The organism is Kitasatospora saccharophila, from assembly GCF_039529925.1.
GTDB classification, from domain to species: domain Bacteria; phylum Actinomycetota; class Actinomycetes; order Streptomycetales; family Streptomycetaceae; genus Kitasatospora; species Kitasatospora saccharophila.
This window is the reverse complement of record NZ_BAAANS010000003.1, coordinates 1-229,421: the sequence shown is the minus strand read 5'-3', so window position 1 is coordinate 229,421 and position 229,421 is coordinate 1. Positions and strand designations below refer to the sequence as shown.

At 74.5% G+C, this 229,421-nt stretch carries 191 protein-coding genes, 3 pseudogenes and 1 riboswitch (1 of these 195 running past the window's edge); of the genes and pseudogenes, 101 read left to right on the top strand and 93 right to left on the bottom strand.

Annotation, left to right across the window (positions count from 1 at the left end; translation table 11 throughout):
• From ABD345_RS04075 to ABD345_RS04060, 4 genes are all read left to right on the top strand, one after another.
• Positions 1-1,004 carry the 3' portion of an ROK family transcriptional regulator gene (locus ABD345_RS04075; RefSeq protein ID WP_344550309.1) on the top strand. 370 nt of this gene lie to the left of the window's left edge, so 1,004 of the gene's 1,374 nt are visible here — the last part of the coding sequence; its start codon lies off the left edge, out of view; its stop codon occupies positions 1,002-1,004.
• A 194-nt stretch (positions 1,005-1,198) separates the two neighbouring features.
• A complete protein-coding gene (locus tag ABD345_RS04070) occupies positions 1,199-1,612 on the top strand; it encodes a TOBE domain-containing protein (protein ID WP_344550307.1) in 414 nt (137 codons plus the stop codon).
• A 230-nt stretch (positions 1,613-1,842) separates the two neighbouring features.
• Positions 1,843-2,544 carry a glycerophosphodiester phosphodiesterase gene (locus tag ABD345_RS04065; RefSeq protein WP_344550305.1) on the top strand — a complete coding sequence of 234 codons (702 nt, stop codon included), beginning with the start codon at positions 1,843-1,845 and terminating at the stop codon, positions 2,542-2,544.
• 521 nt (positions 2,545-3,065) lie between these two features.
• Entirely contained in the window at positions 3,066-4,157 is a 1,092-nt protein-coding gene (locus ABD345_RS04060) for an AI-2E family transporter (RefSeq protein WP_344550303.1), read from the top strand.
• A gap of 90 nt (positions 4,158-4,247) precedes the next feature.
• Here ABD345_RS04060 and ABD345_RS04055 read toward each other — a convergent pair whose 3' ends face one another.
• The gene (locus ABD345_RS04055; protein WP_344550302.1) at positions 4,248-5,201 is read right to left on the bottom strand and encodes an alpha/beta hydrolase; all 954 of its coding nucleotides are present in this window, start codon (positions 5,199-5,201) and stop codon (positions 4,248-4,250) included.
• Between the two features lie 187 nt (positions 5,202-5,388).
• Here ABD345_RS04055 and ABD345_RS04050 point away from each other — a divergent pair, with 187 nt between their 5' ends.
• On the top strand, positions 5,389-6,234 hold the full coding sequence (locus ABD345_RS04050; RefSeq protein WP_344550300.1) for a spermidine synthase: 846 nt from the start codon (positions 5,389-5,391) through the stop codon (positions 6,232-6,234).
• 83 nt (positions 6,235-6,317) lie between these two features.
• On the opposite strand, the gene ABD345_RS04045 is transcribed toward ABD345_RS04050, so the two are convergent.
• Complete coding sequence (locus ABD345_RS04045; protein ID WP_344550298.1) at positions 6,318-7,325, bottom strand: GNAT family N-acetyltransferase; 1,008 nt, start codon at positions 7,323-7,325, stop codon at positions 6,318-6,320.
• Positions 7,326-7,985: 660 nt separating this feature from the next.
• Complete coding sequence (locus ABD345_RS04040; RefSeq protein WP_344550297.1) at positions 7,986-8,201, bottom strand: heavy-metal-associated domain-containing protein; 216 nt, start codon at positions 8,199-8,201, stop codon at positions 7,986-7,988.
• 372 nt (positions 8,202-8,573) lie between these two features.
• On the opposite strand from ABD345_RS04040, the gene ABD345_RS04035 reads away from it, so the two are divergent.
• Complete coding sequence (locus ABD345_RS04035) at positions 8,574-9,911, top strand: MATE family efflux transporter (protein WP_344550296.1); 1,338 nt, start codon at positions 8,574-8,576, stop codon at positions 9,909-9,911.
• Here the strand turns inward: ABD345_RS04035 and ABD345_RS04030 are convergent.
• The gene (locus ABD345_RS04030) at positions 9,880-10,503 is read right to left on the bottom strand and encodes a GNAT family N-acetyltransferase (protein ID WP_344550295.1); all 624 of its coding nucleotides are present in this window, start codon (positions 10,501-10,503) and stop codon (positions 9,880-9,882) included. The two genes, ABD345_RS04035 and ABD345_RS04030, sit on opposite strands and share 32 nt — an antisense overlap.
• Positions 10,504-10,878: 375 nt before the next feature.
• On the opposite strand from ABD345_RS04030, the gene ABD345_RS04025 reads away from it, so the two are divergent.
• Entirely contained in the window at positions 10,879-13,101 is a 2,223-nt protein-coding gene (locus ABD345_RS04025; protein WP_344550294.1) for an NB-ARC domain-containing protein, read from the top strand.
• Between the two features lie 109 nt (positions 13,102-13,210).
• On the opposite strand, the gene ABD345_RS04020 is transcribed toward ABD345_RS04025, so the two are convergent.
• Together ABD345_RS04020 and ABD345_RS04015 are read right to left on the bottom strand one after the other, a co-directional pair.
• Positions 13,211-14,935 (bottom strand): hypothetical protein, encoded by a 1,725-nt coding sequence (locus ABD345_RS04020; RefSeq protein ID WP_344550293.1) that lies wholly within the window; start codon positions 14,933-14,935, stop codon positions 13,211-13,213.
• A 255-nt stretch (positions 14,936-15,190) separates the two neighbouring features.
• A complete protein-coding gene (locus ABD345_RS04015; protein ID WP_344550292.1) occupies positions 15,191-15,595 on the bottom strand; it encodes an SAV_915 family protein in 405 nt (134 codons plus the stop codon).
• A 269-nt stretch (positions 15,596-15,864) separates the two neighbouring features.
• Here ABD345_RS04015 and ABD345_RS04010 point away from each other — a divergent pair, with 269 nt between their 5' ends.
• Positions 15,865-16,581: a carbon-nitrogen hydrolase family protein gene (locus ABD345_RS04010; protein ID WP_344550291.1), complete on the top strand. Its 717-nt coding sequence runs from the start codon at positions 15,865-15,867 to the stop codon at positions 16,579-16,581.
• A 29-nt stretch (positions 16,582-16,610) separates the two neighbouring features.
• Here the strand turns inward: ABD345_RS04010 and ABD345_RS04005 are convergent, their stop codons facing one another.
• Entirely contained in the window at positions 16,611-17,105 is a 495-nt protein-coding gene (locus ABD345_RS04005) for a DUF5709 domain-containing protein (RefSeq protein WP_344550290.1), read from the bottom strand.
• Between the two features lie 495 nt (positions 17,106-17,600).
• Between ABD345_RS04005 and ABD345_RS04000 the strand changes: the two genes are divergently transcribed.
• On the top strand, positions 17,601-20,513 hold the full coding sequence (locus tag ABD345_RS04000) for a helix-turn-helix transcriptional regulator (protein ID WP_344550289.1): 2,913 nt from the start codon (positions 17,601-17,603) through the stop codon (positions 20,511-20,513).
• A gap of 148 nt (positions 20,514-20,661) precedes the next feature.
• On the opposite strand, the gene ABD345_RS03995 is transcribed toward ABD345_RS04000, so the two are convergent.
• Positions 20,662-20,820 (bottom strand): hypothetical protein, encoded by a 159-nt coding sequence (locus ABD345_RS03995; RefSeq protein ID WP_344550288.1) that lies wholly within the window; start codon positions 20,818-20,820, stop codon positions 20,662-20,664.
• 250 nt (positions 20,821-21,070) lie between these two features.
• Between ABD345_RS03995 and ABD345_RS03990 the strand changes: the two genes are divergently transcribed.
• Positions 21,071-21,358 (top strand): hypothetical protein, encoded by a 288-nt coding sequence (locus tag ABD345_RS03990; protein WP_344550287.1) that lies wholly within the window; start codon positions 21,071-21,073, stop codon positions 21,356-21,358.
• Positions 21,359-21,447: 89 nt separating this feature from the next.
• Here the strand turns inward: ABD345_RS03990 and ABD345_RS03985 are convergent, their stop codons facing one another.
• On the bottom strand, positions 21,448-22,677 hold the full coding sequence (locus ABD345_RS03985; protein ID WP_344550286.1) for a glutathionylspermidine synthase family protein: 1,230 nt from the start codon (positions 22,675-22,677) through the stop codon (positions 21,448-21,450).
• Positions 22,678-22,682: 5 nt separating this feature from the next.
• Positions 22,683-23,021: a hypothetical protein gene (locus ABD345_RS03980; RefSeq protein WP_344550285.1), complete on the bottom strand. Its 339-nt coding sequence runs from the start codon at positions 23,019-23,021 to the stop codon at positions 22,683-22,685.
• Between the two features lie 146 nt (positions 23,022-23,167).
• Between ABD345_RS03980 and ABD345_RS03975 the strand changes: the two genes are divergently transcribed.
• Positions 23,168-23,590, top strand: coding sequence for a DUF350 domain-containing protein (locus ABD345_RS03975; RefSeq protein ID WP_033256358.1), 423 nt, complete (start codon positions 23,168-23,170; stop codon positions 23,588-23,590).
• Positions 23,591-23,613: 23 nt separating this feature from the next.
• On the opposite strand, the gene metX is transcribed toward ABD345_RS03975, so the two are convergent.
• The 3 genes from metX to ABD345_RS03960 form a co-directional block, all read right to left on the bottom strand.
• On the bottom strand, positions 23,614-24,750 hold the full coding sequence (gene metX / locus ABD345_RS03970; RefSeq protein ID WP_344550283.1) for a homoserine O-acetyltransferase MetX: 1,137 nt from the start codon (positions 24,748-24,750) through the stop codon (positions 23,614-23,616).
• A gap of 38 nt (positions 24,751-24,788) precedes the next feature.
• Positions 24,789-26,108 (bottom strand): bifunctional o-acetylhomoserine/o-acetylserine sulfhydrylase, encoded by a 1,320-nt coding sequence (locus ABD345_RS03965; protein WP_344550282.1) that lies wholly within the window; start codon positions 26,106-26,108, stop codon positions 24,789-24,791.
• A 293-nt stretch (positions 26,109-26,401) separates the two neighbouring features.
• A complete protein-coding gene (locus ABD345_RS03960; RefSeq protein WP_344550281.1) occupies positions 26,402-27,283 on the bottom strand; it encodes a LysR family transcriptional regulator in 882 nt (293 codons plus the stop codon).
• An 81-nt stretch (positions 27,284-27,364) separates the two neighbouring features.
• On the opposite strand from ABD345_RS03960, the gene ABD345_RS03955 reads away from it, so the two are divergent.
• The gene (locus ABD345_RS03955) at positions 27,365-28,333 is read left to right on the top strand and encodes an EamA family transporter (RefSeq protein ID WP_344550280.1); all 969 of its coding nucleotides are present in this window, start codon (positions 27,365-27,367) and stop codon (positions 28,331-28,333) included.
• A gap of 19 nt (positions 28,334-28,352) precedes the next feature.
• Here ABD345_RS03955 and ABD345_RS03950 read toward each other — a convergent pair whose 3' ends face one another.
• Positions 28,353-29,399 (bottom strand): C40 family peptidase, encoded by a 1,047-nt coding sequence (locus tag ABD345_RS03950; protein WP_344550279.1) that lies wholly within the window; start codon positions 29,397-29,399, stop codon positions 28,353-28,355.
• A 328-nt stretch (positions 29,400-29,727) separates the two neighbouring features.
• Here ABD345_RS03950 and ABD345_RS03945 point away from each other — a divergent pair, with 328 nt between their 5' ends.
• The 3 genes from ABD345_RS03945 (at position 29,728) to ABD345_RS03935 (ending at position 33,254) form a co-directional block, all read left to right on the top strand.
• Entirely contained in the window at positions 29,728-30,549 is an 822-nt protein-coding gene (locus ABD345_RS03945) for a GNAT family N-acetyltransferase (protein ID WP_344550278.1), read from the top strand.
• Between the two features lie 159 nt (positions 30,550-30,708).
• Positions 30,709-31,560: a DUF4253 domain-containing protein gene (locus ABD345_RS03940; RefSeq protein ID WP_344550277.1), complete on the top strand. Its 852-nt coding sequence runs from the start codon at positions 30,709-30,711 to the stop codon at positions 31,558-31,560.
• A gap of 239 nt (positions 31,561-31,799) precedes the next feature.
• A complete protein-coding gene (locus tag ABD345_RS03935; protein WP_344550276.1) occupies positions 31,800-33,254 on the top strand; it encodes an oxygenase MpaB family protein in 1,455 nt (484 codons plus the stop codon).
• A gap of 322 nt (positions 33,255-33,576) precedes the next feature.
• Here the strand turns inward: ABD345_RS03935 and ABD345_RS03930 are convergent, their stop codons facing one another.
• The 3 genes from ABD345_RS03930 to ABD345_RS03920 form a co-directional block, all read right to left on the bottom strand.
• Positions 33,577-36,147: an FtsX-like permease family protein gene (locus ABD345_RS03930; protein WP_344550275.1), complete on the bottom strand. Its 2,571-nt coding sequence runs from the start codon at positions 36,145-36,147 to the stop codon at positions 33,577-33,579.
• 91 nt (positions 36,148-36,238) lie between these two features.
• Positions 36,239-37,063, bottom strand: a complete 825-nt coding sequence (locus ABD345_RS03925; RefSeq protein ID WP_344550274.1) for an ABC transporter ATP-binding protein — start codon at positions 37,061-37,063, stop codon at positions 36,239-36,241.
• A gap of 159 nt (positions 37,064-37,222) precedes the next feature.
• On the bottom strand, positions 37,223-38,278 hold the full coding sequence (locus tag ABD345_RS03920; protein ID WP_344550273.1) for an SCO2583/SCO2584 N-terminal domain-containing protein: 1,056 nt from the start codon (positions 38,276-38,278) through the stop codon (positions 37,223-37,225).
• Positions 38,279-38,388: 110 nt separating this feature from the next.
• On the opposite strand from ABD345_RS03920, the gene ABD345_RS03915 reads away from it, so the two are divergent.
• A complete protein-coding gene (locus tag ABD345_RS03915) occupies positions 38,389-38,739 on the top strand; it encodes a 5-carboxymethyl-2-hydroxymuconate Delta-isomerase (protein WP_344550272.1) in 351 nt (116 codons plus the stop codon).
• 308 nt (positions 38,740-39,047) lie between these two features.
• On the opposite strand, the gene ABD345_RS03910 is transcribed toward ABD345_RS03915, so the two are convergent.
• Positions 39,048-39,593: a hypothetical protein gene (locus tag ABD345_RS03910; protein WP_344550271.1), complete on the bottom strand. Its 546-nt coding sequence runs from the start codon at positions 39,591-39,593 to the stop codon at positions 39,048-39,050.
• Positions 39,594-39,854: 261 nt separating this feature from the next.
• Here ABD345_RS03910 and ABD345_RS03905 point away from each other — a divergent pair, with 261 nt between their 5' ends.
• The 5 genes from ABD345_RS03905 (at position 39,855) to ABD345_RS03885 (ending at position 47,130) form a co-directional block, all read left to right on the top strand.
• The gene (locus ABD345_RS03905; RefSeq protein ID WP_344550270.1) at positions 39,855-40,307 is read left to right on the top strand and encodes a hypothetical protein; all 453 of its coding nucleotides are present in this window, start codon (positions 39,855-39,857) and stop codon (positions 40,305-40,307) included.
• A gap of 190 nt (positions 40,308-40,497) precedes the next feature.
• Positions 40,498-42,846, top strand: a complete 2,349-nt coding sequence (gene tap, locus ABD345_RS03900) for a telomere-associated protein Tap (protein WP_344550269.1) — start codon at positions 40,498-40,500, stop codon at positions 42,844-42,846.
• A gap of 98 nt (positions 42,847-42,944) precedes the next feature.
• Positions 42,945-43,487, top strand: coding sequence for a telomere-protecting terminal protein Tpg (gene tpg, locus ABD345_RS03895; RefSeq protein WP_344550268.1), 543 nt, complete (start codon positions 42,945-42,947; stop codon positions 43,485-43,487).
• 87 nt (positions 43,488-43,574) lie between these two features.
• Positions 43,575-46,577 (top strand): ABC transporter substrate-binding protein, encoded by a 3,003-nt coding sequence (locus ABD345_RS03890; RefSeq protein WP_344550267.1) that lies wholly within the window; start codon positions 43,575-43,577, stop codon positions 46,575-46,577.
• 58 nt (positions 46,578-46,635) lie between these two features.
• Complete coding sequence (locus ABD345_RS03885) at positions 46,636-47,130, top strand: hypothetical protein (protein WP_344550266.1); 495 nt, start codon at positions 46,636-46,638, stop codon at positions 47,128-47,130.
• A 279-nt stretch (positions 47,131-47,409) separates the two neighbouring features.
• Here ABD345_RS03885 and ABD345_RS03880 read toward each other — a convergent pair whose 3' ends face one another.
• On the bottom strand, positions 47,410-48,189 hold the full coding sequence (locus ABD345_RS03880) for an SDR family NAD(P)-dependent oxidoreductase (protein WP_344550265.1): 780 nt from the start codon (positions 48,187-48,189) through the stop codon (positions 47,410-47,412).
• A 232-nt stretch (positions 48,190-48,421) separates the two neighbouring features.
• Between ABD345_RS03880 and ABD345_RS03875 the strand changes: the two genes are divergently transcribed.
• On the top strand, positions 48,422-49,252 hold the full coding sequence (locus ABD345_RS03875; RefSeq protein ID WP_344550264.1) for a helix-turn-helix transcriptional regulator: 831 nt from the start codon (positions 48,422-48,424) through the stop codon (positions 49,250-49,252).
• Between the two features lie 431 nt (positions 49,253-49,683).
• Complete coding sequence (locus ABD345_RS03870; protein ID WP_344550263.1) at positions 49,684-50,781, top strand: glycoside hydrolase family 19 protein; 1,098 nt, start codon at positions 49,684-49,686, stop codon at positions 50,779-50,781.
• A gap of 269 nt (positions 50,782-51,050) precedes the next feature.
• On the opposite strand, the gene ABD345_RS03865 is transcribed toward ABD345_RS03870, so the two are convergent.
• Together ABD345_RS03865 and ABD345_RS03860 are read right to left on the bottom strand one after the other, a co-directional pair.
• Complete coding sequence (locus ABD345_RS03865; protein WP_344550262.1) at positions 51,051-52,271, bottom strand: MFS transporter; 1,221 nt, start codon at positions 52,269-52,271, stop codon at positions 51,051-51,053.
• A gap of 186 nt (positions 52,272-52,457) precedes the next feature.
• Entirely contained in the window at positions 52,458-53,390 is a 933-nt protein-coding gene (locus ABD345_RS03860) for a LysR family transcriptional regulator (protein WP_344550261.1), read from the bottom strand.
• 109 nt (positions 53,391-53,499) lie between these two features.
• Between ABD345_RS03860 and ABD345_RS03855 the strand changes: the two genes are divergently transcribed.
• From ABD345_RS03855 to ABD345_RS03815, 9 genes are all read left to right on the top strand, one after another.
• A complete protein-coding gene (locus ABD345_RS03855; protein WP_344550260.1) occupies positions 53,500-54,483 on the top strand; it encodes a fumarylacetoacetate hydrolase family protein in 984 nt (327 codons plus the stop codon).
• Positions 54,480-55,451 (top strand): cyclase family protein, encoded by a 972-nt coding sequence (locus ABD345_RS03850; protein WP_344550259.1) that lies wholly within the window; start codon positions 54,480-54,482, stop codon positions 55,449-55,451. The genes ABD345_RS03855 and ABD345_RS03850 overlap by 4 nt, the downstream gene beginning before the upstream one ends.
• Before the next feature lie 131 nt (positions 55,452-55,582).
• Entirely contained in the window at positions 55,583-56,716 is a 1,134-nt protein-coding gene (locus ABD345_RS03845; protein WP_344550258.1) for an FAD-dependent oxidoreductase, read from the top strand.
• Positions 56,713-57,705 carry an amidohydrolase family protein gene (locus ABD345_RS03840; RefSeq protein WP_344550256.1) on the top strand — a complete coding sequence of 331 codons (993 nt, stop codon included), beginning with the start codon at positions 56,713-56,715 and terminating at the stop codon, positions 57,703-57,705. Before ABD345_RS03845 ends, ABD345_RS03840 begins: the two co-directional genes overlap by 4 nt.
• 37 nt (positions 57,706-57,742) lie before the next feature.
• Entirely contained in the window at positions 57,743-58,678 is a 936-nt protein-coding gene (locus tag ABD345_RS03835) for a VOC family protein (protein WP_344550255.1), read from the top strand.
• A 100-nt stretch (positions 58,679-58,778) separates the two neighbouring features.
• Positions 58,779-59,741 (top strand): fumarylacetoacetate hydrolase family protein, encoded by a 963-nt coding sequence (locus ABD345_RS03830; protein ID WP_344550254.1) that lies wholly within the window; start codon positions 58,779-58,781, stop codon positions 59,739-59,741.
• The gene (locus ABD345_RS03825) at positions 59,738-60,496 is read left to right on the top strand and encodes an SDR family NAD(P)-dependent oxidoreductase (RefSeq protein WP_344550253.1); all 759 of its coding nucleotides are present in this window, start codon (positions 59,738-59,740) and stop codon (positions 60,494-60,496) included. Before ABD345_RS03830 ends, ABD345_RS03825 begins: the two co-directional genes overlap by 4 nt.
• A gap of 28 nt (positions 60,497-60,524) precedes the next feature.
• The gene (locus ABD345_RS03820) at positions 60,525-61,280 is read left to right on the top strand and encodes a CoA transferase subunit A (protein WP_344550252.1); all 756 of its coding nucleotides are present in this window, start codon (positions 60,525-60,527) and stop codon (positions 61,278-61,280) included.
• Positions 61,280-61,915: a CoA transferase subunit B gene (locus ABD345_RS03815; RefSeq protein ID WP_344550251.1), complete on the top strand. Its 636-nt coding sequence runs from the start codon at positions 61,280-61,282 to the stop codon at positions 61,913-61,915. The genes ABD345_RS03820 and ABD345_RS03815 overlap by 1 nt, the downstream gene beginning before the upstream one ends.
• 104 nt (positions 61,916-62,019) lie before the next feature.
• Here ABD345_RS03815 and ABD345_RS03810 read toward each other — a convergent pair whose 3' ends face one another.
• The 4 genes from ABD345_RS03810 to ABD345_RS03795 all read right to left on the bottom strand — a co-directional run bounded on the left by ABD345_RS03810 (position 62,020) and on the right by ABD345_RS03795 (position 67,881).
• Positions 62,020-64,632: a family 78 glycoside hydrolase catalytic domain gene (locus tag ABD345_RS03810; RefSeq protein ID WP_344550250.1), complete on the bottom strand. Its 2,613-nt coding sequence runs from the start codon at positions 64,630-64,632 to the stop codon at positions 62,020-62,022.
• Positions 64,633-64,678: 46 nt separating this feature from the next.
• Positions 64,679-65,569: a carbohydrate ABC transporter permease gene (locus ABD345_RS03805; RefSeq protein WP_344550249.1), complete on the bottom strand. Its 891-nt coding sequence runs from the start codon at positions 65,567-65,569 to the stop codon at positions 64,679-64,681.
• A 6-nt stretch (positions 65,570-65,575) separates the two neighbouring features.
• The gene (locus tag ABD345_RS03800) at positions 65,576-66,460 is read right to left on the bottom strand and encodes a carbohydrate ABC transporter permease (RefSeq protein ID WP_344550248.1); all 885 of its coding nucleotides are present in this window, start codon (positions 66,458-66,460) and stop codon (positions 65,576-65,578) included.
• 107 nt (positions 66,461-66,567) lie between these two features.
• Complete coding sequence (locus ABD345_RS03795) at positions 66,568-67,881, bottom strand: ABC transporter substrate-binding protein (RefSeq protein WP_344550247.1); 1,314 nt, start codon at positions 67,879-67,881, stop codon at positions 66,568-66,570.
• Between the two features lie 284 nt (positions 67,882-68,165).
• Between ABD345_RS03795 and ABD345_RS03790 the strand changes: the two genes are divergently transcribed.
• A complete protein-coding gene (locus ABD345_RS03790; protein ID WP_344550246.1) occupies positions 68,166-69,200 on the top strand; it encodes a LacI family DNA-binding transcriptional regulator in 1,035 nt (344 codons plus the stop codon).
• 47 nt (positions 69,201-69,247) lie between these two features.
• Here the strand turns inward: ABD345_RS03790 and ABD345_RS03785 are convergent, their stop codons facing one another.
• A complete protein-coding gene (locus ABD345_RS03785) occupies positions 69,248-70,261 on the bottom strand; it encodes a LacI family DNA-binding transcriptional regulator (RefSeq protein ID WP_344550245.1) in 1,014 nt (337 codons plus the stop codon).
• Positions 70,262-70,412: 151 nt separating this feature from the next.
• Here ABD345_RS03785 and rhaI point away from each other — a divergent pair, with 151 nt between their 5' ends.
• The 3 genes from rhaI (at position 70,413) to ABD345_RS03770 (ending at position 75,310) form a co-directional block, all read left to right on the top strand.
• Positions 70,413-71,579, top strand: coding sequence for an L-rhamnose isomerase (gene rhaI, locus ABD345_RS03780; RefSeq protein ID WP_344550244.1), 1,167 nt, complete (start codon positions 70,413-70,415; stop codon positions 71,577-71,579).
• A 107-nt stretch (positions 71,580-71,686) separates the two neighbouring features.
• Positions 71,687-73,726 carry a bifunctional aldolase/short-chain dehydrogenase gene (locus ABD345_RS03775; RefSeq protein ID WP_344550243.1) on the top strand — a complete coding sequence of 680 codons (2,040 nt, stop codon included), beginning with the start codon at positions 71,687-71,689 and terminating at the stop codon, positions 73,724-73,726.
• 108 nt (positions 73,727-73,834) lie between these two features.
• Positions 73,835-75,310: a rhamnulokinase gene (locus ABD345_RS03770; RefSeq protein ID WP_344550242.1), complete on the top strand. Its 1,476-nt coding sequence runs from the start codon at positions 73,835-73,837 to the stop codon at positions 75,308-75,310.
• On the opposite strand, the gene ABD345_RS03765 is transcribed toward ABD345_RS03770, so the two are convergent.
• From ABD345_RS03765 to ABD345_RS03745, 5 genes are all read right to left on the bottom strand, one after another.
• Entirely contained in the window at positions 75,247-76,536 is a 1,290-nt protein-coding gene (locus tag ABD345_RS03765) for an MFS transporter (RefSeq protein WP_344550241.1), read from the bottom strand. The two genes, ABD345_RS03770 and ABD345_RS03765, sit on opposite strands and share 64 nt — an antisense overlap.
• 162 nt (positions 76,537-76,698) lie before the next feature.
• Positions 76,699-77,133, bottom strand: coding sequence for a MarR family winged helix-turn-helix transcriptional regulator (locus ABD345_RS03760; RefSeq protein WP_344550240.1), 435 nt, complete (start codon positions 77,131-77,133; stop codon positions 76,699-76,701).
• 107 nt (positions 77,134-77,240) lie between these two features.
• Positions 77,241-78,116: a fumarylacetoacetate hydrolase family protein gene (locus ABD345_RS03755; protein ID WP_344550239.1), complete on the bottom strand. Its 876-nt coding sequence runs from the start codon at positions 78,114-78,116 to the stop codon at positions 77,241-77,243.
• A 24-nt stretch (positions 78,117-78,140) separates the two neighbouring features.
• On the bottom strand, positions 78,141-79,175 hold the full coding sequence (locus tag ABD345_RS03750) for a cupin domain-containing protein (RefSeq protein WP_344550238.1): 1,035 nt from the start codon (positions 79,173-79,175) through the stop codon (positions 78,141-78,143).
• Positions 79,172-80,413 carry an FAD-dependent monooxygenase gene (locus ABD345_RS03745; protein ID WP_344550237.1) on the bottom strand — a complete coding sequence of 414 codons (1,242 nt, stop codon included), beginning with the start codon at positions 80,411-80,413 and terminating at the stop codon, positions 79,172-79,174. The genes ABD345_RS03750 and ABD345_RS03745 overlap by 4 nt, the downstream gene beginning before the upstream one ends.
• Positions 80,414-80,714: 301 nt before the next feature.
• On the opposite strand from ABD345_RS03745, the gene ABD345_RS03740 reads away from it, so the two are divergent.
• Positions 80,715-83,177 carry a beta-glucosidase H gene (locus ABD345_RS03740; RefSeq protein WP_344550236.1) on the top strand — a complete coding sequence of 821 codons (2,463 nt, stop codon included), beginning with the start codon at positions 80,715-80,717 and terminating at the stop codon, positions 83,175-83,177.
• A 377-nt stretch (positions 83,178-83,554) separates the two neighbouring features.
• The gene (locus tag ABD345_RS03735) at positions 83,555-85,108 is read left to right on the top strand and encodes an alpha-L-arabinofuranosidase B (RefSeq protein ID WP_344550235.1); all 1,554 of its coding nucleotides are present in this window, start codon (positions 83,555-83,557) and stop codon (positions 85,106-85,108) included.
• A 214-nt stretch (positions 85,109-85,322) separates the two neighbouring features.
• Here the strand turns inward: ABD345_RS03735 and ABD345_RS03730 are convergent.
• The 3 genes and pseudogenes from ABD345_RS03730 to ABD345_RS40230 all read right to left on the bottom strand — a co-directional run.
• Positions 85,323-87,749 (bottom strand): annotated as a pseudogene (locus ABD345_RS03730) (glycoside hydrolase family 3 C-terminal domain-containing protein); the annotation flags it as partial.
• A 105-nt stretch (positions 87,750-87,854) separates the two neighbouring features.
• Positions 87,855-88,724, bottom strand: a pseudogene (locus tag ABD345_RS40235) (discoidin domain-containing protein); the annotation flags it as partial.
• Between the two features lie 155 nt (positions 88,725-88,879).
• The gene (locus ABD345_RS40230) at positions 88,880-90,715 is read right to left on the bottom strand and encodes a discoidin domain-containing protein (protein WP_425556755.1); all 1,836 of its coding nucleotides are present in this window, start codon (positions 90,713-90,715) and stop codon (positions 88,880-88,882) included.
• A 347-nt stretch (positions 90,716-91,062) separates the two neighbouring features.
• On the opposite strand from ABD345_RS40230, the gene ABD345_RS03715 reads away from it, so the two are divergent.
• The 6 genes from ABD345_RS03715 to ABD345_RS03690 all read left to right on the top strand — a co-directional run bounded on the left by ABD345_RS03715 (position 91,063) and on the right by ABD345_RS03690 (position 97,925).
• Positions 91,063-93,459, top strand: coding sequence for a heavy metal translocating P-type ATPase (locus ABD345_RS03715; protein ID WP_344550234.1), 2,397 nt, complete (start codon positions 91,063-91,065; stop codon positions 93,457-93,459).
• Positions 93,460-93,561: 102 nt separating this feature from the next.
• A complete protein-coding gene (locus ABD345_RS03710) occupies positions 93,562-93,927 on the top strand; it encodes a hypothetical protein (RefSeq protein WP_344550233.1) in 366 nt (121 codons plus the stop codon).
• Between the two features lie 192 nt (positions 93,928-94,119).
• A complete protein-coding gene (locus tag ABD345_RS03705) occupies positions 94,120-94,707 on the top strand; it encodes a MarR family winged helix-turn-helix transcriptional regulator (RefSeq protein WP_344550232.1) in 588 nt (195 codons plus the stop codon).
• Positions 94,708-94,768: 61 nt separating this feature from the next.
• Positions 94,769-95,218, top strand: a complete 450-nt coding sequence (locus ABD345_RS03700) for a nuclear transport factor 2 family protein (RefSeq protein WP_344550231.1) — start codon at positions 94,769-94,771, stop codon at positions 95,216-95,218.
• The gene (locus ABD345_RS03695; protein ID WP_344550230.1) at positions 95,211-96,107 is read left to right on the top strand and encodes a class I SAM-dependent methyltransferase; all 897 of its coding nucleotides are present in this window, start codon (positions 95,211-95,213) and stop codon (positions 96,105-96,107) included. The genes ABD345_RS03700 and ABD345_RS03695 overlap by 8 nt, the downstream gene beginning before the upstream one ends.
• Positions 96,108-96,143: 36 nt before the next feature.
• Positions 96,144-97,925, top strand: a complete 1,782-nt coding sequence (locus tag ABD345_RS03690) for a serine/threonine-protein kinase (RefSeq protein ID WP_344550229.1) — start codon at positions 96,144-96,146, stop codon at positions 97,923-97,925.
• 201 nt (positions 97,926-98,126) lie between these two features.
• Here ABD345_RS03690 and ABD345_RS03685 read toward each other — a convergent pair whose 3' ends face one another.
• The gene (locus ABD345_RS03685) at positions 98,127-98,711 is read right to left on the bottom strand and encodes a hypothetical protein (RefSeq protein ID WP_344550228.1); all 585 of its coding nucleotides are present in this window, start codon (positions 98,709-98,711) and stop codon (positions 98,127-98,129) included.
• A 244-nt stretch (positions 98,712-98,955) separates the two neighbouring features.
• Between ABD345_RS03685 and ABD345_RS03680 the strand changes: the two genes are divergently transcribed.
• The 5 genes from ABD345_RS03680 to ABD345_RS03660 all read left to right on the top strand — a co-directional run bounded on the left by ABD345_RS03680 (position 98,956) and on the right by ABD345_RS03660 (position 102,389).
• Positions 98,956-99,909 carry a helix-turn-helix domain-containing protein gene (locus tag ABD345_RS03680; RefSeq protein WP_344550227.1) on the top strand — a complete coding sequence of 318 codons (954 nt, stop codon included), beginning with the start codon at positions 98,956-98,958 and terminating at the stop codon, positions 99,907-99,909.
• Positions 99,902-100,105: a DUF397 domain-containing protein gene (locus tag ABD345_RS03675; RefSeq protein ID WP_344550226.1), complete on the top strand. Its 204-nt coding sequence runs from the start codon at positions 99,902-99,904 to the stop codon at positions 100,103-100,105. Before ABD345_RS03680 ends, ABD345_RS03675 begins: the two co-directional genes overlap by 8 nt.
• Before the next feature lie 174 nt (positions 100,106-100,279).
• Complete coding sequence (locus ABD345_RS03670) at positions 100,280-100,627, top strand: hypothetical protein (RefSeq protein ID WP_344550225.1); 348 nt, start codon at positions 100,280-100,282, stop codon at positions 100,625-100,627.
• Between the two features lie 242 nt (positions 100,628-100,869).
• Entirely contained in the window at positions 100,870-101,883 is a 1,014-nt protein-coding gene (locus ABD345_RS03665; RefSeq protein WP_344550224.1) for an NAD-dependent epimerase/dehydratase family protein, read from the top strand.
• Between the two features lie 50 nt (positions 101,884-101,933).
• The gene (locus ABD345_RS03660; protein WP_344550223.1) at positions 101,934-102,389 is read left to right on the top strand and encodes a hypothetical protein; all 456 of its coding nucleotides are present in this window, start codon (positions 101,934-101,936) and stop codon (positions 102,387-102,389) included.
• Positions 102,390-102,426: 37 nt separating this feature from the next.
• Here the strand turns inward: ABD345_RS03660 and ABD345_RS03655 are convergent, their stop codons facing one another.
• The 3 genes from ABD345_RS03655 to ABD345_RS03645 form a co-directional block, all read right to left on the bottom strand.
• Positions 102,427-103,644 carry a cation:proton antiporter gene (locus tag ABD345_RS03655; RefSeq protein ID WP_344550222.1) on the bottom strand — a complete coding sequence of 406 codons (1,218 nt, stop codon included), beginning with the start codon at positions 103,642-103,644 and terminating at the stop codon, positions 102,427-102,429.
• 389 nt (positions 103,645-104,033) lie between these two features.
• Entirely contained in the window at positions 104,034-104,504 is a 471-nt protein-coding gene (locus tag ABD345_RS03650) for a cation:proton antiporter regulatory subunit (RefSeq protein ID WP_344550221.1), read from the bottom strand.
• 264 nt (positions 104,505-104,768) lie between these two features.
• On the bottom strand, positions 104,769-105,083 hold the full coding sequence (locus ABD345_RS03645; RefSeq protein WP_344550220.1) for a hypothetical protein: 315 nt from the start codon (positions 105,081-105,083) through the stop codon (positions 104,769-104,771).
• Positions 105,084-105,715: 632 nt separating this feature from the next.
• Here ABD345_RS03645 and ABD345_RS03640 point away from each other — a divergent pair.
• On the top strand, positions 105,716-108,304 hold the full coding sequence (locus ABD345_RS03640; protein ID WP_344550219.1) for a discoidin domain-containing protein: 2,589 nt from the start codon (positions 105,716-105,718) through the stop codon (positions 108,302-108,304).
• Between the two features lie 172 nt (positions 108,305-108,476).
• Here the strand turns inward: ABD345_RS03640 and ABD345_RS03635 are convergent, their stop codons facing one another.
• The 3 genes from ABD345_RS03635 to ABD345_RS03625 form a co-directional block, all read right to left on the bottom strand.
• Entirely contained in the window at positions 108,477-110,129 is a 1,653-nt protein-coding gene (locus ABD345_RS03635) for an ABC-F family ATP-binding cassette domain-containing protein (RefSeq protein WP_344550218.1), read from the bottom strand.
• A complete protein-coding gene (locus ABD345_RS03630; protein ID WP_344550217.1) occupies positions 110,126-111,751 on the bottom strand; it encodes an ABC-F family ATP-binding cassette domain-containing protein in 1,626 nt (541 codons plus the stop codon). The genes ABD345_RS03635 and ABD345_RS03630 overlap by 4 nt, the downstream gene beginning before the upstream one ends.
• Before the next feature lie 436 nt (positions 111,752-112,187).
• Entirely contained in the window at positions 112,188-112,493 is a 306-nt protein-coding gene (locus ABD345_RS03625; protein WP_344550216.1) for a hypothetical protein, read from the bottom strand.
• Positions 112,494-112,704: 211 nt separating this feature from the next.
• Between ABD345_RS03625 and ABD345_RS03620 the strand changes: the two genes are divergently transcribed.
• The gene (locus ABD345_RS03620) at positions 112,705-114,705 is read left to right on the top strand and encodes a sigma-70 family RNA polymerase sigma factor (protein ID WP_344550215.1); all 2,001 of its coding nucleotides are present in this window, start codon (positions 112,705-112,707) and stop codon (positions 114,703-114,705) included.
• Positions 114,706-114,793: 88 nt separating this feature from the next.
• On the opposite strand, the gene ABD345_RS03615 is transcribed toward ABD345_RS03620, so the two are convergent.
• The gene (locus ABD345_RS03615) at positions 114,794-116,260 is read right to left on the bottom strand and encodes an amidase (RefSeq protein ID WP_344550214.1); all 1,467 of its coding nucleotides are present in this window, start codon (positions 116,258-116,260) and stop codon (positions 114,794-114,796) included.
• Positions 116,261-116,470: 210 nt separating this feature from the next.
• Between ABD345_RS03615 and ABD345_RS03610 the strand changes: the two genes are divergently transcribed.
• Positions 116,471-116,944 carry a nuclear transport factor 2 family protein gene (locus ABD345_RS03610; RefSeq protein ID WP_344550213.1) on the top strand — a complete coding sequence of 158 codons (474 nt, stop codon included), beginning with the start codon at positions 116,471-116,473 and terminating at the stop codon, positions 116,942-116,944.
• A gap of 200 nt (positions 116,945-117,144) precedes the next feature.
• Here the strand turns inward: ABD345_RS03610 and ABD345_RS03605 are convergent, their stop codons facing one another.
• The 4 genes from ABD345_RS03605 to ABD345_RS03590 form a co-directional block, all read right to left on the bottom strand.
• On the bottom strand, positions 117,145-119,376 hold the full coding sequence (locus tag ABD345_RS03605) for an MMPL family transporter (RefSeq protein WP_344550212.1): 2,232 nt from the start codon (positions 119,374-119,376) through the stop codon (positions 117,145-117,147).
• A 191-nt stretch (positions 119,377-119,567) separates the two neighbouring features.
• Positions 119,568-120,302: an SDR family oxidoreductase gene (locus ABD345_RS03600; protein WP_344550211.1), complete on the bottom strand. Its 735-nt coding sequence runs from the start codon at positions 120,300-120,302 to the stop codon at positions 119,568-119,570.
• A 130-nt stretch (positions 120,303-120,432) separates the two neighbouring features.
• Positions 120,433-120,834, bottom strand: a complete 402-nt coding sequence (locus tag ABD345_RS03595; protein WP_344550210.1) for a nuclear transport factor 2 family protein — start codon at positions 120,832-120,834, stop codon at positions 120,433-120,435.
• A 64-nt stretch (positions 120,835-120,898) separates the two neighbouring features.
• Positions 120,899-121,909 carry an NADP-dependent oxidoreductase gene (locus tag ABD345_RS03590; protein WP_344550209.1) on the bottom strand — a complete coding sequence of 337 codons (1,011 nt, stop codon included), beginning with the start codon at positions 121,907-121,909 and terminating at the stop codon, positions 120,899-120,901.
• Between the two features lie 113 nt (positions 121,910-122,022).
• Between ABD345_RS03590 and ABD345_RS03585 the strand changes: the two genes are divergently transcribed.
• Both ABD345_RS03585 and ABD345_RS03580 read left to right on the top strand, forming a co-directional pair.
• Positions 122,023-122,601 carry a TetR/AcrR family transcriptional regulator gene (locus tag ABD345_RS03585; RefSeq protein WP_344550208.1) on the top strand — a complete coding sequence of 193 codons (579 nt, stop codon included), beginning with the start codon at positions 122,023-122,025 and terminating at the stop codon, positions 122,599-122,601.
• A gap of 119 nt (positions 122,602-122,720) precedes the next feature.
• A riboswitch (ZMP/ZTP riboswitch) is annotated at positions 122,721-122,810 on the top strand.
• 37 nt (positions 122,811-122,847) lie between these two features.
• Positions 122,848-124,014: a phosphoribosylaminoimidazolecarboxamide formyltransferase gene (locus tag ABD345_RS03580; protein ID WP_344550207.1), complete on the top strand. Its 1,167-nt coding sequence runs from the start codon at positions 122,848-122,850 to the stop codon at positions 124,012-124,014.
• Between the two features lie 35 nt (positions 124,015-124,049).
• Here ABD345_RS03580 and ABD345_RS03575 read toward each other — a convergent pair whose 3' ends face one another.
• From ABD345_RS03575 to ABD345_RS03560, 4 genes are all read right to left on the bottom strand, one after another.
• Positions 124,050-124,580: a protein-tyrosine phosphatase family protein gene (locus tag ABD345_RS03575; protein WP_344550206.1), complete on the bottom strand. Its 531-nt coding sequence runs from the start codon at positions 124,578-124,580 to the stop codon at positions 124,050-124,052.
• Positions 124,581-124,872: 292 nt separating this feature from the next.
• Positions 124,873-125,523, bottom strand: a complete 651-nt coding sequence (locus ABD345_RS03570; protein WP_344550205.1) for a response regulator transcription factor — start codon at positions 125,521-125,523, stop codon at positions 124,873-124,875.
• Positions 125,511-126,782 (bottom strand): sensor histidine kinase, encoded by a 1,272-nt coding sequence (locus ABD345_RS03565; RefSeq protein WP_344550368.1) that lies wholly within the window; start codon positions 126,780-126,782, stop codon positions 125,511-125,513. Before ABD345_RS03565 ends, ABD345_RS03570 begins: the two co-directional genes overlap by 13 nt.
• A gap of 116 nt (positions 126,783-126,898) precedes the next feature.
• Complete coding sequence (locus tag ABD345_RS03560) at positions 126,899-127,516, bottom strand: TetR/AcrR family transcriptional regulator (RefSeq protein WP_344550204.1); 618 nt, start codon at positions 127,514-127,516, stop codon at positions 126,899-126,901.
• 139 nt (positions 127,517-127,655) lie between these two features.
• On the opposite strand from ABD345_RS03560, the gene ABD345_RS03555 reads away from it, so the two are divergent.
• Positions 127,656-128,789 carry an FAD-dependent monooxygenase gene (locus ABD345_RS03555; RefSeq protein WP_344550203.1) on the top strand — a complete coding sequence of 378 codons (1,134 nt, stop codon included), beginning with the start codon at positions 127,656-127,658 and terminating at the stop codon, positions 128,787-128,789.
• Positions 128,790-128,880: 91 nt separating this feature from the next.
• On the opposite strand, the gene ABD345_RS03550 is transcribed toward ABD345_RS03555, so the two are convergent.
• Together ABD345_RS03550 and xylA are read right to left on the bottom strand one after the other, a co-directional pair.
• Positions 128,881-129,114, bottom strand: coding sequence for a hypothetical protein (locus ABD345_RS03550; protein WP_344550202.1), 234 nt, complete (start codon positions 129,112-129,114; stop codon positions 128,881-128,883).
• 147 nt (positions 129,115-129,261) lie between these two features.
• Positions 129,262-130,428, bottom strand: coding sequence for a xylose isomerase (xylA, locus tag ABD345_RS03545; RefSeq protein WP_344550201.1), 1,167 nt, complete (start codon positions 130,426-130,428; stop codon positions 129,262-129,264).
• A gap of 237 nt (positions 130,429-130,665) precedes the next feature.
• Here xylA and xylB point away from each other — a divergent pair, with 237 nt between their 5' ends.
• Both xylB and ABD345_RS03535 read left to right on the top strand, forming a co-directional pair.
• A complete protein-coding gene (xylB, locus tag ABD345_RS03540; protein ID WP_344550200.1) occupies positions 130,666-132,093 on the top strand; it encodes a xylulokinase in 1,428 nt (475 codons plus the stop codon).
• Between the two features lie 120 nt (positions 132,094-132,213).
• Positions 132,214-133,482: an ROK family protein gene (locus ABD345_RS03535; protein WP_344550199.1), complete on the top strand. Its 1,269-nt coding sequence runs from the start codon at positions 132,214-132,216 to the stop codon at positions 133,480-133,482.
• Between the two features lie 208 nt (positions 133,483-133,690).
• Here the strand turns inward: ABD345_RS03535 and ABD345_RS03530 are convergent, their stop codons facing one another.
• Positions 133,691-133,780 (bottom strand): LPXTG cell wall anchor domain-containing protein, encoded by a 90-nt coding sequence (locus tag ABD345_RS03530; protein WP_344550198.1) that lies wholly within the window; start codon positions 133,778-133,780, stop codon positions 133,691-133,693.
• A 190-nt stretch (positions 133,781-133,970) separates the two neighbouring features.
• Between ABD345_RS03530 and ABD345_RS03525 the strand changes: the two genes are divergently transcribed.
• Positions 133,971-134,132: a hypothetical protein gene (locus tag ABD345_RS03525; protein ID WP_344550197.1), complete on the top strand. Its 162-nt coding sequence runs from the start codon at positions 133,971-133,973 to the stop codon at positions 134,130-134,132.
• Between the two features lie 316 nt (positions 134,133-134,448).
• Here ABD345_RS03525 and ABD345_RS03520 read toward each other — a convergent pair whose 3' ends face one another.
• From ABD345_RS03520 to ABD345_RS03510, 3 genes are all read right to left on the bottom strand, one after another.
• Positions 134,449-135,042, bottom strand: coding sequence for a polysaccharide deacetylase family protein (locus tag ABD345_RS03520; RefSeq protein WP_344550196.1), 594 nt, complete (start codon positions 135,040-135,042; stop codon positions 134,449-134,451).
• A 207-nt stretch (positions 135,043-135,249) separates the two neighbouring features.
• Positions 135,250-136,281 carry a LacI family DNA-binding transcriptional regulator gene (locus ABD345_RS03515; RefSeq protein WP_344550195.1) on the bottom strand — a complete coding sequence of 344 codons (1,032 nt, stop codon included), beginning with the start codon at positions 136,279-136,281 and terminating at the stop codon, positions 135,250-135,252.
• A gap of 164 nt (positions 136,282-136,445) precedes the next feature.
• Positions 136,446-137,042, bottom strand: coding sequence for a UbiD family decarboxylase domain-containing protein (locus ABD345_RS03510; protein ID WP_344550194.1), 597 nt, complete (start codon positions 137,040-137,042; stop codon positions 136,446-136,448).
• A 20-nt stretch (positions 137,043-137,062) separates the two neighbouring features.
• Between ABD345_RS03510 and ABD345_RS03505 the strand changes: the two genes are divergently transcribed.
• Positions 137,063-137,383, top strand: coding sequence for a helix-turn-helix transcriptional regulator (locus tag ABD345_RS03505; protein WP_380276214.1), 321 nt, complete (start codon positions 137,063-137,065; stop codon positions 137,381-137,383).
• A 79-nt stretch (positions 137,384-137,462) separates the two neighbouring features.
• Here the strand turns inward: ABD345_RS03505 and ABD345_RS03500 are convergent, their stop codons facing one another.
• A complete protein-coding gene (locus ABD345_RS03500; RefSeq protein WP_344550193.1) occupies positions 137,463-140,831 on the bottom strand; it encodes a tetratricopeptide repeat protein in 3,369 nt (1,122 codons plus the stop codon).
• Between the two features lie 205 nt (positions 140,832-141,036).
• On the opposite strand from ABD345_RS03500, the gene ABD345_RS03495 reads away from it, so the two are divergent.
• Complete coding sequence (locus ABD345_RS03495) at positions 141,037-141,621, top strand: hypothetical protein (RefSeq protein ID WP_344550192.1); 585 nt, start codon at positions 141,037-141,039, stop codon at positions 141,619-141,621.
• Between the two features lie 328 nt (positions 141,622-141,949).
• Here the strand turns inward: ABD345_RS03495 and ABD345_RS03490 are convergent, their stop codons facing one another.
• On the bottom strand, positions 141,950-142,528 hold the full coding sequence (locus ABD345_RS03490) for a TetR/AcrR family transcriptional regulator (protein ID WP_344550191.1): 579 nt from the start codon (positions 142,526-142,528) through the stop codon (positions 141,950-141,952).
• A gap of 87 nt (positions 142,529-142,615) precedes the next feature.
• Between ABD345_RS03490 and ABD345_RS03485 the strand changes: the two genes are divergently transcribed.
• Positions 142,616-143,497, top strand: a complete 882-nt coding sequence (locus tag ABD345_RS03485) for an SDR family oxidoreductase (RefSeq protein ID WP_344550189.1) — start codon at positions 142,616-142,618, stop codon at positions 143,495-143,497.
• A gap of 47 nt (positions 143,498-143,544) precedes the next feature.
• Here ABD345_RS03485 and ABD345_RS03480 read toward each other — a convergent pair whose 3' ends face one another.
• Positions 143,545-144,345, bottom strand: a complete 801-nt coding sequence (locus ABD345_RS03480; protein WP_344550188.1) for an SDR family NAD(P)-dependent oxidoreductase — start codon at positions 144,343-144,345, stop codon at positions 143,545-143,547.
• A 436-nt stretch (positions 144,346-144,781) separates the two neighbouring features.
• Here ABD345_RS03480 and ABD345_RS03475 point away from each other — a divergent pair, with 436 nt between their 5' ends.
• From ABD345_RS03475 to ABD345_RS03425, 11 genes are all read left to right on the top strand, one after another.
• Positions 144,782-145,240: a hypothetical protein gene (locus tag ABD345_RS03475; protein WP_344550187.1), complete on the top strand. Its 459-nt coding sequence runs from the start codon at positions 144,782-144,784 to the stop codon at positions 145,238-145,240.
• Positions 145,237-145,650: a hypothetical protein gene (locus ABD345_RS03470; RefSeq protein ID WP_344550186.1), complete on the top strand. Its 414-nt coding sequence runs from the start codon at positions 145,237-145,239 to the stop codon at positions 145,648-145,650. Before ABD345_RS03475 ends, ABD345_RS03470 begins: the two co-directional genes overlap by 4 nt.
• Before the next feature lie 522 nt (positions 145,651-146,172).
• Positions 146,173-147,183, top strand: coding sequence for a substrate-binding domain-containing protein (locus ABD345_RS03465; RefSeq protein ID WP_344550185.1), 1,011 nt, complete (start codon positions 146,173-146,175; stop codon positions 147,181-147,183).
• Between the two features lie 250 nt (positions 147,184-147,433).
• Entirely contained in the window at positions 147,434-148,018 is a 585-nt protein-coding gene (locus ABD345_RS03460; RefSeq protein WP_344550184.1) for a hypothetical protein, read from the top strand.
• Positions 148,019-148,291: 273 nt separating this feature from the next.
• Entirely contained in the window at positions 148,292-150,781 is a 2,490-nt protein-coding gene (locus ABD345_RS03455; RefSeq protein ID WP_344550183.1) for a hypothetical protein, read from the top strand.
• Between the two features lie 112 nt (positions 150,782-150,893).
• Entirely contained in the window at positions 150,894-151,910 is a 1,017-nt protein-coding gene (gene pstC / locus ABD345_RS03450) for a phosphate ABC transporter permease subunit PstC (protein WP_344550182.1), read from the top strand.
• Positions 151,911-151,924: 14 nt separating this feature from the next.
• Complete coding sequence (gene pstA, locus ABD345_RS03445; protein WP_344550181.1) at positions 151,925-153,181, top strand: phosphate ABC transporter permease PstA; 1,257 nt, start codon at positions 151,925-151,927, stop codon at positions 153,179-153,181.
• Between the two features lie 53 nt (positions 153,182-153,234).
• Positions 153,235-154,971: a substrate-binding domain-containing protein gene (locus ABD345_RS03440; RefSeq protein ID WP_344550180.1), complete on the top strand. Its 1,737-nt coding sequence runs from the start codon at positions 153,235-153,237 to the stop codon at positions 154,969-154,971.
• A gap of 91 nt (positions 154,972-155,062) precedes the next feature.
• Positions 155,063-155,944: a sortase gene (locus tag ABD345_RS03435; RefSeq protein WP_344550179.1), complete on the top strand. Its 882-nt coding sequence runs from the start codon at positions 155,063-155,065 to the stop codon at positions 155,942-155,944.
• Positions 155,945-155,970: 26 nt separating this feature from the next.
• Positions 155,971-156,852, top strand: a complete 882-nt coding sequence (locus ABD345_RS03430; protein ID WP_344550178.1) for a phosphate ABC transporter ATP-binding protein — start codon at positions 155,971-155,973, stop codon at positions 156,850-156,852.
• Between the two features lie 136 nt (positions 156,853-156,988).
• Positions 156,989-157,540: a YceI family protein gene (locus ABD345_RS03425; protein WP_344550177.1), complete on the top strand. Its 552-nt coding sequence runs from the start codon at positions 156,989-156,991 to the stop codon at positions 157,538-157,540.
• Positions 157,541-157,610: 70 nt separating this feature from the next.
• On the opposite strand, the gene ABD345_RS03420 is transcribed toward ABD345_RS03425, so the two are convergent.
• The gene (locus tag ABD345_RS03420; RefSeq protein ID WP_344550176.1) at positions 157,611-158,837 is read right to left on the bottom strand and encodes a hypothetical protein; all 1,227 of its coding nucleotides are present in this window, start codon (positions 158,835-158,837) and stop codon (positions 157,611-157,613) included.
• On the bottom strand, positions 158,827-159,429 hold the full coding sequence (locus ABD345_RS03415) for a SigE family RNA polymerase sigma factor (RefSeq protein WP_344550175.1): 603 nt from the start codon (positions 159,427-159,429) through the stop codon (positions 158,827-158,829). The genes ABD345_RS03420 and ABD345_RS03415 overlap by 11 nt, the downstream gene beginning before the upstream one ends.
• Before the next feature lie 138 nt (positions 159,430-159,567).
• Between ABD345_RS03415 and ABD345_RS03410 the strand changes: the two genes are divergently transcribed.
• Positions 159,568-161,001 carry a dihydrolipoyl dehydrogenase family protein gene (locus ABD345_RS03410; RefSeq protein ID WP_344550366.1) on the top strand — a complete coding sequence of 478 codons (1,434 nt, stop codon included), beginning with the start codon at positions 159,568-159,570 and terminating at the stop codon, positions 160,999-161,001.
• A gap of 156 nt (positions 161,002-161,157) precedes the next feature.
• The gene (locus ABD345_RS03405) at positions 161,158-162,177 is read left to right on the top strand and encodes an LLM class flavin-dependent oxidoreductase (RefSeq protein ID WP_344550174.1); all 1,020 of its coding nucleotides are present in this window, start codon (positions 161,158-161,160) and stop codon (positions 162,175-162,177) included.
• Positions 162,178-162,282: 105 nt separating this feature from the next.
• On the opposite strand, the gene ABD345_RS03400 is transcribed toward ABD345_RS03405, so the two are convergent.
• Positions 162,283-163,185, bottom strand: a complete 903-nt coding sequence (locus ABD345_RS03400) for a LysR family transcriptional regulator (protein WP_344550173.1) — start codon at positions 163,183-163,185, stop codon at positions 162,283-162,285.
• A 183-nt stretch (positions 163,186-163,368) separates the two neighbouring features.
• Between ABD345_RS03400 and ABD345_RS03395 the strand changes: the two genes are divergently transcribed.
• Positions 163,369-164,784, top strand: coding sequence for an MFS transporter (locus tag ABD345_RS03395; RefSeq protein WP_344550172.1), 1,416 nt, complete (start codon positions 163,369-163,371; stop codon positions 164,782-164,784).
• A gap of 85 nt (positions 164,785-164,869) precedes the next feature.
• Here the strand turns inward: ABD345_RS03395 and ABD345_RS03390 are convergent, their stop codons facing one another.
• Positions 164,870-165,235, bottom strand: coding sequence for a hypothetical protein (locus tag ABD345_RS03390; RefSeq protein WP_344550171.1), 366 nt, complete (start codon positions 165,233-165,235; stop codon positions 164,870-164,872).
• Between the two features lie 135 nt (positions 165,236-165,370).
• Here ABD345_RS03390 and ABD345_RS03385 point away from each other — a divergent pair, with 135 nt between their 5' ends.
• The 3 genes from ABD345_RS03385 (at position 165,371) to ABD345_RS03375 (ending at position 168,770) form a co-directional block, all read left to right on the top strand.
• The gene (locus tag ABD345_RS03385; protein ID WP_344550170.1) at positions 165,371-166,810 is read left to right on the top strand and encodes a sialate:H+ symport family MFS transporter; all 1,440 of its coding nucleotides are present in this window, start codon (positions 165,371-165,373) and stop codon (positions 166,808-166,810) included.
• A 174-nt stretch (positions 166,811-166,984) separates the two neighbouring features.
• Entirely contained in the window at positions 166,985-167,746 is a 762-nt protein-coding gene (locus ABD345_RS03380) for a FadR/GntR family transcriptional regulator (protein WP_344550169.1), read from the top strand.
• 7 nt (positions 167,747-167,753) lie between these two features.
• Positions 167,754-168,770: a hypothetical protein gene (locus ABD345_RS03375; RefSeq protein ID WP_344550168.1), complete on the top strand. Its 1,017-nt coding sequence runs from the start codon at positions 167,754-167,756 to the stop codon at positions 168,768-168,770.
• A gap of 27 nt (positions 168,771-168,797) precedes the next feature.
• Here the strand turns inward: ABD345_RS03375 and ABD345_RS03370 are convergent, their stop codons facing one another.
• The 8 genes from ABD345_RS03370 to ABD345_RS03335 form a co-directional block, all read right to left on the bottom strand.
• Positions 168,798-170,609 (bottom strand): exo-alpha-sialidase, encoded by a 1,812-nt coding sequence (locus ABD345_RS03370; RefSeq protein WP_344550167.1) that lies wholly within the window; start codon positions 170,607-170,609, stop codon positions 168,798-168,800.
• A gap of 314 nt (positions 170,610-170,923) precedes the next feature.
• On the bottom strand, positions 170,924-171,625 hold the full coding sequence (locus ABD345_RS03365; RefSeq protein WP_344550166.1) for an N-acetylmannosamine-6-phosphate 2-epimerase: 702 nt from the start codon (positions 171,623-171,625) through the stop codon (positions 170,924-170,926).
• Between the two features lie 209 nt (positions 171,626-171,834).
• Positions 171,835-172,716 carry an ROK family protein gene (locus ABD345_RS03360; protein WP_344550165.1) on the bottom strand — a complete coding sequence of 294 codons (882 nt, stop codon included), beginning with the start codon at positions 172,714-172,716 and terminating at the stop codon, positions 171,835-171,837.
• A gap of 545 nt (positions 172,717-173,261) precedes the next feature.
• Complete coding sequence (locus ABD345_RS03355; protein WP_344550164.1) at positions 173,262-174,185, bottom strand: dihydrodipicolinate synthase family protein; 924 nt, start codon at positions 174,183-174,185, stop codon at positions 173,262-173,264.
• The gene (locus ABD345_RS03350) at positions 174,182-175,165 is read right to left on the bottom strand and encodes an oligopeptide/dipeptide ABC transporter ATP-binding protein (RefSeq protein WP_344550163.1); all 984 of its coding nucleotides are present in this window, start codon (positions 175,163-175,165) and stop codon (positions 174,182-174,184) included. Before ABD345_RS03350 ends, ABD345_RS03355 begins: the two co-directional genes overlap by 4 nt.
• Positions 175,162-177,108: a dipeptide/oligopeptide/nickel ABC transporter permease/ATP-binding protein gene (locus ABD345_RS03345; protein ID WP_344550162.1), complete on the bottom strand. Its 1,947-nt coding sequence runs from the start codon at positions 177,106-177,108 to the stop codon at positions 175,162-175,164. The genes ABD345_RS03350 and ABD345_RS03345 overlap by 4 nt, the downstream gene beginning before the upstream one ends.
• 2 nt (positions 177,109-177,110) lie before the next feature.
• Positions 177,111-178,061 carry an ABC transporter permease gene (locus ABD345_RS03340; RefSeq protein ID WP_344550161.1) on the bottom strand — a complete coding sequence of 317 codons (951 nt, stop codon included), beginning with the start codon at positions 178,059-178,061 and terminating at the stop codon, positions 177,111-177,113.
• A 186-nt stretch (positions 178,062-178,247) separates the two neighbouring features.
• Positions 178,248-179,858 carry an ABC transporter substrate-binding protein gene (locus ABD345_RS03335; RefSeq protein ID WP_344550160.1) on the bottom strand — a complete coding sequence of 537 codons (1,611 nt, stop codon included), beginning with the start codon at positions 179,856-179,858 and terminating at the stop codon, positions 178,248-178,250.
• A 202-nt stretch (positions 179,859-180,060) separates the two neighbouring features.
• On the opposite strand from ABD345_RS03335, the gene ABD345_RS03330 reads away from it, so the two are divergent.
• The gene (locus ABD345_RS03330) at positions 180,061-180,852 is read left to right on the top strand and encodes a FadR/GntR family transcriptional regulator (RefSeq protein WP_344550159.1); all 792 of its coding nucleotides are present in this window, start codon (positions 180,061-180,063) and stop codon (positions 180,850-180,852) included.
• A gap of 117 nt (positions 180,853-180,969) precedes the next feature.
• Positions 180,970-181,941, top strand: a complete 972-nt coding sequence (locus ABD345_RS03325) for an acetylxylan esterase (protein ID WP_344550158.1) — start codon at positions 180,970-180,972, stop codon at positions 181,939-181,941.
• Positions 181,942-182,044: 103 nt separating this feature from the next.
• On the opposite strand, the gene ABD345_RS03320 is transcribed toward ABD345_RS03325, so the two are convergent.
• The 4 genes and pseudogenes from ABD345_RS03320 to ABD345_RS03310 form a co-directional block, all read right to left on the bottom strand.
• Entirely contained in the window at positions 182,045-182,464 is a 420-nt protein-coding gene (locus ABD345_RS03320; protein WP_344550157.1) for a (R)-mandelonitrile lyase, read from the bottom strand.
• A gap of 33 nt (positions 182,465-182,497) precedes the next feature.
• Positions 182,498-182,605: pseudogene (locus tag ABD345_RS40225) on the bottom strand (aldo/keto reductase); the annotation flags it as partial.
• A 331-nt stretch (positions 182,606-182,936) separates the two neighbouring features.
• The gene (locus tag ABD345_RS03315; protein WP_344550156.1) at positions 182,937-185,783 is read right to left on the bottom strand and encodes a cellulose binding domain-containing protein; all 2,847 of its coding nucleotides are present in this window, start codon (positions 185,781-185,783) and stop codon (positions 182,937-182,939) included.
• Positions 185,784-186,137: 354 nt separating this feature from the next.
• Positions 186,138-187,979 (bottom strand): hypothetical protein, encoded by a 1,842-nt coding sequence (locus ABD345_RS03310; protein ID WP_344550155.1) that lies wholly within the window; start codon positions 187,977-187,979, stop codon positions 186,138-186,140.
• A 129-nt stretch (positions 187,980-188,108) separates the two neighbouring features.
• Here ABD345_RS03310 and ABD345_RS03305 point away from each other — a divergent pair, with 129 nt between their 5' ends.
• A complete protein-coding gene (locus ABD345_RS03305; protein WP_344550154.1) occupies positions 188,109-188,399 on the top strand; it encodes a YciI family protein in 291 nt (96 codons plus the stop codon).
• A gap of 55 nt (positions 188,400-188,454) precedes the next feature.
• Here the strand turns inward: ABD345_RS03305 and ABD345_RS03300 are convergent, their stop codons facing one another.
• Complete coding sequence (locus tag ABD345_RS03300) at positions 188,455-188,784, bottom strand: hypothetical protein (RefSeq protein WP_344550153.1); 330 nt, start codon at positions 188,782-188,784, stop codon at positions 188,455-188,457.
• A gap of 172 nt (positions 188,785-188,956) precedes the next feature.
• Complete coding sequence (locus ABD345_RS03295; protein WP_344550152.1) at positions 188,957-190,066, bottom strand: LacI family DNA-binding transcriptional regulator; 1,110 nt, start codon at positions 190,064-190,066, stop codon at positions 188,957-188,959.
• Positions 190,067-190,584: 518 nt separating this feature from the next.
• Between ABD345_RS03295 and ABD345_RS03290 the strand changes: the two genes are divergently transcribed.
• Positions 190,585-190,980, top strand: coding sequence for a DUF4333 domain-containing protein (locus tag ABD345_RS03290; protein WP_344550151.1), 396 nt, complete (start codon positions 190,585-190,587; stop codon positions 190,978-190,980).
• An 86-nt stretch (positions 190,981-191,066) separates the two neighbouring features.
• Here ABD345_RS03290 and ABD345_RS03285 read toward each other — a convergent pair whose 3' ends face one another.
• Together ABD345_RS03285 and ABD345_RS03280 are read right to left on the bottom strand one after the other, a co-directional pair.
• Positions 191,067-191,840, bottom strand: coding sequence for a glycosyltransferase family 2 protein (locus ABD345_RS03285; RefSeq protein WP_344550150.1), 774 nt, complete (start codon positions 191,838-191,840; stop codon positions 191,067-191,069).
• A 174-nt stretch (positions 191,841-192,014) separates the two neighbouring features.
• On the bottom strand, positions 192,015-192,659 hold the full coding sequence (locus ABD345_RS03280; protein WP_344550149.1) for an NADPH-dependent F420 reductase: 645 nt from the start codon (positions 192,657-192,659) through the stop codon (positions 192,015-192,017).
• Positions 192,660-192,771: 112 nt separating this feature from the next.
• Between ABD345_RS03280 and ABD345_RS03275 the strand changes: the two genes are divergently transcribed.
• The gene (locus ABD345_RS03275) at positions 192,772-193,143 is read left to right on the top strand and encodes a winged helix-turn-helix transcriptional regulator (RefSeq protein ID WP_344550148.1); all 372 of its coding nucleotides are present in this window, start codon (positions 192,772-192,774) and stop codon (positions 193,141-193,143) included.
• 264 nt (positions 193,144-193,407) lie between these two features.
• Here ABD345_RS03275 and ABD345_RS03270 read toward each other — a convergent pair whose 3' ends face one another.
• Positions 193,408-193,785, bottom strand: a complete 378-nt coding sequence (locus ABD345_RS03270; protein ID WP_344550364.1) for a MerR family transcriptional regulator — start codon at positions 193,783-193,785, stop codon at positions 193,408-193,410.
• Between the two features lie 219 nt (positions 193,786-194,004).
• Here ABD345_RS03270 and ABD345_RS03265 point away from each other — a divergent pair, with 219 nt between their 5' ends.
• Together ABD345_RS03265 and ABD345_RS03260 are read left to right on the top strand one after the other, a co-directional pair.
• Complete coding sequence (locus ABD345_RS03265) at positions 194,005-194,463, top strand: hypothetical protein (protein WP_344550147.1); 459 nt, start codon at positions 194,005-194,007, stop codon at positions 194,461-194,463.
• Positions 194,464-194,497: 34 nt separating this feature from the next.
• Positions 194,498-195,529 (top strand): oxidoreductase, encoded by a 1,032-nt coding sequence (locus ABD345_RS03260; RefSeq protein ID WP_344550146.1) that lies wholly within the window; start codon positions 194,498-194,500, stop codon positions 195,527-195,529.
• A 42-nt stretch (positions 195,530-195,571) separates the two neighbouring features.
• Here the strand turns inward: ABD345_RS03260 and ABD345_RS03255 are convergent, their stop codons facing one another.
• Positions 195,572-196,453, bottom strand: coding sequence for an alpha/beta fold hydrolase (locus ABD345_RS03255; protein WP_344550145.1), 882 nt, complete (start codon positions 196,451-196,453; stop codon positions 195,572-195,574).
• Positions 196,454-196,580: 127 nt separating this feature from the next.
• Here ABD345_RS03255 and ABD345_RS03250 point away from each other — a divergent pair, with 127 nt between their 5' ends.
• Positions 196,581-198,551: an AfsR/SARP family transcriptional regulator gene (locus ABD345_RS03250; RefSeq protein WP_344550144.1), complete on the top strand. Its 1,971-nt coding sequence runs from the start codon at positions 196,581-196,583 to the stop codon at positions 198,549-198,551.
• Between the two features lie 28 nt (positions 198,552-198,579).
• On the opposite strand, the gene ABD345_RS03245 is transcribed toward ABD345_RS03250, so the two are convergent.
• Positions 198,580-199,659: a TerD family protein gene (locus ABD345_RS03245; protein WP_344550143.1), complete on the bottom strand. Its 1,080-nt coding sequence runs from the start codon at positions 199,657-199,659 to the stop codon at positions 198,580-198,582.
• A gap of 371 nt (positions 199,660-200,030) precedes the next feature.
• On the opposite strand from ABD345_RS03245, the gene ABD345_RS03240 reads away from it, so the two are divergent.
• Positions 200,031-201,719, top strand: coding sequence for a PP2C family protein-serine/threonine phosphatase (locus ABD345_RS03240; RefSeq protein ID WP_344550142.1), 1,689 nt, complete (start codon positions 200,031-200,033; stop codon positions 201,717-201,719).
• A 101-nt stretch (positions 201,720-201,820) separates the two neighbouring features.
• On the opposite strand, the gene ABD345_RS03235 is transcribed toward ABD345_RS03240, so the two are convergent.
• Positions 201,821-202,684 (bottom strand): universal stress protein, encoded by an 864-nt coding sequence (locus ABD345_RS03235; RefSeq protein ID WP_344550141.1) that lies wholly within the window; start codon positions 202,682-202,684, stop codon positions 201,821-201,823.
• 287 nt (positions 202,685-202,971) lie between these two features.
• On the opposite strand from ABD345_RS03235, the gene ABD345_RS03230 reads away from it, so the two are divergent.
• The 3 genes from ABD345_RS03230 (at position 202,972) to ABD345_RS03220 (ending at position 207,890) form a co-directional block, all read left to right on the top strand.
• Positions 202,972-203,631, top strand: coding sequence for a pyridoxamine 5'-phosphate oxidase family protein (locus tag ABD345_RS03230; RefSeq protein WP_344550140.1), 660 nt, complete (start codon positions 202,972-202,974; stop codon positions 203,629-203,631).
• Between the two features lie 480 nt (positions 203,632-204,111).
• Entirely contained in the window at positions 204,112-205,581 is a 1,470-nt protein-coding gene (locus tag ABD345_RS03225) for an SDR family oxidoreductase (protein WP_344550139.1), read from the top strand.
• Positions 205,582-205,670: 89 nt separating this feature from the next.
• On the top strand, positions 205,671-207,890 hold the full coding sequence (locus ABD345_RS03220) for an NADP-dependent isocitrate dehydrogenase (protein ID WP_344550138.1): 2,220 nt from the start codon (positions 205,671-205,673) through the stop codon (positions 207,888-207,890).
• Between the two features lie 163 nt (positions 207,891-208,053).
• Here the strand turns inward: ABD345_RS03220 and xynC are convergent, their stop codons facing one another.
• Positions 208,054-209,988 (bottom strand): glucuronoarabinoxylan endo-1,4-beta-xylanase XynC, encoded by a 1,935-nt coding sequence (gene xynC / locus ABD345_RS03215; protein WP_344550137.1) that lies wholly within the window; start codon positions 209,986-209,988, stop codon positions 208,054-208,056.
• A 298-nt stretch (positions 209,989-210,286) separates the two neighbouring features.
• Here xynC and ABD345_RS03210 point away from each other — a divergent pair, with 298 nt between their 5' ends.
• The gene (locus ABD345_RS03210) at positions 210,287-210,757 is read left to right on the top strand and encodes an NUDIX hydrolase (protein ID WP_344550136.1); all 471 of its coding nucleotides are present in this window, start codon (positions 210,287-210,289) and stop codon (positions 210,755-210,757) included.
• Between the two features lie 56 nt (positions 210,758-210,813).
• On the top strand, positions 210,814-211,785 hold the full coding sequence (locus tag ABD345_RS03205; RefSeq protein WP_344550134.1) for a CehA/McbA family metallohydrolase: 972 nt from the start codon (positions 210,814-210,816) through the stop codon (positions 211,783-211,785).
• Here ABD345_RS03205 and ABD345_RS03200 read toward each other — a convergent pair.
• The 3 genes from ABD345_RS03200 to ABD345_RS03190 form a co-directional block, all read right to left on the bottom strand.
• The gene (locus ABD345_RS03200) at positions 211,760-211,903 is read right to left on the bottom strand and encodes a hypothetical protein (protein WP_344550133.1); all 144 of its coding nucleotides are present in this window, start codon (positions 211,901-211,903) and stop codon (positions 211,760-211,762) included. The two genes, ABD345_RS03205 and ABD345_RS03200, sit on opposite strands and share 26 nt — an antisense overlap.
• Positions 211,904-211,937: 34 nt before the next feature.
• Positions 211,938-212,378 carry a GNAT family N-acetyltransferase gene (locus ABD345_RS03195; RefSeq protein WP_344550132.1) on the bottom strand — a complete coding sequence of 147 codons (441 nt, stop codon included), beginning with the start codon at positions 212,376-212,378 and terminating at the stop codon, positions 211,938-211,940.
• A gap of 234 nt (positions 212,379-212,612) precedes the next feature.
• Entirely contained in the window at positions 212,613-213,608 is a 996-nt protein-coding gene (locus ABD345_RS03190; RefSeq protein WP_344550131.1) for a GlxA family transcriptional regulator, read from the bottom strand.
• A 52-nt stretch (positions 213,609-213,660) separates the two neighbouring features.
• Here ABD345_RS03190 and ABD345_RS03185 point away from each other — a divergent pair, with 52 nt between their 5' ends.
• Complete coding sequence (locus ABD345_RS03185; RefSeq protein ID WP_344550130.1) at positions 213,661-214,056, top strand: cupin domain-containing protein; 396 nt, start codon at positions 213,661-213,663, stop codon at positions 214,054-214,056.
• A gap of 14 nt (positions 214,057-214,070) precedes the next feature.
• On the opposite strand, the gene ABD345_RS03180 is transcribed toward ABD345_RS03185, so the two are convergent.
• Positions 214,071-215,822: a cation:proton antiporter domain-containing protein gene (locus ABD345_RS03180; RefSeq protein ID WP_344550129.1), complete on the bottom strand. Its 1,752-nt coding sequence runs from the start codon at positions 215,820-215,822 to the stop codon at positions 214,071-214,073.
• Positions 215,823-216,101: 279 nt separating this feature from the next.
• Here ABD345_RS03180 and ABD345_RS03175 point away from each other — a divergent pair, with 279 nt between their 5' ends.
• On the top strand, positions 216,102-217,442 hold the full coding sequence (locus tag ABD345_RS03175; protein ID WP_344550128.1) for an NAD(P)/FAD-dependent oxidoreductase: 1,341 nt from the start codon (positions 216,102-216,104) through the stop codon (positions 217,440-217,442).
• 33 nt (positions 217,443-217,475) lie between these two features.
• Complete coding sequence (locus ABD345_RS03170) at positions 217,476-217,841, top strand: zinc-ribbon domain-containing protein (protein ID WP_344550362.1); 366 nt, start codon at positions 217,476-217,478, stop codon at positions 217,839-217,841.
• Between the two features lie 128 nt (positions 217,842-217,969).
• Here ABD345_RS03170 and ABD345_RS03165 read toward each other — a convergent pair whose 3' ends face one another.
• A complete protein-coding gene (locus ABD345_RS03165) occupies positions 217,970-218,206 on the bottom strand; it encodes a hypothetical protein (RefSeq protein WP_344550127.1) in 237 nt (78 codons plus the stop codon).
• A gap of 337 nt (positions 218,207-218,543) precedes the next feature.
• On the opposite strand from ABD345_RS03165, the gene ABD345_RS03160 reads away from it, so the two are divergent.
• The 3 genes from ABD345_RS03160 to ABD345_RS03150 all read left to right on the top strand — a co-directional run bounded on the left by ABD345_RS03160 (position 218,544) and on the right by ABD345_RS03150 (position 220,584).
• The gene (locus ABD345_RS03160; protein ID WP_344550126.1) at positions 218,544-219,194 is read left to right on the top strand and encodes a helix-turn-helix transcriptional regulator; all 651 of its coding nucleotides are present in this window, start codon (positions 218,544-218,546) and stop codon (positions 219,192-219,194) included.
• Between the two features lie 48 nt (positions 219,195-219,242).
• The gene (locus ABD345_RS03155; protein ID WP_344550124.1) at positions 219,243-219,710 is read left to right on the top strand and encodes a DUF3291 domain-containing protein; all 468 of its coding nucleotides are present in this window, start codon (positions 219,243-219,245) and stop codon (positions 219,708-219,710) included.
• Between the two features lie 91 nt (positions 219,711-219,801).
• The gene (locus tag ABD345_RS03150) at positions 219,802-220,584 is read left to right on the top strand and encodes a class I SAM-dependent methyltransferase (RefSeq protein ID WP_344550123.1); all 783 of its coding nucleotides are present in this window, start codon (positions 219,802-219,804) and stop codon (positions 220,582-220,584) included.
• 29 nt (positions 220,585-220,613) lie between these two features.
• On the opposite strand, the gene ABD345_RS03145 is transcribed toward ABD345_RS03150, so the two are convergent.
• Positions 220,614-222,416, bottom strand: coding sequence for a hypothetical protein (locus ABD345_RS03145; RefSeq protein WP_344550122.1), 1,803 nt, complete (start codon positions 222,414-222,416; stop codon positions 220,614-220,616).
• A gap of 287 nt (positions 222,417-222,703) precedes the next feature.
• Between ABD345_RS03145 and ABD345_RS03140 the strand changes: the two genes are divergently transcribed.
• The gene (locus tag ABD345_RS03140) at positions 222,704-223,171 is read left to right on the top strand and encodes a ricin-type beta-trefoil lectin domain protein (RefSeq protein WP_344550121.1); all 468 of its coding nucleotides are present in this window, start codon (positions 222,704-222,706) and stop codon (positions 223,169-223,171) included.
• 117 nt (positions 223,172-223,288) lie between these two features.
• Here ABD345_RS03140 and ABD345_RS03135 read toward each other — a convergent pair whose 3' ends face one another.
• Positions 223,289-225,577, bottom strand: a complete 2,289-nt coding sequence (locus ABD345_RS03135) for a CRISPR-associated endonuclease Cas3'' (protein WP_344550120.1) — start codon at positions 225,575-225,577, stop codon at positions 223,289-223,291.
• A 314-nt stretch (positions 225,578-225,891) separates the two neighbouring features.
• Here ABD345_RS03135 and ABD345_RS03130 point away from each other — a divergent pair, with 314 nt between their 5' ends.
• Positions 225,892-227,238, top strand: coding sequence for a cryptochrome/photolyase family protein (locus tag ABD345_RS03130; protein WP_344550119.1), 1,347 nt, complete (start codon positions 225,892-225,894; stop codon positions 227,236-227,238).
• A 30-nt stretch (positions 227,239-227,268) separates the two neighbouring features.
• On the opposite strand, the gene ABD345_RS03125 is transcribed toward ABD345_RS03130, so the two are convergent.
• On the bottom strand, positions 227,269-228,057 hold the full coding sequence (locus ABD345_RS03125; RefSeq protein ID WP_344550118.1) for a VOC family protein: 789 nt from the start codon (positions 228,055-228,057) through the stop codon (positions 227,269-227,271).
• Positions 228,058-228,383: 326 nt separating this feature from the next.
• Here ABD345_RS03125 and ABD345_RS03120 point away from each other — a divergent pair, with 326 nt between their 5' ends.
• Positions 228,384-228,803, top strand: a complete 420-nt coding sequence (locus ABD345_RS03120; protein WP_344550117.1) for an STAS domain-containing protein — start codon at positions 228,384-228,386, stop codon at positions 228,801-228,803.
• 95 nt (positions 228,804-228,898) lie between these two features.
• On the opposite strand, the gene ABD345_RS03115 is transcribed toward ABD345_RS03120, so the two are convergent.
• Positions 228,899-229,421, bottom strand: a 523-nt coding sequence (locus tag ABD345_RS03115) for a CAP domain-containing protein (protein ID WP_344550116.1), incomplete at its 5' end; no start/stop codon positions are given.

Below are 229,421 nucleotides of genomic sequence, written 5' to 3'. Positions count from 1 at the left end.
ACGCGAGTGGTGCGCCGACCGCGGACGGTGTGCCGGTCGTGGACGGCGCGTCGGTCGTGGAGGGCACGGGAGGTGCGGACGGTGCGTGCGGCGGGTCGGAGACCGGAACGCTGAACGGCGACCTGTTGGTGGAGCGCACCGTCGAGGCGCTGCTCGCCACCGCGGCCGAAGCCGGGGCGGGGGAACTGCACACCGTGGCCGTCGGCGCTCCGGGGCTGGTCGACCCGGCGACGGGCACGCTCAACAACTCCGGCAAGCTGCCCGAGTGGCACAGCAAGCTGCTCGCCGCCCTGCGCGCCCGCCCCGGGACGGAGGTGATCCTGGAGAACGAGGTCAACCTGGCCGGGATCGCCGAGCACCGCATCGGCGCGGCCCGGGGCAGGCGGGACTTCGCACTGATCTGGCTGGGACACGGCGTCGGCGCCTCCGTGGTGCTGGACGGCCGCCTGCGTCGCGGCGCCTCCGGCGGCACCGGCGAGATCGGCTTCCTGCCCGTGCCCGGGACCATCGGGCTGCCCGAATCCACGAAGTGCGACGGCGGTTTCCACTCCATGGTGTCGAGCGCCGCGATCTGCGAGCTCGCCGCCCGCCACGGGCTCACGACGGAACCCGGCGCCGACGCTGGTGCTGTGGGCGGTGCCGGTGCCGGTGCCGGTGCGGTGGCCGCGGCCGGGGTTGGGGAGCAGGAACCCGCTGCCGCGGCCGTGGTGCGGCAGGCCGTCGAGGACGGTGCCGACGGCTTCCTGGACGAACTGGCGCTGCGGATCGCGGTCGGGGCCTCCGCGATCTGCGTCGTGCTCGACCCGGGCTGCCTGGTGCTGGGTGGTGAGATCGGACAGGCCGGCGGCCCGGAACTGGCCGGCAGGGTGGAGCGCCACCTCACCCGACTCTCGCCGCTCGCCACCGAGGTCAGGGCCGGTACCGCAGGGGGCGGTGCCGTACTGGCCGGGGCAGTGCTGACCGCCGGGGACGCGGCGCGGCGGGAGTTGTTCGGCGGGGACTGATCCCATGGCGTGCCGCGATGTGACGCGGCGTGGTGCGGCGCGCGGCTCACGGCGCGCCGTACCGGCGGCTTCGTGGCTGTCGTGTGGGCGGGTCGGCAGGTCGGGGATGGTGGGGCGCGCATGGGGAGGGGCGCCGGTACGGCAGGATGGCGGGGTCCGCCAATCCTTCCTCGAATCGCCCGGGAGCCGCATCGATGGTCACGTCCGACCGGCCCGTCCACCCGTACCGCATCGGCGAGGCTGCCTCGATGCTCGGGGTGAGCGCCGACACCATGCGGCGATGGGTGGACGCGGGCCGACTGCCGGCGATGCGCGACGAACACGGCCACCGGATCATCGCGGGGGCGGAACTCGCGGCGTTCGCCCGGGAACTGGCCCGTCCGGAGAACGGTGAGGTGGAAGGGCGTTCCTCGGCCCGGAACCGCTTCCCCGGGATCGTGACCGCCGTCGTCCTGGGGGACGTCGCCGCGCAGGTGGAGATCCAGGCCGGCCCGTTCCGGGTGGTCTCCCTGATCAGCCGTGACTCCGCCGAGGAACTCGGTCTCGTCCCCGGGGCGCCCGCCACCGCGGTGATCAAATCGACCAACGTCGTGGTCGAGCGGCGCTGAGGCGCGACCGGGCCGGACGGACCCCCTCGCCGTCCTGAGCCAGGCTCCGTCGCACCGCCCGGGCCCGGTTCCAGATCCGGCCCCGGTCCCGGCGCCCGGCCGCACGGGGGACACCGGCAGCCGGACTCCGGGCGTGAACTGACGCCGCCTAGGATGCGGAGGTCGGCGGCCGACCGGTGGCGGAGCGGCCAGTGCTGTGAGTATTCCGACCGTGCGAGAGGAAGACCCCGTTGAAGAGCCGCGTGCGTGCCGTCGCCCACCGTGGTGACCCGTACCTGCACCGCGAGAACACCCTGCCGGCGGTCAGCGCGGCGCTCGCCGCAGGAGCCGACGCCGTCGAGGTCGACGTGCAGCTCACCCGGGACGGGGTACCCGTGCTGTTGCACGACCACACCCTCGAACGGTTGTGGAACGACCCGCGCCGGATCGACCGCGTGACGCTCGCCGAGTTGGAGGAAGTGGCCGCTCCCGGACTCCGCATCCCCACCCTCGACGAGGCCCTCCGATCCATCGCCGCCGTGGGCGGTGCACGACTGATGATCGACCTCGACGAGGACGGCCCGGTCGCCGCCACCTGGCAGGCCGTCAGCGAGCTCGGACTGCAGGACCGGGTCGCCTTCTGCGGACCGGTCACGGCCATGCTCGCCGTGCGCGAACTGGCACCCGGGGCGGAGATCTCCCTGACCTGGAAGCGCCTTCAGTTGCCCAAGCAGCGGCTGCTCGCGGAACTGCGCCCCAGCTTCCTCAACCCGCCCTTCGGCCTGGTCGACGAACGGCTGGTGGCCTCCGTCCACGACGCCGGAATGGGCCTGGCGACCTGGACCGTGGACCTGCGCCGCACCATGCGGCGGATGCTCGCCCTCGGAGTCGACTCGCTCACCTCCAACCGGATCGCCCTGCTGCGCCGGACGATCGACCAGTACCAGCCCTGACCCGACGCAGGAAGTGCCGTTGGCGCCGGACCGGGCGAGCGGACGGATGGTTCCGGCAGGTTCGGCCGCCGCTCCGTCCGAAGAGGGCCGATCGGCCGGGGAGGCACGCCACGCCGTCGGCCCTTGCCCACTGACATGACCGTTATCTGTTGAAATAAGACGATCATGACGGTGTGTTGGCTGCGGAGGTGGCGGTGACGGCAGAGGGCTCCCCGAACCCGCAGGACCCCGGTGACGGCCCGGACCCATTGGCATCCCCAACTGCCGGAGACAGTGGCGAAGACGGCGGCGAAGACGGCGGAGCACGGCGGGGAGAGGCGGGGCCGGACGCGCCGACCCGAAGCGAACGTGCGCAGACGGAGCCGCAGGCACCGGTCGCCGGCCGTCGAGCGGACGGTCCGGCGGGGCGTGGCGGTACTTCGAACGAGACGGCAGGAAGCACGACAACACGGGGGAATCCCTCCTCGGGGAACGGTGGAGCGTCCGGGGCGGTGTCCGCGGTCGTCCCGGGCGAAGTCCGGTTGGACGACCGGCGGCCGTTCCAGATGCTCCCTGCAGCGATCCGGTCGGCTGCCGCTTGGTCCGCGGCGGTGATCCTCTTCATCACCGTGGCGGGGTTCGCGGTCTTCGTGATGGTGGAACTGCGGGCCGCGACGATTCCGATGCTGATCGCCCTGTTGGCGACGGCCCTGCTCTACCCGGTGATGCCCTGGTTGGTGCGCCACGGCGTCAAACGGGGCGTGGCGGCCGGGCTGACCTGCACGATCCTGGTGCTCGCGGTCACCGGCGGGATCGCCCTACTGGTCAACTCCCTGGTGAACAGCGCACCGCAGATCGCTTCAGGTCTCCAGCAGGCGGGCGACCGCATCGCTTCCTGGCTGGGTCCGTTCGGCGACAAGATCCAGTACGCGCTCAAGGAGAGTTCCGGCTCCGGGAGCACCCTGGTGGACTCACTCGCCAACGGCGTCCTGTCCGGGCTCGGACTGGTCACCCAACTGCTGACCGGTGGAGTGCTCTCCCTCGCACTGGTCTTCTTCTTCCTGCGGGACGGCCACCGGTTCGGCGACGCGATGCACGAACTGATTCCCGGTCGGCACTCCGAGACGGTCATCGCGTGCGGTCAGCAGGCGTTCACCGCCATGGCCGGCTTCATGCGGGGCACCACCCTGATCGCACTGATCGACGCCACTTTCATCTCCATCGGGTTGCTGGTCCTGGGCGTCCCGGGCGCGGCCGGGCTCGGCGCGCTCGTCTTCATGGGGGCTTACATTCCTTTCGTCGGCGCCTTCCTCTCGGGGACGGTGGCCGTCCTCGTGGCCCTGGCGAACGGCGGGCTGGGTACCGCGCTGTGGGCCCTCGGGGTGGTGCTGGCGGTGCAGGCGATCGAGGGGAACATCCTGCAGCCCCTCATCCAGAGCCGGACGGTCGAACTCCACCCCGCCACCATCATGATCGCGGTGGTGGCCGGATCCGGGATCGCCGGAATCATCGGTGCTCTGCTCGCCGTGCCGGTCAGCGCTGCCGGGCTCGGCGTGGTGTCCGTCCTCCGGGGAGAGGCGGACAGCCCGGGGTTGCCGGGCGGCCGCCGGAAGCGCCACCGTCTCGAGTCCTGAGGCACCCGCGGGACCTGATCACCGGATGCACCGGCCCGGGCCCGACCCGCACCGGCTGCTCCACTCCTACCTCCACTTCGGGCCGGACGGTCAGGGAGCGGGGAAGTACGCGGCCATCCAGCGGTCCAACTCGGCGAACACCTCGGCACGGACCGGATCGGCGGACAGGACCAGATCGTGCACCCCGCCCCGGATCCGGACGGTGGTGACGTGTCGGCCGAGGCGCGGCGCGAGCGCGGCGATGTCGTCGGCGCGGAGCACCGCGTCGGTGTGCATCAGTGCCGGGTCCCAGCGGCTGGTGACGGTGGAGGCGGTCGAGGCCATCAGCAGGACCGGGCAGTCGATCGAGAGCCCGCGGCGCACCTGCCGGTGGCCGTGCTGGATCGCCGCCAGCCATCCGGCGAACAGCGGGAAGCCCTCGGCGGGCTTCAGAGCGAGGTCGAACTCCCAACTGCCGCGGTGGCTCCGGTGGAGGCTGTGGACGTAGTGCGGGTTGAGCGGCGCCGGCAGCTTCCGTGTTGGCGAGGCCCGCCCGACCACGTCGAGCGCGGGGGCGCCGAAGGTCCGTACGGCCGGAGCCGCGGGCATCGAAAGGAACGGACTGTTCAGGAAGAGGCCGTCGACCAGGCCGCGGTCGGCCCGGCGGGCCGCCCACAGCGCGGCGACCAGCCCGCCCGTCGAGTGCCCGTTCACCAGGAGCCGGGTGTGGCCGTCGAGTTCTCGGATGATCCGGACCGCCTCGTCCAGCTCCTCGTCGTAGGCGAGGAGGTTCCTCACGAAGTTGGGGGACTGGTGCGGGCGGAGCGACCTGCCGTACTTGCGGAGGTCCAGTGCGTAGAAGGAGAAACCGCGGGCCGCGAAATGGTCCGCCAGGTGGGTCTGGAAGAAGTAGTCGTTGTAGCCGTGCAGGTACAGCACCGCCTGACGGGAGCCCTCGACCAGTCGGCGGACCAGAGTGGCGCTGACCTCGCCCTCCTCGTCCGGGAGCAGCGGAAGCTCCGCCGCCTCGTACGGGGCCCCCAGGATGTCTTCACGGAATTCCACGCCAGCCACGTCCGTTTCCCGCTCCGCCGCGCCACCCGGGACCACCCCGGGCGGTACCACCCCAGCGACCATACCGGTCGGTAGTCGCCTCCGTTTGGGAAGAGTGCCCTGGTGGGGCCTAAGCTGCCCGCATGGCTGTCCCTTCGTCGATCGTTCTTCGTCCCGTCATCCTCCGGAACCCGGTTCGATGAGCGGCGTGCCCGCTGACGGGGCGGATCCGCGACCGGTGGAGCGCCAGGTGGCGCTGGGCACCGCCAAACTGATGCCCGACATCGATCTCGACGGCGGCTGGCTGCTCACCCTCGACGGGACCCCGCAGTCGTACGTCGACCTCCAGGACCCGACGCACCTCGAGTTCGAGTACGTGCAGCGGATCGCTCACCTGCTGGACGTGGCCGAGAACCCCGGCGAGCCGTTGGACGTGCTGCACCTGGGCGGTGGAGCGCTCACCCTGCCCCGCTACCTGGCGGAAACCCGTCCCGGTTCGCGGCAGCAGGTGGTCGAACTGGACGGACCGCTGACCGAGTTCATCGCCGAACACCTTCCCTGGCCGTCCGGCATCGAGGTGACGGTCGGTGACGCCCGGGCGGCACTGGAATCCGTGGCGCCCGCCAGCGTCGACGTGGTGGTCGCCGACGTGTTCCGTGGATCGAGGACACCGGCGCACCTCACCAGCGTCGAGTTCGTGAGGTTGGCCGCCGCCGCGATCCGGCCCGGTGGCTGCTACGCGGCGAACCTGGCCGACGGTCCGCCGCTCGCGTTCGCCAAGGCCCAGACCGCCACGGTCGCGGCCGTGTTCACCCATGTCTGCTTGGTCGCCGAACCTGCGGTTCTGCGGGGTCGGCGCTACGGGAACGTGCTGCTGATCGGCTCCGACGAGCCGTTGCCCGCTGGAGAGTTGGCCCGGTTGCTCGCTTCCGACCCGTTCCCCGCCCGACTGACGGAAGCGCCGGAGCAGGCGGCAGAACCGGTCACGGACGCGACGGCCGAGGACTCGCCCCCTCCGCCCAACGGAGCGTTCTCGATCGGCTGAGCCGAGTCGGCGGGACGGTGGAGTGCTGTGCTGGAAGTCGTACCTGATGGGAGGTTCCCCTTTCGGAGGCGGGGCGTGACCGGTCAAGCGGCGGAGAAGACCAGTCGGCGGATGCGGTCGCGGTAGCCGACCAGTTCCAGGGCGGCGACCATGGGATGGTTGGTGAGGTTGGTTTCCGCCCGGACCACCTCGGAATGGGTTTCGGCGACCAGGATCCGTGTCGCTTCGGCGAGGAGTTCCGCGGCGTAGCCCCGGCCCCGGAACTCGGGCAGGATCCCGAGGTACCCCACCATCGGGACGACGGAGTTGTGGGTGGGGATGACGAAGCCGACCACCTGCCCCGTCGCCGTCCGCGCTGTCCGCCACCAGGAACGTCGACCGCGCATCTCCCGGTGGTAGAAGGCGACTTCACTCCGGGCGTGAGCTGCCGCACCGGTGCGCAGCACCTCCCGGGTGGAGGTGGTGTCCAGGCTCCTCAGCAGTGACCGACGGAAGAGGTCCACGAAGACTTCGTCGTCGGACTCCGGAGCGAAGAGCAGCCGGTCGGACAGGGAAGGGACGGGGCGCCCCGTCGACCGTTCGAAACGGAGCCGTTCGGCGCTGAGCCGCAGGCCGGCGGCTTCGGCCGCTCTGCGGCGCCATGCAACCGATGCGGCGACTTCGGGCCGGTCGCGCCAACCGGACGGTAGGAGGAGGTGGTAGTCGGGGGGTGGAGCCAGCCCTTCGGCGGCGAACACCCGGTGGGCGGCGACGAGCAGCGCGGCGGCGACCGCACTGCGCGGGTCGGTGGTCGGCCCGGGAACCGAAGGCGTTCGCCGGCGCGGTGCGGCAGACGCCCACATGGGATCGGACCGGGCGAACAGGGCGTCCAGATGGCTCGGACGGGTGTCGGTGGGGCTGCCCCACCAGATGGCGACGGCCAGCGGTGCCCGGCCGGGGCAAGGTTCCGCCACCCAGATCCAGTTGAGTCGGTACTCGCCGTCGGCCAGTCGCGCGCGCACCATCTCAGCTGAGACCGCGGTGGACGGGTCGGGCCGCACTTGGGCCAGTACGGTGTTGATTTCCTGCGGGACGATCGGACGGAAGATCACAGTGCCTCCGGGAAAGGAAAGAGGAGGCGCGAAACCCGATCATGGCGATCTGCTGCGATTACTGCGCGGGGACGAACCTGCCGCAAAGAGCGATGACCGGGAGCGCCGTGGAACGGCTGCGGATTCTCGGAACCATCACTGAACTCCTCTCGGAACACGGCACTACAGGACCTCGGCGCCGGGGACGGTGAACACCCGGCTTCCTGACAGCGGGACTCGGCTCGCTGTCAGTGATGGCCAAGAGTAGGAGCGCGCCTGATCGCTTGCAAATTATTATTCGGGCCGTGATTTCGAGGTCGTGTCACCAGGGTCGAGGGAGGATGCTTCGGGGAGCGGTCGCGCCTCAAGCAGGAGGAACCTCAAAATATCATGGTGTGAATATCGTTCGTATCTGATGCGGCGTGGTGCGGCTCGCTGAACTGCTGCCCGGGCGGCTGGCTTGGCCGCCCGGGCGATTCGTCCGGAGTGCCGGTGGTTACGCGGAATTGCCCGAAGGAGTGAATTCGGGAAATCTCTACCGGAAAGGGATTGTTCCGATCCGGGCGACGGTAACTGGACCTGGACGACAGGAATCGTGGGGGAGGAACGCCATGAGACGGCGAGACCGTGTGAGAGCCGCAGCCGCAACGGCGTTCCGGGGCCGCCGGCCCGCCAACAGCCTCAGATTCGGCCGACCAGGGCGAAGCCGGCATCGGTGACGGCCGAGCGGATCTGGTCGTCCTGCAGGGGTTCGGCCGATTCGACGGTCACCTGGCCGGACTTCGCGTCGGCGGTGACGTTGGTGACCCCGTTCAGGGCGGTCAGTCCCGCAGTGACGGTCCGTTCGCAGTGGCCGCAGCTCATTCCCTCGACGCTGAAGACGGCAGTGGTGGACATGGGGACCTCCGTTGGACGGGCAGGAGTGGACGGCCGCGAAGGGCCGAAGGATGCCGTACAGCACAACGCACCTGGCCGAGGCGGGGTATCGGGACACGCCGGTGGGTGCCTCCAACGAGTGGCGCTCTGCACGGGAATCCGCCACGGTCCGGGCGGTCGACCACCGATCGGGTGGGCGCAGGACGGAGCAAGTGCCGGCCGTGCCGTCCGGCGGCTGCGCTTTCGGCTCGGCCGCCGCCGAAATTTCCGGGTCGCCTACCCCGAAGGGTGGAGGAATTTATTTGTTGAATTGTTGAAAATATCCCGCTACGGTCAACCGCATCGATATCGCCGATGTCCTGGACGGTCACCGGCGCGAGGGGAGGGGTCCTGATGGGGGAGACCGCAACAACGGTCGAGGAGCGGGAAGAAGCGCGAGAACCCGTGCTCGCCGCGCTGGCCGTTTCGGCCGGGCGGTTCGCCGGGTCCATTCTGCTCGGGCTGGTGGCGGGCTTGGTGCTGCAAGCCTGGACAGTGGCTTTTCTCGGCCGGTTGGGGCCTGAAGCGCTCTATGTCCGTTCGGTGTACACCCCGATCGGTTATCTCGTCCTCGCGGTGACCGAGGGACTGGTGGTCGCTTCTCAAGTCTCCGCAGGCATCGCGGCCCGGAACGGCAGGAGCAGGGAAGCACTCAAATCCCTGCCGACGTTCTTCGCGGTCGGTGCCGGGCTGCTGGTGCTGCAAGCCGTGGCCGTACTGACGGCGTCGGGCCCGGTCCTGGACGCTCTCGGGGTCGCCCCGGGCGCACGGCACTCGGTGCTGGTCTTCATCGTCGCCTTCGCCCTGACCAGTGCGGTCGGGTTGCTTCCCTACCTCGGCGCGGGCGTTCTGCGCGGCCTGGGGCACACCGGTCCGGCCGCCTGGCTCGGAGTGCTGTTCACCGCGCTGTCCATCGTCGGAACGGTCGTGCTCCACGCGGTCACGGGGCTCGGTGTGCTGGCGGTGCCGATCGGAGGACTGCCCGCCACCCTGGTGGTCGGCACGGCCGTCGTGGTCGTCCTCCGGCGCAAGCAGGTGGCCCGACCCGCGCTGGTCGGTGACCGGGCCGCAGTGCGCGAACTCCTGGGCCTCGGTGCACCGGTGGCCGGCACGTTCCTGCTGCTGTCCACCGTGACCTTCGGGTACCTACGGGTGCTGCGCGAAGCCGGGCCGATCGAGGTCGCCGGCTTCTCCCTCGGACAGATGGCGGTAGGGCTGCTGATGGTCGTCGCGATGGCCGTCGGATCCGGTACGGCGATCGCCGTCACCCTGCGATCCGGTGGGAACCGGAGAAGGATCAACCACGCGGGTCTGATCACCGTCCTGCGGCTCTCGCTGCCCCCGTACCTGCTGCTCGGCGCGGCGGCCTTCCTGCTGCGGCAGCCGCTCGCCCAGGCCCTGACCACGGATCGGGCCGCGGCCGCGGTAACGGCCGGGTACTTCGCCTGGGTCGGCCCGACCCTCGTCCTCTTCGGCGGAACACTCGCGCTGCTCAGCTACCTGGAACAGATAGGCCGCGCGGGAGTGGCCTTCCTGTTGAACGTCGTGTACTTCGCCCTGATGCTGGCCGCCGCCCTCCTCATGCCCGCGCCCGTGAACGCCGAAGAGCTGTCCAAGTTGATGGCGGCGGGCAACGTCCTCGGGTTCATCACGCTCTGGTTCAGCGTGCGCCACCTCGTTCTGCGTCGGTGACGGGGATGCCCAACGGCTCCGGTTCCGCTTCTCGGCTTCCCGCCAGGTCGTCGGGGACGAGGGAGAAGACGACCAGGTCGACCCGGCCGTCGTGGACGTGACCCGCGTTCCGGAGCACACCCTCCTTGTGGAACCCGGCCTTCTCGGCGACCCGCCGGGAAGCGGTGTTGCCGGTGGCGGCGAACAACTGCAGGCGCTGGAAGCCCTGCTCACCCAGCAGCCACTCACCGAGCGTGCGCGTCGCCTCGGTCATCACGCCGCGGCCGCGGGCCCACGGGGCGCTCCAGTAACCGACCTCGCTCACCCGCGCCGGCCAGTCGGTCTTCTTCAGACCCACCGTGCCGAGCAGCCTTCCGGAGCCGAGGTCGGTGATGGCGAAGTGCACGCCGTCACCGGAGGTGCGCAGGCGGTGCGACACGTCGGTGCACCACGACGCCGCGTGCTCGGTGGAGTACGGGCGGGGGAGCGGGAGCCACTGCTGGGTCAATTCGTCCGAGCAGGCCGCCCTGGTGTCCTCCACGTCCTCGGCGGTGAACGGGCGGAGCAGCAGCCGATCGGTGCGCAGCACGGTTTCGGGGAAGATCGGCGGCACGGTGGACTCCTGGTCGGATGGCGGACTGCACGCGAGGCGATCGCTGGTGGCCGGTCGGGGCCGGTCGGGCGCGCTCGCGGTCGGATATCGGCGGGCCCCGGCACCCGGAAGCTTCGGATGCCTCCTGCTGTCGAATTGTCGGTGGGCGGCCTGTCGCCCACGGGTTCGCAGGCCACGGCAGTGCCCGTGACCGCTCACTCTACTGGGTGCCGAAAGCGATTTCCGTCGGAGGCGAACCAAAGCTCCCTCTCGCCGAATTCAACGTTCGGCAGGTTGATTTCCAGTACCGTGGCAGTCTGCTGACAACCGCGAGGCCCGTGCGGCCGGGGTGCGGTGGCCCGTGGGGCACGGCAGTCGGGAGCCGGTGCGGAGAGAGTGGGGACGATCGGCGTGGCGGACGGCGCGGACAGCTCGGCGATGCGGGTCGACAACACCATGTCGGGCACCGTGCACGGCACGTCGATGCAGGTCGGCAGCGTCCACGGGGGCATCGCCTTCCACTATGCGGCAGCCCCGGCGCCCGGTACCAGGCCCGATCAGGTGCCCAGGCCGCCACGGCGCTTCGTCAACCGCCGTGCCGACCTGGCCCGCCTGGACGGGCTGCTCGCCGAAGGCGCCAGTGCCGTGCTCAACGGCATGCCCGGCATCGGCAAGACCTCCACGCTCTACCGCTGGGCGCACGACAACCAGCAGCACTTCCCGGACGGCCAACTCTTCGTCGACTTCGCCGAACTGCGTTCCGCGGCCGGTGCCGATCTTTCCGAGGCGCTCACGATGTGCCTGCGCGCCCTGGGGGTACCGGACGAGCGGATCGGCAGCGGAACGGCTGAACTGGAGAGCACGTTCCGCAGCGAATCCGCGAAACGCCGACTGCTGGTGGTGCTCGACGAGGTCACCGAACCCAGCCACGTCCGAAGCCTCACTCCCAAGGGTGAAGGCAGCATCGTCCTGGCGACCTCCAAGCGGCGGCTCGGCGAGTTGGCCCTGCACGACGTCGAGTTGGTCGAACTCGACGTCTTCGACCCGGACGCCGCCAAGGAACTGCTCGGCGAACTCTGCGGACGCGCGGCCCTCGACGCCGACCCGGCCGCTGCGGACCGGCTCGCCGAACTCTGCGGCGGCCTCCCGATCGCGCTGCGCATCGTCGCGGCCCGTTTGCAGAGCGACCGGCTGACCCTCGCCCAGCTGGCCGACGAACTCGCGGACGAGCGCCAGCGACTCGGCAGGCTCACCCTCCAGGGGACCGACGCCACCGGCGTCTCCGCCACTCTGAGCCTGGCCTACCGCGACCAGAGCGAGCCCGCCGCTCGGCTGTACCGGACCCTCGGAGACCTGCCCGGGGTCAGTTTCGATTCCGGCGTCGTTGCCGCCGCGGCCGGGCTCGACGCCGCGACCAGCGCCGGGCTGCTGGCCGACCTCGCCGACGCGCACCTCGTCCACCGCACCGACGACGGGCGCTACCAACTGCACAGCCTGGTCCGGTTGCACGCCCAGGAGACCGCCCGGGAGACCGATCCGCCGGAGACCGAGCGGCAGATCGTCCAGCGCGTGACCACCCACTACCTGGCACTCACGACGCTCGCCGACCTGGCAGTCCGGGCCGGTCGACTGCGCATCCTCAAGCTCGGCGAAGTCCTGCGACAGCCCGTCGACCAGGTCGACGCGTTCGTGGAGCGTTCCCCCTTCGCGGTCTCCGCCACACCGGGCCGGGACGCCGTCGAATGGCTGGAGGCCGAGCGGCCGAACCTGATGGCGGTGCTGCGCGCGGCGGTCCGGTTCGGTTTCGACCGTCAGGCGTGGCAGCTCGCCGAGGTCCTGACCGTGCTCTTCCTGCACCACCGCCACCTCGCGGACTGGCGCGAATCCCTGGCCCTCGGGGCGGACGCGGCCCACCGCGACCACCAACCCGCGGCCGAGGCACGACTGCGGAGCATGCTCTCCCGCCCGCTGATGGACCTGCGCCAGGACGACCGCGCACTGGCGGAACTGGAGACGGCGATCGAGCTGGCGGACGCGTCCGGGCACCCGGTGCTGCCCGGTTCGGTCCGCGAACTCCTCGGACGCTACTGGGACCGGCGGGATCCGGAACGGGCCGCCGCCGTCTACCGGGAGTCGCTGGAGATCAACGAACGGGCCGGGGAGGCGCGCGGCGCGGCCCTCGCCCGCTACTTCCTCGGCAGGGCCCTGCTGGTCGCCGCAGACGGGGAGGGCCGGCCCGCGCTCGGAGTGACCGGCGATTCGATGGAGGTCGAGGCGGAACGGCAACTTCGTGCCGTGTACGCGGAGTTCCTCGGCCTGGTCAGGGAGGACGGTACACCGGAACCGGACCGGCGGATGGCAGCCCGGGCCCTGGCCGACCTGGGGCGAGCCCAGGCCCGGTGCGGTGCGGCGGTGGACGCCAGGGCGACGCTCGGGCGCGCGGTGGGGGAACTCAGGGAGCAGCAGGCGTTCCACTACGAGGCCGAGGCACTCGAATCCCTCGCAGAACTGACCGAGAACGCTGGCGAACGGCGCGGGCTGCTTGAGCGAGCCGTGGAAATCTATCGGGAGAGCGGCAATCCGAGGGCGGCGGAAGTACAGGCGCTGCTCGCGGAGTGAAACCCGCGGTCCGCTCGTCCGCCAGGAAATCGTGCCGACGGCGGACAACAGGGTCGACCGAATGGGAGCCGAGAAATGTCCAATTGGTTGGTTTGATGGCTGTTAGGCCTTAATCGGGTGTGGGCTCGGTCAGTTCGGGCACCTTCTGGATCGTCAGTTCGCGGCAGTGCGAGCCCAGATCCAGCAGGAGGCCCGAATGATCGAGCAGTTCGGCGCGGAGCGTGTCACGCAGCACGGTGTAGAAAGCTGCGGCCGCCGTTCCAGGAGCCAGTGGTTGCCCGTCGACGGGGCGGACCGCGAACCGCGGTCCGCCCGCCAGATCGATGAGGACACCGTCGGGCAGCGGCACGGCGATCAGGAGGGCGGTGTAGTGGGTCCGGAGCGCGGTGACCTGCCGGTGGGCCGCGTCGAGCGAGGCGGACGGGCGCCCACAGGTCAGGACGGAAGCACTGTCGGTGAGGTGCGGGTCGGGTTCCTCGGTATCACTCGCCAGATGCCAGAAGACTCCACCGGATTCCTCATCAGGTTCGCGCACCGATGCCGGGTAGCGCTGCACCGATACGCGCGGGGACGGAGTACCGGAGGCGACGAGTACCGTCTCCACCTGGAAGGAGGTGGGGAGCGGGGTGCCAGCCCGGGGGACGGGCGGGAAGGCACGCGGCCGCCCGCCCGAGCCGGAATCCGGAAGGGGATCCAAGTCCAGCAGTTGGTAGAGCAACCGGCGGAGTTTCGGGAATGCCGATCCCCGTTCCGTGAACGCGCGGTCGGTGGCGGCCGCGAGCAGATCGGGACGGTGATCGGAGACCGCCGCGTCGATCTGCGGGCGCAGCGGGGCGGACCGGTCGAGCGGCGGAGCGGAACGGCGCAGCAGGTGGCCGGCGGTGCCGGGCACCGCCTCCTCCCCGAAGGCCGCCAGCAGGACGGGCTTGCCGAGCGCGGCTCCGTAGAGGGTCACCGAACCGTGGTCCCCGACCACCACGTCGGAAGCGGTCAGCGCCTGCTGCCAGCCCTCCGCCGGATCGATCAGCAGAGCGCCCGCGGCCAGCGCCGCGCGCTGCAGCACCCGCACCTGCCAGGCCCCGTGGCCGGACCAGACGTTCGGATGCAGCACCAGGGCGAGCCGGTACCCGTCGGAGGGGAGTTCCGCCAGCAGTCGGGCGGGAAGATCCGGATGGCGGCCGATCAGCGAACCCTGGCCCCAGGTCGAGGAGACGAAGAGCAACTTTTGCCCAGGCGCGACCCCGAGCGAGGAACGGTAGCGATCCCGCCAGCGCGAGCTTGCGTGCAACCGGTCCAGACACGGGTCGCCCACCAGTACGGTCCGGCCGACGGTGGCCGGGTGCACGGCGGCGAGTTGGCTCTCCTGATCGGGGTGCGACACGGCGAGCCAAGCCCGACGTGCCGTCAGCAGTTGATCGGGGACCAGTCCGGAAAGCCGTGTTCCCGAGGTAGCCGAGTCCGGAACGAACTTCTGGAAGCCCACGCCGTGCGGAAGGACGAGTACCGGATAGTCGCCGGCCGGGACGCCGATGTTCTCGCTCGCCGAAACCATCAGATCGGGCTTCGCCTCGGCGAGTTGATCCCACGGCAGGGTGCGGCAGCGCAGCGAACGGAGCAGTTCCGGAACGCCTTCTCCGAAGGCGGAGGTGGGATCGTGGGCGAACACGACCGTCAAACGGTGGTCGTCGCCCACCAGGTCCGGCAGGACCTCCAGGACGCGGACGAGGGAAGTCACCGTCCGGGCCGCGACCACCACGGTGCGCTCGCTGTCGAAGGTGCGCCAGCGCCAGGCGTCCGGGCCGACCGGGACGAGGATGCGCCTATCGAAGTCCACCGGACACCTCCGCCCCCGGGAGCGATGGTACCGAGCCGGTCAGCTCAGCCCGCCCGGTTCGCGGTTCGCGGTTCGCGGTTCGCGGTTCGCGGTTCGCGGTTCGCGGTTCGCGGTTCGCGGAAGGGTCAGTAGCGGATCGGAGGAGGTGTGACAAGACGTTCAGCACCTGCTTCTCCGTATCCGTCGAGTTCTCCCAGAAGGCTACTGGAGGACGTTGAGCAGCGGTGACAGGGCCCGTCATCGGGTGAGCGGGGATCAGTCTGTGGGGAGGGGCACGGCCTGCGAAGGGGAGGGGGCTCGAACCGGGCGGGTGGCGGCGGAAGGTTCGAGGAGGGAGGCGGCGAACGCGGCATCGAGCTGTGGACGGCTCCTCGGGGCGGCAGCCACGAGTTGGGGGTCAATGGTGAGGAGGGTGACGTCCAGCGGAGCGACCAGCGTGCGCAGGGCCGGTTCGGAGAATTCGGCCCAGTACTGGGCGGCCCCGCACACACGAGCCAGGAGGACGACGGAGGTGAAAGCCACCGCGGTCCGGTCACCGAGCGGGGTGCGGAAGAGCCGAGCGGTGCAGCCCAGCGGGCCGACCTTGACCGGCACCAGGAGAACACCGGCCGGGGCAGGTTCGGCGGGCTCCGGATCCACGGCGTCGTAGCGCTGCTGCATGGGATGCCTCCACGTGGACGGTGGTCGCGGGAACGGGCCGGTGGCCGTCCGGCACCGCGACGTCGTGGCATCGACGCTACGCCGGAAGTCTCGGCGAGGTACGGCGTCCTGACGGCTTCTTGATCCTCACGAGGGTCGGGCCGACGGACCGCGGCGGTCGGGGGAGCACGGAGAAGCAGGTGGGAGGTATGCAGCAGGGTGAGGACGCGACCGGTAGCGTCCGGACGGTCGGTGTGGAGGGAAGGGGGAACGCATTGGTGCGGGTACGGGTGGCAGCAGCGCAGTTCGAGTGCGCCCGGGGAGACGTGAACGCCAACGTGCGGCTGATCGCAGCTCTGGCAGTGGAAGCACGGGAGGCCGGTAGTGCGGTGATGGTCTGCCCGGAACTGGCGCTCACCGGGTACGAGCCCGGACTGATCGGTGCGGACCGGGCGCTGTGGACCGAGGCGGAGGACGTGCGCCTCGACCCGCTGCGCACCACCGGGATCGCGATCGTGGTCAACGGCGCCGCAGCGGGGCCCGGCGGCCGACCGCAGATCGTCAGCACCGTGTACGCCCCGGACGGCACCGTGGCGGCGGTGTACGCGAAGGAGCACTTGTACGAGAACGAGCAGGAGGTGTTCGAGCCCGGAAACGGTGGTGGCCGCTTCTGGTCGGACGGTGTCGGCTACTCACTGGGGACGTGCTTCGACAACCATTTCCCCGAGGTGCCCGCGAGGAACGCCGCCCGGGGCTGCCAGGTCCACCTCGCGAGTTCGCTGTACGGGACGGGAGGCGGACGGGAGGAGCGCAGCGCCCTCCACCCGGCGATCGCCAAGGCCACCGGGATGTACGTGGTGCTCGCCAACCACGTCGGCGTCGCCGGGCCGTGGACGGGCTGCGGGGGCAGCGCCGCGTGGGCACCGGACGGGGCCGTGGTGGTCGAGGCCGATGAGAGCGGACCCCGGCTGCTGGTGGCCGACTTGGAGGTGGAGATGCGCGACTGAAGGCGGGGAACCGGAGCGTGGGACGGGGTTCAGCGGTAGTCGTCATCGGGGACGCGGTCGGCCAGATCGTCGAGCACGGTAAACCGGACCGCCTCGCGCAGCGGCTCGTCCGGCTCGGCGTCGTCGAGTTCGGCCTCGGCGTCCTCGTCCGGGTACACCAGGTGCACGGCGGCTTCTTCCGCGGTCGCGGCACCGGCATCCGGTCCGACGTCGGTGCCCTCGGTGTCGATCCCATCCTCGACCAGGCGGCCGGCCCGTGGCGAGGGCCCGTCGGCCCAGCGGTCGTCGACGGCCTCGGGGCTGTTGTCGGGTTCCTCCTCCGCCAACAGCTGATCCAGGGACTCGCCGCGTTCGGCCTCCTCGGGCGTGGTGCCGTACGCGGTGGCGCCCCGGTAGCCGTCCGGCGGGATGACTCCGGTGTCGAGCGGGTCGTCGTCCAGCCGGTCCGTGAGCAGGGAATCGGCAGGTTCGAGAACGCCGTCGTCCTCGGCGGGGTCCGGCTCCTGGGCGTCCCAGTCGGTCATGACAGCACCTGTCCTCGTCACTCGGGGTGAGGTCACACGCAGTTTCTTCATGCTCGCCAGGGAGCCACCCGGCCCGCAACACGGCGCGGTGGCGAGGAGCCCGGCGCGACAGCGGAACGAGCGGCTCGCGGAAGGAGCGAACGGAGACGGGTAGTGGCGGCCCCGTGCGGCGGGGACCGAGTGGAACGCGCGGAGCGGGGGGCTGGGGCGGGGCGGGCAACGACTGTCCGGTGCCGGTACGAGCCAGGGCGCGGTGTGTGGGGCTGGCCGGTGGTGGCAGCGCGGAAGTCGTCGGATGTGCCAGGAGGGATCCCGGTCGGGAGAGGCGGAAAGGAGGTAGTGGTGAAGGGGTTCGACGGTACGGCGGCCGGGCTCCGGGTTCCGCTCGGAGAAAGGGCGGCGGCCGGGGGCCGGGGCGCCAGGGTGGCACGGCATGATGGGGTGCATGGAACGTACGTGCTCTCGCCGGTTTGTGCGGTCGGGTCGGGTGTGCGGATGGGGTGCGCGGTGATCGGTCGGGACGGCGGAGCGCCGGGTTTCGTCGGGCGGCGTCGCGAATTGGCACAGCTGGTCGGGGCAGTGCGGGCCGCCCCGGCGGTGGTGCTGGTGGAGGGCGAGGCGGGGGCGGGGAAGTCCGCGCTGGTCGGGAAGGCGCTGGTGGAGTCCGGGACACCGGGGGAGCGGGTGTTGACCGGCCGGTGCCACCCGGTGGCCGCGCCGACCCCCTACGGTCCGCTGCTGGACGCGCTGCGGCGCGGCCGCCCGGTACTGGCGGCGGCCCAGCTGCCGCCGAGCGCCGGCGCGCTCCGGGCCTGGTTGCCGGACCTGGCCGACCTGCTGCCGGAGGAGGACACCGCCGGTGCGGGCGGCGACGAGCGGTACCGGCTGACCCAGGGCCTGCTGGCGCTGCTCGGTGCGCTGGGCGAGGTGGTGCTGCTGGTCGAGGACGCGCAGTGGGCCGATCGGGGTACCAGGGAGCTGTTGCTGCTGCTGGCCAGGGACCCGCATCCCGGCCTGTCACTGGTGGTGACCTACCGGGCGGAGGAACTGCCGGACGGGGCGCCCGTGCTGGGAGCGGCCTACCGCTGCCCGCCCGGCGTCTCCGGGGGGCCGCTCCGGGTCGGGCCCCTGGAGCGGGCCGAGGTACTGGAACTGGTCCGCACCGCGCTCGGCAGCGGCTCGGCCGGTTCCGTCGCAGGTCCTGTCCCGGGCTCCGGGGCGGGCCCCGGCCCCGGTACGGCATCCGCGCTCGCCGCCCTGCTGTACGACCGCTCCGGCGGGCTCCCGGCCGCGATCGTCGAAGACCTGGCCCTCCTGCAGGAGGACGGCCACCGTGCCGACCCGGTAGCGGCCCTGTCCGGCGCGGAACCGCCGCGCGGCCTGCGGGAGGCGGTGACCGAACGGCTGGCCGGCCTCGGCGGGCAGGCGCGCACGGTGACGGAGGCGGTCGCCGTGCTGGACGAACCGGTAAGTGAGGAACTGATCGCCGAGGTCGCCGCGCTGTCCGCCGAGCAGGTCTCCGCCGGGCTGGTGGAGGCCCTGCGCGCGGCAGTGCTGGACGAACCCGCCCCGGCCCGGTACGCGTTCCGCCGGGAAACCGCCCGGCAGGTGGCGTACCGCCGGATACCGGGCCCGACCCGGTCCGCGCTGCACCGCCGGGCCGTCGAAGCACTGCGCGCCAGGGAACCGCAGCCGCTCGCCCGGATCGCCGCGCACACCCGTGCCCTCGGAGACCGGAACGCCTGGCCGCAGGCCGCCGAAGCCGCGGCCGAGCAGGCCGTGGAGCAGGGCGACACCGCGGCGGCCGGATCGCTGCTGCGCGAACTGCTCGCGGAGGCCGACCTCACCCCCGAGCGCCGGGGACGGGCCGCCCGGGCGCTCTCCGGACTCGCCGCGAACGCCGCCTACGACGCCGCCAGCACCGAGGTGCTGGCCGACATCATCGCCGACCCCCGGTTGCCGGTCGCCGACCGCGGCGAGGTCCGGCTGACCCTAGGGCTGCGGGTGGCGGTCCAGGGCGGTGACCGGGACGGCTTCGCCCTGATCGAACAGGCCGCCGACGAACTCATCGCCGAACGGCCGGCCCGCGCCGCCCGGGCCCTGGTCGCGCTCGCGATGAACGAGCGCGACGGCGAGGGCGCGGCCGCCTGGGAGCGGATGGCCAAGGCCGCAGCCGCCCTGGAGGGCGAACCCGACGAGGAGGTGGCCGCCGCCTACCGGGCCACCCGGCTCACCTTCCAGGCCCGCGAGGGAGACCCCGAACTGTGGCCCGAACTCGACCGGCTGCCGCGCGACGCCTCCAGCCCCGAACTCGTCCGGCAGACCACCCGGGCCCTGTTCAACGTCGGTGACATCGCGATGGAGACCGGTCACGACCGGCGGGCCGGGCGACTGCTCACCGAGAGCCGCGCCCTGGCCCGGCAGGCCGCCATCTCCTACCTGGAGTGCTACAGCAGGATCGCCCTGCTGCGCCTGGACGGCCTGGCGGGGCGCTGGCAAGGGCTGGAGGAGCGGTTCGAGGCGCTCGGCACCGAGTACCCGGACGTGGCGATGGCCCGGGTGGAACGGGCCATGCTGTTCGGTCGGCTGGCCGCCTCACGAGGCCGGCTGGCGGTGGCGCGGGCCGAGTTCGAGTCCGCCGCCAGGTACGGGGAACGGGAGTCGCAGGTCACCGCGGCGATCAGGGCCGCCGCCGGGCTGGGCGCGGTGGAACTGCTGGAGCGCGGTGCGGAGGCCGCCGCCGTCGTGCTGGGGCCCGCGGTCGCGATCCTGCGCCAGGCCGGGGCGTGGGCCCGCGGCGGGGAACTGCTGCCGATCGCCGTGGAGGTCGCGCGGGGCGTCGGTGACGAGGGCGCGGCCCGGCACCTCACCGAGGAGGCGGCGGAGGCGCTCGGCGGGGCGGACGCGCCCGCCGCGCACGCGGGGCTCCACCAGGCGCGGGGCGTGCTGCTGGAGGGCACGGACCCGGGCGGTGCGATCGAGTCCTTCCACCGGGCCAGGGACGCCTGGCGGGAGATCGGCCGCCCCTACGAGGCGGCGAAGGCGGAGGAACGGCTGGCCCGGGCGCTCGCCGAGCGGGACCCGCAGACCGCGGCCGAGCGGCTGGCCGCCGAAGCCACCTACAACACCCTCGGAGCGGCCTCCGACGCCGCCCGCTGCCAGCACGTCCGGCGTGATCTTGGACTGGGGCGGATGGCCTCGCCCGGGCGGCGCGGATACGGCGAGGCGCTGTCGCCACGCGAGCGGCAGGTCGCGGAACTGGTGGGCCAGGGGGTCAGCAACCAGGACATCGCCCAGGCCCTGTTCCTGTCGCCGCGCACGGTCGAGCACCACGTGGCCAGTGTGCTGCGGAAGCTGGGGGTGGGGCGGAAGGACGTGGCGGAGGCGCTGACCGAGAGCGAGGGCTGAGGGAACGGGCACCGGTGTGAGCCAATGGAGTGACGCCGGAGCGGAGCGGCGGGCCCCGGACGACGGGCGGCGGCGCTGGGGCCGACGCGCCACCGGAGACCGGCCGGGACGGTGGCGGCGGCGGTGAGGGTCATGGTGGCGGTCGGTGTCAGGGGCGGGGGTGGTGGGAGAGCCGGGCGAGTCGGGTGAGGGTGGCGCGGCGGGTCTGGCGTTCGACGGTGCCGCGGCGCGAACCGGTCGCGGGCTGGTCGGTGAGGGCGGTGAAGTGCTCGCTGGCGTACAGGCGGAAGCGCTCGCGGCGGGTCATCCGGACCTCCGGGTCGAGGGTGGGAGGGAACGGGTACCAGCTAAGCGGGGCCCGGGTGCGGTGATCAATGCGTGGCGGTACCCATCGCGGTGGGCGAAGGGTGGGTAGTGGTCGGGCGGGAGTAGGGGTACCCAGGGTTCGGGCCGGATGTTGGGTAGGGGATACGCATTGTTCGGCCGCCGGGGCGGGGCTTTGCTTGGTGCTCCCGATGACGGCCGCCAGTCGGCCCCCGGCCGCCCAGGAGGTTTCGATGACCCGCCGTGAACTCTTCCGCCGTTACGCCGCCGAGCACTTCACCGCCCCGGACGTGTCGGCCGGCCGCCGGGCCCGGTGCCGGGGGGCGGTCGAGCGGCAGACCAGCCGGGCCCGGCTGGCCACGCTGGCGCGGATCACCCCCAGGTACCCGGTCCCGGCGGCGGGAGCCGCGGTGCCCGGTCAGCGCCGGGGGCCGCAACCGCTGTCCGGGGAGGGCCGGGCGTCCGTGCGGATCCCCGCGCAGCGCCCGTACGGGGGCCGGCCCGCCGCCGCGGAGGGCTGAGGGCGGGCAGGGAGCCGGCGGGGGAACGGGCGGCGGGGGGAACGGGGGCCGCCCCCTGACGGTGAGTCAGGGGGCGGGCGGGGCGGGGCTCAGCGGATCAGGTGGGGGAGGAAGCGGGCGCCCTGGTGGGTGATGGGGCTGTCGTCCGTCTCGCGGATGCCCAGGCCGGCTGACTCGCCGTCGACGACCCAGGTCCCCAGGACGGGCCGGTTGCCGTCGAAGTCGGGCAGCGGGTGGTACTGCTGGTAGCAGTGGCCCTCGGCACCGTAGCGGTCGGGGTCGCCGGCCCAGTCGGCGAGCCGGGTCTGGCTGCCGTCGGGCCCGACGATGCGGATGCCGGCGCCCTCCCGGCCGAGCAGCGGCTTGGCGGCGTAGCCGGGGCCGTCCGGGTCGGCGAGTTCGCGCGGGCCGTCGAGGTAGGCGGGCAGCAGGTTGGGGTGCCCGGGGTTGAGCTCCCACAGGACGGCGAGCAGGGCCTTGTTGGAGAGCAGCATCTTCCAGGCGGGCTCGATCCACAGCGTGGAGCCGGTGCCGCCGCCGAGGTCGATGACGTTCAGCAGGTGGTCGGCGAACTCGTCGTCGACCAGCCACTCCCAGGGGTAGAGCTTGAAGGCGGAGCGGATGAAGCGGTGCTCCAGGTCGACGAAGCGGCCGGACATCTCGTCCCAGCCGATGTCCTCCATCGCGATGCCGACGGTCCGCAGGCCGGCCTGCTCGGCGCACTCCTGCAGGTAGAGGGTGGTGAGCCAGTCCTCGCCCTCGGTGTCGCCGCGGGAGTGGGCGAAGTGGACGGGGCCGGGCGGCAGGAGGTGCTTCTGGCCCGCCCAGGACTCGACCAGCCGCTCGTGCAGGGAGTTCCACTGGTCGGCCTCGGGGAAGCGCTCCTCCATCCAGAACCACTGCGGCCCGGCGGCCTCGATCAGCGAGGTGGGGGTGTCGGCGTTGTACTCGAACAGCTTGGCCGGCCCGGTGCCGTCGTAGGCGAGGTCGAAGCGGCCGTACACGCTGGGCTGCTCCTCGCGGCGGCGCCAGGACTCGGCGACGACGGCGGCCAGCCGCGGGTCGGTGATGCCGAAGTCGGCGAAGCGGCCGGTGCGCACCACGTGTTCGGCGGCGGCCAGCGAGAGTTCGTGGAGCTCCTCGACGACCTCCTCCAGGGCCTCGACCTCGGGCAGCGAGAACTCGTAATAGGCGCTCTCGTCCCAGTAGGCGTGCGGGCCGCCCTGGTTGCACGGGTCGGAGCACATCGCGTACACGAGGCCCTGGGACTCGACGGTGGCCAGCCAGTCGGGGCGCGGGGTGATGGTGTGGCGGCGCAACCGGATCAGCCCCCGCCCGAACCGCTGCTGCTGCCCTTGGGGCAGCCGAAGCCGCCGCGCTTGGCCGCGGACTTGCTGAAGGTCCCGCCGCTCGCGGTGGTGCTGCCGTAACCGCAGTAGTACCACTGGCCCGCCCCCGAGCCGCCCGCCGAGCAGGAGTGCGAGTCGAGGACCTTGAGGGTGCTCGGGTCGACGCAGCGGCTCGGCGTCCTGGTGGACGAGGAGCAGCCGGAGAGGGTCAGCGCGAGGGTGCCGACCATGCCCAGGGCGACGAAGCCCGAGCGGCGGCGGGCACCGGGCGTCGGCCGGTCCGGTCCGGTGGTCAAGGAGGGCGGCGGTGTCATGGCGGATCATCGTACGCGGGTCGTCGGATGATAGGGGAGGTGCCCCGGGGAACTGACGGGACACCAGGTGCATGGGATATCTTTTGCCGATCCTTGACCGAGTTGTGGCCCGTGCGGCCGTCCGACCCTCCGGAGAGTCCCCGCAGATGAACGACATACTCCACGGCCTCGGCGCGGCCGCCGTCTACGGCTTGGTCGGCCTGCTCCTGCTGCTGCTCGGCTACCTGCTGATCGACGTCCTCACCCCCGGCAAGCTGGGCCGGCTGATCTGGGCCGAGGGCAACCGCAACGCGGCGGTGCTGCTCAGCTCGGCGCTGCTCGGCGTCGGCGGCATCGTCTACACCGCGATCCGCTACACCTACGAGGACTTCGGCAAGGGACTGCTGTCCACGCTGTGCTTCGGCGTCCTGGGCCTGCTGCTGATGGCGCTCGCGTTCTGGCTGCTGGACCTGCTCACCCCCGGGCGGCTCGGCGCGATCCTGGTCTCCACCGAGCCGCACCCGGCGGTGTGGGTGTCGGCCAGCTGCAACCTGGCCGCCGCCGCGATCGTGGCCGCCTCGATCGCCTGAACCCGCGGGCCCCGGCCCGGGGTTCAGCGGTGGGCGGTCGGCAGCAGTTCGGCGAACAGCGGCGCCACCTGCCCGGTCTCCAGCAGGAACCCGTCGTGGCCGTACGGCGAGGAGAGCACCCGCGGCGCGTCGGCGTCCGGCAGCAGCGCGGCCAGTTCGGACTGCTGGGCGGGCGGGTACAGCCGGTCCGAGTCGACCGCGGCGACCAGCGCCGGGACGGCGGCCCGGCGCAGCGCCGCGGCGGCACCGCCCCGGCCCCGGCCGAGGTCGTGCGCGTTCATGGCCTGGTTGAGCACGACGTAGCTGCCCGCGTCGAAGCGGTGGGCGAGCTTGGCGGCGTGGTGGTCGAGGTACGACTCGACGGCGAACCGCCCGCCCCGCCAGGGGTGCTCGCCGGACTGCGGGGCGCGTCCGAAACGGGCGGTGAGCTCCGGTTCGCTGCGGTAGGTGATCTGGGCCAGGCGGCGGGCCAGCCCCAGGCCCCGGTGCGGGCCGTGACCCGGCGGCAGGTGGTGGTAGTCGCCGCCGTGCCACCCCGGGTCCGCGCGGATCGCGTGCACCTGTGCGGAGGCGTGCGCGATCTGCTCGGCCGAGGCGGCCGCCGCGGTGGCCAGCACCAGCAGCGCCCCGACCCGCCGCGGGTGCGCCACCGCCCACTCCAGGGCGCGCATCCCGCCCATCGAGCCGCCGACCACCAGCGCCCAGCGGTCGATGCCGAGGGCGTCGGCGAGGAGCACCTCGGCGGCGACCTGGTCGCGCTGGGTGAGGAACGGGAACCTGCTGCCCCACGGCCGCCCGTCCGGCGCGACCGAGGACGGCCCGGTGGACCCCTGGCAGCCGCCGAGCACGTTCGGTGCGACGACGAACCAGCGGTCGGTGTCCAACGCCCGTCCGGGCCCGACCAGTTCCGTCCACCAGCCCGCCGTCGGGTGACCGGGCCCGGCCGGGCCGGTGAGGTGGCTGTCTCCGGTCAGCGCGTGCAGCACCAGCACCGCGTTGGAGCCGTCCGGGCGCGGCGCACCCCAGGTCTGGTAGGCCAGCCGCGCGCCGGGCAGGACGCCGCCCGCCTCCAGGGCGAGCGGTCCGGGCAGCGCGAACCAGCGCCGCCCGCCGACCGGGTCGCCGTCCCGCCAGGCCCCGGAGGCCGGTGCCGCGGACACCTCGGGGAGCGGCGGGACGGCGTGCTGCGCCGAGCCGTTCAGGACGCGCCCTTCGCCGAACGGAAACCCGCCTCCAGGTCGGCCCGCAGGTCCGTGACGCTCTCCAGCCCGACCGACAGGCGCACCAGGCCCGGCGCCGTGCCGGTGGCCGCCAACTGCTCGGCGTCCAGCTGGCTGTGCGTGGTCGAGGCCGGGTGGATCACCAGGCTACGCACGTCCCCGATGTTGGCGAGGTGACTGAACAGTTCCAGCCCGTCCACGAACCGCCGCCCCGCCTCGACGCCGTCGCGCAGCTCGAAGGAGAGCACCGCGCCCGCGCCGCGCGGCAGGTAGCGCTTCGCCGCGTCGTACCAGCGGCTGGACGGCAGGCCCGGGTAGTGGACGACCGCGACCTCGTCGCGCTGCTCCAGCCAGCGGGCCAGTTCGAGGGCGTTCGCGGTGTGCCGCTCCAGTCGCAGCGACAGCGTCTCCACGCCCTGCAGCAGCAGGAACGCCGAGTGCGGGGAGAGCGCGGGGCCGAGGTCGCGGAGCAGTTGCACCCGCAGCTTGGCGGCGAACGCGCCCGGGCCGAGGGCGTCCCAGAAGCGCAGGCCGTGGTAGCTGGGGTCGGGCTCGTTGAAGCCGGGGAAGCGCTCGGGGTGGGCGCCGAAGTCGAAGCTCCCGCCGTCCACGACCACGCCGCCGATGGTGGTGCCGTGGCCGCCGAGGAACTTGGTGGCCGAGTGCACCACGACGTCCGCGCCGTGCTCCAGCGGCCGCAGCAGGTACGGGGTCGGCACGGTGTTGTCGACGATCAGCGGCACCCCGGCGGCGTGCGCGACGTCCGCGACGCCGCGCACGTCCAGCACGTTTCCGCGCGGGTTGCCCAGCGACTCCGCGAACAGCGCCTTGGTGTTCGGGCGGACCGCCGCCCGCCACGCCTCCAGGTCGTCCGGGTCCTCGACGAAGCTCACCTCGATGCCGAACCGGGGCAGGGTGTGCCGCAGCAGGTTGTACGTCCCGCCGTACAGCGAGGCCGAGGAGACCAGGTGGTCGCCGGCCCCGGCCACCGTCAGCAGCGCCAGCGTCTCGGCGGCCTGCCCGGAGGCCACCGCGACCGCCGCCACGCCGCCCTCCAGCGAGGCGAGGCGCTGCTCCAGCACGTCGGTGGTCGGGTTGTGGATGCGGGTGTAGATGTTGCCCGGCTCGGCGAGCGCGAACAGGTCCGCGGCGTGCGCGGTGTCCCGGAAGGAGAACGAGGTGGTCTGGTAGATCGGCACCGCCCGGGCCCCGGTCGCCGGGTCGGGCTGCGCGCCCGCGTGGATCTGCCGGGTCTCGAACGACCAGCCGGGAACGGCCTCGGGGCTCTGCTCGGACATGCTGCTCCTGTACGGATCACGGGCGTGCCGCGGGAACGGCGCAGGGCCGTCGCTCGGACGCGGGAGGGTGGGCAGGGGGCACCGACGGCGGGCCTGCGCGGCCCGGGGTGCCTTCCGCACGAGCGGCGCGGCGCCGCCGGACGGTCACGGCGCCAGGTAAGCACAGGCCGCGAACGGCCCGCCAGCGGATCGCGGAAGCGGCAACGGGAGGACACGGGGCGCAACGCACCGGAGACCTGACGGGCCATCATCTGACCTTCCGACCGTATGACTTGATGGTCGGGCGGGCCGGTTCAGGCGGGGCCCTCCGGAATGCCGAGCAGTGCGAGGAAGGCCGCGGTCGCCGGAGTGGGGCCGGTGCGCGGCCAGACCACCGTCTCGATCCGGGTCGGCGCGTCGGTGACCTCGACGACGGCGATGCCGGTCAACTGCGGCACGTACGCGGCGGGCAGCATGGCCACCGCCAGCCCCTGGCCGACCAGGCGCGGGATGTAGGACGCCTCGTCGACCTCGAAGGCCACGTCGCGCACCAGCCCGGCGGCGGCGAACGCCAGGTCGGTCTGGGCCCGCCCCGCACTGCCCGCCGGGAGGTCGACGAAGGGTTCGGCGGCCAGGTCGCGCAGCGGCACCCGCCGTCGGGAGGCCAGCGGGTGGTCCGGGGCGACCGCGGCGACCAGCCGGCCCCGGGCGAGCTCGCGGGCCGTCACTCCCTCGGGCCGGAAGGTGGTGGGCAGCCCCAGGAAGGCGACGTCCAGGGCCCCTCGGCGGACCTGCTCGACCAGGTCCTTGCTGGCGCCGACCCGCAGCCCGATCCGCACCCGCGGGTGCCGGCCGCGGAACTCGCGGAGCCCGGCCGGAATGTCCACCGCGGTGACGGTCGAGATCAGCCCGACCGCGAGCCGCCCGCGCACCTCGCCGACCGCCGCCGCGACCTCGGCCGCCGCCCGCTCGGCCGCCTCCAGGCACTGCCGGGCGGCGGGCAGGAAAGCCTCACCGGCGGAGGTCAGCCGGACCCTGCGGCTGGTGCGTTCGAACAGCCGGGCGCCCAGCTCGTGTTCGAGCCGGGCGATCTGGTGGCTGAGCGCCGACTGCACGACCAGGCAGCGCTCGGCGGCCCGGGTGAAGCTCAGCGTCTCGGCGACCGCGAGGACGTAGCGCACCTGCTGGAGTTCCATACGATCCATCGTGGAACGAGATCGATGAGCTGACAAGCATGTGTTGGACTCATCGATCGGGCCGGGGCGAGACTGCCGGACATGAGAGCGAACACCGGCACCACCCCGACCGCCAGCCCGCTCGACCCCCCTTCCCCGTCCGCCGGTCCGCCCCGGGACGGCAGCGGCCGGGGCCCGGGCACCGGCGTCCTGCGCCGCACCGCCCTCACCGCGCTCGCCCCGGCGGTGTGGGGCACCACCTACGTGGTCACCACCGAACTGCTGCCGCAGGGGCACCCGATGTTCGCCGGCCTGCTGCGCGCCCTGCCCGCCGGGCTGATCGCCCTGGCCCTCACCCGGACGCTGCCGCGCGGCGCCTGGTGGGGCAAGGCCGCCGCGCTCGGCGTGCTGAACATCGGGCTGTTCCTGCCGCTGCTCTTCACCGCCGCCGAACGCCTGCCCGGGGGCGTGGCCGCCACCCTCGGCGCCGCCCAGCCCGTGATCGTCGCCCTGCTCACCGTCCCGGTGCTCCGCCAGCGGCTCTCCCCGCGGCGGCTCGGCTGGGGGCTGGTCGGCGTGGCCGGCGTCGGACTGGTGGTGATCGGACCGAGCGCGGCACTGGACGCCGTCGGCGTGGCGGCCGGCCTCGGCGGCGCCGCCACCATGGCCCTCGGCGTCACGCTCACCAAGCGCTGGGGCCGCCCCGAGGGCGTCGGCCCGCTCGCGCTGACCGGCTGGCAACTCACCGCCGGCGGCCTGTTCCTGCTGCCCCTCGCCTTCCTGTTCGAGGGCGCGCCCCCGGCGGTCGACGGCCGGGCCGCGCTCGGCTACCTGTGGCTCGGCCTGGTCGGCGGGCTGCTCACCTACGCGCTCTGGTTCCAGGGCATCGGCCGGCTCCCGGTCACCGGCGTCGCGGTGCTCGGCCTACTGTCGCCGCTGGTCGCGGCGGTGCTCGGTGCGCTGCTGCTGGGGCAGACCCTCGGTGCGGTGCAACTGCTGGGCTTCGCGCTGGCCCTGGCCTCGATCGTGGCCGGCCAGCTGCCCGAACGGCGGGCCGTCGCCCGCGCCTGAGCGGGCGCGCGGACCGGGCTCAGACCCGGCGGATGGTGCTGATCGTCAGCGCGTCGACCGCCATGGTGCGGACCGGGGCCCCGGGCTTCGGCGCGTGCACCACCGTGCCGTTGCCGATGTACATCGCGACGTGGTCCTGGGCGCCGTGCACGTTGTAGACCACCAGGTCGCCCGGCTGCGCGTTGTGCCAGTCGCGGCCCACGCTGCTGCCGACCCCGGCCTGCTCCTGCGAGGTGCGCGGCAGGTGCACGCCGGCCTGGGCGTACGCGTACACCATCAGCCCGGAGCAGTCGAAGCTGTTCGGGCCCTGGGCTCCCCAGACGTACGGCTTGCCCCGCTGGTCGAGCGCGACGTCCACGGCGGTCTGGGCGGCGGCGCTGCTCGCCTTCGGGAGGGTGGAGATGTCGATCCGGCTGGAGTCGCGCGAGGCGGCGCCCGCGCCGTCCGCCAGGATCGCGGCCCGGTCGGCGGCGCTGAGCCGGTTGAGCAGCCGGCGCGACTCGGCGAGCTTGGACTGCACCTCGACCTTGGTGTCGTTCAGCGTCCGGGTCTCGCCGTCCAGCTCGGCCAGGACCGCCGCGGTCTCCTGCTTCTGCTGGTCCAGGCGGCGCTGCTGGTCCTTGAGCGCCTTGAGGACCTCGCTCTGGGTGCTGGCGGCCTGGTCGAAGGAGGACGCCTTGGCGAGGTACTGGTCCGGGTCGGCGGAGAGCATCAGCTGCATCGACGGGTCGACACCGCCCTGCCGGTACTCGTCGGCGGCCACCTGCGCGAGCCCCGCGGACAGTTCGGTCAGCTGCTCCTGGCTCCGGGCCACCTGGTCCTGCAACTGGCCGGCCTGCTGGCGCAGCTGGTCGGCCCGCTCCTTGGCGCCGTTGTACTTCTCGGTGGCCTGCTCCATCTCCTCGGAGAGCTTGTCGACCTGGGCCTTGACCTCGTCCTTGGACGGCTGGGCCGGTGCCGCCTGGGCGCCGACCTGAGCCGAGAGGGCCACCGCGGTCACGGCGGCACCCGTGAGGGCGACCACCCGGGCGCGACTCGGCTGCTTGGGACGGCGGTGGGAGGCCATCGAGGCTCCTTCTTCCGGTCGGACTCATTCGTTCGAGTGATCGTACGAATGTGAGTTTGAAGCCAGACCGTAATGAAATACCGGCCCCGCGTCCACTCCCGCACCGTCGAACCCGACCGTCCCGGTGGAGTGCTGACCGTTCGTCAGCCGGTGGTGGCACGGGAGGAGCGTCGACCCACGGGGCGTCACGCGGGAGGGAACCGGTCGGCGAACGGCCGCCGCACGGCTCGCGGACCGCTCCGGGCGGGTGGCGTCGGGTGCGGCAGGCGGTGAGCCCGGTGGGCACCCCGGGCGGGGTGGCCGGTGGGGCCCGGCGCAGAATGGGTGCGTGTTCGAACTGACCGCGGAGGAACAACTCCGCACCGCCACCGACGACGACAGCGTGCTGGTCTGGGCCGCCCAGGGCTTCACCGGCGGCGCCCGCGCCTGGGCCCGCGGCCGGGCCGTCGCCGTCGCCTCCCCCGCCCTCTCCGGGCGCGACCGGATCGCCGTCCGCGGCCCCGTCGAGGACCTGCTGCCGCTGCTGGACGAGCTGCTGGCCTTCGTCGGCCCGAGCTACCGCCCGTTCGGTGACGCCGGGCTGCTCGCCGAACTCTGCGCCCGCCGCGAGGGCCTCGAACTCAGCGGGCGCTTCGGGTGGATGCAGCGCACCGCGGCCGGCCTGTCGCCGCTCGACGGTGTCGGGGCGGTCGGTGTCGGGACGGTCGGGACGGGCGCGTTCGCGGGCCGGGCGGCGGGTGAGGGTGTCGGCGGTCAGGGCCGGGCCGTCGCGCACTGGCTCGCGCCCGGCGAACTGGACGAGGCCGCGGAGCTGATCGACCGACACTTCCCCGCCTCGCACGCCCACCCGCACCGCCCGGGCGTCCGGGCCTGGGCGGGCGTCCGGGACGAGGCGGGACGGCTGACCGCCGTCGCCGCCGACGCCTGGCCCGCCCCCGCCGTCGGCCTGCTCGCCGGGGTCGTCAGCGATCCCGTGCACGGGCGCGGACGCGGGCACGCGGCGGCGGCCTGCCGACTGGTGCTCGACGGGATCCTCGGGCGTTCGCCGTGCGCGGCGCTGATGGTGGACGCCTGGAACGAACCGGCGATCGGGCTCTACCGGCGGCTCGGGCTCGAACACCGGACGCTCGACGCGGCCGCGCAGCGCTGACCGCAGGGGACCGGGGCCGCGGTCGGGGGCGGGGGCGGGGCGGAGCGGACGGACGAGCGGACGGACGAGCGGGTGGGCGTACGGGCATGCGGTGCGTGCGGCACGGAAACGGCGCTGCGGTGGCGGGGGATCGTCACCGGCGGTCGCTAGCGTGTTCGCATGACCGATGCCGAGCGCGATCTGCGCCGTCTGCTGCCCAGCGGGGACCCGAGTGCCGTGGCCGATCTGCTGCCGACCGGACGGCTGGTCAGCCCCGGGGAGGACGAGGAGGGCCTGGCCCCCGTGCTCTGGCTGAGCGACGGGCCCGCCCCGTTCGGCCTGTGGGAGGAACTGCACCGCGAGCACCCGCGCAGTGGTCTGTGGCCGCTGCTGCTCGCACCGCTGCGGGCGGGGGAGGAGGAGTTCCGGCCGTGGGGGACGGGCGAGCTCAGCACCGTCTCGGCCAGCGAGCCCGACTGGTACGACCCGGCCGCGCTGCTGCGCACCGGCTGGGAGTACTCGACGCTCGTGGACTCCGACGGCGAATCGCTCGACCCGCAGGAGAGCTCCGAACTCGGGCGCTCCGTCGCCCCGTTCCTCGGCGGATGGCCCGGCACCGCGCCCGCCGCCGGGAGCGTCGGCGACCCCGACGGGGCGGCCCGGGCGCTCGCCCGGGAGTTGTGCGCGGGCGACGCGGGACTGCGGATCGGCCTGGTCGCCGCCGCCACCGGGGCCGAGGCGCTGACCGCCTGCGGGTGGTGCGGCCCGGTCAACCACGAGGACGACATCGCCAAGGTGTCCGCCGTCCTGCTGGACTGGGAGCGCCGCTACGGCACGCGGCTGGTCCAGGCCGGCTTCGCGGAACTGGAGTTGAGCGTGCCCGCCCCGCCCGAGGACGCGGGGAGCGCGCTCCGGATCGCCGCCGAGCACTTCGCGTTCTGTCCCGACAACGTCTTCCAGGGCGCGGGCACGCTCACCGAGTACGCCGCCGGACTGGTCGGGGCGGAGCGGTGGTCGTTCTGGTGGGACTGACCGGCCCCCGCGGCCGGGCGCGTCCCCGCGGCCTCCCGGTTTCCCGTGCGCCACTCCTGACCCACCGTCAACTTCGCTTGATCGTGGTCCGCCCGCAGGGGTGAAGAATCGCACGAAGATTCGCCCCGCTGGGTGGTTTGGTCTTCGGAGGACAAGGTTCCCGCCCCTGCGGCCCCTAGGGTTGCCGACGAGACGAAAGCAGTACGGGTCGGGCCGAAACGCCCAGGGGGGAGCGAACCATGACGGAAACGATCAGGACGAACGCCGACGCCGCCGGGAGCACGGCCGGGGCGGGCACCGCACGGGCCGGAGCGGACTCGATGCTGCGCCGCACCCTGGGCGAGCAGCGGATCGCGCTGGTCGCCTGGCGGCTGCTGGTCCTGCAGAACGCGCATCCGGCGGTCGGCGCCGGGGTCAGCCAACTGTCCACCTACCGCAACCACCCGTGGCGGCGGATCGAGCACACGATGGACAGCGGCCGCCGCCTGTTCTTCTCCGACCGGGAGGCACTGCGCCGGGAGATCCAGCGGCTCGAACGGAGCCACCACCGGATCTCCGGCACCGACGACCGGGGCCGCCCCTACACCGCGCTCGACCCCGCCGTCCGGGTCTGGGTGCTGGTGACCCTCTACGAGGCGATGACCGCCCTGCGGGCACTCTCCGGGCGCCCGCTGCGCCCCGCCCAACTGGACCGGCTCTACCGGGAGTTCCGCGAGGTCTGCACCGCCTTCGAACTCCCCGACGAACTGTTCCCGCCCACCGCCGCCGACGTCCCCGGATACATCCGCGCCACCATCCGGGACACCCTGGAACTCACCGAAGCCGCCCAGGACATGCTGTACACCGTCCTGACCCGCGCACCCGCCCCGCGCCGCCTCGGCCGACTGCGACCCGCCTGGCCGCTGCTGCGCCGGATCGTCGCCCGCTTCCTGACCGCACTCACCCTGGCCGACCTGCCACCGGAGTTCCGCGCCAAGTTCGGCCTGCCGCGCAGCCGGGGCGCGGCGGTGCTCTCCTGGCTCGTCCACCGCGGCGCCCGGACGGTGGCGCTGCAACTGCCCGACCACCTGCGCTACCGCACGCTGCCCAGCGGCGACCGGGCCCGGCCGCCGCAGGCCGCCGCACCCCGCCGCGCCCGCACGCCACGACCACGCCGGGACAACCGGCCGGGGCGGATCGCCGCCTTCTACCGCCAGGTGATGGACCAGACCGGGGACGGGCGGCTCACCTCCGCCGACTTCGAGGCGATGGCGCACAACATCTGCTGGCCGCTGGAACTGGACCGGGCCGGAGAATCCGCCGTGTACGCGGCCTTCGACACCTGGTGGCACCACCTGCTGGCCACCATGGACGCCGACGGGAACGGGGAGATCTCCTGCGAGGAGTTCGTCACCGCCATGTTGGCCGGCACCGACCGCGACCCGGCCTACCTCGACCAGGGCCTGCACGTCGCCGTCCGTGCCATGTTCCACGCCGCCGACCGCGACCACAGCGGCCTGCTGGACGCCGAGGAGTACCGCACCCTGTTCGGCGGCTCCCGCGTCCACCCGGCCGAACTGACCCACGGCTTCCGTCAGCTGGACACCGACGGGGACGGACAGATCACCGAGGAGGAGTTCGTGAAGGGGTTCACCGAGTTCTTCACCGCCCGCACGGAGAGCGTCGCCGGCACTCAGCTGCTCGGCCGACCATGACGGCCTGACCCCGCGACCGGGCCGGTCATGGCCGACGAGGGAGGGCAAGCAGCGCTGCGGCCGCCACCGCGTTCCGATCTTTGACAACTGCACAGTGCGACGGAGCCCGTGCGCGCCGGGAGGACGGACGGAGAGGGCGGGCCGGCCGGCCGTCGGAGAGGGTGGGAGGCTGGACGGGATCGAGTGGCGGAGTTGCCGGCCGGTCGCGCTCTGAACCCGGCGGAGCAGTGACGGCAGAGGTTCGTCGACACCGTTGGGCCGTCCCCTCCACAGGGGGGAGGGGACGGCCCAATGGCCCGGGGGCGGGGCGGTGCAAGGACCGTCAGCGGGTGGTGGGGCGGGAGCGGAGCAGGGCGCGGCCCGGGAGGGCGGTGGCGGCGAGGCAGAGCAGGGCCGTTCCGGCGGCGAGCGGCAGGGCCGTGCCGAGGGGGACGTGGGGGGAGGAGGAGGTGAGGGCGCGGGTGATCGGGGTGAGGGTGGTCCAGGCGATGGCGGCGCCGGTGGCCAGGCCGATCACGGCGATCAGCAGGGCCTCCCAGCGGAGCATCGCGCGGACCTGGCGGCGAGTGGTGCCCGCCAACCGCAGCAGGGAGATCTCGCGGCGGCGGTCCAGCACCGTCATCACCAGGGTGTTGGCGGCGCTCAGTGCCGCGAAGCCCGCCAGCACGGCAGCCATCACGTTGTTCGCCCAAGCGCCCAGTTCGCGCTGCCGGTCCGCCTGTGCCGCGTAGCCCCGGCGGTCCGTCACCGACAGCCCGCCGGGGGCGAGCCCGGACAGGGCCTCGGCGGTGGCGGCCCGGTCCGTGCCCGGGGCCTGCGCGACCAACAGTTGGGTCGGGTAGGAGGACGTGCTGTGCGCGGTGGCGGTGGCACCGGGGAGCAGCGCCTCGCCGAGGCCGAGGCCCCGGCCGTAGGTGGCGACCACCGTCGGCTCGACCCGGGTGCCGTCACCGAGCCAGAGCGGGGCCCGCTCACCGACCCGGACGCCGAGGCTGTCGGCGAGCGTCGAGTCCAGCGCGATGGTGTCCGCGGAACCGGACAGGTCGGCCAGCGAACCGGAGGTGACACCCAGGTCCAGCACCGACGGCAGGGCCGCCGGGTCACCGTCCACGCCCAGTGCGGTGGCCGTGCCCAGGACGTCGCCGGACTGCTGGTACACCAGCCCGGTCGGCCGCAGGGCGACCGCCGCGGTCACCCCGGGAACCTGCCCGGCCCGCTCCACCGTGCCCGCCGGCAGACCGGGGCGGCCGGGCTGCGCGGTCACCACCAGGTCGGCCGTCAGCCCCTGGCGGACGTGCTCGGCCGCAGTGTGCTGCAGGCTCGACTGCAGGAACACCAGCGTGCCGCAGAACGCCGTCACCATCACGATCGGCACGGTCGCCGAAGCCAGCCGCCGGGACGAGGCCCGGGCGTTGTCCGCGGCCAGCGAAGCCGGCGCCCCGCCCGCCCGCAGCAGCACACCGAACAGGCCCACCGCGCCGCGCACCAGCCACGGGCCGAGCAGCGCCACCGAGACCAGGAAGCACAGCACCACGCCCAGCGCGGTGTTCGCCACCGCCTCCCCCGTCAGGTTGGCCGCCACGACCGCGAAGACCACCGCACCCGCCGTGAACACCGCGCCCGTCACCGTCCGGGCCACCCCGGGGCGACCCGGCCCCGCAGTCGCCTCGCCGAGCGCCTGGGAAGGCCGCATCCGGGCGCTGCGCCGGGCCGCGAACCACCCGGCCGCCAGCGCCGTCACCGTGCACGCCGCGACGGCGGCCAGCACCGGCAGCGGGCCGACCCCGAGCACCACGTCCGGGGGCACCGCACCGCGCGAGACCAACTCGCCGAACCACCAGCGGGCCAGCGCCAGACCGGGCAGCACACCGATCGCCGCGGCCACCGGGGCCACCAGCGCCGCCTCCGCGGCGATCGACCGGCGGATCTGGCGGGGCGTCGCCCCGATGGTGCGCAGCAGCGCGAACTCCCGGGCCCGCTGGCCGGTCGCCAGGGCGATCGTCCCGGCCACCACGAACACCGCCGTCATGGCCGCGATCCCGCCGAAGGACCCGCCGATCCCCGTCAGCATCTCCTTGGCCCCGTACAGCGCGGGCTGTTCCACCGCGCCGCGCTGCCGGTCCGTCGACACCTGGGCCCGCCCGTCCAGCGAGTGGCGCAGTTCGTCGGCGAGGCCCCGCGGGTCGGTGCCCGGGGCGGGCCGCAGCACGATCGCGTCGATCCGGCCCGGGTGCCCGGAGATCCGGTCGGCGGTGGAGTCGGAGAACCACACCGTGGCCGAGCCGGGCTGCGCCTCGGCCAGGCCGGAGATCCGGTAGGCGGCACTGCCCGCAGGCGTGGTGAGAGTGAGGGTGTCGCCGGGGGCGAGGTGCGCGGCGCGGGCACTGGCGGTGTCCAGCACCAGTTCCCCGTCGGCGGGCGCCCGGCCCTCGGCCAGCCGCTCGCCCGGGGCGATGCCCAGTGCGCCCCAGCCCCGGCCGGTGAGCCCGGAACCGTCGGACAGCCCGTTCCCGCCGGCCGGTTCGGAAGGGCCGGACCGGCCGGTGCCGGTGGCCGAGACCTGGAACGCGGAGTCCGGCAGGGCCCGGTCGACGCCCGGCAGGGACGCCACGGTGGCGGTCAACCCGCTGTCCAGCCGGGCCCGTTCGGGGAGCGACTGGGTGATCGTCTCGGTGTCCTCGCCGCGCTTGACGGTCGACTTCACCTGCTGGTCCGCCGCCACCACGATCGGTGCGTCGGCGTACCGCACGGGTGCCACGCTCGCCGTCAGGCCGGTCTGCAGCAGCACGCCGCAGGCCGTCACGACGGCGGAGGCGAACAGCAGGGCGAGGAACGTTCCCGCGAAGGACGCGGGGCGGAAGCGCACGGCGGCGCGGGCCAGTCCGTTGCTCATGCGGTCGGCTCCAGGGTGCGGGTGGCGGTCGGTCGGGCGGTGGCGGGCCCGGGACAGCGGACCGCGCGGGGGAGAGTCGTGCGGGGGAGGGTCATGCGGCGGCCGTCGCGGGGGTGGCGGAGAGGGTGAGCATCCGGTCGGCGACGGCGCGCGGGTCGGGACGGCGGATCTCGCCGGCGAGGGTGCCGCCGGCCAGGAAGACCGCGCGGTCGGAGAAGGAGGCGGCGACCGGGTCGTGCGTGACCATCACGACCGTCGCGCCCAGGCCGTCCACCGCGTCCCGCAGGAGGCCGAGGACCTCGTGGGCGCTGCGGGTGTCGAGCGCGCCGGTCGGCTCGTCCGCGAAGATCACGTCGGGGCCGGTGACCAGCGCGCGGGCCAGCGCCACGCGCTGCTGCTGGCCGCCGGAGAGCTGCCCGGGGCGGCGCGAGGCGTGCTGGTCCAGGCCGACCCGGGACAGCAGTTCGCGGGCCCGGGCCCGGTCCTGCCGCAGACCGGCCAGGCGCTGCGGCAGCAGCACGTTCTGAAGGACCGTCAGGGACGGCAGCAGGTTGAAGGACTGGAAGACGAAACCGATCCGGGTGCGCCGCAGCTTGGTCAGCCGGTCCTCGCCGAGCGAGCTGATTTCCTGCCCGGCCAGGAACACCTGGCCCGCGTCCGGTCGGTCCAGGCCCGCCGCGCACTGCAGGAAGGTGCTCTTGCCGGAGCCGGACGGTCCCATCACGGCCGTGAAGGTGCCCGCTTCGAGCACCAGGTCGACGTCGTCGAGCGCACGCACCGCGTTCGCGCCGCGCCCGTAACTGCGGCGCACCGCGCGCAACTCCACGGCGGGCACCCCGGTGGCGGGCCGGGCGGGCCCGGGGGCGGCGGACGGGGCGGGCCGGCCGGAGGCGGAACGGCGCAGGCGGGGCGACATGGTGGAGCCTTCCTCGGAGACGGCGCCCCGGCGGTCTCGCTCCGGGACACCGTCAACGCTAGGAAACTCGCAGGTCACCCGCCATGAAGGCGGCCGGTGGCTTCGGGGTGGGGGTATCCCCACCCCCGTGGGGCGGGCAGCCCCCGGTGCGCCCGTCGGTCAGACCGGCTTCGCGGCCGAGGCCGGCAACTGGTTGGTGGCGGCCAGTACCTCGCTGTGGAGCTCCGCGCCCGCGATGCGGCGCAGTTCGGCGATCTCGGGGTCGGCGACCGACACCGTGAGGGTGTAGGGCGCGGGCCCGGTGATGGTGCGGTGGTCGTCGGTGACCGGCGTCAGACCGGCGGCCAGGGCCTGCGCGTCGACGCCCGGGCAGAGGGCGGCGGCGGGCAGCACCACGTGGACCGAGGCGCCGGCCCCGGTGACCAGCCAGCCCCGGCCGTCGGGGGTGTGGGCGGCGTCCTCCACCGCGCCGGTCAGCCCGTAGGCGGCGGCCACCACACCGTTCGGCCCCTCGATCTCGACCGCCACGCCCGCGCTGCCCAGCGGCGCGGGGAGCGCCAGAGCGGTGTCCGAGCCGGAGCCGAGCTGCAGGTCGAAGACGAACTCGCCGGGCTGGTCGGCGCCCGCCTGCCGGTACCCGTAGGAGGCGAAGCGCAGCCAGGGGCCGGTGGACTCCCCGGTGGGGACCGCATCGGCGGCGGCCGGGAAGCGGTGGTAGCCGTGTTGCCCGCACTTGCTGCCGGCGAACGTGCCGCCGTCCGGAAGTGCCCGGTCGGCGGCGGGCCGGGGGCTGCCCGGCCGGGCGCCGGCGGCGGTGACCTGCGGGGTGTGCGCCCGGTTCGGGCCGAACAGCAGACCGCCGACCACCAGCAGGACGATCAGGGTGCCGAGCACGGCCGTCCAGCGCTCGCCCCGGCTGAGCGTGCGGAACCGGGTGCCGAGCGGATCGCCGTCGCGGCGGCGCGGCCGGCGGAGGCGGAGGAAGCGCCCGGACCGCCCGGTGGAGCGGTTCCGGCGGGCCCGGGCCGGGCCGTCCACGGGCCAGCGGCGGCCGCCCGGGTCGACCGGGGGTTCGCGGCGCCAGCGTTCGGCGAGCATCCGGGCCCGGGCGGACGGTTCGTTCACGGTGGCGGCACGGACGAAGTCCTCGTCCAGGACCAGACCTTCGAACGGGTCCGGGGGCTCGATGGCATCGGGCGGGCGGCGGTCGGGCATTGCGCCAGTATGCCCGCCGGAAGAGTCGTCGCGGGACTATGTTCTGGATCACGGACGCGGCGATCCGGGAAGGTCCCGGTGGGGCCCGCCGTCCGGGGAGGACGACTGCGGTGCCGCAGATCCTGATCGACCACTCGCCGGGCCTGGAATTCGACGTGCTGGGCTTCGCCAAGGAGGTGCACCAGTTGATTCCCGAGGTCATCGAGACCCGGGCGGCCGACTGCAAGACGCTGGTGCGTCCGGCCGCGCGGCACCTGGTCGGTGACGGTGCCTCGACGGAGGCCGTGGTGCTGGTGGAGATCAAGATCCTGGCCGGCCGCAGCGCCGAGGCCAGGGGCACCCTCTCGGCCCGGGTGACCGATCTGCTGCGCGGGTACGTCCGGGTGCCGGCCGCGTTCGGTGTGGAGATCACCGAACTGGACCGGGAGAGCTACGTGTTCGTCCACCACCCCGGCCGGTGAGGGACGGGTCCGGTGCTCCTGACGGGGCGCCGGGCCCCGCGAGGTGGGGTCGATCGGTCGACCGTTGACCCACCCCGCCTGAAGGGCCGGATCGTTTTCCTCGGCCGGAGGCAGGGGAGGCGGCTGCAGGGGAAGCTCGGACGGGCCGGGGACGGCACCCGCCGGGCGGCGGTGGCGGGGCCGGGGCGGGACGGCGGGAGGGGAGGGAAGGGGACCGGGCGGGTCTGCGGGGTCAGGCGGGGCACCGACGGGGATCAGGCGGGGACCGACTGGCGGGACGTCACGGCCGGGGCGTCACGAGCAGTGCGTCACAGGCCGGGGGTGGATTCGTCGAAGAGCAGGCAGCGGGCCCGGTCGTCCAGGTCGAGGGTGCGTCCGGAGATCACCTGGCGGCCCTGTTCGTCCACCTCCCGCGCGGTGTGGTGGATGCCCTTCGCCCGGCTCAGGTCGGGGACGCGGGCGGTGCGTTCCGGGTAGCCGCTGCCCGGGAGGAAGATCAGGTACTCCCAGTCGCGGGCCGGGTTGTGCACCGTGGAGCAGGAGTTGGGTGACAGCCGGATGGTGACGAAGTCCTTGTCGTTGGCCACCGCCGAGCGTCCGAATCCGAGCACTCCCGTGCGGGTCAGGTCCAGCCGCGGGGTGGCGGTGCGCTTCTCCTGTTCGAACACCCAAATCCGGCCGGGCTCCTGTTCGTTGTAGTTCTCGTGCTCGTAGAGGCAGAACGCGTCGGCCGGGCAGGCGGCGACGCCTTGTCCGCGCACCAGGTGGGCGCCGGAGCGCTGGGCGGTGGCCGCGTTCGCGGGGCTCGCGGTGACGGCCAGCAGGAGCAGTCCGGCCGAGGCGCGAGTGATCATCTTTTCCATGTCCCACCCAACGAGACCCGGGCGGGCCGGGCACGCGGGCGCCCGGCTTTCATGACGGTCCGTCACCCGAGCGGCGGCTTTCCTCACTCAGCGCGACGGTTCGGTGTTGAAGCGTCACTGCGGGGTGGTGGGTTTCACCCGGTGAACAGGCGAGCGAGCAGTTCGGGCGGTGGTCGGGCGGCGCGGCGCGGTCCCCGGCGGGGCCGGGAAATCGGCGTGTCGGGTGGGCGGTCGGTGGTGCATGCTCGCGGGATGCTGCTGACCTGGATCGCCGAAGTGGCGGACGAACCGCTGGTGCTCGACCCCGACCGTCCGCCGGAGGGGTGGGAGACCAACACCTGGTGGATCGGCCCGGACGACGGGCCCGCCCCGCCGGTCGCCGAGGTGGTCGCCGCGTTCCGGGGCACCGCGGACGGGATCCGGCGGCGGATCGCGGACCCGCCCTACGACGGGCCCGCCACCTTCTACGTCTGGCACGACGAGCTGGCCGGTCAACTGCGCTGCTCCACCGGCTCGGTGGGACCGGACCGGTTGCCCTTCGGCGGTCCGTACTACCCGGTGGAGGAACTGGAGCCGATCGTCGAGGGGTACCTGGCCGACGAGGACCCGGGTGTCGTGCACCTGGACGAACTGCGGGATCCCGATGACGAGGCCGAAGGGGAGCCGCGGCCGTTCCCGGTCCGGGTCGCCGCGGTCGGTGCGTAGCGCGGGAGCGGCGGCCCGGGGCGGCCTTGCTTGTGCCGCTGCTCGGGGCGTGTCTATGTTGAGCGGGAGTTCGATCGTTCGGCAGGATGCAAGAAGAGGTGCAGCGGCACGATGTGTGGCCCCCGCCCGGCAGTGTGGCACGGGAGCGGAACCGGTTCGACCGGCGTTCCGCGGGCGAAGGAGGCGTGAGGTGACCGGCACCCCGGACGCCATCGGCGCCCTGCTCGGATCCGGCCCCCGGCGGGCCGTCCCGCTGCCCGAACCGGCCGAACGCGAACGCCTGCGCGTGCGGTACGGCCTGGGCAAGACCGAGACCGCGCAGGCCCTCGGCATCAGCACCAGCACCCTCACCGCCTGGGAGCAGGGCCGCCGCGACCCGCAGGGCGAGGGCCGCGCCGCGTACGCACGCCTGCTGGAGGGCATCGCCGCGCAACTCGGGGCGGAGGAGGGCGGAGAGGGACCCGCGGAGCCCGAGGCGGCCCCGGCCCCGGAGCCGACCCCGGAGCCGGAGCCGGAGGTCGCGGTGGAGCCGGAACCCGGGCCGGGGCCGGCGGTGATGCTCGACCAGCATCCGGACGGTTCGTTGGTGATGGCCGCGGCCGCGCCGTGCGTGCAGTGCGGGCAGCCGTCGGTGTACCGCGCGCAGGGCAGGCCGATGCACCTGGGCGGTTTCTGCCGTCCGCCCGTGGCCGGGTCCGCGCCCGCTCCGGTGGCCGCGCCCGCTCCGGCGCCCGTGGCCGCACCCGCGCCCGTCGCCGGGCCGGTGGCGAAGGCCGCGGTCGGGCGGGGGACGGGCGGGACGACCCGGAGCGGGGGCGGGAAGGCGCGCAAGGCCGTGGAGACGGAGGACTGGGAGCAGGCGGCCGCCGCGCGGTTCCCCGGCGGGCCGTTGGCCGTGGTGGAGGTGGCGGCGGACGGGCGCGGGCTGGTGGCGTACGGCGCGGACGGGGCGGAGCTGGCGGGGGAACCGCCGACCGGGCCGGGCGTGGCCGGTCTGCTGGAGTGGGCGCTGGCGGCCCGCCTCGGATCGGCGCGGCTGCACCGCTACGGCAAGGACGGCGACCCGCTGGTGGTGCTGACCGACGCCGCCGCCACCGAACTCGGCCTGCCGCCCGCCGGGCGCGACGAGAAGACCCAGTACGTGCCCCGGCTCGGCCGGCTGCCCGACACCCACAAGCAGGTCAAGGCGCTGGCGAAGGACGGCTGGCAGCTGACCCGGCGCGGCTTCGGCCCCTGGGCCCGGATCTACCGCGAGCCCGAGGCCGGACGCCGCCAGTGCGTGCAGCTGTGCGTGCTCCCGTGGGGCGCGCTGGACGGCGGCGGCTGGAAGCTCCCGGCGGGCCTCGCCGCCCCCGAACTCGCCCGCCTGCTCGGCACGTACGCCACCCGGGTGCACACCCCGCGCGGCTCCACCGCCGTCTCCGGGCTGGAACTCGTCACCGCGCTGCGCCCGCCGACCCGGCCGGTGCGCACCGGTAGCGGCTGGACGTCCGGCCCGGTGGAGGGCTCCCGCTCCCGGGCGTTCGACGCCGCGCCGCCCGAGGTGCCGGACGAGCACCCGCTGGCCGCCGAGCGCGAGGACGACGCCGTCCTGGTCACCGAAGCCTGGGACTGGCACCGTCCGCTCACCGACCGCGAGCAGGCCGCGCCGTTCGCCGTCGGCCTCGACGTCAACATGGCCTTCCTGGCCGCCGCCGGGCGGCTCAACGTCCCGCTCTCCGAGCCGGTCCACGAGCTGAACCCGGTCTTCGACAAGAAGACCCCCGGCAGTTGGCGCGCCGACCTCAGCGGCCTCGTCCTCGACCCGCTGCTGCCCAACCCGTTCACCGCCGACGGCGGCGCGCCCACCGGCCCCGCCTGGTACAGCACCGCCAAGCTCGCCTACGCCGTCGAGCTCGGCGCCGACGTCCGTCCCAGCGAGGGCTGGCTGCGCCACGAGTCGGGCCCCTACCTCGACCCGTGGCACAAGCGGCTGCGGCAGGCGTACGTCGACACCATGGCCGCGCTCGGCGTCCCGCTCGACCTCGCCGACCGGGACCCGGCGGCCTTCCTGGACGCGATGGCCGCGCTCGGCGGGGGCGACCCGGCCGAACTGGCCGTGCTCGGCGCGATCAAGCAGACCGCCAAGGGCACCATCGGCAAGTTCCGCGAGCGCCCGCGCGGCTTCGGCTACCGCCCCGGCCAGCGCTGGGCCGCCCTCGACCGCCCCACCTGGGACCCGCTGGTGCGCGCCCTGGTGATCGACACCGCCACCGTCAACCTGCACCGCAAACTCGTCCGGCTGCACGCCGAACTCGGCACCCCGCCGTTCGCCGTGCTCTCCGACTGCGCGGTCTTCGCCGCCCCCGGGCCGTCCGCGCCGGACGTGCTGCGCCGCCCCGACGGCGGCCTCAGCACCGCGCTGCGGCTCGGCGTCTCGCCCGGGCACGTCAAGTTCGAGGGCAGCCGGCCGCTCGCCGAGGTCCGCGAACTGATCGCCGACGGCGCCAACCCGGCCCGGCACATCAAGACCGGCGGCCTGGTCTCCGCCGACGAGTGATCCACCACCGCCGACAGAACCACCGCCGACAGATCCACCGCCGACAGATCCACCGACCAACGAACCGCTCCGGTCCAGCAGCGAGGAAGTGACGCCCCGTGGGGGAGATCGACGAAGGACTCGAACGGGTCGAGCGGACCAAGCCGATCCCGCGCACCGTGCCCGCCCGGGTCCGGTACCTGGTCAAGCGGGCCAAGGGCTCCACCCGGGCGGTCGCCGCCGAACTCGGGGTCTCCCAGCGGACCGTGCAGCGCTGGCTCAAGGGCACCATCGCCCCCAAGCCGGACGCCGCCCGCCGGATCGAGGAGCGGGTGCGGGCCACCTGGCAGCCCGGCGTCCGCCGCCGGGTCCGTCGCCGGGCCGAGGAGCAGGGCTTCATGCTGCACATCCAGGCCCGGTTCGGCTACAGCGCGGCGGGCGGCTCGACGGACGACCCGCGCGAACGGCTGATCACCCAGCACCTGCCCGGCGACGTCGCCCGCGAGCTGTACGCCGCCCGGGACGCCGGGGCGAGCGAGGCCGCGCAGCAGCGGATCCTGGCCGGCGCCCTCCAGGACCACTACTTCAAGGACCGGGGCCGCCGGGCCGACGGCCTGACCGCCGAGATCAACGACCTCGGCTGGCTGGAACTGGAGCTCTGAGCCGCCGTCACCTCCCCGGGCCGGCCGCCGGTCACGAACAGATCATGATCGCCCGGGCGGTCAGCGGGGGCCGGTAGCCTGTGCGCCGTGACAGACGCGGACGGCAAGTTGATCGGTGGGCGGTACCGGCTGATCGAGCCGGTCGGACGGGGCGGAATGGGTCGCGTCTGGCGGGGCCGGGACGAGACCCTGCACCGCGAGGTCGCCGTCAAGGAGATCCTGTTCCCGGCCGGACTGGAGGAGGAGCAGCGCGAGTTGCTGCTCCAGCGGGTGATGCGGGAGGCCCGGGTCGCGGCCGGACTCAACCACCCCGGGATCATCACGGTGTTCGACGTGGTGGAGCAGGACGGCGCCCCGGTGATCGTGATGGAGTTCGTGGTCGGCACCTCGCTGGCCGCCACCGTCCGGGACCACGGCCGGCTGCCCGCGCCCCGGGTCGCCGAGATCGGCCTGGCCGTGCTGGACGCGCTGGGCGCCGCGCACGCCGCGGGCGTCGTCCACCGGGACCTGAAGCCCGACAACATCCTGCTCAGCGGCAACCGCGTGGTGCTCACCGACTTCGGCATCGCCAGCATCGCCGACGCCACCATGTCCCTCACCAGCACCGGCACGCTGCTCGGCACCCCGGCCTACATGGCGCCCGAGCAGCTCGACGGCAAGCCCGCCAGCGCGGCCTCCGACCTGTGGTCGCTGGGCGCGACCCTGCACACCGCCGTCGAGGGCGAAGCCCCGTTCGCGGCCGGTACCCTGACCGCCCTCTACGTCGCCATCCTCACCCAGCCGCCGCGGCCGTCCCGGCACGCCGGACCGCTCGCCCCGGCGCTGCTCGGCCTGCTGGTCAAGGACCCCGGGCTGCGGCTGAACGCCGAACAGGCCGTCCGCACACTCACCGCGGCCGCCCGGCCGGCCCCCGCGACCCCGCCCGTCCCCGTCCCCGCGCCGCACCAGGGAACGGTCCGCGACGCCGTCCCGGCCGCCCCGCTCCCGGCCGCCCCGGCGCCGGCCACCCCGGCACCGCCCGTTCCGCTCGCCCCGCCGCCGCTCCCGAGCACCCCGCCCCCCGTGCCGACGGCGACCCCGGCCCACGGGCAGGCGCAGGTCCAGGCGCCGATCCCGGGCCCGGCGCCGGTGCCGTTCCCGGTCCCGGTGGACAGCCCGAACCCGTACGCCTCGCCGGCCCCGTTCCCGAACCCGTACGCCACGCCGCTGCCGCCGGTCCTGACCTCCCCGCAGGCCGCCGCGTCCGGCGGGCCCGGCAGGCGCCGCCGGATCCTGCTGTTCGGTGCCCTCGGGGTGCTCGCCGCGGTGGTGCCGGCGAGCGTCCTGGTGGCGAACCTGCTGGAGAAGAAGGAGGACCCGGGCGGTGGCGGCGGAACCTCCGCGTCGCCCTCGCTCCCGCCGTCGCCCGGGGCGAGCGGCGGGGGCACCGGCACCACCACCGCGGCGTACGACGCGGCGATCGACCAGGTGCTGAACCCGTCCGGCCGGAAGGGCGGCACCCTCAAGCTCGGCAGCTCCACCGACCTGGACTCGCTGGACCCGGCGCGCAGTTACTACGGCTACGCCTGGAACTTCCAGCGCTTCTACGTCCGCACCCTGTTCGCGTACGACGGCAAGCCCGGCCGGGCCGGCACCGTCGTGGTGCCGGACCTGGCCGCCGCCGCGCCGGACGTCTCCGACGGCGGCCGGACGTACACCGTCCGGCTGCGGCCCGGGCTGAAGTTCGAGGACGGCACGCCGATCACCGCCAAGGACGTCAAGTACGGCATCGAACGGTCCTTCGACCAGGAGACGCTGGACGGCGGCCCGACGCTGCTGGTCGACCAACTCGACCAGGGCCAGGGCTACCGGGGCCCGTACGGCGACGGCGACCCCGACAAGCTGGGCCTGCGGTCGGTGCGCACGCCGGACGACCTCACCCTGGTGTTCACCCTCGCCAAGCCGAACGCCGACTTCCCCTACCTGCTGACCCTGGGCGCCACCGCCCCCGTCCCGCAGGGCGCCGACACCCGCGACAAGTACGCCGAGAAGCCGGTCTCCTCGGGACCGTACAAGTTCCGCGCCGTGCAGACCGGCAAGAGCTACGAGCTGGAGCGCAACCCCGCCTGGGACCAGGCCGGCGACCCGCTGCGCAAGGCGCTGCCGGACCGGATCCGGCTGACCGTCGGCACCAGCGCCGACGAGATCGACTCCCGGCTGCTCTCCGGAGACCTCGACCTCGACCTGTCGCAGGCCGGACTGCAGTCCGCCGCCCGGGCCCGGGTGCTCGCCGACCCCGCGCTGAAGGCGAACGCCGACGACCCGGCCACCGGCGCCCTGCGCTACGTGGCCCTCGTCCCGGCGGTCGCGCCGTTCGACAACCAGCACTGCCGCAACGCCGTGCTGTACGCGGCCGACACCACCGCCCTGCAGACCGCGCGCGGCGGCCCGGAGAGCGGCGAACCGGCCGGCTCGATGCTCCCGCCGACCGCGACCGGCTGGGACGAGTACGACCCGTACGGGCTCCGGGACGGCCGACCCGACCAGGCCAAGGCCAAGGCCGAACTGGCCGCCTGCGGCAAGCCGGCCGGCTTCCCCGTCACGATGGCCGTCCGGGCCAACAGCCCCAAGGAGCAGGCGGCGGCGCTGACCCTGCAGAACTCGCTCAAGGCGGTCGGCATCAGCGTCAGCATCGACACCTACCAAGCCTCCGAACTGTCCGCCACCATCGGCTCGCCGAGCACCGTCAAGGCCAAGGGCTACGGGATGATCATGTCCGGCTGGAGCGCCGACTACCCGGCGGGCGGGGCCTTCCTCCAGGAGATCGCCGACGGCCGACGGATCCGCGACACCGGCAACTACAACTTCCCCGGCATCAACGACCCCGAGATCAACGGCTGGTTCGACCAGGCCGCCGGACAGACCGACCAGGCCAAGGCCGCCGACCTCTACCGGAAGATCAACCACAAGGTCACCGACGGCGCCTACTACCTGCCGTACGCCGTCAGCCGCGCGCTGAACTACCGCAATCCGCGGCTGACCAACGTCTACGTCACCGACGCCTACGGCGGCGTCGACCTCCAGGCGCTGGGCGTCTCCGACGGCAACTGAGGGCGGTCGAGGGCGGTCGACCGCGACCGAATGGGGCGACGGAAGTAGGGTGCGGGGCATGACCGTTCGTGTCCCGCTCCGCCTCTCCCGCACCACGGACCGCGGCTGCCACGGCGACCTCCTGCTGGAGCTCGGCGGCTGGCGCCACGAGTGCGACTCGTACTACCTCGCCATCGACGACTCGCCCCGGGCGGGGGCGGACATCGCCCAGGGGTTGGTCCGGCTGCTCGACCAGTGGCTGGAGCAGCTCGAACGGCTGCCTCAACTCGGCACCGGGGGAAGGGTGTTCCTGCCGTTCGACTTCTCCGACGAGTACACCGGCTGGCTGCGAGTGTCGAGCGGTGGCGGCGGCCCGGTCACGGTGGAGGCGGGGTGGAGCGGTGTCGAAGGGTGGAGCTTCCACCCGTCGGACATCGCCGCAACGGCAGGGCTGGTCGGCGACTTCAAGCCGATCGACGGTGCCGGCATCGAGTGCGGGCTCGGGGACCTCGTCGCGGCCGTCACCGGGAACCGGGTGGAGCTCGGGGCCGGAACCGCCGGTGGCACGGCCTGACGGCCTGAGGGCCTGAGGGCCCGACAACGGCGGGCGGCGGCGGGCGGGTTCCGGGCGGCCCGGCTCCGGGCGTCCGCCAGTGCCCGCCCGTCCGGCGATCGGAGAGCTGCTGCCGCAGCGGGTCCGGCTCCTCCCCGAGCAGGAGCGAGCAGATCAGGACCCCTCCAGGGGCGGAGCTCGGAGCGCGGCACCCGGTGGGCACGGCCGGGTCGTACCGGCGCGGCCCCCGGATCCGGGGGCGCGGGGCCGGTCCGGGGAGCCGCCGCGTCAAGGGCCGGTTCAGGCGCGGTAGCGGGTGGCGAGGGCGGGGCGCTGGCCGGCGAAGGCGGCGAGGTCGGCGGCGAACACCTCATCCAGGAGGCGCCGGTCCTCGACACCGGGGGCGATGACGGTCTCGCCCAGGGCGATGCCGGCCAGTGCGCCGGTGGCCAGGTCCTCGGCGCTCATCCGGGGCACGGCGCTGAGGTCCAGGCCCTGGACGGTGTGGAAGTTGGTGGCCACGACGCCCGGGCAGACCACGTGCGCGCTCACGCCGCTGCCCGCCAGTTCGGCGGCCAGCGCCTGCGTCATGGTGACCAGGTGGGCCAGGCTCCCGGCGTAGACGGCCCGGCGCGGCATCACCTCGGGCCCGGCCGGACCGCTGAAGGCGATCATGCCCGCGACGTTGAGCAGGGTGCCGCGGCCCCGGTCCAGCATCCCGCCGACGGCCGCCCGGGTCAGCAGGGTGGGGGCGAGGACCTTGACGTTGACCACTTCGCGGGCCCGCTCGGCGGGCAGCTCGGCCAGCGGCATGTAGTGCGAGACGCCGGCGTTGTTGACCAGCAGGTCCAGCGGGGCGTCGGCTACCGCGGCGGCCACGGCGTCGATGCCCGCGGGAGTGGACAGGTCGGCGACGATCGCGCGCACCTCGACGTCCGGATGGGCGGCGGCGAAGGCGTGCAGCCGCTCCTCGGTGCGGCCGACGACGATCAGGTCGCGGCCCTCGGCGGCCAGGCGTTCGGCGAAGGCCAGGCCGATGCCGGAGGTGGCGCCGGTGACCAGGGCGAGGCGGTTGCTCATCTGGGGTCCTTGGGTTCGAGGGACGCCGTCCGGGGGAGTTCGGACGTCGTTCGGGGTGCGGGGTCCGGCGGGCCGCTCTCCGGGGCCGTCGGGCGCTGGCCGGACCGCGTCCCCGCCACGGGTTCCACCTTGCGGGAGAACCGGGCCCGCAGACAGCGGACCCGCCGTCCTGGTACTGCCGGTACCAGGACGCGCGGCCACCGGGGCCGCCCCCGTTCGGCACACTGGACACATGCCGACGACACCCCTGGGCGCGGCGCTGCGGCGCCGGCGCGAACTGGTCACCCCCGAGTCCGTGGGGCTGCCCGTCGGCGGTCGGCGCCGGGCCGCCGGACTGCGGCGCGAGGAGCTGGCGCAGCTGGCCGGGGTGTCGGTCGACTACGTCACCCGCCTAGAACAGGGCCGGTCGGCGCACCCGTCCGGGCAGGTCGTCGAGGCGCTGGCCCGCGCGCTGCGCCTGGGCGACGCCGACCGCGCCCACCTGTTCGAACTGGCGGGCCTCGTCCCGCCCGGCCCCGGGGCGGTCTCCGGGCGGATCACCCCCGGCGTGCAGCGGATGCTCGACCGGCTGACCGGCACGCCCGTCGCGGTCTTCGACGCCACCTGGACCCAACTGCTGGCCAACCCGCTGTACACCGCGCTGATGGGCGAGTGGCACGGCGACGACCTGAACGGGGTGTGGCGGACCTTCCTGGGCTCCGGTTCGCGGGTGCGCCACACGCCCGAGTCGATGGGGGCGCTGCGGGTCCAGCAGGTCGCCGACCTGCGGGCGACCGCCGAGCGCTACCCGGACGACCCGCGCCTGCGCCGGCTGGTCGCCACGCTGCGGACCGGGAGCCCCGAGTTCGACGAGCTGTGGCGGCGGGCGCCCGCCGCGCCCCACCGCAGCGCGCGCAAGACGGTCGACCACCCCGTCGTCGGCGAGCTGACACTGGACTGCGACGTGCTGCACGTCACCGGCGAGGACCTGCGGATCATGGTCTACACGGCCGAGCCCGGCACCCGGGACGCCGAACGCCTCGCCCTGCTCGGCGTGATCGGGACGCAGTCCCTCGTCGGCTGAGCACTGCGTCGGCTGAGCACTGCGTGGGTCGAGCACTGCGCCGGTCGGCCACTGCCGGGGGTCTCCCGGTCGGGGCGGCCGTTCGTCGCGGTTCCCACCTGGAGGCTAGAAAGGTCTGGACCACTCCGTCAATAGGGCCGGACGGAAAGCCGGTGGGCATTCGGTTCCATCCGCCGGGAAATGCCGCTGAATATCAGGTTCCGTTTTCGGAATTCGCGGCTTCCGGCCTGGTGGAGGCCGGTCGGACGTGTCGGAACCGCCCCGCCGGGCGGGGTCGGATCCACTTGGTGAATGACAGTAAAGGTTCCTGACATTTCGTCAGTCCGATTTCACCAGTGCTTTCCTGACCTATTGACAGGTCTGGACCATTTGGAGTTGAGTCACCGCGGGTTCCCTGCCCAGCCCCGTCCTTCCCCCACGAGGAGTGGCACGTGAACAAGCAAAAGATCGCCGCCCTGCTGACCGGCGCGCTGGCCGCGACCGGCCTGGCCGTCATGGTGCCCACCACGTCGACCGCGGCGGCCGCCTGTGCGGCCCCGTACGCGGCGTCGCAGGTGTACACCGGCGGCATGTCCGCCTCGTACAACGGGCACAACTGGAACGCCAAGTGGTGGACCCAGGGCGAGACGCCGAGCACCGGCGGCTCCGGCGTCTGGGCCGACCAGGGTGCCTGTGGCGGCGGTGGCGGCACCACCCCCACCCAGGGCGCCTGCAACCACCCCACCTGGGTGGCCGGCACCCAGTACGCCACCGGCTCGATCGTCAAGTACGCGCCCAACGGCCAGTACTACATCGCCACCCACGACAACCCGGGCTACGACCCGACCATCTCCACCTGGTTCTGGAGCCCCTACGCCTGCACCGGTGGCGGCACCAGCCCGAGCCCGACCACCACCACCCCCAACCCGGGCGGCTTCGTGGTCTCCGAGGCCCAGTTCAACCAGATGTTCCCGAACCGGAACTCCTTCTACACCTACTCCGGCCTGGTCGCGGCGCTGAACGCCTACCCGGCGTTCGCCAACACCGGCTCGGACACCGTGAAGAAGCAGGAGGCCGCGGCGTTCCTGGCCAACATCAACCACGAGACCGGCGGCCTGGTCTACATCGTCGAGCAGAACACCGCCAACTACCCGCACTACTGCGACACCTCGCAGTCCTACGGCTGCCCGGCCGGGCAGTCCGCGTACTACGGCCGCGGCCCGATCCAGCTCAGCTGGAACTTCAACTACAAGGCCGCCGGCGACGCGCTCGGCATCGACCTGCTGAACAACCCGAACCTGGTGCAGACCGACGCGGCCGTCGCCTGGAAGACCGGCATCTGGTACTGGATGACCCAGAACGGCCCGGGCACCATGACCGCGCACAACGCCATGGTCAACGGCAACGGCTTCGGCGAGACCATCCGCTCCATCAACGGCTCCATCGAGTGCAACGGCGGCAACCCCGCCCAGGTGCAGAGCCGGATCAACGCCTACACCAGCTTCACCTCGATCCTCGGCGTCCCCACCGGCTCGAACCTGAGCTGCTGAGACCCTGAGACAGGGCGGGCCCGGTGGGCCCGCCCCCCGGAACACGCACCCCGCTCGCCTCTCCCCAAGTGGCGGGCGGGGTGCGCCGCCGTCAGGGGGCGGGCCGTTCGCGCAGGTGAGGCGCGGCCCGGCCGGTGGCCCGGCCGACTCCGCGGGATATCGGGGGGTCACCCCGCAGAGTCGGCCGCCCGAATGTCCGTCCGGGGCGGGCGTCCGCAAAAAACTCAGTACGTGTGCAGATCCTACGAATTGCCGCAGGGTGTTGTGCCCTACGCGGGCACGCTCTCCGGGGCGGTGCGGCGGGTGCGGGTGGCGGCCAGGCCGGCGGCGACCACCAGGGTGGTGACGGCGAGGGCGCCGACGGCGTGGGCCAGGGTGCCGGTGGGCTTGGCGGCGGCGAGCAGGATCAGCGGGCAGACGAATTCGCCGAGGAAGAAGGCGGTGTTCCACAGGCCGGTGCCGCGGCCGCGGTTGGCGGGGGTGAGCAGCGCGACGGTGCGGTTGATCAGGGTGGGCAGCAGCATGCCGGTGCCGAGGCAGTTGACGACGGCTCCGAGGACGAGGAGGGGGATGGTGTCGGCGAGGGCGATGATGGCGAAGCCGGCGGCGCAGAGGGTGAGGGTCCAGGGGAGCAGGCGGTCGGCGTGGTCGGTGAGGCGGGTGAAGGTGGCGGCGCCGGCGACGGTGGCGGCGCTGGCGATGGCGGTGCACAGGCCGATGGTGGCGGGGGCTTCGGTGCCGAGGTCCTTGAGGAGGAAGGAGGTTTCGACGGGGATGGTGTAGAAGACGATCGCGCCGAAGAAGGTCAGGGCGCAGGGGGCCAGCAGGCGGCGCAGCAGCGGCCCGAAGGGGTCCAGGGCCGGGGTCGGGGCGTGGTCGGTGCGGCGGCCGGTGGGGCGGAGCATGGTGGCGAGCAGGGGGGCGAGGAGCAGGCCGATGGCGTAGGCCCAGAAGGGGGCGCGCCAGCCGGCGGAGCCGGCGGCGCCGCCGAGGGCGAAGAAGGCGGTGGCGGAGACGGCGGAGCAGATGGCTTGGAGGGCGAGGTACTTCTCGCGTTGCTTGCCGTTCCAGTAGTCGCCGATCAGGGTGGTGCAGCAGGTCATGATGGCGGATTCGGCGACGCCGACCAGGGCGCGGCTGGCGATGATCGCGGGTAGTGAGTCGAGCCAGAGGGGGGCGGTGCCGACGATGGCGTAGAGGAGGGTGGCGATCACGAGCAGGCGGTGGCGGCCGAGGCGGTCGATGATGGCGCCGGCGAAGGGGGCCATGATCGCGAGGGAGAGTGCGGGGATGGTCAGGGCCATCGGGGCGAGGGCGTCGACGCCGGAGACCGTGGCGAAGTGGTCCTGGAGCTTGGGCAGGACGGGGGCGATCAGGACGGCGCCGAGGATGGGCAGGCAGCTGCCCGCCAGCAGCAGGGTCAGGGTCAGTCGCGGCCGGGCGAGGACCGGGCCCGGTGCGGGGGCGTCCGGGTGGAGGGGGGCGGGCATGGCGGCTCCGTTCGTGGGGGGCGGGACCGCGGCCGGGTGGGACGGGCGCGTGTCGGTCCGCCCGGCCGGGACGGCGGTGGCGGTGCCGGCGGGGAGCGCCGTGGTGACGGGCCGGGGTGGCAGTCATCCTGGACGGACGGAGGGCTCCGGGGGAATGCCCCTGCTGATCGATTGTGTGAATACCCGTCATCCGTCGGACGGATGGCCGGGCGTCCGCTCCCGGAGTTCGGCGCTGACCCGGGCGGCGGTCTCGCGCAGCCACTGGTGGGCGGCGTCCGGGGTGTGGATGGGGTGCCACCACAGGGCCTCGGTGAGCGGGACGGGGTCGAACGGGCAGGGCAGGGTGCGCACGCCGTCCTGCGGGCCGAGGAGGTGGGCGAGGCGTTCCTGGATCAGGGCGATCCGGCGGGTGCCGGCGACCATGGCGGGCAGCAGCTGGAAGGTCCCCACCGAGACCTCGACCCGCGGTTCGATGCCGAGCAGGGCGAGTTGCCGGGTGGCGGGGGCGTCGTGGGTGCGCTGGTAGACGGCCCAGGGCAGGCGGGCCAGGTCGTCCAGGGTCAGGGCGTCGGCGACCTCGGGGTGGTCGTCGGCGACCAGGCAGACCCAGCGGTCGGTGTACAGGTCGAGGGACGGGTAGCCGGTGATCACGCCGTGCGGCAGCAGCAGTCCGTCGGCGGCGCCGAGGAAGTCGGTGATCGAGTCGACCAGGGTGGGGCCGACCTGCTGGAAGCGCAGCCGGATGCCGGGGGCCTCGGCGTGCAGGACGCGGGCGAGGCGGGCGCCGAAGACGGCGGCGCCGTAGTCGGAGGAGAGCAGGGTGAACTCGCGTTCGGCGGTGGCGGGTTCGAAGGACGACTGGCAGGTGAAGACCCGTTCCAGCAGGTCGCAGGCGGGGCCGGTCATGGTGAGCAGCGCGGTGCCGAGCGGGGTGAGGGCGTAGCTGTTGCCGGACCGGGTGAGCAGCGGGTCGTCGAAGTGCTTGCGCAGCCGGGCCAGGGCGGCGCTCATGGCGGGCTGGCTGAGTCCGAGCCGCCGGCCGGCCCGGGTGACGTTGCGCTCCTCCAGCAGGGCGCGCAGCGCGGGGAGCAGGTTGAGGTCGAGGGTCGCGAGGTTCATCGAGGTCGGCTCGCTTATCCGTGTCGTGGATGATGGGTATCAATAGAATTGATTTCCATGATTGCCGTGCCGGGGCCACATTAGTCGCAACGCATCGAGAGGAAACCTCGTGGCAACACACGCGCAACTCTGCGGCCCCTTCGCGCTCGGCACCTTCGCCGACGGCGACGGCGCGCCCTTCCCCGGCCTGGTGGCCGAGGGCCGGGTCCTGGACCTCCGCGGCCGCCCCGCGCTCGGCAGTCCCGCCACCACCCGCGACCTGCTGGAGCGCTGGGACGAGGCACTGCCCGTCCTGCACGACCTCGCGGCCCGCGCGGACGCCGCCTGGCGGCCCGTCGACGGCCTGCGCACCCTGGCCCCGGTCGAGCCCCGGCAGCTGCTGCAGTCCGGCGCCAACTACCGGCAGCACGTGATCGACCTGGCGATCGCGCACCGCCCCGCCGGGGACACCCGCCCGGTCGAGCAGGCCCGCGCCGAGATCGGCGCGATGATGGACCGGCGCGCCGCCGAGGACCAGCCGTACGTGTTCATCGGCCTGCCGTCCTCGATCACCGGCCCGTACGACGACGTCGTCCTCCCGCACTGGTGCACCAAGCCGGACTGGGAGTTGGAGCTCGCCGCCGTCATCGGCGCCCCCGCCTACCGGGTCACCCCGCAGGAGGCGCTCGCCCACGTCGCGGCGTACACCATCGCCAACGACCTGACGGCCCGGGAGCTGGTCTTCCGCCGCGACATGCCGGAGATCGGCACCGACTGGCTGCGCTGCAAGAACGCCCCCGGCTTCACCCCGCTCGGCCCCTACCTGGTGCCCGCCGCCTTCGTCGGGGACCCGTCCGACCTGCGGGTCACGCTGGAGCTGAACGGCGAGACCATGCAGGACGAGTCGACCGCCGACATGCTGTTCGACGTGGCGCGGATGGTCTCCTACGCCTCGCAGACCACCCGGCTGCTGCCCGGAGACGTGATCCTCACCGGCAGCCCGGCCGGCAACGGCATGCACTGGGGCCGCTTCCTGGCCGACGGCGACGTCATGGACGGCGCCATCACCGGCCTCGGCGCCCAGCGCACCCGCTGCGTGAAGGAGCCGGCGTGAACGCCCCCGACCGCACCGACCCCGAGGGCGCGATAGCCGCCGCCGCGAAGGCGTACTCCAACTGGGGCCGCTGGGGCGCCGACGACCGCCTCGGCACCCTCAACTTCCTGGACGAGGCCAAGCGGCGGCAAGCGGCCGGGCTGATCCGGCAGGGCGTCAGCTTCTCGCTCTCCCAGCGCTTCGACATGGACGGCCCGCAGAAGGGCTGGCGCCGCCGCACCAACCCCGTGCACACCATGCTCGACACCGGCACCGACGCCGCCGCCGGCCTGCAGGGCTTCCCGCACGGCATCGGCGGCGCGGACGACGTGATCGCCATGCCGCTGCAGTGCTCCACCCAGTGGGACGGCCTCGGCCACATCTTCGACCACGGCCGGGCGTGGAACGGCCGCGACGCCGCCACCACCGTCACCTCCGACGGCGACCGGGTCACCGGCATCGAGCACATGGCCCACCAGATCGCCGGCCGCGGCGTCCTGCTCGACGTCGGACGCGCGATCGGCACCGACGGCGAACTGCCCGACGGCTTCGCGATCACCGAGGAGCACCTGCGCGCCACCATCGAGGCCCAGGGCCCGAGTTCGGCCGTCGGCCGCGGCGACATCGTGATCGTCCGCACCGGACAGTTCAGCCGGGTGCGGCGCGACGGCTGGGGCGAGTACGCGGGCGGACCGGCACCCGGCCTGTCCTTCACCACCGCCGGCTGGCTGCACCGCACCGAGATCGCCGCGATCGCCACCGACACCTGGGGCTTCGAGGTCCGCCCCAACGAGTTCGACCACGCCTTCCAGCCGCTGCACCAGGTCGCCATCCCCAACATCGGCCTGCTGATCGGCGAGATGTGGGACCCGGACGCCCTCGCCGAACACTGCGCCGCCGACGGCAGCTACGAGTTCTGGCTGACCGCCGCCCCGCTGCCGATCACCGGCGCGGTCGGCTCCCCGGTCAACCCGGTCGCCGTCAAGTAGTCCGCGCGACCGTCCCGGACCGCCGGTCGGTCGACACGCCCGGACAGCCCTCGGCCGGCCGGTTCTCCTTCCCCTTTCCCTCCCGCCCGCCGCGTGACGAGGCGCGGCCCACCCGCCAGGGAGCACCCCCCATGACATCAACCAGTGTCCGATCCGTTCTGGTGATCGGCGGCGGCACCGCAGGCAACGGCCTCGCCGTCCTGCTGCGCCGGGCCGGGATCGACGTCGACCTGGTCGAGGCCAAGCCCGACTGGAACGTCTCCGGCTCCGGAATCACCTTGCAGGGCAACGCACTTCGCGCCCTGCGCGAGATCGGCGTCTGGGAGCGGGTCCGGGAGTCGGGCTTCGCGTTCGACTCCGTCGGCCTCACCGCCCCCGACGGCACCGTGCTGCACGTCGCCCGCGACGTGCGCACCGGCGGCGAGGACCTGCCCGCCACCGTCGGCATGCAGCGCCCCCGGCTGCAGGAGATCCTGATCGACGCCGTGCGGGCGTCCGGCGCGAACGTCCGGCTCGGCACCACCGTCACCGCGCTGCGCGGCGACGCGGACGGCGTGGACGCCGAGTTCTCCGACGGCACTTCGGGCCGCTACGACCTGGTGGTCGGCGCGGACGGCATCTCCTCCGCGACCCGCGCCATGATCGGCATCGAGGAGCGCCCCGAACCCACCGGCATGGCGATCTGGCGCACCCCCGCCCCGCGCCCGGCCGGCGTCGAGCGCACCGACCTGACCTACGGCGGCGCCGCGTACATCGCCGGGTACTGCCCGACCGGCCCCGACACCGTCTACGCCTACCTGGTCGAACCCAAGCGCGACCGCGCCACCATCGACCCCGCCGGCTACGCCGAGGAGATGCGCCGGCTGGCGGCCGGGTACGGCGGCCACTGGGAGCAGATCGCCGCCTCCCTCACCGACCCGGCGCAGGTCAACTACACCTGGTTCGACCGGCACCTGGTCGAGGGCCCCTGGCACCGCGGCCGGGTCGTGCTGGTCGGCGACGCCGCGCACGCCTGCCCGCCCACCCTCGCCCAGGGCGCCGCGATGTCCCTGGAGGACGCCCTCGTCCTGGCCGAACTCCTCACCTCCGCCGACGAGTTCGACGAACAGCTGCTCGCCGACTACCGGGCCCGCCGACTGCCGCGGGTCCGGATGGTGGTGGAGAACTCCTGCCAGCTGGGCCAGTGGCTGATGGACGGCGTCCGCGACGCCGACGTCCCCGGCCTGATGGCCCGCACCAGCGCCGTCCTGAAGGAACTCCCGTGACCCACCCGACCGTCGACGTCCACGCCCACCTGCTGCTGCCCGAGGTCGAGGCGCTCGTCGCCGCAGAGCCCGGCCTCGCCCACGCCAAGGCGCTGGACGCCCGCCGCAACGGCCCCCGGGCCCTCTCCGTCAGCGGCCCGATGGTCGCCGCCCGGATCCCGCTGCTCACCGACCCGGCCGCCCGGCTCGCCGCCATGGACGCCCAGGGCGTCGACGTGCAACTGGTCTCCCCGTCGCCCTCGCACTACCACTACTGGGCCGCCGAGGAGACGGCGCGCAAGGTCTGGGAGGCGGCGAACACCGCCACCGCCGCGCACTGCGCCGCCGCCCCCGACCGGCTGCGCGGCCTCGGACTCGTCCCGCTCCAGCACCCGCACCTCGCCGTCGAAGCCCTCGACCACGCGCTGTCCCTCGGCCTGCTCGGCGTCGAACTCTCCAGCCACGCACCCGGGGTGGAACTCTCCGACCCCGGGCTGGAGCCGCTGTGGGCCCGGGCCGCCGAGACCGGCGCGGTGCTGTTCCTGCACCCCTTCGGCTGCACCCTCGACGAGCGCCTCGACCGCTGGTACCTGTCCAACACCGTCGGCCAGCCCACCGAGAACGCCGTCGCCCTCTCCCACCTCGTCTTCTCCGGCGTCCTCGACCGCCACCCCGGCCTGAAACTGATCGCCGCGCACGGCGGCGGCTACCTCCCCACCCACATCGGCCGCTCCGACCACGCCTGGCGGGCCCGCCCCGACGCCCGCGGCTGCGCGCGCGAACCCAGCTCCTACCTGCGCCGGCTGTACTTCGACTCGCTGGTCCACGACCCCTACGTCCTGCGGGAGTTGATCCGCGCGGCGGGCGCTGACAGGGTGCTGCTCGGCTCCGACTTCCCGTTCGACATGGGTACCGAGGACCCGCTCGCCGCCCTCGCCGAGGCCGGTCTGCCGCCCGCCGACCACGCCGCCGTCCGCGGCGCCAACGCCGCCGCCCTGCTGGGCCTCTGACCCCCCCGACGACGTTTCCCACCGAGGAGGACCACCCATGAACCGCCTGCTCACCCACCTGCGGCACGTCGACCTCGCCGTGCCCGACTTCGAGAAGCAGCTCGACTTCTACTCCGGCGTCTGGGGCCTGACCGAGACCGCCTCCGACCACGGGATCTCCTTCCTGGCCGCCGAGGGCTCCCCCGAGCAGTACGTGGTGCGCCTGCGCCGAGCGGAGGAGAAGCGCCTCGACCTGGTCTCCTACGGCGCCGCGAACCCCGCCGACGTCGACACCCTCGCCGAGCAACTCCTCGCTGAGGGAGTCCAGTTGATCACCCGCCCGGGCGCCGTCGACACCCCCGGCGGCGGCTACGGCTTCCGCTTCTTCGACTGCGACGGCCGCACGATCGAGGTCTCCGCCGACGTCGCCGCCCGGCAGCACCGCCGGATCGAGACCCAGGAGTCGATCCCCGTCCGGCTCTCCCACGTCGTCCTCAACTCGCCCGACCTGGACCGCACCCGGCTCTGGTACGAGCAGCACCTCGGCTTCCGGCTCTCCGACACGCTCTCCTCCCCGCACATGGGCGAGGTCATGCACTTCATGCGGATCAGCAACCAGCACCACTCGATGGCCCTCGCCAAGGGCCCGCACACCTCGCTGCACCACGTCTCGTTCGAACTGCGCGGCCTGGACGAGTACATGTACGGCACCGGGCGGGTACTGCGGGCGGGCGTCCGCAAGATCTGGGGCCCCGGCCGGCACCTGGCGGGCAACAACACCTTCTCGTACTTCCTCGACCCGCACGGCAACACGGTCGAGTACACCACCGAGCTGGAGAACCTCGACGAGGACACCTGGCACCCGCACGTCTACGACTTCTCGCAGCCCGAGGTCACCGACCAGTGGGGCACCGCCAACCCGATGAGCGAGATCGTCGCCAAGGAGTCCTTCAACGACGTCGACCGCGGCGTCTTCGTCGCCCCGCCCGTGTGACCCGCTGAGACCACCCCACCAAGCCCCGGGGGCGCGGCACGGCACCCGTCCAGCCCTGACACCGCGCCGCGCCCCGGGCCCCAGCCCCAGGGAATCCCCCATGCGTTTCGCCACCTACGAGCACGAGGGCCGCCGCCACTGCGGCGCGCTCGCCGAGGACCGCCTGCACCCGCTGCCCGCCGGCACCGACCTGCTCGACCTGATCCGCTCCGGCACCGAGGCCCTGCACGCCGCCGGGCGGGCCGCGCTGGCCGGGCCGCCCGGGCCCGCCGTCGGCGAGGTCCGGCTGCTGCCGCCGATCCAGCCGCCCACCGTCCGCGACTTCGTCGCCTTCGAGGAGCACGTCGAAGGCGTCCGCAAGAGCGTCAACGGCATCGCGGGCGTCCCCGAACAGTGGTACGCCGCACCGACGTTCTACTTCGGCAACCCCTACGCGGTGATCGGCGCCCACGACGGCGTGCCCGTGCCGCCCGGCTCGCAGGCCCTCGACTTCGAACTGGAGGTCGCCGCCGTCATCGGCCGCGAGGGCAGCGACCTGACGCCGGAGCGGGCCCGCGACCACATCGTCGGCTACACGATCTTCAACGACTGGTCGGCCCGCGACCTGCAGTCCGCCGAGATGCAGGTCGGCCTCGGCCCCTGCAAGGGCAAGGACACCGCCACCACCCTCGGCCCCTGGCTGGTCACCGCCGACGAACTCGAACCGCACCGGGACGAGGACGGCTTCCTGCGCCTCGCGCTGACCGCGAGCGTCAACGGCACGGTGGTGGGCAGCGACCTGCTCTCCAACATGGGCTGGACCTTCGAGGACCTGGTCGCCTACGCCTCGCGCGGCACCGCCGTCCGCCCCGGCGACGTGCTCGGCTCCGGCACCATGGGCAACGGCGGCTGCCTGGCCGAACTCTGGGGCCTGAACGGGGCGCAGCAGCCCGCGCCGCTGAAGGTCGGCGACACCGTCACCCTCACCGTCGAAGGCATCGGCACCGTCGCCAACACCGTCGTCCCCGGCGTCGAACCGCGGCCGGTCCCCGCCGCCCGCCCGCGCCCCCGGACCCGCCCGTGAGCGCCGCGACCCCGGACGGCCGGCCGGACGGACGGCTGGCCGGGAAGGTGGTCGTGGTCACCGGCGCCGCGCAGGGCCAGGGCGCGGCCGAGGTCCGCGCCCTGGCCGCGGCGGGCGCCGCCGTGGTCGCCACCGACGCCCGGCCCGCCGCCGGCTGCCGCCCGCTGGACGTCACCGACCCGGACGGCTGGGCCGCGCTCGCCGCCGAGCTGCGCGCCGAGCACGGCGCGGTACACGGCCTGGTCAACAACGCGGGCGTCACCTGGCGGGCCCGGCTCGGCGAGGTCACCGCCGCGGACTTCGCCCGGGTCCACGCCGTCAACGCGACCGGCCCGCTGCTCGGCATGCAGCACCTCGCCCCGCTGATGCCGCCCGGCTCCTCGATCGTCAACGTCGGCTCGGCGGCCGCGCTGACCGGGCACTACCCGGTCGCCTACACCGCCAGCAAGTGGGCGCTGCGCGGCCTGGCCAAGGCCGCCTGCGTGGAGCTCGGCCCGCGCGGCATCCGGGTGAACACCGTCCACCCCGGCTTCATCGAGACCGAGATGACCGCCACCGCCCCGGCCGCGTTCCGCGCGGCCAACCTGCGCGAGACCCCGCTGGGCCGCACCGGCACCGTCGACGAGGTCACCGGGCTGGTGGTCTTCCTGCTCTCCGACGACGCCTCCTTCATCACCGGCGCCGAGATCCCCGTCGACGGCGGCTACACCGCGCACGGCGGCGCCAAGTCGATCTCCGACGCGCTTCGCGCCTGAAATCCCTCCTGGTTCAAGGAAGTTGTGCATGGACAAGGTCAGTCCCAGCGCGGCCACGGCGGTCGCCGACATTCCCGACGGCGCGTCGCTGGCCGTCGGCGGCTTCGGCCTCAGCGGCATCCCCTCCACCCTGATCCGGGCCCTGCACGAGCAGGGCGCGAGCGGGCTGCGGGTGGTGTCGAACAACTGCGGCGTCGACGGCGCGGGCCTGGGCCTGCTGCTGTCCGCCGGCCGGATCGCCCGGGTCACCGGCTCCTACGTCGGCGAGAACAAGGAGTTCGCCCGGCAGTACCTGGGCGGCGAACTGGAGGTGGAACTCGTGCCGCAGGGCACCCTGGCCGAGCGGCTGCGGGCCGGCGGCTGCGGCATCCCCGCCTTCTACACCCCCGCGGGCGTGGGCACCCAGGTCGCCGACGGCGGCCTGCCCTGGCGCTACGCGGGCGACGGATCGGTCGCGCTGGCCTCCCCGCCCAAGGAGCAACGCGCCTTCGACGGGCGGGAGTTCGTCCTGGAGCGCGGCATCACCACCGACTACGCGCTGATCCGCGCGGCCCGCGGCGACCGGCACGGCAACCTGGTCTTCCACCGGGCCGCCCGCAACTTCAACCCGCTGGCCGCGATGGCCGGCCGGATCGCGATCGCCGAGGTGGAGGAACTCGTCGGGCCGGGGGAGCTGGACCCGGACGAGGTCCACCTGCCCGGCGTGTTCGTCCGGCGCGTCGTCGCGCTCACCCCCGCCCAGGCCGCCGACAAGGCGATCGAGAAGAGGACGGTGCGTCCCTGATGCCCTGGACCCGCCCGCAGATGGCGGCCCGCGCCGCCCGCGAACTCACCCCCGGCAGCTACGTCAACCTCGGCATCGGCCTGCCCACCCTGATCCCCGACCACCTGCCGCCCGGCGTCGACGTCGTCCTGCAGTCCGAGAACGGCATCCTGGGCACCGGCCCCTACCCCGCCGAGCCGGACGTCGACCCGGACCTGATCAACGCCGGCAAGGAGACCGTCACGGTGCTGCCGGGCGCGTCGTTCTTCGACTCCGCGCTCTCCTTCGGCATGATCCGCGGCGGCCACATCGACACCGCCGTGCTCGGCGCCATGCAGGTCTCCGCGCGCGGCGACCTGGCCAACTGGATGATCCCCGGCGCGATGGTCAAGGGCATGGGCGGCGCGATGGACCTGGTCCACGGCGCCCGCCGGGTCATCGCGCTGACCGAGCACACCGCCAAGGACGGCACCCCCAAGCTCGTCGACACCTGCACCCTGCCCCTCACCGGCCGGGCCTGCGTCCACCGGATCGTCACCGACCTCGCCGTCCTCGACGTCACCCCCGACGGCCTGGCCCTGGTCGAGACCGCCCCCGGCACCAGCGTGGAACAGGTGCTCGCCGCGACCGGCGCACCGGTCCTCGTCCGGGGCTGACGGGGCTGACAGGACTGACGGAACGGGACTGCCCCGGACGTTCGCCGAGCGGCGTCGTCCGGGGCAGCAGGTTCTCGGGTAGCGGGTTGTCGGGCGCGGTGGTGTCAGGCGGTCGCCGGTTCGGCGGACCGGTGGGGCGCGGGGACGCCGGGTTCGGCGGTGCTGACGCGGTGGGTGCCGGGGCCCAGCAGGCGGTGCGGGCGGTCGGGGAGTTCCAGGACGGCTTGGCAGCCCGGGGGGACGGTCAGTTCGGCGGTCAGGACCTCGCCGGTGAGCTGCCAGGAGATCGCGGCGGTGCCGTAGGGGGTCTCGTGGCGGGCTTTCGCCCAGGTGAGGCCGCCGCCGGGGCGGGGGGCGAAGCGGATGGTGCGGTAGCCGGGGGAGAACGCCTCCAGACCGGCGACGGTGCGGTGCAGCCAGTCGGCGACCGCGCCGAGCGCGTAGTGGTTGAAGGAGGTCATGCCGCCGGGGTTGAGGGTGCCGTCGGGGCGCAGGCTGTCCCAGCGCTCCCAGATCGTGGTGGCGCCCCGGGTGACGGGGTAGAGCCAGGACGGGCACTCGGTCTGCAGCAGCAGCCGGTAGGCGTCGTCCAGGTGTCCGGCGTCGGTGAGGGCGTCGCAGATCAGCGGGGTGCCGACGAAGCCGGTGGCGATCCTGTGGCCGCCCGCGCGGACGAGTTCGGCGAGCCGGTCGCCGGCCCGGCGGCGGGCGGCGGGTTCGCTGATGAGATTGAAGCGCAGGGCGACGGCGTAGGCGGTGGGGCTGTCGGAGGTCAGCAGCCCGTCCGGGGTTCCCCAGCGCTGCCGGAACGCGGCGGCGACCTGCTTGGCCAGCAGGCCGTAGCGGTGGGCGTCGGCGTGCTCGCCGATCACCCGGGCGGTGCGCGCCAGGTGCCGGGCGGAGTGCGCGAAGTAGGCGGTGGCGATCAGGTACGGGTCGGTGCGGCCCGCGCCCGGGTCCTCGGGCGGGGCGGCCGGGTCGAGCCAGTCGCCGAGCTGGAAGCCGGTGTCCCAGAGCCTGGTGGGGCCGGCGAGGCGGTCGACCAGGTCGACCCAGCGGCGGCCGGTGGTGTAGTGGCGGCGCAGCAGTTCGGGGTCGTCGAAGCGCCGGTGCAGCAGCCAGGGGGTGAGGGTGGCGGCGTCGCCCCAGACGGCGCCCGGCTGGATCGGCGTCCAGGCGGGCTCGCCGGGGATGACCGGCACGTACCAGGGGATCGTGCCGTCGGGCAGCTGCTCGACGCCCACGTCGGTGAGCCAGGAGTCGAGCATGCCCGCGCAGTCGTACAGGAAGGCCGCGGTGGGGGCGAAGACCTGCAGGTCGCCGGTCCAGCCGAGGCGTTCGTCGCGGGCGGGGCAGTCGGTGGGGATGTCGACGAAGTTGCCGCGCATGCTCCACACGACGTTCTCGTGCAGGCGGTTGACCAGCGGGTCGCTGCACTCGAACCAGCCGGTGCGGCGCAGGTCGGTGTGGTGGACGCGGGCGGTGACGTCGGCGGGGTCGAGGTCGCCGGGCCAGCCGGTGATCTCGGCGTAGCGGAAGCCGTGCAGGGTGAAGCGCGGTTCCCAGGTCTGCGGGCCGCCGGCCAGGATGAGGGTGTCGACGGAGCGGGCCTCGCGCAGCGGGCGGACGGCGAGTTCGCCGCCGTCCAGGACCTCGGCGTGCCGCAGGACGACCTCGGTGCCGGCCGGGCCGTCGACGGTGATCCGCAGCCGGCCGACCAGGTTCTGGCCGAAGTCGAGCAGCTGGCGGCCGTCGGGGCGGCGGGTCACCGAGACGGGGGCGACCTCGGTGGTGCAGCGCACCGGCGGCCCCTGCGGGGCGACCAGGGTGCGCGGGTCGCGGGCGTGGACGGCGACCGGCGTCCAGCCGTCGGCGGCGGCCCGCGGGGTGGACCACAGCGGGTCGTCGAGGCGGGAGTCGTGCGTCTCGCCCTCGTACAGGCCGCTGAACAGGATCGGGCTGGGGGCGGCCGTCCAGTCGGGGCCGGTGGCGACGGTGGTGCGGGTGCCGTCGGGGTGGGTGACCTCCAGTTGGGCGATCAGCGACTGGTCGGTGCCGTAGATGTTGCGGGTGCCGCCGTCGAAGCCGTACCTGCCGCGGTACCAGCCGTCGCCGAGCCAGGCGCCGATCGCGTTGTCGCCGGGCACCAGGTGCGCGGTGACGTCGTGGGTGCGGTAGCGCAGGCGCTCGGGGTAGACCGTCCAGCCGGGGGCGAGCGCCTCGTCGCCGACCCGGCGGCCGTTGATCTCGGCCTCGTACAGGCCGTGCGCGGTGACGTACAGGCGGGCGCGCTCGACGGGCTTGTCCAGGTGGAAGCCGGTGCGGACCCGGGCGGGGCGGCGTTCGGCGGCCGGGTCCTCGGGCCAGCCGGCGCCGACCGGGACGGCGGCCCAGTCGGCGGGGGAGAGCAGCCCGGCCTCGACGGCGGCGGGCGCGCTCCAGGCGGAGGGGCCTGCGCCGTCGGCCCAGACCCGGACCCGGACGGTGGCGCGCTCGCGGGAGGCGAGCGGTGCGGCGGGCCAGGGCACCAGGCGCTGGTCGGCGCCGGGCAGCGGGCCGGTGGTGGTGCGGCGGCCGCCGCGTTCGACCTCGATCTCGTAGGCGTCCTGGACGCGGGTGCCGGCGGGCAGGGTCCAGGACAGGCGGGGCGCGGCGGTGCCGGCGCCGAGGCCGTCCGGCAGGTGTTCGAACGTCACCGGGGCGGGCGGGAGGAGCATGGGGACCTTCCGTGGGTGGTGGTGCGGGGCGGCGGGGGCGGGGGCGTCAGCCCTTGACCGCGCCTCCGGTGAGGCCCTTCATGACCTTCTGGTTGAGGAAGAGGTAGATCGCCAGCGTGCCGAACACGTTGAGGCAGATCGCGGCGAACAGCGGGCCGTACTGGGTGGCGCCGAAGTCGCCGGTGAAGTTCAGCAGGCCGACCTGGACGGTGCGCAGGTCCTGGCTGTTGGTGAAGGTGAGGGCGACCAGCAGGTCGTTCCAGATGAAGAAGAACTGCACCAGGCCGACGGTGAGGATCGCGTTGCGCACCATGGGCAGGCTGATCGTCCAGAACATGCGCAGGATCCCGGCGCCGTCGATGGTGGCGGCCTCGAAGAGCTCGCGGGGCACGCTCTTGTAGTAGGTGGCCATCATGAAGACGGTCAGCGGCAGGCCGGTGCCGGTGTAGGTGAGGATCAGCGGCCACAGCGTGCCGGACAGGCCGGTGCGGAAGTAGACGGTGAACAGCGGCAGCAGGATCATCTGCGAGGGCACCATGACGCCGGCCAGGAAGACCAGCAGGGTCAGGCTCCGGCCCTTCCACACCATGATCTGCAGCGCGAAGCCGGCGGCCGCGCCCATCAGCAGGACCAGCGCCAGCGAGGGGACGACGGCCAGCAGGCTGTTGCGCAGGTACAGGCCGATGTGGCCGGTGGTCCACGCCTCGGCGTAGTTGCCCCACTGCCAGTGGGTGGGCAGGCTCCAGGTGGAGTGGTTCAGGTAGTCGTCGTTGGACTTCACCGAGGTGAGGAACATCCACAGCAGCGGGTAGACCTCGACCACCACGAGCAGGGCGATCAGGACCTTGGCCCACAGGCCGCGCAGCGGGCGGCGGCGCGGGGCGGCCTTGCGGACGGCGTGGGCGGGTGCGGTGCGCAGCGGCGTGTCGACGGACATGGCGGCTCAGCCCTTCGTGAGATCGCGCCGCGAGACGCGGAAGACGACCAGGGTCACCAGCAGGCACAGCACCGTCAGCAGGACCGCGATGGTGCTGCCGTAGCCGTACTCGCCGTAGGTGAAGGACGTCTGGAACATGGAGAGGGTCAGGGGGGTGGTACCGCTGCCGGGGCCGCCGTTGGTCAGCGCGACGATCGAGTCGAACACCTTGAGGGTGCCGTTGATGCTGAAGATCGCCGAGGACATCAGGACCGGGAAGGACAGCGGCAGCACGATGTGGCGGATCAGCCGCAGGCCGGAGGCGCCGTCCAGGCGGGCCGATTCGAGGACCTCGTCGGGGATGTCCACCAGGCCGGCGAACAGCAGCACCGCGTAGAAGCCCATCGAGCGCCAGACGTCCATCAGGATCAGCACCCAGAACGAGCTGCCCGCGCTGCCGAACCAGTCCACGGAGTGCAGGCTGACCAGCTCCAGCAGGGAGTTGACCGGGCCGGTCTGCGGGGCGACCTGGAAGAGCTTCTGGAACAGCAGGCCGACCGCGACGGTCGGCAGCACCACGGGGAAGAACACCAGGGTGCGCACCAGCGCGGACGCCTTCTTCAGGTAGAAGGTGTAGAGCAGGGCCAGCGCGTAGCCGGCCGCGACCTGGCCGACGGTGACGACGGCCGCGTACTTGACGGTGAACCAGAGGGCGTCGTGGACGGCCGGGTCGTCGGCGAGGCGCTGGAAGTTGGCGAATCCGGCCCAGCTGAACCCCGTGATGCTGTTGCCCTTGGTGAAGGAGTACCCCAGCGACCAGCCGATGGGGACGAGCATGACGAGGGTGTACACCAGCAGGGCGGGGCCCAACAGGATCGCGACTGCCCTGCGGTCACCGAGTACGCGGTGCATTGGACGTGTCCTTCGTTGTCGTGGAGGAAGCGGTTCCGGCCCGGGGCCGGGCGGATCGCGGGGGCGGGGCGTGCGCACGCCCCGCCCCCGCGACCGGATCGGGTGCCCTACTGGGCCAGGGCGTCCTGGACCAGCTGCATGAACTTCTCCGGGCTGATCGCGCCGGTCACCAGGGGAGCGGCGTTCTGCTGGCTGACGGTGGTGGCCTTGGTGCTGAACAGCGCCTCGAACCACAGCACGCTCTCCTTGGAGGTGCCGATGGTGTCGCGGATCTGGCCGGTGACGGCGTTGGCGTTCTCCACCGGGGTGTTCACCTTGAAGCCGGAGATGGTGCCCTGGTCCTTGAGCGCGACGCTGCCGTAGTTCTGGGCGATGCACTTCACCCAGTCGCCGGTCTTCGCGTCGAAGCTCTTGGCGTTCATCGCGACCGGCAGGCCCACGTTGGAGGGGTACTGGTCGACGGCGCCCTTGCCGCCGGCCACCGCCGGGAACGGCATGAAGCCGACGTTCTCCGCGCCGACGGTGTCCTGCTTCGGGTCGGCGATGTTGGCCAGCGCCCAGCTGCCCATGTAGAGCATCGCGGCCTTGCCGCCGAGGAACTGGTTCATCGCGGTGTCGTAGTCGATCGAGCCGACGCCCTGGCCGAAGTAGCCCTTCTTGCCGAGCTCGGCGACCTGCTGGGCGGCCTTGACGTACTCGGGGTCGGTCAGCTTCGCGGTGCCGTTGGCGACGGCGTTCATCGCGCCCGGGCCCAGGCTGCGGTAGAGGTAGCCGCTGACCAGGCGGGTGAGCGGCCAGCCCTGCTGGCCGGAGGCGGCGAAGGGCTGCACGCCCGCGCCCTGCAGCTTGGCGGCGGCGGCGACCAGCTCGTCCCACGTCCCGGGGACGGCGATGCCGTTGGCCTCGAAGACCTTCTTGTTGTAGAAGATGCCCTCGATGTTGTACTCGTACGGCAGCACCGCCAGGTTGTTCTGGTACAGCGCCTTGATGGTGGAGACCGCGGCGGGCTGCAGCTGGTCGAAGACGCCGAGCTTGGTGAGCTCGTCCTCCAGGTTGGCGACGTTGCCCGCGCCGAAGAGCTGGGTGGTCAGCGCCGGGGCGTTGCCGGCCGCGAACTGGACCGGCAGGGCGTTCTGGCCCGCCAGCAGCTGCAGCTTCTGGTCCAGGCCGGACTGCGGGACGGTGTCGACCTTCAGCGGCAGCGCCTTGTTCTGGTCGGTGCAGGAGGTCGTCGACAGCGTGGTCAGCGTCTTCTTGATGGTGGTGTTCTCGGTGACCGACAGGTAGTCGAAGTTCTTCGGGGAGGCGCTCGCGCCCGTCCCGCCGCCGCCGCACGCGGAGGCGAGCAGCACCACGGCTGCGGCGGCGGCCGTGCAGCCGACGAGGCGGGTTCTGCCGGTGCGGGTGGGGTTGATGGTCACGGCTGTGCTCCTGGCGTCATTGAGCGGAGGCAGAGGTGGGGGGAACGCTGAACCGGGGAACGCGGGGCACTCCCGGAAGACGGGGCCCGACTTTGTAGAACGTTCTCCACGATGGGGTCCACAGTGCCCCCGAGGGCGAGCCATCGTCAAGACACGGGGACGTAACGAGCCGGTCACCGGGGAGGTGCGGCTGGTCTCGACCGGGAACGATCGTGTAGAACGTTGCGCAACGGTGACTTTCGCGACCGTGACTTCTGAGATCGTGACTCTTGAGAAAGTGGGCCATGGAGCCGACGAAACGCCCCAAGCGCGTCACCATCACCGACGTCGCCGCCCGCGCCGGCGTCTCGACCGCGGCCGTCTCCAAGGTGCTCCGCAACGCCTACGGCGTCAGCCCCGCCATGCAGGAGCGGGTGCGCGCCGCGATGGCCGAACTGGACTACCGCCCGCACGCCGCCGCGCGCGGGATGCGGGGGCGGACCTACACGATAGGAGTGCTGCTCGACAGCCTCCGCAACACCTTCTTCGCCGACATCCTCGACGGCGTCCAGCAGCAACTGCGCGGCAGCGACTACACGGTGCTGATCGGCGCGGCGGGCTTCGGCGCGGCCGAACAGGCGCGCACCGTCCAGTCGATGGTGGACCGCCAGATGGACGGCCTGATCCTGATCGCCCCCGGCACCAGCCGCGCCGAGGTGCTCGCCACCGCCGAGACCCTGCCCACCGTGGTGATCGGCCACCACGACACCGCCGCCGTGCACGACTCGGTCGTCGACGCCGACGACCAGGGCGCGGCGCTGGTCGTCGACCACCTCGCCGCCCTCGGCCACCGCCGGATCGCCCTGCTCGCCGCCCCCGGCCTCAAGGGCAGCCAGTGGAAGCTCACCCCCGAAGCGGTGCTCGCCAAGGGCTACACCGCCGCGATGAAGCGCCACGGCCTCGCCCCGCAAGCCCTCGCCGCCGCCTACTCCGAGGAGGGCGGCTACGAGGCGGGCAAGCGGCTGCTGGGCGCCGCCGACCGGCCCACCGCCATCATGGCCGGCGCGGACGTCGCCGCCCTCGGCGTCTACCGGGCCGCCGCCGAACTGGGCCTGGACATCCCCGGCGACCTCTCGCTGGTCGGCTACAACGACACCGCGATCGCCGCCCTCGCCCCGGTCCAGCTCACCAGCGTCGACCAGGCCGGCACCACCATGGGCGCCACCGCCGCCCGGATGCTCCTCGAACGGGTCGAGGGCCGCCGCACCCGGGCCATGCAGACCGCCATGACCCCCCGGCTCGTCGTGCGCTCCAGCACCGCCGCGCCGCGCACCGGCTGACCCGCGCCTCCCGAAGCCCGCCGTTGAATGGATTCAACGGCGGGCCCTCAGGCGGTCCGCGGCGCCGACAGGGTGGAGCTCCGCACCACCAGCTCCGGCTCGAAGACCACCTGCCGGTGCCGGTGCGCCCCGCCGCCGGTCTCCTCGGCCAGCAGCTCCACCGCCGTGCGGCCCATCGCCTCGGCGGGCTGGCGCACCGAGGTCAGCGGCACCGCGGCCGCGGCGGCGAACTCGATGTCGTCGTACCCGACGATCGCCAGGTCCTCGGGCACCCGCAGGCCCGCCGCGAACGCGGCCTGCAGCACGCCCAGCGCCAGCAGGTCGTTCGCGCAGAAGACGGCCGTCGGCCGCGGCAGCATCCCCAGCAGCCGGGCGCCCGCGTCCCGCCCGGCCGCCACGTCCAGGCCCGCCACCTCCAGGTCCACCAGCTCCGCGCCGGAGCCCTCCAGCGCGGCCAGCGCGCCCGAGCGCCGGTCGGCGACCTGCTGCAGGCGGTGGCGCCCGCCCGCGAACGCGATCCGCCGGTGCCCGCCCGCCAGCAGGTGTGCGGCCGCCAGCGAGCCGCCCTGGACGTCGTCCACCGACACCGAGCACGCCTCGATCCCCGGAGCGAGCCGGTCGACCAGGACGAACGGCACATCGTGGCGCCGCAGCACCGCGGCCCCCGAGCCCTCCGCGTCCGCAGGGGTCAGCAGCACCCCGCGCACCCGCTGCTCAGCGAACAGCGCCAGGTAGTCCGCCTCGTCGGCCGGCCGCTGCGCGCTGTTGCAGACCATCACGCCCAGCCCCTGGGCCCGCGCCGCCCGCTCCGCGCCCCGGGCCACCGAGACGAAGAACGGGTTGCCCAGGTCCAGCACCAGCAGGCCGATGATCCGGCTGCTCCCCGAGCGCAGCTGGCGCGCCGACTCGCTGCGCACGTAGCCGAGCCGGTCGATCGCGGCCTGGACCCGGGCCCGGGTCTCCTCGCCGACCACCTCCGGCCGGTTGATCACGTTGGAGACCGTGCCCACCGACACCCCGGCCGCCCGGGCCACGTCCTTGATCCCTGCCGCGCCGCCCATGCCCGTACCCGTCTCCGTTCCGGATTGAAAAGTTTCACCGAGGTGATCGCTGGACGGTCGCCAGATTACGGCAGCGGCTTGACGGTTCCGCGTCGTTCGACCTACGGTCTGGTTGAAACGATTCAAACCGAATGATCCAAGAGGTGCTCCGGTGACCGACCGATCTGCCGTGCAGGACGCCCTCCGGGCCCAGCGCATCGAGACGCCCTCCTGGGGCTACGGGAACTCGGGCACCCGCTTCAAGGTCTTCGCCCAGCCCGGCGTGCCGCGCGACCCGTACGAGAAGCTCGCCGACGCCGCCCAGGTGCACGCCGCCACCGGCGCCGCCCCGAAGGTCTCGCTGCACATCCCCTGGGACGCTGTCGAGGACTACGCCGCCCTCGCCGCCCACGCCCGCGGCCTCGGCCTGGAGATCGGCGCGATCAACGCCAACGTCTTCCAGGACGACGACTACAAGCTCGGCTCCGTCACCAACCCGGACCCGCGGGTGCGCCGCAAGGCGGTCGACCACCTGCTGGAGTGCGTCGACATCATGGACGCCACCGGCTCGACGGACCTCAAGCTGTGGTTCTCCGACGGCACCAACTACCCCGGCCAGGACGACACTTCGGCCCGCCAGGACCGCCTGGCCGACGCCCTCGCCGAGGTGTACCAGCGGCTCGGCGACGACCAGCGGATCCTGCTGGAGTACAAGCTGTTCGAGCCCGCCTTCTACACCATGGACGTCCCGGACTGGGGCACTGCGTACGCGCACTGCCTGCGGCTGGGCCCGAAGGCCACCGTCGTGGTCGACACCGGCCACCACGCGCCGGGCACCAACATCGAGTTCATCGTCGCGTTCCTGCTGCGCGAGGGGAAGCTCGGCGGCTTCGACTTCAACTCCCGCTTCTACGCGGACGACGACCTGATGGCCGGCGCGGCCGACCCGTTCCAGCTGTTCCGGATCATGCACGAGGTGGTCAAGAACGGCGGCCTCGCACCGGAGACCGGCGTGGCGTTCATGCTCGACCAGTGCCACAACATCGAGGCGAAGATCCCCGCGGTCATCCGCTCGGTGATGAACGTCCAGGAGGCCACCGCCAAGGCCCTGCTGGTGGACACCGGCGCCCTGACGGCCGCCCAGGACGCGGGCGACGTGCTCGCCGCCAACGAGGTGCTGATGGACGCGTACAACACCGACGTCCGCCCGCTGCTGGCCGAGGTCCGCGCCGGGGCCGGACTCGACCCCAACCCGCTGGCCGCCTACCGCGCCACCGGCTGGGCCGAGCAGACCGCCGCCGAGCGCGTCGGCGGCCACCAGGCCGGCTGGGGCGCCTGACCCACCGGCAGCGCGGGCCGGTCCGCACCGGCGCGACCACGGACCGGCCCGCCCACCCCGTCAGCGCCACCGCCCCTCCGTCCAGACCTAAGGAAACCCCTCCCGCCATGGCCCTGCACCCCGAAGCCGCCGCCCTGCTCGCCCGCTCCCACCGGCTCGGCGCCGACCCGCGCAACACCAACTACGCCGGCGGCAACACCTCCGCCAAGGGCACCGACACCGACCCCGCCACCGGCCGCGACGTCGAACTGCTCTGGGTCAAGGGCTCCGGCGGCGACCTGGGCACGCTGACCGCCGGCGGCCTGGCGGCGCTGCGGCTGGACCGGCTGCGCTCCCTCGTCGACGTCTACCCGGGCGTGGAGCGCGAGGACGAGATGGTCGCCGCGTTCGACTACTGCCTGCACGGGCGCGGCGGCGCCGCCCCGTCCATCGACACCGCCATGCACGGCCTCATCGACGCCGCGCACGTCGACCACCTGCACCCCGACTCCGGCATCGCGCTGGCCACCGCCGCCGACGGCGAGCAGCTCACCGCCGAGTGCTTCGGCGAGAGCGTGGTGTGGGTGCCCTGGCGCCGCCCCGGCTTCCAGCTCGGCCTGGACATCGCCGCCGTCAAGGCCGCCAACCCGCAGGCGATCGGCTGCGTCCTCGGCGGCCACGGCATCACCGCCTGGGGCGAGAGCAGCGAGCAGTGCGAGGCCAACGCGCTGCACATCATCCGCACCGCCGAAGCCTTCCTCGCCGAGCGCGGCAAGCCGGAGCCGTTCGGTCCGGTCCTCGACGGCTACCAGGCCCTGCCGCAGGCGCAGCGCCGCGAGCGGGCCGCCGCCCTCGCCCCGCTGATCCGCGGCCTGGCCTCCACCGACCACCCGCAGGTCGGCCACTTCACCGACACCGCCGAGGTGCTGGACTTCCTGGCCCGCGCCGAGCACCCGCGGCTGGCCGCGCTCGGCACCTCCTGCCCCGACCACTTCCTGCGCACCAAGGTCGCCCCGCTGGTCCTCGACCTGCCCGCCACCGCCACCCCGGAGGAAGCGGCCGCGCGTCTCAGGGAACTCCACGCCGACTACCGTGCCGACTACCAGGCCTACTACGACCGGCACGCCACCGCCGACTCCCCGGCGATCCGCGGCGCCGACCCGGCGATCGTCCTCGTCCCCGGCGTGGGCATGTTCTCCTTCGGCCGGGACAAGCAGACCGCCCGGGTCGCCGGTGAGTTCTACCTCAACGCGATCAACGTGATGCGCGGCGCCGAGGCTGTCTCCACCTACGCCCCCATCGAGGAGGCGGAGAAGTTCCGGATCGAGTACTGGGCGCTGGAGGAGGCCAAGCTGCGGCGGATGCCGAAGCCCAAGCCGCTGGCCACCCGCATCGCGCTGGTCACCGGCGCGGGCTCCGGCATCGGCCGGGCGATCGCCGAGCGGCTGGTCGCCGAGGGCGCCTGCGTGGTGATCGCCGACCTGAACGCCGAGAACGCGGCGGCCGTCGCGCAGGAGTTGGGCGGACCGGACAGGGCGGTGGCGGTGACGGTCGACGTCACGGACGAAGCGCAGATCGCCGAGGCGTTCCGGGCCGCGGCGCTCGCCTTCGGCGGTGTCGACCTGGTCGTCAACAACGCGGGCATCTCGATCTCCAAGCCGCTGCTGGAGACCACCGCCCGGGACTGGGACCTGCAGCACGACATCATGGCCCGCGGCTCCTTCCTGGTCTCCCGCGAGGCCGCCCGCACCATGATCGAGCAGGGCCTGGGCGGCGACCTCGTCTACATCGCCTCCAAGAACGCCGTCTTCGCCGGGCCGAACAACATCGCCTACTCCGCGACCAAGGCCGACCAGGCCCACCAGGTCCGGCTGCTGGCCGCCGAGCTGGGCGAGCACGGCATCCGCGTCAACGGCGTCAACCCGGACGGCGTGGTGCGCGGCTCCGGGATCTTCGCCGGCGGCTGGGGCGCGCAGCGCGCCGCCACCTACGGCATCGCGGAGGAGAAGCTCGGCGAGTTCTACGCCCAGCGCACCCTCCTCAAGCGCGAGGTGCTGCCCGAGCACGTCGCGAACGCGGTCCTCGCCCTCACCGGCGGCGACCTGACCCACACCACCGGTCTGCACGTCCCGGTCGACGCGGGCGTCGCCGCGGCCTTCCTGCGCTGACCCGCGTCCCCAGCCGCGGTGCGGGCCGCGTACTCCTCTTCGCGGCCCGCACCGCACCCCGCCATCGCTGTCCCGCCCCCACCACCGCACCACCGAGGACACACCGCCGTGAAGCCCCACGCCCCCCACGCCCCGACCGCCTTCGCCGCGGCGGACCTCGGCGCCACCAGCGGACGGGTCGTCGTCGGCCGCGTCGGCCGCGACAGCCTGGAACTCACCGAGACCCACCGCTTCGACAACACCCCCGCCCAGCTCCCCGACGGCCTGCACTGGAACGCCCTCGGCCTGTACCAGGGCGTCCTGGACGGGCTGCGCGAAGCCGCCGCCCGCTGGGACGTCGCCTCCGTCGGCATCGACAGCTGGGCCGTCGACTACGGACTCCTCGACGCCGACGGCGCCCTGATCGGCAACCCCTTCCACTACCGCGACCCGCGCGGCGCCGCCGCCGTCGAAGAGGTCTGGCGGCGCGTCCCGGCCCGCGACCTGTACCGGATCACCGGCCTCCAGCACCTGCCGTTCAACACGCTCTTCCAGCTCGCCGCGGAGCAGAACCTCGACCGGGCCCGCACCCTGCTGCTGATCCCCGACCTGCTCACCCACTGGCTCACCGGCACCGTCGGCACCGAGGCCACCAACGCCTCCACCACCGGCCTGTACGACGCCCGCACCGGCAACTGGTCCACCCCGATCCTCGCCGCCCTCGGCCTCGACCCGGCCGTCCTGGCCCCACTGCGCCGCCCCGGCGACCACGCCGGCACCGTCCTGCCGCACGTCGCCGCCGCCACCGGACTGCGTCCCGGCACCCCCCTCGTCGCCGTCGCCTCCCACGACACCGCCTCCGCCGTCGCCGCCGTTCCCGCCACCACCGCCGACTTCGCCTACATCTCCTGCGGCACCTGGTCGCTGGTCGGACTGGAACTCGACCAGCCGGTGCTCACCGACGCCTCCCGCGCCGCCAACTTCACCAACGAACTCGGCATCGACCACACCGTCCGCTACCTGCGCAACGTGATGGGCCTGTGGCTGCTCAGCGAGAGCCAGCGCACCTGGCGCACCCAAGGCCGCAGCCACCAGCTGCCCGAGCTGCTCGAACGCGCCGCCGCCGCCCGCCCCTTCGCCGCCCTCGTCAACCCCGACGCCCCCGAGTTCCTCGCCCCCGGCGACCTGCCCGCCCGCCTGGCCGAGTACTGCGCCCGCACCGGCCAGCACCTGCCGCCCGACGACCAGGGCGCCGTCGTCCGCTGCATCCTGGAGAGCCTCGCCCTCGCCCACCGCCACACCCTGCGCCGGGCCGCCGAACTGACCGGCCGGCCCGTCCGCACCGTCCACCTGGTCGGCGGCGGCAGCCGCAACGAACTGCTCTGCCAGCTCACCGCCGACGCCACCGGCCTGCCCGTGATCGCCGGCCCCACCGAGGCCACCGCCATCGGCAACATCCTCGTCCAGGCCCGCGCCCACGGCCTGGTCGCCGACCGGCGCGCCATGCGCCGCCTGGTCGCCCGCACCCAGCACCTCAAGCGCTACGAGCCCAGCGGCGACACGCGCGCCTGGGACTCCGCCGCCGCCCGCGTCGGCCTGAGCTGAACCGGCCGGCCCGGCACCGCCGGGCGCGCGGCGCGCCGGGACCCGCGGAAGCCGAACCAGCCGATCAGCAGGCCCGCGGCCGACACGGCGGCCAGCCCGGCGTACAGCAGGGCCGGGTCGAACCGCAGCAGCGCCGGGGTGACCAGGGCGAACGCGGCGGCGAGGTAGCGGGCGACGGCGATCACCGCGCCCTGCGCGGTGGCCCGGAGCAGGGTGGGGAAGGACTCCTGCGCCCAGGTCTTCATGATCCCCTCGAAGGCGAACGCCCCGCCGACCGCGTTGACCGCCGTGGAGAGCGCGAGCGTGGCCAGCGAGAAGCCGAACAGCGCCGGGACGAGGTACCCGCCCACCAGGCAGAGGCCGCCGAACGCGAAGTAGCCCATCCGGCGCGGCGTCCCGGCGATCCGCATGAACCACAGGCCGGCCGCGACGGCGACGGGCAGCGCCAGCAGCGACAGCCGCGAACCGACCTCGACCGGGAGGCCGGCGACGTCGACCGCCACGTACGCGCCGAACTGGCCGCCGGTGTTCGCGGCCAGGTTGGTCAGGGCGTAGAAGCCCAGCAGCGCGGCGAACGGGCGCAGGTGGCGCCCCGACAGCAGGAGCCGGGCCGGGGCCCGTTCGCGCCGGGCGGCCAGCCAGGCCGGGGACTCCGGCAGGGCGAGCCGGGCCAGGAGCAGCAGCAGCGCGACCGCGCCGACGTGCCCGTAGAGGAGCTGCCCGCCGGTCCGGCCCCAACCGCCGACCACGGCGGCGACGGTGCCGGCGGCCGCGGCGCCCACCCCCCACAGGACGTTGGAGAAGCCGATCAGCGCGGCCCGGTTCCGGTCGGTCGCGGACTCGGAGACCATCGCGAGCGCCACGGGCAGGTCGGCCCCGGAACCCAGCCCGAGCACCAGGACGCCGAGCAGCAGCGGGGCGAAACCGGTGGACAGGACCAGCAGCGCGCACCCGGCGACCACCATCGCCATGGTGGCCGTGAACACCGCCCGGCGTCCGAACCGGTCGCCCAGCCGCCCGCCCAGCAGGGCGCCGGTGGCGATCGCGGCGGTCAGCGCGCCGGACAGGACGCCGACGCGTCCGCCGGACAGCTGCAGCGGGCCCTGGTAGAGCACCAGCGCGATGCCGGTGGAGACGATCGCCGCGGCGTCCACGTACGAGGCCATGCCCGCGACCACGCCCGTGCGCCAGGCGTGCGGGGGGTGAGCGGGAGCGCGGTGGTTCATGGGGGCTCCTGGAGGTTCACGCCGGTCGGTCGGGCGCGTGGCGACCGGGGTCGAGCGGCGTCGACGGCACCGGAGCCCGGAGGGTTCCGCCTCCATGGTGCGGGAACGGCCCCCGGTCCCCGGGCGTCCGGCGGTGTGAGGTGCGCCGCTCCGCCCCGGCGGTCAGCCGGCGTCGTCGACGCAGGCGATCTTCCGCAGCAGCTCGATCGCGACGGGCCGCTCGCCGTCCTGGAGGGAGGCCAGCAGCAGGTGGTTGACGTGTTCGGCGGGCGGGATGAGTTGCTGCAGCAGCCGCTCGCCGTCGGCGGTGAGCTCCAGCAGGGTGCGGCGGCGGTCGGCGTCGTCGCGGACCTGGCTGACGTAGCCCTGGTCGGTCAGGCGGCGGACGATGTTGTTGACGGTGGAGCGGTCCAGCGAGGTCGCGGACGCCACCGTGCGCTGGTCGTCGCCGGGCATCCGGGCGAGCGCGTTGAGGACGGCGAACTGCTGGGAGGTGACCTCGCGCGAGACGTGCGCGGCCCAGAGCGAGGTGTGGACCTGTTCCGCGCGGCGGATCAGGTGCCCGACGTAGTGGTCCAGTTCCAGTGAGCGTGTCAAGGTGCTGCCGTTTCCTTCGCCGAGGGGTGCCGCGGGCGCGCGTGGGTGCGACCGGTCGTCGAGTCTACGAGCGCGCGGCACCGCCCCGGCGCGGTGCGGGGCCCGGATCAGTCGGCGGTGCGCGCCCGGCGGCCGGGCCGCTCGGCGTACGGGGTGGCGCGGGTGCCGTCGACGCCGACCTCCAGGCGGCCGATCCGCTCGATGTCGACGGTGATCCGGTCGCCGTGCCGGATCGGGCCGACGCCGGCCGGGGTGCCGGTGGCGATCACGTCGCCGGGGTGCAGGGTCATCACCGAGCTGGTGTAGGCGACCAGCTCGGCGACGCCGAAGATCAGGTCCGCGGTGCTGGTGCGCTGCCGCTCCTCGCCCGCCACCGCGCAGCGCAGCTCCAGCGCGTCCGGGTCGGGGACCTCGTCGGCGGTGGTGATCCACGGGCCGAGCGGGGTGAAGGTGTCGAAGGACTTGCGGGTGGAGCGGTCCTCGGTGGAGCGGACGGTGATGTCCAGCAGGCAGCTGTAGCCGAACACGTACGAGAGGGCGTCGGCCGCGGGCACGTGGCGGGCGGTGCGGCCGATGACGACGGCGAGTTCGCCCTCCTGGTCGGTGCGCAGGTCGCGGTAGGGCAGCAGGACGTCCTGGCCCGGGCCGATCACGGAGGAGTTGGCCTTGAGGAAGACGCCGAGCTCGGCGATGGAGGTCGGGTACGCCATCTCGGCCTTGTGGTCGAGGTAGTTGACCGGCGCGCCGACGATCTTCCCGGGGCGGGGGAGCGGCGCTTCGAGCTTCGCGTCCGCCAGCGGGACGCGCGGCAGGCCGGACAGGTCGGACAGATCGGCGGGCAGGGCGCCGCCGCGCTCGATGTGGCGCTGCAGGGGCCCGGCCGGGCCGTACGGGCCGGGGCCGGCGAGGAGTTCGGTGACGTCGACCAGGTGGTCGCCGTTGACCAGGCCGAGCCGGTCCTGGTCGAAGAGTGCGAGACGCATGGGGAGTCCTTGGAGGGGGAGGGGTCAGGCGCCGGGGTCGCCCGGCTCGGTGCGGTACAGGCCCAGCGAGCGCATCACCGGCTCGTCGCTGTAGGAGAACAGCACCGCGTCCTGGGAGGCGGAGGCGTTGACGTGCCGGTAGGTGGCCCAGCCGGGGATCGCGAAGGTGTCGTGCTCGGACCACTCCAGGCGGACGCCGTCGACGATGGTGGCGCCCTCGCCGCGGACCACGTTGACGATGGTCGAGGCGGTGTGGCGGCGGCCGGCGCCGTCGAAGCCGGGGCGCAGGCGGTGGATCCGGCAGCCGATGGTGGGCATGACGGGGCCGCCGGTGAACGGGTCGGTGTACTCCAGCGCGATGCCGTCCACCTCGCTGCCGGTGGCGTCGTCGGCGATGGCGTCGAGCGCGCGCGCCGTCTCCGCCCAGGGGTAGCGCGTCACCGGCGAGTTCGGCCCGGCGGGTTCGATCCAGGCGGGGGTGAGCCGGCCGTGCAGGAAGAGCCGGCTGCCGAGGTCGGCGGTGCGGGTGAGCGGCTGGAGCCGCTGGTGGTACTGCTCGTAGAAACCGGCTTCGAGGGCGTTGACCATCGGGTAGTCGAGGGCGTCGAGCCAGATCATCGGCGCGTCGCCCTGGTGGGTGTGGTCGTGCCAGTGCCAGCCGGGGGTGAGCAGCAGGTCGCCGGGCGCCATCCGCACCGGCTCGCCGTTGACGGTGGTGTGGGCGCCCTCGCCCTCCAGGACGAAGCGGAAGGCGTTGGAGGTGTGCCGGTGGGCCTGGGCGGTCTCGCCGGGCAGGATGATCTGCAGGCCCGCGTACAGCGTGTTCACCGTCGCCGGGGGGTCGGTGAGGCCGGGGTTGACCAGCATCAGCACGCGCCGCTCGGCCTCGTGCAGGGACAGCGTCTCGGAGAAGTGCAGCAGGTGCGGGCGCAGGTCCCGCCAGCTCCACCGGTAGGGCACGGCCCGGCTGCGGGGCTGGGCGGGGAAGAGGTTGCCGTAGAAGCGCCACAGCGGCGCCGCGCCGAGGCCGTCCAGGGCCGCGTAGGCGTCGTCGGTCATGCCGGGGCTCCGATCGAAGCGGTGGCGGCGGGTGCGGCGACGGTGTCGGGGGCGGGCGTCCACACCCAGGCGAGGTCGTCGAAGTCCGCGGGGGAGCGGTGGGCCAGGGCGAGGTTGCGCATCGTGGCGCCCATACCCTCCAGGTGGCAGAGCTCGCCGAACAGGTGCGCGCCGGTCTGGATCCGCCCGGCCCGCTCGGTGCGCCGCGCGGCGTAAGCGGTGAACGCGTCGGCCGCGTCGGGCAGTTCGCGCAGCGCCCGGCCGAGCGCGGTGGCGTCCTCCAGCGCCTGGCAGGCACCCTGGGCGAGGTACTGCAGCATCGGGTGCGCCGCGTCGCCGAGCAGGGCGATCCGGCCGTAGGCCCACCGCTGCAGCGGCGGGCGGTCGTACAGCGGCCAGCGGCGGTCGCGGGCGACCAGCGGCAGCGCGTCGCGGACGGCGTCGCAGGCGGTGGCGAAGCGCCGCTCCAGCTCGGCCTCGGTGCCCCAGTCGTCCGAGTCGGGGGTGTAGCTGTCGCTGCGGAACACGGCGACCTGGTTGTACAGCTCGCCGCGCCGCACCGGGTACTGGACCAGGTGCATGGCGGGCCCGGCCCAGACCATGACGGCTTCGTCGGCCGCCGCCCGCGACATCCGGCCGGTCATCCGCCCGGTGGGGATCGCGCCGCGGTAGGCGACGTAGCGCGAGCAGACCGGGTCGCCCTCGCCGGTCAGCGCGCGGCGCAGCCGGGAGTGCAGGCCGTCGGCGGCGACCACCGCGTCGGCGGGCAGCACCTCGTCCTGCTCCGCGAAGGACAGCCGGACGTGGTCGCCGTCCTGCTCGGCGCGGGTGACGGTGAGGCCGGTGCGCAGGGTGATCAGCGGTTCGGCCCGGCAGGCGGCGAGCAGGGCCGCGTGCAGGTCGGTGCGGTGGGTGACCAGGTACGGGTGGGCGAAGCGGTCGGTGTAGGCGCTGCCGCGCAGGTCGAGCGAGGTCACCTCGGTGCCGGAGACGGCGTCCATCATGACCAGCCGGGGCGGCAGGACGGCGTTACGCCGCACGTCGGCCAGGACGCCGAGCTCGTCCAGGGCGAGCGAGGCGTTGGGCGCCAGTTGCAGGCCGGCGCCGATCTCGCCGAACTGCGCGGCGCGCTCGACCAGCGTGACGGCGCGGCCCGCGCGGGCGGCGGCGAGCGCCGCGGCGAGGCCGCCGATCCCGCCGCCGACGACGGCGAGCGGACGCGGGGATGACGAGGGCACGTGGCCTCCTCGGGATATGATCAGTACATCAATCATTGATGGGCAGACGATATGCGGCGAGGCCGACGCCGTCAACGGCTGCGGCAGCAGAACGTTCTACGGCTTTTCACTCCGCTCAACTGGTTGACCGCCGGAGTCGGCGCGTCTAGATTTCCGCCAGTTGTAGAACGATGCACACTCGAAGTCCCCGCCCGGGGCGGTCCGGCCCACCGCCGCGCCCCGCGCGCCACCCCACCGCCGGTGCGCGTGTCCCCACCTGCCGCGCCCCGGCCAGCTGCCACCTTCCCCCTCGGAGAGCCGCATGAGACGCCGCGCGTTCCTCACCACCGCCGTCCTGTCCGCCCTGGCCACCACCGTCCCCCCGCTGGCCGCCGCGCCCGCCGCCCGCGCCGCCACGGCCGGCGCCACCCCGCAGACCCGGGCCGACCAGCTCCTCGCCACGATGACGCCCGCCCAGAAGGAAGCACTGATCCGGTGCGACTTCGGCGCGCTCGCCGGCCTGGGCATCCCGGCCCTGTCCATCGCCGACGCCTCGGCGGGCCTGCGCGGCGAGAGCGGCGTGACGGCCTTCCCCGTCCCGATCGCCCAGGCCGCCACCTTCGACGCCGACCGCACCGCCGCGCTCGGCGCCGCCATCGGCGCGGAAGGCCGCGCCAAGGGCTACAACAACCTGCTCGCCCCCACCGTCGACCTCGCCCGGCACTGGCACTCCGGCCGCCAGGCCGAAGGCATGGGCGAGGACCCGTACCTCACCGGCACCCTCGCGGCGACCTTCACCGCCTCGATGCAGCAGCAGGGCGTCGTCGCCACCGTCAAGCACTTCGCCGCCTACACCCAGGAGGACAACCGGAGCGCGGTCGACGTCACCGTCTCCGACCGCGCCCTCCACGAGGTCTACCAGGCCCCGTTCCGCCGCATCATCGCCACCACCCCGCTGACCTCCGTGATGATGGCCTACCCCAAGGTCAACGGCACCTTCGCCGTCCAGAGCCGGGCCCTGTTCGACGACCTGAAGAACACCATCGGCCTGCAGGGCCACACCGTCCCCGACTTCTGGGCCGGCGACGACCAGGTCGCCGCCGTCCGCGCCGGGATGGACCTGGTCGGTCTCGGCCCCGGCGGCGTCCAGGCCCCGGCCGGCAGCATCACCTCCGGCGTCGGCTCCGCCCGGCTCGACGACGCCGCCCGCCGCGTCCTGGCCACCATGATCGGCGCCGGACTGTTCGACAACCCGCTCCCGGCCCCCGCCGCGAACGTCAGCACCCGGGCCCACCAGGACCTCGCCCACGACCTCGCCGTCCACGGCACCGTCCTGCTGCGGAACGAGAACGCCGTGCTGCCCCTGGCCCGGCCCGCCCGCATCGCCGTCATCGGCCCGGCCGGCACCGACGCCATCACCGGCGTCTCCGGCTCCAGCTACGTCGACCCCGGCAACTGGACCACCCCGCTGCAGGCCATCCGGGACCGGGCCGGCAGCGCCACCACCGTCACCTTCGCCCAGGGCAGCACCGGCGACGTCCCGCTCCCCGCCGTCCCCGCCACCGCCCTGGGCCCCGGACTGACCGTCAGCTACTACGCCGGCCCGCAGCCCACCGGCACCCCCGTCGCCACCCGGACCGTCTCCACCATCGACTTCGCCCAGGCCCCGCTCAGCGGCCTGCCCCCGATCTGGTCCGCCCGCTGGACCGGCACGCTCACCCCCACCAGCACCGGCCTGCACCGCTTCTCGCTGCTGCCCTCCGGCACCGCGAGCCTCACCCTCGGCGGGACCACCGTCGTCTCCGGCACCCGCCACATGGCCCGCTTCTTCCTCGGCCCCTTCGACTACCCCCTGCAGGGCACCGCCACCCTCACCGCCGGCACCCCCGTCGCCGTCGAGGTCACCTACACCAACGCCACTGCCCAGTACGGCACTTGCGGCCTCACCCTCGGCTGGCAGCCCGACTCCCTGATCCCCGCCGCGGTCGCCGCCGCCCGCACCGCCGACACCGCCGTCGTCCTCGCCAACCGCACGGCCGGCGAGGACATGGACCACACCTCGCTCGACCTCCCCGGCGACCAGAACCAGCTGATCGCCGCCGTCGCCGCCGCCAACCCCCGCACCGTCGTCGTCCTCAACACCGACGGCCCGGTCGCGATGCCCTGGCTCAACTCCGTGGCCGGCGTCGTCCAGACCTGGTACGGCGGCCGCGCCACCGGCACCGCGCTCGCCGCCGTCCTGTTCGGCGACAGCGACCCCGCCGGGCGGCTGCCCGTCACCTTCCCCGCCAACGAGGCCCAGGGCGCCGGCGCCACCCCCGCGACCTACCCCGGCGACGGCACCACCGTCGCCTACGGCGAGGACGTCGCCGTCGGCTACCGCTCCTACGACCGCCACGGCCAGAACCCGCTCTTCCCCTTCGGCCACGGCCTGTCCTACACCACCTTCGCCATCGGCGACCTCACCCTCGCCTGGGACGCCGCCGCCAGCACCCTCACCGCCACCGCCAAGGTCACCAACTCCGGCACCCGCACCGGCTGGAGCGTCGTCCAGCTCTACGCCGCCCTGCCCGCCGCCGCCGACGCCGAACCGCGCCGCCTGGTCGGCTTCCGCAAGGTCCAGCTCGCCAAGGGCGCCGGCACCCGGGTCACCTTCACCGTCACCGCCCAGGACCTCTCCACCTGGCAGTCCGGCGCCTGGCGCCTCACCCCGGGCCTGTACACCCTCTCCGCCGGCCAGTCCTCCCGCGACCTGCCCGTCCAGCGCACCGTCACCCTCGGCTGACCGCGCCCCTCCGCCGGGCGCCGACCACCCGCGCGGGGTGCCGGCGCCCGGCGGCGTCACCGGAGGAGGCGCGCACGACCAGGCCGGTGCGACCGGGAGGTGGTGGCCGGTGCGGCGGCCGGACGGCGCGTCCGGAGCGGAGGGGATCCGGTCGGAAGTCTTGACGTGGTCGCGACGGATCTCCATAGTGATGCTCGGCCGTCGTCGAGCCGAACTCCCTTTCTCCCCAAACGTCTTGAGCCTCCGCCCGGGTGAATTGTTAGCGCTAACAAAGCGCAGCCGACTCCACCCGCCGCAGTCGGCTCCGCCGTCGGGGCCCAGGCGCGGCCGTCTCCTCGGGATCTCCCGACCCCCACCCACCAGCAAGGAGCCCACCCTTGGCTGTCCACACCTGGCTGCGCCGCGCCCGGCGCGCCCTCCTCGCGACCGGCACCACTGCGGCCCTGACCGTCGCCCTCCTCGCCGGTGCCCAGACGGCCTCGCAGGCCGCCACCCAGGGCCCGTGCGACCTCTACGCCTCCGGCGGGACGCCCTGCGTGGCGGCCCACTCCACCACCCGGGCCCTGTACGGCGGGTACGGCGGCGCGCTCTACCAGGTCCGCCGCGCCTCCGACGGCGCGACCAGGGACATCGGCGTCCTCGGCACCGGCGGCTACGCCGACGCGGCCGCCCAGGACGCCTTCTGCGCCGCCACCACCTGCGTCATCACCGTCATCTACGACCAGTCCGGCAAGGGCAACCACCTCACCCAGGCCCCCGCCGGCGGCGCCGCGTCCGGCCCGGACAACCTCGCCCCCGCCACCGCCGCACCGGTCACCGTCGCCGGCCACAGGGCGTACGGCGTCTACGTGGCCGCGGGCACCGGCTACCGCAACAACGCCACCCACGGCATCGCCACCGGGGACCAGCCCGAAGGCATGTACGCCGTCCTCGACGGCACCCACTTCGGCGGCGGCTGCTGCTTCGACTACGGCAACGCCGAGACCAACAACCTCGACACCGGCAACGGCCACATGGAGGCCATCTACTTCGGCGACAGCACCATCTGGGGCTCCGGCACCGGCAAGGGCCCCTGGGTGATGGCCGACCTGGAGAACGGCCTGTTCTCCGGCGTCAACGCGGGCTACAACGCGGGCGACCCGAGCGTCAGCCACCGCTTCCTCACCGCGATCGTCAAGGGCGCCCCCAACCTGTGGGCGATCAAGGCCGGCAACGCCCGGTCCGGCGCGCTGTCGACGTACTACAACGGCGTCCGGCCCAACGTGGCGGGCTACCACCCGATGCACAAGGAGGGCGCGATCATCCTGGGCATCGGCGGCGACAACAGCAAGTCCTCCAGCGGCACCTTCTACGAGGGCGTGATGACCTCCGGCTACCCCTCGGACGCCACCGAGAACGCCGTCCAGGCCAACATCACCGCGGCCAACTACCAGGAGGCGCCCGTCACTTCGAGCGCCCTCGCCCCCGGCGCCCGGGTCTCGCTGAAGGCCACCACCGCCTGCTGCACCGCCGACTACCTGCGCCACAACGCCGACGCCACGGTGGCCATCTCGCCGATCACCTCCACCAGTTCGGCCGCCGACAAGAACGACGCCACCTGGATCGTCCGGGCCGGACTGGCCGACGGCTCCTGCCTGTCCTTCGAGTCCGCCGCCGCCCCCGGCCAGTACCTGCGGCACTTCGCCTACCAGCTCCACACCGCCGCCTCCGACGGCAGCACCCTGTTCAAGCAGGACGCCACCTTCTGCCTCCGGGCCGGCCACAGCGGGCAGGGCTACTCCTTCCAGTCCGTCAACTTCCCCAACCGCTTCCTGCGCCACTACGAGTACACCGGCTACCTCGCCGGTGACGGCGTCGGCGGCAACACCTGGGACAACGCCAACTACTGGGCCGAGGACACCTCCTGGCTGACCGCCCAGCCCTGGTCCTGACCCCTCGCGCCCGAGTCGGCGTTCCGGTCCCGCACGGGACCGGAACGCCGACTCGGGCCGGTGGGGCCAACCTGCCCCATAAAAGTATGTATGTATTAATAACTGGCTTGAAGCCCGACTGTCCGGACGGGGCCGGCGGGGTGGTGACCGCCCCTTCCCGGGTGCCCCGGCTCCGTGGTGACCGTCCCTCGGCCACCACGGAGCGGGGCCGGGGTCAGTCCATGGCGTCCGCGGTGACGGTGGTGGGGTTGGTGAGGTCGGCGGCCAGGGGGAGGTTGCGGGAGCTGTCGCCGACCAGGATCCGGTAGGTGCCGGCCGTGGCGGTCCAGTGGGAGGCGGTGGTGTCCCAGTGGGCCAGGGCGTGGGCGGAGACGGTGAAGGTGGCGGTGGCGGAGGCACCGGGGTTCAGGGTGATCCGCTGGAAGCCCTTGAGCTGGTGCGGGGGTTCGCCGGTGGCGGCGGGGGCGCCGACGTAGAGCTGGGCGACCTCGGTGCCGGGGCGGGTGCCGGTGTTGGTGACGGTGGCGGTGACGGTGGCCCGGCCGTTGGTGAGCGGGCCGACCTGGAGGTTGGAGAAGGCGAAGGTGGTGTAGGAGAGGCCGTGGCCGAACGGGAAGAGCGGGGTGAGGTTGTTGGAGTCGTACCAGCGGTAGCCGATCTTGAGGCCCTCCGAGTACTGGACGGTGCCGCCGGTGCCGGGCCACTGGGCGGGGGTGTTCGCCGGGACCTGGGAGAGCGAGGCCGGGAAGGTGATCGGCAGGTGGCCGGAGGGGTTGACGTCGCCGAACAGCAGGGCGGCGATCGCCTCGCCGAACTCCTGGCCCTGGTAGAAGCCCTCGAAGACGCCCGCCACCTGGTTCAGCCAGGGCATCATGACCGCCGAGTTGTTGCTGAGCACCACGACGGTGTTCGGGTTGGCTGCGGCCACCGCCGCGATCAGCCCGTCCTGGTCGTCGGGCAGGTTCAGGGTGGCGGTGTCGGCGGTCTCGTGGCCGTAATTGTCGGCGGCGAAGACGACCGCCACGTTCGACGCCTTGGCGAGCGCGACCGCGGCGGCCCGGTCGGTGCCGTCGTTGTAGCTGACGGTGGTGCCGGTGCCCGCGGTGCGCTGCTGGAGGCCGTACAGCGGGGTGTAGGTGCCGGAGCTGGTGGCGTTGCCGCTGCCGCCGCCGGAGGTGAGGGTGCCGGGGCCGGCCTGGGCGCCGATGACGGCGATCGACCGGCCGGCGTCGGCGTTCAGCGGCAGCAGGCCGTTGTTCTTGAGCAGGACGGTGCCCTCCTCGGCGCCGCGCAGGGCGACCGCGCGGTGGGCGGGGGTGGCGACGATCGCGGTCTTGGAGCCGCTGGGCGCCTTGTCGAACAGGCCGAAGCGGAACATCTGGGTCAGCACCCGGGAGACCATGGTGTCGAAGGTGGCCTGGCTGACCTGGCCGTTGGCGACGGCCTGCAGCAGCGGCGCGGAGAAGAACCCGCTGAACGGCATCTCGACGGTCTCGCCCGCGTTGGCGGACGGCACGGTCGAGTGGATGCCGCCCCAGTCCGAGGTGATGAACCCCTGGAACCCGGCCTGCTGGTACATCGCGACGTTCTCCAGCGCCGGGTTCTGGCAGGAGTACTCGCCGTTGACCATGCTGTAGCCGCACATCAGCGCCGCCGCGCCGCCCTTCTCGATCGCGGTCTGGAAGGCCGGCAGGTAGATCTCCTGCAGGGTGCGGGTGTCGACGATCTCGTTGCCGGGCGCGGACGGCTGCTCGACGTTGTACGCGGCGACGTGCTTGACCTCGGCCATCACGCCCTGGCTCTGCATGCCCTGGACGTCCGCGGCGGCGATCTGCCCGCTCAGGTACGGGTCCTCGCCGAAGGTCTCGTAGGAGCGCCCCCAGCGCGGGTCGCGCACCATGTTGATCGTCGGGCCGAGCGAGACGTGCACGCCCTTGCCGGCGAACTCCTGGCCGGCGGCGACGCCGAACTCGTGCACGTAGTCGGTGTCGAAGGTGGCCGCGGACACCTCCCCGTCGGGGAACTGGGTGACGCCGCCGAGGCCGTCGCCGACCCCGCTCGGGCCGTCCTCCAGGTTGAGGTCGGGGATGCACAGCTCGGGCTGCCCGGCGATCTGCCCGATGTAGACCTCGGAGCCGTCGCCGTACAGCATCCGGTCCTTCTGCTCCTGGGTCATCGCGCCCATCAGCTGGGCGACCCGGGTCGCGACCGGCACGGTCGGCTGGTTCAGCCCCGGGCAGCTGCCCGGGGCGGGCTTCGGCGCGGGCGGCGGGATGGTGACGGTCCGGTCGCCGACGGTGCGCACGGCCAGCTCCCAGAGCGAGACGCCGTACGCGGTGGCCCGGGCGGTGGTGTAGAGCCGCAGGTAGCGGCCGGTGCCGGTGACGTTGACGGTCTGGGTGCCGCCGGTGCCGGTGGTGGTGGAGTAGGCGCTCCTCCAGGTGCTGTTGTCGTCGGACAGCTCGATCCGGAAGCCGGTGGCGTAGGCGTTCTCCCACTGCAGCACCACCTGGCAGACCGGCAGGCTCCCGCCGAGGTCCACCACGATCCACTGCGGGTCGCCGACCGCGCTGGACCAGCGGGTCAGGGTGCTGCCGTCGGTGGCGTAGAAGGCGTCGTACGCCGGGTTGGCGTCCTGCGCGGAGGAGCCGGTGGCCGGGTGGCCGAGCGCGGCGTTGACGGTGCCGCAGCCGGTGCCGCCGGTGCCGCTGGGCGACGGGGACGGGGACGGGGACGGGGTGGGCGACGGGGTGCTGCCGCCCCCGCCGGTGAAGACCTGGAACTCCCAGAGCGAGTAGCCGTACCCGGTGCCCCGGGCGGTGCCGTTCATCCGGACGTAGCGGCCGGTGCCGGTGACGTCCAGGGCCTGGGTGCCGCCGGGGCCGGTGGTGGTGGAGTAGACGCTCGTCCAGGTGGCGCCGTCGGCGGAGACCTGCAGCTGGAAGGCGGTCGCGTAGGCGGCCTCCCAGGCCAGCGAGACGCGGCAGACCGGCAGCACGGCGCCCAGGTCGACCTGGATCCACTGCGGGTCGGCGGCCGCGCTGGACCACCGGGTGCCGCCGTCGCCGTCGACGGCGGCCGCGGCCGGGAAGGCGGCGTTCTGCTCGGAGGAGGCGGTCACCGGCCGGTCCAGCGCCGCGTTCTGGCTGCCGCAGGCGGCGCCGGAGCCCGTCCCGGCGGTGCCGTACACCTGGAACTCCCAGAGCGAGTAGCCGTACTGGGTGGTGCGGGCGGTGCCGTACATCCGCACGTAGCGGCCGGTGCCGGTGACGTTCAGCGTCTCGGTGCCGCCGGCGCCGGTGGTGGTGGAGTAGACGCTCGTCCAGGTGGCGCCGTCGTTCGAGGTCTGGATCTGGTAGGACTTCGCGGCCGCGGTCTCCCAGCGCAGCACGACCTGGCTGACGGCCTGGGCGGAGCCGAGGTCGACCTGGATCCACTGCGGGTCGGCGGCGGCGCTGGACCACCGGGTGCCGGTGTCGCCGTCGACGGCGGCGGAGGCGGGCGTCCCGGCGTTCTCCACCGACGAGGCGCTGGCCGGGCGCCCCTGCGACAGCAGCGCCGGAGCGGCCTGCGCCACGGGCGCCTCCGTGACCAGCAGGGAGGTGAGCAGGGCCAGGACGGCGAGCGCCGCCGTCCAGAGCGTCTTCGCGGTGCGCCGGGGGTGCCGGTGCTGCCGGGCGGGTCGGAAGGCCGGGGCGGGCCCCGGCGGGCGTGCCGAACGTGCGTTCACGGTTCTCCTCGTAGCCGGACGAGCGGGGGACGCGCCGGGGCTCAGTAGCCGACGGCCACTTCGAGCCACTGCGGGTTCTCGTGCGAGACGTACGAGGACTGGCCGGCGTAGTCGTCGTACGGGAAGCCGTACGCCAGGCCGTCGATCGCGCGGTCGTGCCAGAACTTGGCGTAGTAGTTGGCCGGGCCCGCCGCGTAGTACTTCGTCGGGTCGGACCACTGGCTCTGCGGCAGCGTCGCGACGTGCCGGTTCAGCGCCGCGCAGGTGCCCGGGTCGGCGGCCAGGCTGCCCGCGCAGCCGAAGATGTTCGAGGTGCTCTCGTTGACGCCGACCGAACTCGCGTACGCCGTGAAGTAGTTGGCGTTCACGCCGCCGGTGCGGAAGCTCGGGTCGCTGCCCGGCGCGATGATCCGGTACGGGGCCTCGGTCTGCGCCAGCACCTTGAACTCCGGCGGCACGGCGTTCGCGAAGTCCTGGAACAGCTGGGTGCGGCTCTCGTCGAACACCGACCGGGCGTCACCGACCTGCACGTCGTAGCCGTCGGCGGAGTGCAGCCGCATGGCCAGCGGCAGCGCCCAGGCGTCGACCCGGGTGGTGTTGCCGTTGAAGACGTTCGGGCCGACGGTGAACTCGATGAAGTCGGCGTACTTGCTGGTCGGCGAGCCGAGGTAGAAGTACATCCGGCCGGAGGAGTTGGCGGGCATGTCCAGGTAGGGCTGCTCGGCGATCGAGTGGGTCTGCCCGTTGAAGCTCCAGTACACCTGGCTGTCCGGGTAGGCGCCGTTGGTGCGGTTGAGCACCTTCACCGTCAGCACGTTCTTCGCGGCCGGGATGCTGCCGGTGTCGCCCCAGAACGGGTCGGCGGGCGCCGTCGAGGACGGACTCGGCGACGGCGAGGGGGAGCCGCTGCCGCTCGCGGCGGTGTAGACCTGGAACTCCCAGAGCGAGTAGCCGTACGCGGTGGTGCGGGCGGTGCCGTTCATCCGGACGTAGCGGCCGGTGCCGGAGACGGTCAGCGACTCGGTGCCGCCCGCGCCGGTGGTGGTGGAGTAGAGCGGCCGCCAGGTGGTGCCGTCGTCGGAGACCAGCAGCTGGTACGCCCGCGCGGCCGCCGTCTCCCACTGGAGCTGCACCCGGCAGACGCCCTGCACCGAGCCCAGGTCGACCTGGACCCACTGCGGGTCGCCGAACGCGCTGGACCAGCGGGTGCCCGGGTTGCCGTCGAAGGCGGCGGACGCGCCGGTGGCGGCGTTCTCGGCGGAGGAGGCGGTGGCCGGGCGGTTCAGCGCGGCGTTCTGCGTCCCGCAGCCGCTCGGCGCGGCGGTGCCGTACACCTGGAACTCCCAGAGCGAGTAGCCGTACTGGGTGGTGCGGGCGGTGCCGTACATCCGCACGTAGCGGCCGGTGCCGGTGACGTTCAGCGTCTCGGTGCCGCCGGCGCCGGTGGTGGTGGAGTAGACGCTCGTCCAGGTGGTGCCGTCGGCGGACAGCTGGACCTGGTACGCCTTCGCGTACGCGGTCTCCCAGCGCAGCACGACCTGGCTGACGGCCTGGGCGGAGCCGAGGTCGACCTGGATCCACTGCGGGTCGGCGGCGGCGCTGGACCACCGGGTGCCGGTGTCGCCGTCGACGGCGGCGGAGGCGGGCGTCCCGGCGTTCTCGGTGGAGGAGGCGGCGGCCGGGCGGCCCTGGGACAGCAGGGCGACCGCGGCCCGGGCGGGCGGCGCGGGGGCGAGGGCGAGCACCAGGCCCGCCAGCAGGGCGGTGACCGCGAGGAGGGCGCACAGGGGCGTGCTCCAGCGGGCGGGGGTCCGGTGCGACCGGCGGGTCGGGGGGCGGTGCGTTCGGGGTGTTCCGGGCATGCCTGGGGCGAGCATCTGCGGCTCCTCGGGTGCGCGTGCGGGGGGGGGGGGGGGGGGGGGGGGGCGGTCGCGCAGCGAGAGAGAGGGTGAGCGCCGAAATCTGAGAGCGCTCTCTCGCCCCAGCAGTGTGATGACCTGGGAGAATTCATGTCAAGCGGGAGAGCGCTCTCCCATTTTGGCGGTTGGCGGCGTTCAAAGAACCCGCTGTTCGGCGCCCGGAGAACCCGTTGTTCGAGGCTCGGAGAACCCGCTGCTCGGGCCCCGGACGGCGCGAGCGAGGACCTCCGTCCCTTGGCGGGCCGGAGCGCTCGGAGGTGCACTGGAAGGGAGCCCGTGCCCGTCCAGCGGAGGAGGCCCGCGCGATGCCGCAGCAGACCCGAGTGGCGCCGGAACGCCCGCCCGACGAGCGGGCACCCGACGAGGCCGCCGCCACCGCCCGGCCGCCCGGCGGCGGCCTCCGGAGCCTGCCGGCCGGCGGCGGCGTCGAGACCGCGCTGCTCGCCGTCACCGTCCTGGCCACCGCCGCCGGCGGCCTCGCCCGGCTGCTCGGCGCCCGCGGCCTCGCCGACGGCCTGTGGATCGCCGCCACCGCCGCCGCCGTCGGCCCCGCCGTGCTCTGGGTCGTCCAGGCGCTGCGCCGGGGCCGGGCCGGCGTCGACCTGATCGCCGTCCTCGCCCTGGCCGGCACCCTCGCCACCGGCGAGTACCTGGCCGGCGCGCTGATCGCCCTGATGCTCGCCACCGGCCGCTGGCTCGACTCCGCCGCCGAACGCCGGGCCGGACGCGACCTGCGCCAACTGCTCGCGCACGCCCCGCGCACCGCCCGCCGCCGCACCGGGGACGGGCTGCACGCCGTCGAGACCGTCCCCCTCGCCGACGTCCGGGTCGGCGACCTGCTGGTGGTCGGCCCCGGCGAGGTCGTCCCCGTCGACGGCCGGATCGCCGGCACCGGCGCCGTCCTCGACGAGTCCGTGCTCACCGGCGAGTCCGCCCAGGTCGAACGCGGCCACGGCGACGCCGTCCGCTCCGGCGGCGTCAACGCGGGCGGCGCCTTCGACCTGCGCGCCACCGCCACCGAACAGGACTCCACCTACGCCGAGATCGTCCGGCTCACCCGGCAGGCCGGCGCCGAGAACGCCCCCGTCATCCGGCTCGCCGACCGGTACGCCGCCCGGTTCCTGCCGCTCGCCCTCGGCACCGCCGCCCTCGCCTGGCTGATCAGCGGCGACCCGGTGCGCGCCGTCGCCGTCCTGGTCGTCGCCACCCCCTGCCCGCTGCTGCTCGCCGCCCCCGTCGCCATCGTCTCCGGCATCTCGCGCGCCGCCCGCAAGGGCGTCGTGGTCCGCGACGGCGCCGCCCTGGAGACCCTCGGCCGGGCCCGCACCGTCACCCTCGACAAGACCGGCACCCTCACCACCGGCCGCCCCCGCGTCCTCGACGTGATCGCCGCCCCCGGCCGCACCCCCGCCGAGGTGCTGGCCGTCGCCGCCGCCGTCGACCAGTACTCCCCGCACGTCCTCGCCGAAGCCATCACCGCCGAGGCCGCCGACCGCGGCCTCCACCTCCCGCAGGTCACCCGGGTCGCCGAGCACCCCGGCCGCGGCGCCACCGGCACCCTCGCCGACGGCACCCGGGTCTCGGTCGGCCGCCACGACGCCGACCGGCCGCCCGCCTGGGCCCGCGCCGCCGACAACCGCGCCGCGCTCGACGGCGCCGCCACCGCCTGGGTCGTCCTCGACGGCGAACCCGCCGGCGTCGTCCTGCTCCGCGACCCCGTCCGGCACGACGCCCCGCGCACCGTCCGCCGACTGCGCGGAGCCGGCGTCACCCGGCTCGTCATGCTCACCGGCGACCGCCCCGAACCCGCCCGCGAGATCGCCGCCGTGGTCGGCCTCGACGAGGTCCGGGCCCGCCAGTCGCCCGCCGACAAGGTCCACGCCGTGCAGGCCGAACGCGCCCGCGCCGTCACCGTCATGGTCGGCGACGGCGTCAACGACGCCCCCGCGCTCGCCGCCGCCGACGTCGGCGTCGCGATGGGCGCCCGCGGCGCCAGCGCCTCCTCCGAAGCCGCCGACATCGTCCTCACCGCCGACCGGGTCGACCGCCTCGCCGACGCCGCCCACATCGCCGTCCGCTCCCGCCGGATCGCCGTCCAGTCCGCCCTCGGCGGCATGCTGCTCTCGCTCGCCGCGATGCTCGTCGCCGCGTTCGGCCTGCTCCCGCCCGCCCCCGGCGCGCTGCTCCAGGAAGTCATCGACGTCGCCGTCATCCTCAACGCCCTGCGCGCCCTGCGGCCCGGCCCCGGCGCCGGGCCCGGGATCGACGCCGACACCGAGGCCCTGGTGCGCCGCTTCGCCGCCGAGCACGACGACCTGCGCGAAGTCGTCGAAGCCGTCCGCGAAGCCGCCGACGAACTCACCGACGCCCCCGCCCCCGAGGCCCTCGCCGCCGTCCGCCACGTCGACGACCTGCTCACCACCCGCCTCCTGCCGCACGAGGAGGCCGAGGAGCACGAGCTCTACCCCGCCCTCGCGCACGCCCTCGGCGGCCCCGAGACCACCGCCACCATGAGCCGCGCCCACACCGAGATCCACCGCCTCGCCCACCGCGTCACCACCCACCTCGCCCAGGCCGACGGCAACGGCGCCCTCGCCCCCGAACAGCGCGACGACCTGCGCGCCTGCCTCTACGGCCTGCACTCCGTGCTGCGCCTGCACTTCGCCCAGGAGGAGGAGAACTACTTCTCCCTGGCCGGCTGACCCCGCTCCCGGCGGGCTCCGGGCGGCTTCCCGGCGGGCACGTGACGGATTCGGCTGGTGGAATCGCGGTGCACGGGCGGGGGAGTGGCCTAGGCTCGGAGCATGTCGAACCCTGACGGGCTGCTCGTCGACATCGCCACGATGGTGGAGTCCGAGCACAGTAACCAGATGTCCGTGACCGTGGTCGTTCCCGGTGCGGTGATCACCGGGAGGCTCGCCCCGGTGGCCCTGTGGTGGGAGCGGGTGGCGGACGTCCTGCAGACCTCCGACCACCTGAAACCGTTCGCCGCCCTGTTCGCCCCGCCCCCTCCCAACAACTCGCCGGAGCCGCCGACCCACCTGCACCTCCACCGGGCCCGCATCCTGCAGGGCGACTTCGGTCTGCCGCACACCGGCGGCATGTACCGGATCGCCATCGAGGACATCAGCGCCTGGTCGGTCGGTGACCTCAGCTACTCCGACGGCTGACCGTCCCCGCCCCCGAAGATCCGCCAGTACCGGAGCGCCCGCCGGACCGAGAGGTCCGGCGGGCGCTCCGTCGTTCCCCCGACGCTTCGCCAACTCACCGGCACGGCAGGCGGTTCGGCGCCGACGGCCGACGGCCGACGGCCGACGGCTGATGGGCGGTCCGGGCCCCGGCAGGTACGGTACCGCTTCATAATGAATGACGTACACAAATCCCGAGAGCTCGCCAGCGGCCCGGACGGCTCCCTCTACGACCCCGGGGCCCGCTCCTCCCTCCGGGCCCTCGCCCGGGACGACACCACCCTGGCCCTGGAGGCCGCCGCCGCCGTCCGCTCGGCCGCCCAGGCCGTCGACCGGCTGCGCTCGCACGGCGCGGGCGGACGCGGCCTCAGCGCGGGGGCGCTCGACCTCCTCGCCCGGCTGAACACCGCCCCCGACGAGGGGCTCAGCATCGGCGAACTGGCCCGCGCCGCGGGCGTCACCTCCCGCAACGTCACCGGCCTGGTCGACACGCTGGAACGCGACCACCTGGTCCGGCGCGTCCCCGACCGGCACGACCGCCGGTCCGTCCGGGCCCGCATCACCCCGGCCGGCCGGGCCTGGCTCGAAGCCTTCCGCGAGCCCGCGCAACGCGCCATGACCGCCCTCTTCCAGGGCTTCGACGAGGCGGAACTCGCCCAGCTCCGGCACCTGTGCCTGCGCCTGGTCGAGAACCAGCGGCGGATCGAACAGCACCTGGGCGCCGCCCGGCCGCAGGGCGACCCCCCGCAGCCGACCACCTGAACCCCCGCCCCCGTCCCTGTTCCTGCCCCCCTGACGCGACCACGAGGAGCGTGCACCCCGCATGACCACCGACCCGACCGTCCGGGCCACCGTCCGGGCCTACCACGACGCCCGGTTCGGCGGGGACGTCGCCGCGGCCGCCGCGCTGATCGGCGAGGGCTTCGCCTTCCGCAGCCCGTTCGTCGCCTCCGACAGCCCGGAGGGCCACCTGGACGGTCTCGACGGCCTGTTGGGCATCACGGACCGGGTCGAGCTGATCAGCGAGCTGTACGGCGAGGACGAGGCCACCCTGCTCTACGACCTGCACACCGTCCCGGCGGTCGGCATCACCCAGCGCACCGCCGAGCACTTCCGGCTCCGCGACGGCCGGATCACCGCGATCACGCTGCTCTTCGACTCCGCACCCTGGCAGGCCCTGATGGCCGCGGCCGGACCGGCCTCCGCACCGTCCGGCGGCCCAGGGGTCGCGCGGGGCCCGAACGGCGGGGTGTTGAATGGAGGGCATGACTGAGAACGGGCGCGCCGCCAGCCGGACGGCGGTGCTGGTCTGCCAGGGGCGGGCGGCGGCGAACGGCCGGGCCGGGACGGAGCGGTTCGCCGACCCGGTGGCGCTGGGGCTGCTGCACCCCGAGGAGCGGACGGTGGTCGAGCAGGTCCGCGCGGGCACCGCACCGGAGGGCTGGCAGGCCCGGACCGGCTACGAGAGCGTCCGGGCCTGCGCCGAGATCGCGGTGCCGCGCACGGTCGCCGTCGACGAAGCCGTCCGGAAGGCCCTCCACGGCCGGGAGAACGGCCAACTCGTCATCCTGGGAGCCGGGTTGGACACCCGCGCCTGGCGGCTGGCCGCCCTCGCGCAGGCCGAGGTGTGGGAGGTCGACCACCCCGCCTCGCAGCAGGACAAGCGCACCCGCCTGGCCGCCGCCGAAGCCGAACCCGTAGCCCGCGAGGTCCACTTCACCGCCGTCGACTTCGCCACCGACGACCTCGCCACCGCCCTGGACGCCGCCGGGCACGACCCCGCCGCCCCCACCACCTGGCTGTGGGAGGGCGTCGTCCCCTACCTCACCCGGCAACAGGTCCGCGCCACCCTCGCCGCCCTCGCCGCGCGCACCGCCCCCGGCAGCACGCTCGTCCTCAACTACCAGTCCCCGTCGGCGAAAGCGTCCGCCGGACGGCTGCTCACCCGGCTGCTCGGCAACTCCGCCACCGCCGGCGAACCCTGGCGCTCGCTGTGGAAGCCGGACCGGATGGCCGCGCTGCTCGCCGAACACGGCCTGCGGGTCACCTCCGACCACGACCTGCTCACCCTCGCCCAGGACCTCGGCACCGCCACCCGCAGCCGCTCCTCGCTGCGCACCGGCCGGGTCGCGGTCGCGACCGGATCGGTGCACCTCAAGTAGGGGTGCGTGCACCGCAGTTCGCTAGCATGCGCACTCATGACACTGCATGGGGGAACCGGCGGCACCAGGTTCGACCTGGCCGGGAGCGGCGCCGAACCGCTGGCGGACGACGACCCGCGGACGATCGGGGAGATCCCGCTGCTGGGCCGGCTCGGGGCGGGCGGCATGGGCCGGGTCTACCTCGGCGTGGTCGAGGGGCGGTACGCGGCGGTCAAACAGGTGCTGCCGCAGTTCATCGAAGACCCGGACTTCCAGCGGCACTTCGGGCACGAGCTCGACAACCTGGCACGCCTGCCGGCGGAGGCCACCGCCCCGCTGCTCGCGGCCGACCGGGACGCCCGCCCGCCGTGGCTGGCCACCGCCTACGTGCCCGGCCTCACCCTGGACCGGGTCCTCGCGGCCAACGGCGGCCCGCTGGACGAGGCCCGGCTGTGGCTGCTGCTGCGCGAGACGGCCTCCTGCCTGCGGGCCGTGCACGGCCTGGACATGATCCACCGCGACCTCAAGCCCTCCAACGTCATGCTCACCGCCCGCGGCGCCACCCTCATCGACTTCGGCATCGCCCGCGCCGCCGACCAGAGCCGCCTCACCCGCACCGGCATGGTGCTCGGCACCCCCTCCTACATGGCGCCCGAACAGGCCGACAACAGCGGCCGGTTCACCCCCGCCGTCGACGTCTTCGCGCTCGGCGCGCTGATCGCCTACGCCGCCACCGGACGCCCGCCCTTCGGCGAGGGCTCGGGCGTCGACATGCTCTACCGCATCATCCACACCGAACCCGACCTCGCCGCGCTGCAGGACCTCGCCCCCGACCTCGCCGAGACCGTCGCGGCCTGCTTGGACAAGAACCCCGCCGGCCGCCCCACGGCCGGCCGCCTGGTCCAACTCGCCTCCCGGCACGGCGCCGAGTACGAGGCCCCGGACGGTTCCGCGGGCGCGGCCGCGGCCGTGGCCGACTGGCCCGCGCCGGTGATGAGCGCGCTCCTGGCCAGGTCCGCCTTCGCCGAGCAGCCCGCGCCCGCGCCCGCCGCGCCCCTCCCGGCCGGATCGCCGACCAACGCCCTGCGGATCACCGGCCCGCAGGGGAAGCCCGAACGCGCCTGGTACCGAAGGCTGGTGCCGTTCGTCGTCCCCGTGGTCCTGGTCGCGGGCGCGACCACCGCCGTGCAGCTGCTCCCGTACGACCCGCCCCCCAAGAAGAGCGAGGGCGCCGCGCAGCTCCCCGGCGCCACCGACCCGGCGGCCCCCAGCAGCCCCGCCCCCGCCGGCACCACACCCGACGCCGGGGCCTCCACCGGGCCGACCCCGGCTCCGGACCCGGACCCGAACGCGAACGGGAACGGGAACGGGAACGGGAGCGGTGGCGGGGGCTCGAACGCGACCCCGGGCGGTCCGGGCAACGGCGTTGGCGGGGGCGGCAGTTCGACGGGCGGCACCGCCACCAAGAAGTCCGGCTCCACCCCCGCGACGACCACCAAGCCGAACCCGACGCCCACCCCCACGCCGACGCCCGCGAAGTCGTACGGTCCCCGCTGCGTGTTCGCCGGCCAGGCCAGCTGCAGCAGCGACGACCCGACCGTCGAAATGACCTACACCGGCGGCTGGACCGACTGCACGTTCACCTTCACCACCGACTGGGGCGACGGCAACACCACCTACACCGACGTCTCCGGCGTCGGCTCCACGGACGTGCGCAAGACCTACGCCACCCACCGCTACGCGCACTCCGGCACCTACACGATCAACCTCCGGGCGGTCACCGACTCCGGCTTCTGCCTGGCCACCGGCGGCACCTTCACCTTCACCCTGACCGGCTGACCGGCTGACCGGCTGACCGGCTGACCGGCTGACCGGCTGACCGGCTGACCGGCTCCACCGGTGGGTCGGCGGCCACCGCGCGACCGTCAGGGGCCGTACGGACTCCTGGAGATCGCGCGGTGGCCGGGGAACCGCCCACGGAGGCCGCCGGTGAGCACACCCCTGCCGAAACGACCGGCGCCCGACAGTTGCCGTCGTGAGCTACGCCGTGGCCACGAAGCCCTTCCCCGGCCCGGGTTCGGCGCACAGCAGGCGGTCACCGAGCAGGTGGTCGCAGCGCCCCCGCTTGATGGCGTCCCGCAGATCGGCCCACTCGTCCGGGTTCACGACCAGTACCGTACGCCGATCGGTCGCCCGCGCGATGGCCACCCCGTCGTATGACTGCGCCAGTACCACCCCGTCCAGGTCATCACTGACCGCGCGCCAGTCCAACCCCAGGCGCCCATCCGGGTAGTACTCCACCGGGGTCAGCGGGCTCTCCGTTTCCTCCACCGGGTCCCCGTCCGTCCACGACGCGTCGACCTCGGCCCAGAAGCGGTCCCAGCGGTTCTTGTTGCTGTGTCCGAAGCTGTCCCCCTCCTTCAGGATCCGCAGCACCGCCTCCGCCAACACCGCGTCCGGCTGCTCCACCACCCGGAGGGTGATCCTGAACCCGTCGTCGATCGTCCGCTCGACCAGCGGTTCACGCCCCGTCAGTTCGCACAGCCCGTCCCTGATCCGCGACGCCCGTTCGGCGGCCGTCGGCGATCGGTGCTCGGGCTCCGTGCCCAGTTCCTGCTCCAGCAAGGTTCTTCCTCGTCTTCCGCGTCCGAGACCTGTCCGGTCGGACAACTCTCCTGTGAATCAAGCCGGTTCGAGCCCATCCGGATGAACGGGAACCTCCGTCCCGCCCCCGAGCGGCCGCACCCACATCAGCCCGCACCACTCGCCCATGTAGCGGACGAGCGCCCCGGACTTCCGGTCGATCACCAACTCGCCGGTGGCGGAGGGGCGGTAGGGAACGACGGGGGACCCTTCGGGTTCCGGGGGGATGCTCTGCTCGTTCACTGTCCGCTCCGATCTTTCACCAACGTGTAACCAGCATCGGCACTGGCAGCTACGATCGGAAGCACTTCAAGTCTCTAGCTGTGATGACTTTAAAGACGGAACTCTCATGCCTCGTAGAACAATTGATCCAACATCATCTCCCTTGCATGCCTTCGCTGTGCAGCTCGCCAGGTCACGGGAGGCAGGTGGGTTGACGCAGGTCGCCCTCGGCCGGGAGATCAGTTACTCCAACGTGTACATCTCGAACGTTGAGGGGGCGAAACAAGCCCCGAGTTTAAAGTTCGTCGAGCTGGCGGACAGTGCGTTGCAGGCCAACGGCACACTGCTACTGCTGTACTGGAGCTGGCGTACCGGCTCACTGCTGCCCGGCTTCCCCGAGTACCTGCGGCGTGAGCGCGAGGCGATCGGCGTTCGGATCTTCGATATCGATCTCGTGTCCGGCATGCTGCAGGAGCCGAGCTACAGCGCGGCCTACGAAAGCGCGGCGGTTCGCAGAGGTGATTCCACACAGGAGCAGGCGGACGAGCGACTCGCCCTGCTCGCGCAGCGACAACTCAAGATGTCCAACGGGGCGCCCGTGCATGCCGTGTTGGACGAAGCAGCCCTTCGCCGTCCGATCGGCGGACCGCTTGTCATGGTTCGACAGCTTCGCCACCTTGAGGCGTTGAGTGAAATGCCCAATGTGGTTCTACAGATCTCCCCTTACGGGCTTGCAGAGGATCGCCCACTGTCACACCCGGTCACGATTTTGACTCTGCCTAACCGCGCGTTGGTTGGGTACACGGAGACGTTGCAGCGTGGATACTTGGAGCAGGATGCCGACACTGTGTCCAAGTGGGTCGGTCGATACGATCGACTCCAGGTTGACGCACTTGGCCAACGGGCAAGTTTGACCTTGATCTGTGCTGTACGGAAGGAAATGGAACGCCATGCATGACCGCACCCCGGTGGCTCCCGCTTGGCGGAAGTCGTCGTACTCGAATGGCCAGGGCGGATGCGTCGAGGTGGATGACATGCGACCGGGCTGTGTCCGGGATTCCAAGGACCCGGCAGGCCCTGTCCTTCGCTTTGCCCCGCCGGTGTGGTCCGCGTTCGTGGATGCCATCGTGCGGGGTGAATTCGGCATCGCCTGAACAGAGTTGCCATTGCGGATGAAGCCTCCGGTGCTTGCGTGCCGGAGGTTTCGTGGTGTCGGGGTCCGGGCGGTCCGACCGAGTTCGGATGCTCCGGTGAGCCGTTGGACTGGACCCCGGTGCGGTGTTCTCTTTGGGGGGGAGTGCCGGTGGGGGTGGGTCGGTTCGAAGGTGATGGACATCGACGGGCGGCTGGCGGAGTTGCCCGCCGCGCTGCCGGGGCTGGCCGTCGTGGCGATGGGGCTGCTGATGCTCCGGGTCAAGTCCTGGTACGCCGTCGTGCCCGGGTTCGCGACGATCATCAACAGCTGTGCCGTCGGCCCGTCGATCCACTACCGCCTGGTCTCCGACGGGCGGATTCGGCTGGACACCCTTGGCATCCGGCTGGTCGCGGGCAGCCTCGCGGTCGCACTCCTCGTCATTGTCGTCGGCACTCTGCTCGCCGGCGTGGTGGGTCACCGCCGCCCCTGGGCGGCCCCGCCGAAGAACGAGGCGGGCCCGGTGCCCCCCACCGCCCGCTGAGCCGGGGCGGGCCAGGGCGGGCTGGGGGGGCGACAGGGGTGACGGGCTGACAGCGGGGGCGCGCGCTGCTAGGTTCGGCCGGTCGAGTCCGGTGCGGGTGCCGCGCCGGGGTGAGCGGGAGAGGGTGAGGTCGATGGCTGCCGGGAGCGGGTTCCGTCACGTCCCGAACCGGGTCGCCGACTGAGCGGGCTTCTGCCGCCGGCGGTCCGGGCCGCTTCACGAATCCGGAGTTCACCACCATCATGCAGAGCAGTACTTCCTCTCGTCCCCCGTCCCGTCCGCTGAGCCTGCTCGTGCTGGGCGGCACGCGTTTCGTCGGCCGCACCCTCGTCGAGGCCGCGGTGGCCGCGGGGCACCGGGTGACGCTGTTCAACCGCGGGCTGACGGCGCCCGCGCTCTTCGCCGACGCCGCGGGCGTCGAGACCGTGGTCGGTGACCGCACGGTCGACCTGTCCGGGCTCGACGGGCGGCGCTGGGACGCCGTGGTCGACGTGGCGGGCTACCACCCGGAGGTGGTGCGCCGTTCGGTGGCGGCGCTGGCCGGGCGGGTGGGCCGGTACGTCTTCGTCTCCTCGCTGTCGGTGCTGGCGGACCAGGCCACCGTGCAGGACGAGGGCGGCGAACTGCTCGATCTGGAAGGCGAGTTGGCGCCGCACCAGTTCTACGGCGCGCGCAAGGCGGCCTGCGAGCGGATCGTGCTGGACGCCTACGGGGAGCTGGCCGGCGTGGTCCGTCCCGGAATGGTCGTCGGACCGTACGACACGACCGACCGCTTCCCGTACTGGCCGCGGCGCTTCCAGCGGGGCGGCCGGGTGCTGCTGCCGGGCGGGCCGGACGACGCCGCCCAGTTCATCGACGCCCGTGACCTGGCGGAGTGGATCCTGGGGTGCGTCGAACGGCAGCGCGGCGGCGTCCACCACGTGACCGGCCGTACCCTGCCGTTCGGCGAGTTCTTCGCCGCCTGCCGGGCGGTGGTGAACCCGGCCGCGGAGCCGGTCTGGGTCGGCAGCGAGCGGCTGCTGCGGGCCGGGGTCGACCCGTGGATGGGCGTGCCGATGTGGATCGCCGGGCCCGAGTGCGCGGCGATCAACCGGGTGGACGTCTCCCGCGCGCTGGCCGCCGGGCTGACCTACCGTCCGCTCGCCGAGACCATCGCCGACACCCTGGCCTGGGACAACGCGCGCGGCGGCCCGGCCCCCGGCGCGGAGGGGCTCACGGCGGAAGCGGAGCGGCGGCTGCTGGACGAGCTGACGTGACCCGCCACTGAACCGGGCGGGGCCCGGGCCGGGCGGACGAGTCGTGGGCGGTGTTCGCGGACGGGGGGCTGCCGAGCATCGGGTTCGCCGGGGCGGACGTCGCGCTGCTGGTGCCGGCGCCGGACCGGCGGGCGGTCGAGGGCGGGGTGCCGTGGGTGCTGACGGTGCGGTCGTGCTTCCTGGAGGAGGCGCTGGCCGGGCGGGTGGGCCGGTACGTCTTCGTCTCCTCGCTGTCGGTGCTGGCGGACCAGGCCACCGTGCAGGGCGAGGGCGGTGGGAAGGGGACCTTCCGGGCGGTGGTGCGCGACCGGGACGGGTTCGACCTGGTGGACGCCCGCCCGGGCGCTTCGGTGCTGCGCCACCTGGGTGAGCCCTTCGCCGGGCCCGCCCCGGTCGCTCCGGTGCGGCACCGCCTGCTCGCCCCCCCCGGCAGCCCGGTACCCCGTCCGCCCTCGACCTGCGGCCGGCGGCCCGCCGACCTCGCCGCCGTCGATGTGGCGGGGTGAGGTCCGCGGGCGGTCGGGGGGAGGGGGAGCGGAGGCGTCAGACGCGGACGCCGGGTTCCTCGGGGAGGGTGCGCGGTTCGGCCGCGGCGGCGTCGTCGTGGCCGCGGCGTTCCAGCCGGGAGGCGATCGGCTCGGTCCAACGGGCGGCCAGCGGGCCGATGATGACGAGCAGTAGGACGTACGCGGTGGCCAACGGGCCGAGGGAGGGTTCGACGCCCGCGGTCACCGCGAGTCCGGCGATGACGATGGAGAACTCGCCGCGGGCGACCAGCGCGCCGCCGGCCCGCCAGCGGCCCTTCGCGGCGATGCCGGCCCGGCGGGCGGCCCAGTAGCCGGTGGCGATCTTGGTGAGGGCGGTGGCCACGGCCAGCGCCAGGGCGGGCAGCAGCACCGGCGGGATGCTGGCGGGGTTGGTGTTCAGGCCGAAGAAGACGAAGAAGACGGCGGCGAACAGGTCGCGCAGCGGGCTCAGCAGGGTGTGCGCGCCCTCCGCGGCCTCGCCGGACAGCGCGATGCCGACCAGGAACGCGCCGACGGCGGCCGAGACCTGGAGCTTCTGCGCGATGCCGGCCACCAGCAGGGTCAGGCCGAGCACCACCAGCAGCAGCTTCTCCGGGTCGTCGTGCGAGACGAAGCGCGAGATCAGCCGTCCGTACCGGAGCGCGACGAAGAGCACCAGGCCCGCGGTGGCCAGGGCGATGGCGAGGGTGACGCTGCCGACCAGCAGGCCGGCGCCGGCCAGCAGCGCGGTGAGGATCGGCAGGTAGACGGCCATCGCCAGGTCCTCCAGGACCAGGATGCTCAGGATCACCGGGGTCTCCCGGTTGCCGAGCCGCCCCAGGTCGCCGAGCACCTTGGCGATCACGCCGGAGGAGGAGATCCAGGTGACGCCCGCCAGCACGACGGCGGCGACCGGGCCCCAACCGAGCAGCAGCGCCATCGCCGCCCCGGGCAGCGCGTTGAAGGCGAAGTCGACGAGCCCGGCCGGGTACTGGCTCTTCAGGTTGGTGACCAGGTCGGCCGCGGTGTACTCCAGCCCGAGCATCAGCAGCAGCAGGACCACGCCGATCTCGGCGCCAGTGGCGACGAACTCCTCGCTGGCGCTGAGCGGCAGCAGGCCGCCGTGGCCGAACGCGAGGCCACCGAGCAGGTAGAGCGGGATGGGGGAGAGACCGTACCGGGAGCCCATGCGGCCGAGCAGCCCCAGGGCGAGGATGATCGCACCGAGTTCGATGAAGATCGTGGCGGTGTGCAAGCGTTCACCTTTTCTCTGTCAGGACGCCCCGGCCTGGCGGGCCGGACGGAGTGGATGCTTGACGCGTGGCCGCGGGGCGGCGGGCTGGTTTTCGGCGGTTCGGGCACAGGTCGTCGCGGGTGGCTCTCGGTGGGTTCGTCGGGTGCATCTCCGGTGCTCCTGTCGTGGTGTCCGACGGCTGGTCAGCGGCCCTGTCCGGTGCGGACGTCCGGGCGTGCTCGGGCGTGCTCGGGTGTGCTCGGGTGGTGCGTGACGACGCGCCGGCGGTGCGGCGGGTGGGTCGGGCGGCGGGCCGGCCGCGGTTCACCCGCGACGGGTTCCGGGGTCGGGGCGCGGGCCGCACCCCGCGGGTGCGGCCGGAATCCCCGCGGCTCGGTGCGGGGAGGAGGTCACTCCCGGCCGAGGATGGCGGCGGCGGCGTCCACGCCTTCGCGGGTGCCGATCAGGATCAGGGTGTCCCCGCCGGCCAGCCGGAAGTCCGGGGTGGGGGAGGGGACGGCCCCGGTGCGGCGCAGGACGGCGACCAGGGAGACCCCGGTGTCGGTGCGCATCCGGGTCTCGCCCAGGGGCCGCCCGTTCCAGTACGACGAGCCGGACAGTTCGACCCGTTCGGCGACCAGGCCGAGGCCGGAGGTGTGCAGGACGTTCGGGCTGTGGTGGGACGGGGTCAGCGCGTCCACCAGCGCGGCCGACTCACCCTCCGTCAGGTGCAGCGAGTGCGCGCAGGCGTCCGGGTCCTCGCGGCGGTAGGTGTTCAGGGTCCGGGTGCCGTCCCGGTGGGCGATCACCGAGACGTGCTGGCGCTCCCGGGTGGTCAGGTCGTACTGCACGCCGATGCCGGGCAGCGGGGTCGATTGCATGCGTGAGACGGGCACGGGGGATCCCTCCGGGGCGGCGGCAGGCGACGTGGTTGGCTCGTACCACCTTTTCAGAGAGGGGCCCACGGCCGAAAGGTCAATCGAAGGTAAAGACATCACCAAGCGGGTGACATTTCCCACGTCGGTGTGATCGCCCGCACGGTCCGGCTGGGCGGTGGGCCCACGGCCGGTGGCCGGTCGCGGGCCCGGTGGTGCGGGCAACTCATTTGTTCGGAACGGGAGTTGAAGGTACGTCCGGAGGGGCGGTCAGGCGCCGGCGGAGCCCTCGGACCGGGAGCGGCGGTGGCGCAGCACTGCGAAGGTGCCGGCTCCGCCGACGGCGAGGGCGGCCGCGCCGCCGATCGCGAACGGGGTGAGCGAGCCCGAGTCCTCGACGGGGGTGGCGACGACCGGGGCCCCTGGGGCGGGACGGTGCCGGGTGCGGGCGCGGCGGTGCCCGGCGGCAGGGCCGCCGGTGGGGTCGGGGGCGGAGGAGGACGGTCGCGGCGGCGACGGCCACGGCCACGGGCTCGGGGAGGCGCTCGGGCCCGTACCGACGCCCGTGCCCGTACCGACGCCCATGCCCGTTCCGGTGCGGGGTGGCGCGGTCGCCGTGCCGGTGGGTGCGGGGGTGGTGCGGTCGGCGGGGGCGGCGCGGTGGGTGGGGACGGGGTCGGGGGCGTCCGGGTGGCGGGTGGTGGTGTGCGGGCGCGGGGTGGTCCGGGCGAGGCCGGCCCCGGCGGGTGGCGGGCCGGTTCACGGGTCCTGCCGGTGAAGGTACTTGGCCGATCGTCAGCCGGTCGGCGCGGACGCTGGCGCGCGGGAGCGGCGGGCCCTACCGTATCCGCCCCGGGTTCCGGAGCCGGAACCCGACGGTCCGTCGGGCGCCCGGCCCGGCCCCGAGGGTGGGTCCGTGTCGCCCCGGAGCTCCAGCCCGCCGCCCTCATGGGAGAGCGCTCTCCGAGCCGGGTCCAACGAAATTGAGATGTCGTCGTCAGGGTCTCTACTTTTCTCTCGCCATGAACTAACCTGATGCGGCGGTGTTTCCCCCAGGTGAAGCCGAGGTTTCAAGTCGTCCCCACGTGCGACTTGACGCCCGGTGCTTCCTGCCCCGAGACTCCGCCCGGAGAGCGCTCTCCGTTGTTTTCCCACCCCACCCACCGCTCACAGCAGGAGGAGCCATGCGGCTCGCCCCTCCCCCTTCCGGTGCCCCCATGCGCCGGACGCCTGCCGTACTCGCCGCCGCGGCCCTGGTCGCGGGTGCTGTCATGACGATCCCGGGCACCGCGCAGGCCGCGGACTCGCTGATCTCCCAGGGCAAGGCGGTCACCGCCTCGTCGACCGAGAACGGTGGCACCCCGGCCACCGCCGCCGTCGACGGCGACTTCGGGACCCGTTGGTCCTCCGCGGCCTCCGACCAGCAGTGGCTGCAGGTCGACCTCGGCTCCGTCTCCACCATCAGCAAGGTGCAGCTGAGCTGGGAGGCCGCCTACGGCAAGGCCTACCAGATCCAGACGTCCAACGACGGCACCACCTGGACGACGGTCTACTCCACCACCACCGGCGCCGGCGGCACCGAGACGCTGAACGTCTCCGGCTCCGGCCGCTACGTCCGGATGAACGGCATCACCCGCGCCACCGGCTACGGCTACTCCCTCTGGGAGTTCCAGGTCTACGGCACCCTGGGCGGCACCCCCACCGGCACCCCCTCGGGCGGCACCACCACCCCGCCGACCTCGGGCTGCTCCACCGACAACGCCGCGCAGGGCAAGACCGCCACCGCGTCCTCCACCGAGAACGGCGGCACCCCGGCGTCCTCCGCGGTCGACGGCAACACCGGCACCCGCTGGGCCTCGGCCGCCGCGGACCCGCAGTGGCTGCAGGTCGACCTCGGCTCGGTGCAGCAGCTGTGCCAGGTCGACCTCAGGTGGGAGGCCGCGTACGGCAAGGCGTACCAGATCCAGGCGTCCAACGACGGCAGCACCTGGGCGACGATCTACTCCACCACCACCGGCGCCGGCGGCAACGAGACGCTGAAGGTCTCCGGCTCCGGCCGCTACGTCCGGATGTACGGCACCCAGCGCGCCACCGGCTACGGCTACTCGCTGTGGGAGATGGGCGTCCACACCGGCACCGGCGGCTCCACCACCCCGCCGGTGCAGGGCGGCGGCGACCTCGGCCCGAACGTGCTGGTCTTCGACCCGTCCACGCCGAACATCCAGGCCAAGGTCGACGCGGTCTTCGCCAAGCAGGAGTCGAACCAGTTCGGCACCGACCGCTACGCGCTGCTGTTCAAGCCGGGCACGTACAACAACATCAACGCCCAGATCGGCTTCTACACCTCGATCGCGGGCCTGGGCCTGAACCCGGACGACACCACCTTCAACGGCGACGTCACCGTCGACGCGGGCTGGTTCAACGGCAACGCCACCCAGAACTTCTGGCGCTCCGCCGAGAACCTGCACCTCAAGCCGGTCAGCGGCACCGACCGCTGGGCCGTCTCGCAGGCCGCGCCGTTCCGCCGGATGCACGTCGAGGGCGGCCTCAACCTGGCCCCCGCCAGCTACGGCTGGGCCTCGGGCGGCTACATCGCCGACTCGAAGATCGACGGCCAGGTCGGCAACTACTCGCAGCAGCAGTGGTACACCCGCGACAGCTCCATCGGCGGGTTCTCCAACGGCGTGTGGAACCAGACCTTCTCCGGCGTCCAGGGCGCCCCCGCCCAGGGCTTCCCGAACCCGCCGTACACCACGCTCGACACCACGCCGACCTCGCAGGAGAAGCCGTTCCTGTACCTGGACGGCAACGACTACAAGGTGTTCGTGCCCGCCAAGCGCACCAACGCCCGCGGCGTCTCCTGGGGCAGCGGCACCCCGCAGGGCACCTCGCTGCCGCTCAGCCAGTTCTACGTGGTGAAGGACGGCGCGACCGCCGCCGGCATCAACCAGGCGCTGGCCCAGGGTCTCAACCTGCTCTTCACCCCCGGCGTCTACCACGTCGACCAGAGCATCAACATCACCCGCCCGGACACCGTGGTGCTCGGCCTCGGCCTCGCCACCGTCATCCCGGACAACGGCGTGACCGCGATCAAGGTCGCCGACGTCGACGGCGTCAAGGTCTCCGGCCTGCTGCTGGACGCCGGCACCACCAACTCCCAGGCCCTGCTCCAGGTCGGCAACGACACCCCGGGCGCCAACCACGCGGCCGACCCGATCGTCATCCAGGACGTCTTCGTCCGGGTCGGCGGCGTCACCGCCGGCAAGGCCACCAACGGCATGGTGATCAACAGCAACAACACCATCGTCGACCACACCTGGATCTGGCGCGCCGACCACGGCGCGGGCGTCGGCTGGGAGAGCAACCGCTCCGACTACGGCTTCGTCGTGAACGGCAACGACGTCCTGGCCACCGGCCTGTTCGTCGAGCACTTCAACAAGTACAACGTGTGGTGGAAGGGCAACGGCGGCAAGACGATCTTCTTCCAGAACGAGATCGCCTACGACGCCCCCAACCAGGCCGCGATCCAGAACGGCACCACCAAGGGCTACGCCGCTTACAAGGTCGAGAACAACGTCACCACCCACGAGGGCTGGGGCCTGGGCAGCTACTGCTACTTCAACGTCGACCCGACCATCGTGGTGGACCACGGCTTCGAGGTCCCGGACACCGCGGGCGTCAAGCTGCACGACGTCCTGGTCAACTCGCTCGGTGGCAACGGCCAGTTCCTGCACGTGGTCAACAACACCGGCGCCGGCACCTCGGGCACCGGGACCGTCCCCTCGAACCTGGTCTCCTACCCGTAACGGCAGGCAGTCCGGGCAGCGCCCGGCAGCCGGGGAGCACCTGACACCCCGGCAGCCGGACAGTACCTGACACACAGCGGCGGCCACCCTCCCCGGGCCGGGGGGCGGTGGCCGCCGCCGTGTGTCGTTCCGCGGTCGGGTCAGCGCTCCGCCGGGTCAGTGTTCCGCCGGGTCAGCGCTCCGCGACGTCCGCACCGGCCAGCGCCAACTCCCGGCCCCGCCAGCGGCGGCGCAGCCAGCGGTCGTGCCCCGCCAGCACCACCGCGCCCGGGCCGCCGGCGCCGATCGCCTCCTCCAACTCGTCGCACAGCAGCGGCGAGAGGTGGTTGGTCGGCTCGTCCAGCAGCAGCAACCGGGGCGGGCGGGCGACCAGCAGGGCCAGTGCCAGGCGGCGGCGCTGGCCCACCGACAGGGCGCCCACCGGGCGGTCCAGGTCGGCCGCCGCCAGCAGGCCGAGCGTCGACAGCGGCACCCGCTCCGCCGCCTCCGGGCCCAGCGCCAGCCGGTAGGTGTCCCGGGCGGTGCGCTCCGGCCGGGCGAACGCGGTGTCCTGGGTGAGCAGGCCCACCGTCAGGCCGGGCCGCCGCCGCACCCCGCCCGCCGCCGCCAGCCGCCCGGCCAGCACCGCCAGCAGCGTCGACTTGCCCGTCCCGTTGCCGCCGGTCACCAACAGCCGTTCCCCGTCCGCGAGTTCCAGCGTGGTCGGAGCCAGCCGGCCCGGGACCCGGACCTCGTGCAGCGCGACCAGCGGGCCGGGGGACGGGGTGGCCCCGGGGGCCGTTCCCGGGTCCGGTTCGGCGGCGGGCGGGGTGAAGCGGAGCGGGACGGGCGGCTCGGCGACCCGGGTGCGCTCCAGCTCCGCCAGCCGGCGGGACGCGTCGCGCACCCGCCGGGACACCTGCTGCTGCACCCGGCCCGCCCGGTGCCCGTACCCCATCTTCTCGTTGTCGGTGCGCCCCCGGTCCGGCGCCACCCGGTGCGCGGTCACCCCCGCCGAGTGCCGCAGCCGCTCCGCCTCCTGCTGCTCCTCGGCCCACCGGCGCTCCCAGCGCTCCCGGGCGGCCCGCTTCGCGGACAGGTAGGCCAGGTAGCCGCCGCCGAAGCGGACCGGGCCGTCCGCGGCCGGGTCCAGGTCGACCAGGTCGGTGCAGACCGCCTCCAGGAACGCCCGGTCGTGGCTGGCCACCACTACCGCGCCCGGCAGGGACAGCAGTTGGGCCTCCAGGAAGGCGGCCGCGGCGTCGTCCAGGTGGTTGGTCGGCTCGTCCAGCAGCACCGCCGCGGGGCGGCGCACCAGCAGCGCGGCCAGCGCCAGCCGGCCGCGCTGGCCGCCGGAGAGCGAACCGAGGGTGCGCTCCGGGGCGAGCGCGGACAGGCCAAGGCCCTCCAGGGCCAGGGCGGCCCGGCGGTCGGCGTCCCAGGCGTCGCGGGCCTCGGCCTGCTCCAGGCGCTGCCCGTACTGCGCCAACAGGCCGGGCAGGGACGGGTGCTGGTCCGGGAGGGCGGCCAACTCGGCTCCCAGGCGCTCCAGTTCGGCCAGGTCGGTGCGGGCCTCGCGCAGCGCGTCGGCCAGCACCGAGGCGAGCGTGGCGTCCGCCTCGAACGGCAACTCCTGGTGCAGGAAGCCCAGATCGGCGGGCCGGGTGACGCTCCCGGCGTCCGGCTCGTCCACTCCGGCCAGCACCCGCAGCAGCGTCGACTTGCCGCAGCCGTTCTCGCCGATCAGGCCGATCCGGCGGCCGGGCGCGGCGGTCAGCGACAGCCCGTCCAGCACCCGGCGGCCGCCCAGGACGCGCACCACGTCCTGGGCGATCAGCGCCGTCACGCCGCCACCTCCGTCAACTGCCCTTCCGCCAGCAGCAGTCGGCGCTGCACCCCGATGCCCTCCAGGAACCGCTCGTCGTGGCTGACCACCACGAACGCACCCCGGTAGGCGTTCAGCGCGCTCTCCAACTGGCCCACGCCCACCAGGTCCAGGTTGTTGGTCGGCTCGTCCAGCAGCAGCAGGTGCGGCGCGGGCTCCGCGCACAGCACGCACGCCAGCGTGGCCCGCAGCCGCTCGCCGCCGGACAGCACCCGCACCGGCAGGTGCGCGCCCGCGCCCCGGAACAGGAACCGGGCCAGCAGGTTCATCCGCTCCGCCTCCGGCCGCTCCGGCGCGAAACGGGCGAAGTTCTCCGCCACCGACAGCCCGTCGTCCAGCAGGTCCAGCCGCTGCGACAGGTACGCCACCCGGCCCTCGCCGTGTCGCAACTCCCCTCCGCTCAACGGTAGTTCGCCGCTGATCAGGCGCAGCAGGGTGCTCTTCCCGGCGCCGTTCGCGCCGGTCAGCGCGATCCGCTCCGGCCCCCGCACGATCAGGTCCACCCCGGCGGGCCCGAACACCGGCACGCCGCCCGGCTCGGCCCGCAGGCCCTCGCCGTGCAGCAGCGTCCGCCCCGCCGGGACGAGGGTGTCCGGCAGTTCCAGGCTCAGCCGCTGCTCTTCGCGCACCGCCCGCCCCGCCTCGTCCAGCCGGGCCCGCGCCTCGTCCACCCGCGCCGCGTGCACCTGGCCTGAGCGGCCCGCCGACTCCTGCGCGCCGCGCTTCATGGTGCCCGCGAAGATCTTCGGCAGGCCGGCGCTCTTCAGGTTCCGCGCCGCGTTGCTCGCCCGCCGGTCGGCCCGCTCCCGGGCCTGCTGCAACTCGCGCTTCTCCCGCTTCAGTTGCTGCTCGGCACTGCGGACGTTGCGCTCGGCGACCTCCCGCTCGGCCTGCACCGTCTCCTGGTAGGCGGTGAAGTCACCCCCGTACAGCCGCAGTTCGCCGCCGTCCAGCTCGGCGATCCGCTCCATCCGGTCCAGTAGCGCGCGGTCGTGGCTGACCAGCAGCAGCGAGCCGTGGAAGTCGGCGAGCACCTCGTACAGCCGGTGCCGGGCCGCCAGGTCCAGGTTGTTGGTCGGCTCGTCCAGTAGCAACACGTCCGGGCGGCGCAGCAGTTGGGCGGCCAGGCCGAGCGAGACCACCTGGCCGCCGCTGAGCGTGCCCAGCCGGCGGTCCAGCGCCAGGGCGCCCAGGCCGAGGCGGTCGAGCTGGGCGCGGGTGCGCTCCTCGACGTCCCAGTCGTCGCCGATCACCGCGAAGTGCTCCTCGGCGACGTCCCCCGACTCGACGGCGTCCAGCGCCCGGATCACGGCGTCGACGCCGAGCACCTCGGCGACGGTCAGCCCCGCCGTCAGCGGGAGGTCCTGCGGCAGGTACCCGAGCGTGCCGGAGACCGTCAACGATCCGGCACCGGGGGCCAGTTCACCGGCGATCAACCGCAGCAGGGTGGACTTGCCGGAGCCGTTCGGCGCGACCAGGCCGGTGCGGCCCGGCGGCAGGCTGAACGACAGGTCGTGGAAGACCGGAGTGTCGTCCGGCCAGGAGAAGGACAGGTGGGAACAGACGACGGCGACGTCGGACACGGCGGGACCTCGAAGGGTGCGAGGGGGCAGCGGGGCGTGGTGAACTGCCGCTGCCCGGGCGGGAAGTGGGGAAAAAGGGGACGACGAAACGGACCACTCCGGCAGCGCTCCTGTGCGCCGGCCCGGTGGCCGTCAGAACCGGGTCTCACCCGGAGATGTCGTCGTCACCCGCCACAGCTGTCCCTCTTCCGCACCTCGCGCGCGCACCTGCTGCGCCGCTCCAGACCCTCCGACTCTAACAGGCCGCCCGACCCGACCATCGGACGCACCGGCGGGGCGGGTGCGCGCCGAAGGGCCGGGCACCGCGCCCCGGTGCAGGGGGAAAGGGCGCGGTGCCCGACGGACACCCTGCCGGTCCGGGTGGGGGCGCCGGGGTGGGGCCCGGACCGGCAGGGTCGGAGGCGGACGGACGGTGGGGGCCGCCCGTCCGCCGGGTTCAGGTGACGCGGTCGGCCGGGGCGAGCGGCTGCCGGGCCCCGGCCGGGGCGAGCGGTCGCCCGCCCGCCCCGGCGGACCCGGAGCCGGACGGGAGCGGCGGCGCGTCGACCGGCTGCGCCTGCTCCTGGGGCCGGGCCGTCGACGGCGCCGGCGGGGTCGGCCCCGGGTGCGGCGGGGGTCCGGTGCGGTAGGCGACCAGGACGGTGCCGACCGTCACCAGCACCGAGGCCACCAGGTACCACCAGCGGTGCCGCCGGGACCTCGACCCCGGCCCCGCGCCGGACCGGCGGTGTCCTCGTGCCATCCTGGGCCTTCCCTCCGGTCTCCTCCGGGTGCGCGTGCGGCGCTCCTGCGGGTGCGTCACCTCGGAGACCCCGCCGGACCCGCCGGATAACAGAAATCTCACCGCGGACCGAAAAAAATCCGCGGCCGGAGAATTTCTGTTGGCGGGCGCACCCGCGGGCGGTCTCCGAGGACGGAGAACGCCGCCGCACCCCACGTAGAGGAACGCACCCATGCCGCACACCAGACGCAGTGGACCCGACGCCGGGACGGTCACGGCGGCGCGCGCCGGCGACCGGCGAGCGCTCGAACACCTGGTGGCCGAGAGCCTCCCGCTGGTCTACAACATCGTCGGCCGGGCGCTGAACGGCCACGCCGACACCGACGACGTCGTACAGGAGACGCTGTTGCGCATGGTCCGAGGGCTGTCCGACCTGCGGGACCCCACCGCCTTCCGGTCCTGGCTGGTGGCCATCGCCGTCCGGCAGGTGCGCACCCGCCAGCAGGACCGGGCCGTCGCCCTCGACCGGTCCGCCCGGCTGGAGGACGCCGAGGCGATACCCGACCCCGCACTGGACTTCGCGGGCCTGACCATCCTGCGCCTGGGCCTGACCGAACAGCGCCGCGAGATCGCCGAGGCCACCCGCTGGCTCGACCCCGACGACCGCGAACTGCTCGCCCTGTGGTGGCTCAAGGAGACCGGCGAACTCGACCAGGCCGAACTGGTCTCCGCGCTCGGCCTCAGCTCCGGCCACGCCGCCGTCCGCACCGGCCGGATGAAGAAGCAGCTCGAAACCTCCCGGCTGGTGGTCCGCGCCCTGGCCGCCGACCCGCGCTGCCCCGGACTGGACGCGGCCGCCGCGGGCTGGGACGGCGCGCCCACCCCGCTGTGGCGCAAGCGCCTGGCCCGGCACCTGCGCGACTGCGAACGCTGCTCCGGCGCCCAGCGCGGCCTGTTGCCCGCCGAACGGCTGCTCTACGGCCTGCCGCTGCTGGCCGTCCCGCCGACCCTCGACCCGGCCCGGATCCTCGGCGCGCCGGGCTCCGCCACCCCGGGCGGGGGAGCGGACGGAGGGCCGGGCGGCGCACCGTCCACCGACGCCTCCGGCACCGGAACCCCCTCCGGCGGGCGCCGGGCCGGCCGGCGCTCCGGCCACCGGCGGCCGCGCACCGGCCTGCCCCGGCCGGTGCTCGGCGGCGCGGCGGTGGCGCTGGTGGCGGTGGCCGTCCTGGTCGGGGCCGAGCTGACGCCCGGTCGGCACGACGACCCGTCCGCCGCCACCCTCGCCGTCCCGTCCGCCGCCGTCGCCGCCCCGCCCACGGTCGCCGGCGCGGCGGCCCCGGCGCTCCCGGACGGCCCCTCGCCCTCGCCGTCCGCCCCGGAGTCCCCGTCCCCGTCCGTCTCCGCCGCCACCCCTTCCACCCCCGCGCCGTCCGCCGCCGCCACCTCCGCGAAGCCCGCCGCCGGTGCGGCCGCACCGCAGGCCGGGATCGCCGGCTCCGCGCGCAAGGGCGTCGGCGTGTGGTCCTTCGACGGGGTGAGCCAGGCGCTCGCCGCCTCCGGGGCCGGCTGGTACTACACCTGGGCGCCCCAGCACCCCGGCATCGAGACGCCCGCCTCGGCGTCCTTCGTCCCGATGATCTGGGGCGCGGCCTCCGTCACCGACGGCGCGCTCGCCCAGGCCCGCGCCAACGGCCCCTACCTGCTCGGGTTCAACGAGCCCGACATGGCCGCGCAGTCCAACATGACGGTCGACCAGGCGCTCGACCTGTGGCCGAAGCTGATGCAGGCCGGGCAGACGCTCGGCAGCCCGGCGGTGGCGTACGGGGCGGACACCGCCGGCGGCTGGCTGGACCGCTTCATGACCGGCGCCGCCGCCAAGGGCTACCGGGTCGACTTCATCACGCTGCACTGGTACGGCGGCGACTTCCGCACCCCGCAGGCCGTCCAGCAGCTGACCTCGTACCTGGAGGCCGTGCACCAGCGCTACCACAAGCCGATCTGGCTCACCGAGTACGCCCTGATCGACTTCTCCCAGGGCACCCGCTTCCCGACCGCCGACCAGCAGGCCGCCTTCGTCACCGCCTCCACCGCGGCCCTCGACGCGCTGCCCTACCTCCAGCGCTACGCCTGGTTCGGCCTCGGCGCGGACCCGGCGAAGCCCAGCAGCGGCCTGTTCACGAACGGCACCACCGCGACCGCCGCCGGACGCGCCTACCAGGCCGCCCGCTGACCGGCCGGAACGCCGTCCGCCGGGCACCACTTGCGGCGCCCGGCGGTCGATCGGCGGTCGATCGGCAACGGCTCAACGGCTCAGCGCCTCAACGGCTCAGCGCGGCCGGGACGCGGAAGCCGCCGAGCCGCTCCTCCAGCAGTTCGGCCAGCCGCAGCGGGGTGCGGTCCTCGTACATCGGGCCGATCAGCTGGACGCCGACCGGGAGGCCCTCGGCGGAGAGGCCGGTGGGGACGGCGGTGGCGGGCAGGCCCGGCATGGTGGCCAGGCCGGCCCAGGCCAGCTGGTCGAAGTAGGGGAAAGTGGTGCCGTCGACGGTCATCCGGCGGCCCAGCAGGTCGGGGTCCTGCTGGTGCGGGAAGGCGGCGGTCGGGGTGATCGGGGCGACGACGGCGTCGAACTCGGCGAAGAACTCCCGCCAGCCGCGCCGGTGCAGTTCGCGGCGGTGGTCGGCGGCCAGCCAGTCGCGGTGGCTGAGCATCGATCCGCGCAGCCGGGCGGCCCCCAGGCTGTGGTCGTCCTCGCTCAACTGCTCGGCGAGCCGCCGCACTTGCTCGTACTGCGCCGGGGGGAAGTTGGCGGCGAGGGCGGAGAACATCAGCAGCGGGTAGATCTGGGCGCCGTCGGCGAGGTCGGGCAGCAGCGGGCTGTGCCGCTCGACCCGGGCGCCGCCGTCGGCGAGCGCGTCGGCGACCCGGGCGATGCCCGCGCGGACGTCGGCGCCGGTCGGGAGCAGCGGGTGCTCGTCCAGCACCAGCACCCGGAAGCCGTCCAGCCGGTCGTGGCGGGCGGGCGGCAGCACGGTGGCGTGGGCCAGGCCGAGGGTCAGCGGGTCGGGGCCGGTCATCACGTCGAACAGCAGCGCCAGGTCGCCGGCCGAGCGGGCCATCGGGCCGACCACGGCGAGGTCGATGTCGGCGGGCAGCGCGGGGGCGTGCGGCGGCACCATGCCGCGGGTCGGCAGCAGGTGCAGGGTCGGCTTGTGCGCGTACACGCCGCAGAAGTGGGCGGGGGTGCGCAGCGAGCCGGCGATGTCGGTGCCCAGCGACAGCGGGCCGTAGCCGGCGGCCAGCGCGGCCGCCGACCCGCCGGAGGAGCCGCCGCTGGTGCGGCTGTGGTCCCACGGGTTGTTGGTGGTGCCGTGGATCTCGTTGTAGGTCTGGATGTCCCGCAGTCCCAGCGGCACGTTGGTCTTGCCGAGCACCACCGCGCCGGCCGCCTTCACCCGGGCCACCTGCAGCGCGTCCTCGTCCGGCACGTGGTCCCGGAACTGCGGCATCCCCCAGGTGGTCGGCAGTCCGGCGACGTTGTACGACTCCTTGACGGTCAGCGGGATCCCCAGCAGCGGCCGCCGCTCGCCGCGCGTCAACGCCCGGTCGGCCTCCCGGGCGGCCGTCCGGGCCCGCTCGAAGTCCGGTGCGCAGACCGCGTTGAGCGCCCCGTCCTCCTGCTCGATCCGGGCGATCGCGCCCTCGGTCAGTTCCACCGAGGTGACGTCCCCGGCGTGCAGGGCCGCGGTGAGTTCCCGGGCCGTGGCGTAGGTCCATTTCTCCATGGACGGGACGGTACGTGAGCTCGGTCGGGGGCACGAAATACCTTTCCGAGCAAGCGGGTTGAGCGATCCTCCGCCGGATCCCGACGGCCGGTCAGCCGCTGCCGCGACGATCGACGGCGCGCTGACGGTGATCTGCCGGCGATCTGACGGCGGGTGCCGGGACCGTTGTCACCGAGGCCGGGACGCACCGGCGGGAGAGGCGGAGGAACCATGGACGTGAAGCCGGGCGTGACGCTGGACGAGGTGCCGGACGCGGCGTCGGACGAGGTGCTGGACGAGTCGCTCGTCGCGCGGATGCGGGAGTACCTGGCCGCGGGCACGGCGATGGACCTGCCGGCCCTGGAGGCGCTGTACGACGAGGAGTTCGAGAACCTGCGGATCGACGAGGCCGGCCAGGTGGTGCGGCTGACCAAGGCGCACTTCATGGCGCGCTTCCGCGGCCTGGCCGCGCAGGGGCAGCGCATCGGCGAGGACACCCGGGACGTCCGCTTCCTGGCCACCACCCGGCACGGCGACCAGGGCACCGTGGTGATGTACCGCCGCGAGCAGGGCGTCCCGGCCCGCTACGCCTTCGTCTGGCGCTGGGCGGACGGCCACTGGACCACCGTGCTGCGGGAGTTCAGCTTCGAACGGGACGTCAGCGGGCTGAAGCGGATGATGGCCGAAGCCGCCGCCCGGGGCTGACGCCCGCCGCCCGCAGCGGCCCCCTCACGGGCTCACAGGCTGGTCCGGCCCTTGCGCAGCGGCAGCAGCCGCTCCTGCGGGCCGTTCCCGTCCTCCCGGCGCAGCCGCACGGTGAAGCGCCGCTCGCCGCGGTGCGCGGTCCCGACGGGCGAAGGCTGCCTGACGCGGCACTCGGGCCTTCCCGTTCCGGGCCGGCGCGGTCAGCCGTTCTTGAGGCCCTCGGCGTCGAGGTCCGGGAGCAGGCGGTCCATCCAGCGCGGGGTCCACCAGGCGGCGGGGCCGAGCAGGGTCATCGCGGAGGGGACCATCAGCAGCCGGACCACGGTGGCGTCGATCAGGACGCTGACGGCCAGGCCCAGGCCCATCATCTTGATCACCACGTTGTCGCTGACGATGAACGCCGCGAACACGCTGACCATGATCAGGGCCGCGCAGCCGATCACCCGGGCGGTGGTCTCCAGGGCGTGCGCGACCGCGCCGCGGCTGTCGCCGGTGCGGCGCCAGCGCTCGTGGACCCGGGAGAGCAGGAACACCTCGTAGTCCATGCTCAGGCCGAAGACGATCGCGAACATCATCATCGGGACGTAGCTCTCGATCGGCACCTTGCCCGACACGCCCAGCGCCGGCCCGCCCCAGCCCCACTGGAAGACCGCGACCAGCACCCCGTACGAGGCGGCGATCGACACCAGGTTCAGCACGGCGGCCTTCAGCGCGACCAGCGGGGCCCGGAACACCAACAGGATGATCAGGAAGGCCAGCGCCACCACCACCGCGATGATCAGCAGCAGCCGGCTCGCCACCAGGTCCAGGAAGTCGACCTGGGCGGCGGTGGTGCCGGTGACGTAGGTGGCCGCGGCGGTGCCCGCGACCGCGCCCGGCAGCACCTCCTCGACGAGGTGGCCGACCAGGTCGGTGGTCCGTTGGTCCTGCGGGGCCTGCGCGGGCGTGACGGTGGTGAACAGCACGTCGCCGTCCGAACTGGTCTGCAGCGGCGGCACGTTGCTCACCGCGTCCGGCACGCCGGTCAGCGCCTGCTGGACGGCGGAGGCCAGCGCCGGACGGTCGGCGGCGGGCACCGCGGTCTGGTCGACCACCGCCGTCAGCGGGCCGTTGGAGCCCGGGCCGAACGCCGCCGACATCAGGTCGAAGGCCCGCCGGTCGGTGAACGAGGTGGGGTCCGCGCCGTCCCCGATGTGCCCGAGCTGGATCGACGGCAGCGGCACCGCCAGCACCAGCACCGTCACCAGGCCCACCGCCAGGTACCGCCACGGGCGGTGCTCGACCCGCCGGGCGTACCGGTGCCACAGGCCGGTCGCCTCGCCGCCCTCGGTCTCCCCGCCGCCCTCCGCCACGGGCGGACGGACGGTGAAGCGGTCCATCCGGCGGCCGATCAGGCCCAGCAGCGCGGGCAGCAGCGTCAGCGCGCCGCACACCGCCGTCACCACCGTGACGCCCGCCGCCAGGCCCAGCTTGGCCATGAACGAGATGCCCGACACCGACAGGCCCGCCAGCGCGATCACCACCGTGCAGCCGGAGATCAGCACCGCCCGGCCGCTGGTCGCCACCGCGTGCCCGGCCGCCGCGACCGGGTCCGCGCCGTCGATCAGGCCCTGCCGGTGCCGGGTCAGCAGGAACAGCGCGTAGTCGATGCCCACCCCCAGCCCGATCATCGTCGCCAGCGTCGGCGCCACCGTCGCGAAGGTGGTCAGCGCCGCCAGCAGGCCCAGCAGCCCCAGGCCCACCACCACCGCCAGCAGCGCGCTGACCAGCGGCAGCCCCGCCGCGATCACGCTGCCGAAGCCGAGCAGCAGCACCACGACCGCGACCCCGAACCCGATCAGCTCGCTGACCCGGTCGCTCGGCGCCGGCCGCGCCAACTCGCCCAGCGGGCCCCCGTACTCGACCTGCACGCCGGCCTGGCGCAGCGGCGCCACCGCCGCGTCCACCTGGTCCAGGTAGTCGTCGCCGAACGTCGCCAGCACCCCGTCGAAGCGCACCGTGACGTACGCCGTCAGCCCGTCCGCGGACAGCGGCCCGCCCGGCTGCGGGGCCTGGCCCGGCGGCGGCAGCGGGTCCTGCGCCGACAGCACGTGCGGCAGGTGCTGCAGCGACGTCACCGCCTGGTCCACCTGCGACTGGAACTGCGTCAGCGGCTGCCCGTCGTGCAGCACCACCTGCGCGCTCGTCCCGCCGATCGCCGGCTCGTGCGCGGCCAGCACGTCCGCGCCGTCCTGCGCCTGGGAGCCCGGCAGCGAGAAGTCGTCCGAGTAGCCGCCGCCCACCGCGTGGTTCGCGACCTGCACCCCCGCCAGCACCAGCAGCCAGCCCACCAGCACCAGCACCGGCCGCCGGGCGCACCACGCGCCCAGCCGCCACAGCAGGCCGCGGCCCCGCTCCGGCACGGACCCTGACACGGTGTCGGACGAGGACATCGACCCTCCCGGGGACGCGGCGTCACCCGCACCCGGTGACCGGACTCCGAACGGTAGCCACGCCCCCGCCGCCCGCCCCGGCCACCCGGCCGCGACACGGCCGAACCCACCCGTACGCCGCGACCGGTCCGGCCCGGCCCGGCCCGGACCGGGCGGGGCGGTCGCGGCGTCCGGGTGGGCGCCGGGTGCGGTCAGCCGCCGAGGCCGAGCCCGAGGCCGCCGGCGACGGTGACCTCCTGGCCGGTGACGTAGCGGGCGGCGTCCGAGGCGAGGAACGCGACGACCTCGGCCACCTCCCCGCCCGTCGCGAACCGCTGGAACGGGATGCCCGCGCTCATGGCCGCCCGCGCCTCGGCCGGAACGCCGAGCTTGTCGTACAGCGGGGTCTCGGTCGATCCGGGGCTGACGGCGTTGACGCGGATCCCCCGGGGCGCCAGTTCGAGCGCGAGCGACGGCAGCATCGCCAGCAGCGCCCCGCGCGTCGCCGCGACCACGGTGGCGCCCGGAGCTCCCCGGTCGGCCCCGACGATCCCCACGGTCAGGACGATCGAGCCGCCGTCGGTCAGCAGCGGCAGCGCCTTCTGCAGGGTGAAGTACTGGCCCTTGAAGTTGACGTCGACCGCCTCGTCGAAGGCTTCCTCGGTCACCTCGGAGACCGGCGCGGGCCGGAAGACGCCCGCGTTGAGGAACAGCAGGTCCAGCGAGCCGAAGTGCTCGCGGACCGACTCGATCAGGGCGTCGGTGTCCGCCGTGACGCGGGCGTCGGCGCGGACGACGAGCACCTCCGGCGGCAGTTCGCGCCGGGCCCGCGCGATCGACTCGGGGTTCCGGCCGGTGACCGCGACGCGGTACCCGCGCTCGTGCAGCAGTTCGGCGGTGGCGCGGCCGATGCCGCTGGTGCCGCCGGTGATGAGGGCAGTGGGCATGGGGACTCCTCTGAGGTGGGGTGGAAGGGGGGTGAGGGCCGGCGACCCGTGGTGTCCGGTGCGGGCGGTGCGGAGCGAGTGCGTTCGGGTGCCGGGTGCCGGGTGCCGGGTGCCGGGTGTTGGGCGTCGGTTAGCGCGGGTCGGTCGGGCCGTGGTCGGTCGGGCCGTGGTCGGCCGGAGCGCCCGGCAGCGTCACGGCCGTCTCCTCGATCCGGACGAAGCGGCCGTCGGGGTCGCGCCGCGCGAACACGTACACCTCCTGGACGGTCCGGCCGCCGGCGCGGTCGACCAGTTCGACGACGTGGCGCTCCGCGTAGCCGCTGCCGTCGGCGAACTCGTCCAGAACGGTGACCTCGGCGCGCTCGACGGCCTCGCGGAGCCGGACGACGCGGGCGAGGAACCCGGCGCGGTCGACCCAACTCCCGTCCACGCGCTGGCGGAAGGCGGGGGCGAAGTGCCGGTCGACCGCCTCGTGCGCCGGTAGCCGCCGGTTGTTGAACAGGTCGTCGACGGCGTCCTTGAGCGTGCTCATCGAGGTCCTCCTGCCGTCGCGCGGGACGCGCTTCTCGTCGTGGTGCTCACGGGCCGGGCGTCCCTCACGCGGCGGTGAGCACGATCTTGCCCCGGAGGTGCCCGCGGGCCGCCCGCTCGTGCGCCTCGCGGGCCTCCGCGAGCGGGAACGTGCTGTCGACGGCGACGCGGAGCGCGCCCGTGTCGAGCAGGCGGCCGAGTTCTTCGAGCTGCCGGCCGTTCGAGCGCACCTGGGTGCCCGAGGTGGTGACGCCCAGTCGGGCGACCTCCGCCGGGGCGTACGCGGCGAAGAAGACGTAGTACAGCGCGCCGCCGCGCTTGAGCGTCCGCAGGAAGCGACCGCTCCCGGGGCCGCCGACGGTGTCGAGCACCAGGTCGACGTCACGGACGGCCTCCTCGGGCGCGGTCCTGGTGTAGTCGACGAACTCGTCGGCGCCGAGCTCGCGCAGGAACCGCTCGTGCGGACCCGAGGCGACCGCGACGACCCGGGCGCCCTTCCACTTGGCGAGCTGCAGCCCCAGGTGCCCCACGCCGCCGGCCGCGCCGTTGACCAGCACCGTCGTCCCGGGGCCCAGCGGCCGGGGTCGGTGCTGCTCCTCCTGGAGGGGGTTCGGGTGGTCGTGCCCGAGCTCCACCAGGTGCTGCCACGCGGTGAGCCCCGACATGGCCGCCCCCGCGGCGTGCACGTGGTCGACGCCGGCCGGCTTGTGCGCGAGGTCGGCGGCGGGCGCCGTCACGTACTCGGCGTACGCGCGGCCGTCGAAGCTCGGGAAGCGGAGCATGCCGAAGACCTCGTCGCCGACCGAGAAGCCCGCCACGTCGGCCCCGACCGCCGCGACCACGCCGGACACGTCCGACCCCGGGACGACGGGGAGGCGCACGGGCGGCCTCAGCTCGGGCGGGATGCCGGGCATCCCGTCGCGCAGGTACCAGTCCGGGGGGTTGAGGCCGACGGCGTGGACCCGGACCAGCACCTCGCCCGGCTGCGGCCGGGGGACCGGCACCTCGTCGCAGCGCAGCACCTCGGGGCCGCCGAACTCGTGCAGCCGGATCGCCTTCATCGTCTTCGCCGACATGGTGATTCTCCCTCTTCCCGCAGGCGGGATAGGCTAGGCGTAGCACCGCTACGCATATCCGTAGCAGTGGTACGAATATAAGTAGCACTGCTACGCATGTCAAAGGAGGACCCTTGCGAGCCGACGCCAGGAAGAACCGCGACCACCTGCTCGCCGTCGCGCGCGTCGCCGTCGCCGAACAGGGCGCCGACGCGTCCCTGCGCGACATCGCCCGGCGGGCCGACGTCGCCCTCCCCACGCTCTACCGGCACTTCCCGACCCGGGAGGCGCTGCTCGACGCCCTGCTCCGGGAGGGCTTCGACGCACTGGCCGACCGGGCGGCCGCACTCGAAGCCTCGGACCCGCCCGAGGGCGCCCTCGTCGCGTGGCTGCGCGACTGCGTCGCGCTCGCCCGCGAGTACCGGGGCGTCACCGAGCTGATGGCGGCCGCCATCGCGGACCCCGACTCCGCGCTGCACACCTCCTGCGTCACCATGCGCGCGGCGGGCACCCGGCTCCTCACCCGCGCCCAGGACGGCGGCGCGGCCCGGGCCGACCTCGACGGCGCGGAACTGTTCGCCCTCGTCGCGGCCCTCGCGTGGCTCGGCGACCACGGCTCGTTCGTGCCGTTCGCCGACCACCTCTTCACCGTGATCACCGACGCGGTCCTGACCGGAGGGGCGGACCGCGGCGCCGAGGAGGAACGCCACTGACGCCAGGTCGGGTGCGGGTGCGGGTGCCGACGGGGGCGGGCACGGGGACGGGGACGCGGGTGTTGGCGCGGGTGCGGGCGTGAGCGCCCGGGCCCGCCCCCGCCGGAGGCTGCTAGCATCGGCGCCGTCGCGACTGGCGAGAGGTGGAGCACCACCGGGGAGCGGCACCGCACAGCACGGGACCGGCACCGTCCGCCTGGGTGTCCTCCGAAGCCGACACGCGACTTCACGGAGGGGGCCACCACCATGGACCTTCGGTACGGAATCAACCCGCAGAACACCCGCGCCCGGATCGAGCCGCCGCCCGGCGCCGAACTGCCGCTGCGCCTGCTCAACGGGCAGCCCTCGTACGTCAACCTGCTGGACGCGCTGAACGCCTGGCAGCTGGTCAGCGAGGCCGCCGCCGTGTTCGGCCGCCCCGCCGCCGCCTCCTTCAAGCACGTCTCCCCGGCCGGCGCCGCCCTCGCCGGACCGGTCGACCCGGCCGCCGCCGAACCGTACGCCCTCGACCCGGCCGCCGTCGGCCCGCTCACCTCCGCCTACCTGCGGGCCCGCGACGCCGACCCGAAGTCCTCCTACGGCGACCTGGTCGCCGTCTCGCACGAGGTCGACGCCGAACTCGCCGACCTGCTCGCCCGGGTGGTCTCCGACGGCATCGTCGCCCCCGGCTACGCGCCCGGCGCCCTCGACGTGCTGACCCGGAAGAAGGGCGGCCGCTACCTCGTCCTGGAAGCCGACCCCCGGTACGTCCCGCCCGCCGTCGAGACCCGCGAGGTGCACGGCCTGCGCCTGGTCCAGGACACCGACACCACCCCGCTCACCGCCGCCCTGCTCGCCGACGTCCGCACCGGCACCCTCACCCCCGCCGCCGCCGACGACCTGCTGTTCGGCCTCGCCGTGCTGCGCCGCACCCAGTCCAACTCGGTCTGCTACCTGCGCGACGGCGCCGCCCTCGGCATCGGCGCCGGCCAGCAGTCCCGGGTCGACTGCACCCGGCTGGCCGGCGCCAAGACCGACACCTGGTGGCTGCGCCGCCACCCCGCCGTCCGGGCCCTCGACTTCCGCCCCGAGATCCGCCGCCAGGACCGGATCAACTGGCGGATCCGCTACCTGGAGGGCGACCTCACCCCCGACGAGCGCACCCGCTTCGCCGCCGCCCTGAGCGGCGGCGGCGACGTCCCCGACGAACTCGGTCCGGACGAACGCGCCCGCTGGGCAGCCGAGTTGGACGGCGTCGCGTTCGTCTCCGACGGCTGCCTGCCGTTCCGCGACAACGTCGACCACGCCCGCCGCCACGGCGTCCGCGCGATCGCCGAACCCGGCGGCTCGCTGCGCTCCGCCGAGGTCGAGACCGCCTGCGCCGAACACGGCATCACGCTCGTCCACACCGGCCTGCGGCTGTTCCACCACTGACGGCCGGGCGCCGACGCCCCGTCACCGGCGCCCCGTCACCGGCCTTCCGCGATCGGCGTCCCGCTGTGGGCGTCCTGCTGTGGGCGCCGGGGCATCCGGTCGGTCCAGGCGCGCTGTTCGGGGGTGTCCGGGACGGCCAGGCCGCGGGCCCGGGCGATCCGGTCCCAGGTGTCGTTCGGGTCCGCGCCGGAGCGGACCAGGACGGCGGCCGCCAGCAGCGAGGAGCGGCCGATCCCGGCCCGGCAGTGCACTACCAGGTGGTCGCCCGCGGCCAGGCGCCGGGCCAACTCGTCCACCACCGGCAGGACTTCGGAGAGGACGGGGACGGTGCGGTCCGGGACCGGCACGGCGGTGAAGCGCAGCCCGGCGGCCCGGGCGAGGGACGCCTCCGCGGCCAGCCCGAGCTCGGCGGACTCCGCCGGGGTGAGCGCGCTGACCAGCCCGCTCACCCCGAGGGCGGCCAGCGCCGCCAGTTCCTCCGCCAGCCAGTCGCCGCCGCGCGGCCGGGCCATGGTGCTGAGCCGACCCGGTCCGGGACGGTCGATCGTGAACAGGGTGGGACGCATGACGGGAGCCGACCTCCGGACGGGGTGGGGGTGTTCGGTCGCGCGGGAGGGGCGGCCGGTGCGCGGTGCGCGGTGCGCTACGTGGTGCGGTGCGTGCCGGCCCGGCGGTCGGCAGGACAGCGGACCGGGGCGTCGGCAGCGGGGAACGGCCGGCCGGACGGGCGCGCGCGGACGAACGGGCACGGCGCGGCGGCGGGCGGTGCACCGAGGCTAGCACCACCCGCCGGGCCCGAGGAGTCGGCGAGACCTCCCGGCCGGTCCGTCCAGGATCGGGACCTCCCGGCCGGTTCGTTCAGGGGCGCGGCGTGCCGAGGAAGCGCAGCACGGCCAGGACGCGGCGGTGGCCGGTGTCGGCGACCGGGAGGTCGAGTTTGGCGAAGATGTTGTTGATGTGCTTGGCGACCGCGCTCTCACCGATCGTCAGGGCCTCCGCGATGCCGGTGTTGGAGTGCCCCTCCGCCATCAGGGCCAGGACGTCCCGCTCGCGCGGGGTCAGCCGCTCCAGTGGGTCGCTGCTGCGGCGCAGCAGTAGTTGGGCGACGACCTGCGGGTCCAGCGCGGTGCCGCCCGCGGCGACCCGGCGGACCGTCTCCACGAACTCCGTGACGTCGGCGACGCGCTGTTTGAGCAGGTAGCCGACGCCGCTGGTGTCGGCGGACAGCAGGTCGGCCGCGTAGCGCTCCTCGACGTACTGGGACAGCAGCACCACCGCCGTCCCCGGCCGTCTGCGGCGGATCTCCAGGGCGGCGCGCACCCCCTCGTCGGTGAAGGCGGGCGGCATCCGGACGTCCACCAGGGCGAGTTCGGGGCGGTGCTGCTCGACCGCCGCCAACAGGGCCTCCGCGTCGCCGGCTTCCGCGACGACCTGGAAGCCGCCCATCTCCAGCACCTTGACCAGGCCGACCCGGAGCAGCACCGAGTCCTCGGCGATCACCGCGCGCACGGCAGCTCCGCGGTCACGGTGGTGGGCCCGCCCACGGGGCTGCTGACGCGGAAGGCGCCGTCGACCGAGCCGACCCGTTTGGCCAGCCCGCTCAGCCCCGTCCCGGTGGCGGGGTCGGCGCCGCCGAGCCCGTCGTCCGTGACGTTCACCCGCAGCACCGAACCGAGCCGGCTGACCGTCACCTCGGTGCGGGTCGCCCCGGCGTGTTTGATCACGTTGGCCAGGGCCTCGGAGACCACGAAGTACGCCACCGACTCCACGCCGGGCGGCACCCGTTCGTCGAGGTCGACCCGCAGGCGCACCGGCAGCGGGAGCCGGGCGGCCAGGCCGGACAGGGCCGCGTCCAGCCCGCGGTCCTCCAGGACGGCGGGGTGCAACCCCCGTACCAGGTCGTTGAGTTCGGCGATCGCCTGTTTGGCCTCCAGGTGGGCCTCGGCGACCGCCGCGCGGGCCCCGTCGGGCAGGTCGGGGGTGGTGGCCAGGACCAGGCCGAGGTTGACGGCGAGCGAGACCAGCCGCTGCTGGGTGCCGTCGTGCAAGTCCCTTTCTATTCGGCGGCGTTCGGCGTCGACCACCTCGATCAGGCCGGTGCGGCTCTCCGCCAGGTGCTCGACCCGCTGCTGGAGCCGCTGGAGCCGCTGGGACCGGCTGGGGCCGAGCAGGGCCGCGGCCGCCCGCGACTCGCCCCGGGCGACCGCGCCCGTCAACCAGGGCAGGACGGCCAGCAGCAGCAGCCCGGCCAGCGTGTAGTACGGCAGGTTCGCCGCGTACCCGAGCCAGCTCTGGTGATTCGGCGCGGGCACCGCCCAGGCCCAGCCGTAGGCGGTGGCGCCCGCCAGGCCCGCGGCCGCGGCGGCCAGCACCAGCAGCTCCGCGGCGGCCAGCAGCGGGCCGAGCAGCAGGTGGTAGCCGACCCGGCGCCAGGTCTGCGCCGCGGCCAACCGGTGGGGCAGCCGCCGGGCCGCCCCCGCCCACGACCACGGCGCGGGTGCGGGCGCCGCGGGTGCCACGTCCACCCCGAGCAGGACGCGGTGGCGGACCCGCTGGACGGCCGTCAGCAGCGGTGCGCCGAGCACGATCAGGAGGGCCGCCACCAGCAGGGCCGGCCCCCACCGCCCCGTCCTGGCGGTGAACGTCGCGGCCCAGGACCACACCGGCACCAGGGCCAGGTGCGGCAGGACGCCGACGGCCAGGAAACCGGCGTCGCGCCGCAGCCGCCGGGCTCGGAGTACCGGGCGCCTCAGCCCGGGTCGAATCATCACGGCTCGACGGTAGGCCACCGCCGCAGGAGCACACCATGAAGCCCGCACCCGACTTCATGGTGAACCCAGCACCACCCCGCCCGCCCCCGGTCGCCGCCGCCGGGCCGGGGTGGTCAGGGGGTGTGCGGGGGGCGGCCGGCGAGGCCGTGGAGGAGGAGGTCGGTGAGGGTGTCGATGACTTCGGCGTCGGGGTGGGCGGGGGAGGGGGTGGTGAGCAGGGCGTAGGAGAGCAGGGAGAGCATCGCGCCCATCGCGGGGGCGAGCAGGGCGGGGTCGCCGGGGAGGGGGTGGCCCTGTTCGGCGAGGTAGACGAGGTGGTCGCGCAGGACGTCGGTGTCGTCGGTGAGGCGCTGCCAGGCCCGGCCGGAGCGGGGGCCGGCGGCGACGATCGACTCGAAGAGGGCGACGGCGACCGGCAGGTGGTCGCGCATCGCCTGCCAGGACGCGCCGAGGTGGGCGTGCAGTTGGGCCCGGTCGCTCAGGTCGTGGTCGCGCGGGTGGACCTCGGCGACGACCTGTTCGCGGGCCTGGGCGCGGACGTCGTCGAGCAGGGCGCGCAGCAGTTCGTCCTTGTCGGCGAAGTGCGCGTAGAACGAGCCGGTGGCCCGGCCGGCGGCCGCCGTGATGTCGGTGATCTTGGTGTTGAGGTAGCCGCGTTCGACGAACTGCCGCCGGGCGGCCTCCAGCAGTGCCGCCCTGGTCTCCGCCGCCTGCGCCTTGCGCACGCTCATCGCGTCCGGCCTCCCTCGCCTCGTCCTGTTCCGGCCCGTTCCGGTCGGGCCTTGACCCGACGCTCGTGCGGACATCATACTGACGGCCGGTTCAGTGAATCTGAATTCATTGAACAAGGATTCAGTGAGGGGTGGACACATGAAGGCGGTAGTGATCGGCGCGGGAGTGGCCGGGTCGGCGAGCGCGATCGCGCTGCGCCGGATCGGCGCCGAGGTGACGGTGTACGAGGCGTACCCGGACCCGGCGGGACCGGTCGGGGCGTTCCTGAGCCTGGCCGTCAACGGCCTGCGCGCGCTGGACTCGCTGGGCTGCCTGGAGGCCGTGCGGGCGGTGGGCTTCGAGGTCGACCGGCAGCTGATGTGGTCCGGGCGCGGCAGGCGCCTCGGCGACGTCCCGCGCGGCCGGGCGGCGGACGACCCGCTGCGCAGCGTGACGCTGAGGCGGGCCGACCTGGTGGCGGCGCTGCGGGCCGAGGCGGTCCGGCGCGGCGCGCGGATCGTGGTCGACGAGCGGCTCGGCGGGCCGGACGGGGGAGCGGGGCCGGCGGACGAGGCGGTGGCCGGGGCCGACCTGGTGGTCGGCGCCGACGGCCTGCGCTCGACCGTCCGGCGGATGCTCGACCCGGCCGGGCCGCAGCCCGCCTACGCCGGGCTGTACGGGGTGGCCGGCGTCGCCCGCGCGGTGCCGGAGGCGGGTCCGGGGCGGACGTTCAACATGACCTTCGGGCGGCGCGGCGCGTTCGCGCACCTGCCCGCGCCGGACGGCACGGTCTGGTGGTCCGCGCAGATCGCCGACCCCGTCGCGCCGGCCGAGATCAAGCTCGGCGCCGAGGAGCTGGCCGAACTGTTCGCGGCCGAGGAGGTGCCCCGGCGGATCCTCGGCGCGACGGAGCGGATCGACGCGGCGACGCTGTTCCACGTCCTGCCGCCGGTCCCGCGCCGCCAGGACGGCCGGTGCGTGCTGGTCGGCGACGCGGCGCACCCGGTGGGCGCGGGGCAGGGCGCGTCCATCGCGCTGGAGGACGCGATCGCGCTGGCCCGCGCCCTGCGCGCCGAGCCGGACCGGCCCACCGCGCTGGCCGCCTTCGACCGCGAGCGCGCCGACCGGGCCGGGAAGCTGGCCCGTACGGCGGCCACCAACCGGAGCGCCAAGACGGCCGGCCCGCTGGCCTCTCTGGTCCGGGAGGCGGTGATGCCGCTGGTGTTCACCCGGGTGTACAGCCGGTCCACGGACTGGCTGTACGACTACCGGCCGGGCGCGCTCCCGCAGTGAGGAGCGGGAGCGGGTGAGGGACGGGGGCGGGAATAGGTGAGGGGCGGGGGCGGGTGAGGGACGGGGGCGGGTGAGGGGCGGAGCGGGGGAGTCAGGCCCGGACGAAGCCGATCTCCACCGAGGCGAGGAACGGCTGGACGCCCACGCAGCGCCAGCCGACCGCCTCCACCGCGCTGATGATGACGTCGATCTCCTTGCGGATCCGGCGCATCGGCACCGGCCGGTCGAGGTCGAAGCCGGCGACGAACGTCAGGTCGCCCCGCTGATGGGCGGTCCTGGCGTCCGAGACGAGTTTCTGCATCCGCCAGGCGTGGATCAGGCCCACGGGATCCCTCCCTCTCGGTCGGTCACCTCCACTGTCGCACTCGTTCGGCGATCCGTCAGCAGGTCTGGCAGGTAAGGGAGTTGAGGAGAAAAAGGGACCGGCCGGCCCCGGGGGGAGGGGGCCGGCCGGTGGGGGGAGGGGCTGCGGTCAGCGGGCGCCGAGCAGGTGCTCGATGGCCAGCTGGTCCAGGCGCTCGAAGGCCATGCCGCGCTCGGCGGCGGCGGTGACGTCGAACTCCTCGAACGCGGAGCGGTCGGCGATCAGCGCGGCCAGGCCGTCGGCGGCGGTCGGCTGGGCGAGCTCGTCCAGGCGGGCGGCGCGCAGCGCGTCCTGCACCTCGGAGTCGGCACGGAAGGCCAGCGCCCGCTCCTTCAGCAGCAGGTAGTTGCGCATGTTGCCGGCCGCGGACTCCCAGACGCCGTCGAAGTCCTCGGTGCGCGGCGGCTTGAAGTCGAAGTGCCGCGGGCCCTGGTAGTCGGACGACTCCAGCAGGTCGACCAGCCAGAACGCCTGCCGCAGGTCGCCCGCGCCGAACCGGAAGTCCTGGTCGTACTTGATGCCGGACTGGCCGTTCAGGTCGATGTGGAACAGCTTGCCCGACCACAGGGCCTGGGCGATGCCGTGCGGGAAGTTCAGGCCCGCCATCTGCTCGTGGCCGACCTCCGGGTTGAGGCCGACCAGCTCCGGGCGCTCCAGGCGGTCGATGAAGGCCAGCGCGTGGCCGATGGTCGGCAGCAGGATGTCGCCGCGGGGCTCGTTCGGCTTTGGCTCGATCGCGAAGCGCAGGTCGTAGCCCTGCTCCGTGACGTAGTCGCCGAGCAGGTCGAACGCCTCCTTGAGGCGGTCCAGCGCCACCCGGACGTCCTTGGACGCGCCGTGCTCGGCGCCCTCGCGGCCGCCCCAGGCCACGTACACGGTGGCGCCCAGCTCGACCGCCAGGTCGATGTTGCGGATGGTCTTGCGCAGCGCGTAGCGGCGCACGTCCCGGTCGTTGGCGGTGAACGCGCCGTCCTTGAAGACCGGGTGGGTGAACAGGTTGGTGGTGGCCATCGGGACCCGCAGGCCGGTGGACTCCAGGGCGCCCCGGAACCGCTTGACGATGGCCTCGCGCTCGGCGTCCGAGGAGCCGAACGGGACGAGGTCGTCGTCGTGGAAGGTCACGCCGTACGCGCCCAGGGCGGCCAGCTTCTCGACCGTCTCGACCGGGTCCAGGGCCGGGCGGGTGGCGTCGCCGAACGGGTCGCGGCCCTGCCAGCCGACCGTCCACAGACCGAAGGTGAACTTGTCGTCGGGGGTGGGGGTGAGCTGGCTCATGGCGTACTCCAAACGCTGGTGATCGACCGGGGGGATCGACCGAGGGATCGACCGGTGGCCCGACGCGGATCGGGCCCGGCACCGACGGTAACCCGGATTGGGGGCTATTCGTAAGGCCGGAAGACAAATTAGTATGGCCAGGCCCGCGAGGGGAAGCCCCCGCGCGCAACACCCGAAGAAAACCCCCGGCCCGGACGCCCGCGGACCACCGGACGACCCCAGACAGGAGCAACGCCCATGGCACACCCGCAGGTGGTGATCGGCGTCGACAGCTCGACCCAGTCCACCAAGGCCCTGGCCGTCGACGCCGAGACCGGACAGGTCCTCGGCGAGGGCCGCGCCCCCCACCGGGTCGACTCCCGGCACGGCCAGGAGAGCGACCCCGACCAGTGGTGGGACGCCCTCACCACCGCCGTCGCCGCCACCGGCTGGGCCGACCGCGCCCAGGCCCTCGCCATCGGCGGCCAGCAGCACGGACTCGTCACCCTGGACGCCGCCGGACGCCCCGTCCGCCCCGCCCTGCTCTGGAACGACGTCCGCTCCGCACCCCAGGCCGCCGACCTGGTGCGGAAGTTCGGCGCCCAGTGGTGGGCCACCGAGATCGGCAGCGTCCCCGGCGCCTCCTTCACCGCCGCCAAGTGGGCCTGGCTGCGCGCCACCGAACCCGACAACGCCGACCGCACCGCCGCCGTCCGCCTCCCGCACGACCACCTCACCGAACGCCTCACCGGCACCGCCACCACCGACCGCGGCGACGCCTCCGGCACCGGCTGGTGGACCCCCGACGGCTACCACACCGCCGTCCTCGACCACATCGGGCTCGACCCCGCCCTGCTCCCCGCCGTCACCCCCGCCGGCACCGCCGCCGGACACGCCCTCCCCGGCGGACCGCTGCGCCCCGGCACCCCGATCGCCACCGGCACCGGCGACAACATGGCCGCCGCCCTCGGCCTCGGCCTCACCCCCGGCACCCCCGTGCTCAGCCTCGGCACCTCCGGCACCGTCTACACCGTCGCCCGCAACCGCCCCGCCGACCCCACCGGCACCGTCGCCGGCTTCGCCGACGCCCTCGACGGCTGGCTCCCGCTCGCCTGCACCCTCAACTGCACCCTCGCCGTCGACCGGATCGCCACCCTGCTCGGCCGCGACCGCCAGGACGTCGAACCCGGCGGCACCGCCGTCCTGCTGCCCTACCTCGACGGCGAACGCACCCCCGCCCTCCCGCACGCCAGCGGCCTGCTGCACGGCCTGCGCCACGACACCACCCCCGGCCAGCTGCTCCAGGCCGCCTACGACGGCGCCGCGTACTCGCTGCTCGCCGCCCTCGACGACGTCCTCGCCGTCGACGGCCCCGACGCCGCCGACCCCGACCGGCCGATCCTGCTGATCGGCGGCGGCGCCCAGGGCCGGGCCTGGCAGGACACCGTCCGCCGGCTCTCCGGCCGCCCCGTCCAACTGCCCGCCGCCCGCGAACTGGTCGCCCTCGGCGCCGCCGCCCAGGCCGCCGCGCTGCTCACCGGCGAGAGCGCCGACGCCGTCGCCCGCCGCTGGGGCACCGCCGACGGCCCGGTGCTGCCCGCCCTCACCCGGGACGACGCCGCGCTCGAACGGATCGCGACTACCATTTCGCACGCGGCCGCCCTGCAGGGGGACGGCGCGCACTGACGCGACACCCGGGCCGCCCCGCACCGAGGGGCGGCCCGGTCCGGTCCGGGCCGACCCGCGCGGGGCGGCCCGACAGACGCACGGACGAGCCGGACGACGGCACGGAGGAACGGGGCAGACGTGACAGAGGACGGGCAGCAGCCGTCGGACGGCGACCTCGCGACCAGGCGCGGCCCCGCCTCGCAGCAGGACATGCGGCGGCAGAACCTCGCCCTGGTGATGCGCACCGTCGCCGCCGCCCACCCGCTCTCCCGCGCCGACGTGGCCGGCCGCACCGGCCTGACCCGCACCGCCGTCTCCAGCCTGGTCGACGAACTCATCGGCGGCGGACTGCTGCTGGAGGGCGAACTCGAACGCAGCGGCCGGGTCGGCCGCCCCGGCCGCGCCCTGGTCCTCAACGGCAACGGCCCGGCCGGGCTGGGCCTGGAGATCGGCGTGGAGCACCTCAGCGCCTGCGTCCTCGACCTGCGCGGCGAGGTCCGGGTCGAACTGCACCGCCCCGCCGCCAACGCCGGCCGCCCCGCCGGGCAGACCCTCGCCGAACTCGCCGAACTCGCCGCGGCCGCCGAGGCCGAGGCCGTCGCGCTCGGCCTGCGGGTGGTCGGCCGAGTGCTCGCCGTCCCCGGCAGCGTCCCGCTGGACAACCCCGGCAACCGGATCGAGCACGCCCCCAACCTGGGCTGGCACCAGGTCGACGTCACCGAGCTGTGGCCCGGCCCCGGCACCGCCCCCGCCGTCGAGAACGAGGCCAACCTCGGCGCGCTGGCCGAACTCTGGCAGGGCACCGGCACCGGCACCTTCGTGCACATCTCGGCCGGCGAGGGCATCGGCGGCGCGCTCGTCCTGGACGGGCGCCTGTTCCGCGGCGTCCTGGGCTTCGCGGGCGAACTCGGCCACCTCACCGTCCGCCCCAACGGACGTACCTGCTCCTGCGGCGCCCGCGGCTGCCTCGAACCGTACGCGGGCCTGGCCGCCGTACTCCGCTCCGCCGGGATCACCGACGACCTGGACCGGCCGGAGAACCTGACGGACGGTCAGGAAGCCGACCCCATCACCGAGTTGGCCCGCCGGGCGGAAGAAGGGGACGCCGCCGTCCGGCGCGCCCTGCGGCACGCGGGCACCGCGCTCGGCACCGCGCTGGCCGCCGCGGTCAACCTGATCGACCCCGCCACGCTCGTCCTCGGCGGCGGGTACGCCGACCTCGCGCAGTGGCTGCTGCCCGCGATGCGGACCGAGCTGGCCGAGCTGATCCGGGTCCGCCCCTGGCCCGAAGAGGCCCTGCGTGCCTCGCCGTTGGGCCGCCGCGGCCCCGTCCTGGGCGCCGCCCTGGTCACCGTCCGCGGCCTGCACACCGACCCGGCCGGGCTCTGGCAGCCCGAGGCCGCCTGAGCCGTCCGCCCGACTCCGCCCGCCCGACCCCGTCCGCCCGATCCGTTCGGCGGGCGGGCGTACCGCGGCGGACGCGCGGCGACGGACGCACAACGGCGGGGCCCGTCCGGGCCCCGCCGTCATCGTTCACGCTGTTCGGGTCGTCCGCTTCGTCTGCCGGGAGGCGTCAACCCGCCCGTCTCCCGGGGGAGTCAGCGGACCGGCCGGTTCAGCGGTGCGCGCCCCGGCGGCGGCGACGCGCGACCAGCACGCCACCCGCGCCGAGCAGCGCCAGGCCGGCCACGGTGGTGCCGACCACGCTGGTGCCGGTGAACGCCAGGCGGTCGCCCCGCTGCTCGTCGGCGACCGGCGACCGGCGACCGGCGACCGGAGCCGGGCGCCCGGCACCGCGGTGGCCGGGGTGCTGCCGGCCGGGGTCGGCTCACCGGCTCCGAGGCGCTCTCGGAAGGGCTCGGGCTCGGGCTCGGGCTGCCGACGGCGAGGCGCTCGTGCTCGGCCCGGTGGAGGTGCTGGGCGAGGGGGACGGGGCGGTCTCCGTCTCGGTCGCCGGGCAGGTGTGCGACAGGTTGAAGTTGAGCTTCTTCGAGTCGCCGCCGTTCACCTCGGCCGTGGCGGCGGTGAGCTTGGCGCCCTTCGCCGACCCGACGTAGGCGTGTAGTGGAAGGCCCGAGGCGGCTCAAACTGTCTCCACCCGCGGAAGGCGGGTCAAGTCACTTGTGCGGGCATCTGTTCGACTGTGCACCTTATGTCCACCTGCGCGCTATTGCAACGATCAGGTCAAGTTGTACAGGGCAATCAAGTGCCGAGTCTGTGGAGAGCTGGAGTGGAGCGGGTGCGGACGGTTCCGGATCCGTGGTTCCACCGGTGACCGGACGCGTGGTGCTGGGCGGGTGCGTCCGGCCACCGGGGTCTGGGGGAGGGGGAGTTGCGGCGCGCGGCCGGTGCTGCTCGGTGCCGTGGCGGGACTCAGCGCTGCGGCAGGACGGCGGAGCGCAGGCCGCGCACGGTGAGTGCGGCGAGCACGGCGGGCAGTGCGGTGACGGTGTTGCGGTTGCCGTGGTCGTGCAGCAGGACGGTGTCCCCGGGGCGGGCCGTGGTGAGGACGGCGACGATCTCGGCGGGCTCGGTGCCGTCCCAGTCCCGGGGGTCGACGTCCCAGAGCGTCTCGGTCAGGCCCGCGTCGGCGGCGATCCGTCCGATCTCGGGCGAGGTGGCGCCGTACGGCGGGCGGAACAGGACCGGCGGGCGGCCGGTGAGTTCGGCCAGGACGCGGTTGGTGGAGTGGATCTCGTCCCGGACGGCGGACGGTGACAGGCCCGGCAGGGACGGGTGCGACCAGGTGTGGTTGGCGATCGCCATCCCGGCCCGGTCCAGGGCGCGGACCAGCTCCGGGTGGCGCTCGGCCTGCGCGCCGCACAGGAAGAAGGTGGCCCGGTGGCCGGCGGCGGTCAGGGCGTCGATCAGCTCGGGCGTGGAGTCGGGGTGCGGGCCGTCGTCGAAGGTCAGCGCGAGGGTGCCGGACGACGCGGGTGACGGGTGGGCGGCGGCGGTCTCGGCCATGCTGCTCTCCTCCGATCGATCCATCCGAAAGTTTCGAATACATTTCGAATGTTACGGTGTGACTCGGACGACGGTAGGGGAGCCCGGCGGGGCCGTCAACCACTCTGCGCGGCCCGGAACGTCCGGACCGCGCAGGAGAGTTGGCGTGCGTCGTGCAGTGTTCGGTTGTCGGTCGCCCGGCTGTCCGGTTGCCCGGCCGTCCGGTCGTCAGTCGTCGGTCGGCGGCGGGGCGGTGCTGGCCCGGACGACCAGGCTGGTGGCGAGGTCGACCCGGGTCGCGGTGGGCTGCTCGCCCCGGCCGAGCCCGATGGCGAGCCGGGCCGCGGTCTCGGCCATCTCGACCAGCGGCTGGCGGACGGTGGTGAGCGGCGGACCGACCCAGCGGGCCAGCGGCAGGTCGTCGAAGCCGACCACCGAGAGGTCCTCCGGCACCCGCAGCCCCAGTTCGCGGGCGGCCTCGTACACGCCGAGGGCCTGCAGGTCGTTGCCCGCGAAGATGGCGGTGGGCCGGTCGGGGCGGGTCAGCAGGGTGCGGGCGGCGGCGTACCCCGCCTCGTGGTGGAAGTTGCCCTCCAGGATCAGCTCCGGGTCGACCGGCAGCCGGGCCGTCCCCAGTGCGGTGCGGTAGCCGTCGACCCGGGCGCGGCTGCACATCATGCCGGACGGGCCGGAGATCATCCCGATCCGGCGGTGGCCGAGGTCGAGCAGGTGCCGGGTGGCGGCCAGGCCGCCCTGCCAGTTGCCGGTGCCGACGGCGGGCACCCCCTCGGCCGGGTCGCCGGCCGGGTCGAGCACCACGAACGGGATGTCCCGGCTGGTGAGTTGGTCGCGCTGGGCGGCGTCCAGCTCGGACAGCACCAGCACCACGCCGGCCGGACGGCGGGCCAGCACCCCGTCCACCCAGGTCTGCCCCGGGGTGAGCCGCCCGGCGGACTCGGAGAGCACCACGCTCAGGCCCTCGTCCCGGGCGACGTTCTCCACGCCCCGGATCACCTCCATCGCCCAGGCGCTGTCGAGCTGGTGGAAGACCAGGTCGAGCAGCCGGGACGGCGGTGCGGCGGTGCGGCGGCGCTGGTAGCCGGTGCGGCGCAGGATCTCCTCGACCTTGGCCCGGGTCGCGGGCGCGACGTCGGCCCGGCCGTTCAGCACCTTCGAAACTGTCGGCGCCGAGACGCCGGCCGCCCGGGCGATCTCCGACAGGGTCGGTGCGGGGTCGGGTTCGAGTTCTGCAGCGCTCATGGCTCGGATAGTAGCGCCCCGGGGCGTCACGGGTGGGGTGGGTCGACGGCCTCGGCCCGTGCGGGCAGAGGATCTTAGCGTCTTCGCAACATTCATCGATCATGCGAAACATTCGCCTCGGGGTGCGGTGAGCGGGGTGCGGGGCGTGGGCGCGGAGGGGCCGGTCAGGGGGTCGGTCGGGCGGCCGGGAAGCCGTGCGGGAGGGGGCAGTTGGTGACCGACTTGCCGCCCCGGCCCGCCTTCGCCTCGGCGGTGGTCAGGTACGGGACCACCGGGAGGCCCGGGGTGTCCGGGGTGTCCGGGTAGAGCCGGGTGCCGGTCTGCGGGTGGTGGCGGGTGGCCAGCGCCCAGACCACCTGGGAGACGTCGGTGACGTCGATGTCGTCGTCCACCACGATCACCTTCGGCACCAGCCACCCCGGGTGCGAGGCGAACAGCGTCTCGGTGATCAGCTCCGCCAACTCGTCGTCCGAAAACGCGAGTTCGCTCCGCCGGGCCCGCTCGACGGACACCACGATCCAGCAGGTCACCGCCTCGACGTGGAAGACCGGCTGCAACCCGCCCTCCGGGAACGCGTACCCGTGGTACTCGCCCATCGGGCCCTCCGGGGCGAGCTCCTCGCCCTCGACCCAACCCTCCAGCACGATCTCCGAGTTGGCGGGCACCAGCAGGTCGTTGGTCTCCGCCCGCACCACCTCCACCGGCGCCCCGGCCGGCGCCCCCACGTAGCCGTCCTCGCTCACCCCCGCCGGCAGCGGCATCCCCGCCTCGACCGCCGGGCCTGGCGGCTGCCGCTGCTCCCCGCCCCGCAGTCGAACGCACCCACCGCGTCGAGGACTATGCCGCCCGGCTCGGCTACAGCGTCCGCACCCTCACCCGCGCGACCCTCGCCGCCACCGGCCACGGCGCCAAGACCTTCATCGACGAACGCCTCGCCCTGGAGGCCAAACGCCTCCTGCTGCACGGCGACTCCACCACCGCCACGATCGCCGACCGCCTCGGCTTCCCGTCCACCACCGTCTTCGCCCGCTTCTTCCGCCACCGCACCGGCGAAACCCCGACCGCCTTCCGCACCCGGGCCCGGATCACCCCGCCGAACTGACGGCCGATCGCGCCACCGCGTTCGGGCGGAGGGGACACGAGTCAGCCCGGTCTGCGGGGCTGCGCGCTCAGGACGGCTGTCAGGGCAGGGAGCCGAGCCAGGTGGCGTTGTCGAGGGAGCTCTGCAACTTTTCGGCGAACCGTGCGGGGTCGGTGCGGGCGAGGGTGCGGTAAAGGTCGGTGGCTTCGTAGATGGCGCTCAAGGCCGCTTCGCGTCGGCCCAACCTCCCCAGGTGGACGGCGAGGTTGTTGAGGGACACAGCGAAGTCGGGCAGGTGGACGTCGGGGTTGGCACGGACGAGTCGGCGGTAGAGGTCGACGGCTTCACGGATGGCGCTCAGGCTCTCTTCCTGCTGTCCCAACTCTCCCAGCCGGAGGGAGATGTTGTTGAGGGAAGAGGCGAGGTAGGGGGGGTAGGCGTCGGGGTGGGCTTGAGCGAGGGTGTGGTAGAGGCTGAGGGCCTCGCGGACGATGGCCAACCCCTCCTGCTGCTGCCCCGACTCTCCCAGCCTGGTGCCGAGGTTGTTGAGGGAAACGGCAAGCTGGGGCAGGTAGGCCAGGGGGTGGACGTGGACGAGTCGGCGGTAGAGATCGACGGCTTCACGGATGGTGCTCAGGCATTCCTGCCGTTGTCCCAGTTCCCCCAGGAAGCTGGAGAGGTTGTTGAGGGACATGGCGAGGTCGGGCAGGTGGGCGTCGGGGTTGGCCCGGGCGAGTCGGCGGTAGAGGTCGACGGCTTCGCGGACGGCGGCCAGGCCCTCCTGCCACTGTCCCAGTTCCCCCAGGAAGTTGGAGAGGTTGTTGAGGGACATGGCGAGGTCGGGTAGGTGGGCGTCGGGGTTGGCCCGGGCGAGGGTGCGGTAGAGATCGGAGGCTTCGCGGATGGCGTTCAGACTCTCCGCGTACTGGCCGATCTCTCCCAGTCGGAGGGAGAGGTTGTTAAGGGAAGCGGCGAGGTTGGACAGGTAGGCGTCGGGGTCGGTGTGGGCGAGAGTGCGGCGGATCTCGACGGCTTCGCGGATGACGGTCAGGCCCTCTTCGCGCCGACCGGTCTCCCCCAGGTGGATGGCGAGGTTGTTGAGGGACATGGCGAGGTCGGGCAGGTGGGCGTCGGGGTCGGTGTGGGAGAGTCGGCGGTAGAGGTCGACGGCTTCGCGGATGGCGGCCAGGCCCTCCTGCCACTGCCCCAGCTCTCCCAGGCGGCTGGAGAGGTTGTTGAGGGCCCCGGCTAGGTCGGGCAGGTGGAGGTTGGGGTCGGTGTGGGCGAGAGAACGGCCGATCTCGACGGCTTCGCGGGCGGCGGCCAGGCCCTCTTCCCATTGTCCCAGGCCCCCCAGTCGGACGGCGAGGCTGTTGAGGGCGGCGGCTAGGGCTGGCAGGTAGGTGTGCGGGTCGGTGTCGGCGAGGCCGCGGTAGCGGTCCGTGACGGTACGGGCCAATTGCAGTGCGGTGTGGGCGAGGCGCTGGCTGGACTCGGGGAACCCGTTCAGGAGGGTGGTGAGGTCGTTGAGGGGGGTGGCGGGGTCGGTGGTGAGGGTGTCGAGGGCGGTGATGAGTGGTTGGGGGTGGTCGACCCGGGTGGCGCTGGTGATGACCTGTGGGGTGATCCGTGGATGGTGGCGCAGGCAGAGGGCGGTGAGGTGGGTGGTGAGGCGGTCGTCGAAGACGGGGTGGGCGGCGGCTCGGGTGTAGACGGTGAGGAGTTGGGCGGTCTGTTCCTGGTCGGCGTGGGGGAGGAGTTGGTCGGCGAGGGCGGGGGTGGTGTCGAGGGTGCGGCCGATGTGGCGTTCGGCGAGACGGTCGGGTTGCAGGCTGCCCCAGGGGCGTCCGGGTTCGGTGGCGGGGTAGAGGGCGCCGAGCCAGGCGGTGACGGCGTCGCGGCGGTCGCGGAGTTGGTCGGCGAGGGCGGGGAGGGAGCGCCAGAGGGTGTCGGCCTGTTCGCGGGTGGCCGCGCCGAGCAGGTGGGCGGCGGCGAGGGCGGTCTCCAGGGTGGCGCGGGTGAGGCCGGGGACGGCGGTGCGGTGCCAGTAGCGGCTTTCGTGGCCGAGCAGCCGGTCCTCGACGCCCGCCGCGCCGGGTGCGGTGGTGGGCGTGGTGGTGTCGAGGAGGTCGGCGAGGGCGGTCATCTGGAGGGTGAGCGCGTTGCCGTACGCGGGCTGGCCGAGGTCGGGGACGGGGAGGGCCTCGGCGGTGGCCGACCAGTCGGTGGCGGGGAGGCCGTCGACGGCGGGGAGGGCGGTGGCGAGGGCCCGGGTGGCGTGGCGGTAGGCGCGGGGGCGGTTGCCGGGGTCGTCTTCGAGCGGGGGGAGTGCGGTGGAGGGGGCGCCGTCGAGGTAGTCCTCGGTGAGGGGGGTCGCGGACTTGGCGCGGGGCCACCAGTCGGTGTCGGTGCGGGCGAGCAGGAGGAGTTTGAAGGGGGTGGTGCCGGGGTGTCGGGCGGCGGCTTCGACGAGCGCGGCGAGTTGGGCGGTGCGGGTTTCGGCGTAGTCGAGGACCACCAGCAACGGCTTGGTGGCGTCGTGTAGTTGGTGGAGCTGCTCGGGGGCGGTGTCGGGGCGGGGCCAGAGGACGGCCCAGTGGTCGGCGGTGAGCTGGTGGGCGAGTTGGTGGGCGAGGCGGGTCTTGCCCTGGCCGCCGGGGCCGTGCAGGAGCCGGGCGCCGAAGCCGGTCCGTGCGCACCAGGCGGTGAGTTGGTCGAGGAGTTCCTCGCGGCCGTGGAAGGGGACGGTCTGCCGGGCGGCCTGGAGCAGCGCGGCGGGGGAGCGCAGCAGGCCGGTGGCGGGGGTGGTGTCGGCGAGGTGCTGGAACTCGGCGGCTTCCAACCCGCCGGTGGGGCCCGCGTGTTCGGCCAGGGCGGCGCGGAAGCCGGGCTGGTGGAAGAGGGCGTAGGCGGGGACGGCGGTGAGCTGGCCGTGTCCGGAGTGCGAGCGGTCGGCGGCCACCACGGCCACCAGCAGGTGGTCGCAGAAGACGGCGGCTCCGGAGAGGCCGCCCCAGGGGGACGTGCCGTCGGCGGGCCAGTGGGGCCGGTGTTGGTCGAGGTCGACGACGTGCTGGTTGTGGACGTAGCCGGTGCCGGGGTTGATGCGTCCGGTGAGTTGGACGGCTTCGACGGTGGGGGAGCGTTGGGCGAGGTCGGGGACGCCCCAGGTGCGGCAGGCGGTGCCGGGCCGGTCGGTGGCCAGGCGTCCCCAGCGCGGGCCGGGCAGGGCGGGCCACTGCGGGTCGTCGTCGGCGAGGACCAGCGCGGCGTCGTCCCGTCCGCCCGGCGTCCCGCACCACACCACCAGGCCGCCGACCGTCCCGGGCCTTCCCGGGCGGAAGAGCGTGACCCGTTCGCCGGCCCGGGCCACGACGTGGGCGGAGGTGAGCAGCAGCCGACCACCGACCGCGTAACCCGAACCCGGACCGCCGGGGCCGGTCACCCCGGCCAGCCGTGACTTTTCCATCTTCCCTGCCCCACACGCTCGTTCGGAGACCCCACCGCGATGCCACCGCGATGCCGCCGCGATGCCGCCGATCGGCCGTCGTGCCGGTGGGGGAACCCTACGGCCTGTCCGGTGGACGATCCCTCGGTCGTTCACCGGGGGGCCGGGGGCGGGAGAATCACGGCTGCCGGGCCGGTCGGTCCGGCGTGAGCCAGGAGGTGGCGGAGTGTCGGGCGACGAGAGCGGCGTCGACGGGTCGTTGGTCGCGACGGCCCGGGAGCGGTTGCGCACGGGGGCGGCGCCGGCCGTGGTGTGCGGCGAACTCGCCGCGCGGACACCGCGGTGGTCGGACGCGGCGCTGGCCGTCGGGCTGGCCAGGGGGATACCGGAAGCGGAGCTGCGGGAGCGGCTCGCCGGGGGCCGGCAGTGGCAGGACGAGTTCCACCCGGGCGAGGAGGAGGAGTACGGCGAACTGCTGGAGATGCACGGCGTGTTCGACGTCCCCAAGCAGCTCGACGAGCGGGAAGAGGTGATCGCCGGACACCTGCGGGCCGCGTGGGCCGCCATGGGCGGCATGGGCGGGGGTTACGCCGTCGGTCTCTCCCGACGGTTCGTCAGGGGCGAGTTGTCCTCCGCCTTCCGGACGCTCGCCCGCTTCGGCCCGCGCCGGGGCCGCGGCCGGCCCGCGGAGTTCTGGACCGCCATGGTGGCCGCCGGTGAACTCCTCGATCCGGCGGACGGGGACGAGCGCGGGACGGTGGCCCAGGCGCTCGACGAGAGCCGGCGGCGGCTGGCCGAATCCGCCCGCTGACGGGCGGCGGCCCCGCGCCGGGCGGCCCGGCGTCGGAAGGCCCGGCGTCGGAAGGCCCGGCGCGGTCGTTCCGGTGGCCGCGGGGCGGGGGCGACGGTGGCCGCGGGGCGGGGGCGACGGGGGCCGCGCGGCCGTTGCGCCGTCCACGACGAGGAGTTGACGACGGACCGCGGCAGGCCGTCGCGAGGCCGGGACGGGGCCGGGACGAGGCCGGCCCGGGGGCAGGCGCGTTGCGGCGGACGGCCGCGGGCCCCGTACCGGGCGGCCCGGTTTCGCGGACGGCGGCCGGGCCTGGCGGTGGCCGTCCCGGCTCGCCCGGTGTCGGGGGTCAGCCCAGTGAGGCGGTTGCCGCGCGCAGGTCCGCCAGGGCTGCCAGGGCGTGGGGGGCGAGTCCTTCCGCGTCGTCGCGGTCGGCTTCGGACCACTGGGCGTAGCCCCGTTTGAAGGCCAGTACGCCCAGTTCGCCCGCGAGGTGCGCGGTCGGCTCGGGGACGCCGCGGGCGACGAGCGCGGCCGTCATGGCGGCCGCGAGGCCGACGCTCTTGAGGGCGTCGCGCTCCTGGAGTTCGGTGCTGGCCGCCACGGCCGCCCGGAGCCGGGGGCCGAGTTCACGGTTCGCCGGTCCCATGGCGCTCGACGCGCGTTCCAGGCCGGCGGCGACCGCCTGGAGCGGGGTGGCGTCCGCCGGTGCCTCGGTGATGCCGTCCGCGAGCAGTCTGCTGAGCGTCTCCTGCCCGGCGACGAGCAGTTCGCGCTTGTCGGCGAAGTGCCGGAAGAAGGTGCTCTTGGTGACGCCGGCGCGCTCGGCGATCTGCGTCACCGTGGTGGCGTCGTACCCCTGCTCGGTGAAGAGGTCGACGGCCGCGACGACGAGTCGCTGGGCCGCTCCTGGTTGCCATCTAGCCATGGCACCAGGATAGGTGATGGGACCGTTGTCCCGTCACGGTGTATCGTCGGTGACGGGACAACAGTCCCATCACTTTCGGGAGGACTCGTGCACGTCTTCGTCACCGGCGGTACCGGAACCATCGGCTCGGCCGTCGTCGCCGAACTGCTCGGCAGCGGCCACACCGTTCTCGCGCTGGCCCGCTCGGACGGCTCCGCGCAGGCGCTGGAGGGCGCCGGCGCCGAGGTGCTGCGGGGGGACATCGCCCAGCTCGACGTCCTGCGGGCCGGCGCCGCGCGGTGCGACGGCGTGATCAGCCTGGCGTTCGGGCGCGACTACGACAGCGCGGACGGGCTCGAACGGGCCGTCGCCGAGGAGGGCGCCGCCCTCGCCGCGCTCGGGGAGGAACTGCTCGGGAGCGGCCGCCCGCTCGTCACGGTCTCGGGCACGCCCTGGGTGCCCGGGCGCGTCAGCACCGAGGCCGACCCGCTGCCGACCGACGGGCCGGTGGGCGGCCGGGGCCGCTCGGTCGCCGCGCTGCTGGGCCTCGCCGCGCACGGGGTGCGCAGCACGGCGGTCCGGATGCCCCGGACGGTCCACCACCGGGGCGAGGGCGGGTTCGCCGGCCTGCTGGCCGAGCGGGCGCGCCGCACCGGGGTCGCGGGGTACCCGGGCGACGGCACCCAGCGCTGGCCGGCCGTGCACGCGCTCGACGCGGCGGTCCTGTTCCGGCTGGCCCTCGAATCGGCACCGGCCGGGACGGCCTGGCACGCCGTCGCCGACGAGGGCGACGCGGTGCTCGACATCGCGACGGTCATCGGCCGGCGGCTGGGCCTGCCCGTGGAGACGGTCCCGCCGGAGGACTTCGGCCCGTTCGGCCCGATCTTCGCCATGGACCAGCCCGCGTCCAGCGCTCGCACCCGCGAGGTGCTCGGCTGGCGGCCGACGCGCCCCGGCCTGCTGGCGGACCTGGAGAACCTCCGGCCCTGACGCCCGGCGCCTGCCCGCCCCCGGCGCTTGTCCGCCGGGGGCGGGGGTCAGGAGGAGGGGAGCATGGCGCGGCGGCCGGGGGCGGCGGAGGACTGCATGGTCATTCCGCCGTCCACGACGAGGAGTTGGCCGGTGAGGTAGCGGGACTCGTCGGAGGCGAGGAAGACCATGGTGTGGGCGATGTCCTCGGGTTCGCCGAGGTAGGGGAGGGCGTTGCCGGCCAGCAGGGAGTCGATCACGGACTGCGGCAGGTTGTCGCGCAGGGCGGGGGTGAGGACGGCGCCGGGGGCGATCGCGTTGCAGCGGACGCCCTGCGGGCCGTACTGGACGGCGATCGACTTGGTGATGCTGACCACCGCGGCCTTGACCGCGCCGTACGCGGTCTGGGTGACGTCGCCGACCAGGGCGGCGACCGAGGCGGTGTTGACGATGGAGCCGCCGCCGGCCCGGATCAGGTGGGGGAGGGCGAGGCGGGAGCCGATCAGGGTGGAGCGGACGTTGCGGGAGACGGCGCGGTCGAACTCCTCGAAGTCCATCCGGAGCAGGTCGAGGTCGCGGCGCGGGTCGGTGCCGCCGACGTGGTTGCACAGCACGTCGAGGGTGCCGAACTCGCGGACGGCGGTGGCGAACAGCTCCTCCAGCGAGTGTTCGTCGGTGACGTCGACGGTGAGCGGCAGGGCGTGCCGGCCGGCGGACTCGACCAGGCGGGCGGTCTCCTCGGCGGCCGCGCCGTCGTAGTCGGCGGCGACCACCAGGGCGCCTTGGGCGGCCATCAGTTCGGCGGCGGCCCGGCCGATGCCGCTGCCGGCTCCGGTGATCACCGCGACCTTGTCCTTGAGGCGTTCCATGGGGTGCCGTCCTTCCGTGGTTCCGGTCGAGCGCTGTTCTCATGTGCATGGTACACAGCTTGTGCATCATGCACATAATGTGCACGATGCACAACGCGCCCGGCGGGAGTCGGCGGGAGTCGGCGGGGGTCGGTGGGAGTCGGCGGGCAGGGCGGGGCTCGCGGGCAAAGCGGAGGCAATGTCCCGACGAGCTCCCGGCTCCGTGGAATCGACGCTCGCGCCGGGGTCGGAAAGCGGTCCGCATTAACGAGGGAGAACTTCGCGGCGAACAGCCGCGGCGCGAGGGGGATTTCACTTCCGGACTTCCTCCGTGCACACATAGCGTTCGCCGCGTGACGATGTGCGTCCGGTTCGCGGTCCGCGCGGGTCGGCAGGGTGTTCGGTGGCGCGGCCGGGGAACGGGCGCGCACCGGCGGACAATCCGGGGGTAGCGGCGGTGCGCGGGGAGGGCCTGTTCACGGAGCGGGCGCCGAACGGGCGGTTCCAGTGGCAGCTCAAGGCGATGAACGGGCGAGTGGTGGCGGTGTCCTCCTCCGTCCACGAGTCGTCCGTCGACGCCGAACGGGCGTTCACGGAGCTGGTCGCGCTGGGACCGGCGCTGGTGGCGCGGATCACCCATGTCCGCGACGGCCTGGGCTGGACCTGGGTGGTCCCCGGGCCGAGGGGCAACCCGCTGGTCAAGTCGAGCCGGGCGTACGAGCGTTACGCGACCTGCCAGAACGCGTTCCGGCGCTTCATGGCGCTGGTGGCCCGGATGGCCGAGACGGCCGAGACGGCCCGGGTGGCTGCGGCGGCCGGGGGCGGAAGGCCGGAGGGCGGAAGACCCGGAGGCGTCGGTGGTTCCGGCGGGGCCGGGGCCGGGGCCGGTGGCGTCGGGTCCGGGGGCGGGGCGTGAGCACGGCGGAGGCCGGTCGCGGTCCCCGGCTGGTGCCGGTGCGCGCGGCGGACGGGCGGGTCGGCTGGTCGCTGGTGGCGGCGAACGGCAGGCGGCTCGCCGCGGCCGTCCGCTCATACCGCAGCGACCGTGAACTGGCCTCCGGGATCTGCGAGTTGCTAGCCGAGCGGGCGGTCCTGCGGTTCGTGCTGAGCCAGCGCGAGGACCGCCTCTGGATCTGGACGGCGCACCTCCCGGCCCGCTCCACCCGGGCCGGCGCGGGCGGCGGCGAGGCGGTGGCGCGCAGCGCCCGCGGCTACCTGCGCCGCGACCAGTGCCGGCAGAGCGTGGCCGCCTTCCGGCAGGGCGCCGACCACGTCCAGCGGTTGCGGCGGCTGGCCGGCGGGGCGTTCCCGTCGTCCGCCTGGTAGTCGCCGCCCCGTCCGCCGGGCGGTGCCCCGTCCGCCCGAGCACCCGGCCCCCGTCCGTCCGAGTGCCCCGGCCCGTCGGGCGTCGGGGCGCCATGGGCTTTTCGCGCGCCCGGGGCGGTGGAAACGGTCGGAGCGGGCGGTTGCCGGGGTGTTCGAAATGCGCGGAGAGTGCGGGCGGGGCCGTCCGGGGGCGGGCGCCGGTGGTGCGTGGGCGGTGCGGGTTGGGTGGGAACGGTGCAGCGGGAGTGAAGCGGAGGTGTCCGGGGTGACCCCGTGGGCACACCTGGAGAAGAACGCGCTCGGGCCCGGAGCGGTGGCCGATGGGCGGTCAACTCCCTTCCCCACCAGGGGTTTCCGGTGCCGCGGCGGTCGGCGGTCGGACGGTCGGGGGCGACGGGCGGTGCTTCCGGGGCGCGGGCGGTCGCGGCGAGGATCGCTCCGCCGGAAGCCGCGGAGCTCTCCGGCACCGGACCCCGCCAGGTCCGGTCCGGCTAGGACTTTCCCCTACGGAGGAACAGGACCATGCGTCACACCGCCGCCAAGGCGTTCGCCGCCGTCGCGATGACCGCCGCCCTCACCGCCATCGCCGTCCCCGCGATGGCGGACCCGGCCACCGGCACCGTCCCGGCCACCACGGACATCGTCGGCTCGGGCTCGGACACCACGCAGGCTCTGCTCAACCAGTTCTCGGTCGACTACAACGCCACCGTGTCGGGCACCCCGAAGCTGTACAGCTGGGACGCGACCGGCTCGACGAAGATCACCCCGAAGTCCGGCGCCGCCGAGATCGACCGCCCGAACGGCTCCGGCGCGGGCATCGCCGCGCTGAACGCCGCCAACAGCCCGTTCGACTACGCGCGTTCCTCCCGGGGCCCGCAGACCGGTGACCTGCCCTCCAACCTGTTCGTCGCGTTCGGCAAGGACGCGGTGACCTGGTCGGCGAAGTCCGGCGGCCACGCCCCGACCAACCTGACCACCCAGAACCTGTACGACATCTACTCCTGCGCCGTCAACAAGACCAACTGGTCGAACTTCGGCGGCACTTCGGGCACCATCAAGCCCTACCTGCCGCAGATCAACTCCGGCACCCGGGCCTTCTTCCTGAAGGCGATCGGCAACCCGGTCCTGGGTCCCTGCGTGGTCACCGGCCCGCAGGAGAACGAGGGCACCGACACGCTGCTGAACGACCCCGACGTGATCTTCCCGTACTCGGTCGGCCACTGGGTGGGCCAGGCCAACGGCCACGTCACCTCGGTCGACGACAAGGGCAGCCTGACCCTGCGCAGTGTCAACGGCGTCGCCCCGCTGACCACCGCCGGCACCCTCAACCCGACCTTCGCGAACCCGATCTACGGCCGGGTGCTCTACAACGTGGTCCGCGAGGCGGACTGGAACGACACCGGCGTCAAGGGCACCGCGCTGCGCGCCCTCTTCGGCTCCACCGGCTACCTCTGCACCGACGCCGGCAAGGCCACCACGGTCAGCTACGGCTACCTGGCCCCGGCGGCCTGCGGTTCCACCATCCACATCTGACGGTCCACCCAGGCACCACGCGCAGCACCCCGCCCGTCCCGCGCCCCGCCCGTCCCGCGCCCCGCCCGTCCCACGCTCCGGCCGGGACGGGCGGCGGCCCGTGGGCAGCGCGCCCGCACCACCGAGCAGCACGCGCCACCACGCGCCGAGCAGAGCAGCACGCGCCGAGCAGAGCAGCACGCGCCGAGCAGAGCAGCACGCGCCGAGCAGCGCAGCACGCACCAGCACGCACCCAGCCCAAGGAGCCAGGATGTCCCGTCCCACCGTCCGGATCGCCGCCGCGGTCGCCGGTCTCGCCCTCGCCGCCACCGCCGCGTCCGCCACCGCCGCCTCCGCCGCCCCGGCGGGCGGCAGCGCGGTGATCCACGAGAGCAACGCGTTCTTCCAGCAGGCCGCGCAGGCGGGCATCGTGGCCGTGCCGCTGCCCACCGCGACCGCCGGGTACGACGCCGCCACCGGCCTGTCGGCGAGCTTCCCGGTGAGCGACGGCAGCGGCAGCCTGAGCACCTTCTTCGGCGGCGTGAACCTCGGCGGCGGCCTGCTGTTCGTCAACGCGAAGACCGGCAGCGCGGTCTCCTTCCACCAGTTGGCCTTCTCCTTCGACAACTGGACGGTGACGGCCGTCCCGGACGGCTCGACCACCCCGGTCGCGCTGTTCGACCCGGCGGGCAACAACGCGATCACCGTCGACGGCAGCACGCAGAACCTGGCCGCCGACTCGCTGGTGCTGGACGCCGAGGGCGCCCGGTACCTCGACGGCAAGCTGCGCACCGGCTTCTTCGCGGCGGGCCAGAGCGTCGGCTCCTTCACGGTGTCGTACACGCCCGCTTCCTGACGGGCCACCCCGCGCGGGAGCCGCCCGGCCGATTCCGGCCGGGCGGCTCCGGTTTCTGACGGATCGCCAATCTCCTTGATTCGAGCCCTCATTGGGGTCTCGTACACCTGAGGGACAGCGACCGGCCAGACGCGAATGGCCGAATACCATCGGAGCCGCCGTACGGGCGCTCCGCTCCCTGTCATCCGTGCGTGCCCGGTCCGGCGCGCCGTCGCCGGAGGTGCTGCGCCGATGAGAACCCGCCCGTGGGGGCTGAGAACCGGATCCCGTCCGTTGAAGACCTACCTGGCGGCCGTGCTGGCCTGGACGGTGTCCGCCGTCGTCGTGTTCCTGCCGCTCGGCGGGCCCGGGGTCCAGCCCGCGCGGGCGGCCTCCGGGGTGGAGGTGGACGGGCCGAACCGGTTCGACCCGGCCACCGGTCAGGACGGGGCCCCCGGGAGGGTCACGGTCTCCCAGGTCAACGACCTCAGGAACCAGGTGGTGCACGTCAGTTGGTCGGGCCTCACGCCGACCGTCGACTTCATGAACGAGCCCGTCCAGGTGATCTCCCCGTTCGCGGGGGGCGTCTACTACGCGATCCGGATCTACCAGTGCAAGGGCGAGAAGCCGCAGATCACCGACTGCTACGGCTCCACCCTGTACGGCGGCGAGCCGGGCAAGGGCTTCCTGCAGGACACGCCGGCGGCCGGGACGTCCCCCGAGTTCCCGTCGAACATGGTGATCGCGGCGACCCGCCCGGACGGCACCGGCGAGGCGGACATCGAGCTGTGGACCGCGACGCAGAGCCAGGGCCTGGGCTGCGACAACACCCACAAGTGCTCGCTGGTGATCGAGCCGAACTACGGCGGCGACACGATGGGCGCCAGCAGCTACCCCGACTTCGCGATCAACTGCGACGACCACTCGGCGGACATCGACTTCAACTTCGACACCGCCTCGGACGCGTCGTTCCGGCTCCGGCCGGTCGACACCACCTACATGACCGGCGAGGCCTGCGCCTGGAAACGGCACGTCACCGTCCCGCTGGACTTCGCGCCGACCCCCGACGCCTGCACGGCCGGTGACGCGGACTTCTCCGCGATCGGCCTGGAGATGGCCGACCGGGCCATGCAGCAGTGGCGCACCGGCAGCTGCCTGAACAGCGAGCCGCTGCGGGTGCAGTACTCCGTCGGCAACGGCGAGCCGCAGGCCCGGGCGTCCTTCCTGCGCAGGTCCGGCGCGGACGTCGCGCTGACCTCCGTCCCGGACACCGAACCGCCGACCCGCCCGTACGCCTACGCGCCGCTCGCCAACAGCGCGGTCTCGGTGGTCTTCGTCATCGACGACGGCGCCACCCACCGGCAGGTCCGCCGGGTCCGGCTCAACCAGCGGCTGCTGGCCAAGATGCTCACCCAGACCTACCGCCAGTACAACGCGGACGACACCGACACCGTCCGCGGCAACCCGCTCTGCGTCTTCGACGACGAGGAGTTCCGCAAGCTCAACGCCGAGGTCGCGCCCGACGTGACCTGGCCCGGCTGCGGCAACGTCGCCAACAGCGCGCCGATCGTGGTCGGCGGCACCACCGACCTGGTGCACCGGCTGACCGAGTGGATCGCCGCCGACCCGGACGCCGCGCAGTTCCTCCACGGCGCCGCCGACCCGTGGGGCACCCACGTCAACACCGAGTTCCTGCCGCCGGGCTTCGCCGGCTACCCGGTCGACTCGTTCCAGCCGCTCGACTACAGCGGCCAGAACAACCACAAGCAGTACGAGTGGAACCCGGTGCTGGGCGGCCTCGGCCAGGTGCTGCGGATGGTGCTGGAGAACCGGCTGTCCTGCCAACTGCCCTACGTCGACGACACCGGCCAGCACCCGAAGTGCTTCACCATGCCCCCCGGCAGCCGGGCGCTGTTCGCCGTCATGGACAGCGGCGACGCCCAGGCGATGAACCTCACCGAGGCCGAACTGCCCAACGGCGCGGGGGCGTTCACCACGCCGACGCTCACCTCGATGCAGGCCGCCGCCAAGGACATGCCGTTCGACGGGGCCACCGGCACCCAGCGGCTGCCCTACGAGGACGACGACTCCGCCTACGCCAAGGACCCGAAGGCGTACCCGCTGACCATGGTGCAGTACGCCATGCTGCCCACCGAGGGCCTCGGCCCGGCCAAGGCCGCCGCGATCAGCCGGTTCGTGCGCACCGTCACCGACCCGCTCCAGGGGCAGGTCTACGGCCGCGCCCCAGGCCAACTCGCGCTCGGCTACGCTGATCTGACGAAGAGTCAGGTCGCCCAGGCGAAGGCCGCCGCCGACCACGTCGCCGCCCAGGACGGCACCCCGCCCGGCAAGGCCCCCGACGCCGTGGACGGCGGGGAGGGCGGTGGTCCGGGCTCGGACACCGGCGGTTCCGGGGCCGGCCCGGGCACCGGCGGCAGCAACGTCTCGTACGGCGACGGCGACGGCGGCGGCACGGGCACCGGCGGCACGGGCGGCACGGGCGGCACCGGCGCCACCGCCGGCAGCAGCCCCACCGCCCAGGACGCCGCCGCCACCGGCAGGCCCGGCGGCAGCCCCTCGCCCGGCCTCGCCGCCGCCCCGGTCGGCCAGGTCGCGGCCGACCGCGCCGGGACGGCCCGGCTGCTGCTGCCGGTGATCCTCGCCACCGGCGCCGTCCTGCTGGTCGGCGGCCCCGCGGCGCTGTTCCTCGGCGGCACGCCCGCCGGGGCGAACCTCCGCCGCGGCGCGGGCCGGTTCTGGTCCCGGCTGATCCGCCGCGGCTGACCGGCCGCGGCCCGACCCCGCCCCGCCGGACGGGCGCCCCGCGCGCCCGTCCGGCCCCGCACCCCAGCGTCCCCATGCCCCAGGAACCCTCACCGCGCGGAGAGTTGACACCATGACAGCCGCCGTCCAGCCGACGGACACCCGCGTCCCACCGCCGACGCCCGACCCCGACCGGCCCCGCCGGATCAGCGCCCCCGCCTCGCCCGCCGACCGGACCTTCCGCGGCGTGCTGCGCGCCGCCGGCCTGTCGGTGTTCGTGCTGATGGGGCTGATCGCCTTCTTCCTGCTGATGCGCGGCTCCGAGGCGCTGCACGCCGTCGGCTGGTCCTTCCTCACCGAGCAGAACTGGCGCACCGCCGCGCACACCTTCGGCATCGCCGCCATGCTGCCCGACGGCATCCTGATCGCCCTCATCGCGCTGTGCATCGCCGTCCCGGTCTCGCTCACCGCCGCGCTGTTCATCTCCGAGTACGCACCCGTCCGGCTGCGCCCCGCGCTGATCTCGCTGGTCGACCTGATGGCCGCGATCCCCAGCATCGTGTACGGGCTGTGGGGCCTGTTCTTCCTGCAGCCGCGCTTCGTCGGCCTGTGCCGCTGGCTGGCCAACCACCTCGGCGCGCCGCTGCCGTTCCTGGGGGTGCGCACCGGCGACACCCCGACCTCGTACACCTCCTCGACCTTCATCGCGGGCACCGTGGTGTCGCTGATGATCATCCCGATCATCACCTCGCTCAGCCGCGAGGTGTTCTCGCAGGCCCCCGCCGGCGAGCGCGAGGGCGCCTACGCGCTCGGCTCGACCCGCTGGGGCATGGTGCGCACCGTGGTGCTGCCGTTCGGGCGCGGCGGCGTGATCGGCGCGGTGATGCTCGGCTTCGGCCGCGCGATGGGCGAGACCATCGCCGTCGCGCTGATCATCTCCCCGGTGTTCCGGATCTCCTGGCACGTGCTGGAGAACGGCAGCGGCTCGATCTCCTCGCTGATCGCGCTGCGCTTCAGCGAGTCCGACGGCCTGTCGCTGTCCGCGCTGATGGCCGCCGGCCTGGTGCTGTTCGCCCTCACCCTGCTGGTCAACGTGGCCGCCGGGTTCGTCATCAGCCGGTCCCGGTCCGGCGCCTCGACCTCGGACTGACCGGAGGAGACCGCATGCACCCCACGCCCCTCGACCCTCCCGAGCACCCCGGCCTCCCCGAGCACCCCGGCCTCCCCGAGCAGCGCCGGGTCAGGCTCGGCGGCACCACCCGCGAGGAGGTGTACACCCTGCTCGGCGCGGCGGCTGGCGCGCTCGCCCTGGACTGGCTGCTGTACGAGCGGGTGCTGCCGTTCAGCGGCGCGTTCGGCTTCCTGCTCAGCTGGTACCTGCTGTTCCTCGGTCTGTACGCCCTGGCCGGGCGGCTGCAGTGGGACGCGCTGACCGTCCGCGAACGGCTGGCCACCGCGCTCGCCTGGAGCTCCGGCCTGCTGGTGGTCGGCGTCATCTTCGAGCAGCTCTGGTACGTCGCCCTCCGCGGCGCGGAGGCCGCCCGGCACTGGAACTTCTTCACCGAGACCATGCGCACCACCGCCCCGCTGTCGCCGATCACCTCCGGCGGCTGCCTGCACGCCGTGGTCGGCTCGCTCGAACAGCTCGGCCTGGCCACCCTGTTCTCCGTCCCGTTGGGCATCCTGACCGCCGTCTTCCTGGTCGAGTCCGGCACCACCCGGCGCGGCGCCCGCTTCGTCAAGCCGGTGCGGGTGCTGGTCGAGGCGATGACCGCGCTGCCGTCCATCGTGGCGGGCCTGTTCGTGCTCGGCGTGGTCATCCTCACCCTGGGCGCCGAGAAGAGCGGCCTGGCCGCCTCGCTCGCGCTGACCGTGATGATGACGCCGATCGTCACCCGCGCCGCCGAGGTGGTCGTCCGGCTCGTCCCCGGCACCCTCAAGGAGGCGTCCTACGCGCTCGGCGCCGGCCAGTGGCGCACCGTGTGGCACGTGGTGCTGCCCACCGCCCGGCCCGGCCTGACCACCGCCGTGGTGCTCGGCATGGCCCGCGGCGTCGGCGAGACCTCCCCGGTGCTGCTCACCGCGGGCTTCACCGCCCGGATGAACCTCGACCCGCTGCACGGCAACCAGGCCAGCCTGCCGCTGTACGTCTGGAACTACGTCAAGCAGCCCTACCCCGACATGGTGGCCCGGGCGTTCGCCGGCGCGCTGACCCTGATGGCCGTGGTGCTGGTGCTGTTCGTCACCGCCCGCGTCCTGGGTCGCCACCGCACCCCCGCCGACCGGCCCACCCGCCACCCGCTGCGCCGGGCCCGCACCGCGGCCGCCCCCGACGCCCCCGCGTCCGTCCCCGCTTCCACGTCCGTCCCCGCGTCCGTGCCGGTGCCGGCCGGGACCGCACCGGCGGTGGAGATCCGATGACCCGGCCGACCCGTCCGCCCCGGTTGACCCGTCACAGAAGGAAGACCCGTCCCGTGCGACTCCGTCACCTGGCCGCGGCGCTGCTCGCCGCCGTGCTGGCCCTGCCCACCGCGCTGCTCGGCGCGTCCCCGGCGTACGCCGCCACCTCGCTGAACGCGGACGGCTCCAGCTGGGCCGGGCCGGCCATCGACCAGTGGCGGCGCGACGTCGGCCCGCTGGGCATCGAGATCGACTTCAACCCGGTCGGCTCGGCGGCCGGCCGGGTGCAGTGGCGGGTCGGCCAGGACGACTTCACCGCCTCCGACGTGCCGTTCCGCAGCAAGAACGACAGCGGCGTGGACCAGGGCCGGACCAGGACCGGCGTGGGCACCGCGGAGAACCCGACGTACGGGTACTCCTACGTGCCGATCACGGCCGGCGGCACCGCGCTGATGTACCACCTGGAGCTCGGCGGCAAGAAGATCACCGACCTGAGGCTGTCCCCGGACACCATCGTCGGCATCTTCACCAACCGGATCACCTCCTGGGACGACCCGAAGATCACCGCCGACTACGGCAGGGCGCTGCCGAAGGTCCCGATCACCCCGGTGGTGCGCTCCGACGGCTCCGGCGCCACCGCCCAGTTCACCCGCTGGATGGAGCACACCCACAAGGACGAGTGGGACGCCTACTGCACCAAGGTCAACGGCGTCAGCTGCGGCGACTACACCGAGTTCTTCCCGCCGTCCGGCCGGATGACCTCGCAGAACGGCTCGGACGTGGTCGCGGGCTACATCCAGTCGCCGACCGGCATCGGCGCGATCGGCTACGACGAGTACGCGTTCGCCAAGCGCAGCGACTGGCCCGTCGTCAAGGTGCTCAACCCGGCCGGGTACTACACCCTGCCGACCGCCTCCAACGTCGCGGTGGCGCTGACCGCCGCGAAGATCCGCGGCGTCGACGACAGCACCCCCACCGACGACCCGGACTACCTGCAGCAGAACCTCGACGGCGTCTACGGCAACGGCGACGCCCGCTCCTACCCGATCTCCTCCTACAGCTACCTGATCGTGCCGCGGGCGGGCGCCGCCCTCCCCGTCCCGCCGCGCTTCAACGACGCCAAGGGCAGCGCGCTCAGCCGCTACCTGGCCTACGTGCTGTGCGCCGGGCAGGGCGAGGCGGACGACCTCGGCTACTCGCCGATCCCGCGCAACCTGGTGCGCGGCGGCCTGCTCCAGACCCAGCACATCCCCGGCAACGCCAGCCCCGTCGACCCGAACGCGCTCAACAACTGCCCCAACCCGACGTTCAACCCGGCCGGCGAGCTGACCGTGCTGAAGAACGCCCCGCAGCCCTCCCCGTGCGACAAGCAGGGCAGCCCGCTGGACTGCACCGTGCAGAACGGCCAGGCGGTCAAGGCCGGCAACTCCAAGTCCGGCTCCGGCGGCGGCGGTTCGGGCTCCGGCGGGACGGGCGGCAGCGGCGGCGGCTCCGGCTCCGGCGGCGGTTCCGGTTCGGGCTCCGGTGGGACGGGCGACGGCGGCACCGGCACGGACGGTTCGGGCGGCACCGGTGACGGGTCCCCGGCGGTGATCGACCCGCAGACCGGCGAACTGCTCGACAGCGGTACCGGCAGCGGTTCCGGCGGCGGCTCGGGCGCCGCACCCGCCCAGGTGGTCGCGCTCGGCGGCCGCCCGCAGGACTGGCTGCTGTCCACGCTCACCGCGCTCGAACTCCTCGGCGTGGTCACCGTCCCCCCGCTGCTGGCCGCCTGGTGGCGCCGCCGCGACCGGACGGCGGGCAGCCGGTGAACCCCGCCACCGCGCCGACCGCCACCGCCACCGCGCCGACCGCCACCGGCACCGCGCCGACCGCAGGCCCCGCACCCGAGGAGACCGGCAGATGACCGCGCCCACCCTGGAACGGCCGGCCACCGCCGTGCGGCCGGGCCCCGGCGGACCCCCGGCGCCCCCGGCCCGGCACCCGCTGCTGGCGGTGGCCCGGGCGGCGACGCTGGCCGCCGTGCTCCTGCTCGGCTTCGCCGGCTACCTGCTCGGCCTCTCCGGCCTGCAGGAGGCCCGCCACCAGTCCACCGCCTACGCCACCCTGCGCGACCGGCTCGCCAACGCCACCGCGCCCACCGGCCCGACCGAGGACGGCGCGCCGCTGGCCGTCCTCGACGTCCCGGCGCTCGGCCTGCGCCGAACCGTCGTGTTCGAGGGCACCACCGGCCGCGACCTGATGCGCGGCCCCGGCCACCGGCGCGACACCGTGCTGCCCGGACAGCCCGGGGTGTCCGTGCTGTTCGGCCGCTCCACCGCGTTCGGCGCGCCGTTCGCCGACCTGACCCGGCTCAAGGTCGGCGACCGGATCGACGTCACCACCGGCCAGGGCAGCTTCCACTACACCGTCAACACCTACGGCGACGGCGACCACCCGATCCAGGACCCCGCGCCCAACCGGCTGGTGCTGGTCACCGGCGACTCCGACTGGATCCCCACCAGCACCGTGCTGGTGGGCGCCAGGCTCGACGGCGACCCCGAACCGGCCGGTGCCGAGCGGCCGGCCGGCACCGCCGCCGACAAGGTGCTGGCCGCCGACAAGGGTGCCCTGCCCGCGCTCCAACTCTGGTCGCTGGCCCTGCTGCCGGCCGTCGCCGGAGCCGTCCTCGCGGCCCGCCGCTGGCGCCGCTCCGCCGCCTACCCGTGCTTCGCACCGGTGGTCGCCGCCCTGCTCTGGTCGGTGTACGAGAACGCCGCCGCCCTGCTCCCCAACGTCTACTGAGCTCCCCGGGAAAGGACCGCCCGACGATGACCGATACCGCCCAACCCCCCTTCCCCGTCCAGGAGTCCGGAGCCCAGGACGACCCGCCCACGGTGCCGCTGCCACCCGTCCCGTCCGACCCGGCGCCCCGCGCCCTGTCCGGGCTGGAGACCCGCGAGGTCACCGCCTGGTTCGGCGCGCGCAAGGTGCTCGAACGGGTCTCCTTCACCATGCGGGCCGGTGAGATCACCGCCCTGATCGGCCCGTCCGGCTGCGGCAAGTCCACCTACCTGCGGATCCTCAACCGGATGCACGAGATGGTGCGCGGCGCCGCACTGGCGGGCGAGGTCCTGCTGGCGGGCGAGGACGTGTACGCCCCGCACCGCCGCCCCGCCGAGGTCCGCCGCCGGATCGGCATGGTCTTCCAGCGCCCCAACCCGTTCCCCGCGATGTCGCTGTACGACAACGTGGTCAGCGGGCTCAAGCTGTCCGGCATCAGGGCCACCCGCGAGGAGCGCGACCACCTGGTCGAGTCCAGCCTGCGGCAGGCCGGCCTGTGGAACGAGGTCAGCAACCGCCTCGGCACCCCCGGCGGCGCGCTCTCCGGCGGCCAGCAGCAGCGCCTGTGCATCGCCCGCTCGCTCGCGGTCTCCCCGGAGATCCTGCTGATGGACGAACCCTGCTCCGCGCTCGACCCGACCTCCACCCGCCGGATCGAGGAGACCATCGCCGAACTGCGCCACCGGGTCACCATCGTCATCGTCACCCACAACATGCAGCAGGCCCAACGCGTCTCCCAGTCCTGCGCGTTCTTCCTCGCCACCCACGACACCCCCGGCCGGATCGTCGAGTCCGGCCCCACCGAACGCCTCTTCACAGACCCGGCCGACCCGCGCACCGCCGACTACGTCAACGGCCGCTTCGGCTGACGCCGCCGACCCGTCGTCGACCCGTCGTCAGCCGCGTGTCACGGACGGTGCGCGGGAGCGCAGCGCCTAGCGTGGGCGGTGGACCGGCAGGCCCGGTCCGCCGCACGCGTACCGCCACGAGGAGAGAGCGCCGACCATGACCGTCAGCCTGCCCGAGCTCACCGGGGACTACGTCCTCGACCCGACCCACACCCGGATCGGGTTCGTCGCCCGCCACGCCATGGTCACCAAGGTGCGCGGTGCCTTCCACCAGTTCGAGGGCACCGCGCACCTGGACGGCGCCGACCCGGCCAAGTCCACCGGCCAGGTCGTGATCAAGACCGAGAGCATCGACACCGGCGTCGAGCAGCGCGACCAGCACCTGCGCACCAACGACTTCCTGGACGCGCCGAACTTCCCCGACATCACCTTCCGCACCACCAAGGTCGAGCAGAAGTCCGACACCGACTACCGGGTCACCGGCGACCTCACCATCAAGGACACCACCAAGCCGGTCACCATCGACTTCGAGTACACCGGCAACGCCGTCGACCCCTACGGCAACCTGCGGGTCGGCCTGGAGGGCTCGGTCACCATCAGCCGCAAGGAGTTCGGCGTCACCTGGAACGCCGCGCTGGAGGGCGGCGGCGTGCTGGTCGGCGACAAGGTCGTGCTGGAGTTCGACGTCTCGGCGATCAAGCAGAGCTGAGCGGGGCCGAGTACGGCCGGAAGGCCGCTCCCCGGGAACCGCCGACCCGGGGAGCGGCCTTCCGCGCTGCTCAGGACCGCCAGGACGGCGAGAGCACGATCGCCTTCAGCGCGGCCAGGTCGAGCGCCGGGGTGCCGGGCGCGGCCTCGTAGCCCTTCTCCCCGTTCCACTCGTTGACCCGCAGCTGGGCGCCGTCCGGGTAGTACACGGTCGCCCCCCAGTGCAGCAGGACGTCGGTCGCGGTCTTGCCGTTGCCGGTGGCGTTGACCACCACCATCCCGCCGCCCGGCAGCGGCTCGCGGACCTCCAGCGGGGTCGGCAGGGTCTGCGGCAGGGTGGCCAGGTCGTCCAGCCCGCGCTGGGAGGGCGGGTCGAACGCCACCGTCAGCGAGCTGTGCCGCCCCTGCGCGGTCACCGCCAGCCGACTGTTCGACGGGTCGCGGGTGTCCACGGTGGTCCCCGCCGGGAGCAGCGCGGTCAGCTCGTCCAGCAGCGTCTCCGCCGTCCCGGCGGCGGTCGGCGACGGGTGGGCGTCCGCCGAGACGGTGGCGTCCGGGGTGCCCGCCACCGGGGTCAGCGCGGCGAACGCCTCCGTCCACACCGGGGAGGTCACCGCGGCGGTCAGCTGGGCGTCCGTCAGCGGCGGGGCGCTCCGGGAGGGGTTGCTCGGCTCCCCGTTGTACTCGGTCAGCCGTACCTGGCGGCCGTCCGGCGCGGCCCACACCGCCCGCCACTCCCGCACGGCGGCGACGCTCTGGTTGCGCAGCTTGTCGATGACCAGCACCGAGCCGTCCGGCTGCACCGTGCGCGCGCAGGAGTCCGTCGGCACCTGGAACGCGTTCATGCAGACCACCTGGTCGACCCGGTCCGCGGTGTACTGCACGGTCACTTCGAGCCAGCTCGCACCGGACCCGTCGTCGTAGAACAGCGTGCTGCCCATCTCGTGCGGGCTGTGCCCGCCGGTCCAGGCGCGGTCCATCCGCTGGAGCCTGCCGTCCTTCGGCAGCGCCCCGGCCAGCAGCTCCTCGAAGCGCTGCTCCGACACCCGGACGTGCCCCGAGGTGGCAGGGTCGTCCGCACCGGAGTGCCCGTACCCGGCGGCCGAGAGGCCGGCCGCCGCCGCCAGCACCGTCACCGCCAGCGCGCCCGTGGCCGCCGCCACGTGCCGCCGCTGCCGCCGCAGGCCGGAACGGCGGGCCCCCGCGGCCAGCCGTCCCGGCACCGGCTCCGGCGCCAGCGCGACCGCGCCGTCGAACACCCGGGAGAGCGCGGAACCCAGTTCGTCGTCAGTGGACATGGTGCGGCACCGCCTTGTCGGGATCGCCGGTGGACGTGGGGGAGGACGGGCGCCCCAGCAGGGCGTCGAGGTCGGTGCCGAGCACCGACCGCAGCCGGACCAGCGCCCGCTTGGTGCGGGTGCGCACCGCGCTGTCGCCGATCCGCAGCACGCCGGCGGTGTCCTCGACGCTGCGGTCCTCCCAGAACCGCAGCACCAGCACCGCCCGGTCCGCCGGGGAGAGCGCCGACAGTGCCCGCAGCAGGGTCAGCCGCAGCGCCGGATCGGGGTCGTCCACCCCGGTCTCCGGCAGCACGTCGGTGATCCGCTCGGTGGTGGAGCGCCGCCGCCGGTACGACAGGAAGGTGTTGACCAGCACGGTCTGCGCGTAGCCGTTCGGGTTCTCCAGCCGGGAGATCTTCCGCCACTTCAGGAAGACCCGGCCCAGCGCCTCCTGCACCAGGTCCTCCGCGAGGTGCGCGTCCCCGCCGGTCAGCAGGAAGGCCGTCCGCAGCAGGTGCCGCTCGCGGAACGCGACGAATTCCTCGAACTCCGGTGTCCGCGGCGTCCCCGGTCCGTCGTCCGGCCCCGCCCGGTTCGATGAGTGATCCATGCCCTGGTAACGCATCGGCCCCGACGGTACGTGACACCCCGTCCGGCCGGGGACCCGGTCCGGCGGGGGCCGGTGCGGCACGATGGGGTGACGGGCCGTCGAGGGGCGGCGGGGCGAACGGAGAGGGCGGTGGGTGCGATGGGCGCCGAGGACGACGGCTACGACCTGGTGGTGATCGGTGGCGGCCCCACCGGGGAGAACCTCGCCGACCGGGCCCGCGCCGGGGGCCTGAGCGTGGCCCTGGTCGAGCGCGAACTCCTCGGCGGCGAGTGCTCGTACTGGGCGTGCATGCCCAGCAAGGCGCTGCTGCGCCCGGTCGCCGCCCTCGCCGACGCCCGGCGGGTGGCGGGCAGCCGGGAGGCCGTCACCGGGCCGCTCGACCCGGCCGCCGTGCTGGCCCGCCGGGACGCGTTCGCCTCGCACTGGCACGACGACGGGCAGGTCGAGTGGCTCGCCTCGGCCGGGATCGACCTGGTCCGCGGGCACGGACGGCTGGACAGCGAGCGGAGGGTCACCGTCGACACCCCCGGCGGCGGGCGGCGCACCCTCACCGCCCGGCACGCCGTCGCCGTGTGCACCGGCACCCGGGCCGCCCTCCCCGACCTGCCCGGCCTGGCCGACGCCCGGGTGTGGACCAGCCGCGAGGCCACCTCCGCGCAGTCCGTCCCCGGGCGGCTCGCGGTGGTCGGCGGCGGCGTCGTCGCGGTCGAGATGGCCACCGCCTGGCGGGCCCTGGGCAGCGAGGTCACCCTGCTGGTGCGCGGCGGGCGACTGCTGGAGCGCACCGAGGAGTTCGCCGGGCAGCTCGTCTCGGACGGCCTGCGCGCCGCCGGGGTCGACGTCCGGCTCGGCGCCTCGGTCACCGCCCTGCGCCGCGAACCGGACGGCACCCTGCTGCTCGACCTGGACGACGGCACCCGACTGCCCGCCGACGAGGCGCTGTTCGCCACCGGCCGCCGCCCGGCCACCGCCGACCTCGGCCTGGAGAGCGTCGGGCTCGAACCCGGCAGCTGGATCGACACCGACGACACCGGCCGGGCCACCGCCGTCCCGGCCGGCTGGCTGTACGCCGCGGGCGACGTCAACCACCGCGCGCTCCTCACCCACCAGGGCAAGTACCAGGGCCGGATCTTCGGCGCCGCCATCGCCGACCGCGCCGCCGGCCGCCCGCTCGACCTCGCGCCCTGGGGCCGCTCGGTCGCCACCGCCGACCACGCCGCCGTCCCGCAGGTGGTCTTCACCGACCCCGAGGTCGCCGCCGTCGGCCGCACCCTGCGCGAGGCCGAGGACGCCGGGCTGCGGGTGCGCGCCGTCGACTACGACCTCGGCGGCGTCTCCGGCGCCGCCCTGTACGGCGACGACTACCGCGGCCGGGCCCGCGCCGTCGTCGACCTCGACCGCGAGGTGCTGGTCGGCGTCACCTTCACCGGCCCCGGCGTCGCCGAACTCCTGCACTCCGCGACCGTCGCCGTCGCGGGCGAGGTCCCGCTCTCCCGGCTGTGGCACGCCGTCCCCGCCTACCCGACCGTCAGCGAGGTGTGGCTGCGCCTGCTGGAGACCTACCGGGGCTGACCGGGGCCGACCGGGGCCGGCCGGGGCCGACCGGGCGCGCGGAGTGTTGCGGGAGCGTGGCGCCGGATCACAATCCCGGCCGACCGTTGATCACTCCGGCCCCGGTGTGTGAGCGTGGCGGCAGCACGGAGACCGCACGGACCGAGGAGGAACCCGGTGCCCACCCCCGACCGGCCACTGCGCTCGCTGGGATTCCTGACCATCGGGCTGTTCGACGAGCACGACCCGGCGGGCGGCCACGAAGCCACCCTGCGGCTGATCGAACTCGGCGAGCAGCTCGGCTACGACACCGCCTGGCTGCGCCACCGGCACCTCCAGTACGGCATCTCCTCCCCGCTGACGGTGCTCGCCGCCGCGAGCCAGCGCACCCGCCGGATCGGCCTCGGCACCGCCGTCACCCCGCTCGGCTGGGAGAACCCGCTGCGCTACGCGGAGGACCTCGCCACCGTCGACGTGCTCTCCGGCGGACGGCTCAACCCCGGCGTCAGCATCGGCGTGCCGGTGCACTTCGAGGACGTGAAGGGCGCGCTGTACCCCGACACCGCCGACCGGGAGGACTTCGGCTACGGCCGGGTCGAGCGGCTGGTCGGCCTGCTGCGCGGCCAGCGGGCCAGCGGCTTCCGGGGCACCGAGGGCATCGAGGCGTACTCCGAGCGGGTCCAGCCGCACGTGCCCGGCCTGGCCGCCCGGGTCTGGTACGGCGCCGGCAGCCTGCGCTCGGCGCGCTGGGCCGGCGAGCACGGGCTCAACCTGCTCACCAGCAGCGTGGTGCGGGCCGAGCAGGGCGACGGCTTCGAGGACAACCAGCTCGCCCAGATCCGGGCCTTCCGGGCCGCCCACCCCGCGGGCGAGCGGGCCCGGGTCTCGCACGGCCTGGTGGTCGTCCCCACCGACGGCGCCACCCCCGAGCAGCGCGCCAAGTACGAGGCGTACGCGGAGTCCCGGTACGCCCGCACGCTGGCCCCGCAGGGCCCCAACCGCGTGCTGTTCGCCCCCGACCTGGTCGGCACCAGCGAGCAGCTCGCCGAACGGCTGTACGCGCACGCCGGGTTCCGGGAGGCCGACGAGGTCGCCTTCGCGCTGCCGTTCACCTTCGCCCCGGAGGACTACGCGCAGATCCTCACCGACCTCGCCACCCGGCTCGGCCCGCTGCTCGGCTGGCGGCCGGCGGGCTGACCGGGGCCCGGCCCGCTGCTCGGCCGGTGCCCGGCGGCTGACCAGCGCCCGGCGGCTGACCAGCGCCCGACGGTCGACCGGTGCTCGGCGGCTGACCGGGGCCGCTCAGGACGCCAGGTGCCCGCGGACGGCGCGCTGGAAGCCGAGCAGGTTGGGGTTGGCCGAGTTGCGCTCCAGCCAGGTCATGGTGACCGCCGTCCGCAGCTCGGCGTCGCCGATCTCCACCAGGGCGACCTCGCCCCGGCCGGCCGGGCCGCGGACCGACACCAGCGGCAGCAGCGCGCAGCCCATCCCGGCCGCGACGCAGGCGCCCAGGGTGCCGATGCTGTCCACCTCGGCGACCGGCTCCTTGCCGGGCACCGACCCGAAGGCCGCGTCGTACATCTCCCGGAACCCGCAGCCCGGCTGGGTGGCCAGGAACGGCTCGGCGGCCAGCTCCGCCAGGCCGGCCCGGCCGCGGGCGGCCAGCGGGTGCCCCGGCGGCACGATGACCACCAGCGGCTCCTCGGCCAGCGTCTCCGCGCACAGCCCGGCCTCGTCCGGCGGGGGGCCGAAGGTCAGGCAGAGGTCCAGGTCGCCCCGGCGCACCGACCGGTACAGCTCGCCGCGGTTGAGCCGGGAGACCCGGACCCTGGTCCGCGGGTGCGACTCCCGGTAGTGCGCCAGCGCCTCGGGCAGCAGGTAGCGGCTCAGCGTCTCCAGGGCCCCCACGGCCAGCTCGGTGGCGGGCCGGGCGACCGCGAAGCGGGCCTCCTCCAGCAGGGTGAGGATCCGCCCGGTGTACGAGGACAGCACCTCGCCCTGGGCGGTCAGCCGGATCCGGCGCTGCGAGCGGTTGATCAGCTCGACGCCCAACTCCCGTTCCAGCGCCTGGATCTGGTCACTGACACTGGACTGCGCGTAGTGCAGCTCGCGGGCCGCCTGCGTCACGCTGAGGGTCCGGGCGACCGCCTCGAAGGTGCGCAGGTGTCGTAACTCCACGGTGGCGGCACCCCTCTGACGATCCATCGGCCCAGCCGATTGTACCCATAGGCCGTTCCCGTCCTCGGAAGCCCCAACTCCCGTTCCCCGTCCGGGAGAATGGACCCACCGCCCCCCGACGAACCGATGGGTCCCCATCGGCGGATCCGTGCGTCCGTGCGTCCGCCGCCGGGAGGTGCGGCAGTCCGTTCACCGAACGAGGAGCACCCCATGGCTACGCAGGCCGGCGTCCAGCCCGCCGTCACACCGGCCCGGTCCGAAGGCCCCCCGCGCGCACTGCTGATCGGGCTCTCGCTCGGCTACTTCATGGTGCTGCTGGACATGACCATCGTCTCGGTCGCCCTCCCGGCGATGGCCGACCACCTGCACGTCGGCCTCAGCGGACTCCAGTGGGTCACCAACGGGTACACCATCACCTTCGCCGCCCTGCTGCTCACCGCGGGCTGGCTCGCGGACCGCTTCGGCGGCCGCCGGGTCTTCCTGTCCGGCCTGGTCGCGTTCGGGGTGCTGTCCGGCGTCTCCGCGCTGGCGACCACCCTGCCGGTGCTGGTCGCGCTGCGGCTGGCGCTGGGCGCTGCGGGGGCGCTGCTGCTGCCGTCCTCGCTCGCGGTGATCACCGGTGCCCACACCGACCCCGCGGCGCGGGCCCGCGCGGTGGGCGCCTGGGCCGCGATCACCGGCGCGGCCCTGGCCGCCGGACCGGTGGTCGGCGGCGTGCTGACCGCCACCGTCGGCTGGCGCGCGATCTTCCTGATCAACGTCCCGCTGGCGCTGGTCAGCCTGCTGATCACCGCCAAGCTGGCCCCCGAGACCCCCGTCAAGCAGCGCGGCGGACTCGACCTGACCGGCCAGGCCAGCTCGGTCGTCGCGCTCGCCGCCCTGGTGTACGCGCTGACCGAGGGCCCCGACCTGGGCTGGAGCGCCACCGGCGTGCTGGCCGCCCTCGCCCTCGCCGCGCTCGCCGCGGTCACCTTCCTGGTGGCCGAGGTGCGGGCCGGGGACGCCGCGATGGTCCCGCTGCGGATGTTCCGCAGCCCCGGCTTCTCCCCGGCGGTCGGGGCGGGCCTGCTCGCCAACTTCGGCCTCTCCGGCCTGCTGTTCGTCCTGTCGCTGTTCTTCCAGGACGGCCGGGACTACTCGCCGGCCGTCACCGGCCTGGTCTTCCTGCCGCTGACCCTGCCCACCGCGTTCAACCCGATCTACACCGGCCGCCTGGTCGGCCGGATCGGACCGCGCCGCCCCGCCACCCTGGGCTTCGTCCTGATGGGCGCGGGCGCGCTGCTCCAGGCGCTGTTCACCGGCGACTCGGCGGCCGCCCCGGCCGCCACCGCGGCCGGCCTGCTGGCCTTCGGCTTCGGGGTGTCCTTCGCGCTGCCCTCGCTGGTCGCGGGCATGGCGAGCGCCGTCCCCGCCGAGTTCGCCGGCCTGGGCGCGGGCGTCCTCAACTCGGCCCGCCAGGTCGGCGCCTCGCTCGGCGTCGCCGTCCTCGGCGTCGTCCTCGGCCTCTCCCCGTCCAGCGCCGACGGCACCCGCCGGGCGCTGCTCACGGCCGGAGCGGTCCTGCTGCTCGGGGCCGTCGTCACCGCCACCGGACTGCGCGGCAAGGCGCCCGCCGCCACGACCTGACGCATCGTCAACAACAGCGCAGGGAACGGGAGTCGGATGACGTGTGGCCCCGTGGCGGGAGCCGGCCCCCCGCCACGGGGGACGCTCAGGAGGAGCTGCGCCGCAGGGCCGGGACCGGCCCCCGCTCCGGGTCCAGGACGACCGCGGCGACCCGGAACCGGGGGTCGAGCGCGGACCAGAGCTCCTCCAGCAGTTCGGCGCCGTCGGCCGCCGCGACCGAGGTCTCCTGGAAGGGCGCGGCCGTGGCGACGGTCGTGCCGTCCGAGCGGTAGGTGGTCGGCAGCACCGCCTCACCCGGCTCCAGGTCCCGCACCGCCAGGGTCATGACGTTGCTGCTCGGCCGGGTGCCGGAGCTGGGGCGGGCCGCGCCCAGCACCGCCCGGCGGCCGCCGTCCCGGCTGATCAGCGCCGTGACGCGGGAGGTGCGGATCGGCGGGTCGGGTCCTTCCACCCGGGTGCGCGGAGCGCGTTCGGTGTGGGCAGCGCCCCCGGCGGCCGGGTCGGCGCCGTCGACCCGGGCCGGCCCGACTCAGTCCGGCCCGGCCCGGCCTCGATCGGAATCCGGGCCTCCGGATATCCTGCCGCGATGGACCGACCGCCGCGAAGCAGCGAAGCCCGGCCGGAGCGCTGGTACCGGCAGGTGGGCCGGCGCGGCTGGACGGCGTTCGCCGCCGCCTGGGGCGGCTACGTGCTGGACGGCTTCGACTTCGTCCTGATCACCCTCGTCCTCACCGAGGTCAGGGCCGAGTTCGGACTCGACGCCGTGCGGGCCGCCTCGCTGGTCTCGGCCGCGTTCGTCAGCCGCTGGCTCGGCGGCATGCTGCTCGGCGCGCTGGGCGACCGGCACGGGCGGCGGGCCGCGATGACCGCCAGCATCCTGCTGTTCTCCCTCGGCACCCTGGCCTGCGGCCTCGCCCAGGGCTACGGCACGCTGTACGCCGCCCGGCTGGTGGTCGGGCTCGGGATGGCGGGGGAGTACAGCGCCAGCGCCACCTACGTGATGGAGAGCTGGCCGGAGCGGATGCGCGGCCGGGCCAGCGGCTTCCTGATCTCCGGCTACTCGATCGGCACCGTCCTCGCCGCCCAGGTCTACAGCCAGGTGGTGCCCGCGCTCGGCTGGCGCTGGATGTTCTACCTCGGCGTGCTGCCCGCCCTGTTCGCGCTCTGGATGCGCCGCGCCCTGCCCGAGGCCGACGACTGGGAGGAGGCGATCGCCGAGACCGCGACCCGCCCCAACCCGTTCCGCCCGCTGTTCACCCGCCCCGACGGCACCCCCTCGCCGCGCCGGGCCGCCCTCCACCTCGCCCTCGCGGCCGGCGCCTTCGCCGCCCTGCTGGCCCTGTTCACCGGCCGGGCCCCGACCGCCGCCACCGCCTGGACGCTCGCCCTGCTCGCCGCCGCCGCCCTCGGCACCCTGGCCGTCCGGCTCGGCAGCCCCGACCACCGGGTGCTCTACCTCGCGCTGACCGCCACCGTGTTCGCCGGGTTCCTGTACACCTGGCCGATCCAGGCGCTGCTGCCCACCTACCTCAAGACCGAACTGCACTACGGCGCCGACCAGGTCCGGGACGTGCTGTTCTGGGCCGGGTTCGGCACCGCCGCCGGCTGCGTGCTGGCCGGGTTCACCGGCGACCGCCTCGGCCCCGCCAAGGCGTACGCGCTCACCCTCGCCGCCTCGCTCGCCTTCGTCTTCCCGGTCTTCGCCGTCCAGGACGACCTGCTGCTGCTCGGCGTCCTGCTGTTCCTGCTCCAGGCCACCAGCTTCGGCATCTCCGGCCTGCTGCCCCGCTACCTCGGCGGCCAGCTGCCGGTCGAACGCCGCGCCTCCGGACTCGGCTTCGTCTACAACGTCGGCGCGCTCGGCGGCGCCGTCGCCCCGCTGCTCGGCGCCCGCCTCGCCGAGGGCCGCCCGCTCGGCCAGTCGCTGGCCGTGCTGACCTTCGGCCTCAGCCTGGTCGTCATCCTGCTGATCGGCCTGGACGTCCCCGGCCGCCTGCACCGGCTCGCCGACCGCCGCCCGTCCTGACCGCCGCCCGTCCCGACCGCCGTTCCGGCCCTTGCCGCCCGCTTCCCGCCTGCTGGTCAGACATCGGATGTCCGCGGACCGGACTGGTACGCTGGCAGCCCCCCGTGGCCCGACGCCACGCGGTGGAACACCCGGCGGAACGCGCCGGGAGGCGGAGAAGTGGGGACAGCACCGGTGGCCGAGACCATCCGCACCAAGGGCGCCGCGTCGCCGCGTCCGCTGCGCCGGCACGAGGTGGCCGAGCGGATCAAGCGCTACATCATCGACAACCGGCTGCGCCCCGGCGACCTGCTGCCCAGCGAGGGCGAACTGTGCGAGGCGCTCGGCGCCAGCCGCTCCAGCGTCCGCGAGGCCGTCAAGACCCTCGACGCGCTCGACATCGTCGAGGTCCGGCACGGCCACGGCACCTACGTCGGCCGGCTCAGCATGTCCGCCCTGGTCGAGGGCCTCACCTTCCGCGGACTGCTCAGCCCCGACGACGACTTCAAGGTGCTGGAGGAACTCGTCGACGTCCGCGAGGTGCTGGAACGCGGCATGGCCCAGCGGATCCTGGACACCCTGCACGCCGACCACCTCACCGCCCTCGAAGAACTCGTCGACGAGATGGAGGCCGGACTGGCCGCCGGCCAGGAGGTCATCGCGATCGACCGCCGCTTCCACGCCCTGCTGGTCGAACCGCTCAAGAACGAGATCATCAGCCAGTTCTCCTCCGCCTGCTGGGACGTCTACGGCATCGTCGCCCCCCACCTGCACGTCATCACCAAGCAGGACGAACTCGACACCGTCAACGCCCACCGCGCCGTGGTCGCCGCCGTCCGCGCCGGCGACCCCACCGCCTTCGACCGCGCCGTCGAGGCCCACTACCGCCCGGCCCGCCGCCGGATCGCCGCCGCCCGCGAACGCAACGCCAAGGCCGCCGCGCAGAACGGAAGTTGACGGCACTTTGGGCAAGAGATGGCAGGACGACCCGGCCTACCAGGCGGTCGTCCGGGCCTTCATCGACGGTGACCCGCTGGAACAGGCGGGCGGCCCGCTCGACGTCCGCGCCGTGCTCGCCGCGTTCTCCCGGGAGCGCAAGGACGCCTTCGCGTACGACGACCTCCCCTGGGAGCGCTTCCCGCGCGGCCCCGAGACCCGGGACGACGTGGCGCGGCTGCGCTCCGCCGACCCCGAGCAGGTCTGGCGAGGGCTGCACGGCGTGAGCAGTGAACTGGCCGACAGCGCATGGTCGGTGGCGGCCCTGGCCGTTCCGTTCCTCCTCCGCGTCGCGGCCGACCCCGGCGGTCACCAGCGCGCCCGCGCGCTGGAACTGGCCGCAGGGGTCGCGCAGTGGACGCGGCGCTACGACGGCCGCTTCCCCCACGGACCGCTGCACCTCATCGAGGACGGGTGGTGCTACGAACCGAGCGGCTACCTCGGGACGTGGGGGATCGAGGCGGCCCGGGCCGCGATCGCCGCCGACGCCGACCTGGTCACGGCCCTGCTCGACGACCCCGACCCCGAGGTGCGCGTCGCGGCGGCCTACGCGGGAGCGGCCGCGTCCGGGCGGGTCGGCGGGATCCGCGCCGCCCCGCACGCGCACCTGCGCGTCGAGGACGATCCCGTGGCCGCCGGATTGGTGCTCGCGGTCGCGCAACTGGCCGTCGAGCACCCCGACCCCGGGGGCGCGGCGTGGACGCGGTCGCTGTGGTCGGATCCCACGCTCCCGCCCGTGGTCCGGGTGAGCGCCGCGCTGGGCTGGCTGCACCTGGTCGACGCCCCTGCTCCCGGCGACCTGCGCGCCGTACTGGACGAGCACGCGACCGAGGAGACGGCCCGGCTGATGGCGCCGCTGCCGTGGATGCGGGGGATCGACGCCTACAACGACGGCGCCGCCGCGCTCCGAGGCTCCCTGGAGGCGTTGCTCCACTCCGAGCCCCCGGAGCCGCAGCGGACCGGGACCGAGAGCCCCCCGTTCTAGGCCCCCGGTCCCTTATCCGACGGGCAGTCAGGAACCGTTCACCCAGGCGGTGGTGAAGGCGGTGTACACGATGCCGCCGGTGCCGCCGATCTCGTACAGGTCGGCCACCGTGCCGTCGTTCAGCACCGCCGCGCTGGAGTAGCCGCTCGGGCCGGCCTTGAGCAGGGCGCGGTGCGGCCAGCTGGCGCCGTCGTCCTGGCTGATCCGGACGGTGAGGTCCTGGCGGGTGGCGTTGTCGGCGGTGGCGGTGTTGGACAGGACGGCGGTGGAGCTGAGCAGCGGGCGGCCGGCCGCGTCGGTGTCGGTGGGGCGCAGGTAGGAGATCTCGTCACCGTTGCAACCCGGGTCCAGCAGGCCGGAGTTCCACGCGGTGCCGAACGTCCCGGCGACGTCGGTGCCGCCGGTGGTGGTCGCGTACCAGCGGTTGCCGCCCGCGTTGGAGCGCATGTTCTGGACGACCTTGCCGGTGCCGCGCTGGATCGCCTTGGACTCGTTCACGCCGGTGGCCGCCGAGCCGCCCGCGTGCCAACTCGCGCCGTGGTAGTCGGAGTAGAGGTTCGCCGCGTGGTCGCCCGCCGCGTCGTGGTAGACCATCGGCTGCACCAGGCGGCCCGAGGCGAGCTGCACGCCGTGCCCGGAGGAGGCGAACATGCCCGCCCAACTCGCGTCCCTCACGGACGGGTTGAGGTCGACGGGGGCACTCCAGGTGGCGCCGTCGTCGTCCGAGGTGACGTACCTGACGTGGGTGTTGGTGGTGGAGGCGGCCGAGGTGTCCCCGGCGGTGGAGCCGTAGTAGCCGACGCCGACCTTGGGCGCGTAGGTGAAGAAGCAGAACACCCGGCCGGTGGTCCGGTCCACCAGCAGGCTGGAGTCCCCGTAGCCCTCCTTGGTGGTGGCCGGGTGCGCGATGATCCGCGGCGCGGAGAAGGTCACCCCGCCGTCGGTCGAACGGACCATCGCCACCTGGATGTTGTTCGTCCCGCCGCCGAGGTCGGCCCCGCCGTCGATCCGGGCGTCGGCGGTGGCGATCACCGTGCCGGACGCGGTCTGGGCCAGCGCCGGGATCCGCACCGACTTCGCGGTGGTGGTCGTGGTGGTGTACGAGACCCCGTCGGCGGCAAGGGTGTTGACGCCGCTGATCGGGGTGGCGGTGGTCAGCACGGTCTGCGCGTTCATCCCCGGGGTGCCCGGCGCCAGGCCGCAGCTGGCGGTGCCGGACTCGGTGTCGGTCCAACTGCTCCCGGCCGCCGACAGGTTGAAGGTGTACGGGGTGCCGTTCGGCAGGGTCCAGTACAGCGAGGAGTCACCGGACATCGCCGGGACGGTCACCGTCCAGGGCGAGTAGGCCCGGCCGGGCCAGGCCACGGTGAAGGTCTGCGCGGCGGAGGTCCGGTTGTCCAGCGTCACCCGCAGGCGGTGGCTCGCGGGCAGCGAGCCGTCGGCGTTCCGCGGGCACTCCAGGCTGACGTTCGCGGCCAGCGCGTTCGTGCAGTCCAGGGTGCCGCTGACGGTGCTGTCGTAGCCCTGCGGGGTGGTGGTGCGGAAGGTGTAGGCCGTGCCGGACGGCTTGGTGAAGTAGAAGTGCGAGGAGTCGAAGGCCGCGACGGTCGCCGTCCAGCTGCCGTTGCCCGGCCAGGTCAGGGTGAACGTGGTCGGGGCGGCGGTGTTGTTCACCACCGTCTGCTGGATCCGGCCGCCGGAGGCGCAGTCCTGGCTGACCACGGCCGACTGGCCGGCCGGGACGGCGGCGGACGCGCCGCCGACGCCCAGCGGGAGCGCGGCGAGAGTGAGGGCGCCGACCGAGAGGAGGGCGCGGGCGTGCGGAGGGGACAGGGCCACGGAGGTGCTCGCAATCGTCCGAGGGGGATGCCGCGCCGGCCGGCTGTGGTGCGTGGGGGCGCCGGCGGACGGGCGGGGAGCCGAGACATCGGAGCAAGGACATCTGATGTCTGGTCAGTGACCCTAGGGAGCGCGCGGGGTGACGGTCAAGGGGTCTGACGTAAGACATCTGATGTCTCGGGCGGTAGGCCCTGGCGGGCGTGGGAAAAGCGGGCAGAGCCGTCCGCGCCCGCCGGCGGAGCGCCGTGCGCTGCGCGGTCATGCTGCCGGAACGCCCGGACTCCCGGGGGTGGAGCGGGACCGGGAGGGCGCGGCTATCCGTGGCGGTGCGCGGCGCCGACCTCGGCGGCGAACCAGCGGGTCAGGGTGGTCGGATGGGTGATCGCGGTGCCCACCACGACCGCGAAGGCGCCGGCCTCCAGGGCGGCGCGAGCCTGGGCGGGGGAGTGGATCCGGCCCTCGGCGACCACGGGCAGGGGCAGGGCGGCGGAGAGCCGGGCCACCAGGTCGAGGTCCGGGCCGGACAGGCGGGGGGAGTCGTCGGTGTAGCCGGACAGCGTGGTGCCCACCAGGTCGGCGCCCAACTCGGCGGCGCGCAGGCCCTCCTCGAAGGTGGCGACGTCGGCCATCACCAGCGCGCCCGCCTCGCGGGCGGCCGCGAACGACTCGGCGAGCGGCCGCCCGTCCGGCCGGGGCCGGGAGGTCGCGTCCAGGGCCACGACCTGCGCCCCCGTCGCCGCGACCTGCCGGACGTGCTCGGCGGTCGGCGTGATCACCACCCCCGAGGCGCCGTCCTTCCACAGCCCGATCAGCGGAACGTCCGTCGCCGCCCGGATCGCCCGCAGGTCCGCCAGCCCCTGGGCCCGGATGCCGGCCGCCCCGCCCTCCAGCGCGGCGAGCGCCATCCGCCGCATCGCGTCCGGGTCGCGCAGCGGCTCACCGGGGTACGCCTGGCAGGAGACGATCAGACGACCGCGCAACCTTTCGACGGGGGAAGGGAGTTGATGCGAAGCCATGGGCAGTCTCCAGTAAGAGGGAACGGTGGGAAGGCATCATCAGGGGCCCGGGGAACGGCGGGTCGATGCTGCTGACGGCCGGAGCCCATCGGGGGTTCGTGCTGCTGCGGGTCTTGAACGGAACCGGAAGCCGATGCGCGCTCCGGCAGTGAACCCGCAGCAGACCCGGGCTCGCCGTTCCCCGAGCCCCTGGTGGCGCGCTCCCGTGCCTAGCCCGCTACGGCCAGGCGGGCCGCGCCGACGATCGCGGCGGTGGGGCCCAGGGCGCAGGGGGTGAGCGGGAGTTCGGCGAGCGGGGGGAGGAGCTCGGCAGCGAAGGCGGCGCGCAGCGGGCCCCACCAGGCGGGGCCGCAGTGGGCGACCCCGCCGCCGATCAGGACCAGCTCGGGGTCGAGGACGTTGGCGAGGCCGCCGATCGCCCGGCCGAGGGCGCGGGCGCCGGCGGCCAGCACGTCGGCGGCGAGCGGGTCGCCCTGTGCGGCCAGGGCGGCGACGGCCCGCAGATCGGGGACGTCCGGGGAGCCGCCCGCGCGGCGGTACGCGGCGTGCAGGGCGGGCCCGGCGGCGGCCGCCTCGACGTGGCCGGTGCCGCCGCAGGTGCAGGGCAGGCCGGTGGCGTCGGGGACGGCGAGGTGGCCGAGGTGCCCGGCGACCTGCCGGGCACCGTGGTGGACCCGACCGTCGATCAGCAGGGAGCCGCCGACGCCCGTCCCGACCGCGACCAGCAGCACGCAGCGGGCGCCCCGGGCGGCCCCCGTCCACGCCTCGCCGAGCGCGTGCGCGTGCACGTCGTTGTCGACGGCGACCGGGAGGTCGAGCAACTCGCTGAGCCTGCTGCGGAGTTCGGTGCCCGCCCAGCCCGGCATCGCGTCGGTCGCGGAGAGCACGCACCCGCGCACCGGGTCGATCACTCCGGCGCTGCCGACCCCGACCGCGACCGGCGCGCCGCCGAGGGCCCGCACCGCCCCGGCGACCGCCGCCAGCACGGCGCCCGGCCCCTCGGCGGCGGGCGTGGGCACGGTGACGACCGGCCCGACCGCACCGTCCGGCCCGACCAGCGCGGCGGAGGTCTTCGTCCCGCCGATGTCCACCCCGGCGACGAACGGGCCGGACCGGTCGGCGTTGGTGGCGGCGGAGACCGGCCGGGCCCGGGAGGACGACGCGACGGGCGTGCGCTGCAGCGGTGTCGCGCTGCCGACGCCTACCCCGCCGCCGGAACGGCCCGGGCCCGCGACGCCCGCGACGGCCGGGGCACTCGCGGCACCTGCCGCGCTGCCCGGGTCTGCCGGTCGGCCGGAGGCTTTCCGTCCCGGCGCTCCACCGCCGGAGGCTTTCCGTCCCGGCGCTCCACCGCCGGAGGCTTCCGGCCCTGGTCGCACCCTGCCGCCGGAACGGCCCGGGCCCGCGACGCCTACGGCATCTGCGGCATCTGCCGCGCTGCCCGGGTCTGCCGGTCGGCCGGAGGCTTTCCGTCCCGGTGCTCCACCGCCGGAGGCTTCCGGCCCTGGTCGCGCCCCGCCGCCGGAACGGCCCGGGCCCGCGACGCCCGTGTCGCCCGCGACGGCCGGGGCACTCGCGGCATCCGCCGCGCTGTCCGGTCCTGCCGCGCCGGCGGGGGCGGGTTCCGTGTCGGAGGTCATCGCAGCCCGGCCCGGTCGAGGAGGGTGGCGACGGCGGCGGTCTGCTCGGCGTCGTAGGGGGCCATGGGGGTGCTCATCGTGTTGGTGGTGATGATGCCGCGCAGCATCAGCGCGGTCTTGAAGGCGCCCAGGCCGGCGGCGGTGCCGGAGGTGTCCTTCGCGACGGTGACGATCTCGAACAGCCGGGCCAGCCGGTCCTGTTCGGCGGCGGCGGCGGCCCAGTCGCCGGCGGCGGCGTGGTCGGCGAGGCGGCGGTAGCCGTGCGGGTCGACGTTGCCGAGGCCGGGGACGACGCCGTCCGCGCCGCCGAGCAGGGCGCCGTCGACCACCACCTCGTGGCCGGTGAGGACCGCGAAGTCGGGCAACTCCCGTGCGCCCAGGCACAGGTAGCGGAAGGCGACGTCGTCGCCGGAGGAGTCCTTGACCCCGGCCAGCACACCGTCCGCGGCCAGTCGCAGCAGCATCGCGGTGTCCAGCTTGTTGTGCACGCAGACCGGGATGTCGTAGGCGAACAGCGGGAGTTCGGCCGCGGCGGCGATCTCGCGGAAGTGCCGTTCGATCTCCACGGGGTGGGTGCGGGTGTAGAACGGCGCGGTGGCGACCACCGCGTCCGCGCCCGACTCGCGGGAGATCAGGGCCCGTTCGATCACCCGGTTGGTCGTGGTCTCGATGCAGCCGGCGATCACCGGCACCTGGCCGGCGTTCGCGCCGACCACCACGTCCAGGACGCGGGTGCGCTGGGCCTCGGTGAGGTAGGCGGTCTCGCTGGAGCTGCCGAGCGCGAACAGGCCGTCCACGCCGCCCTCCAGCAGGAAGGCGACCAGGCGCTCCAGCGAGGCGGTGTCGATCTCGCCGTCGGCGGTGAGCGGGGTGACGACGGGCGGGACGACGCCGGAGAAGGCGGGGCGGCGGGCGGTCATGACGTGCTCCTCGGAAGAACGGTCTCGGGGTGGACGCAGTGCCAGCGCCGGGCGTCGTCGCCGTCGGGGGCGGGGAACGCGGTGGCGCAGGCGTCGTCGGCCTTCCAGCAGCGGGTGCGGAACGGGCAGCCGGAGGGCGGGTTGGTGGCGGAGGGGACGGGCCCGTGCAGGACGATCCGTTCGGTGTCCTCCAGCAGGCTGGGGGTGGCGGAGAGCAGGGCCCGGGTGTACGGGTGGGCGGGCGCGGCGGCGACCTGTTCGGCGCGGCCCTCCTCGACCACCCGGCCGAGGTAGAGCACGGCCAGCCGGTCGGCCAGGTACCGCACGGTCTGGATGTCGTGCGAGATGAACACCATGCCCAGGCCGAGGCGTTCGCGCAGGTCGACCAGCAGGTTGAGGACCTGGGCGCGGACCGAGACGTCCAGCGCGCTGGTCGGCTCGTCGGCGACCACGATCTCCGGCTCCAGGGCCAACGCCCGGGCGATGGCGACGCGTTGGCGCTGGCCGCCGGAGAGCTGGCCGGGCAGGTTGCGCACCACGTGGCCGGGCAGGCCGACCAGGTCGAGCAACTCCTCGACGCGGGCCTCGCGTTCGGCGGGGGTGCCGCGCCGGTGGACGTCCAACGGGTCGCGCAGGATCCGGCCGATCGGCAGCCGCGGGTTGAGCGCGGTGGAGGCGTCCTGGAACACCATGCCGACGCTGGAGCCGAACTCGCGGCGGCGCCGGTGGCCGGGCAGTGCCCACAGGTCCTCGCCGCGGAAGGAGACGGTGCCCTCGGTGGGGCGCTGGAGACCGGTCAACACCCGTGCCAGGGTGGACTTTCCGCAGCCGGACTCGCCGACCAGGCCGAGGATCTCGCCCTTGCCGACGGTGAGGTTCGCGTCGGTCAGGGCGTGCACCGCGTCCCGCTTGAACAGGCCGCCGCTGCGGGCCCGGTGGCGGACGTGCACACCGTCCAAGCCGAGTACCGGAGTTGTCATCGCAGGCTCCCTTCGAGGCGGTCGGCGGCCGGGTGGTGGCAGGCGAAGGCGTGTCCGGCGGAGCGGTCGGCGGCCTGCGGCGGGGTGGTGCGGCACAGCTCGGTGGCGGCGGCGCAGCGGGTGGCGAACCGGCAGCCGGAGTTGAAGCGCTGCGGGGCGGGCACCACGCCGCGGATCTGGTGCAGCCGCTCGGAGCCGGCCTCCAGGGAGACCACCGAGCCGAGCAGGCCGCGGGTGTAGTGGTGCGCCGGGTCGGTCAACAGGGCGTCGGTGCGGCCGAGTTCGGCGAGCTGCCCGGCGTACATGACGGCCACCCGGTGGGCCAGGTCGCCGACCAGGGCGAGGTCGTGGGAGACCAGCACCATGGCGAAGCCGAGCTCCTCGCGCAGCCGGACCAGCAGTTCGACGACCTGGGCCTGCACGGTGACGTCGAGCGCGGTGGTCGGCTCGTCGGCGATCAGCAGCTTCGGGTCGCGGGAGAGCGCCATGGCGATCAGGACGCGCTGGCGCTGGCCGCCGGAGAGCTCGTGCGGGTAGGAGCGCAGGGTGCGTTCGGGGGAGAGGCCGACCAGTTCGAGCAGTTCGGCGGGGGCCTTGGTGCCGCCGCGCGAGGTGAGTTGGCGCAGCTGCCTGCCGACCAGCACGGACGGGTTGAGCGAGGAGAGCGCGTCCTGGTAGACCATGGCGATCTCGGGGCCGGCCAGTGCGCGGCGCTCCTTGGCGTCCATGGCGAGCAGGTCCCGGCCGCGGTACTCGATCCGGCCGGAGACCTCGGCGTTGCGGGCCAGCAGGCCCATCACGGCCAGCGAGGTGATCGACTTGCCGCAGCCGGACTCGCCGACCAGGCCCAGGGTCTCGCCCTGCCGGACGGTGAAGGACAGGCCGTCGACCACGGCGACCTCGCCGTACCGGTCGGGGAAGCGGATCGACAGGTCGCGCACCGCGAGCAGTTCGGGCGCGTCCGCCGGGACGGGCGTCACCGGGCTGGGCCGGGCGGCGATCCGCTCGGCGAGCACCTCCAGCGCGGCCGGGACCCGGGCGTCCTCGGGCTCGACGGCGACCGCGGCGGGCTCCGAACCACCTTGCACGGGAACGGACTTGGCGGGTGAGGCGGTGGCGTCGGTGAGGCCCTCGGCGAGCACGTTCAGCGCCAGCACGGTGACCAGGATCGCCAGGCCGGGGAAGAGCGTGGCCCACCAGCCGCCGGCCAGCAGGATCTGCTGCCCGTACGCCAGCACGTTGCCCCAGCTCGGGTTGGGCTGCTGCACGCCGGCGCCCAGGAAGGACAGGCTGGCCTCGAAGATGATCGCCTCGGCGACCAGCACGGTGGCGAACACCGCGACCGGCGCCGCGCAGTTGACGGCGACGTGCCGCAGCACGATCCAGCCGCGCCGGGCGCCGATCACCTGCTCGGCGGCCACGTAGTCCTCGCCGTACTGGGACTGGACGTTGGCGCGCACCACCCGGGTCAGCATCGGCACGTAGACGAAGGCGATGGTGCACACCAGGATCGGCACGCTGGTGCCGAAGATGGTCACCAGGACGGCGGCCAGCGCGATCGGCGGGAAGGCCATCACCACGTCGAGGGTGCGCATCACGCCCTCGTCACCCGCCTTGCGGGAGGTGGCGGCGAACGCGCCCAGCACGCTGCCCAGCAGCAGCGCCACCAGGGTCGCGCCGAGGCCGATCACCAGCGAGTAGCGGGCGCCGCCGACCACCCGGGCGAACACGTCGCGCCCGGCCCGGTCGGTGCCGAACCAGTGGGAGCCGCTGGGGGGTTGCACCGGCATACCGGTGGTCAGCGGGTCCTGGGTGAACAGCGGGCCGAGGGCGGCCGCGAGCAGCACCAGCAGCAGCACGCCGAGGGCGATCCGGGCGGCGGGCGACAGCCGCCGGAAGGCGATGCCGGGCCGGGCCAGCGAGCGCAGGAGTCCGATACGCATGATCACACCGTCCTGACACGGGGGTTGACGAGCAGGACGAGCAGGTCCACGAGGACGTTCACGGCCAGGAAGACCACCGCGATGGTCAGCACCGTGCCCTGCACCAGGGCCACGTCGCCGCCGGTGACGCCCTCCAGGATCAGCTTGCCCATGCCGGGGAGGTCGAAGATGGTCTCGATCACCACGGCGCCGGACAGCAGGTAGCCGACCCGCAGGCCCAGCACCGTCAGCGGGGTCACCAGCGCGTTGCGCAGCACGCCGCGGATCACCACGGCCCGCGGCAGGCCGTTGCCGGTCGCGGTGCGCACGTAGTCGCGGTCGAGTTCGGCGACCATCGAGGTGCGCACCAGCCGGGCCAGCCCGGCGGCCACCGGGATCGCCAGCGAGACGGCGGGCAGGATCATCGTCTTGAGCCAACCGCCCAGCGAGTCGGCCGGGTTGACGTAGCCGCCGGTCGGCAGGATCGAGCGGTTCAGGGCGAGTTCCTGGATCAGCACGATGCCGAGCCAGAACGACGGGACGGCGACGCCGGAGATCGACAGCACCCGGGTCAGCTGGTCGGGCCAGCGGTCGCGGTACAGCGCGCCGGTGACGCCCAGGGCGAGCGCCAGCACGATCGCGATCGCCAGGCCCAGCAGGGTCAGTTGCAGGGTCAGCGGGAACGCGGTGGCGATCCGGTCCGAGACGGGCGTGCTGGGCGGCACGGTCACCCCGAGGTCGCCGTGCAGCAGGTCGCCGAGGAAGCGGACGTAGCGCACCGGCAGCGGGTCGTCGAGGCCGTTGGCGGCGGCGAACGCCTGCCGGGCCTGCTCCGAGGCGCCGTCGCCGAGGGCGTTGTACGCCGGGTCGGCGGGCGAGAACTGGAGCACCACGAAGACCAGCAGGGTCACGCCGAGGACCATCACCGGCAGCATCGCGAGCCGCCGCAGCGCGAGCCGGAGGAATACGAGCATGAAGGAGTCCTAGGGAGGAGGGGAAGCGCCGGGGCCCGGCCCGGTGCGGCGGTCCGGGCCCCGGCGCCCGTCGAGCGGGCGCGGCCGCCTACGCGGCGCAGTGCCTACGCGGCGCAGTGCCTACGCGGCGCAGTGCCTACGAGACGCAGTGCCTACGCGGCGGAGACGCCTGCGCAGCGGAAGCGCCTACGCGGCGGAGACGCCGAGGAAGGAGAGGCCGGTGGTGGGCAGCGGCTTGAAGCCGGTCAGCTTCTTGTCGTCCCACGCGGTGGGCAGCTTGCGGTGCACCACCGGGTACAGCACGGCCTGTTCGGCGACCAGGTCGATCACCTGGTTCCACAGCGCCGAGCGGGCCGCCGGGTCGGCCGTCCGCGCGGCCTGGTCGAGCAGGCCGCGGACCTGCTGGTCCTCCGGCGAGCCGTCCCAGCGGAAGCGCTTGGTGGTCCACACGCCCGCGCCGTAGAACCAGCGCAGCAGCAGGTCGACGTCGTTGCCGAACACCGAGGGGTCGCCCGGCGCGGCCATCACGCCGAAGTCGCCCGCGTCCACCTTCTTGTACTGGCCGGAGGAGTCGCCGATGTCCAGCGTGGTCCGCACGCCGACCGCGTCCCAGCTCTCCTTGATCAGCGGCGCGATGTCGTTCACCCAGCCGGTGTTGGTGGTCAGCAGGGTCACCGACAGCCCGCCGGCCCCGGCCTCCGCCAGCAGCGCCTTCGCCTTCTCCGGGTCGTGCCCGTAGACGGTGGCCGCCCGGTGGTAGTCCGGGTGGCTGGGCTGCAGGTAGCTGGTGGAGGCGGTGCCGTTGCCGTACATCGCGGTGGCGACGATCTTGTCCACGTCCAGCGCGTAGTGCAGCGCCTGCCGCACCCGCTTGTCGTCGAACGGCTTGCGGGTGAAGTTGAACATCAGGAACAGGTTGCCGAAGCTCTCCACCGACTCGGTGACGGCCTTGCCCTTCAGCCCGGCCACGTCGACGTACGGCACGTCCTCGATCGCCCGGACCCGGCCCGACACCAGCGAGGAGACCCGCGCGGTCGGGTCCGAGGTCAGCCGCCACACCATGGACGCGGCCTTGGCCGGGCGCGGGCCGTTGTAGGCGTCGTGCCGCTGGAAGGCGATCTTGTCCTGCCGGGTCGCCTCGACCACCTTGTACGGGCCCGAGCCGGTCGGCTTGGCGTCGAACGCCTTCTGGTCCGCCTCGACGACCTTCTTCGGGACGACCTTGACCACCGAGATCCGGGTCGCGAACAGCGGGAACGCGTACTTCAGCTTGAACTCCACGGTGTTCTGGTCCACCGCCGTGACGGTGTCCAGGAACGGGAGGAACTGCACGATCAGCGAGGAGTTCGCCGGGTCGAGGATCCGGGTGAAGGAGAACACCACGTCCTCGGCGGTGACCGGCGAACCGTCGTGGAAGGTCGCCCCGGAGCGCAGCTGCGCCCGCCAGGTGGTGTCGTCCACCTGCTGCGGCATCGCGGTGGCCAGCGCCGCGTACGGCTCGCGGGTGGCCGGGTCGAGGTCGACCAGGCCCTCGAAGACGTGCAGGTTGGCGGCGACCGGGGTGGCGCCCGAGGAGGTCATCGGGTCGAAGCCGGTGGACAGGGCGTACGAGATGCCGGCCTCGATGGTGCCGTCGCTGCCGCCCTTGGCGTCGCCGCCGGAGGTGGAGCCCGCGGCGGTGGAGGACGGGCCGCCGCAGGCGGCGACCGAACCGGCGATCGCGGTGGCGGTGGTGAGGGCGCCGACCAGGCGCAGGAAGCTGCGGCGGTCGACTTCCTTGGACGTCCGTTCCAGCACGGGAACTCCTTGTGGGGGAGGGCGGAGTGAGGGGGTGTCAGCCCGGGCCCGGACAGGCGGGCCACGAGGGGGTGCCGGGGCGGAATCCCCGGCGGGACGAGCAGGTTCGAGCAAGAGAGAGGCAGCTCATCTGTCATCAGACATCTGATGTCTGAGCTGTTAGGGTGTGAACGTAGCCGCCGCCACAGGGGAGGGTCAAGGGATGACGACCGCCGCAGGTTCACGATTCGGCAACGGCCCCAGGAGTCGGGCCAACCCGCCGACCTGGGCATTCCGTGCCGGCCCCGGCCCGGCGAAGCCGTCGGTGGTCGACCAGATCAAGGGGTACATCCTGCAGAGCCGGCTCGGGCCGGGCGACGCGCTGCCCAGCGAGAACGAGCTCTGCGAGATCTTCGGCGCCGGCCGCTCCAGCGTCCGCGAGGCCGTCAAGGTGCTGGACGCGCTGGACATCGTCCAGGTCCGGCACGGCCACGGCACCTTCGTCGGCCGGCTCAGCCTCTCCGCCCTGGTGGAGAGCCTCAGCTTCCGCGGCCTGCTCAGCCCCGACGACGACTTCCGGGTGCTCTCCGACCTGGTCGACGTCCGCGAACTGTTCGAGCGCGCCATGGCGGCCCGGATCATCGACGCCCTGCTCCCCGTCCACCTGGAGCAACTCGCCGAGCTGGTAGGCGAGATGGAGCTGCGCCTGCAGCTCGGGCGGGACATCGTGGCGGCCGACCGCAGCTTCCACGCGCTGCTGCTGCAACCGCTGGCCAACGAGCTGGTCGCCCAGCTCTCCTCGGCCTGCTGGGAGGTGCACGCGGTGGTCGCCCCGCACCTGAACATCGTCACCGCGCAGGACGAGGCCGACACCGTCGAGGCGCACCGCGCCATGGTCGAGGCGCTGCGGATCGGCGACGCCCGCCGGTTCACCGAGGCCGTCCGGCGGCACTACGTCCCGGTCCGCCGCCGGATCGCCGCCGCCCGCGCGGAGGCCGTCGCCAACCGGGCCTGAGCCGGTCTTGAGTTGGTCGTGGGCCGGTCTTGAGTCCGCCGCCAGGTCGACAGACGTCTGATGTCTGACCTACGATCCGGGTGCTCCCCGCCGCCGCGCCCCCTCCCGGAGACACCCGTGCCGCTCACCGACCTCACCCTCGACGAGTGCCTGGCCTACCGGCCCCAACTCCCCGAGCCCGCCGACCTGGACGCCTTCTGGCGGCGCACCCTCGCCGAAGCCGGACCGGCCGTCGAACGCCCCGCCCTCACGCCCGTCCCCAACGGCCTCACCCTGGTCGACACCTACGAACTCACCGTCCCCGGCTTCGGCGGCCACCCCGTCCACGGCCGGCTGCACCTCCCCGCCGGGGCGAGCGGCCCGCTCGGCTGCGTGGTCGAGTACCTCGGCTACGGCCGCGGCGCCGGACTCCCGCACGAGAACCTCACCTACGCCTGCGCGGGCTACGCCCACCTGGTGATGGACACCCGCGGCCAGGGCTGGTCCGCCGCCCCCGGCCGCACCGACGACCCGGCCGCCCAACCCGCGGGCGCCGTCCCCGGGTTCCTCACCCGCGGCCTCGACCACCCCGACGACTACTACTACCGCCGGGTCTACACCGACGCGGTCCGCTTCCTGGCCGCCGCCCGCACCCTCCCGCAGGTCGACCCGGCCCGGATCGCCGTCACCGGCATCAGCCAGGGCGGCGGCATCTCCCTCGCGGTGGCCGCACTCACGGACGGCCCGCTGGCCGGCGTACTGCCCGACGTCCCGTTCCTCTGCGACTTCCCGCGCGGCGTCCGCACCGCCCCCCAGCCGCCGTTCACCGAGATCGCCGAGTACCTGCGCCTGCACCGCGACCGCACCACCCGCGCCTTCGCCACCCTCGCCTACTTCGACGCCGCCCTGCTCGCCGCCCGGATCCAGGCCCCCGCCCTGTTCTCCATCGCCATGATGGACCCGATCTGCCCGCCCTCCGGCTGCTTCGCCGCCTACCACGCCCACCCCGGCGAGAAGGCGCTCCGCGTCTACGAGTTCAACGGCCACGAGGGCGGCGGCGAGGTCCACCTGGCGGCGAAACTCGCCTGGCTGCGCGAGCGGATCGGCTGACCGGAGCCCGCCCCGCCGACCGGCGGGAGAACCGCCACCTTCGAACAGGGCAGCCGTCGTCTCGGCGCGAGCGCGAGCGCGAGTGCGAGCGCGGGCTCGGTGGTCAGTGGGTGCGGGTGCGCGGGGCGTTGTACTGCTCGTCGGTGACGTGCTCCAGCCAGGTGATCTCGTCGCGGTCGTCGTCGGGGGCGATGGCGTCCCACAGCGCGATGTGCTGCATGAAGTTCTCCTCGGTGGCGCCGTGCCAGTGCTCCTCGCCGGGCGGACAGGTCACGGTCTGACCGGGGCGGGCTTCGAAGACGACTCCGTCGCGGGTGCCGACCAGGGCGGTTCCGGCCACGACGTGGAGGGTCTGGCCGACGGCGTGGTGGTGCCAGGCGGTGCGGGCGCCGGGAGCGAAGCGCACCATGTTGGCGCACAGGCGGGAGGGTTCCTGTCCGGCGACGATGACGTCGAACCAGACGTCCCCGTTGAACCGGTCGGCGGGTCCCTTGCTGGTGGGCCGGGGTTCGACGAACTCCACGGGGTGCTCCTTCGTGCGGGCGGGAGTGGACGGGGCCGGGGGCAGGCTGGAGAGCTGGGCCAGGGTATCGGGGGTGAGCCGGAGCCGGTCGGCGGCGGTGTCCCCTTCGACGCGGCTGACGCGCTTGGTGCCGGGGACGGGGAGGGTTCAGCGTGGTGATTCGTCGGACACCGAACGGGAACGGCTTCGGCCGTGAGACCGACCGGGACGTCGCGGTCGACTCGACATCCGTGCGCGCGCACCACCACGCCACCGGGCCTGGCATGCCCCGCCGCCCGCCCCGCCCCGCCCCGTCGTCCGCCATCCGCCGAGTACAGCACGCCGTCCGCCGGGCGGGCACCGCGTTTTCGGACGCGACGGAGCCCGGGCCGCCTCCCCACGAGACATGGGCGACCCGGGCTCCGCCGTGGTGCCGCCGCCCCCGACCGGCCCCGGACGAATCCCGGGCGGGGGCGACGGGTCCGTCAGCGCGTCAGCCGGTCTTCACGCTGCACGCGGTGCCGTTCAGGGTGAACGCGGTCGGGGCGGTGTTCGCGCTGCTCCAGCTGGCGTTGAAGCCGAAGGAGGTGGAACTCCCGGGCGCGATCGCCTTGTTGTAGCCCGCGTCGGTGACGGTGACCTGCGCGCCGCTCTGGGTGACGCTGCCGTTCCACAGCGAGGTGACGGTCTGTCCGCTCGGGAAGGCCCACTTGACCGTCCAGCCGTTGACCGCCGTGGTGCCCTTGTTGGCCACCGTCACGTTGGCGCCGAAGCCACCGCCCCACTGGCTGGACACCGCGTAGGTGACCTCGCAGGAGGAGGTGCCGCCGCTCGGCGAGGCGGACGCGGACGGGGACGGGGAGGAGGACGGGGAGGAGGAGGCGGACGCGGACGGCGAGGGGGAGGCCGAGGCGGACGCCGACGGGGACGGCGAGGCCGAGGTGGAGGCGGAGGCGCTCGGGGAGGGCGAGACGCCGCCCGCGCTGTCGCCGTACATGATGCCGCGGCCGTTGGTGCCGACGTAGACCCGGCCGTAGATCCGCGGGTCACCGGTGATCGCGCCGCCGGTCCAGCCCCACTGGTGGGCGTCGTCGTTGATCCGGACCCAGCTGGCGCCCGCGTCGTCGGAGCGGTACAGGCCGCGCACGCCGCCGATCTTCGCCGAGGTGTACATCGCCGGGTAGGTCTTGCCGGGGGCGGCCTTGCCGAAGCCGATGTTGTCGGCCTGGTCGACGCCCGCCTGCTTGGTGAAGGTCGTGCCGCCGTTGGTGGAGTGCCACAGGCCGTAGCTGGTGGTGGCGGTGCCGCCGGCCAGCCAGACGTCGCCCTTGGTGCCGGGGACGGCCTTGAAGCGGACCGACTCGGTGGGCAGGCCGCTCGCCTTGGCGGTGAAGGTGGCGCCCGCGTCGGTCGAGACGTAGAAGGTGCCGCCGGACCAGCCGTAGAAGGTCTTCGGGTCGACCCGGTCGGCCTGCACGCCCGCGCCCGCCGGGAGGCCGGTGACGGCCGTCCAGGAGCTGCCCGTCCCGGTGGTGCGGTACACGCCGGTGCCCTTCGGGCTCCACACGGTGGCCGAGCCGTCGGCCGCGATCGCGACCTGTCCGCCGCCGGTGACGCCGCTCGGCTCGGCGGAGGCCGCGAACCAGTTGGCGCCGCCGTCCATCGAGAAGCCGATGTGCTTCTCGGTGGAGCCGGAGGCGGTCTCACCGACCCGGACCATGGTGGCCGGCGAGGACTCCGCGAAGTCCATCGAGGTGCCGGAGGTCAGGTTCGGCTGGGAGAAGATCTTCGCCGGGACCTTGGTCAGGTCGTCGTGCTTGAACCCGCCGAGGTCGCCCAGCGAGCTGAGCAGCGGCGCGCCGGTGGGGGGCGAGACCAGGTCGTTGACCGCGGTCTCCTCCAGGCCCTTGACGACCGGGGCGATGCCGACCTTGGTGCCCTTGTCGAAGTTGGTCAGGTTCGAGGAGCCGTACAGCGTCGCACCGGTGCCGTACATCATCCGGTCCGAGTCGAACGGGTCGATCTCCAGCGACTCGGTCATCCAGCCGAGCTTCGGCGACTCCTCCGGCGCGGAGACGTTCGCGTTGAAGGTCAGCCACGGCACCGAGGAGATGTCGATCGAGTACTGGTCGGCCCGGGTCGGGTACCCGTTGTACGACCAGAACGGCTTCCAGGTGGCGCCCGAGTCGGTGGAGCGCCAGATCTGGGTGTCCGGCCACCACGAGCTGTAGCCCGTCACCATCAGCACGTTGGGGTGCTGGCGGTCGATGGTCAGGCCCGAGTAGCCGAAGAAGTTGTTGCTGCTGTCCGAGGACGGCACCGGGCTGACGTTCGTCCAGGTGCCGGTGCCGGTCGCGTACTTCCACACGTCGCCGTGCGCGCCGTCGTACGGGCCGCCGGTGTCCGAGTACGAGACGAACAGGTTGCCGCCGGACGCGTCGAGGACCGCCTTGTGCGGGACGAAGCCGGTGGGCTGGCTGCCGATCCGGGTCCAGCTGGTGCCGCCGTCGTCCGAGCGGTAGATGCTGTTCTGCTTGTCCGCGACGCCGACGTACATGGTCCTGGTGACGCCGTTGACGGTGCCGCTGCCCTGGTCGAACACCTCCCACAGCACGCCCAGCGGGTCGTTCTGGTAGCCCGAGGTGTCGGTCGGGTCCGGCGCGTAGGTGCCGGTCACCGGGAAGGCCGTCACCTGCGACCAGGTCACGCCGTAGTCGGCGCTGCGCCACAGGCCCTTGCCGCTCGGGGCGCCGAACCACAGCACCGCGCTGTTGTTCGGGTCGATGGTCAGGCGCTCGCCCATGCCGCGGCCCGGCATGTTGCCGCCGACCTTGAACGGCAGGGTGGTGCGCTGCCAGGTCTTGCCCTGGTCGGTGGAGCGCAGGATCGCGCCGTTCGCCGGGTCCCAGCTGTTGGTGTAGGTGCCCGCCGCGATGTAGACCCGGTTGGGGTTCTTCGCGTCGGTGGCGAGGCTGGCCACGCCGGTCAGGCCCCAGTCGTCCCAGCCCAGCGAGTCCAGCAGCGGGATCCACTGCTTGGTGGCCGGGTCCTGCCGGTACGCGCCGCCGATGTCGGTGCGGGCGTACACCAGGCCCTGCTGCCCCTGGTTGAAGACGATGCCCGGGATGAACCCGCCACCGCCGATCTGCACGTTGTTCCAGGTGTACGGCTGGCTCGCGGCGGTCGTCGACTCGGCCGCGCTGGCCGACAGTTGGGGCAGCGCCGCGGTCGCCACGCAGGCGGCGAGGGCGGCCGCGGCGGCCACCGTCGCCAGCACCGGCCGGCGTCCGCGCACCGGGGGCCGCGAGGCGGCCCGGCGCTCCAGGGGGACAGGGGTCATGGGGGACTCTCCTCGGTCACGGGTGGGGGGACCAGAAAAGCGGCCCGGTCCACCCGCCCGACAACGACCCCGTTTCGAGAGCGTGTAAAATCGCAGGTCAGTGACGCGCCCGCGGTGAAAGTTACATCGCCCGCACCCCCCGGAACCCTTCCCCCAGGGGCGGTTGACGCCCCGTCGAAACCTTTCGGGGCCCCGCGTTCGACAGATATTCGACAGCTCTTTCGCCTGCGTGCGACCTGCGCGGCGGCCCGCCCCGACACCCCGCCGGGGCGTATTCGACAGTCGTTCGACAGCCTTGTACCAGTGCCCGCCGCCCGGTGCGAACCCGTTCGGACGGCGGGCGCCGCCGGACGGTCAGCCGCGCGCCCGGCCGGTGAACAGCCGGGCCAGCGGCGGGAGCAGGGCGGGCAGCAGCACCACGTTGGCGCGGTGCAGCGGCAGGTGGAACAGCGGCTTCGGCTCCCCGGTCCGGTACAGCGTCACCATGCCGTTCTCCACCCGCACCGGGGCCAGGTCCGGCCACGCCAGCAGCTCGTTGCGCCCCTTCCAACCGGTGTTGACCCGGGCGGCCATCCCGTCCCGGTCCACCCGCAGCTCGCCGATCACGGACGTTCCCCCGGCGGCGATCAGCTCGAACTGCTCCTCCACCAGCCGCGGTTCGACGTACCGCTGCACCAGCTCGACCAGCGCCGTCCACTCCGGCGGCGTCTCGACGGCCTTCCGGAGGAACGTGAACGAAATGTCCTCCAGGCCGCGACCGCCCGGGCCGACCCCGAAGCCGTACCTCGTCGTGTACGAGTTCATCCAGAGCATCCGGTGGGTGACGGTCCGGGAGACCGAGTAGGAGACCCACTCGATGTCGTCGAGCGCGACCGAGTCCTTGCCCCGGCTGATCCGGGAGGTGTCGGCGTACAGGCGGTGCCGCTCGGAGTCCACGACGACGCGGGGCGCCTGCGGCTTCGGCGTCGGCGCGGGCGTCGGCGCGGGCGTCGGTGCGGGCTTCGGTGCGGGCGTGGGCGTGGGCGTGGGCGTGGATGCGGGCGCCGGGCGGTCGGTGTCGGCCAGGTGCCGGGTCAGCCAGGCGGGGACGGTGGGGCGCGGGTAGGCGAGCAGGTCCTCGCGGTAGTACGGGGCGGGCAGCAGCTGGTCGGCGGGCAGCGGCTCGTCCCCGTAGTCGTAGTCGGTCAGCACCCCGGCGCCGCCCGGGCCGACGTCGGCGACCAGGACCAGCCGGTACCAGGGCCCGGCGGGCAGCCGGGCGGCCAGGTGGCGCTGGCGGCGGACCAGCACGGCCAGGCTCTCCGGGACGCGCACCGCCTCCTCCCGTCCGCCGTACCGGAAGCGGACCTGCGCGACGTCGGCGCCGACGGCGCAGGAGAAGACCGCGGTGAAGCCGTCCCAGCCGGGCGGCCCGAGCAGCGAGACCTGCTGCACGATCGGGTCGACCAGCCCGGCGGCCCGGGCGGCGAGGGCCTCCGGGTCGTCCACCACGGTGAACGAGGCCGCGGCGGGCGCGTCGTCGGCCCGCGCGGCCCGCTCGAAGGCGGCGGCGAACTCGGCCAGGTGCGCCTCCTCGGCGGGCCGGCGGCGGATGAACGCCTCCTCGGCCCGGAAGCGTTCGCGCAGCACCTGCGGCGGCAGCGAGGTGCTCGCCTCCCGGACCCGCCCCTGGTCGCCGACCAGGAACACCGGGGCGCCCACCGTCAGCGAGTCCAGGAAGGCCGCCGGGTCGCTGTCGTCCACCTCCACCGGCACGTACACGTACCAGCCGCCCGCGAAACGCTCCGCGGCCAGCTCCTCCACCTCCGGCCCGGCGCCGCCCGCCGCGGCCCGCTCGGCCGCCAGCCGCAGCGCGTCGGCCCGGCCCAACTGCCCGCGCGGGCCCGGCGCCGGGGGGCCGGCCAGCGGGTGGTCCGGGTCGTCCCGGCCCGGCCCGGGGTAGTGGTGCAGCAGTTCGAACCAGAGCACCATCTCGTACGCGGCCTCCTCGGGGGCCCCGTCGCACAGGACGTGCCAGTCCCCCTCGCGGTCGCGCCCGAACGCCATCCAGCCCCGCTCGTGCCGCACCAGCACGTACCCGGCCCGGTGCGCGTCGCCGAACGCCCCCGTCCGGGCCAGGTCGGGCGGGACGGTGTCGGTGCGGCGACCGAGCTCCGTGCCCCGGACGTCGATCGCGGTCACCTCGTAGCGGGCCATCGGCGGCACTCCCCTCCGGGCTGCCCGCCCGCGCCGGTGCGGACGGATGCATTGGCCAACGACCCTAACGGATCGCCCCGGGCCCCGGAACGTTCCGCGACGAACAGTCAACTCACCTATCCTTCACCCATGTTCATCGTCACAGTGACCTACACGGCCGGGCCCCAGCAGGTGGACCCGGTGCGCCCCGAGCACGGGGACTGGCTGCGCGACCTGATCGACCGCGGCCTTCTGCTGGCCGCCGGCCGCCGGACCCCGCTGGTGGGTGGCGTCTACCTGGTGCCAGCCTCGGCGCGCGCCGAACTGGACGCCGTGCTGGCCGGGGACCCGTACCTGCGGCACGGCGTCGCCGCGCACGAGGTGGTGGAGTTCACCCCGCTGCTGACCGCCCCCGGCCTGGAGGCACTGGCCGACGCCTGACGCCCGCCGGTCGGTGCCCTCCGCCGCCCGCCGGTGGCGCCGCCCGCCGCCGGGCTCAGGAGCGCCGGTTCCTCCGGACGATCAGCCACAGCACCACGCCGACCACCAGGACCACCAGCAGCGCCACCACCAGGAAGCCGATCAGGCCACTCTTCTTCTTCTTTTTCTTGCTCTTGCTCTTCGCCAGCGGGGTGACGCTCTGCGTCCGCTCCCCGGCCGCCGCCCGGGCCCGCGGGCCGGCCGCCGGGGCCGCCGCGGGCGCCAGGTCCGCTACTGCGGCGGCCGGGGCGGTGCGCGGTGCGGCGGCGGCCGTGCCGGTGGCCAGCGTGGCGCCGCCGCCCGCCAGCGCCAGGGCGAGCAGTACTGCTGCCAGACGTGTCCTCATCTGCCCAACCTCGTTCCCGTCCGGCCCCCGTGGCCTTCGACCGTTTCACTGTGGCAGCTGTCGGCCGGGTCGTGACAGGGGCGCGGAACGGCCCGTTCCCGGACTGTGACGGTGTAACGGCGGCGCGCCGCCCGGCGGTGACCACGGCCGCCGGGCGTCGGACGCCGGGCCGTCAGCAGGACTGGCGCACCACCAGGTGGGTGGGCAGCACCACCGAGCGGCCCGGGGTCGGGTCCTGGAGCAGCTCCACCGCCCGGGCTCCCAGGTCCTCCACCGGCTGGCGGACGGTGGTCAGGCCCGGCCGGGCCGTCGCGGCGGCCGGGGAGTCGTCGAAGCCGATCACCGCGACGTCGTCCGGCACCCGCCGCCCGAGCCGGTGCAGCGCCCGCAGCGCGCCCATCGCCATCGCGTCCGAGGCGGCGAACACCGCGTCCACGTCCGGGTACTGGTCGAGCAGCCGGAGCATCGCGTGCTCGCCCGAGCGCGACCCGAAGTCGCCGTACGCCACCGCGCAGCGGGCCGGGTCGCCCTGGTCGGCCATCGCCCGCCGGTAGCCGGCCAGCCGGTCGGCGCCCGCGGCGGTGTCCGGCGGCCCGGCGATGGTGGCGATCCGCCGCCGCCCGGCCCGGTGCAGCAGGTTCACGGCGGCCCGGGCGCCGCTCAGGTTGTCGGCGTCCACGTGCGCCAGGCGCTGCGACTGCGGGGGCCGGCCCAGCGACACCACCGGCACGCCCGCGGCCTGCAGCAGTCCCGGCAGCGCGGGATCGCCCCAGCGCCCGACCAGCAGCACGCCGTCCACGTGCCCGCCGCACAGGTAGCGCACCAGCGACGGCCGGGCCGGGCCGGGCCCCGCGGTCAGCACCACCAACTCCCGGTCCGGGACGACCCGCTGCGCACCCGCCAGCAGCCGCACCGGGAACGGGTCGGCGTGGAAGCGCAGCACGTCCGCGAACGCCACCACGGCGATCGCCCCGGTGTCCCGGGCCGTCGCGGCGGGCGCCCGGCGGCGGACGTAGTTCAATTCGCGGGCCGCGCGCTCGACGCGCGCCGCGATCTCGGCGGACACCGGCGCGGACCGGTTCAGCACCCGGGACGCGGTGGCGCTCGACACGCCCGCGCGGGCCGCGACCTGGGCCAGCGTCGGCCCGGGCGGTGCGCCCGGCGAGCCGTCCGCCGGGCCCGGGCGGTCCGCGGGGGCCTCGGGACAGGGGGTCGGGAACGGGAGGGTGCCGCCCGGCTGGCGGGTGGCGGTGATCGGGTGGGGGAGCGGGTGCAGGGGCAACGCGGTCGCCCTTCCTGGCGCGGGGTGGGGGAGGCCGTGGCCACCCGCCCGGGGCCATCGGTGACCGCACCGTAGGTGCCTGGTCGGTGGACCGTCAAGGCTTGTGACAGGACCGGTCCACCCCGTCCCGCCCGTTCCCGGCCCGCCCCCGCCCCCGTCCCGTCCGGCTCGGGGCCGCCCGTCCGCCCCCGCCCCGCGGACCATGATCGCCAGACCCGCACCGTGCGAAGGGAGTTGACCCACCCGTGATCTGACGGACCGTCGGAAGAATCGCCGCCGTCCCGGGGGCCCCGGGCCCGGCGTGCGGCGCCACCGCCGGGACGGCCGTCTCGCCATGCGGACGTCCGGACGCCCGGGCCGGGGGTGAACCGCCCCGGCCCGGACGGGAAGTGACGGGCCGTCGGACCCGGGCGCCCCGGAGGCTCCGGGGGGCCGGCCCCGGAGTGTTAGGCTCCGGCTTTCGTCCAGGCAGGCGTCCCCCCACGGGGTGGCGCGTACGGGGAGAGCAGGAGCCGAGAGTGTTCGCAATACGCAGTGCCAAGGTCGCGTCGATGGCCGTGGCCGCCGCCGCGGCAGCCGTCCTGACCGGCTGTTCCGCCGAGGTGCACGTGGGGACCGTCCAGCCGACCCGGGCCGCCGACGGCGACGCCGCACTGCCCAGGCTCTCCGCGGAGAAGCTCAACAAGAAGACCGCCGAGACGCTCGCCAAGAACGCCAACCAGCCGGAACCCACCGTCACCTGCCCCGGCGACCTGCTCGGCAAGGTCGGCACCACCATGCGCTGCCAGCTGGTCGCCACCGACGGGAGCTCGTTGGGCCTGACCCTCACCGTCACCTCGGTGCAGGGCACCGACATCAACTACAACATCAAGGTCGACGACCTCCCCGGCGGGACGGCCTCCGCCACCCCCTGACCCCGCCGTCGCCCGGGCCGCCCGTGCGGCGGCCCGCCGCGCTCACCCGTGACGTCGCCGGGGCTCGTCGCGGAGCCGGGCGGACCTCAGATCCGGCCCTTGCGCACCGAGTGGACCGTCGCCCCGGCCAGCGCCAGCACCGAGCGGTGCAGCGGCAGTTGCTCGTGCTCGCGGTACAGCGCCCAGTTGTGCTTCACCAGCGACAGCTTGTTCGAGGACAGCGACCCGGCCCGACCCGCCCGGTAGATCGCCAGCGGCTCGCGCAGGCCCCGGGCGGCGTGCCCGTCGCGCATGATCGACAGCCACAGCGCGTAGTCCTGCCGCTTCGGCATGTCCGGCATCAGCCGGGTGCCCAGCGCGGCCCGGTCGTACATCGCGGTCAGCGCCCCGATGTGGTCCTGCACCAGCATGTCCCGGTACGTGACGCGCTCCCGGGCCGTGACCACCCGGCCGTTGGGGGTGAAGTCCCGGGCCTCGCCGGTGTGGTCACCGTCGACCTTGTAGTAGGAGGTGAACGTCAGCGGGGCGTCGCCGTCCGCGGCGAACGCGAGCTGGCGCTCCAGCTTCTCCGGCAGCCACATGTCGTCGCTGTCCAGGAACGCCACGTACTCCCCCCGCGCCCGGGCGATCGCCAGGTTCCGGGCCCGCGCCGCACCGCCCTGCTCGGGCGCCGGCCGTGCGAGCACCCGCCCGTCCTGCCGGGCCAGTTCCCGCAGCAGCTCCATCGAGTCGTCCTCGGACGCGTCGTCGGTGATCAGCAGCTCCACGTCGGCGTGGGTCTGCGCGAGCACGGAGCGCACCGAAGCGCCGAGAGTGGCGGCCGAGTTGTGGACCGGCATCACCACGGAAACCAGGGGCACGGCGGGGCTCCTCACCCGGAACGGGATCGTCGGGGACGTCGTCACCGCGGACCGGACCCACCGGGCCCACCACGCGGCGGGCCGCCACCTCCACGGCCACGACGTTGTGACCTGCACCGTATCAAGCGGGCCGCCCCGCCCGCGCACCCCGGGCACGGGCGGGACGGGCCCGGGTCAGGCGGCGGGGCGGGGTTCGACGACCGGGACGGCGGTGGCGGGGTTGTGGCCGGTGGCGACCAGGCGCATGACGAAGCCGGCCACGTCCTCCAACTGCCGGGCGTGCTCCAGGCCGCCGATCACGGCGGGGACGCCGCCGAGGTCGCGGACCAGTTCGGACGCGGTCTCCAGGGCCGCCCCGTCGTCGCCGCACATCGCCACCGTCCGGGTCGGCCGCCCCTCGGCGGGCAGCAGCCAGCCCGCCCCCGCGAACAGGTGCAGCGCCTTCACCACGTGGCTGCCCGGCGCCAGCGCGGCGACGTGCTCCACTGCCGAACCGGTGGACGGCTTGAGCAGGCCGTCGGCGTAGTCCACCGCGTTGGTGCAGTCGATCACCGCCTTCCCGGCCAGCGAGCCCCGCCCGGCCCCCGCCAGGGCGAGCGCCTCGTCGAGCCCCTCCCAGGACACCGCGACGACCACCGCGCCGCTCGCCCCCGCCACCTCCGCGGGCTCGACCGCCCGCACCGCGTCGCCCAGCCGGTCGGCGATCGCCAGCGCCTTGTCCCGCGAACGCCCGCCGACGAGGACCCGGTGCCCGCTCGCCGCCCACGCCTCCGCCAGTGCCGAGGCCAGCGTGCCGGTGCCCAGAATGCCGATCTGCACGTCGTTCTCCCGTTTCTCGTACCACGATGGTCCGGTGCGGACCTGATGGCACCTCACGCTAGGAGCCCCGGGCCTACCGTTCGGTAGGCCCGGACCGGGTAGGAATGGAACCGTGAACGACCACCACTGCGAACCCTTCGCCGCCGACTGCGCGGTACGCCTGGCCGCCGAACTGATCGCCCACACCTGGGACCCGGTGGTGCTGATGGCCCTGCGGGCCGGCCGGCGCCGCCGCCTCGACCTGCTGGCCGCCGTCGCGGGCGTCAGCGACAAGGTCCTCACCCAGACCCTGCGCCGCCTGCACGCCAACGGCCTGATCGTCCGCGTCACCGCCCCGGGCGACCGTGCGGTGTCCTACGAGCTCTCCGCACTGGGCGGCAGCCTGGCCGAGGGCCCGCTCGCCGCCCTCGGCGACTGGGCGGTCCGGCACGCCGGACAGATCCTCGCCGCCCAGGAGGCGGCCGAGGCGGCCGAGGCGGCGTGACCGTCCGCGCCGACCCGCCCCCGGCCCTGGTCGGAAGCCGGAAGCCGGAAGCCGGAAGCCGGAAGGGAGCAGGGCGGGAGCCGGGGCGAACGCGTAGCGCCACCGGGGCGGGACGGTGCCCGGCCGGCTCCCGTCCCGGGCCGCCCGTCCGGTCACCCGGTCGTGGGGTGCGGCGGCGAAGAAGAGCCCGCCCCGCCGACTTCGGGTTCCTCCTCGACGGCCGCCCGGCCCGAGCCGTTCCGCAGCCGCCGAGGGGGAGGGGCTTCAGGCCGTCGGGTCCCACAGGCCCGCGGCCTCGCCGCGGGCGAGGTGGTCGGCGTAGACACCGACCTTCCGGTCGATCACCGACCGGCACTCCTCCAGGGCCCGGATCCGGGCGTCCACCCGCTCCCGGTGGGCGTCGAGCAGGCGCAGCCGCTCGGCCTCGTTGCCCGGCCCGCGGCGGACCAGTGCGGCGAACCGCTTGAGGTCGGCGAGCGGCATGTCGGACTCGCGCAGCCGCACGCAGATCAGCAGCCACTCGACGTCGACCGAGCCGTACTGCCGCCGCCCACCCGCACTGCGCCGCACCGGTCCGACCAGCAGCCCCTCGCGCTCGTAGAGGCGCAGCGCGTGCACGCTCAGCCCCGTCCGCTCGGCCACCTCGCCGATGCCCCACCACCGTGCCGCGCCCGCCCCGCCGCTGCCGTCCTCGTCCGTCCCGGTGCCAGTCACGCCGCGCGTCCCTCCCCTCCAGCGCACCGCCCGCGAAGGCGTCGGGCCCGTTCCGGCCCCGGTCGGGAAGCATAGGACGGACGGCCGACCGGCCGGGCCGGGGAATTCGCTCGGGCCCGGTCGGGGACGGCGGGTAGCCTCTCCGGCATGTGCTACCACGCCTCCAACGGTGCCCTCGGGCACTACGTGTGCGTCGCCTGCCGGCTCTCCTTCAAGGGCAGTCCGTGGCCGATCCGGAAGCAGGTCTGTCCCGGCTGCCGCGGTGAACTCGTCTTCGCGGGCCACGACTTCGCCGCGCCCCGGCGGCGCGACACGAAGGCGTGGTCGGTGGTCGCCGCCGTGCTCGCGGAGGGGCTGACCTACGACCACCGGCCCGGCTGCGGCTGCACCCGGCTCCCCTCGTTCCGCCCGCGGACCCGCGCCCAGGTGCGGGCCCGCCGCCGCGCGGCCGAGCGGCTGGGCGTGCCGCTGGCGGTGGCCCTCGCCCGCCGCGACGCGCTCACCCCGGAGGCCCGCGACGAGCAGCCGTCCGCTCCGCCGGCCACCGGGTCCGGACCCGGCACGGCCCGGGCGGCGCGCCGCCGCTCGGACCCGGACGGGACTTGAGCTGGACCGCGGTCGAGATCGTAGCGTCCACGGCATGAGCAACCACGCGACGAACGACCCGGCCACCGGTTCGACCGCCAACTCCCTCCAGCAGCCGCTGGGTTCGCCCTTCTCCGCCGCCAGCACCGCCCGGGAGGTGCTGGCCGGCCGGGACCTCTCGGGAACGACCGCCGTGGTGACCGGCGGCTACTCGGGGCTGGGCCTGGCCACCACCCTGGCCCTGACGGCCGCCGGGGCCCGGGTCCTGGTGCCGGCCCGCCGCCCGGACGTCGCCCGGACCGCCCTGGGCGCGGCGGGGGCGACGGACGGCGCCGAGGTCGTCCCGATGGACCTGGCCGACCCCGGCAGCGTCCGCTCCGCCGCCGCGCTGATCCGCGAGCGGTTCGACCGGCTGGACCTGCTGATGGCCGTCGCCGGGGTGATGGCGACCCCGGAGCGGCGGTTCGGGCCGGGCTGGGAGGGGCAGTTGGCGGTCAACCACTTCGGGCACTTCGCGCTGGCCTGCGAGCTCCACCCACTGCTGGTCGCGGCGGCCGCCGCCACCGGCGGGGCGCGGGTGGTCGTCAGCAGTTCGGCCGGGCACGCGCTGACCGGCATCCGCTGGCACGACCCGCACTTCCGCACCGGCTACGACAAGTGGCTCGCGTACGGCCAGGCCAAGACCGCCAACGCGCTGTTCGCCGTGCACCTGGACGCGCTCGGACGGGAGGACGGCGTCCGGGCGTTCGCGCTCCACCCGGGCAGGATCATCACCGGGCTGCAGCGGGAGATGACGCGGCGGGAGCAGGTCGACCGGGGGTGGGTGAACGAGCGCGGCGAGGTCGTCGGGGCCGGCTTCAAGAGCCCCGAGCAGGGCGCGGCGACCGGGCTGTGGGCGGCCGTCTCACCGCTGCTGGACGGCCGCGGCGGCCTCTACCTGGAGGACTGCGAGGTCGCCCGGACCAGCGCCCCCGACAGCCCGGTGGACGACGGCGGCGTCCGCGACCACGCGGTCGACCCCGAACAGGCCGCCCGGCTCTGGGAGGCGTCCCTCGCCGCGACCGGCGCCCCGCCGATCGGCCGCTGAAGCCCGCCGGCGCCCCGACCCCGCCGGGGCGCCGCGGGCGGGTCAGCGGGCCAGCAGGTCCCGGACGGCCGCGGTGATCTCGTCGGGGGCCTCCTCGGCCATGAAGTGCCCCGCGCGGGTCAGCCGGTGGTCCAGGTCGGGGGCCCAGGCCCGCCAGACCGCGGCCGCGTCGTAGCCCAGCCGGGCGCCCCAGTCCTGTTGGACGACGGTGACCGGCATGGTCAGCCGCGACCCGGCGTCCAGGTCGGCCCGGTCGTGCAGCACGTCGATGCCCGCGGAGGCCCGGTAGTCCGCGACGATCGACGGGACGGCCGCCGCGCTCGCCCGCAGGTACTCCGCGCGCACCCGCGGGGGCAGCGCGGCCGGGTCGTTCGCCCAGGAGTCGAGGAACGACCCGAAGAACGCGTCCGCGCTGTTGGCGATCATCGTCTCCGGCAGGCCGGGCGGCTGCGCCATCAGATAGAGGTGGTAGCCGACCGCCGCCGAGGTGCCGTGCAGGACGTCCCAGGTGTCGAGCGTCGGCACGACGTCGAGGACGCCCAGGTGGGTGACCGCCCCGGGGTGGTCCAGCCCGGCGCGGAAGGCGACCAGCGCGCCCCGGTCGTGCCCGACCAGTGCGAACCGCCGGTGGCCGAGCGCCGCCGCCAGCGCCACCACGTCGGCGGCCATCGCGCGCTTCGCGTACACCTCCGGGCCGGTGGCCGCGGGCTTCCCGCTGTCGCCGTAGCCGCGCAGGTCGGGGCAGATCACCGTGTGCTCGGCGGCGAGCCGCCCGGCGACGTGCCGCCACATCAGGCGGGTCTGCGGGAAACCGTGCAGCAGCACCACCGGACTGCCGCTGCCGCCGACCCACGCGGCCACCTCCACCCCGTCCGCACCGGGCAACCGGACGTCTTCGAAACCGGGAACGTCGAACGTCTCCACGGGACTCCTCCTCGATCGGGAACCGACCGCACCAGCCTCGGCGACGCCGATCAGCAACCGATCAGCAACCGGCCGGCGGACGGCCCGCCCCGCCGTCCGCCCGGCGCCCCGGAGGGAGGATGGGGGCATGCGAATCGACGTGCTCGGTTCCGTCCGGGCCCGGCGCGAGGACGGAACCCCGGTGGAACTGGGCGGCCCCCGCCACCGCGAAGTGCTGGCCCGACTGGTCGCCGCCGAAGGACGGGCGGTCCCCGCCGGCACCCTCGTCGACGACCTGTGGGCCGACCCGCCGCCCCGCGCCGTCGGCGCCCTGCGGACCTTCGTCGGCGCGCTGCGCCGCGCCCTGGAACCCGAGCGGCCGCCCCGCGCCCCGTCCCGCCTGCTGGTCACCGAAGGCACCGGCTACGCCCTGCGGCTGCCCCGCGCGGACGTCGACGCCCACCGCTTCGAGGACACCCTCGTCCGCGCCCGGCACGACCCCGCCGCCGCCCCCGAACTCACCGCCGCCCTCGCCGACTGGCGCGGCCCCGCCTACGCCGACCTGCCCGACCGGGCCTGGGCCCGGCGCGAGCGCACCAGACTGGAGGAACTGCGGCTGGACGGGGTCGAGTTGCGGGCCCGGCTGCTCCTCGACGCGGCCCCGCACCCCGCGGCCGGCACCCCGGGGAGCACCGGAGCGGCCGCCCAACTGGCCGCCGAACTGGGCGCCCACGTCGACGAGCACCCGTGGCGCGAACCGGCCTGGGCGCTGCTCGCCCGCGCCCTGCAGCGGGCCGGACGGCAGGCCGACGCCCTGGCCGCCCTGCGCCGCGCCCGCACCCTGCTCGGCGAACGGCTCGGCCTGGACCCGGGCGCGGAACTCCAGCGCCTGGAGGCGGACATCCTCACCGGCAGCGCCCCGCCCGGGCGGCCGCCCGCCGCCTGGGGCGTGCCCGGCGGCCGGCTCGGCCCGCGCACCACCGTCGACCTCGCCCGCACCCTCTCGCTGGCCGGCGGTGACGCCCTGTTGCACGCCCGGCGCGACCGGCTCGCCGCGATCCACGCCGCCGAGCGCACCGGCGACCCCGAGCTGACCGCCCGGGTCATCGGCGCCTACGACGTCCCCGCGCTGTGGAGCCGGGCCGACGACGCCGAGCAGTCCCGGGCCGTGGTCGAGGCCGCCGAACGGACCCTCGCCGCGCTCGGCCCGGACGCCCCCGACGCGGTCGCCGCCCGGCTGCTGGCCACCGTCGCGGTGGAGAGCCGCAGCGCCGACCTGACGCCGCAGCGGTTGCGCCGCGCCGGGTGGGCGGCCCGCCGGGCCGAGGAACTGGCCCGGCGCGCGGGCGATCCGGCGCTGCTGGCGTTCGCCCTCAACGGGGTGTTCCTGCAGTCCTTCGGCCGCCCCGGCCTGGCCCCCGACCGGGACCGCACCGGCGCCGAGATCCTCGACCTGGCGACCCGGCACGACCTGCCGCACTTCGCGGTCCTCGGCCGGCTGGTCCGCCTGCAGTCCGCCTCCGCGCTCGGCGACCTGGACGCCGCCGCCGAGCACGCGCGGGCCGCCGAACGGCTCGCCGCCACCGTCGAGGCGCCGCTGGTCGGCGTCCTCACCGGGTGGTTCCGGGCCCGGGCCGCCGCCGAACGCAGCACCCGCCCCGGCGGGCCGACCGCCGCCGAGGCCGCCGCCCGCTACCGGGAGGCCGCGGCGGCCCTGCGCACCGCCGGGATGCCCGGCCTGCACCGCGGCCTGCTCCCGCTCGCCCTGCTCGGGCTGCGCCTGTTGCACGGGCGGCCCGCCCTGGTCGACCCGCGGCTGGACTGGGGGCCCTACCTGCCCTGGGCCCGCCCGCACGTCCTGCTCGCGCAGGAGCGCCGGACGGAGGCCGCCGCCGCGCTCGCCGCGCTGCCCGACCCTCCGCCCGACCACCTCCAGGAAGCCCTGTGGTGCCTGACCGTCCGGGCCGCCGCCCGGCTGGGACGACCCGCCCCGGCGGCCCGGGCCGCCGAGGCGCTGCGCGGCGCCCGGGCCGAGCACGCCGGGGCGGCCAGCGGGCTGCTGACCCTGGGCCCGGTGGCCCGCTACCTGGCCGAAGCGACCGAGACGGCCGGGGGCTGAGCGGACGGGACCGGGCGGGGCGGCCGGATCAGTCCTCGTAGTAGTTGTTGACCACCACGTCGGGCGTGTCGTCGTCGAGGGCCTCGTACAGCAGGGCGCCGCCGACCAGGCCCGCCGCGCCCGCGCCGATCATCGCGCCGGTGCCGAAGCGGCGGCCGCCGCCCTGCTGCTCGTGCGGGTGGTGGTCGTAGCCGTGCTGCTGGGGGTGGCCGTACGGGGGGTAGCCCGGCTGGGGCTGGCCGGCCATGGTGGGCGGGTAGCCGACGGCGGCGGGTTCGGCGTAGTACGGCGGCGCGGTGGTGCGCACCCGCTGGGCGCAGGCCGGGCAGGCCCGGACCGGCCGCGGCGCGCCCCACTGCGGGGACCACAGCACCTCGGCCCCGGCCGGGCCGTGCACCGGGTCGAAGAAGCAGTCGGACCGGACCTCCGGCGCGGCGGCGGGCACGGCCGGGACGGCGGGGACGGCGGGGGCCGGTGCGGCGAGCACGGGCGGCGCGCTCGGCGGCGCGGGCGGCACCGGCAGCGCGGCGGGCGCGGCGGGCGCGGCGGCCGGGGCCAGTGCGGCCACCCCGAAGTCCGTGGCGATGCCCGCCAGGCCGGAGGTGTAGCCCTGGCCGATGGCGCGGAACTTCCAGCCGCCGCCGTGCCGGTACAGCTCGCCGAAGACCACGGCGGTCTCCGCGGTCAGCTCCGGGCCCAGCTCGTAGCGGGCCAGCTCGACGCCCGCCGGGTCGGCCAGCCGGACGTACGCCCCGGTGACCGAGCCGAAGGACTGGCGGCGCTCGTCGGCCTGGTAGATCGCCACCGTGAAGACGATCCGGCGCACCGCCTCCTCGACGTCGAGCAGGTCGACGGCGAGCTGCTCGCGGTCGGTGCCGTCGCCCGGCGCGCCGAGGTGGGTGACCGCGCCGTCGGGGCTGGTCAGGTTGTTGAAGAAGACGAAGTGCCCGTCGGACAGCGCCCGGCCGTCCTCGTCGCAGAGCAGCGCGTTCGCGTCCAGGTCGTACGCGTCCGCGGCCCCCCACCCGAGGCCGACCACCACCGTCGCCGGGCCGTTGCCGTCCCGGATCACCGGGACGTTCCCGCCCTTGGCCAAGGCCGTCGACATTGCTGCTCCTCCACTGTGACCGATGATCGTTCAGAGACGGTAACGGCCCGTCTGATCAGCGGGTTCCCGGTCCGGGCGGAGAACGGCGACGGACGTGACACCGCGTCAGCCCGGGCCGGGGGAGAGGCGGCGACAGGGCCGGAGGGAAAGGCGGAGTGAAAGGCGGAGGGAAAGGTGGAGGGAAAGCGGGGGCAAAGCGGAGGAAAAGCAGCCCGCGGGGGCTCACCCGTCCGGTCCGCCGGGGTCGCCGCCGGAGGGGGCGGCCGGAAAAGTGGCGGAGAACGCCGAGCGGGCAGCGCCGGACGGGCGGCGCCGGACGGGCGGCGCCGAGCGGAGGGCGGGCGGCGCCGAGCGGAGGGAGCGGGTCGGGCGTGTACGGGCGACCGGAGCAGGCCGATCGGGGCGAGGCCCTGCGCCGCACCGTCGAGCGGTTGCGGGCCGAGCACCGCCGGACCCGGCCCGCCGAACCGGCCGGGCCGCCGCCGCTCGTCCCGGAGGTCCACCTCGACCCGGACCTGGCCCGCCCGCCCGACCTCGACCTGCACCACCTGCTGGACGCCCTCCCGCAGGCCGCCGTACTGGCCGAACCGGTGCTGGACGGGGCCGGCGGCGTCCGCGACCTGGCCGCGGTGATCGTCAACGAGGCCGCCGTCCGCAACCCGTACCACCCGGGCCAGGTGCACCGCGACGCCCCCGAGGGGCGCGGCGTCTCGCTGCGCGAGGCGTACCCGGGCCTGTGGACGGCGGCGTTCGCGGACACCGTCGCCGAGGTGCTGGGCACCGGGTACGCGGCCCGCGCGGTGCCGGTGCGCTGGCTGCACACGATGTCCGACGGTTCCACCCGCGCCCGGCACGAGCGGGTGACCGTGCACCGGCTGGGGCGGCGGCTGCTGCTGGTGTGGCCCGACGACCGCACCGAGGAGATCGCCCGCGCCGCGCAGCGCATCGCCCGGGTCGGCTGGGCCGAGTGGAGCCTGCCCGACGGCCGGCTCGACATCTCGCCCGGCCTCGCCGTGCTGCTCGGCCTCGCCCCCGGGACCGACACCGTCCCGGCCGGCCGGGCGCTGCGCCGGGTCACCGAGACCGCCCGCCCCGCGCTGTACCGGGACCTCGAACGGCTGCTGGCCACCGGCGAGGACATCGACGTGCTGACCGAGCTGTACGGGGTGGGCCGCCCGCGCCGGGTCCGGCTGGTCGCCGAGGCGCTGCGCGAGGAGGGCGGTCCGGTCGAGGGCCTGCGGGCGGTGCTGCAGGACGTCACCGAGCTGTGGGAGAGCCGGCGGCGGCTGCGCGAGCAGCAGGAGGAGACCGAGCGGCAGGCCCGCCGCGCCGACACCGAGCACCACGTCGTCCAGCGCCTGCAGGACGCCCTGCAGCCGCACTTCGCGCTCCTCACCGGGCTCGGCGTCAGCACCGCCGTCGCCTACCGCCCGGCCGAGGGCGGGGTCGGCGGCGACTGGTTCAAGGTCCGCCAACTCCCGGACGGGCAGGTGCTGCTGGCGGTCGGCGACGCGCGCGGGCACGGCCTGGACGCGGTCGCCCTGATGTCGACGCTGCGGCACGCGCTGGCCGGCCTGGCGTTCACCGGCGCGCTGGTGGAGTCGCTCGGCGGCTGGCTCAACAAGATCGCCTGCGACGAGGGCGACGAGGCCACCGCCACCGCGGTGGTCGCCCGCTACTACCCCGCCCGCCGCCTGCTGCGCTGGATCTGCGCCGGCCACCCGCCGCCGGTCCTGCTGCGCGCGGGCCGGGTCGCCCCGATGCGGACGGAGACCGGCCCGCCGCTGGGCGTGCTGCCCGACGTCGTCTACCGGGCGGTGGAGACCCGCGTCCGCCCGGGCGACACCGTCCTGCTGTACACCGACGGCCTGATCGAGCGCCGCGACCAGGACATCGACGTCCGCCTGGAGGCCCTGTGCGAGGCGGTCCGCACGCACGCCGTCACGGACTGCGCGACCGGCCCCGACCTGCAGGAACTCGTGGACGAGGTGGTGCACGAGATGTCCGGCCCGCTGTCGGAGGACGACGCCACGCTGCTGGCCTTCCGCTTCGACTCCTGAGCCGGGCGCCCGGCGGCGCCGGAGGACCCCGGAACGACCGACCGCCCCGCTGCCGCCGAGGAGGCGGCGGCAGCGGGGCGGCCGGAACCGGCGGGCCGGGCTCAGTCGTGCGGGACGACCGCGACCGGCGCGTGCGCGTGGTGGATCACCGCGTGGGCGACCGAGCCGAGCTTGCTGCCCAGGCCCAGGGTGCGCCGGCGGCGGCCGACCACCACCAGGTCGGCCTGCTCGGACGCCTCGACCAGCGCGGCCGCGCCGCCCCCGGTGCGGACGTCCTCCAGCACGAGCGTGCGCGGGTACTTCTCCCGCCACGGGGCGACCGCCTCGGCGACCATCCCGGCCGCCAGCGCGCCGAGCTCCTGCTGCTCGGTCTCCACCGGGATCCACCCGGCGTACCCGTAGGCGGGCGGCAGCTCCCAGCCGTGCACCACCCGGACCCGGGCGCCGCGCAGCCGGGCCGCCTCGAAGGCGAACTCCAGCACGGCCCCGTCCGGCTCCAGCGCGTCCAGGCCGACCGCCACCTCGGGCTCGGGCGAGACCGGGTCGGGGCGGCCCTCGCGGACCAGCACCACCGGGGAGGCCGAACGGCCCGCCACGCCGAGGCTGACCGAACCGACCAGCAGCCCGCGGAAGCCGCCCAGGCCGCGGGTGCCGATCACCAGCAGCTCGCCCTGCTCGGCGGCCCCGGTCAGCCCGTCGATCGCGGCGTCCGGCACCAGCTCGCCGGTCACGTCGAGGCCGGGGTAGGCGGCCTCCAGCTCCTTGGCGACGTCGCCCAGCATGGTCCGCGCGCCGCTCTCCAGGTCGTCGGCCTTCACCAGGTCGTTCGCCTTCCGGCCCAGGTAGGGCCAGGCGTGCAGGAGCCGCAGCGGGGCTCCGCGCCGGCCCGCCTCCTGAGCGGCCCAGTGCGCGGCGGCCCGACTGCGGACGGAGGCGTCCACAGCGGCGAGAACGGGACGAGTCATGGCAGTGCCTTCCCTGTGCGAGTCCCCGCGGGCCCCCATCGCCCGGTGTCGGGGTCGTGGCCCACTCTGCCCCCGCCCGCCCGGGCCCGCCAGGGTCGGCGGACCCGGCGGAGGGGGCCGTTGGTCCCGGTTCCGGCCCCCGTACCGGAGTTCGGTCGTCCGGTTCGGGTCCAAGGCCCCTGCCGGAGCGGGCCCCCGGTCACGCACCATGGAGGTGCCGACCGGACGAATCGGGAGGAACCACCACCCGCACCGGCCGGAGCGAAGACCCCCGGGAGGTGTCCGAAGTGACCACCGAACACGCACCCGCGCCCGCGGCCGCGCTCATCCGCCGCTTCACGGACCGCCTCGCCGACCTCGGGCTCACCGAGGCGCAAGCAGCGGCGAAGGCGGGCATGTCGACCGCCTACCTGCACCGCGTCCTGGAACTCGGGCCCGGCTTCGACCCGCCCGCCCTGCTGCGGCTGTCCGCGGTCCTCGGCCTGGAGTACGAGGAACTGGTGGCCGGCCGGCCCGCCGAACGGGCCGCGGCCGCCCGTGCCGACGGCCCCGCGCTGGCCGGGCCGCCCGTCCTGGGCGAACTCGGCGTCGCCGAGTGCTGGCAGCGCATCGGCGCGGGCGGCCTCGGCCGGATCGCCCGCACCGGCCCCGGGGGCCCCGTGGTGCGCCCCGTCGGCTACCTGGTGCACGAGCACACCGTCCTGTACCGCACCACCGGGGACGGCGCCCTGGCGCCCGGGCCGGGCGGCGACGCCGCCTTCGAGGTGGACCGCGCCGACCGGGACCTGCGCGAGGGCTGGAGCGTGCTGATGATCGGCCCGCTGGAGTACGTCACCGAGCCGGCCCTGCTCGCCGAACTGCCCAAGCCGCCCGCGCACGGCCGCTGGGTCAGGCTGACCCCGAGCACCGTCACCGGGCGCAGCATCCGGACCGCCCGGCGGCACTGAGCCGGGACCGGCGCCGGGGCGGAGGTCGGATCCGGGGTCGGGGGACGCACGACCCCGGGAAGCACGCAGCGCGCCGGCCCGGACAGCCACGCTGGGGAAGCGCTGCCCGGACCGGCGACCTGCCTGTGCGGACGGGGTGGGGACCCGCCCGCGACACGTCCGCGCTCCGGCTCCGGAACGGGCCCCCGCCACATCGAGAGCGTCCCGGAACCCCCGTGGAGCACGGGTTCTTCCACGTCCGCGCTCCGGCCCCGGAACGGGCCCCCGCCACATCGAGAGCGCTCCGGAACCCCCTGGAGCGCGGGGTTCTTCCCTGAACGACGCCCAACCTAGCCCCGTTCCGGCCGGCCGAGTTGGCACCCGGTCCACACCCGCTTGGCACTGCGTCCACCGGTGGCCGAGGCTGGAAGGAACGATCCGGCAGCGGCCCGGCGCCGAAGAACCGGAGGGGGCCGGAGCACGAGGACGGGAGAACGCGGCGTGCGATGTCTGGTGACCGGTGCCACCGGGTACCTCGGCGGGCGACTGGTGCCCGAACTGCTGGCCGACGGCGCCAAGGTGCGCTGCCTGGTGCGCGACCCGGCCCGGCTGCGCGACCACCCCTGGCGGGCCGCCGTGGAGACCGCCACCGGCGACGTCACCCGTCCGGCCACCCTGGAGGGGGCCTTCGACGGCGTCGAGGTCGCCTACTACCTGGTGCACTCGCTCGGCAGCGGGCCCGACTTCGAACGCGTCGACCGGGACGCCGCCCGGGCCTTCGGCCTGGCCGCCGCCCGGGCCGGCGTCCGGCGGATCGTCTACCTCGGCGGCCTCGTCCCGCCCGACCTGCCCGAGGGCCGGCTCTCCCCGCACCTGCGCTCCCGGGTCGCCACCGGCCGGGCCCTGCGCGAGGGCGGCACGCCCGTCACCGAACTGCGCGCCGCCGTGGTGATCGGCTCCGGCTCGGCCTCCTTCGAGATGCTCCGGCACCTCACCGAGCGCCTCCCCGTGATGGTCACCCCGCGCTGGGTCGACACCCGGATCCAGCCGATCGCCGTCCGCGACGTGCTGCGGCTGCTGCTCGGCGCCGCCCACCTGCCCGACGACCCCGCCACCGACCGGGCCTTCGACGTCGGCGGCCCCGAGGTGCTCACCTACCGCGCCATGATGCAGCGCTACGCCCGGCTGGCCGGCCTGCGCCGCCGACTGATCGTCTCGGTGCCGGTGCTCACCCCCCACCTGTCCTCGCACTGGGTCGGCCTGGTCACCCCCGTCCCCAGCGGCCTGGCCCGGCCGCTGGTCGAGTCGCTGCGGCACGAGGTGGTCCGCTCCGAACGGGACCTGGACCGGTGGATCCCCGACCCGCCCGGCGGCCCGATCGGCTTCGACCGCGCCGTCGAACTCGCGCTGCGCCGGATCCGCGACGACGAGGTGGACACCCGCTGGTCCTCCGCCTCGCTGCCCGGCGCCCCCAGCGACCCGCTGCCCACCGACCCCGACTGGGCCGGCGGCAGCCTCTACCGGGACGTCCGGGAACGGCACGTCGCCGCGCCCCCCGAGGCGCTGTGGCGGGTGGTCGAGGGCATCGGCGGCGAGCACGGCTGGTACTCCTTCCCGCTCGCCTGGGCCGTCCGCGGCGCGCTCGACCGGCTGGCCGGCGGCGTCGGACTGCGCCGCGGCCGCCGCTCGCCCGGACGGCTGCGGGTCGGCGACTCGCTGGACTTCTGGCGGGTCGAGGAGATCGAACCCGGCCGGCTGCTGCGGCTGCGCGCCGAGATGCGGCTGCCGGGCCTCGCCTGGCTGGAACTGACCGTCACCCCCGAGGGCACCGGCTCCCGCTACCGCCAGCGCGCCCTGTTCCACCCGCACGGCCTGGCCGGCCAGGCGTACTGGTGGTCGGTCGCCCCGTTCCACGCGGTCGTCTTCGGCGGGATGGCCCGCAACATCGCCGCCCGGGCCGAGGCCGAATGAGCCGCCGACCGGGGGGTTGGTTGCGGAGATCCCCCCGAGTCGAGATATCTTGACGTCAAGACGTTGCAGACGTGGAAGCTGGAGCTACGGTGACTGACTCGACCATCATCTACACCCACACGGACGAGGCACCCGCCCTCGCCACGTACTCGTTCCTGCCGGTCGTCCAGGCGTACGCCGCCACCGCCGGCGTGAGCGTGGAGACCCGCGACATCTCGCTGGCCGGTCGGATCATCGCCGTCTTCCCGGAGTACCTCCAGGAGGACCAGCGCATCGCGGACGCCCTCGCCGAGCTCGGCGAGCTGGCCAAGACCCCCGGCGCCAACATCATCAAGCTGCCGAACATCTCGGCCTCCATCCCGCAGCTCAAGGCCGCCATCGCCGAGCTGCAGGCCCAGGGCTACGCCCTGCCCGAGTACCCGGACGAGCCGCAGACCGACGAGGAGCGCGACGTCCGCGCCCGCTACGACAAGGTCAAGGGCTCCGCCGTCAACCCGGTCCTGCGCGAGGGCAACTCCGACCGCCGCGCCCCGCTGTCGGTCAAGAACTACGCCAAGACCCACCCGCACCGGATGGGCGCCTGGTCGGCCGACTCCAAGACCAACGTCGCCACCATGGGCGCCAACGACTTCCGCTCCACCGAGAAGTCCACCGTGATCGCCGCCGACGGCGCGCTGCGCATCGAGCTGGTCGCCGAGGACGGCACCGTCACCGTGCTGCGCGAGAAGGTCCCGGTGCTGGCCGGCGAGGTCGTCGACGCCTCGGTGATGCGCGCCGCCGCCCTGAACGAGTTCCTGGCCGCGCAGGTCGCCCGCGCCAAGGCCGAGGGCGTGCTGTTCTCGGTGCACCTCAAGGCCACCATGATGAAGGTCTCCGACCCGATCCTGTTCGGCCACGTGGTCCGCGCCTTCTTCCCGAAGACCTTCGCCGCGTTCGGCGCCGACCTGGCCGCCGCCGGTCTCAACCCGAACAACGGCCTCGGCGGCATCCTGGCCGGCCTGGACAAGCTCCCCAACGGCGCCGAGATCAAGGCGTCCTTCGACGCCGAGATCGCCGACGGCCCGGCCCTGGCCATGGTCGACTCCGACAAGGGCATCACCAACCTGCACGTCCCCAGCGACGTCATCGTCGACGCCTCGATGCCGGCCATGATCCGCACCTCCGGCCACATGTGGGGCCCGGACGGCAACGAGGCCGACACCCTCGCCGTCATCCCGGACAGCTCCTACGCGGGCGTCTACCAGGCCACCATCGACGACTGCCGCGCCCACGGCGCCCTCGACCCGGCCACCATCGGCTCGGTCCCGAACGTCGGCCTGATGGCCCAGGCCGCCGAGGAGTACGGCAGCCACGACAAGACCTTCGAGATCGCCGCCGCCGGCACCGTCCGCCTGGTCGACGCCGACGGCGAGACCGTCCTGGAGCAGGCCGTCGCCCCCGGCGACGTGTTCCGCGCCTGCCAGACCAAGGACCTGCCGATCCAGGACTGGGTCAAGCTGGCCGTCACCCGCGCCCGCGCCACCGGCGACCCGGCCGTGTTCTGGCTGGACGCCGACCGCGCCCACGACGCCGTGCTGATCGAGAAGGTCAAGGCGTACCTGCCCGAGCACGACACCGAGGGCCTGGACATCCAGATCCTCACCCCCGTCGAGGCCACCAAGCTCTCCCTGGAGCGCATCCGCCGCGGTGAGAACACCATCTCCGTCACCGGCAACGTGCTGCGCGACTACCTGACCGACCTGTTCCCGATCCTGGAGCTGGGCACCAGCGCCAAGATGCTGTCGGTCGTCCCGCTGATGGCGGGCGGCGGCCTGTTCGAGACCGGCGCCGGCGGCTCCGCCCCCAAGCACGTCCAGCAGCTGGTCAAGGAGAACTACCTGCGCTGGGACTCGCTCGGCGAGTTCTTCGCGCTGGCCGCCTCCTTCGAGCACCTGGCCACCACCACCGGCAACGCCGGCGCCCAGGTCCTCGCCGACACCCTGGACCGCGCCACCGGCACCTTCCTCAACGAGGACAAGTCGCCCTCGCGCCGCCTCGGCGGCATCGACAACCGCGGCAGCCACTTCTACCTGGCCCTGTACTGGGCCCAGGAGCTGGCCGCCCAGACCGAGGACGCCGCGCTGGCCGCCGCGTTCGCCCCGCTCGCCGCGACCCTGGCCGAGCAGGAGCAGGCCATCGTCGACGAGCTGATCGCCGTCCAGGGCCAGCCCGCCGAGCTCGGCGGCTACTACCAGCCCGACCCGGCCAAGGCCGCCGCCGTGATGCGCCCGTCGAAGACCCTCAACGACGCGCTCGCCACCCTGGCCTGACGCCCCGGCACGGCACGCAGCACTGACGCCGCCGCGGCCCGCCCCCTTCCGAGGGGCGGACCGCGGCGGCGTCCGCGTTCTCCGGCGCCCCGGCCGGTCGAACGCCGTACTACTACTTCTCGGCCCAGGAGTTCCTGATCCAGGGTTCCGGCCGCCGGGGCGGTCAACTCCCTCCGCAGGCGGCGCCGTTCAGCACGAAGGTCGCCGGGGCCGGGTTGGTGGCGCCCTGGGTGGCGATGAAGCCGAGGGTGATCGAGCCGCCGGCCGGGACCGTCCGGGTGTAGTCCGCCGGGGCCACGCTCACCGCGCCCCCGCTCTGCGTCGCGGTGCCGCCCCACATCTGGCCGATCACCTGCCCGGCGGTGAACGCGAAGGACAGCGTCCAGCCGGACAGCGCGGTCGTGCCGGTGTTGCGGACGGTGATCTCGCCCTGGAACCCGCCGCCCCAACTGTTGGTCACCCGGTAGTCGACCCCGCAGCCGCCCGCCGGGGCGGCCGGGGTGGTGACCGCGACGGTCGCGGAGCGCTGCGAACGGTTGCCCGGCGGGTCGAAGGCGTAGACCGCGAAGGCGTACGCGGTGCCGGCGGCCAGGCCGGTCACGGTGGCCCGGGTGGTGGTGGTCGAGGCGACCACCGTCTCGCCGGCGGCGTCCACCCGCACCACGTCGTACCTGGCGACCCCGGTGTCGTCGGTCGACGCCGCCCAGGACAGCGTGGCCGAGCCCGCCGTGACCGCCTCGGCCACCGGCGCGCCGGGCGCGGTCGGCGGCATCGGCTCGGTCCCGCCGGGGGTGAGGACGAAGGTGGTGACGCTCTGCGCGGGCAGCGTCGCCGTGAACGACCCGCCCGCCTGGGCGGGACCGGCCTGGGCCGCCAGCGTCCTGGTGGCGTCCGTCACCCAGGCGGACACCGTGAACCCGGTGCCGCCCGCCAGGGTGAACTGCTGGCTCACCGCCGCGGCGCCCTGGTTGACGGCCACCACGGTCACCGCGGAGCCGCCCTGGTACGCCGAGGTCCACACGTTCGCCTGCGGGTTCGCGGGCGCGTCCAGCCGCACGTGCCCGGGGCGGACGAACTTCGCGAAGTGCGCCATCACCGCGCCGCGCTTGCTGATCTGCCCGTCCTCGCGCATCGGCCCGTAGCCGCGCCGGATGTACCACCACACGTACGCCTGGAAACCGCCGTCCACCAGCGCGTGGTGCATGTGCTCGCCGACGCCGAGCGCCTGCGGCCACAGGTCCGCGGAGTCCGAGCTGTTGGGGTAGTACACCTCCGTCATCCACAGCTCCTTGCCCTGCCCCTTCTGCTGGAACAGCGGGTACGGGAAGTTCGCGAACGAGGTGCCGTACAGGTGCGCCCCGAGGACGTCCAGGTTGGCGAGCGCCACCGGGTCGTTCAGGACCGGGTCGGAGAGGGCCTTCACGTACTGGAAGGACTCCGGGGCGATCACCCGGGTGCCGATCGCGCCCGCGTTCTCACGCAGGAAGCGGACGATCTCGTCGGACGTCCACCACGTCCAGTCCTGCGCGTAGTCGGGCTCGTTCTGCACCGAGACGGCGTACAGCTCGACCCCGTTGTCCGCCATGAACACCCGGAAGTCCTCCAGGTGCTGGGCGTAGGCGCCGTACATGTCGTGGCGCAGCCGCCGGGCGTTGGTCTGGCTGCCGCGGACGAAGGTCTCCACCATGGCGGCCGGCGGGTTCCAGGGCGAGGCGAAGACGATCGCGCCCAGCGCGGCGGCCCGCTTCGCGGTCGCCACCTCGCGGCTCCAGTTCGCCCGGTCCTCGTCGACGTGGATCCGCAGCACGGTGAAGCCCAGCTGGCCCGGGCCGTTGCCGAACGCGGTCTCGCGCTGGTCGGCCGTCAGGTCCCCGGCCCAGAGCGGGTGGTTCATGCCGCCGAAGCCCCGGATGCTCTGGCGCCGCACCGACGGGTCGATCAGCACCGCCGTACCGGCCGCCGTCGTCGCTGTCGTTGCCGCCGTTGCCGCCCCCGCCGTCGCGGCGAGCACCGGGAGGGCGCCGAGCGCCGCCAGTACGGTCCGTCGGCGGGGGGACGCCGTCCGGTCGGTCGAGGGGTCCTGCGGCACTGGGGTCACGGCGCTCTCCTGGGTCGCTCGGCGGGTGCGGGGGCCGGTCCGGGCCGGGGCGGAAGCAGGCAGCATTGTGGGCCGCCGCGCGCGCCGCGGGTCAAGGCGGCCGGACGGCGGGCCGACCCGCAGCGGGCGCGGACCGGGGGCGCTCCCGGGGAACGGCGCAGGTCGGCGCCGCCGGACGGCGCGGGCGGGAGCCGGGCGGGGCGGGGCGGCGGCCGTGAAACGAACAGAAAGGCGGGCCCCCGCCGCTGCGTTCCCGACCTCCGCCGGGAACGGACGGGTGCGCACTACAGTGCACGGTATGCCTACTCCGCAATTCATCCTGGACCTGCGCGAACACATCGGCCACGCCCCGCTGTGGCTGTCCGGCATCACCGCGGTAGTGGTCGACGACGGTCGGATCCTGCTCAACCGCCGCTCCGACACCGGCCGTTGGGCCCTGCTGCACGGCATCGTGGAGCCCGGCGAGCAGCCCGCCGACACCGTGGTGCGCGAGGTGCTGGAGGAGACCGGCGTCACCGTCCTCCCCGAGCGGATCACCAGCGTGCACACCCTGCCCGCCTTCGCCTGCGCCAACGGCGACCAGGTGCAGTACCTGGACGTCGCCTTCCGCTGCCGCCCGCTGTCCGGCGAGGCGGTGGTCGGCGACGAGGAGTCGCTCGCGGTCGCCTGGTTCCCGCTGGACGACCTGCCGCCGCTGGCCCCGAACGACACCCTGCTGCTGGAGAAGGCGCTCGCCGACCACCCCTCGCCCTGGTTCGCCGTGGGCTGAAGCGCCGCCGGAACTCCCCTCCGCCACGCGTCCGTTGGAGCCTCCAGGAGGCGATCATGGACTATCCACCGACCCGGCTGCCCGGACGCGGCCCCGGCTGGTACCGGGGCGACCTGCACGTGCACTCGGTGCACTCCGACGGCGGACTCACCCCCGCCGAACTGGCCGCGGCCGCCCGCGCCGCCGGGCTCGACTTCCTCGCCACCACCGAGCACGACTCGCCTGCCGAGCCCGGGAGTTGGGGTGAGGTGGGGGGCGACGACCTACTGGTGATCCTCGGCCAGGAGGTCACCACCCGCACCGGCCACTGGCTCGCACTCGGTCTGGCCCCCGGCCAACTTGCCGACCACCGCCACCGGTTGGGGGATCCGGCCGTCGACCAGGAACTGCGCGGGGTGCGCGCGACGGGCGGCCTGTGCGTCGCCGCGCACCCCCACGCGCCCTACCCCGGCGGGGAGTTGGCGTACCCGTTGGAGCTCTTCGACGCCGTCGAGGTGTGGAACGGGCAGTGGTCCGCCGACCTGCCGTGGAACGCCGACAACGAGGCCGCGCTCGCCGAGTGGGGCCGCCGCCTCGGCGCGGGCACCCGCACCGGCCGCTGGCAGCCCGCCGTCGGCAGCAGCGACACCCACCTGCCCGGCCAGCTCGGTACCCCGCAGACCGTCGTGCACGCCGAGGAACTGAGCGCCCCCGCGATCCTCGCCGCCGTCCGGGCCGGACGCAGCTGGATCGCCGAATCCGCCGCCGTACGACTGGAGTTCACCGCAGAGGCGGCCGGGCGCACCGCCGGGATCGGCGAACGCCTGGCCACCGCGGGCCGTCCGGTCGAGCTGCTGGTGCGGCTCTCCGGCCTCCCCGACGGCTGCACGGTGCACTTCCGCACCGAACGCGGCAAGGAGCACCGGGCCCCGGCCGGGGAGCTGGTGCGCTGGAGCACGGACGCCGAACGGACGGCCTTCGTCCGGGTCGAGGTGCGCCGCCCGGACGGGCGGGCGCTGGCGCTCACCAACCCGGTCCTGCTGGGGTGAACGGCTCGACGATCGCCGCCCGGTCCCGGGCCTCCGGCTCGCGCAGCAGCAGGCGGGCGGTCCGGATCGGGGCGGGCGGCCAGGGCGGCGGCGCGGGCGCGGTCGACGGTTCGGCCATGCCCGTCAACGTACCGGGTACGTCCGAGGGGCCGTCAGGAGGTCGCCAGGTCGCGGCACCAGGCGACCTCGGCGGCCAGCGAGCCGTCCGCGAGGTACTGGCGGACCTGCGGGGCGGCGGCCAGCGCGTCGGCGGCCTCCGGGACGGGCACCTCGCGGAAGCCGAGGCGCCGCCAGAACGCGCCCGCGTCGGTGGAGAACAGGTAGACCCGGCGGATGCCGCCCGCGGCCGCCTCGGCCAGCACGTCCTCGACCAGCCGGCGGGCGGTGCCGCTGCCGCGCCGGTCCGGCCGGACGGCGACGCTGCGCAGCAGGGCGGCCGGACCGGCGAGCTCCAGGGCGGCGCTGGCGGTCGGGCCGCTGGCGTCCCGGACGGTCCACAGCAGGGTGCCGGGCTCGTCCAGGCCGTGCGGGTCCAGGCCCTGGGCCCGCAGGAAGGCGGCGAGGTCGTCGAGGTCGGCGGTGGCGGTGGTCATCGGACGGGATCCCTCCGGGAAGGCTTTCGGAAAAAGGGGAGCGGCGCTCGGACGCTACCCGAGCGCTGTTACGCGTGGTGGCGCGACACCGTGTCGGCCGGGTGAACCGGCCCGCCCGCTCCGCCTGCCCTGCCTGCTCTGCCCGTCCCGCCTGCTCCGCCTGTCCGCCTGCTCCGCCTGGCCCGCCTGTTCCGTCCGGGCCATCCGCTCCCCCCGGTCCGTCCGGCCGGGGCGTCAGTGCGTTCCGGGCCCGAAGCGCCGTCGGTACGCGGACGGGGTGACGCCCGTGGTGCGGCGCATCAGCGCGCGCATGTTGGCCGCGGTGCCCAGGCCGCTCAGCCGGGCGACCACGTCGAGGCGCGGTTCGCCCTGCTCGATCAGTCGGCAGGCCAGGGCGAGCCGTTCCCCGGTGAGCCACGCCAGCGGGGTCGTGCCCAGCTCCCGCCGGAAGCGACGGTGCAGGGTCGCCGGGCTGACCGCCGCTCGCGCCGCGAGGTCCGCCACCGCGAGCGGCGCGTCGAGCCGTTCCTGCGCCCAGGCCAGCACCGGTGCCAGCGACGCGTCGGGGACGTCGGGCACCGGGCGTTCGACGAACTGCCGCTGGCCGCCGTCGCGGTGGGCCGCGAAGACCAGTCTCCGGCTGACGGAGTTCGCGACCTCGGCGCCGTGGTCGCAGCGGACGACGTACAGACCGAGGTCGAGGGCGGCGGCGCTCCCGGCAGCGGTGAGGATGTCACCGTCGTCCACGAACAGCACGTCCGGTTCGAGGTGGACGGTGGGGAAGCGGGAGCGGAAGGAGTCCGCCCACTGCCAGTGGACCGCGGCCCGGCGCCCGTCGAGGACACCGGCCTCGGCCAGGGTGAAGGCGCCGCTGCAGAAGCCGAGCAGGCGGGCGCCGCGCGCGTGGGCCCGCCGGACGGCGTCCAGGACCGCGGGCCGGCGGGGGGCTTCCACGTCGGGGCGGTTGGGGACGATCAGGGTGTCCGCCGCGTCGGCCGCCTCCAGGCCGGCGACCCCGCCGAGGGTGAAGAACCCGTCCCGCATCGTGACGGAGGGCTCGGGGGAGCAGAGCCGGAAGTCGTAGAGCTCGCGGCCGATCTCGGGCCTGCGCAGACCGAACACTTCGATCGCGCAACTGAGTTCGAACGGGTTCGAGTTCTCGTCCACGATCACGACCACCCGGTGCGGGCCCGGCGTCCGGGCCGGGTGCCGCGAGGAATCTTTCGCCATGTGCGATTCCTAGCACTCACCCCGCCCCGGTGGAACGGCCGAGGATGGGGCCATGAGCAACCAGCCGATCTCCCTCGCCCGGGCCCTGTCCTCCTTCGACGCGCTGTGGAGCCCGCGCATCGTCACGCACGTCAACGACTACGACGTCCGGATCGCCAAGGTCGAGGGCGAACACGTCTGGCACGTCCACGACGACACCGACGAGTTCTTCCTGGTCCTCGACGGGGAACTGCGCATCTCCCTGCGCGAGGCCGGGGGCGAGCGCACGGTCCGGCTCCCGAAGGGAGCGGTCTTCACCGTTCCGGCGGGCACCGAGCACAAGCCGTCCGCGCCGTCCGGCGCCGCGATCCTCCTGTTCGAGCCGACCGGGACCCCGACCGTGGGCGACCGCCACGAGGAGGTCCCCGCCCACGTGGACGCGACGACCGGGCACGCCCTCGACGCCTGAGCGGCAGAGGCCCCTCAGGCCGGGCCGAGGACGATGCGCTCGGTGACCTGGCCGGGGTGGACGGCCTCGCCGCGCAGGGTGGCGGGGTGGAGGTGGCCGGCCCGGTCGAGGGTGAACAACAGGTCGTGACCGGGCGGGAGTTCGCCGTCGGCGGGGCGGCGCAGGATGCGGGCGCCGGCCGCGTGCCGACGGGCCAGTTCGGGGCCGGTCAGGGCGGCGGGCAGCACCATCGCGGCGGGGGCGTCGCCGACCACGCCGGGGCCGGGCGCGGCGGCGGGCAGCCGGAACACCGGCAGCTCGGACCCGTCGTGCAGGACGGCCGCGGCGAGCGCGTTGAACTCGTCCTCGGCGGTCAGCAGGTACACCGCGGTGACGCCCTCCTGCTCGGCGCCCTCGCCGCTCGCGGCGGCCAGCAGCTCCCCGTCGGCGAGTTCCAGCCCGGCGGCGGCGATCCGGGCCCGCTGCTCGTCGCGCCCGGCCCACAGCAGCACGTCCAGGCCCGCCGAGCGCAGCACGGTGGCCAGTTCGACCGTCCAGGGCTCGCCGCCGACCAGCAGCGGGCGCGAGCGGGCCGGGCGGGTCACCCGCAGCAGCCGGGCCACCGGGACGGCGGTCAGGCCGTACAGGGTGACGGTGAGGACGATCACCAGGAAGGTGGCCGGGAGGATCTTCTCGGCGCCGCCGACGCCCGCCGCGGCCAGGCCGGCGGAGAAGGTCGCGGCGGTGGACGCGGCGACGATGCCGCGCGGCGCCATCCAGCCCAGGAAGGCCCGTTCGCCCTCGGCCAGGTCCGTCCCGACGGTGGACAGCGCCGCCACCACCGGCCGCACCACCAGCACCAGCACCGCGACCAGGGCCAGCGCGGGCAGCAGCACCGGCCGCACCGAGGCCCAGCCGACGGTCGAGGAGATCGACACGAACAGCACCCCGACGATCAGCGAGACCAGGGTCTCGAAGAAGGTCCGCCGGGCCGGCAGGTCGAACGCGGGCACCGTCGCCACCACCACGCCCATCACGATCGCGGCGATCAGCCCGGTGTCCTCGCGCAGCGCGTCGCAGACCGCGGCGACGCCCACCACGGCCGCCAACTGGGCGCTGGTGTCCAGCACTTCGCCCAGCCGCAGGCGCACCAGCAGCCACCACAGCAGCACCGCGCCGACCAGCCCGCCGAGCAGGCCCAGGCCCACGCTGGCGGCGAACTCCAGCAGGCCGGCCCCGAACTTGCGGTGCTGCTCGTTCACCAGCGCGTGGAAGACCAGCGCGCCGAGGATGCCGCCGACCGCGTCGATCAGCGAGCCCTCCCAGACCAGGATCCGCTGCACCCGCTCGGTGGGCCGGACGAAGTTCAGCAGCGGCCCGACCACCGTCGGGCCCGACACCACCAGGATCGCGCCGAGCATCGCCGCGGCCTGCCCCGAGACGCCCAGCACCGGCGCGGCCGCCAGCGCGGCGGCCGGGGCGGTCAGCAGGGTGCCGATCCACACCAGCCGCACCACGGCCTGCCGGGTGTGGCCGGTCAGCTTGCGCAGGTCCAGGCCGAGCCCGGCGTCGTACAGGATGACCGCGACGGCGAGCGAGACCAGCGGGGAGAACGCCTGGCCCAGCAGCCGGTCCGGGTGGACGTCGTCGGTGACCGCGCCGGCCGCGAAGCCCACCGGCAGCAGCACGATGATCGCCGGGATGCGCAGCCGGGCGGCCAGCAGTTGGGACGCGACGGCGAGTACCACGGTCAGGCCGGACCCGATCAGGATCTGCTCAGAGGTCATCCCGCCATCCCATGACGGCGACCGGCCCCCCGCCGCGCCACGCGCCCGGCGGGTCACCCGTCCGGCCCAACCGCGCCCAACCGCGCCCGGCCGGGTCGGGTCCCGGCCGGAGGGTCCGCCGGTGCGGCGGCCGGGCTCCCCGACGGCCGGGCGAATCGGGCGGTTTGCCCCGCGAATGGCGAAAAGCCCACCGGGGCAAGGGAGTTGCCAGGCCGAAGAAGTGCGGCCGAAACGCCGACTCCCGGTGACTGTCAGCGCCGCGTCCCTTACTGTACGGACATGGGTTCTAGGGGGAGCGCGGCCGCGGGCCGCGGCACGGCAGTGGTGATCGGCGGCGGACTGGCCGGGTGCCTGGCCGCCTGGGCGCTGCACGGCGTCGCGGACCGGGTCGTGGTGGTCGAACGCGACCGCTACCCCGACGGGGTCGACTTCCGCCCCGGCGTCCCGCAGGCCAAGCACGGCCACCTGCTGCTGGAGGCCGGCCAGCGCACCATCGACGAACTGCTGCCCGGCGCCCTCGCCGAACTCCTCGCGGCCGGCGCCACCCGGGTCCCGCTCTCCGGCGGCCTGCGCTGGCTCACCGCCGCGGGCTGGCTCGCCCGGTACGAGAGCGACCTCTCGGTGCTCACCTGCAGCCGTCCGCTGATCGACCACGTGGTGCTGGAGCGGGTCCGCAGCGCGCCGAACATCGAGTTCCGCACCGGCGCCGAGGTCACCGGACTGCTCGGCGACCGGCACGCCGTCACCGGCGTGCGGATCACCGGCCGGGGCAAGGACGGCGAGCAGGAGTCCGAGCTGGCGGCCGAGTTGGTGGTCGACGCCGCCGGGCGCTCCACCCGGGCCGCCAAGTGGCTCTCGGTGATCGGCGCGTCCGTCGTCCCCCGGGAGCGGGTCGACGCCGGCGTCTCCTACGCCACCCGGTTCTACCACCGGCCCGCCGACGCCCCCGCCGGCTCCGCGCTCTACCTGCAGAGCCAGGCCCCCGAGCGGGGCCGCTTCGGCGTCCTGCTGCCGGTCGAGGGCGACCGCTGGATCGTCGGCATGGGCGGCATGCGCGGCTTCGAACCCTCGCTCCAACCCGAGGAGTTCGAGAAGCAGCTCGGCCTGCTGCGCGACCCGGGCATCGCCGAGGCGGTCATCGGCGCCAAGCCCGCCGGCCCGGCCCGCGGCTTCGTCCCCGGCCCCAGCGTGTGGCGGCACTACGAGCGCTCCGCCCCGCACGGCTTCCTCGCCGTCGGCGACGCCTCCTGCACCTTCAACCCGGTCTACGGCCAGGGCATGACCGTCGCCGCCTTCGGCGCCCGCGCCCTGCGCAACGCCGTCCACAAGCACGGCGACCTCGGCCACGCCGCCGTCCGGGAGACCCGCGACGCCGTCGCCGCGGCCACCCGGAACCCCTGGCAGATGGCCGCCGGCGAGGACGTCCGCTTCGCCGGCACCACCGGCGGCCCCTCCGGCCTCCAGGTCCGCGTCCAGCAGCGGCTGCTGGACCGGGTGCTGGCCCGCGCCGTCACCGACGTCCGGGTCGCCGCCGCGTTCCACCAGGTCGCGGCGATGGTGGAACCGCCCACCCTGCTGTTCCGTCCCTCCGTGCTGGGACCGGTCCTGTTCGGCGGCTGACCACACGGCCGCACCGGACAGGCCGCCGGCTGGATCAACAAGGGCGTCAGCACCGCCTGGAGCCTGCTCGGCGGCAGCGCCTCCCGCGGCCTCGCCAACGCCGCCGACGGCCTGGCCGGCGCCCCCGACACCGCCGCCGAGGCGGCCGCGGCCCGCCAGCGCGGCCTCGACGACGCCGTCACCGAGAACGCGTACGCCCACGGCCAGTCCCGGGCCGGGCAGTTCGACGTCACCGTCGACCGCCGACTGGTCTGCCCGCAGTGCCGCGCCGAGACCCACGGCACGCCGTTCTGCCCCGGCTGCGGCTTCCGGCCCGCCCGGCCCCCGCAGTGCACCTCCTGCCACGCCGAACTGCCCGAGGGCTCCGCGTTCTGCCCCGGCTGCGGCACCCGGCGCTGACCGCTGCCGGTACGGCGCCGCCCCCGGCGGGGTCCTGCTGCTGGAGCGGACCCCCGGCGGGCGGGCGGTCGAGCGGGGCGGAGGGGGTCACGCGGCGCCCCGGCCCGGGGGCCGCGGGCGGCGGCCGCTCACGTCCCGTGGGTGGGGAGCAGCAGGATCCGCTCGGGGTCGTAGCGCCGCCAGGCGGGGCCCGCGGCGGAGCCGATCAGCCGCAGGCGGCACCAGGGCTCGTCGTCGGGGGAGCGCCACCAGGCGTTGATCCGGCCCAGCGCCCAGCTGCCGGAGCCGTCGAGCAGGACCTCCACGGGCTGGTAGGCGGGGTGGACGTCCTGTTCCGGCGGGGACCAGGCGGGGTCGGTCTGCAACTGCGGAGGATGCACTGCGGGCCTCCTTCGAGTCCGGTCGGCGGGGGCGACGGGTGGGGGGTGCCCGAACGGCCCGGCTGCTGGCGGTCGGGGATACTCTACAGAGGTGTAGAAACGAATGGCGGGCAATGGGTGGGCAATTCGGACGGCATGGCGCAACGCCGCCGCCCCGGTGGCGCGTTCGCACCGGATCCGCCCCGCCCCGCCCGCTCCGTCGGGTCCGCCCCGCGGTCGTCCGCCCCGCGGTCGTCCGCCCCGCGGTCGTCCGCCCCGCGGTCGTCCGCCCCGCGGTCGTCCGCCCCGCGGTCGTCCGCCCCACCGGTCATAGACTCGACGGATGACTGCTGAGGACTCCTCGATCGAGGCGCTGGGCGCCCTCGCCGACCCGGTGCGGCGCGCCCTCTACCGGCACGTCGCCGACGCCCCGCAGGAGACCGGCCGGGACGCCGCCGCGGCGGCGGTGGGCGTCTCCCGCTCGCTGGCCGCCTTCCACCTGGACAAGCTGGTGGACGCGGGCCTGCTCACCACCTCCTACCGCCGCCCGGCCGGCCGCGGTGGCCCCGGCGCGGGCCGCCCCGCCAAGCTCTACCGCCGGGCCGACACCGAGATCGCCGTCGCCCTGCCGCCCCGGGCCTACGGCGAAGCCGGCCGCCTGCTCGCCGAAGTGGTCGAACGGGCCGGTCTGGACCAGGAGTTGCAGGCCGCGGCCCGCACCGCCGGCGCGGAGCGGCGGCCGTCCGACCTGCCCGCCGCGCTGCGCGAGCGCGGCTACGCGCCGTACCGGGACGGGGAGGTGCTGCGACTGCGCAACTGCCCCTTCCACGCGCTGGCGGACGAGTTCCCGGCGCTGGTGTGCGGCATGAACCTGGCGCTGCTCCAGGGGCTGGCCGGGGAGGAGTGGGCGCCGGTGATGGACCCGGGCGCGGACGGGTGCTGCGTGTCGTTCACCCGCTGCGAGCCCCGGGACGACGGTCGGCGCGAAGTCTAAAAACAACAACTATTGACGATAGAAGGCGGGTCGGGCCATGCTGGCCGCATGACCACGCCCCGGCTCACCGCGCCCGCCCCCGGACACCACCTCGCCCAGGTCAACGTCGGCCGCACCGTCGCCGCCCTGGACAGCCCCGAACTCGCCGGATTCGTCGGCCAGTTGGCGGAGATCAACGCACTCGCCGAACGCAGCCCCGGATTCGTCTGGCGGATGGTCGACGAGGCGGGCGCCGACGCGACCGGCCTGCGGCCCGACCGGGACGACGACCTGCTCCAGGTCAACTGCTCGGTCTGGGAGTCCGTCGAAGCGCTCCGGGCCTACGTCTACCGCAGCGACCACCTGCGGGTGCTGGCCCGCCGCCGCGAGTGGTTCCACCGCCCCACCGAGGCCCACCAGGCCATGTGGTGGGTCCCGGCCGGCCACCGCCCCACCCTCGACGAGGCGATGTCCCGCCTCGCCACCCTCCGCACCCACGGCCCCGGCCCGGACGCGTTCACCTTCCGCGACCTCTAGTGCTCCGACCGGTTCGGTGCGCCGGATCGGTGCGTCGGGCCGGTGCGTAAAACGGCGCCCGCCCGGCAGTACACGCACTAGGGTGGCGCGCATGTCCGAATCCTCGACCAGAGACTTCTACGACGAACTGGCCCGCGACTACCACCTGATCTTCCGGGACTGGGACGCGAGCATGGCGCACCAGGCCAAGGTGCTCGACGGGCTCCTGCACCCGCGTCTGGGGCCGGGGCCGCACAGGATCCTGGACTGTTCGTGCGGCATCGGGACCCAGGCGATCGGACTGGCCCTGGCCGGGCACGAGGTCTTCGGCAGCGACCTGAGCCCGCTCGCAACGACACGGGCCGCCGCCGAAGCGGCGGCCCGGGGCGCCAGGCTTCCGGCAGTCGCCGCGGACATGCGTCAACTGCCCTTCGGGTCGTCGTCCTTCGATGTCGTCCTGTGCGCCGACAATTCGCTCCCGCACCTGCTGTCCGCGCAGGACGTCCAGGAGGCCCTCGTCGGCATGCGCCGCGTGCTCCGGGACGACGGACTGCTGGTGATCAGCCTCCGGGACTACGACGACGCCCGCCGGGCCAGACCCGCGACGACACCACCCCAGGTCTCCGAGACCCCCGACGGCAAGGTGATCAACTTCCAGCTCTGGCACTGGCACGAGGACGGCGAGCGCTACGACCTCGAACACTTCCAACTCACCCCGGCGCGGAGCACCTGGGACGTTCGAGTCCGCCGCACCACCTACTGGGCACTGAACCGCCAGCAGTTGACGGGGTTCGTGGCCGAAGCCGGCTTCACCGACATCACCTGGCACACCGCCGACTCCAGCGGGTATTACCAGCCCGTACTCACTGCCCGGCGCCCTTCGCCCCCGCACTAGCCCGGACGGACACCGGCGGTGTCCGTCCGTCAGTCGATGGGCTTCAGGCGGGTGCCCGCGGCCGTGACCGCCTCGACGGTGGTGGGGCCGCTGCCCGGGTTGTCGAGGGCCAGGGTGCGGGTGGGCGGGGCGGGTTGGTCGAGGCGGCGGGACGGCGTGGTGACGATCAGGCGGGAGACCCGGCGGCTGGCGGCGACCAGGAGGTAGGGGGTGCCGTTGGGGGCGCGCCAGCGGTACTGGGCGACGGTGTCCTGTTCGTAGCGGCTGCAGGCGCGGCCGTCCGCGTGCGCCAGCCGTTCGGCGCGACCACCGTTCGGGGGGAGCACCGCCGCCGCCGCGCTGCCGGTGCCGTCCCAGTGGTCGGCCCGCAGGCAGGCCCAGCCGAGTTCCCCGCCGTTCTGCGGGAGCTTCTGGTCGGCGAACTCCCACAGGTTCAATTGCCGTACCCCGGGGCCCGCTTCGGGGATCGCGCAGGCGCCCGCCGCCCACCGGCGCAGCGCCTGCGGGCCGACCGCCTCGCGGGGCGGCCGGGCCTGGGCGGAGGCGTCCGGCGGCGGGGTGTAGGTCAGGTGCGCGGGGGCGAGCCCGCCGAGGTCGGCGAGCAGGAAGGCGTGCTGCTCGGCCACCACCGGGTCCGAGCGCAGTTGCAGCGCCGGGCCGGGGCAGCCCGGCGCGGCCGTTCCCGGCACCGGGTCGGTGACGCCGCCGGGGAAGGCCAGCGGGCGCTCCGCCTCGTCCGGCCGGTCCAGCCGCCGGGTCGCCGCGGACGCGATCCACGGCGCCAGCAGGTACCTGGCCCCGCGGTCGTCGCGCCGCAGCACGACCGCCGCGCCCGCCGTCACGTCGCTGTCCCCGGCCGGGGCCAGCGCCAGGGCCGGGCCCGCCGGTTCCTCGGTGTACCTGGCCAGGCTCCGGCCGTCCGTCAGCAGGACCACCGGCGTGCCGTCCAGCCGTCCCGCGTACAGGAGTTGGGGTACGGCGGTGGGCGGCCCGGCCTGCTGCCAGGCGGCGGTGGCGCGGCCGACCAGGGCGCTGTCGTCGCGCAGTTCGCCGCGGGCGGGCCAGACGGCGAGGCCCAGCTTCGCGGTGCCGCGCCACAGGTCGTCGGCGCGGCGCTCGGCAACGACCTGGCGGGGGAGCGGGGTCGACGCGGCGGGCCGGTCGCTGCCGGACGGGGCCAGGACGGGGACGGCGGCGGCCGTCAGGGCCACCGCCACCGCCGCGGCGACCACCGCCAGCCGGCGGCGGCGCAGCAGGTCGCCCGGCTGGAGGTGGACCGTGCAGGCGTCGTAGCCGGGCGGGAGGTCGGACCAGTCGGGGGTGCGCGCGGCGCGCAGCAGTTCGGCCCCGGCCCGGGCGGAGTCGGCGGGGGCCTCCACCCCGGCCCAGGCCAGTACTTCGGCGGCCTCGGCCCGGTCCAGGCCGTCCAGCACCTGGAGGGCGAAACCCGCCCGCGCCGGGGCGGGCAACTCGGCCAGCCGGGCGTCGAGTTCGGCGTCCCCGTCGTCCGGCGGGGTGAACAGCCGCACCCCCCACACCCGGGGGAACGCGGCCCCGGGCCAGCGCCGTCGGCGCAGCGCCCCGCGCAGCACCCGGATCCGCGCCGCCGGGTACCCGTCCTCCCCGGCCGCCCGGCCGCCGAGTACGGGCAGCGCCCGCTGCACCACCGCGTGCGCCGCCACCACCCGGGCGTGCCGCCCCCGGTCGGCGGGCAGCGTCAGGTAGGCCAGGCACACCAGCCGCCGGTAGTGCCGCACCAACACGGCCTCCGCGGAAGCCCGTTGGCCCCCGGCGCCGGCCACCCCGGGCCGCGGCAGCGTCTTGAGATCCATCGGCTCCTCCAAGGCATCGGGACGGGACCCGGCTACGTCGGACGGACCAACGAGTGGATCATCGGATAGTTGCGCCACGCCCCGGCCGGGACCGCCGGGGGCCGGGCGCCGGTGCGCTGCCGACCGGGTGAATCCGGTTGCGCTGAGTAGTCAGTCGGTCGCCCCTTGCTGCTATCAATGGCGGTGCGCCCGACTCTCCGGGTCGCACCCCACAACGACGGTCCGCATGCGAAGCGTGCGCGGCGCGCACAGCCGTGCGACCGGAACGAGAACGGAACCCCCGCCCGATGGCAACCGCACTCCGCAGGACGATCACCCTGGCCGCGCTGGCCCTGACCGCCGCGCTCCTGCCCGCCGGAACGGCCGGGGCGGCCGACCCCGCCCCGCACCCCGGCGTCTACTGCCTGGCCAACGCCTGGGGCACCCCGGGCATCGGCACCAAGCCCTGCGAGGCCAAGGACCAGGGCCAGCACTTCACCGTCTCCGGCCAGCAGATCGCGCTCAGCAACGCCCCCGCGTACTGCCTGGCCAACGCCTGGAGCACCCCGAACGTCTCCACCAAGCCCTGCGACCCGCAGGACCTCGGCCAGTACTGGACCGTCTCCGGCCAGCAGATCTCGCTGACCTACGCCCCCGGCTACTGTCTCGCCAACGCCTGGGGCACCCCGGACGTCTCCACCAAGCCCTGCGACACCCGCGACCCGGGCCAGCACTGGGTGGTCTTCAACCAGCAGATCAGCCTGGCGTACGTCTAGACCCACCGCACGGCCCGGCACCCGCGACGCACGGGTGCCGGGCCGTTCCCGGTCGGTGGCGCGGTCGGAGCGGGCCAAGCGGTCGGAGCGGGCCGAGCGGCCGCTCGGCGCGGCCCGTCAGAGCGGGCCGTCGTGCCGGGCGCTGGAGCGCCAGTCGGCGGTGCGGACCAGGGACTCCAGGTGGGCCAGCCGGAACGGGCCCAGGGCCGGGTCGGACAGCAGGGCCGCCACCAGCGGCGGCCAGACCCCGTCCGGGCCGAACGCGGCGGCGGGGGAGAGGTGCAGGGCCGGGAAGCGCTCGCCGCTGGAGAGGGCCACCGGCGGGGTGCGGTCCCCGTCCCGGACGCCCAGCAGGGTGTCCGGGTCCTCACCGGGCTCGGGGCGGGCCGAGACCCGCACCTGGCCGTGGTGCGCCGCGACCAGGTACGTCACCAGGGACGGGTCCGGACCGGGCGCGTGCCAGTGCCCGCCGGCCAGCAGCAGGAGCGCGCTGACCAGTTCGTGCCGGAAGTGCGGGCGGACCGAGACCCCGTTGTTCCAGGGCGCCTTGGACTTGGCGAGCAGCCCCGGCGGCGGGTCGCCGCCGCCGTCGCGCAGCTTCTCCTGGAACACGTGGTGGCACTTGCCGAGGTCGTGCAGCCGGGCGGCCAGTGCCACCGCCTCCCGCTGCGCCCCGGTCAGGCCGGGCAGCCCGGCGGTGAGTGCCCGGGCCTCCTCCTCGGTCTCCCGCAGGTGCTGCTCCAGGCCCACCCAGGCCGCGCACCCGGACCCGGGCGGGGTGCGCCCGGTGAACAGCGGGGGCACCGGTACCCGGCTCTCCGGCCGCCAGCCCAGCCCCGGCAGGTGGCCGCCCCCGGCCGCGTCCAGGGTCAGCACCGCGCCCGCCCGCAGGTCCACCGCCCCGGCGGGCCGCCACCGGCCGTCGGTGCGGTCCCGCAGCCAGCCCCCGCCGTCCGCGATCCGGTGGCGGACCTCGGTGAGCGGCGCCTCGCACTGCTCGGCCCGCCCGGGCTCCGGCTCGTCCTCCGCCGGGCGGCCCGCCGCACCCCAGTCGCGCCAGGCCACGAAGACCGTCCGCTCCCGCAGCCCGCAGACCCAAGGGCTCGTGCTGACCGGCCCGGCCGTGCGCCCGGTGTCGAACAGCGCCGTCAGCACCTCCCGGCCCAGCCCGGGCACCCTCGGCCCGGGCCGCCCCGGTGCGGGCTCCCACCGGTCCGGGAACGGGGCCCGGAACAGGTCGGCGGCGGTGACCGCCGCCCCCTCGTGCGCCGCCAGCCACCGCTCCTCGTCGGCCAAGGACCTGGCCCCCTCCGGCGGGCACCACAGCAGCTCGCCGCCCTCCGGGTGCTCGCCGTGCCGGTTGCAGCGCCCGGCCCGCTGGACCACGGCGCCCCACGGGGCGAGCTCGGTGAACACCGTGCGGGCGGACAGGTCGGACCCGGCGTCCAGCGCCCGGGTCGTGACCAGGAACCCGTCCGCCGGCAACTCCCGTACCAGGGAACGCCGTTCGGCGGAGCGCAGGTACGGGAGCAGCAGCACCGCGGGCTGGTCGGGGTGCGCGGCGCGCAGCGCGGCGTGCACCTCGCGGGCCCGGGCCGGGGAGTTCAGCGCGGCGACGGTCCGGGTGCCGGGGCGGTGCGCCGCGCCCAGCGCCGCCACCAGGTCGGGGACGTACCGGCCCGGGGCCGGGTGCAGCCGCCGGGCCAGGCGGGTGCCGGCGGGCCCGGCCTCCGGCCCGGCCTCGGCGCCCCCGCCGGCCTCGGTGCCCCCAACGGCCTCGGCGCCCCCATCGGCCTCGGCCTCGGCGCCGGTGCTCCCGCCGGTCGAGGACATCCAGGTGGTCCGGGTCGGGGCCGTCGTGCCCAGCGCGTCGCGCCACGCCTGCAGCCGCTCCCCGGTGGGCAGGCCGGGGCCCAGCAGGGGCGCCTCGTCGAACACCCAGTGCGCGTCGTTGTTGAGCAGGCCGAACGAGACCGGCGCCATCGTCCGGGAGTCGGCGAAGCCGCGCATCAGCGCCCGGCTCAGCAGCACGTCGTGGGTGCCGACCAGGACCGCCGTCCGCTCCGGCCGCCGCCGCCAGGCGCCGTCCTGCCCGTCCGGGCCGGTCAGCAGGTGCAGGTCCACCCGCTCCGCGAGGCCCAGCCGCTCCAGCCAGCCGCCGACCAGGGCGTGCGTCCAGTCCGCCAGGCTGCCCTGCGGCAGCACGTACACCAGCCGCCGCGCGGTCCCCTCCGGCGCGGACACCGTCCGCCGGTACAGCCACGCCAGCACGGCCGCCGCGGTCTTCCCGCCCCCCGACGGCGCCCGCACCCACGGCGGCAGCCCGTCCGCCGCGAGCGCCCGCTGGTAGGCGTACGGCCGGTGGCCAGTCGCCGTGCGGAAGAACTCCCCGTACCCCTGCGCCATCCGCGTCCCCTCCTCGCCGTGGACCCCGACTCTAGGGCGCGGCCCGGACGGACGGGGAGGGGTGGCGGGGCGTCAGCCCGCGGCCGCGCCGTCCGCGCAGCGCACCGGGCGGCTGCACGGCGAAGGCTGCCCGACGCGGCACTGGCGGTCGGACGGGCCGACCCACTCCGCCGGAAAGCCGCACCCATCCGCTCCGGCCGCCGCTCCGAACACTCCACGGGGACCCCGGTCCCCGCCGCGCAACGCCCGCACCCCGCAGAGCCGACAGAGCGCCATGTCGACACGGCGGAGCTCCCCGCACCGAAGGCAGCACCATGACACTCGCCATCGTCCTGTTCACCCAGGACCTGCGCCTGCACGACAACCCCGCGCTGCACGCCGCCCGCACCGGCGCCGACCAGGTGGTGCCGCTGTTCGTCACCGACCCGGCCGTCACCGCCGCCGGCTTCGCCGCCCCCAACCGCACCGCGTTCCTGGCCGGCTGCCTCGCCGACCTCGACGCGAACCTGCGCCGGGCCGGCGGACGGCTGCTGGTGCGCGAGGGAGACACCGCCGAGCAGACCGCGAAGCTCGCCGCCGAGACCGGCGCGGCCGCCGTCCACGTCGCCGCCGGGGTCAGCGGGTACGCCCGGCGGCGCGAGCAGCGGCTGCGCCGGGCCCTGGGCGACCGGCTCCGGGTGCACGAGGGCTCGCTCACCGCCGTCCCGCCCGGCGCCGTGCTGCCCGCCGGGCGCGACCACTACGCCGTCTTCACCCCCTACCACCGGGCCTGGCAGCAGGCCCCCCGCCGCACCCCGCTGCCCCCGCCCCGCGACCTGCGCACCCCCGAGGACCTGCGCGGCGCCCCGCTGCCCACCGCGACCCCCACCGCCCGCCGGCTGCCCGACCCCGGCGAGGACGCCGCCCGCCGCGCCTGGCAGCACTGGCGCACCGAGAACTACGCCGACCTGCACGACGACCTCGCCGCCGACGGCACCTCCCACCTCTCCCCGTACCTGCACTTCGGCTGCCTGTCCGCCAACGAACTCGTCCACCTCGCCGAACGGCGCGGCGGCCACGGCGCCGAGGCCTTCGTCCGCCAACTGGTCTGGCGCGACTTCCACCACCAGGTGCTGGCCGCCCGCCCCGACGCGGCCCGCGCCGACTACCGCCCCCGGCACGACCGGTGGCGCGAGGACCCGGAGGAGCTCGCCGCCTGGCGCGAGGGCCGGACCGGCTTCCCGATCGTCGACGCGGGCATGCGCCAGCTCGCCGAGACCGGCTGGATGCACAACCGGGCCCGGCTGCTCACCGCCAGCTTCCTCGCCAAGTCCCTCTACCTGGACTGGCGTTCGGGCGCCGACCACTTCCTGCACCACCTGGTCGACGGCGACCTCGCCAACAACCAGCTCAACTGGCAGTGGGTCGCCGGGACCGGCACCGACACCCGCCCCAACCGGGTCCTCAACCCGCTCACCCAGGCCGACCGCTACGACCCCGACGGCGCCTACGTCCGTCGCTGGGTCCCGGAGCTCGCCCACCTCCCCGGCGGCGCGATCCACCGCCCCTGGAAGTCCGTCCGCCGCCCGGCCGGCTACCCGCTGCCGCTGATCCCCCCGGACAGCACCGGCCACCGCCTGCGCACCGCCCGCATCCCGCAGGACACCCTCCCGGGCGTCTGACGGCCGCGGCGCTCCGGGGGCCGGGCCGGTTCAGGCGCTGGGCGTCATCAGGACGAAGTCCGCGCCGGACGGGTCGGTGCAGACCGCCATCCGGCCGATGTCCGGGGCGGTCTCCGGGCCCATCACGACGAGGCCGCCGTGGGTGGCGACGGTGGCGGCGGCCCCGTCGCAGTCGGCGACGGCGAAGACCGGGTGCCAGGAGGGGGTGCCCCGGGAGAGGGTCAGCTCGGCGGGGCCGACCTGGAGGACGCCGCCGTGCATCCGCTCGGGGGGCTGCCCGGCGGGGGTGACGATGGTGTAGGTGCCGGTGCCGCCCGGCATGGGGGTGTCCTCGTGCCGCCAGCCGAACACCGTCCCGTAGAAGGCGAGGGCGCCGGCCGCGTCGGTGGTGTAGAGCTCCGTCCAGCACAGGCCGCCGGGCCCGTCGACGGCGGCCAGGCCGCCCGCCCGGCCCGGCGTCCAGACCGCGAACCGCCCGCCCTGCGGGTCGGTGAACTGGGCGAACGAGGCCCAGTCGGCCACGTCCCGGGGCTCGACCCGCACGGTGCCGCCCGCGCGCAGCACCGAGGCGGCGGTCTCGTGGACGTCCGGGGTGAAGAAGTAGACCATCCAGGCCGAGCGGGCGCCGCGCTCGGTGAGCGGGCCGAGGCCGCCCGCGGTCCGGCCGGCGGCGGTCGCGAGCAGGAAGCCGTCCGCGCCCGGCGGCGCGCTGAACTCCCACCCCAGCACCGGGCCGTAGAACGCGGCGGCGGCCGGCACGTCGGGCGCGCCCAGGTCCAGCCAGCACGGCGAGCCGGGCACGAAATCGGTGGTGATCACGGCGTTCTCCCTTCGCCGGAACGCGGTCGGGGCGCTGCGGGGGCACCCGCGGGGCACTGCGGGGGCGCTGCCGCTGCGCTCGCGGGGCACTGCCGGGGCGCTCCTCTCCCAGCCTGTCACCGGCCCCGGCGGTACCGCCAACCGGAGTAAATCCTGTGCAGATCGTCGGATCGAGCAGCGAATTCGGCCGTCGAACGGACCACGGCCATGACATTTCGCGGAAATTACTCCTCCCGGCCGCTAAATCGTCACCTGGAACAGGGTTGCCGCCGGAGGAAACGGGCAGAGGCCGCATACCCCCAGCGATCCCGGAGAGAGGCAACAGAGTGGCACTGAGCGTGAGCTACGGGGAGCGGTACGGCTGGACGGTGGTCCAGGTAGCCGGAGAAGTGGACATCAGCGGAGTCGCAGCCCTGCGCGAGCGGCTCCAACGACTGGTCACCGACGGCTGCCTGCGCATGGTGGTCGACATCAGCCGGGTCGACTTCTGCGACTCCACGGGCTTCGCGGTCCTGGTGGCCACCCGTCGCATGCTGTCCTCCCGCGACGGGCAGCTGCGGCTGGTCCTGCCCGGACCCGACGTCCACACCCGCAAGATCCTCCAGCTGTTCGGGATCGAGCGGATCTTCGACGTCCACGACTCCGTGGACGAGGCGCTCGCCGACCTGCGCGAGGCCGTCCTGACCGGGGAGGCCGTCGAAGCCGTCCCCCGCCCACGGGAAGGGACCCGCGCCACCACCGACTGAGCCCGCCGCCGGGAGCGGAGCGGCGGAGCACCGCCGGGCCGACGGCACCGTCAGCGGCGACGGTGCCACCACCGACGGAGCCGGCGGCGGAGCCGTCAGCGCGGCGTGCCGAAGTCCTGCGTCCACCAAGGCCCACCGGCGCCCAGGTGGACCCCCACCCCCAGCTCGGTGAAGCCGCAGTTCAGGATGTTCGCCCGGTGGCCCGAGCTGTTCATCCAACTGTCCATCACCGCGGCCGCGTCCTTCTGACCGCGCGCGATGTTCTCCCCCCACCCGCTCCAGGCGTACCCGACGGCGTCGATCCGCTGCTGCGGACCGGCGCCGTCCGGGTTGGTGTGGTCGAAGAAGTTCCGCGCCGCCATGTCCTCGGAGTGCCGCAGCGCCGCCGTCGCTAGCTTCGCGTTCGCCCCGAGCGGCCCGCAACCCGCCTTCGCCCGCTCCGAGTTGACCAGGTCGAGCACCTGCTGCGCCAGGTCCGCGGCGCGCTTCTCCGCGGAGACGGAGGCGGGCGCGGACGACGGGGGAGCGGACGGCGCGGGCGCGGCGGACGACGCGGGCGGCGCGCTCGACGCCGCGCTCGGCGACGGGGCGGGCGGGGCGGCGGGGGCGGCGCGGCCC

Excerpts from the sequence above, each read along its gene's own strand:
- ABD345_RS04070 (WP_344550307.1), top strand. The coding sequence starts at position 1,199 with ATGGTCACGTCCGACCGGCCCGTCCACCCGTACCGCATCGGCGAGGCT.
- ABD345_RS04050 (WP_344550300.1), top strand. The coding sequence starts at position 5,389 with ATGAGCGGCGTGCCCGCTGACGGGGCGGATCCGCGACCGGTGGAGCGC.
- ABD345_RS04040 (WP_344550297.1), bottom strand. The coding sequence starts at position 8,201 with ATGTCCACCACTGCCGTCTTCAGCGTCGAGGGAATGAGCTGCGGCCAC.
- ABD345_RS04035 (WP_344550296.1), top strand. The coding sequence starts at position 8,574 with ATGGGGGAGACCGCAACAACGGTCGAGGAGCGGGAAGAAGCGCGAGAA.
- ABD345_RS04015 (WP_344550292.1), bottom strand. The coding sequence starts at position 15,595 with ATGCAGCAGCGCTACGACGCCGTGGATCCGGAGCCCGCCGAACCTGCC.
- ABD345_RS04005 (WP_344550290.1), bottom strand. The coding sequence starts at position 17,105 with ATGACCGACTGGGACGCCCAGGAGCCGGACCCCGCCGAGGACGACGGC.
- ABD345_RS04000 (WP_344550289.1), top strand. The coding sequence starts at position 17,601 with ATGGGGTGCGCGGTGATCGGTCGGGACGGCGGAGCGCCGGGTTTCGTC.
- ABD345_RS03995 (WP_344550288.1), bottom strand. The coding sequence starts at position 20,820 with ATGACCCGCCGCGAGCGCTTCCGCCTGTACGCCAGCGAGCACTTCACC.
- ABD345_RS03990 (WP_344550287.1), top strand. The coding sequence starts at position 21,071 with ATGACCCGCCGTGAACTCTTCCGCCGTTACGCCGCCGAGCACTTCACC.
- ABD345_RS03980 (WP_344550285.1), bottom strand. The coding sequence starts at position 23,021 with ATGACACCGCCGCCCTCCTTGACCACCGGACCGGACCGGCCGACGCCC.
- ABD345_RS03975 (WP_033256358.1), top strand. The coding sequence starts at position 23,168 with ATGAACGACATACTCCACGGCCTCGGCGCGGCCGCCGTCTACGGCTTG.
- ABD345_RS03965 (WP_344550282.1), bottom strand. The coding sequence starts at position 26,108 with ATGTCCGAGCAGAGCCCCGAGGCCGTTCCCGGCTGGTCGTTCGAGACC.
- ABD345_RS03960 (WP_344550281.1), bottom strand. The coding sequence starts at position 27,283 with ATGGAACTCCAGCAGGTGCGCTACGTCCTCGCGGTCGCCGAGACGCTG.
- ABD345_RS03955 (WP_344550280.1), top strand. The coding sequence starts at position 27,365 with ATGAGAGCGAACACCGGCACCACCCCGACCGCCAGCCCGCTCGACCCC.
- ABD345_RS03950 (WP_344550279.1), bottom strand. The coding sequence starts at position 29,399 with ATGGCCTCCCACCGCCGTCCCAAGCAGCCGAGTCGCGCCCGGGTGGTC.
- ABD345_RS03940 (WP_344550277.1), top strand. The coding sequence starts at position 30,709 with ATGACCGATGCCGAGCGCGATCTGCGCCGTCTGCTGCCCAGCGGGGAC.
- ABD345_RS03935 (WP_344550276.1), top strand. The coding sequence starts at position 31,800 with ATGACGGAAACGATCAGGACGAACGCCGACGCCGCCGGGAGCACGGCC.
- ABD345_RS03930 (WP_344550275.1), bottom strand. The coding sequence starts at position 36,147 with ATGAGCAACGGACTGGCCCGCGCCGCCGTGCGCTTCCGCCCCGCGTCC.
- ABD345_RS03925 (WP_344550274.1), bottom strand. The coding sequence starts at position 37,063 with ATGTCGCCCCGCCTGCGCCGTTCCGCCTCCGGCCGGCCCGCCCCGTCC.
- ABD345_RS03920 (WP_344550273.1), bottom strand. The coding sequence starts at position 38,278 with ATGCCCGACCGCCGCCCGCCCGATGCCATCGAGCCCCCGGACCCGTTC.
- ABD345_RS03910 (WP_344550271.1), bottom strand. The coding sequence starts at position 39,593 with ATGATCACTCGCGCCTCGGCCGGACTGCTCCTGCTGGCCGTCACCGCG.
- ABD345_RS03905 (WP_344550270.1), top strand. The coding sequence starts at position 39,855 with ATGCTGCTGACCTGGATCGCCGAAGTGGCGGACGAACCGCTGGTGCTC.
- ABD345_RS03885 (WP_344550266.1), top strand. The coding sequence starts at position 46,636 with ATGACCGTTCGTGTCCCGCTCCGCCTCTCCCGCACCACGGACCGCGGC.
- ABD345_RS03880 (WP_344550265.1), bottom strand. The coding sequence starts at position 48,189 with ATGAGCAACCGCCTCGCCCTGGTCACCGGCGCCACCTCCGGCATCGGC.
- ABD345_RS03875 (WP_344550264.1), top strand. The coding sequence starts at position 48,422 with ATGCCGACGACACCCCTGGGCGCGGCGCTGCGGCGCCGGCGCGAACTG.
- ABD345_RS03865 (WP_344550262.1), bottom strand. The coding sequence starts at position 52,271 with ATGCCCGCCCCCCTCCACCCGGACGCCCCCGCACCGGGCCCGGTCCTC.
- ABD345_RS03860 (WP_344550261.1), bottom strand. The coding sequence starts at position 53,390 with ATGAACCTCGCGACCCTCGACCTCAACCTGCTCCCCGCGCTGCGCGCC.
- ABD345_RS03845 (WP_344550258.1), top strand. The coding sequence starts at position 55,583 with ATGACATCAACCAGTGTCCGATCCGTTCTGGTGATCGGCGGCGGCACC.
- ABD345_RS03835 (WP_344550255.1), top strand. The coding sequence starts at position 57,743 with ATGAACCGCCTGCTCACCCACCTGCGGCACGTCGACCTCGCCGTGCCC.
- ABD345_RS03830 (WP_344550254.1), top strand. The coding sequence starts at position 58,779 with ATGCGTTTCGCCACCTACGAGCACGAGGGCCGCCGCCACTGCGGCGCG.
- ABD345_RS03820 (WP_344550252.1), top strand. The coding sequence starts at position 60,525 with ATGGACAAGGTCAGTCCCAGCGCGGCCACGGCGGTCGCCGACATTCCC.
- ABD345_RS03815 (WP_344550251.1), top strand. The coding sequence starts at position 61,280 with ATGCCCTGGACCCGCCCGCAGATGGCGGCCCGCGCCGCCCGCGAACTC.
- ABD345_RS03810 (WP_344550250.1), bottom strand. The coding sequence starts at position 64,632 with ATGCTCCTCCCGCCCGCCCCGGTGACGTTCGAACACCTGCCGGACGGC.
- ABD345_RS03805 (WP_344550249.1), bottom strand. The coding sequence starts at position 65,569 with ATGTCCGTCGACACGCCGCTGCGCACCGCACCCGCCCACGCCGTCCGC.
- ABD345_RS03800 (WP_344550248.1), bottom strand. The coding sequence starts at position 66,460 with ATGCACCGCGTACTCGGTGACCGCAGGGCAGTCGCGATCCTGTTGGGC.
- ABD345_RS03790 (WP_344550246.1), top strand. The coding sequence starts at position 68,166 with ATGGAGCCGACGAAACGCCCCAAGCGCGTCACCATCACCGACGTCGCC.
- ABD345_RS03785 (WP_344550245.1), bottom strand. The coding sequence starts at position 70,261 with ATGGGCGGCGCGGCAGGGATCAAGGACGTGGCCCGGGCGGCCGGGGTG.
- ABD345_RS03775 (WP_344550243.1), top strand. The coding sequence starts at position 71,687 with ATGGCCCTGCACCCCGAAGCCGCCGCCCTGCTCGCCCGCTCCCACCGG.
- ABD345_RS03765 (WP_344550241.1), bottom strand. The coding sequence starts at position 76,536 with ATGAACCACCGCGCTCCCGCTCACCCCCCGCACGCCTGGCGCACGGGC.
- ABD345_RS03755 (WP_344550239.1), bottom strand. The coding sequence starts at position 78,116 with ATGCGTCTCGCACTCTTCGACCAGGACCGGCTCGGCCTGGTCAACGGC.
- ABD345_RS03750 (WP_344550238.1), bottom strand. The coding sequence starts at position 79,175 with ATGACCGACGACGCCTACGCGGCCCTGGACGGCCTCGGCGCGGCGCCG.
- ABD345_RS03740 (WP_344550236.1), top strand. The coding sequence starts at position 80,715 with ATGAGACGCCGCGCGTTCCTCACCACCGCCGTCCTGTCCGCCCTGGCC.
- ABD345_RS40230 (WP_425556755.1), bottom strand. The coding sequence starts at position 90,715 with ATGCTCGCCCCAGGCATGCCCGGAACACCCCGAACGCACCGCCCCCCG.
- ABD345_RS03715 (WP_344550234.1), top strand. The coding sequence starts at position 91,063 with ATGCCGCAGCAGACCCGAGTGGCGCCGGAACGCCCGCCCGACGAGCGG.
- ABD345_RS03710 (WP_344550233.1), top strand. The coding sequence starts at position 93,562 with ATGTCGAACCCTGACGGGCTGCTCGTCGACATCGCCACGATGGTGGAG.
- ABD345_RS03705 (WP_344550232.1), top strand. The coding sequence starts at position 94,120 with ATGAATGACGTACACAAATCCCGAGAGCTCGCCAGCGGCCCGGACGGC.
- ABD345_RS03700 (WP_344550231.1), top strand. The coding sequence starts at position 94,769 with ATGACCACCGACCCGACCGTCCGGGCCACCGTCCGGGCCTACCACGAC.
- ABD345_RS03695 (WP_344550230.1), top strand. The coding sequence starts at position 95,211 with ATGACTGAGAACGGGCGCGCCGCCAGCCGGACGGCGGTGCTGGTCTGC.
- ABD345_RS03690 (WP_344550229.1), top strand. The coding sequence starts at position 96,144 with ATGACACTGCATGGGGGAACCGGCGGCACCAGGTTCGACCTGGCCGGG.
- ABD345_RS03680 (WP_344550227.1), top strand. The coding sequence starts at position 98,956 with ATGCTCTGCTCGTTCACTGTCCGCTCCGATCTTTCACCAACGTGTAAC.
- ABD345_RS03675 (WP_344550226.1), top strand. The coding sequence starts at position 99,902 with ATGCATGACCGCACCCCGGTGGCTCCCGCTTGGCGGAAGTCGTCGTAC.
- ABD345_RS03670 (WP_344550225.1), top strand. The coding sequence starts at position 100,280 with ATGGACATCGACGGGCGGCTGGCGGAGTTGCCCGCCGCGCTGCCGGGG.
- ABD345_RS03665 (WP_344550224.1), top strand. The coding sequence starts at position 100,870 with ATGCAGAGCAGTACTTCCTCTCGTCCCCCGTCCCGTCCGCTGAGCCTG.
- ABD345_RS03650 (WP_344550221.1), bottom strand. The coding sequence starts at position 104,504 with ATGCAATCGACCCCGCTGCCCGGCATCGGCGTGCAGTACGACCTGACC.
- ABD345_RS03645 (WP_344550220.1), bottom strand. The coding sequence starts at position 105,083 with ATGGGCGTCGGTACGGGCACGGGCGTCGGTACGGGCCCGAGCGCCTCC.
- ABD345_RS03640 (WP_344550219.1), top strand. The coding sequence starts at position 105,716 with ATGCGCCGGACGCCTGCCGTACTCGCCGCCGCGGCCCTGGTCGCGGGT.
- ABD345_RS03625 (WP_344550216.1), bottom strand. The coding sequence starts at position 112,493 with ATGGCACGAGGACACCGCCGGTCCGGCGCGGGGCCGGGGTCGAGGTCC.
- ABD345_RS03620 (WP_344550215.1), top strand. The coding sequence starts at position 112,705 with ATGCCGCACACCAGACGCAGTGGACCCGACGCCGGGACGGTCACGGCG.
- ABD345_RS03615 (WP_344550214.1), bottom strand. The coding sequence starts at position 116,260 with ATGGAGAAATGGACCTACGCCACGGCCCGGGAACTCACCGCGGCCCTG.
- ABD345_RS03610 (WP_344550213.1), top strand. The coding sequence starts at position 116,471 with ATGGACGTGAAGCCGGGCGTGACGCTGGACGAGGTGCCGGACGCGGCG.
- ABD345_RS03605 (WP_344550212.1), bottom strand. The coding sequence starts at position 119,376 with ATGTCCTCGTCCGACACCGTGTCAGGGTCCGTGCCGGAGCGGGGCCGC.
- ABD345_RS03600 (WP_344550211.1), bottom strand. The coding sequence starts at position 120,302 with ATGCCCACTGCCCTCATCACCGGCGGCACCAGCGGCATCGGCCGCGCC.
- ABD345_RS03595 (WP_344550210.1), bottom strand. The coding sequence starts at position 120,834 with ATGAGCACGCTCAAGGACGCCGTCGACGACCTGTTCAACAACCGGCGG.
- ABD345_RS03590 (WP_344550209.1), bottom strand. The coding sequence starts at position 121,909 with ATGTCGGCGAAGACGATGAAGGCGATCCGGCTGCACGAGTTCGGCGGC.
- ABD345_RS03580 (WP_344550207.1), top strand. The coding sequence starts at position 122,848 with ATGGACCTTCGGTACGGAATCAACCCGCAGAACACCCGCGCCCGGATC.
- ABD345_RS03575 (WP_344550206.1), bottom strand. The coding sequence starts at position 124,580 with ATGCGTCCCACCCTGTTCACGATCGACCGTCCCGGACCGGGTCGGCTC.
- ABD345_RS03565 (WP_344550368.1), bottom strand. The coding sequence starts at position 126,782 with ATGATTCGACCCGGGCTGAGGCGCCCGGTACTCCGAGCCCGGCGGCTG.
- ABD345_RS03560 (WP_344550204.1), bottom strand. The coding sequence starts at position 127,516 with ATGAGCGTGCGCAAGGCGCAGGCGGCGGAGACCAGGGCGGCACTGCTG.
- ABD345_RS03555 (WP_344550203.1), top strand. The coding sequence starts at position 127,656 with ATGAAGGCGGTAGTGATCGGCGCGGGAGTGGCCGGGTCGGCGAGCGCG.
- xylA (WP_344550201.1), bottom strand. The coding sequence starts at position 130,428 with ATGAGCCAGCTCACCCCCACCCCCGACGACAAGTTCACCTTCGGTCTG.
- xylB (WP_344550200.1), top strand. The coding sequence starts at position 130,666 with ATGGCACACCCGCAGGTGGTGATCGGCGTCGACAGCTCGACCCAGTCC.
- ABD345_RS03520 (WP_344550196.1), bottom strand. The coding sequence starts at position 135,042 with ATGGCCGAGACCGCCGCCGCCCACCCGTCACCCGCGTCGTCCGGCACC.
- ABD345_RS03515 (WP_344550195.1), bottom strand. The coding sequence starts at position 136,281 with ATGAGCGCTGCAGAACTCGAACCCGACCCCGCACCGACCCTGTCGGAG.
- ABD345_RS03510 (WP_344550194.1), bottom strand. The coding sequence starts at position 137,042 with ATGCCGCTGCCGGCGGGGGTGAGCGAGGACGGCTACGTGGGGGCGCCG.
- ABD345_RS03500 (WP_344550193.1), bottom strand. The coding sequence starts at position 140,831 with ATGGAAAAGTCACGGCTGGCCGGGGTGACCGGCCCCGGCGGTCCGGGT.
- ABD345_RS03490 (WP_344550191.1), bottom strand. The coding sequence starts at position 142,528 with ATGGCTAGATGGCAACCAGGAGCGGCCCAGCGACTCGTCGTCGCGGCC.
- ABD345_RS03480 (WP_344550188.1), bottom strand. The coding sequence starts at position 144,345 with ATGGAACGCCTCAAGGACAAGGTCGCGGTGATCACCGGAGCCGGCAGC.
- ABD345_RS03465 (WP_344550185.1), top strand. The coding sequence starts at position 146,173 with ATGCGTCACACCGCCGCCAAGGCGTTCGCCGCCGTCGCGATGACCGCC.
- ABD345_RS03460 (WP_344550184.1), top strand. The coding sequence starts at position 147,434 with ATGTCCCGTCCCACCGTCCGGATCGCCGCCGCGGTCGCCGGTCTCGCC.
- pstC (WP_344550182.1), top strand. The coding sequence starts at position 150,894 with ATGACAGCCGCCGTCCAGCCGACGGACACCCGCGTCCCACCGCCGACG.
- pstA (WP_344550181.1), top strand. The coding sequence starts at position 151,925 with ATGCACCCCACGCCCCTCGACCCTCCCGAGCACCCCGGCCTCCCCGAG.
- ABD345_RS03435 (WP_344550179.1), top strand. The coding sequence starts at position 155,063 with ATGACCGCGCCCACCCTGGAACGGCCGGCCACCGCCGTGCGGCCGGGC.
- ABD345_RS03430 (WP_344550178.1), top strand. The coding sequence starts at position 155,971 with ATGACCGATACCGCCCAACCCCCCTTCCCCGTCCAGGAGTCCGGAGCC.
- ABD345_RS03425 (WP_344550177.1), top strand. The coding sequence starts at position 156,989 with ATGACCGTCAGCCTGCCCGAGCTCACCGGGGACTACGTCCTCGACCCG.
- ABD345_RS03420 (WP_344550176.1), bottom strand. The coding sequence starts at position 158,837 with ATGTCCACTGACGACGAACTGGGTTCCGCGCTCTCCCGGGTGTTCGAC.
- ABD345_RS03415 (WP_344550175.1), bottom strand. The coding sequence starts at position 159,429 with ATGGATCACTCATCGAACCGGGCGGGGCCGGACGACGGACCGGGGACG.
- ABD345_RS03410 (WP_344550366.1), top strand. The coding sequence starts at position 159,568 with ATGGGCGCCGAGGACGACGGCTACGACCTGGTGGTGATCGGTGGCGGC.
- ABD345_RS03400 (WP_344550173.1), bottom strand. The coding sequence starts at position 163,185 with ATGGATCGTCAGAGGGGTGCCGCCACCGTGGAGTTACGACACCTGCGC.
- ABD345_RS03395 (WP_344550172.1), top strand. The coding sequence starts at position 163,369 with ATGGCTACGCAGGCCGGCGTCCAGCCCGCCGTCACACCGGCCCGGTCC.
- ABD345_RS03385 (WP_344550170.1), top strand. The coding sequence starts at position 165,371 with ATGGACCGACCGCCGCGAAGCAGCGAAGCCCGGCCGGAGCGCTGGTAC.
- ABD345_RS03365 (WP_344550166.1), bottom strand. The coding sequence starts at position 171,625 with ATGGCTTCGCATCAACTCCCTTCCCCCGTCGAAAGGTTGCGCGGTCGT.
- ABD345_RS03355 (WP_344550164.1), bottom strand. The coding sequence starts at position 174,185 with ATGACCGCCCGCCGCCCCGCCTTCTCCGGCGTCGTCCCGCCCGTCGTC.
- ABD345_RS03350 (WP_344550163.1), bottom strand. The coding sequence starts at position 175,165 with ATGACAACTCCGGTACTCGGCTTGGACGGTGTGCACGTCCGCCACCGG.
- ABD345_RS03345 (WP_344550162.1), bottom strand. The coding sequence starts at position 177,108 with ATGCGTATCGGACTCCTGCGCTCGCTGGCCCGGCCCGGCATCGCCTTC.
- ABD345_RS03340 (WP_344550161.1), bottom strand. The coding sequence starts at position 178,061 with ATGCTCGTATTCCTCCGGCTCGCGCTGCGGCGGCTCGCGATGCTGCCG.
- ABD345_RS03330 (WP_344550159.1), top strand. The coding sequence starts at position 180,061 with ATGACGACCGCCGCAGGTTCACGATTCGGCAACGGCCCCAGGAGTCGG.
- ABD345_RS03315 (WP_344550156.1), bottom strand. The coding sequence starts at position 185,783 with ATGACCCCTGTCCCCCTGGAGCGCCGGGCCGCCTCGCGGCCCCCGGTG.
- ABD345_RS03310 (WP_344550155.1), bottom strand. The coding sequence starts at position 187,979 with ATGGCCCGCTACGAGGTGACCGCGATCGACGTCCGGGGCACGGAGCTC.
- ABD345_RS03305 (WP_344550154.1), top strand. The coding sequence starts at position 188,109 with ATGTTCATCGTCACAGTGACCTACACGGCCGGGCCCCAGCAGGTGGAC.
- ABD345_RS03300 (WP_344550153.1), bottom strand. The coding sequence starts at position 188,784 with ATGAGGACACGTCTGGCAGCAGTACTGCTCGCCCTGGCGCTGGCGGGC.
- ABD345_RS03265 (WP_344550147.1), top strand. The coding sequence starts at position 194,005 with ATGTGCTACCACGCCTCCAACGGTGCCCTCGGGCACTACGTGTGCGTC.
- ABD345_RS03260 (WP_344550146.1), top strand. The coding sequence starts at position 194,498 with ATGAGCAACCACGCGACGAACGACCCGGCCACCGGTTCGACCGCCAAC.
- ABD345_RS03250 (WP_344550144.1), top strand. The coding sequence starts at position 196,581 with ATGCGAATCGACGTGCTCGGTTCCGTCCGGGCCCGGCGCGAGGACGGA.
- ABD345_RS03245 (WP_344550143.1), bottom strand. The coding sequence starts at position 199,659 with ATGTCGACGGCCTTGGCCAAGGGCGGGAACGTCCCGGTGATCCGGGAC.
- ABD345_RS03235 (WP_344550141.1), bottom strand. The coding sequence starts at position 202,684 with ATGACTCGTCCCGTTCTCGCCGCTGTGGACGCCTCCGTCCGCAGTCGG.
- ABD345_RS03210 (WP_344550136.1), top strand. The coding sequence starts at position 210,287 with ATGCCTACTCCGCAATTCATCCTGGACCTGCGCGAACACATCGGCCAC.
- ABD345_RS03205 (WP_344550134.1), top strand. The coding sequence starts at position 210,814 with ATGGACTATCCACCGACCCGGCTGCCCGGACGCGGCCCCGGCTGGTAC.
- ABD345_RS03200 (WP_344550133.1), bottom strand. The coding sequence starts at position 211,903 with ATGGCCGAACCGTCGACCGCGCCCGCGCCGCCGCCCTGGCCGCCCGCC.
- ABD345_RS03195 (WP_344550132.1), bottom strand. The coding sequence starts at position 212,378 with ATGACCACCGCCACCGCCGACCTCGACGACCTCGCCGCCTTCCTGCGG.
- ABD345_RS03190 (WP_344550131.1), bottom strand. The coding sequence starts at position 213,608 with ATGGCGAAAGATTCCTCGCGGCACCCGGCCCGGACGCCGGGCCCGCAC.
- ABD345_RS03185 (WP_344550130.1), top strand. The coding sequence starts at position 213,661 with ATGAGCAACCAGCCGATCTCCCTCGCCCGGGCCCTGTCCTCCTTCGAC.
- ABD345_RS03180 (WP_344550129.1), bottom strand. The coding sequence starts at position 215,822 with ATGACCTCTGAGCAGATCCTGATCGGGTCCGGCCTGACCGTGGTACTC.
- ABD345_RS03175 (WP_344550128.1), top strand. The coding sequence starts at position 216,102 with ATGGGTTCTAGGGGGAGCGCGGCCGCGGGCCGCGGCACGGCAGTGGTG.
- ABD345_RS03160 (WP_344550126.1), top strand. The coding sequence starts at position 218,544 with ATGACTGCTGAGGACTCCTCGATCGAGGCGCTGGGCGCCCTCGCCGAC.
- ABD345_RS03155 (WP_344550124.1), top strand. The coding sequence starts at position 219,243 with ATGACCACGCCCCGGCTCACCGCGCCCGCCCCCGGACACCACCTCGCC.
- ABD345_RS03150 (WP_344550123.1), top strand. The coding sequence starts at position 219,802 with ATGTCCGAATCCTCGACCAGAGACTTCTACGACGAACTGGCCCGCGAC.
- ABD345_RS03145 (WP_344550122.1), bottom strand. The coding sequence starts at position 222,416 with ATGGATCTCAAGACGCTGCCGCGGCCCGGGGTGGCCGGCGCCGGGGGC.
- ABD345_RS03140 (WP_344550121.1), top strand. The coding sequence starts at position 222,704 with ATGGCAACCGCACTCCGCAGGACGATCACCCTGGCCGCGCTGGCCCTG.
- ABD345_RS03135 (WP_344550120.1), bottom strand. The coding sequence starts at position 225,577 with ATGGCGCAGGGGTACGGGGAGTTCTTCCGCACGGCGACTGGCCACCGG.
- ABD345_RS03130 (WP_344550119.1), top strand. The coding sequence starts at position 225,892 with ATGACACTCGCCATCGTCCTGTTCACCCAGGACCTGCGCCTGCACGAC.